We start from the raw sequence: 167,442 nt of genomic DNA, 5'->3' as shown, positions 1-167,442 counted from the left end.
CTGGACACGGCGGCGGACGACGATGGACCGTACGCCCAGGTCAGGGCGGGTACTAGTGCAGGTCCCGCCCTTTCCTGGGTTGACTTACAAGCGAGGGGTCACTGGTTCGAACCCAGTACCGCCCACCTGCAAAAACAAGCCCCGTAGCGATCACGCCACGGGGCTTCGTGTTTTCGGGCTGCCATTGGTTCTGTGCGCCTCCGAGGTTCGCGCTCGTCACCCGCGAGGCTAGAGACCGAGTCACTTGGGATCGCTGGGAGATCTTACTCCGCAGTTCATAGACGCCGGGGAGCCGTGGTGGCCGTTTCTCAGGAGAGGTGCTCGGCCAGCCACTACCCTGCCTACCGAGCGCGAACGGCTCTGCGCTTTCACAGGCGCTCCCGAAGTCTGCCTTGACCACCTGACACCAGAGTGATCTCCTAGTCTCCCTGCAGTTGATCAATAGACCCTGGGGCGCCAGGGAAACTGCTGCAACCCCCGGTAGGAGAAGTCATGCCGACGAGCGAGCCCATCACGGCGTTCGACGAGTTCCTTGAAAATCTCGATTTCGCGCGTGGACTCGTGAAGGCGGGGCGGGCGCTTGCTGCCATGCGCGCCGGCGTGGTGGACGTTGAGGACATGTACCGAGCGGCGTGGTCGCAGTCTGTGGCTGGATTGGACCATTGGATAACACGGGAGATCACAGAGAGGGCCGTAGTTCTGGCGCTCAACCCGGATCTGCCGCGGCCTCCGCGTTTCTCAAAACTGGAAATTCCGGTCGATGCCTTCGAACGCGTGTACCAAGGCAACGGGGAGTTGGGTGAGGTGCTGCGGCGCTGCTGGGGCGAGAGGTTCGCGCGCTCCACCCATCAGAGACCTGCCCAAATTAAGGAGGGCCTTTCGCACGTTGTCGAGGGCGACCTCTGGCGAAAGGTCGCTGAAGTGATGAGCGCAACCGGGCCCCAGGTCAAGCCTGATCAGATCAGGGAGCGCCTGGACGAGATCATCGATCGGCGGAACCGCATTGCACACACGGCGGACCGCAATCCAGCCCCGCCGCCGGCACGTGCGGAACTGAACGACGGGGATGTCGTCGAGGTTATCGACTGGCTGGAGAAGGTGGCTCAGGCGATCCTGACGGTGCTCGGTGACTCAGTGAATCCTGACGATCTCATCAAGGCGGCGACAAACGGCGGTGGGCCGGCGTTGGTGTCTTCAGGGGGGCAATGGGATGAACGGAGCCTGTTGCAGGGCCTCGAGAACAGCGCAGGTCCGGCGTACAACACCTTGCTCGCGGTGTACCGCCATGCAGAGAGCCATCTCGCCTTCCGGGGATATTCATTCGGTACGGGGGCCTTCCCATCGGTGACCGCCTCCTTCCGGGTGGGGGCAGCGGAGGCGTCGGTGTGGAGTATCTACGCCGACGTGGACAAGCCGGTACTTTCGATCAACTTCGAGTGGATGCGCGGTCGGGGCGTAGCCACGGAACGTCTAGAACGGCTCCTGCGGCACCTCAGGCGGCTACCCGGGGCGGAGCGGGTTCTCAGCCCGGTGATCGGCGCTGATTATGCGAAGCGTCCGTCTCTCACCCCCGAGATGCTGGCCGATGGACAGGACGTTGTCATCGACGCGCTCAACGACTTGCTCGCCGTGGATATGGAGCACGAGCCCGCGCCCGCCGACATCGACGTGCCCCCCGCAGCGACCAGTGTTGTCGAGGAGAACCTCGCCCGCGCTCGACGGCCACTGGTCGTCCTGTATGACCGGCTAGAAAGGCAGATTCAGGCGCTTGGAGACGATGTCGTCAAGAAGACCCGCAAGCTCTACATCGCCTTCCAGCGGACCCAGAACTTCGCCTGCATAGAGGTTCACCCTCAAGCCAACGAGCTCCTCATCTTCGTGAAGGTCGACCCCGACTCCGTTCAGTTAGAGGAGGGCTTCAGCCGGGACATGCGGAACATCGGTCATTTTGGTACCGGGGACCTCGAGCTTCGGGTACGAAGCCAAACGGACCTGGAGAAAGCGTTCCCGTTGATTCGGCAGAGCTACGAAGTCAGTTGAACGAAGAACTCTGTTCGATCAGTTTGGGTCTCGAAGGTGAGCCATGAGGCATCTCGGGAGCATGCCGGGGAGCGCGACCTCCCGTTCTTCGCGTCGTTCTAGGCGGAGCCGGACCTTGCCGAGAGGCATGAAGAGATCCTGCGCTCGGACATGGGGTGCTGACACGGCCCCTACACACTGGTCTTCATCTCGATCTTCGCCAGGCGGTGGGGCGCTCGTGCGGCCCTAGTAGTCGGGGAGTCACGTCCTGGAGTAGCACGTCGTCCCGCGTGCGATCACTTCCTCTGGTCCTGTGTTCGCCTGGGCGCCGCATCGAGTGCCTGTACGTACGCTGACGGCATGAGCGCGCAGCCGCAGGAGTTCCCCCCCGAAGGTCCTCTACCGGAGAAGAATCTGCGTGCCATCCGTAGGGCGTTGGTCGTGCCCGAGGACCGAGACGGGTTCGACGCGGGTCTTGACGTCGTCCTGGCTGAAGGTTCGCGCCAGTTTGGATCTCGGTCGGTTGAGCGAGTTCATCCACACCTGGTGGTTGATCGCGTGCGACTCGGTCCAAGATCTCCAGGGCCGCAGAGACGTCGCGCTTATGGGGCGATTGTCGGTTTCAGCGGTCGTCGTCGGCGAAGCCTGTGCGGTAGGCGAAGACCACGGCCTGGACGCGGTCGCGTAGGTCCAGTTTGGTGAGGATCCGGGAGACGTAGGTTCGGACGGTCTCGAAGCTGATTACCAGTTCCGCTGCTATCTCGGCGTTGGAGAGGCCACGGGCGATCAGCCGCAGTACCTCGCGTTCGCGGGGAGCCAGGACGGCCAGCGGATCCTCGTCGGGGGTGGGGACGGCCGGGCGGAGGCGGTCGGCGAAGCGACCTATCAGGGTACGGGTCACGGTGGGGGACAGCAGGGACTCTCCGCGGGCGACGGTGCGGACGCCGTTCACCAGATCCAGGAGAGGGGCGTCCTTCAGAAGGAAGCCGCTGGCTCCGGCACGCAGGGCTTCGTAGACGTACTTGTCCACGTTGAACGTGGTCACCACCAGTACCTTCGGCGGCGCTGCGACACCGGGGCCGGCGATGCGCCTCGTCGCCTCGATGCCGTCCATCAGCGGCATGTGGATGTCCATGACCACCACGTCGGGCTTCAGGCTGGTGACCGCCTCGACCGCGGCCGGGCCGTCGGCGGCCACGCCGACCACCGCCATGTCCGGCTGCGCGTCGAACGCCGTCACGTAGCCGGTACGGACGACCTCCTGGTCCTCGCAGATCATGACACGGATGGTCATCTGGTACCGCCTACGGGGATCGACGCGGAGACTCGGAAACCGCCGTCCGGTTGCTCGCCTGCGGACAGCTCACCGCCCAGCGCGCCTATCCGTTCGCGCAGTCCGGTCAGGCCGCGGCCGCCGGAGAGGCCGCTTCTCGCGCCGACGGGGACCGCGGCGGCGGCGTTCGTCACCTCGACCTCCACGCGGTCGTCCCGGTAGCCGATGCGAACGGTGGTGGGGCGGCCTTCGGCGTACTTGACGGCGTTCGTCAGGCTCTCCTGCACCACGCGGTACACGGCCAGCCCCACGCCGACCGGGAGCGGGGGCTGGTCGCCGTCTTCCACCAGTTCGATCGGCTGGCCGCCGCTTCGACTCTGTTCGACCAGGTCTCGCACGCTGCCCACGACGGGCGTGGCCGACTCTCCGGTCGCCTCCAGCACGTCCAGCAGATACCGCAGCTCGGCCAGGGCTCGGCGGCCGGCGCCGCCGATCGTGGACAGTGCCGTGACCACGCGGTCCGGCGACGTGGCCACGAACTGCGTGGCGTCGGCCTGCACGACGATGGCGGTGACGTGGTGGGTCACCACGTCGTGCAGCTCCCGCGCGATGCGCGCCCGCTCCGCGGCGGCGGCGGCCTCGGTGGCGAGCCGCCGTCGCTCGGCCTCCTGGAGCCGTTGCCCGCGTACGAAGGCGCCGCCCAGCCAGCACGCGGCGAAAAGCAGGTAGAACACCAGGAAGTCGCTCTGCAGAACCGGTGAGCCGAGCAGGATTATGGCCACGCACAGCACGACGTACGCGGCCGATGCCACGACGGCGATGACCCACCGGAACCGCTCCTGGTGCGCGCCCACCGAGTACAGCGCGATGTACACCGTCACGGTGCCGAACTGCATCGGGTAGCCGAGCGTCTCGTAGATCACGAAAGCCGTGCCGTTGATCGCCAGGCACGCGGCGGGCCATCGGGTACGCACGGCCAGAGGCACCGTCTGGGCCAGGATCAGGACGATCTGGAACGCGTCCGCCGGGCGTCCTGACAGGTCGCCGAACTGGACGCTCATGATCGACAAGGCCGGGACGAACGCCAGCCCGGTGGACACGACGGCCAGCCACCGGTCCCACACCGTGGCGTCGTAGACGCGCCACACCTCCCACAACCTCCGCAAGCGGTCGCTGGCCCAGGTCCCCGACATGGCTCAGAGCCTAGCGATCTCTGATCCCCGAGTCGCCGCGCTTGTCCCTCATGTGAGCTACACGGATTGTCCGCAACGCAGTGATTCGGGACAGCGCCCTCCACTCCTAGCTTTCTCATCAGCGGCCGACAACCACGGTCAACCGCGAAGCCAGATCACGGCACATCGGCAATTCGGAGGACAGCACCATGGGAAACACCATCCGCGTACGCGTCGTCGTCGCCGGCGCACTGACCGCGGTCGCGGGAGCGGGGGCGGTGATCGGCGGGCAGCCGGCCGGCGCCAGGACCGTGGCGACCACCGGCCCGGTCCAGACTTCGATCAAGTGGGGTGAGTGTCCGGAACCCGCGCCGGGCGCCAAACGGGACCCCAGGCAAACCTGCGGCACGGTCAAGGTGCCTCTGGACTACCGCCGCCCCGGCGGACAGACCATCACCGTCGCGGTCTCCAGGATCGCCACCGCCAAGCACGGCAAGAAGCGCGGCGACCTGCTGGTCAACCCGGGGGGTCCGGGGCTGCAGGGCCTGGACATGCCCGGCCAGATGGCGCTCACGCTCCCGAGGGGGGTGCTGGACTCCTACGACCTGATCGGGTTCGACGCGCGCGGCGTCGGCCACAGCACCCCGATGAGCTGCGGTCTGTCCGGCGACAGCCTTCTCACCATCTTCCCCTACCCCGGGGCCGGCGGCTCGATCGAGGGCAACGTCACCACCGCGCGCGCCGTCGCCCGGCAGTGCGCCACGATCGGTGACAAGCTCCGCTTTTTCAACAGCGCGAACACAGCGCGCGACATGGATCGCATTCGCCAGGCGCTCGGGGCGCGGAAGATCTCCTACTGGGGCCAGTCCTTCGGCACCTACCTCGGCGCGGTCTACGCCTCGCTGTTCCCCCGCAACACCGACCGGATGGTGCTGGAGGGCAACGTCGACCCGGGCAAGGTGTGGGCGAAGATGCTGAACACCTGGAACCAGGGCATGAACGACCGGTTCCCGGACGCCGCCCGCGTGGCCGCGGCGGACGACGCCGAACTCGGGCTGGGCGGCACCGCCGGCGAGGTCACCGACACCTTCCTCGCGCTGGCCGACCGCCTCGACCGGAAGCCGGCCACGATGCCGGGCACACCGGTGGCCATCAGTGGTGCGATGCTGCGCGGCGTCACGTACCAGATGTTGCAGCGCAACGAGATGCTTGCCCCACTCACGCAATTCTGGAAGGCGGCGGCCGACCTGTCCGCCGGCAAGACCCCGGCGGACGCGGGCGTCGCCGTGCTCCGGCAGATTCTCGCCGACACCCCGGCTGCGAAGGGCGTGCCGGCGGACAACCAGGCCACGATGGTCCTGGCCATGCTCTGCGGGGACACCACCTGGTCGCGAGAGGTGGACTCCTACGCCGACGCCACCGCGGCCGCCCGCGCGAAGTACCCGCTGAGCGCGGGCATGCCCAACAACATCCTGCCGTGCGCGTTCTGGTCGCAGAAGCCGATCGAGCCGGTGGTCAAGGTCACCTCGCACGGTTCGCGCAACATCCTGATCCTGCAGAACCGCCGCGACAACGCCACACCCTGGGCCGCGGGCCGGGGAATGCACAGGGCCCTGGGTGACCGCGCCGGCTTCCTCGGCGTCGAGCACGGCGGCCACTTCGTCTACGGCACCGGCTCGACCTGCGCCGACAAGGCCACCGTCGCGTTCCTGATCAAGGGCACCCTGCCGGCCAAGGACGTCTCCTGCGCCGGCCCCCGGCCCTGACCGTCATGCCATCAGCGTGCCATCAGGGCAGCTCGGAGATGGTTGGCGGGGGAGTGGGTCCCAGGTCGGTCCGCAGGCCGGCGTACCGCCCGGAGCGCTCTTGGCTCCTCACAAGCGAGGGGCCACCGGCTCGAACCCAGTACCGCCCATGAGAGTGAAGAGCCCCGCCTTCCGCCAGCGGAAAGCGGGGCTGGCACCGTCAATCGGCCTGCCACCGCCCTCGACTCGCGACTTCAGGGCGTCGGCGATCAGCCCGATACCTCGGAGCCGTGGGAGGGTGTGGCTCACCTTGGTCGCTTGTGGAGGCGGCGGTTCAGGCGAGTTCCTTCAGGTGATGTCCTGTTCCGTACGCATCCAGCTCAGCGTCTGGGCCTCCGCCTTGACTTCGCGCCAGCTACGGGCAGGGCTCATCTCGGTCTTCCTTCGCCATGTCTGCGCGATATTGGGCGTAGCGGTGCTTGGCCGGAGGGATTGCCTCGTGGTACCAGCCCGACCATCGTCCAGCCTTGTCTCCGGCTACCAGAAGGATCGCTTCCCTGTCTGGGTCGGCAACGAACACGATCCTGCGTCGGCCGCGTTGAAAAGGTGCGGCGGATCCTGCGGCGGCGCAGGTAGGCGCGGGGTCTCGCGGGAAGACGGACGCCAATCACTCGCTCCTTCTTGTGGTCGTGGGGATGTCCTCGCCTTCACTGGCAGCCGGCAGTCCGCCCGTGGTGTGCGGATTCGGATGCAGACCGTCGAGCAGGATGCGGATCAGGGCGCCGGGGAAGTCCGGGCCGTTGTCGATTCCGGCGAGCGCGACGAGGCCGTCGAGGATCTGTCCGAGAGAGACGTCGTCGCGGACTTCTCCGCTGCGTTGCGCGGCGCGGAAAAGGGGTTCGCCGGCCGCGATCGTGCGGGAGCGGCTGGCGCGGAGGATGGGGGTGCCATTGGCGGATTCGGCGAGGAGGACGGAGGCGAGAGGTCCTTTGCGTGCGCCGATGGCGTGGAAGCGCATGAGCCAGGCGAAGAAGGCCTCGCCAGGCGTGTCGCCACTGACGGATTCGGCGGCTTGGCACATGTCGTCGACGGTGTTACGGAAGAGTTCCTCAACCAGTTCGAGTCTGCCGGGGAAGTTGCGGTAGAGCGTGGCCATGCCGACGCCGGCACGTCGGGCGATCTCGGCCATCGACGGTGCGGCACCGGGTTCGGCGAAGGCCTCGCGGGCGACCGCGATGATTTTCGACCGGTTGCGCTCGGCGTCGGCACGTCGGGCAGGGGCGGGCTCAGCGCTCACGGCGGATGTTTCCTTCCTTTCGCGTCCAGAACCTCAGCGTACCGGATAGCCTTCTCACTTTCTCTTGCAAACGAACAGCCTGTCCGTTACGTTAACCGGATAGGCAATCCGTTTAGGACGGGTCTGCCGATCAGGACACCGGGAGAGGAACAACCATGACTGCGACTGTGAGCGGCCCGCCCGTCGCCGGCACCGCCCGCCGTGACGTCCCCGCGTTCGTACGGGCCGGGGAGCGGATGATGTGGATCGGAGGCCGGCAGGTCGCCGCAGCCTCCGGACGAACGCTGCCGAACACCGACCCGGCCACCGAGGAGGCGCTGGCAAGCGTGCCGCGCGGCGAGGCGGCCGACGTCGACGCCGCGGTCCACGCCGCGCGCGCGGCGTTCACCGATCCCGCCTGGGCGGAGATGAGCCCCGACCGGCGCGGCCGCATCCTGAACCAGATCGCCGACGTCATCGAGGAGCACGCCGACGAACTGGCCACCATCGACTCGGTCAACATGGGCGCACCCCGCATGCTGACCGCACACATGCTGGCCGAGGCGAGCGAGGTCTTCCGCTACTACGCGGGCTGGCCTACCAAGCTGTCCGGCGTAAGTGTTCCCGCCGGCAAGGACCGCATGGCCTACACCCGCAAGGAGCCCCTCGGTGTCGTCGGCATCATCTGGGGCTGGAACGGTCCGATGGGCCAACTGCCCGGCAAGCTCGCCCCGGCCCTGGCCGCCGGTAACACCGTCGTGCTCAAGCCGGCCGAGACCGCCTCGCTGAGCACGCTGCGCCTGGCCGAGCTGCTGGCCGGCACCGACCTGCCGGCCGGTGTCGTGAACGTCGTCACCGGCTTGGGCGCCGAGGCGGGCCAGGCGCTGGTCGCGCACCCCGGTGTCGCGAAGATCGCCTTCACCGGGTCGACCGCGACCGGCAAGCTGGTCCAGCGCCAGGCCACCGACACGCTCAAGCGCGTAACGCTCGAACTGGGCGGCAAGTCGCCGTCGGTCGTCTTCGCCGACGCCGACCTTGACGTCGCGGTCCGCGGCGTGGCGGCCGGCTTCCTGGGTAACGCGGGACAGGCCTGCGTCGCCACATCACGGGTGTTCGTCGAGGAGAGCATCCGCGAGGAGTTCGTCGAGAAGTTGCTGAAGACGATGGAGGCATTCACCCCGGGCGACCCGCTGACCCCGGGCACGCTGGTGGGACCGCTCTCCACCAAGGCGCAGTTCGACCGCGTCAGCTCCTACCTCGACATCGCCCGCGAGGAGGGCGCGAACGTGGTGACCGGCGGCCGGCGCTTCGGTGACCACGGATACTTCTTCGCCCCCACCCTCCTCGACGACGTCCGCCCCGACATGCGCGTCGTCCGCGAGGAGATCTTCGGCCCAGTGGGCGTGATCACCACCTTCACCGACATCGACGACGCCATCGCCAAGGCCAACGACACCGACTACGGACTGGCCGCCTCCGTGTGGACCACCAACCTCACCACCGCACACCGCATGGCCGCAGCCATCGAGGCCGGCACCGTCTGGATCAACACCTGGGCCGAGATGAGCACGGGCAACCTGCCCTTCGGCGGTTACAAGCAGTCCGGCCTGGGCCGCGAAGGCGGCCTGGAAGGACTCGACACCTACACCCAGGTCAAGACCGTCCGCATCGCGCTGTGACCACGCCACCTCACGCCTGAGGGCCTGGCCATTCCTCCAGCGCGACACTGGCATGCGCGGCCGTTCCGGACGGTCAGATGGTCCCGCGTGGGCTTGTCCGGGTCGTGATCAGCCGATCAGAGGGTGCCTCTGAACTGGGACGATAGGGCTTGTCCAGGGCCCAGTCGCCGCAGAGAAAGAAGGACTCTTCAGGTGAAGGAGCGTAGGGGTCTCTATCCGCGTGTCCACGTCCGGGGCGACGTGTACCGGGACGAGAGTTTCCGACAGGATCGTCAGCATGGTCTCCTCCTCGTCCGAGAGCACAACGATGGTTGCTGACGACAGAGTGAAAGTCTGGTACCGCTTCGTACCGCGCGAGGGATGGCCGCAGTTCGACCAGGAAGGCGTGTGGGCGACCCCGCTCGGCGGGGATCTCGCACAGGTGGACAACGTTCCGTTCTTCGTCGACGGCGCTGCCGAGGGCGACATCGTGCGGTTCACCACGGACGCCGAGGGCGTCCGCTGGGTCGAGGAGCGCGTCGAGTGGTCCGGTTGGTGCACGATCCTCGTCCTGCCGGTCCGCGGAGGGCCGAAGCCGACCGCCGAGGCAGTGTGCGAGGTATTCGCCCCGTTGGGCATCGGAGGAGAGGCGTACAGCGCGGAATTCCCACTCGTTGCTCTCAGCGTGCCTCCTGATGCCGACGTCCGCGCGACCAAAGCATTGTTGGACCGAGGTGTGAAGGCGGGATGGTGGAATTATCAGGAGGCATGCATCGGGGACGCATGGCCTACGGCATAGCAGCCGGGCAGGCCTTCTCATCCAGGCCGATCGCTGAGTGACTATCTGGGTGGCGATCGCTATGGACGAGCTCGGACGGCGGTGGCCGGTCATGACCCGTACGCCCAGTGCAGGGCAGGTGCCGATCAGGGGCGCCGGCTGATGTGCCTGCCTTTCGCTGCGTGAGGGCAACGAGTGCCGAGGGAAGCAGGCGACCGGAGCCGAACCGGGTCGGATCTTGACGGCTCACGTGGCGCCACGGTCACGGCGGACACGGAGTGGACGCGACCTGTGCGCATGATCGATCATGGGGCGATGTCGCTCCGCACGCACGAGGCCGATCTGTTCGAGAGCTTCAGGGGCCGCTTGGAGGCGATCGCCTACCGGCTGCTGGGATCGGCCGGTGATGCGGAGGACGCCGTGCAGGATACGTACCTGCGCTGGCACGCGGCGGACCGGGACCGGATCGAGACGCCCGAAGCGTGGCTGACGAAGGTGCTCACCAATCTCTGTCTCAATCAGCTCACCTCGGCGCGGGCCAGGCGGGAGACCTACGTGGGGCAGTGGCTTCCTGAGCCGGTGCTCGACGGAGATCGGATGCTCGGTCCCGACGACACCTTCGAGCAGCGTGAGTCGGTCTCCATGGCGATGCTCACCCTGATGGAGCGGCTGTCCCCCAACGAGCGCGTCGTGTACGTGCTGCGCGAGGCCTTCGGGTACGCGCACCGCGAGATCGCGGAAATCCTGGACCTCACCGAGTCGAACTGCCAGCAGATCTACCGGCGTGCCCGGCAGCATCTGGCTGTCGAACGCTCCCGTACGGAGATCGACGCGGTCGCCGCGCGGAAGATCGTCGAGGAGTTTCTCGCCGCGGCCCTCAGCGGCGACACCAAGCCGCTGATCCGGCTGCTCGCCGGCGACGCGGTCAGCGTGGCCGACGGCGGCGGGAAGGTCGTCGCCCGCAGGACCCCGATCATCGGAGCGATGGGCATCGCCCAGTACCTGCGTGGCATGTTCCAGCGGAGCGACTCCAAACGAGCCCTCGTCGGCGGCGATCCCGCCTTCTACGCCGCCGTCGTCAACGGCGGTCCCGCCGTGCTGGTCGAGGTCGGCGAGCAGATCATCGGCGTGGTCTGCCTCGACGCGACCCCCGACGGCATCGCCTCGATCCACATCCAGGTCAACCCCGACAAACTTCAGCGCGTGGCACGCCAGTGGGCGGCGGCTGGACCGCATCGCCCACTCCCGGCGAGTTGGTGACCTACATCACACGCGGTGCCTGTCAGGGATCGCGCGCCTGTCCGGTTCAGGAGGTGAAAGCAACCAGATAGGAGCGAGTCATGAAGCACCGCATCGTCGTCCTGGGAGCCGGGTACGCCGGAGCCAACACCGCCGGTCGCCTCGCCAAGCGGCTGCACCGGGACGACGTCGAGATCACCCTGGTCAACGGCGACCCGGAGTTCGTCGAGCGGGTACGCATGCACCAGCTCGCGAGCGGACAGGATCTGCGGCGTCGTCCACTGCGCGACCTCTTCGCGGGCACCGGCGTACAGGTCCGGACCGCGCGGGTCACCGCTGTCGATGTGGACGGCAAGACCGTCGACCTCGGCGGTGAGACCCTCGCCTATGACACGCTCGTGTACGCCCTGGGCAGCGTCATCGCCGATCAGGGAGTCCCTGGTGTCGCGGAGCACGCCTGCGACGTGGCCGGCAAGCAGGCCGCTCTCCGGCTGCGGGCGCGCCTGGGCGAGGTGAAGCCCGGTGGGACCGTGCTGATCGTGGGCGGCGGCCTGACCGGCATCGAGACGGCCACCGAGATCGCCGAAGCCCATCCGGGCCTCGAGGTCGCGATCGCCGCGCGCGGTCGCGTCGGCGGCTGGCTCAGTGACAAGGCCCAGCGCCACTTGCGCGGCGCCTTGGACCGGCTCGGCATCACGGTGCACGACCATGCCGACATCACACGCGTCGAAGCGGACGGTGCGGTCACCGGCGCGGGCAGCAAGATCCGGGCTCAGGTGACCGTGTGGACCGCGGGTTTCACCGTGCACCCGATCGCGGCCGCCACCACCCTCGAGGTGTCCGACACAGGCCGGATCGTCGTCGACGCCGGCATGCGATCGGTCTCGCACCCCGATGTGTACGCCGTCGGCGACGCCGCGCTCGCCGAAGGGGCGGGTGGCAAGCCGCTGCGGATGTCCTGCGCCTCGGCGAACCCGATGGCGTGGCTGGCAGCCGACGTCATCGCCGCGCGCCTGACTGGTCGTGAGGTGCCCAAGACCACGATCGGCTACTCCGTGCAGTGCATCAGCCTCGGACGCCGCGATGGAATCATCCAGCGCGTGACCCCCGACGATCAGGTCACGTCCACCGTCTTCACGGGCCGGACCGCCGCCCGCATCAAGGAGATGATCTGCGCCAGCGCGGCCTGGAGCGTCTCCCACCCGACCATGATGATGCCGAGCCGCCGCCGCCACCTCGCGGTCACCGGTGCGGTGGAGACCCGACCCCTCACGCGGTCATGACGAGGAGCGTCGCCGGGCGAGCGTGGTTGCCCGCTCGCCCGCCCGCCGCATGCGAACGGACTGCTCGAACGTCCCCCGTCGCTGATGCGGCCGCGCCCGATGCGAGAGTCAAGCCAGTCGATTCCTACTCCGGCACTCGGCGCAGGAGCGACTCGATACTCATATACGAGCGCGCGATGACCAACGGGCCGCCGACCGGCCGGCGGCAGAGCACCTGCCCGACGAACACGAACAGGTAGGCCGTGCCGTCCGCGGATTCTCAGCGCCCGAGGTACGGATCCTGCTCGTGCGGGATCGGCTCCGGATGCGCGCGATACCAGTCCACGACGCGGCAGGCGACGCGAACGAAAGGCCTCGTCCCCGGTAAGCGGGTTCTGGAAGTGGGCCATCCGATCCAGATCCGCGACCAGCGTCCCCGAGGTCTTCGTGTCGAAGAGCCCGGGCGCGGTGAGCCTCTCGCGGAGGTAGGCCAAAAGCCGCTCGTGGCGCTCGTCCCAGTTGGCGTTGCCGTTGCGCTGCGCCTCATCCCGGAGCTTCTCCACCGCGCGCAGCAACTCGCCCTGCACGGTGTCGGCCTGTCCTCGGCGCCGTACGTAGGTCGTCCAGATGTGGCGGGCGTCGGCGAGATAACGCGCGTCCATGCCGATCACGGTATAGCCCCGAGCCTCGATTGGAGGCCCAGCTCCAGAAGGTCCGCACCTCGCGGCACACTGCTTGGGTGCCGTGCCCTCAGCCTGGAGGTTCGATGGTGTCTCTTGTCGCGGCTCGCGGCCTCTTCTGTAGCCGGTCGCCCAGCGGGAGGATTGGAATGACCCGGTGATCACATGGATTCGTAGCGGGTTTCGCCGAGGCGGTGTATGACGCGGAGAACCCTGTCACCTATGGCGTGTTCGGCCTCCGCGTCCATATGGTGATTCTCACCCTTCGACGCCCAGCAGAGCGGCAATCGGTGATTGCTGCCGTCCTTCGGGTTGACGTAAGCCACGCCCACCGTATCGGCGGAGTCGTGCCGCCTTTCGCAGATCGAGTAGCTCGCTTCGTTCCAGTTCGCGGCGTGTGTGCAGGACGTAGGACCGTCGAACCCCAGTCCCTTGGTGCCGGAACAGTCTTTGAGGTGATCGCTCCAGATGGAGTCGCACGTCGAGATCTGCAGGAAGACGCCGGATCTCAGGTCACGCAGGCAGTTGAGCCTCATGTACGACCCGAATGCGCACTCATTGGGGGAGAGCCCTCCGGCCGTACACGTGAGGTACTTGTCGAGAAGGCCGGAGCAGCTCACCCGCAGTGCATGACGCACCCCGACGACCTCGATATATGTCGAGCAATATATGTCGTCGGACCGCGCGTCGCCGCGGCAATCGTAGTAGGCGTCTCGCGCCTTCGCACAGTCGAAATCGCCGGTCCGGTCAAGGTCCTCCGGGCAGCGCAGGAATTCTCGCTCGCCTGCGGCGCACACGTCGTCCGACCGCTTCGGGATCCCCGTACGGCAGGAGATATAGGATTCGAACGACGAGGCGCAGTCGTGTTCGTCGTGGAAGATGGCTCGTTCTCCGAAGCGGCATTCGATGCGGACGACAAGCGCCTGCTGGCACAGCATGGCGGAGTTTTTCGCCGGATGCCGCTGCATGCATGCTTCATATCCGGGAGCCTTCGAACGGCAGTCCAAACCCCTCGGCCCTGAGCCCTTCGGGCACAGATCGTCGGCCGCGGACCGCGCATTGGGGCTGATTTCGCGATGCCAAGTCGGCTGCGGCCATGGGATATCCGACGTGATTGCGGTGGAGGAACAACCGGTCAGGATGGCAACGGCCGTGACCGCGACCAGCACGCCCCAGATCCATCGCCTCGCTGCGGCCACGCAGCCTCCCAACGAAATGGCAAGTCCGGCATCGGCCTGTGGGCGGGGGCAGAACTGGCTTGCTGTACCGAATTCCTATGTGTATCACGAGGGTTCGGTCACGGCACCTCGCGTGACTTTTCCGGTCGCAGGCCGGGCCCTCTCGGCGGTATATGAAAGGCGGGACCATCGAGGCGGTCCAGCGGCCGCCGGAGAAGCGCTCATGTGGCCGGCACATCAGGCGGGGTTCGCACATCAAGGGCGTTGGAGCCGAGCTTCAGGGAGTCCACGCCGAGTGTCTCCCTGACCGTCCGCAATTCGTGTGGGCCGTCGAAGGCATCGGTCCGCAGTCGGAACCGGCTCACGCTGTCGAGCTTGAGAGTGCGGAGCCGCCATGGCCGATTCGGCGAGTTCTGTTCGGCGTGGGCCAGAAGTATGACGGCGACGGCGTCTCGCGGCGTCTGGTGACGAATGTGTGCGGCCGTGTACCCGGCGAGCCGGAGCTCGCCTTCCGGAGGCAGGCCGGAATCCGATGCCGTGGCGAGGGATTGGTGCTTCGCCTCCGGTGTGGTGATTCCTTCGATCCATGCCGCGGTGGTGTCCGGGAGTTGCTCCTCGCGGAGTATGCACCGCAGTTCGTCGCCGAACCAGGGTGTCAGGGCGGAGCCACCATTTCCGATCCAGGTCTCGACCAGGTCATGGAACGCCTGCTCGCGGCGGCTGCCTCGACGAGCGCCTGCGGCCAGGATGTCCGCACCCGCGCCGGCGAGTGCGCTCGCGAGCGACCGGACGGGGATCCGATCGGCGAGGTGGGCGTACCGGACCGTGCGGATCTTCTGCATCACGCTGTGCAGGATCCTGGCGGCGACCAGGACCGCGCCCTGCGGGTACGGCAGACGTCGCTCAGGTGCGCGGCCGTTCGGTTCCTCGCGGGGCGGCGTCGCCCGGCCGGCGGCCCGGCCGGCGGTGGAAAGATGCCAGGACCGGTCATCGGGGTACGCGGTGCCGCTGGTGGCACGTAGCTTTCCGCCCGCTCCGACGCGGATGACCACTCCCTCCGCCCCGCTCTGCAGGGTGACGCCCATCCGGTCGTCGGAGTCGAAGCGTACGCCGGTGACGTCTTCCAGCCACAGGTTCACCTCGGGCGGTTCTCCCGCCTGCGGGCCGGTTCCGTAGCGGCGCGGGGCGGCCAGGACGAGTGACCCGGTCAAACGGGGGCCGGCACGTTCGAGCAGTAGGGCGCGGACCTCGGCGGCGGCCAGGTCGTAGTCGGTTCCGAGTTCGAGTGCGGCCTCGGCGGTCAGCGGTACGAAGGCCGGCGTCACCCGCCCCAAGGAGTCCCTTGTGTGCGAGGGCCCCGCGACCGGAGGCGGCAGGAACCGCTCCAGCGGGTGCCCGGCCGCCTCGGCCTGCTCGAGCATCCAGCTCCGCCGCTCCGGCCCGAGCCCGGCCATCCAGGCGAGAGCGGCGCGGGCGCGCCGTTCCCGCCCGACGGAGGTGAGGGCGGTCGCGGCATGGAACAGCGGGAAGGTGTTGTTGTCCCACACATCCGCGACCTGGTAGATCGCTCGCCGGTCGTACGTCCGGGCGTCTGCCGACGCTTCCGTGATCTGTACCAACGACCTGTCCAGCAGCGAGCCCAGGGCGCCCAGGGCCGTCGCACCTTTGGTCATCCCAGATTCAGTCGAGGATCTCGACGTACCCGTCGGTTCCGTGCACGCGGATCCGCTGCCCGTCCCGGATCAACCGGGTGGCCTGCTCCACTCCCACGACGGCCGGCAGGCCGTACTCCCGGGCGATCACCGCCCCGTGCGTCATGAGGCCGCCGACTTCCGTCACCAGTCCTGCGACGGTGACGAACAGGGGAGTCCAGCTGGGGTCGGTGTAGGCGGTGACCAGGATGTCGCCCGCCGCGAGCTCGGCCCGCGCGATGTCCATGACGACACGGGCCCGGCCCTCGACGGTCCCGGCCGAGACCGGGAGACCGGCCAGCGCGCCGGGCGGGACGTCACCGCGATATCGGGCAGTGATCACCTCGCCGTCCGACGTGAGGACCCGGGGCGGTGTGAGCGCCTCGTACGACCGGAACGCCTCCCGCCTTCTCAGGATGAGCTCGGCGTCCGCAACGCCGGTGCGCACGACTTCGTGCAACTCCTCGAACCGGAGGAAGAAGATGTCGTCCGTCTCGCGCAGGATGCCGGCCCGGACGAGGCGATCGGCTTCCCGCAGCAACGCCTGCTTGTAGGCGAAGTAGCGGCTGACCATGCCGTACTTGGGATACTCCCGGTATCCGGCGAAGGTGCGGACGCGGTCGATCATCCGCTTGGTCTCCTCCGCCTTCTGCTCCCCGTCCGGCAGGGCGCGCAGGCGCGTCAGCAGGTCCTGTTCCTTCCGCCGTGACTCCCGAAGTCCTTGTTCGAAGCGTCGCCTGCCGGCGCCCGGCTCGAAGTTCCTGATGTTGCCGAGGATGGCCGGAACGAGCGTGGCGGGTTGCTCACTCCAGCGCGTCCTGGTGATGTCGATCTCGCCCGCGCAGCGCATGCCGTACGTGTCGAGGTAGCTGCGGATGGCGTCACGTGCTTCCCGTCCCCCGGGCAGCCCGGCCAGCTCGTCCAGGAAGCCGTCACCGTCCCGGCCTTCGTCCACGACGCGCTGCAGGAACGCCACGACGTCCGTGTGCGGCCGGATCGCGTCCGCGACGTCGAGGAGCGCCAGCCCCATCTCCGACGTGACGTTGTGGGGGACGGATTGCGTGAGCACGTCGGCCGCGTTCTTCTCGCCCAGCCACTTCTCGAGGTGGTCGTTGAGCCACCAGGCCGCCTCCATGCCCGCCATGATCATCTGGGAGCTCTGCGGATCGAACAGGATGCGCTTCAGTTCGGCGATGTCGGCCAGGATGAAGTCGAGCAGTGCCGGTCCGGACAGATCCCGGATCTCGCGCCGCAGGGCGGCCACGGATGCCTCGGTGCGCCGGATCAGCTTGGTGACGAGGGCCGGGTCGGTCTCGATCGGAGCGGGTGCGGCGCCGGCGGGTGCGGCGCCGGCGGGCGCGGCGCCGGTAGCGTCGTCCGGAAGCGAGCGGAGGAAGTCGCCGCGGTCGACGACGGTCTGCAGCGCGTCGCGGATCAGCGGGTCGGACCTGCCGAAAGTCCCGAGGAGGCGCGCACGGCCCGCGGGCGTCGCAAGGACGGGGGCCACGTCGACGAACAGACGCCCGCCCGCCTCGTGCATCGGCCGCGGAGTCGTCAGCTGCCACACGGACAGTCCCAGCGGCTTCATCGCGTCGGTCATCATCTGCTGGTGACCGACGGAGACGTAGACGTGGTTGTCCTGGTCGTCGGTCGTGGGGAGCGGGAACAGCGTGGTGATCGGCCGGCTCTGCACGATGTGGAACTCGTCGCCGGCCAGGCACCATTCGATGTCCTGGGGCCGGCCGAAGTGCGCTTCGATTCGCCGGCCCAGCCGTACGAGGCGCACGACTTGCACGTCCGTCAGAGCCGGCCGCGTCCGCCGCCGCGGCTCGACCGGTACCTCCCGGGTGCCGCCGCCCGGCGACGCCTCGACGAACCGCGGCTTGGTGGCGACCGCCGTGGTCACGACCTGATCGTCGCGCACCGTGTAGACGTCTCCGGCGACCAGGCCGGAGACGAGCGCCTCGCCGAGCCCCCAGCCGGCTTCCACGGTGGCGATCTTCCGATTCGAGGTCACGGGGTCCGCGGTGAACAGGATCCCGGCCGCGTCGGGGAACACCATCCGCTGAACGACCACGGCCATCCGTATCTTCCGGTGGTCGAAGCCGTTACGGCGCCGGTAGGTCACCGCCCGCTCGGTGAACAGCGAGGCCCAGCACCTCCGGACGTGCCGGAGGATCGCGTCCAGGCCGACGATGTTCAGGTACGAGTCCTGCTGGCCGGCGAAGGACGCGGTCGGCAGGTCCTCGGCCGTGGCGCTGGAGCGCACCGCGTACGAGGCGTCCTCGCCGAGCCGGGCGAGCGAGTCGCTGATCGCCGCCACGAGATCGCCGGGAACCGCGACGCCTTCGACGGTGCGACGGATGTCCGCGCTCAGGGTGCGGATCGTCGTGCGGTCGTCCGGTTCCACGCGCGACAGCAGGTCGAGCTGAGCGTCGATCGAGGGCGCTTCCGCGACCACCCGCCGGAAGGCGTCCGTCGTGACGCAGAAGCCGTCGGGCACGCGGATGCCCTCGATGCGGGAGAGCTCGCCCAGGTGCGTCCCCTTTCCGCCGACGTCCCCGATATTCGTCCCGTTGATTTCCTCGAAACCCATCACGTAGCGCAACGGCCGTGCTCCATCGTTCGTCGGGTCGGTTCGCAACGGGCAAGTATGAAGCACTTTCCGGCACCTCATGAGAGGCGCGAATCTGATATATGGTGATAACGGCGGGGGAGTGACGGTCCAAGGCGGCGCGCATCCACGGCACGCGCTGACAAACCTGGTTCGAGGCGGTCGCGGACGTTATCGGACGGGATTGAGGCGGACTATCTCGAGGCCGCAGTGGGCGAGCACGTCGCCCATCTCGCGGATCACGGCGCGGTCTTTGTCCTTCTCCTCCTCGGGCAGCCTCTCCCACGGAACGAGGCTCGGGTGGTGCTTGGCCTCGTCGTCCCGTCGCTCGCCATACGTCCAGCCCTGCGCCGTGCGCTCGGCCATCCACCGCTCGTGCTCCCGTTCGGCGAGCGTCTCGAGCACGGGGTCGTCGCTCAGCGCGACCCCGGTGCCGGTGCGGGGCGCCACGGTACAGCCGGCGGCGGTGAGCTTGTTGCCTATGTCCCGTGCTTGGGCTCGGTTGGCCTGCTTGTAGTCCTCGGAGAGGTCCTCCCACGGGACCATCGCCGGGGCACTGCGCATGGCGTTGCCCTTCTTCAGCTCGTGCCGCAGATAGTTGTGGTGGATCAGCTGTGCCAGACGCTCGTAGATGTCCTCGTGGATCCGCTCTGCTCTGCCCGCGTCCGCACCGACGACGAATTTGCCCACGCAGACAGGCTGCAGCCGCCCCTCGACGTCGTCAAGCAGGCTGCCGCCACCGCTGCCGAGCACGTCGGCGAGACCACTCAGGCGGTCCAGGCGTACGACGACCGAACGCTCCCCGCCCTGCCACAGGTCCGGCATGGTGAGCGCGGCCCGCACCGCCTCCTCTTCGGCCTCGTGGCACAGGTATACGCGGTGGGGAGTGGGCATGGCCGGCGTGCGGAACACCGCGGCGAGGTCGGCGACCGGCCTCAGCTCGCACGTCTCGGCGACGGCCACCCAGCGCCGGCGCAGATCCTTCGCGACGGCCTCGGCGTCGCGGTCCACGAGGAATACGACGAGTTCCTCGTCCGCGCGCGCCGACACCTGCCACATCCGTGCCAGCTCGACCACGATCGCCTGCCCGAACGGCCCGAGCCCCACGACGACGACGAGAGGCTCGCCGCCGCGGAACGAGCCGGCCTCCTGCCGGACCAGTTCCCGCGCGGCGAGCTCGTCGCTGTTGAAGAAGTCGGCGCCGGTGACCGGCTGACTCAGGTGGCGGGCGCGCAGCGCGAGCGCGTACGCGGGGTCGCTGACGTGCGCGTACACGTTGAGGTCGCCGGCCTTCTTCGTGCGCTCCTGTTGCCTCGCGGTCGCCGCGACCAGCACGTTGACGCTGCTGTCGTCGCGGTCGTCGGCGCAGGCGTAGACGAACCGGGCGCCGGCGATGCCCGCGTCGCGCAGCGATTCGGCGTCGCCGGCGGTGGCGCGCAGCACGGGCCCGTTGCGGCGCAGCCCGTCCACCATGGCGTCGGCGATCGGCGTCTCACCGACGACGATCGTGTGCCCGGTCCGGCGCCGCTGCCGCAGGCGCCGCCATTCGCTCGCGAACACCGCCCGGCCCGCCTCGAACAAGGCGTAGATGGTGGCGGCCGGCGCAAGGAACCGGGCCACCTGCAGCGGCCAGGGGAACGGTCCCGGATTGTCGAGCGGTGCCGCACCCAGGACGAATAGCTGCAGATCGTAGTAGGCGATATCCCAGAAGCTCCGGCCGAGCTGGTACGACGCGCTGTGGGAATACGACTCCAGGCCCCAGAATCCCAGTACGACGGCGAGGACCACCGTCGCCGCGAACCCGATTCGGGCCGCCGATAAGGCCCGTTCCCGGACGCTCTTCGCAAATGGCGTCGTTCTCGGCATGCTGCTCCTCATCCCTCACGCCCGGCCGCAACCCACATTCGGTAAGGGCTGGCCGGGGAATACGGCGCAACTGGATCCTGATCTGTTTCCACGGCGGCCGCCCGTAAGTGGCAAGGCGTTCAGGGCGGCCTTGGTCCACCCAGTGTGCGGGGCACTTCCGCGCCGGGTCCAGATCGTGATCGCGATTCGCTCTACCGCGTCGAGGGGAAGTCGCGTAGGGGACGGAATGGGCCGAGCAGCAGGATGGCGACCGAGAAGAGCTGGATGACAGCCATCAGCATCAGGGTCTCGCGTACGCCGATCGCGTCGCCCAGCATGCCGCCGAGCAGCCCGCCGAGGGGGATGGCGCCGTAGTTGAGCGCCGACGTGCTCGCGGTGATCCTTCCGAACAGTTCAGCCGGGCAGTAGCGCTGGCGGAAGGTGCTCGTCAGGATGTTGGACGCCACGACGCCCAGACCGGTGCCGAAACCCGCGGCGGCGAAGAGCGCCAGGCCCACGCCGCCGCTGCCGATCGGCCCGAGCAGCGCCATCGGCGCGGCGAACGCCTCGCACAGCAGGAAGCCCCGTGCCGTTCCGAATCGTGTGGCCACCCGGCCCGCGAACGCGGCGCCGAACAGGCCGCCGGAGCTCGCCAGCGCCAGCACGAGGCCCACCTGGCCTGCCCCCGCGCGGAGATCTCGGGTGAGGAACACGACCTGGATCGAGGCGTAGCCCATCAAGGCGATGTTCGACACCGCACTGAAGACGGTGAGTGCGCGCAGGTGAGGGTCGTGCACGACGAAACGCAACCCGTCGCGGATCTCGGCCCGCAGTCGCCGCTTCGCCGCCCTCTCCCGGCGGATCTCGCGGGAGCCCACCGAACGCAGGCACAGCAGGGCGATAGCGAAACTGACCGCGTCGGCCAGCACACCGCTGACCGCGCCGAACCAGTGCGCGAGCAGCCCTGCCAGCCCCGGACCGGCGATCTGTGCGGCCGATTCGCTGCCCTGGAGCTTGGCGTTGGCCTCCAGCAGCCGCCCGCCCTCGATCAGCACGGGGAGGTACGCCCGATAGGCGAGGGTGAAGAACACCCTCGCCACACCGCCCATCGTGGCCACCACGAGCAGGTGCGTCATCGTCAGCGTGCCGAGCCATGCCGCGATCGGCACGCTCGCGAGGACCACCATGGAGACGCCGTCGCACAGGAGCATCACCGGCCGTTTGGGTCTCCGGTCCACCCACGCGCCGGCGGGCAGTCCGACCAGCAGCCACGGCAGCCAGGCGGCCGCGGTCAGCAGCCCGACGGCAAGCGGGCTCGCGTGCAGGGAAACCACGGCGACCAGCGGAAGCGCCACGCCGGCGACGGAGCTGCCGAGCATGCTCGTGGTCTCGCCGATCCACAGCAGCCGGAAGTCGTGCGACCTCAGCAGCCCACCACCCCGCGCGACCGGCGTCGTGGTCACGGCCGGCCCGGTACGGCGCGGGCGGTGAGGAAGACGAGCCTGCGCTCCTGCCCGTCGTCGGGGATCTCCCGGTCGGCCAGCGAGGCGAGCAGATCGAAGATCTTGTCTTCCAGCTCGGCGAGCTCGGCGACCGACAGCATCGCCCAGTGGTCGGTCGTGAACGCCGCCCGCCGCCACGGCTCCGGGTAGCCGTCGCGCTCGGCGAACCACTGCCGGACGAGGTTGGTCTGCCGGTCCAGGACGAGTGACTCCGCCGCCGCGGCCACGGGGTCGTCGGGGAAATCCGACGCCGACCAGCTGAGGACGTACGGAGACCTGCGCCACCAGCGTTCGCGGCGGTCACGCGCGAGCTCGGGCACCTCCTCGACGAGCTCGCTCGCCGCCAGGACCTTGAGGTGATGGCTGATGTTGCCGACGGCCTGCCCGGTCTTGGCGGCGAGCACCGACGCCGTCGAGGGGCCGTCCACCCGGAGGATGTCGAGCAGCCGCCGGCGTAGCGGATGGGACATCGCGGCGAGCACCTTCGAGTCGCGCACTTCGCGCGTCGGACGATCGTTCACGCGCTGACACTAAACGCACAAGAACTGTTGTGCAACAGCTCTTGTGTGTTCCGGTACAGACCGGGGCGCCTTTCGCCCCAGCGGGCGGCGCCGGGGCGTCACGCCTCCGATATCACTCGCTGTGGCGCAGGTGGGGCAGGACCTTCGCGCCGAAGGTCTCGATGAACGGCAGCAGGTCCTGGCCCACGTGGTGCAGGTAGACGCGGTCGAATCCCAGGGCCGCGTAACCGCGCAGCCAGTCGATGTGCCGGTCGAGGTCGGAGGAGACGTTGACCACCGAGCGCACCTGTTCCACGGTCACGTGCTCGGAGACGACGTCGAAGTGTTCCACCAGCTCCAGGTCCCAGCTGACCGGCGGACCGAAGACGTTGCTGCGCCACTGGTCGTGGGCGATCGCCTCCGCCTCCTCCTCCGTCGGCGCCCAGCTCAGGTGGACCTGCAGGCAGACCGGGCCGCGCCCGCCCGCCTCCCGGTACGCCGCGATCATCTCGCGGAGGTGGTCCTCGGGGGCGTTGACCGTGATCAGGCCGTCCGCCCACTCCGCGCACCGGGCCGCCGTACGGGTGCTCACCGCCGCGCCGATGAGCGGGGGCGGCGTCCCGGGGCGGGTCCACAGCCGGGCGCGGTCCACGGTCACCAGGCCGTCACGGGTGACGTCCTTGCCGTCGAGCAGGTCGCGGATGACGTCCACGCACTCGCGCAGGCGGGCGTCGCGGATCTCCTTGCGCGGCCACGGCCCGCCGGTGATGTGCTCGTTGCTGTATTCGCCGCTGCCCAGCGCGGCCCAGAACCGGCCCGGGAACATCGCGCCGAGGGTTCCGATCGCCTGGGCGACGATCGCCGGGTGGTAGCGCTGCCCGGGCGCGGTCACGACGCCGAAGGTGAGTCCGGTGGCCTGCAGGGCGGCGCCGAGCCAGGACCAGGCGAAGGCGGACTGGCCCTGCCGCTCGCTCCAGGGGGAGAAGTGGTCGGAGCACATGGCAGTGCCGAAACCGGCGCGTTCGGCGGCGACCATCGCGGTGAGGAGATCGGCGGGCGGGATCTGCTCGTGGGAGGCGTGGATTCCATACTCCGTCATGCGAGACGCGGCTACCCAGCGAAGCGACGGCCAACCTCGGCCCCTGCTGCGTCCCCCCGGATCGTCGCGTCCCCGGCGGCGGGCATCGGACGGGGTGAGAGGCGTATGACCAGAACTCCGGTGATTTCGCCGCAGACTGGATATGGCTTGACGATCTTTCCTCTTGGGATCGTACGTGCGTCAGAGCCTGAGCAGCGGGTGCTGCCATGGTGATCCCCGCTCCGGTGGCGAGGTCGTACGGCCGCCGTCACGGGAGCTCGTGAAAGGAGCGACACCCATGTCCCAGAGCACGCCGGAAGTATTCGAGGCGCACGAGGACGCTTACGCCATGCCGGACTCCGCGCTGACCTACAACCACAACGAGAGCGCGGTGTTCGAGGTCCGCGAGGACGCCTACAGCACGCCGGACGCCGCGCTGACCTACAACCACAACGAGATCCTCATCGAGGCGTGAGGCCGTGACGGGCCCGGAACGCGCGCGTCCGCGTGATGCTCCAGGCCCGTCGTGACGCCGTGTGCGTCCGCCCCGGGGTTCCGGGGAGCCCCGGAGCGGACGCCGTGGCGGCGGAACGCTGGGGGAATCCGGGGGGCACGACCGACCCCGGTGTGGCGAGAAGGTTCGGGAGGCGTTGGTGAGTGACAGGGCGGATCCCGGCTCCGCCGCAAGGAAGCCGACGGCGGCGGAACTGCTGCGGCACGGCGTGAAGCGACGCGGCGAGAACGACTTCACGGAGGCGGAGCGCGCATTGCGGGCCGCCGTCGCCAAGGCCCGGCGTGACGACCAGACCCGGCGCGTCGACCCGGTACGGCGTGAGGACCGGGTCGACGCGCCGTACCCATTACGGCGCGTCGACGGCCTGGCGGGGCTACGGATCCGTGCCCAGATCGAGTTGGCCACCCTGTGGCGCATGCGCGGCGACTACCGCAGGGCAGGGCTGCTGTTCGCCCTGACTCTCCCCGCGGCGGAGCGGACCTTCGGCCCGCGATCGGTGGAGGTGGCAGCGCTCTGCAACGAGTGGGGCGTGCTGGGCAAGTACACAGGCCGCTTCCGGCAGGCCGAGGCCCTGTACCGGCGCGCTCTCGGGATTCTGGAGGAGGCGCACGGCCCCGAGCACGAGGACGTGGCCACGGTCTGTCACAACCTGGGCGGGCTCGCTCACGCGCGCGGCGACCACGAGGCGGGCGAGCCGTGGGCCCGGCGTGCGACGCGGCTGCGGGCCCGGCTCCTCGGCGGGCGGCATCCGAGGGTGGCCGCGGACCTCGCCGCCTGGGCCGCGCTCGTGGACGGTTGCGGGCGCCCCGCCGAGGCCGAGACGCTGCTCCGGGACGCCCTGGCCGTCTGCGAGGCGGCGTACGGCCCGGAACACCACGACGTCGCCGCCGCGCTGCACAACCTCGCCGCCCTGGCACACCGGCGGGGGGACCTGGACGAGGCGCGGGCCCGCTACACGCGCGCACTGGCCGTCAAGGACGCGGTTCTGGGTCCGGGGCATCCGGAGTCGGCCATCACCCTGATCAACCTCGGCGCACTGCACCGCGCCCGCCGCCGGCCCGACCAGGCGGAGGCCTGCTACGGACGGGCGATCGAGGCGCTGCGGCGGGCGGCGCCGGACCATCCGCACCTGGCGGCGGCCCGGCGCGGCCTGGCGGCCGCCCGCGCCGAACTGCCGCCCGCGGACGTGGAGCCGCGCCGGCCGACCGCCCCCACCCGAGAAGAGACGCCATCGTGAACGTCCGCCTGTCCGCCTGCGGCGCCCTGCTCTGGGACGCCGGCCAACTGGTCTGGGACGACTACCTCGACCATCGACAGTTCGCCCTCGCCGACGGGGTCGAGCGGGTGCTGCGCTGGTTCGCCGGTTTCCGCCCGCTCGACTCCGTACGGGAGATGACGGACGATCCCGGCGAGGCCGACCACTGGCACAAGATCGCCGCCGTCCTGGCGGACAACGACGTCCTGATCACCGAGAACGGTCCCCGCCATCAACGCGAACAGGCCATCGAACAGGCCTGGCGGCCGTGGGGGCCCCTGGCCCGCGCCTACCACTTCTCCAGTCGTTCCCACGCGGGCACCGCCATGCGCACGGCCGAACAGGACAACGAGGAGCTCGAAGCCAAGGTCCTCACCGACCCGCCGCCGCCGGCGTTCTGGTCCCTGCCCGCCGTCTCCCGCCACGCGCTGCCCGACGCCGATCCCGCTGTCTGGCGTCACCGCGACCTGATCGACGTGCTGCACCGGCGCCGCAGCCGCCGCTGCTTCGGCGGCACGGCGCTGCCGCTGGACGTCGTCGCCGCCCTGCTCAAGACCGCCGCCGGACCTCTGCCGAGGGCCGACGGCCCCCTGACCCAGGCGGGCGTCACCCTCGACCCCGGCGGCGTGCTGACCGACTCCTGGCAGCGGGTGTTCAAGACCAGCCCGTCCGGCGGCGCCCGCCATCCCACCGAGGTCTACCTGTACGCCCGCGATGTCGAGGGCCTCGCCCCGGGCGCCTATCACTACGCCGCGGCCGACCACAGCCTCGAATACCTCGGCCGCCGACTCGACGACGAGCGGCTGGTGGCCGCGGCCGGCGACCAGGACTGGGTCGCGGGCGCCGGAGCGCTGATCTTCTACACCAGCGTGATCGCCCGCAACCAGTGGAAGTACACCTTTCCCCGTGTCTACAGGGCGCTGCTGATGGACGTCGGTCACCTCAGCCAGACCGTCTACCTGCTGGCCACCGCGGCCGGCCTGCACATCACGTTCACCGCGGCCCTCCGCGACCAACTCGTCGAAGAGCTCCTCGGGTGCGATCCCGCCGGCCATCTGGTCATCGGCACCTCCGTCATCGGCACCGCGCCCGCCCGCTGACCGGTACCCGCCTGTCCGGGACTCCCGGCGGCTGCAACTTTCACGCGAGTCGCCGGTCGCTCCGGCTCGTGCCGGCGTGACTGCGCAGGTCAGTGTGCGGCGCACGTGCGGGTGCGGTCGCCGGGCGGGCGGCGCCCTGGCGCCGCCCCCGCGGCTCTTGACACCATCCCTGGGTCACGGGGGTGGCCGCCGTCCGCCCGTACGGGCAGTGGCCCGTGCCGGCGGCCAGGAGGGCGCACGGCGGGGCGGGCGGGTGCGCGACGAGAGGGGAGGGCGTCAGGTGACGGCTGCCGTCCAGGAGTCCGGCCGCGACCCCGAGCGCGGGGAGCGGACCGGGCCGGATGAGAAGGCTCCCGTCCCGGAACCCCGGGAGAGCCCCGAGCCCCGGGAGACGTCCGAATCCCCGGAGCCGCTGAGGAAGAGCGCCACGGTCCGGGACGCGCTGCTGCTGTGGGTGGGCACCAGGGCGGGTCTGCTCCTCCTGGCGCTCTACGGCGCACTGATCGTGTCCGGTCAGAGCCACGCCCCACTGCTGGAGCGGTGGAAACACTGGGACGTCGGCCTGTTCCGGAAGATCGCGGAGTTCGGGTACGACGGCGACCCGAACCTGGAGCCCGACCCCGGGCTGCCGGCCATCTTCCCCGGCATGCCGCTGGCGATGCGCCTGGTGCACCTGGTGGCCGGCGACTGGATCCTGGCCGGCCTGATCATCTCGTTCGTGGCCGGCGCGGTGGCCGTGGTGGCGCTGGCCCGGCTCGCCGACGTCGAGGGGCCCGCCGGCGCGGGCCGCTGGGCCGTCCTGGCACTGCTGCTGTGCCCGCCCGCCGTCTTCCTGTTCGCCGGTTACTCCGAGGCGCTGTTCCTCGCCTTCGCGCTGCCCGCCTGGCTGGCGGCCCGCCGCCGTGCCTGGCCGCTGGCCTGTGTCCTGGCCGCCGGCGCGTCCTGCGTACGGATCACCGGCCTGTTCCTGGCCGTCGCGCTGATCGTCGAGTTCGCCGTGAGCCGTATCCGGAGGGACGGCTGGGCGGGCTGGCGGCGGGGAGCCTGGCTGGCGCTGCCGTTCGCGCCCCTCCTGGCGTACGCCGCCTACCAGCACTCCCGCACCGGCGACTGGCTGGCCTGGAACAACGCGCAGCAGACCGGCTGGGGGCGGAAACCGGTCTGGCCCTGGGAGGCGTTCCGCACCACCTGGGACTCGACCGGTGGTGACGAAGGGTTCGGGCCGATGTTCCGGCTCGAGATCGCGGCGGCGATCGTCGGAGTGCTGCTCCTCGTCTGGCTGCTCGTCGCCCGCCGCTGGGCCGAGTTCGTCTACGTCGGGCTGCAGCTGGGCGCGCTGGTCACCTCCACGTTCTACATGTCGATCCCCAGGTCGGCGCTGCTGTGGTGGCCGCTGTGGGTGCTCATCGGCCGGGCGGGCGCTCGCCACCGATCGGTGATCATCGTCTACGCCACCGTGATCGGGCCGCTCATGGTGGCGATGACGTTCTCGTTCCTCAACAGCTCCTGGACCGGCTGAGCCGCCCGGTCGTCCGGCCGCGCGCAGCGCCGAGGCGGCCCGGGGGCGACGGCGTCAGAGGGCGGCCACGATCTCCTCGACGCGTTGCCTGGCGTCGCCGAAGAGCATGCTGGTGTTGTCGCGGAAGAACAGGGGGTTCTGCACTCCGGCGTACCCCGTGGCCATCGACCGCTTGAAGACGACGACGTTGTCCGCCTCCCACACGCGCAGGACGGGCATCCCGGCGATGGGGCTGTCCGGGTCCTCGACGGCCGCGGGATTGACGGTGTCGTTGGCGCCGATGACGAGGACGACCGACGTGGTGGCGAAGTCGTCGTTGATCTCGTCCATCTCGAGGACGATGTCGTACGGCACCTTGGCCTCGGCGAGCAGCACGTTCATGTGCCCCGGCAGGCGACCGGCGACCGGATGGATGCCGAACCTCACCTCGACGCCGCGCTCCCGCAGCCTGCGGGTGAGCTCGGCGACGGGGTACTGCGCCTGCGCGACCGCCATGCCGTACCCGGGGGTGATGACGACGGACTTGGCCTCCTTCAGCAGGCCGGCGGTGTCGACGGCGGTGATCTCCCTGTGCTCGCCGTAGTCGCGGTCGCCGGCGGGGCCCGCCTCGATGCCGAAACCCCCGGCGATCACCGAGATGAACGACCGGTTCATCGCCTGGCACATCACGTACGACAGGTAGGCGCCGGACGAGCCGACGAGGGCGCCGGTGACGATCAGCAGGTTGTTGTCGAGCAGGAACCCGGACGCCGCGGCCGCCCAGCCCGAGTAGCTGTTCAGCATCGAGACGACGACGGGCATGTCCCCGCCGCCGATGGAGGCGACCAGATGCCAGCCGAGCAGCAGCGCGACGACCGTCAGCGCGAGGAGGATCCCGAGACCGGGGGAGGCCACGAAGACCACGGTCAGGACCGCGAACGCCGCGAGCGCACCCAGGTTCAGGGCGTTCTTGCCCGGCAGCGTCATCGGGCGGGAGTCGATCCGGGCCGACAGTTTGAGGAACGCGACGACCGACCCGGTGAACGTGAGCGCCCCGATGAACACGCCGATGGACACCTCGGCGTGGTGGACGCCCAGCAGCGAGCCGGGGACCTCCGCCTGCGCCCCGCCGCCGTTCTCGACCTCCAGGAAGCCGTTCCAGCCGACCAGGACGGCGGCGAGGCCGACGAAGCTGTGCAGGATCGCGATGAGTTCCGGCATGGCGGTCATCTCGACGATCCGGGCCCGCCAGAGCCCGATCGCGGCGCCGATCGCCATGGCGGCCGCGAGCAGGATCACCGCGAGCGTTCCGCTGCCGTCGGCGGCGAGGACGACCGTCGCGGCCAGTGCGATGACCATGCCGGAGATGCCCGAGGCGACGCCGGAGCGGGCGGTCTCGTGCTTGGACAGGCCGGCGAGGCTGAGGATGAACAGGAGGGCGGCGACGATGTAGGCGGCCTGCGCGGCCGAGGCGAGGGTCACGGTCAGCTCCTCGTGAACATGCCGAGCATGCGGCGGGTCACGGCGAAGCCGCCGACGATGTTGACGCTCGCCAGCAGGATGGCGACGAACGACAGGACGGCGACGACCGTGCCGCCCTGCCCGATCTGGAGCAGCGCGCCGACGACGATGATTCCGGAGACGGCGTTCGTGATCGACATCAGCGGCGTGTGCAGCGCGTGGTGGACGTTGCCGATGACGTAGAAGCCGATCACTATCGACAGGACGAAGACGGTGACGTGCTCGATCAGCGCGTTCGGCGAGAACGCGGTCAGGACGAACAGCGCGGCGGCGACGGCGGCGGTGACCAGATGGCGTCGCCGTCCGGGCGACGGGGCCGGCGGGCTCGCGGCGGGAGCGGGCGGCGTCCCCCGCGCCGGGGCGGGGGCGGCGGGGACGGCGCTCACCGGCACGGGCGGCGGCGGCCAGGTCTTCTCACCGTCGCGGACGACGGTCATCGCGCGCTGCACGACGTCGTCGAAGTCCAGCACGAGCCGGCCGTCCTCGCCGGGGGTGAGCAGCTTCATCAGGTTGACGACGTTGGTGCCGTAAAGCTGCGAGGCCTGCGCCGGCAGCCGTCCCGCGAGGTCGGTGTAGCCGATGATTGTCACCCCGTTCCCGGTGACGACCGCCTCGCCCGGACGGGTGCCTTCGACGTTCCCGCCCTGCGCGGCGGCCATGTCGACGACCACGCTGCCCGGGCGCATGCGCGCCACGTGCTCGGATGTGAGCAGCCGCGGGGCGGGACGCCCGGGGATCAGGGCGGTGGTGATGACGATGTCCACCTCGGCGGCCTGCTCGGCGTACATCTCGGCCGCGCGGCGGTCGTAGTCCTGCGAGGTCTGCCTGGCGTACCCGTCCGCGCTCGACTCCTGCGCGACGCCGACGTCGAGGAACTCCGCGCCCAGCGAGCGCACCTGCTCGGCCACCTCCGGACGCGGGTCGGTCGCCCGTACGATCGCGCCCAGGCTGGCCGCCGTGGCGATGGCCGCCAGCCCCGCCACGCCCGCGCCCGCCACCAGGACCTTGGCCGGGGGGACCTTCCCCGCCGCGGTCACCTGACCGGTGAACAGCCGCCCGAACGCGTGCGCGGCCTCGATGACGGCGCGGTAACCGGCGATGTTCGCCATCGAGCTCAGCACGTCGAGCGCCTGGGCGCGGGAGACGCGCGGCACGGCGTCCATCGCGAGGACGGTGATCGGCCGTCGCGCGAGCGTGTCCACCAGGCCGGCGTTGGCCGCCGGACCGATCAGCGAGACGAGCGTGGCGCCCTCGCGCAGCGCCGTGATCTCGTCCGCCGCCGGGGCGTTCACCTTGAGCACGACATCGGCGCCCCACGTCTCCTCGCGGTCGCCGATCCGCGCCCCGGCCCGCTCGTACGCGTCGTCGGTGAAGCCCGACCGCCGGCCGGCGCCCGATTCGACGATCACCTCGTAGCCGAGCGAGACCAGCTGCGGGACGGTGGCCGGGGTGGCCGCCACGCGTGTCTCGCCCGGCGCCGATTCGGCGACCACGCCCAGGCGTTGCGCTGAGTGACTCATCACGGTCCTTCCTGTCGGGCGGGTCGTCGGGTGGGCCGACCCTGCGGTGGCCGTCGTCCTCCGCTCACTCGTGGGTCGCGGTGGTACGGACGGCACGCCTCGCGCCGCCGTCCGGGCGGCGGTGAAAGGGATGCGATTCGATGCGACTGGCGAGGAAATTGTCCCGACTTCTCTGCCTGCGGATCAAGGCATGCCCGCCGGTGGTTCGTCGCCCGGTGATGCCTGCTCGGCATGATCCGCGCGTCGCGCGCGTTCCGCCGCCGGGCGTCGTGCCCCGGGGGCCCGCGCGTGTCGCGGACACGGCACGCCCGGGCGTTCCCGGCAGCTGCACGTTTCATCCCGGTCACCCGCCGCCCCGGCACCCGTCACCGGGACCCTGGCGCGCGAATAAAGCAGATGCGGCCTGTTTCGCGCCCCTGGCAGGATGACGCGGTGGATCGACAACTGCTCAGCGCCATCGCCCATCGTGACCATCCCATCGCCGCGCCCGTATCTGAGGCGTCCCTCGATCGGCTGCTGCGCCGCGCGGCGCTGCCGGAGGAGGCCCGCATCCTCGACCTGGGCTGCGGCGAGGGCGAGTGGTCGCTCCGGGCGCTCGAACTCCACCCGTCCGCCCGGGCCGACGGCGTCGACATCTCGCCGCACGCCGTGGCCGCCGCGAGCGAGGCGGCCGTGCGGCGGGGGCTGGCCGACCGGCTGACGCTGCACACGATGTCCGCCGACGCCTTCACCGCCGCCCGGCCGTACGACCTGGGACTGTGCGTGGGCTCGACGCACGCCTTCGGCGGGCTGACGGAGACGATGGAGGCTCTCGCCCGGTTCGTACGGCCCGGCGGCCTCGCGCTCGTGGGGGAGGGGTACTGGGAACGGCCTCCAACACCCGAGGTCCGCGAGGCGATCGGCGACTACCCGGATCTCGCGGGCACGGTGGAGGCCGCCGAGTCCAAAGGATGGCTGTCCGTCTACGCCCACGTGAGCGACCTGGCGGAGTGGGACGAGTACGAGTGGTCGTGGACCGGCACGCTGGCGCGCTGGGCCGCGGACAACCCCGGCCCCGACGGGGACCGGGCGCTCGCCGTGATGCGGGAGCACCGCGACATGTGGCTCGGCGGCTACCGGGGCGCCCTCGGATTCGTCACCCTGCTCCTGCGGCGCGTGTGAGCCCAGCCCTCAGCCGTCGGCGCCGCGGTGCAGGTCCCTCATGTACCGGCCGATTCCCGGCAGCCTGCGAGCCGCCTCGTTCCAGTCGTAGACGTCATCTCCTCCGGCGGGCCTTGTGCCAGCCGACCCCGCAGCCATTCGAAGCGGGCCCGCTTCCGCTCGGTCTCCCAGGCGGACTGTTCGATCAGACGCCAGAATCGGTCGATGTCCACCAAGGTGATCATGGCAGGGGCTTCTGGGGGAACGGACGGCTCTGCGTACAGTTAGGGGGTGCTCATCCATCCCTGGGACGCGGCCCCGGACGAGGAGGCGCTGGCCTTCGTCCGCGCGAACGAGTTCGGCCACCTCATCGCGTCCGGACGCGACCGTGACGTGCCGGTGGTCGTGCCCACGCAGTTCCTCCTTGCCGACGCGTCCACGATCCTGCTGCACCTCGCCCGGCCGAACCCGGTCTGGCCGGCGATCGAAGAGAACCCGGCCGTGGTGATGGCGGTGGCCGGTGACTGGGCGTACGTCGAGGGCGCGTGGAAGGCGCTGCCGGGCACCGACGAGGATCCCCGGCTCGGCGTCCCCACGACGTACTACGCCGCCGTCCAGCTGGTCTGCCACGCGGAGATCGTCGACGATCCCGACGGGAAGCTCGGCATCCTGCGGGCCCAGCTCGCGCGGCTGGACCATGATCTGGCCGACCCCGCCGAGCACTACCGTCGCCTGCCGGGCATCCGCGGCCTGCGGCTGGCGGTCCAGAAAATCAACGGCAAGTTCAAGTACGGCGGGAACGTCGACGAGGCCCACCGCCGGTACGTCGCGGAACGCCTCGCGGAGCGGGGCGGCCCCGGCGACCGCGCCGCCCGCGACCACCTGCTGCGCGGGCTCGGCTGACCCCACGCCGATCAGGCTGGTCGCGGCCCGGGCACGTCTTCGGACGCCACCCGTACGGTGGTCTCCGAAGCCGGAGGCAGGGCACTGCGGCTCCGGTGACGAGCCGTCCCCGGACCGGTGGGGGCGTGCGGCATGTCAGGCGTCCCCGATCAGCGCGAAGGCGAACGCGAGACGCCGGTCCAGCCATTCCTTGCGGATCCTGACGTGGGCGCTGCCCTCCGACCTCATCACGATCTCCGCACCGGACCGCCATTCGAGCGAACGCGGCCCCCCGCCCCGGTCGGACAGATCCGAGCCGGCGAGCAGGCCGTCGAGGGCCCCGTGCAGCAACCGTTCGGCCGCCCGCCCGGCGACGTCCTTGAGGCTGCCGCTCACCCATTCGTTGCGCCCCGTGATCTCCGGGTGTCCCGGCTGCTCGATCCGCCACGTGTGCCGGAAGGGACGTTTCGGCGGGATCCGCTTCACGGTGCCGATGACCCGGCCCTGGCCGTCGTGCACGACGTGGTGGCGTTCCCCGTAGACCTCCCGGGGAGCCGCGACGTAACACAGCAGGCGCCGCTGGGCGGCGTCCTCGAAGAGGGTCAGCTCCGGAGCGGCGGGCAGAGCCTGGAGCTGCCCCGAGGCGACGTATGCGCATGGGGCGAAGACCCTGTCGGACTTCCCTCCGCGGGGCACTCGTACCGCAAGCGCCCCCTGGCTCGCCGTCCTGCGCCTGGACGTCTCCGGGCGTTCCACCCTGGTCACGACGAACTCCCAGACATTGGTCCACGCGACGGGTTCCACCGGCGGCTCATCGGCTTTCCTGGTCCTGCCGAGCGCCACGGCCGCCTCCTGATTTCCTGATCTTGCAGCAGGCGACAACTCTAGCCGCGGGTCTTCATCCGCCGCCGGCTTCGAGAATCGGCGCTACCCGGTCGGGGAGACCGTGCGCCCGGGCCCCAGGCGCGGGAGGGCATGTCATCGGTGCGCGGCTTGTCGTACCCGGGGTGTAGAAGTGTGACGTGGTTGCTGAGACGACGTGGGCGCAGGTGCTCGCCTGGAGGCTGAGACGGCAGTTCGTCGAGCCCGCGAGCGGTGACGACGCGGTGGCGATCACGCGGCGTCTGTGCGGGGTGCAGGCCCAGGTGGCCTCGTCGGCGGCGCTGGCCGTCGCCGTACGGCACGCGAGCCCGCGCCCCGGAGAGATCGAGGACGCCCTGTGGCGTGACCGCACGCTGGTCAAGACCTGGACGATGCGCGGCACGCTCCACCTCCTTCCCGCCGACGAGTTCCCCGCCTACCGCGCGGCCCTCGGGTCGCTCAGGTTCTGGGAGAAGGCCTCCTGGCAGCGTGGCCACGGAGTGTCCGCCGGGGAGATCGAGGCCGTCGTGGAGGCCGTTCCCCGTGCGCTGTCCGGCCGGGTGCTGAACCGGGAGGAGCTGGTCGAGGCGGTCATCGAGGTGACCGGGGACGCCCACCTCAGACAGGCCCTCACATCCGGCTGGGGCGCGCTGCTCAAGCCGCTCAGCTTCCTGGGCGAGCTGTGCTACGGCCCGCCGCGGGACGGCAGGGTCACGTTCACCGCACCCGCCGGCTGGCTGCCGGGCGGGGGAGAGTCGCTCTCGGCGGAGGAAGGGGGAGTGCGGGTGCTCCGCGCCTTCCTCGGCGCCCACGGCCCGGCCACTCCCCGGATGTTCGACGCCTGGCTGTTCCGCGGCGCCACGCCGAAGACCGTCCTGCGCGGCTGGTTCCGGGATCTGGAGCCCGAGCTGGCGCAGGTCGAGGTGGAGGGCGAGCCCGCCGTGCTGCCCGCGGAGCTTCTGGACGACCTGCTGGCCTGCCCGCCGTCCGAGGACGTGCATCTGCTGCCCGGCTTCGACCAGTTCATCCTGGGTGCGCCGCGCGACCTGGAACCGCTCCTGCCGAAGGCCGCGCGGCCCAAGGTGAGCCGGACGGCCGGATGGATCTCGCCCGTGGTCATCCACCGGGGCCGGGTGGCGGGCGTGTGGGAGGCCAAGGAGGGGCGTCCGGTCGTCGAGCTGTTCGAGCCGGTGCCGGAGCGCCTCCTGGCCGCGGAGACCGACCGCGTGGCCATGCTCCTCGATCGGCTCTAAAGGCACGCGTCACCGGTACCCGGCCTTGCGGGCCGGCGCGCGCCTCGTCACCCGTGGGCTCTGCGGGCCGGCGCACTCCGTCACCTGTGCTCGCCCCTGCGGGCCGGCCCACCTCGCCGGCCCGGCCCCCGTCGCGGGCGTGCCCGGGTCAGGTCACCTCCTTGCGGAGCACGCGGACCAGGCCGGCGGCCATGGGAAGGACGATCCAGAAGGCGATCGACGTCGCCAGCCGGGCGACCTCGATCCAGGTCATGTCGCCGCTCACCAGGGAAGCGGCGGTCGTGTTGAGGTCGAGCCATCCGGCGATCCCCGCGCCGACCGAGCTGAGATTGCCGAGGACATTCCACAGCATCGGAGTCGACAGGTTGACCACGATCGCGGCGGGTGCGTTGAGGAACAGCGCGCCGAGGGCGAGGCCCGCCGCGGTCACGAGGACGTTCGCCCCGGTCCAGCCGAGCAGCCAGAAGGGCTGGAGGTCCCAGGAGGCGGGCGTGTTCCGGACCCCGGCCACGACGGCCGTGACCGGCACCGCGACCAGCATGGCGAACAGCGAGAGCGCCACCGCCGTGAGCAGGGGCGGCAGGCACTTGGCGGCGAGGACGCGATGGCGGCGTGGTTCGAGCACGAAGGTGGTCAGCGCCGTGCGATGCGCCCACTCGCCGGTCACCGTGAGGATGGCGAGCACCGGAAGCAGGGTGGCGAGGCTCATCGCGGCCGTGGCCGCGAGGGTCTGCAGCTTCGGACCGACGACGGCGCCGCGCGCCACGACGGACGCGACCACCAGCCCGACCATGATCAAAGCGATGATCTTGCCGCTGCGGGTGTCGGCGAGCTTGCGGGCTTCTACGACGAGCAGTCTGTGGAACGGAATCGTGGTGGCGGCGGTCAAGGTGTCGGCAGTCATGGCGTCGTCCTTCGTGACGGGGCTCGGCCCGGCCTCCGTGATGTCGTCCGGATGGTGCGTCGCGCGGGTCATGCGGCGCCCCGGCCCGCGTCGGTGCCGGGAGACGCGTCGGCGCCCGTGCTCCTCCGGTCGGCGTACGCGGTCAGTTCGAGGAAAGTCTCCTCGAGGCCGCGCCCCCGGCTCAGCTCGCCGACCGTGCCCTGCGCGAGCACGCGTCCACGGCCGATCATCACGATGTGGTCCGCCACCTGCTCCACCTCGTGCAACAGGTGCGAGCTGAGCAGCACGGCGCATCCGGCGTCGGCGAGGTCGCGCAGCAGACGGCGCATCCAGTGGATGCCCTGGGGGTCGAGGCCGTTGGCCGGCTCGTCCAGGACGAGCACCTCGGGCGCGCCGAGCAGGGCGTGCGCGATGCCGAGCCGCTGGCGCATCCCGAGTGAGTAGCCGCGGATCGTCCGCCGGCTCTCCCGCTCGGTCAGGCCCACGAGGTCGAGGACCTCGCCGACCCGCGACTTCGGCAGTCCGAGGGTCATCGCACCGAGCGTCAGGACCTCCCTGCCGGTGCGGCCCGGGTGCTGGGCCCCGGCGTCGAGCAGGGTGCCGGCCCGCAGGCCCGGGCAGGCCATCTCGGCGTACGGCCGGCCGAGCACGGTCGCCGAACCGGAGGAGGGGCGGGCGAGCCCCACCAGGATGCGCAGGGCCGTCGACTTGCCGGCGCCGTTCGGCCCGAGGAAGCCGGTGACGCTCCCGGCCCCGACGGTGAAGGTCACGTCGTCGAGCGCCTTCACCTTTCCGTAGGTCTTGCTGACATGGTTGAACTCGATCACGCGGTCCAGTCCACCGTCCGCGCCGGCGCCGCCGCATCGGACCGGGGTCCGCCGCGCTCGGACGCCGGGCCCCACCCTGGGCGCACGGGCGATACCCAGGGCTGTCCACAGGTCGACCCAGGTCGCTAAGACCTGTGCACGGTGGTCCCTAAGCTGTGGAGCTGTGGACGGCCGACCGGGTAACCAGCCGCCCCTGGACAGGCGCGGCGTCGCGCTGCGCTACCTGTGCGCCGTGCCGATAGTGGCCTGGCTCATCCTGAGCGACGGCCAGCCGCTCATGCGGACGCTGATCGACACGGGGCTGGCCCTCATCGGGCTCGTCCTGATGCGGTGGCGGCGACGATGGCCGTGGCGGATCGCCCTGGCGACCGCCCTGCTGACCGCGTATTCGGCCTCGGCGATCGGTCCCGCCTGGGTCGCGTACGTCTCCCTGGTGACCCACCGTCGATGGAGCCGGATCGTTCCGGTCGCGGCCCTGTCCGCGGCGTGCCTGCTCGTCAGGGGGGCGCTGGACGGCGTCACCCAGACGGTGATCATCGCCTGGGTGATGGAGGTGATGGCTCTCGGCGGGCTGACCGTGTTCGGCCTCTACCTGCGGGGACGCCGCGACCTGGAGCAGTCCCTGCGCGAGCGGGCGCGGGCCGCCGAGCGTGAGCAGCGGCAGCGGATCGACCAGGCGCGGCTGGCGGAACGGGTGAAGATCGCCCAGGAGATGCACGACGTGCTCGCGCACCGGATCTCCCTGCTGGCGATGCTGGCCGGCGGCCTGGCCTACCGGACGGACCTCGGCCCCGAGCAGACGCGCGAGGCCGCGCTGGCCATCCAGGAGAACGCGCACCAGTCGCTCAACGAGTTGCGCACGGTGCTGCGCACGCTCCGCGACGACGGCGCCGTGGAGGCGCCGCAGCCCAATCTGGCCCATCTGGACGCGTTGTTCGCCGAGGTCCGCGCGGCCGGTCAGCGGGTCGACGTGGACGACGGCATCGACGGCCGGGAGTCGCTGCCCGCGCAGACGGGCCGGCACGCGTACCGGATCGTGCAGGAGGCGCTGACCAACGCGCGCAAGCACGCGCCGGGCGCCCGGGTCACCGCCGAGCTCGGCGGACGGCCGGGGGAGGACCTGCGGATCCGGGTGACGAACCCCGCGCGCCCCGGCTCGGCCCCCGGTCCGGGGGGAAGGCTGGGCCTGGTGGGCCTGGCGGAGCGGACGAGGATGGCCGGCGGAACCCTCAGCCATACGATCGAGGACGGGCGGTTCATCCTCGATGTCCGATTGCCATGGGAGGCTGTGGAGCGTGACCCGGCTGGTGATAGTGGATGACGACGCGATGGTGCGGACGGGGCTGCGTCTCATCCTCGGCGGCGAACCCGACTTCGACCTCGCCGGCGAGGCCGAGGACGGGCTGCGCGCCATGGAGGTCGTCCGCGAGCTGCGCCCGGACGTGGTGCTGCTGGACATCCGGATGCCCAACCAGGACGGGCTGGTCACCACCGAGCTGTTGCGGGCGCAGCCGGGCCCGCCGCGGATCCTCGTGCTCACCACGTTCGACGCCGACGACATGGTGCTTCGGGCCCTGCGGCTCGGCGCCGACGGCTTCCTGCTGAAGGACACCCCGCCACCCCGGATGATCGAGGCGGTCCGCGCCGTGGCGAAGGGCGAGCCCGTGCTGTCGCCGAGCGTCGCCCGGCAGGTGATCGCCGCGGCGACCGGCGGGTCCGGGCCGGCCCTCCCGGTGGCGAAGGAGGAACTGGCCCGGCTCACCGAGCGGGAGCTGGAAGTCGCGGTCGAGGTGGCGAACGGCAGGTCGAACGCCGAGATCGCCGAGCGTCTCTACATGAGCGTCGCCACCGTGAAGGCGAACATCACCAGGATCTTCGCCAAGCTCGGCGCGGACAACCGGGTCCAGGTGGCGATGAAGGTGCGTGACGCCGGTCTCCTGTGAGCGCCGCTCCCCGGGACGCGTCCACGCCCGGTCTCCTCCGGACCGGCCGGGGAGAGCGCGACGTGGCGCCGGCGTGCGGTGAGTGTCATCGGCGGGCGGAGGTCAGGCCCCGGGCACCGTCTGGGGCTGCCAGGAGAAGACGGCCGGCGTCCTGGGGTCGGCCGTGACCCGCAGCCACTGGCTCGCGGTGGAGCCGAAGGTCTCCAGCCTGGTCAGGTTCGACACCCCGGCATACCCGGGCTCGACCTCGTAGACGTGCTCGTCGCCGTGCACGAGCAGCACCGGCCTGCCGTACGCGCGGGCCTGGGCGACGACGCGGGCGCGGATGTCGGCGAAGCCGGGGGTCTGCACGGGCTCGGCCTGCATCATGAGCAGGACGCCGGGCGCGTGGGTGCGGCGGGCCCGCTCGAACGTCGCGTCGATCCAGTCCAGCGCCGCGTCCCTGCGTGCCTCGAACTCCGCCGTCCGCAGGCCGGGACGGTCCCCGCCGGGGAGCTCGGACCAGGGCTGCAGGTCGTTGTCGCTGCCCACGACGTGGACGGTGGAGAACACGACGCGCCCCTTGGTGAACAGCACGTTCTCCCGGTAGTCACGGTGGCGCCGGTCCGCGGCCTGCGACAGCACCGGCATCGGGTGACGGCCGAGCGTGCGGCCGGGCACCGGGTAGAACACGCGGCGGACCGCGTCGAGGCGCTCGGTGGGCAGGTAGCCTCCCGCGGCGGCGCGGTGGCAGTCGGTCCACTCGTTGTCGCCCGGCGTCAGCACGAAGGGATCGGCGAAGGTGCCGAACAACGCGGCGAGGTCGGCGAAGCGGGCGTCGTCGCAGGTGGTCGAGCCGTTCTTCACGTCGCCCGCGTGCAGCACGAACCGTACGCCGGGGTCGGAGTCGATCACGTCGACCAGGGCGGGGAACCGGGCCCGCTGGTCGTCGCCGTACGGCGTGTCGCCGATGAGGGCGAAGGTCACCGCCGGCCCCTTGCCGGAGCCCGCCGGTGCGGGGGCGGCCAGTGCGGGCGGTGCGACTACGGCGGCGAGCGACGCGGCGAGAGCGGCCGCCGCGAGGAGGGTTTTGCGCATGGCCCAGTCTTCGCGGACCCGGACGACGGAGCGATGACGGCAGGCCGGCTCCTGGCGGAACCCTGACCGACAACCGGGAGGCGATCAGTCCAGCCAGGCGGCGGGAGAGGGCAGGTGCCGGTCGAGTTCGTCCCACAGACCCGGCGGGATCGGGGTGGCGGCGAGGCGCAGCGTCTCCTCGAGCCGCCCGGGTTCCGAGACGCCGACGATGGTGGAGGCGATCCTGGGGTCGCGCAGCGAGAACTGCAGCGCGGCGGCGGCGAGGGGCACACCGTGGGCGTCGCACACCCCGCGCATGGCGCGGACCGCGTCCCGGACCGGCTCGCCGGTGTCCCGGTAGGCGTAGCGGGGCTGGGCGTCGGGTCCCTTGACCAGCATCCCGCCGCCGTACGGCGCGCCGTTGACGAAGGCGACGCCGCGCTCGCGGGCCTCGTCGAGCAGCGGGCCGGCCTCGCGGTTCACCAGAGTCCAGCGATTGTGGCTGATCACGGCGTCGAACGCGCCGGTCGCGACGTATCTGCGCAACAGGCCGACCGGGCCGCCCGCGATGCCGATGTGGCCGGCGACGCCGGCGTCCCGCAGCGCGACCAGCGCCTCCACCGCCCCGCCGGGGGCCATGGCCTCCTCGAACGTGATGTGGAACTCGGGATCGTGCAGGTACAGCAGCGGCACGTGGCCGACGCCGAGCCGTTCCAGGCTCTCCTCGGCCGAGCGGCGCACGCGCTCGCCGGAGAAGTCGCCGGTTTCCGGGTCCGCGTCGACCTTGGTGGCGAGGACGAACCCGGCGGGGACGCCGCCGCGGTGGCGGACCACGGCGCCGATGCGCCGTTCGGCGCTGCCGCCGCCGTAGTTGTTGGAGGTGTCGAGGAAGTTGAAGGGCCCGTCGAACACGGCCTCCACGGTGGCCCGCGCGCGTTCCTCGCCGACCTCGTACCCGTACAGTCCCGGCATGCTCGCCAGGGGACTGGTGCCGACGCATATCGGCGTCACCGCCAGGCCGGTGCGCCCGAACGGCCGGCGCATCGCCGGGTCCGGGACCGTCAGGTCGTCACGGGCGTCGTGGGGCATCGGGATGCGTCCTTCCGTCACGAACCGTCGGCGGTGTCCGGTGCCAGCCGTGCCACGGCGGCCGCGGCGAGGCGATGTCCTTCGGCCAGCCGGGCCAGCACCGCGTCGGTCGCGGCGTCGGGCAGGGTCTCCTCCGGATGGGCGGACCGCCGGGCGTGCAGCCGCCTGGCCCCTTCCGCCCACGTGACGACCGGCCGGAACGACGGGACGAACCGCCTGATCTTCGTGGTGTCGAACACCGCGGTGTGCTGGAGGTCGCCGACGATCAGGTCGGACCAGAACCAGTCCGGCGCGACGATCGGCAGGAACTCCGCGGGCAGGTGGAGGAGCCGGGCCCGCGTCCCGGCCGTGCGCCCGACGACCTCGTAGATCTCGTTCCAGGTGAGCGCCTCGCCCGAGGTGATGTGGAAGTCCTCGCCGACCGCCTGCCAGGCGCCGACGAGGCCCACCAGGCCGATCGCGAAGTCGTCCGCGTGCGTCAGCGTCCACAGGCTGGTGCCGTCGCCGGGCACCACGATCTCCTCACCCCGCGCGACCCGGTCCCACGCCGTCCACTCGCCCGGAAGCGGCGGATGCGCGTCGTCGTAGGTGTGCGAGGGGCGCACGATCGTGACGGGGAAGTCACGCTCCTCGTAGGCGCGGCGCAGCACGTCCTCGGCCGCGATCTTGTCCCTGGCGTACGCGAGGTAGGGGTTGCGCCGGGTGGTCGACTCCGTGAACGGCGCCCGCCGCACCGGCTTGTGGTAGACGGAGGCGCTGCTGATGTAGACGTACTGGCCGGTGCGGCCGTCGAGCAGGTCCACCCTGGCCGCCGCGTCCTCGGCCGTGTAGCCGAGGAAGTCGACGACGCAGTCGTACGCGCTCCCGGCCAGGGCCCGGCGGAGCGCGTCGCGGTCCCGTACGTCGGCGGTGAGCGTCGTGACCCCGTCGGGCAGCGGACGGCGCCGGGCGGTGTGGCCCCGGTTGAGCACGTGGACGTCGAGACCCCGGCGCGCCGACTCGGCCACGCAGGCCGAGCTGATCGTCCCGGTGCCGCCGATGTAGAGGACCTTCACACGGACTCCGAATGGTGGGATCGCGGACGAGCCGTGCGGTGCCCGGTCCGCGCGGGATATCGGCCGCCCAGAAAATTTTCGATTTCCGGACGAAAACTGTCAGACTGCGGCAGCAACCTAGAGCGCGGCGTCATCCCACGTCAAGAGCGCCGCCGCCCATGGGCGGGCCGGTCGCGGGTTCAGGTCGCCAGAAGTTCGCGGATCCGGGTGGCGTACGCGCGGGGGTGGGTCGTGTTGCCGTTGTGCCCGCCGGGGAACTGCCTCGCCTCGACGCCGAGAAGCGCCGCGAGCTCCTGTGCGCACCGGTAGTCGAAGACGTGCCGGGGCGTGGTGCGGCCGAAGGCCGGGACGACGCGGACGGCCGTGTCCCCGAGCGCGGCGACGTCCAGCGTGTCGCGGGCGATCGCGGTGAAGTCGTTGCGGATGAAGAAGTCGAAGCCGGCCCGCCGCCGGTCGTCGAGGGGCCGTGGGGTCAGGCCGGGCTCGGTGTCCTGGGCGACGGGGTCGATGCCCAGCGTTTCGGCGATCCTGACGAACGCGTCGGCGAGGCCGCGCGCACGGTAGAGGTCCTGCAGTTCCTCCAGTTCGCGTACGTGCCGGAGCCGTTCGGCGGCGGGCAGGAGCGAGGGGGCGACCGGCTCGTGCGCGATCAGGGTGCCGAGCCGTCCCGGATGTGCGACGGCCAGGTGCAGCCCGATGGCGGCGCCGAAGCTGCATCCGAGCATGTGCGCCGGCCGGTCGGTCACGGCGGCGAGGAGGCGATGGACGTCGTCGACGTGGTCGGCCATGGTCGCGCCCCGGCCGGGGTCGTCGATGACGCTGCGGGACAGGCCGCGGCGGTCGTAGGTGACGACGGTGTGATCGGCGGCGAGATGGCGGACCAGGTCGGCGGTCCGGTCCGCGTCCCCTTCACCGCTCTGCGAGATGAGGAGCACGGGGCCGGCGCCGCGCACCTCGTAGTAGACGGTGGCGCCGCTGGCGGCGTACCCCTCGTTGAAGATCAGATAGAGCACGTGCAGCACGGCGGCGAGCCGCTCGGCGCGTTCGCCCGGGTCCGGCATGCGGAACGGCACGCGCGAGGCCCTGATGCGCTGCTTGGCCCGGCTGATCCGCTGCGCCATCGTCGCCTCGGGCACCATGAAGGCCCTGCCGATCTCGGCCGTGGTCAGCCCGCCGACGGCGCGCAGGGTCAGGGCGATGGCGGACGCGGGCGTCAGCGCGGGGTGGCAGCTCAGGAACAGCATGACGAGCGTGTCGTCCCCGTCCGTCCCGAGCGCCCGGTCGGCGGCCGGGGAGATCCAGTGGTCGGCGGGCGACCGCGCGACCACGAGTTCCTCGCGGCGGCGGCGCGCCTGCTCGCCCCGCACCTGCTCGATCATTCGCCGGTACGCGACCTGGACGAGCCAGCCCTTCGGGTTGTCCGGCACGCCCTCGGCGGGCCACTGGGCGAGGGCGTCGAGCATCGCCTCCTGGACCGCGTCCTCGGCCGCGTCGAAGTCGCCGAACCTCCGGGTGAGCACGCCGGCGACCTGCGGCGCCAGCGGGCGCAGCAGGTCGTCGACGGGCGGGTGCGCGGCGGTCACAGTTCCTGCGGCGGGGCCGCCATCACCTGCCGCACCTCGATGGGCATGTTGAGCGGCTCGCCGTTCGGGCCGGGCGCGGCCGAGATGTGGCCCGCCAGCTCGTACGCCCGCTCCGGGCCCTCGCAGTCGATGATCCAGTAACCGACCAGGAACTCCTTGGTCTCGGGGAAGGGGCCGTCGGTGACGACGGGGACGCCGCCCTCTCCGGCCCGCACGATCCGCGCCTGGTCGGGCATCGCCAGCCCCTGCGCGTCGACGAACTCGCCGGCCTCGACGAGCCCGCGGTTGACGTCGCCCATGAACTCGATGTGCGCCTTGACGTCCTCCGGCGACCAGGTGTCGATCGGGGCGATGTCGCTCTGCGGGCCGAACTGCATCAGCAGCATGTACTTCATGTTCCGCTCCTCCTGCCGCCCGCCCCTCGTGGGCGCGCTCACCCCTGGGTAGAAGCAGGCTCCCCGATTCTCGACATCCTCCCCGCGGAAATCTCGAAAAATCTTCCGCGGCCGGTGGTGAACGTCAAAGGGACACCTCCACTTCGGCGTCACCGGGCTCGTCCAGGGCGAACGTGACCGTCCGGCCGCCCGCGGTGACCTCGTACTCGCCGAGGAAGCCGTCGAAGCGGACACGGCCGTCGTCGTCGGTGACCATCGTCGTCGGAGGCAGCCACCACTCGCCCTTGACGAGCGAGCGCAGCGCGTCGTACGACGGCTTGGGGGTGCCGTCGGCGCGGACGAAGCCGCCCGGGGCACCGAGCCAGCCGCCGTCCGACAGGCCCCAGTAGGTCGTCGCCTCCACGGCCGGGTGGGACAGCAGCGTCTTGTAGTGGCGCACGACCTCGTCGGCCTGCCGGGCCTCGCCCTCGGGCGTGCTCGGCCACTCGGGGATCTGGTAGTCGTTCAGGTCGACGATCTCCTCCGGCATGATGTGGCCGGAGACGATCGTCGTCTCGGTGAAGTGGATGGGCAGGCCGTACCGCGCGAAACGGTCGATCGTGGCGAGCGTCTTCTCCTCACCCCAGTAGCCCTGGTGCATGTGACTCTGCAGGCCGAGCACGTCGATTTTGATGCCCGCCTCCAGGACGCCCTCGATCAGGCACTCGTACGCCGCGGACATGTCGAAGTCGTTGAGCAGCAGCGTGGCGTGGGGATTGGCCTCGCGGGCCGCGTCGAAGACCATCCGGACCATCGGGATCCGGCCGATCTCCCGGCAGATCCGGGTGATCCCGTTGTCGTACTTGTCGAAGATCGGCATGATCACGACCTCGTTGATGACGTCCCACATGTCGATGACGCCGGCGAAGTCGGTCATGTCGCGCCGGATCCGGTCCACCTGGGCCTTGGCGATCTCGGCGTTCGACAGGTCCATCAGCCAGCCGGCGGTCTCGGTGTGCCAGGCGAGCGGATGTCCCTTGACCGGGACGCCCCGGTCGGCGAACCACCGCGCCGTGGTGAGCAGCCGCTCGGTCTGCGGCCGTCCCCGGACCGGCTCGAACTGCCCCCAGTAGAAGGGCAGCGTGGCGAAGTTGAACAGGTCGAACCACAGGTCGGCGACCTCCTGCGACCCGGCCGCGGGGGACTCGCCCAGTGACCGCCGCTCGCCGGTGCCCGCCGAGGTATCGCCGTTGGCCAGCGGGATGAAGTCGAACCCGATGCAGCCGAACAGGAACTTGTGCCGGCGCTGCGCGACGACGACCTCCCGGCCGGCGAGCGGCGCTCCGTCCGCGGTCACGGTGAGTGTGGCGCCGGCGGTGCGGTGCTTCCTGATCAGCGGGTCGGGATCGAAACCGGAGCGGGACGGCATGAAAGGGCCTCCAGGAGTGCTCAGAGCGGAGGAGACCTCACCGGGAGCCCCGTCGCTCCGACCGGAGAGGTCCGTGATCTCGAGCACGTTAACGCGCACGACGCCCGAAAAGGCACAGACCTCCCCGGCTTCTGCGACCAGCGGCCGAAGCGGCGCGTTCAGCGGACGGAGCGGGTGAAGCGTGCGGCGGGCTCGCCGCGCAGCCGTCCCTCCGGCAGCCGGCGGCCGCACAGGACCAGCACCAGGTCCTGCGCGGCGCCGGTCAAGGGGGTGCCGGTCCCGAGCGACCAGTCCATGTCGTCGGCGCGTAGTTCAACGCCGTCCAGGTCGACGCCGAAATACCTCCGGCTCCGGGGCGACAGCGCGTTGTCGAGCAGGACGCGCAGCCGGTCGCCGGGAATCCGCCGGTCGATCCCCAGCGCCACGGTGACGTCCATGCCGTGGATCACGTCGTGGGACAGCGCGCCCGCGTAGCCGCCGCCCGGAGGCCGCCAGGGATGCCCGGCGTTGTCCCGCAGGCACGCGGTCAGCTCCCGGGGGCCGAGCGCCGCCGCGTCCTCGCGGGCGAGCCGGTCGGCCAGCCGGTCGAAGTTCCCCCGGGCCCGGACGAGACCGGCCAGCACGCTCGGCGCGGAGCGCCGGTACGGCATCGTCATGTGCGCGACCACCTCCCGCACCCTCCACCCCGCGCACAGCGACGGCGCGTCCCACGACCGCTGCGGCAGCTCGCCCAGCAGGTCGGCCAGTTCGCGGCGTTCCGCCGCTATCCGCCGTCGTACATCCGTGTCCATCGGTCTTCGCCCTTCCGTTCGTGCCGTACGTGTCCGATCTACCGACGATCGGGAACGGCCCGTACGGACACCTGTTCGAGGGCGGCGAGGCGGCGGGCGAGGTAGCGGCGCTCGGCGTCGGTGGCGGCCAGGCCGGCCGCCTCCCGGTAGGCCTCGGCCGCCTCGGCCGTACGGCCCAGGCGGCGCAGCAGGTCGGCGCGGGCGGCGGGCAGCAGGTGGTAGCCGGCCAGGGCGCCCGTCTCCCGGAGGGCGTCGGCCAGCGCCAGCCCTGCGGCGGGGCCGTGCGCCATGCCGACCGCCACCGCGCGGTTCAGCTCGACGACGGGCGAGGGGACCAGCCGGGCGAGCCGCCCGTACAGGACGGCGATCTGCGCCCAGTCGGTGTCCTCGGGGCGGGCGGCGGTGGCGTGGCAGGCGGCGATGGCGGCCTGCACCTGGTAGGGGCCGGGCCGCCCGCGCCGCAGCGCGCCGTCCAGCAGGGCCACGCCCTCGGCGATCCGGCCGGCGTCCCATCGGCCGCGGTCCTGGTCCTCCAGCACCACCAGGTCACCGGCATCGTCCAGCCGCGCGGCGCGGCGCGCGTGGTGCAGCAGCATCAGCGCGAGCAGGCCCGCCGCCTCGGGCTCCTCCGGCATCAGCCGCACCAGCACCCGGGCCAGCCTGATCGCCTCGGACGCGAGGTCGTGCCGTACGAGACCGGCGCCGGCCGTCGCCGAGTAGCCCTCGTTGAACAGCAGATACAGCACCGCGAGCACCGCCGGGAGGCGCTCCGGCAGCAGATGCGCCGGCGGCACCCGATAGGGGATGGCCGCGTGCCGGATCTTCTGCTTGGCCCGCGCCAGCCGCTTGGCCATCGCCTGCTCGCCGACCAGGAACGCCCGCGCGATCTCGGCCGTGGTGAGCCCGGCGAGGGTGCGCAGGGTCAGCGCCACCCTGGCCTCCAGCGCGAGCGCCGGATGGCAGCAGGTGAAGATCAGCCGAAGCCGGTCGTCCGGCACGCCCGGCTCGTCGGCGGCGTCGCCGTCCCGGGCCGCGAGCACGTCCGCCACCTCCCGTAGTTTGGCGGCGCCGGTGGCCGCCCGGCGCAGCCGGTCCACGGCCCGGTTGCGGGCGGCCGTGGTCAGCCACGCGCCGGGGCGGCGCGGCACGCCGTCACGCCGCCAGGTGCGCAGGGCCTGGGCGAAGGCGTCCTGCGCGCACTCCTCGGCCAGGTCCCAGTCGCCGGTCCAGCGGATGAGGGTGGCCACGACCTGCCCCCACTCCTCCCGGAAGGCCCGGTCGACGGCGGCCTCGACCGGCGACGTCACAGCTCTGTGAGCGGCCGGATCTCGATCGTGCCGTACGCCGCGGCGGGATGGGCGGCGGCGATCTCGATGGCCTCGTCCAGGTCGGCGCACTCGATCAGGCAGAACCCGCCGAGCTGCTCCTTGGTCTCGGCGAACGGCCCGTCCGACAGCAGCACCTCGCCCTCCCGCACGCGCAACGTGGTGGCGTCGCCCGGCGGGCGCAACCCGGCGCCTCCCCGGAGCACGCCGCGTTCCGCCATCGTCTCGGACCATCCGCCGCATCCGTCTTCGGCGTGCTCGGCCGCCGACTCGTCGCCGCAGATGAGCAGCACGTACTTCATCCGTCCTCCTCGGGCCCGTATCCCATCATGTCCGTACGACGATCGGAACGGCCCGGAAAGGACACCTCTGTACGGGGAACCGGGCGGCGGAACGGGTCGTTGGCAGCGGTGAACGGTCCGCGACCAAGGGAGTGATCGGTGTTCCGCAAGCTGATGGCCGCGTTCGGGGCCGGGGTCGAGGTCGACACGGTGCTGCGCGACCCCCACGTGCGCCCGGGGGAGACCCTGCACGGCGAGGTCCGCTTCAGGGGCGGGTCGTCCGACCACAGGGTGGACGGGATCACCGTCGACTTCACCGCCGTCGTGGAGGTCGAGCGCGGCGACCAGGAACACCACGCGACCTACAGCTTCCTGAGAGCGCCGGTGTCGGGGCCGTTCGACCTGCGCGCGGGGGAGGCCCGCGCGCTGCCGTTCGCGATCCCGGTGCCGTGGGAGACCCCGGTCAGCGCGGTGGGCGGGCGTCCGCTGCCCGGCATGCGGCTGGGCGTGGCGACGGAGCTGGCCCTCGCGGGCGCGCTCGACAAGGGCGACCTCGACCCGCTGTTCGTCAACCCGCTGCCGGCCCAGGACCACCTGCTGGGCGCGCTCGTCCGCATGGGCTTCCACTTCAAGCGGGCCGACCTGGAGCGTGGCACGCTCCGGGGCTCGGCCATGCCGTTCTACCAGGAGATCGAGTATCACGCCGGGCCGGAGTGGCGGCGCCACTTCAACGAGCTGGAGCTGACCTTCATCGCGGGGCCGCACTCGATGGACGTGATCCTGGAGGCGGACAAGCGGGGCGGTTTCCTCACCTCCAGCCACGACGTCTACAACCGCTTCCGAGTCGGGTACGGCGACCACCCCGGCGCGGTGGAGCAGACGCTGCGCGACGGCCTGGCCGCCATGGCCCGGCGCCGCGGCTGGTTCTGACCCCGCGCTCGCCGCCTACGACGACGCCGAGCATCGGCGAGCCGGCCGGCGCCGGGGCCCGGTAGGGGCGGCCGACGCGTGCCCGTACGGCTTCCACCCGCCCCGCGGCGGCAGCCGTACGGGGTGATCTAGCCTGGCGGGCATGGACGAGATCTGGCGGCTGATCGAGTGCTGCCACGCCCCGGTCTACTTCGCCCCCGAGGCGAAGGAGCGTTACGCCGCGGCAGGGCTCAAGGGCTTCTGGATGGGGTATTTCGCCTCCAGGTCGGCCGCGCTCGGCCCGGCCTCCCCACAGGTCGTCACCGCCGCGTTCTACAACTTCGCCCCGGCGATGGTCGCCCGTGCGATCCCCGACGCCTGGCGGTTCTGCCCGCCGGAGCAGGCGATCGAGGCGCGCCTGGAGGTAGCCGGCCGGTGCCTGCGCCGTCTGCTCGGGGGCCTCGCCGACCACGCGGACGTGCGGGAGGCGGCGGGCCTGGCGCGGACCGCGGTGGAGGCCTGCCCCGCCGCCGGGCGGGTGCTGTTCGCGGCGCACGCCGCCCTGCCGCCGCCCGGCGAGCCGCTCGCCGCGCTGTGGCACGCGCTCACCGCGCTGCGCGAGTTCCGCGGCGACGGGCACGTCGCGGCCCTCGTCACCGCCGGACTGGACGGCTGCGAGGCGAACGTCGTCGCCTCGGCGCTCGGACTCGTGCCGCCCGAGCAGCGGGCCTACCGGGGATGGACCGAGGGGGAGTGGCGGGCCGCGACCGGCCGGCTGCGCGAGCGCGGCGTGCTCGACCGCGAGGGCGTCATGACCGAGAGGGGCCGCCGGGAGCGCGACGCCGTCGAGGCCCTCACCGAACGCCTGGCGCGGGCGCCGATGGACGCCCTGGGCGAGACCGGGGTGGCCCGGCTCGCACGGCTCCTGCGCCCGCTCGCCGCACGGATCGTCGACCGGGGAGGACTGCCCTTCCCCAACGCCATGGCGATGCCCCGCCCCTGAACAGATCGTCACGCCTGCGCACCGTCGCGCCGTCACGTCCTGGCGCCGTCACGTCCTGGCGCCGTCGCGTCCTGGCGCAGGTCCGCCGCGCGTCTCGTGCCCGGTCATCCGGGACGGTGCCGGACGAGGCCGGCCGGAGGGTGGTCGTGCCGGTGGCCGTCGAGGACGGCGTGGTGGTCCACACCGTCGCGGGCCAGCGGGTCGGCGTGCACGATGGCGGCCGTCAGCCGGGGAATCGCGTGAATCAGGTTGTGCTCGGCCTCGGCGGCGACCCGGTGGGCCTCCACCACCGTGACCGCGGGGTCGACGACGACCTCGCACTCGGCCCTGAGCCGGTGGCCGATCCAGCGCAGCCGCACCTGGCCCAGGCCGAGCACGCCGGGCGTCCCCCGCAGGGCCGCCTCCGCGCGGTCCACGAGCGCGGGGTCGACGGCGTCCATCAGCCGGCGGCACACCTCCCGCGCCGCCTGCCGCAGCACCGCCAGGATCGCGACCGTGATGAGCAGGCCGACGGCGGGGTCGGCCCAGGTCCAGCCGAGGGCGGCCCCTCCGGCGCCGGCCAGCACGGCCAGTGAGGTGAAACCGTCGGTGCGGGCGTGCAGCCCGTCGGCGACGAGGGCCGCCGAGCCGATCTCCCGCCCGACGCGGATGCGGTGGCGGGCGACCAGCTCGTTCCCGGCGAAGCCCACCAGCGCCGCCGCCGCGACGGCCCCCAGATGGGAGACCTCCTGCGGCTGCAGGAGCCGTCCGATCGCGGCGTACGCCGCGGCGATCGAGGAGGCGGCGATCGTCACGACGATGACCACACCGGCCAAGTCCTCGGCCCGGCCGTACCCGTAGGTGTAGCGGCGGGTGGGCGGGCGGCGGCCCAGCAGGAACGCGATCCCGAGCGGCACGGCGGTCAGGGCGTCGGCCGCGTTGTGCAGGGTGTCGCCCAGGAGCGCGACCGACCCGGACAGGGCCACCACCGCCGCCTGGACCAGCGTGGTCGCGCCGAGACCGGCCAGCGACACCCACAGCGCGCGCATCCCCCGGGCGGACGACTCCATCACCGGGTCCACCTTGTCGGCGGCCTCGTGGGAGTGCGGGCGCAGCAGATGCGCCACCCGCGCCCGGACCGTCCCCGTCCCCGGACCCCGCCCGTGCCCGTGACCGTGCCCATGACCCCGCCCGTGCCCGTGCCCGTGCCCCGGGCCCGCCTGTTCCTGGCTCATGGCACCCACAATGGCGCGGAAAACCCGCCGCAGCACCTCGACAACAGCGGGTGCGGCGCAGGTGCGAGCGTGCCGCACCTGCCCGCGCCCGGAACCCGTCCCGGGCCGCGTCCGGAACCCCGCCCAGCGCCGGGTCAGGAACCGGAGCGGGCACCGCGCCCGGACGCCCCGGCGTCAGCCGGCCGCGCCGCCGGCTCGTCCGGAGTCCGCCGCGCCCGCACGGATCTCGCGCAGCAGGGCCTCACTGCGGCTCACGAGGTGAGGCAGGCCGAGCCGCCGGTGCGCGTCCCACGCGGCCTCGGCGTGCGCCAGGGCGGCGGCGCCGTCACCGATCCGGTGCAGGAGCCCCGCGACCACGTCGTGCAGCGTCCCCCACGACAGGCACCCGGTGCCCATCGTCATGAGCTCACCGGCGATCGGCCGCAACTCGGCGAGCAGCTCGCCGGGATCGGGCCGGCCGAGCCGGACCGCGACCAGGCCCCACTGCCAGGAGACGAACTGCCACGTCCAGTCGCGGGGCCGCGCCGCGCCCCAGCGGTCGATCAGGCGGTGGGCCAGGTCGAGGTCGCCGGTCCCCAGCGCGGCGAGGACGGCCGTGGGCCGCGCGATCAGGTTCGACTCGTCGCCCGCGGCCTCGACCAGCTCCGCGAGCAACGGGCTGGGACGCCCCTGACACCAGTCGGCGAAGAACGCGTAGATCAGCTTGAGGACGTCGGGCCCCCACAGGCTGGTGCGGCGGAAGCTGCCGGTGCCCAGGGCCGCCAGCCGGTCCATCTCCGCCCAGTCGCCCTCCAGCATCGCCCGCCCGGCCGCGGCGTACGCGACCTGCGTCTCGAGTTCCGGCATCCGCACCTCGGCGGTGAGCCGCAGGCAACGGGCCAGCTCCGCGTCGTAGTCGGCGAGCAGCCCCGCCTTCAGGAACTTGGGCATGCGGTGCAGACGGGCGACGATCTCGGTGGCCCTGGGCAGGCCGGGCAGGCCCAGCATCTCCTCGGCCGCCCGGTAGCGCTCCTCCTCGTGCTCGGGCGTCCAGGCCGCGATGACGAAGTTGTTCAGCGTGCGGGCCAGCAGCAGGGGGTCGCCGGTGCGCCGGGCCAGCTCCACGGCCTCCAGCGCGTGGCGGCGGCCCTCCTCGCGCCGTTCGCCGTAGTACAGCTCGACGCCGAGCGTGCCGAGCAGCTCCGCGCGGGTGCGCACGGCCTCCGGGCCGAGCCGGGACAGCTGATCCTCCAGCACGGACACCATGCGCCGGTCCACCACGCCGTACGCGCGCCAGTTCCAGAGGGTCACGCCGCCGAAGACGGTGGCCGCCTCGATGACGGCGGCGTCGTCGCCGACGCCGGTCGCGAGCGTCACGGCCTCGTCCAGCGCGCGGCGCGCCCCTTCCACGTCGCCGGTCACCCGCAGGGCCTTGCCGAGGCCGATCAGCAGGGCGCAGCGGGCCGCCGCGGGCCCGGCGGCGAAGGCCTCGAGGGCCTGCTCCCAGTGCAGGACGGCCTCGTCGTAGGCGAGCCGGGCCGTCGCCTGCCCGGCCGCCTCGACGGCGTACGACACGGCCTTGTCCGCGTAGCCGACCCTGGCGGCCAGCCCGAAATGGTGGGCCAGGGCGGGCAGCCGCGAGCCGGCCTCGCCCCACCGCAGGGTCTCGATGGCCTCGCCCACCCGGCCGTGGAGCTGGGCGCGCTGCCTGCGGCTGAGCCCGGAGTACAACGCCTCCTGCACGAGGGCGTGCGAGAAGCGGTAGTCCCAGCCGCCCTCCACCTCCAGCAGCAACCCGGTCGCGACGGCCGGTTCGAGCAGCATCATCACCCGGGCGCCGCCGACCCCGGTCGCGGTCTCCAGCACGTCGGCGCCCACGTCCCTGCCGATCACGGCGGCCGCCCGCAGCAAAGTCTGGGAGTCCTCCGGCAGCCGCGACACCCGCTGGTTGATCACGTCGCGCACACCGTCGGGCACCGCCAGCGCGAGCACGTCCGTCACGCCGACCCGGTCGCCGGGGTGCGTGCTGGTCAGCAGGCGCAGCAGCTCGCCGAGGAAGAACGGGTTGCCGCCGGTCCTGTCGTGCAGCGCGGGGGCGAGCTCCGGCCCGAGCCCGGTCCGGCCCGCCTCGCGCAGGTAGTCGGCGATCTGCTCGGGAGTGAGCGGAGCGACGGTCATCCGTTCCGTGCCGCGCTGGCGGGTCAGCTCGCCGAGCGCCTCGGTCAGCGCCTGCCTGTCCACCGCCGGTTCGGGCCGTACGGTGGCGAGCACCAGGAGCGGGACGCGGTGCAGGTCGGCGCCGAGGAAGGTGAGCAGCTTCAGCGAGGCGGCGTCGGCCCAGTGCAGGTCCTCCACCACGACCAGGACCGGTGCGGCCGAGGCCCGCCGCGCCAGCGCCCGCGCCACGCTGTCGTGCAGCAGGAAGCGGGCGGTGTCGGGGTCGGCCGTGTCCGTCCGGTCGCCGTCGAGGAGGCGGTGGGCGAGCCGGGCGAGATCGCCGCCCGGCTCCCCGCCCGGCTCCCCGCCCTTGACGGTCGCCGTCGCCCGGCCGGTCCCCGGAGCGTCGCCCGTTCCCCGGGTGCCGGCCGTTCGTGGAGCCCGGGCGGTCTCCGGGGTGCTGCCCGTCACCAGAGCGCGGTCCGTTCCCGGAGCGCCGCCCGCGTCGAGGGCCGTGGCCGGGGCGTCGTGCGCGTCCAGGGCGTTGAGCGCCTGGATCCAGGGCCAGAACGCGGGCGCGCCGCTGCCCTCGACGCACCTGCTCCAGGCCACCGCGGCCCCGTGCTCGGCGGCCATGCTCGCGGCGGCCTCGGCGAGGCGGGTCTTGCCGATGCCGGACTCCCCGCTCACCAGGAAGACCCCGCCGACGCCCCGGCGCAGGTCGTCGAGCCGCTCGGCGATGCGCCGCAGATGCGGCTCCCGCCCCACCAGCCCCCGTCCGAGCGGTCCCCCTCCGGCCGCGTCCCCGGCGATCTCGTCACCGGCCTCGCCGTACGCGCGGCCGTCCTCCGCAGGTGACGCGCCGCCCCCTGGGCCCTGCCCCGGCGGCACGGCGATCACGGGGGCCCACACACCGGCCGGCGACTCGTCCTGGAGGAGGATGGCCTGCTCCAGCCTCCGCAGCTCGGGACTCGGATCGAGGCCCAGCTCGTCGCCGAGGAGCGCGCGGCAGCGCTGGTAGGCGGCCAGCGCCTCGGCCTGTCTGCGCTCCCGGTAGAGGGCCCGCATGAGAAGCGCCCACAGGCCCTCGCGGTAGGGGTCCAGTTCGAGCAGGCGCTCGACCTCGACCGTCACCTCGGCCGCCCGTCCCAGGGCGAGCCGGGCCTCGGCGCGTACGGTCAGGGCGGACAGGCGGATCTCGCTCAGGCGGGCCACGGTGGACCGGGCGAACGGCTCGTCGGCCAGGTCGGCCAGCGGCTCGCCCCGCCACAGCGCCAGCGCCGGGCCCAGGATCCGCTCGGCCTCCTCGGGGCGGCCCGCCGCCAGGGCGGCGCGCGCGGCCTCCGCCGCCCGGCCGAACCGCTCGGCGTCGACCTGGTCCGGCTCGATGTCCAGCAGGTAGCCGGGCTCCCGCGTACGCAGGACCCGGGCGGGGGAGCGCGGGCTGCGCCGGGGTTCGAGCGTCCTGCGCAGATGTGAGATGTACGCCTGGAGCGTTCCCGTGGCGCTCGAAGGCGGCTCGTCCCGCCACAGCCGGTCGATGAGCTGGTCGAGGGGCACGACGTGGGGCGCGTTCAGCAGCAGGAGCGCCAGCACGGCACGCTGCTTGCGGGGCCCGAGATCGAGGGTCGTCCCCGTGCCGTCGGCCACCTCCAGTGTGCCGAGGAGGCGGAAGTCCAGTTCGGGGCCCTGACGACCGTCCCGGCCCTGGCCCCGGCGCGGCGCCCCTGGGCGCGCGCCGTCGATGCCCGTGCGCATCACAACTCCCGAACGAGCCAGGCGGCCCAGGGTCGGATTTCTGGCTCATGATACCCATATGTCCGCTCGTTCTCGGGAGGTAAACCGGAGCCGGTTCCGTCCGTGAATCCGGCGCTCCGCAACAGCGCGCACACGCCCTCGTCACCGGGGCCGGGGAGGAACCACACGGCGCGTACGCCGTCCGCGCGCAACTCCATGAGCAGGTCGTCGAGCAGGCGGCGGCCCAGCCCCCGGCCGTGGTGCGGGGCGGCCACGGCGAGCGCGTGCAGCAGGGCCGACCGCGGGACGTGCCCGGGGACACCGGTCTGCCGCCGCGTCCCGGTCTCCGGCGCCCCGGTGCTCTCCCGCTGCGCCCCGCTCTCGGGCAGCACGCTCTCGGGCAGCGTCCCGGCCTCGGGCAGCGCGGTCTCGAGCAGCGCGGTCTCGAGCAGCGCGGCGGCGAGCGGGGCGGCGCCGGACGGGAGGGCGAGGTCGGTCAGCACGTAGAGGCGGCACCGCGCGGCCGGCACCACGCGCAGAGCCTCTTCGAGCGCCGGGCCGATGACACGGGCCCCCGGCGCGCCCGGGTGCGCCGGCACCTCGCGCAGCAGCAGCGTGCCGGCGGGCGCGGCGGCATGCCCGGACCCGGCATGCCCGGACCCGCCATGTCGGTCGCCGGCGGAGCGGGGGCGCGCGTCGGGCCGGACGCCCGGCCGGGTGACGGACGCCGGATCGCGACGGGGATCGGGCGGGCCCGGGTCCCCGTCGTACGGCGGCTGGTTCTTGTCGGACGGCGGCGGCATCGCCCCAGCGTGCGGGGGAGGTCTTGGAAGCCACTAGGACATCTCTAGGCGGCCTTCTGCCGCACGGCGGAACACCGGCCCGATCGGCGCAAGCGAACACCAAGACCCCGATGCGACAACTGTTCCCGTCACAGACGACGACATCCGAAGGACGGACATGCACAGCACCATCGAAGACGCGCTGCGGGGACGGATCGCCGGCCTGGTCCTGGCTCCTGGGCAGGACGGGTTCGAGGAGGAGGCCGCCGGGTTCAACCTCGCCGTGCGCCACCGGCCCGCCGTGGTCGTCGCGGCGCGCGACGCCGGCGACGTGGCCGCCGCCGTACGGCTCGCCGCCGAGCACGGGCTGCCCGTGGCCGTGCAGGCGACCGGCCACGGCGCCGTGCAGGCGGCCGACGGCGCGGTCCTGATCAGCACCCGCGCCATGGGGGAGGTCGTGGTGGACCCCTCCGCCCGCACCGCCACGATCGCGGCGGGGTGCACGTGGGGCGAGGTCGTCGCCGCCGCGGCGCCGTACGGCCTGGCACCGCTGTGCGGATCGTCGACCGGCGTCGGCGTGGTCGGCTTCACGCTCGGCGGCGGCCTCGGGCCGATCGCGCGGACCTTCGGCTTCGCGGCCGACCACGTGCGGGAGCTCACCGTCGTCACCGGGGACGGCGTGATCCGCACCGCCGACGCCGACCGCGAGCCCGACCTGTTCTGGGCGCTGCGCGGCGGCAAGGCCGGGTTCGGCGTGGTCACCTCGATCACAATCGACCTGCTTCCGCTCACCGGCCTGTACGGCGGCGGCCTGTTCTTCGCCGCCGAGGACGCCGGGCGGGTCCTGCACGCCTACCGCACCTGGACCGAGACGCTGCCGGAGACCACCACCACCTCGGTCGCGCTGCTGCGCCTGCCCCCGCTGCCCGAGCTGCCGCCGCAGCTCAGCGGCAAGTTCGTGGTCCACCTGCGGGTCGCCCACGTGGGAGAGGGGCAGGAGGCCGAGGCGCTGCTGGCCCCCATGCGGGCCGTGGCCGAGCCGGTGCTCGACGCCGTCGGGCCCCTGCCGTACGCGGCGATCGACTCCATCCACCGGGACCCGACCCAGCCCATGCCGGTCGCGGAGCGGGGCGCGCTGCTGCGCGAGCTGACCGCCGAGACCGTGGAGGCGCTGCTCGCGGTCGCCGGGCCGGCCGCGCAGGTCCCGCTGGCCGTGGTCGAGCTGCGCCAGCTCGGCGGCGCGCTCGCCCGCCAGCCCAAGGAGCCGAACGCCGTGGGCGGGCGCGACGCCGCCTTCACGCTGCTGGCCATCGGCGCGCCGGTGCCCGAGCTGATGGACACGGCCGTGCCCGCCGCCGTACGGGCCGTGGTCGAGGCCGCCGCGCCCTGGTCCACCGGTGGCGCGCAGATCAACTTCCAGGGCGGCGCCCTGGCCCCCGAGCAGATCTCCCGGGCCTGGCCCGAGGAGACGCTGCGGCGGCTGGTGAAGCTGCGCGAGGTCTACGACCCGGCGAACCTGTTCCGCTTCGGACACGTCGTTCCCCGCCAGGGGTGAGCATGGTCATATGAACGGTGCTCGTGTGCTCGGCGTCGACGCGTGCAGGGCGGGCTGGATCGGGGTGGTCCCGCCCGCCGGCCCCGGCGACGCAGGCGCGGCGCGCGCCTATTTCGCGGCCCGGATCGCCGACCTGGTCGCGGCGGCCGACGCGGACGGCGAGGTCGCCGTCGTGGCCGTGGACATGCCGATCGGGCTGCCCGACGGCCACCCCGGCGGTCCGCCGGGCCGGGGCCGGCGCCGGGCCGACGTGCTGGCGCGCGCGGAGCTCGGTCCCCGATGGCGGTCGGTGTTCATGACCCCGGCGCGCGCCGCGCTGGAGGCGGACGACCACGCCTCGGCCGTGGCGGTCAACCGCCGCCTGACCGGGGAAGGAGTCTCCCGCCAGGCGTTCGGGCTCAAGGAGAAACTGTTCGAGGTTGAGCGCTGGGTGCGGGAGGCGGGCAGGCGGGTCGTCGAGATCCACCCCGAGCTGAGCTTCGCCCGGCTCGCGGGGGAGCCCCTGCCGCACCCGAAGACGACGTGGGCGGGCGCCGAGCGCCGGCGCGAACTGCTGGCGGCGGCGGGCGTCGTGCTCGCGGGCGACCTCGGCCGGGCCGGGGCGGCGGCGGGGGTGGACGACGTGCTGGACGCGGGCGCCGCCGCCTGGACCGCCCTGCTGGTGGCCGCGGGGCGGGCCCGGCCCCTGCCCGATCCTCCCGAGATCTTCTCCGACGGCGTCCCCTGTGCCATCTGGGCCTGACGGTGGCCCGTGCCCGGCTGCCCCGCCGGCCGGTCGTGGTCCGGCCCCGTCGTCGGGCAGGCCTGCCGCGCCGTCGTCAGGTCCTTGGCGGTCAGGAGTCCGGCGTGCTCAGGGGAAGAGCCGGGCGAGCCAGGACTGCCAGGCGCTCTCGGCCCGCTCCCGGCCGGTGCCCTCGGCGAAGATGTGGTGCCCGAGGACCAGCACGTTCCCGCGCTTCGGCCCGGAGTGGATGAACCCGTAGAGCCCGTCGGCGGTCCGCACGCCCAGGAAGTCCGGCAGGGCCGCGTAGTCGACGACGCCGTCCTCCGAGGGCAGGCCGTCCACCGCGAGCCGCACCGGGTCGCCCTCGCGGACCGTGCCGGCGAGGCCCAGCTCGTCCTTGATCGCCGTCCATGCCTTCTCGCTCTCCGGAGCGTGGGGGCGGGCGGCGGACACGACCGTGACGGGCCGCCCGCGGAAGTACCTGAGGTACTGCGCGAGCTTGTGCAGGTACAGGTCCCAGCCCGTGACCATCGCCTCGTACTCGGTCTCCCAGTCGTCGCCGAGGAAGCCGTGCTGGACCAGGCGCAGGACCGTGCTGCCGCCGTCGCGGCCCTCGACGAGGTACTCCATCGCCATGAAGAGGCCGTCGGGGTTCTCGTCGCTGCGGTACGCGAACCGCTTGCCGGGCTCCCAGGCGGTCACGGTGGAGGTCTCGGTGCCGCCGAACATGGTGAACCGGCCGCGGCCGCCCTCGCCCGGCTCGATCTCCGTGCGTCCCATGAACCAGGAGTCCACGCCCGGGCCGGTCGCGATGGCCTCCCAGACCTGCTCCGGCGTCGCGTCCAGCTCGATTTCCTTGCTGAGCTCGAATTCGTGGGCCATCAGGCCTCCTCGTCGCTTTGGGGGGAAACCGTCCGGGGGACGGCGGGATGGACGGCGAGGACCAGGCGGTGCTCGCGCCCGCCCTCGGCCGTTTCGTCGTGATATTTGCTGACGAGCGCGGCCACGGCGGCCGACAGCTCCTCGGCGAACGCGGCCCGGTCGGCGGCCGAGGCGAAGCGCACCTGCGCGTCGACGGCGAACGTCGCGAGCTTCTTGCGCGCCTGGGACGCGCCGGTGATGAGCGTGCCGACGTCGCGCACGAGCTGGGCGGCCAGGGCCAGCAGCCAGCGCGCCGACAGCCGGTCGGGCGAGCGCGACGGATCGGGCGCGACCGACGCCAGCGCGGTGGGAGAGATCACGAACGACGCCGCCGTCGCCCGCATGACCCGCTCGTTGACGTTGCCCTTGCGGCGCTCCTCGACCAGCTCCACGAGGCCGTGCCGCTCCAGGGTCTTGAGGTGGTAGTTCACCTTCTGCCTCGGCAGCCCGATCTTGGCCGCCAGCATCGTCGCCGAGTTGGGCTCCGCCAGCTCGGCGAGCAACCGCACCCGGATCGGATCCAGGGAGGCCTCCGCCGCCGCCGGGTCCTCGATCACCGCCACATCCTTCATGTCCCCAGCATGACTTCCGACGATTATTTTCGTCAAGGCAAAGAGACGTGTCGGTTGTGAACCCGCACTGGTGCGGTCCTTCGCCTCCGGATCTGCGATTCGCTCCAGTGAGACGGATTAGGAGGGATCGTATGGGCCGGTCCAAGGACGGAATGACTCCCGTTGAGGCGCTGACCGTAGCGCTTACGACGCTCGGCACCTTTCAGGGTTACGTGCAGCATGCGGACGCCAAGGTCGCCACCGTCACCACCGTGCACCTCGGGGCTGCGGCCGTGGCGGCCACGCAGATGGGGGCGCTGGCCGGTCTGCGAGCACCGGGAGCCCCTGCCGCGCTGAGCGTGGTCGCCATTGTTCTGATCACGCTCTACGTCGCGGGGTTCCTCGTGGCCGGCTATCACCTTGTCCAGGGCCTACGTCCTCGCCTGGGCGGACCCGGCGGGCCGAACAGGTTCGGCCTGGCCGGTCCCGCGCGTGTGACGTCGCGGGTGAGCGTCCCGCAGCAGGAACAGGAGGCGTGGCTCCTCGTGGGCACCCTGGCCGACCTGAGCCGTGAGAAGCACCGCAGGGTGGGACGTGCGCTGCCGTGGACGGCCCTCATGCTCGTTGCCACCCTGCTCTGGCTGGCCGTAGGAGCTTTCTATGGCTGACCGAACCCGCTCGGCAGCAGCGGGTCGGGGTCAAGGGGCCGAACCGGCAATCCTAGCGCTGTCATCGCGCTCCGCAGCGCGGTCTCGCTCCCGAGGAGCAGCTCCAGGAGGTTGCCTCTCTCATGGAGGGTCATCAGCTTGTCGAGTTTCTGAATGAAGTGCGCGGCGGTGTCTTCACTCTTGTCCAGCATCTCCGCGATGATCTCGGCCCTGGCCTGCGGTTGCTCGGCCAGGCGCATGGCGTATCTGGTCAGCTCGCTCCTGCGCGCCCCGGTCAGGAAGCGTTCCCAGGCCGCGCGGATCTCCTCCGCCGTCTCCGCGCGACGCTTCGCCTCCGCGACCTCGCAGTCGATCTCGTAGAGGCGGCGTGCCCGTTCCCGCTGCAGCGCGCGCAAATCCTCGCAGGGCCGCACCTCCGCTTGTGCCGTCCACCGCAGGATCACCTGCCTGTCATGCGTCGGCAGCTCTCCGAGGAGTTTGCCGAGCGCATCGTTCACCTCGCGCTCGGCGATCTCCGAGTGGTACGGCGAGTGCCGCCGTGCTATCGCCCGTGTCTCGGCCCGAAGGCGTCCCTGAACGTGGTCGCGCTCGCCTGTGTCGGGGCCTCCCTGCCAGCGACGGCCGCGCGCCGACCAGGACAGCGTTACCGTCACGTCGAAATCGAAGACATCCCCCCGCGCCGGGGCGGTGAACGAGAACTCGCTCACGTTCTCCGCCGTGTCGAGGCCACCGGCGGGCAGGCTGTATCGGATGAGCCACATGACGCTCAACTCCTTTCGACGAGCGCGGCGAGCCGGGCCGCGACTTCGGGGTCGACTTTTCCGATCCGGCCCCATAGCCGGAGGTGGAACGACAGAGACATCCGCAGCTCGTCGGATGGCGGAGCGAGGACCTCGGAGAGGACGTGTCGGACTCCGGGGTCTGCCTCCCACCTGCCGAGCCAGTCGCTCAGCAGGTCCCACGCCTCCGGTGTGAGCGCTGCGTCTTCTCCGCGGGTGACCCCGTGGAGAAGAATGTGGCGCCACAGTGCGACGAGATCGGCGGCCCCGCCGGGATCGGCCGCCAGGTCGATGACCCGGATCGCGTCGGGGGATGCGAGCAGTCGTACGAAGGCGAGGGCGGCGGCTCGGGGCGGTCCCTTCGACTCAGGATCGCTTGACCACTCCACGAGGGCGGCGATGATTCTTCGCGTGTTCTCCGGGACCTCGGCGTGCTCGGCTTCGTACAGGAAGGTTATGCCGACCCCCAGCTGATGGATCTGAGAGACGGCGCGAGCGACGCTCCCGGCAAGGACATGACCCGACGTCTTCGCGATGCCGCCGAGAACGCTCAGGGCCTTCTCGACATGGCGCGCTCCCAGCCATGAGCCGTAAGCCCGGATCACGACGGACTGGGCTTTTCGGCCGTTGTGGGCCCAGCGGCGCAGGCACTCGAGAACCCTTGGCTCCACCTGCGGATCCCGTGCAGCTGAGGCGAGCGTCCAGGCGGCAAGTTCGCGTCGCTGGACCTTGTCGCTGTCCCGCCACTCCTCAAGGAAGCGGTCACCGACGACGATGAAGTCGTAGGTAGCCAGAAGCCCAATGGCCTCGGCCGCCTTCATGCGAATGTCGAACTGTTCGTTCTCCGTCAGCTGTTGCAGCCAGGTCAGCAGTGGCTCATGGATCGTGGGCTGTTCCTCCCAGACGACACGCAGGATCGAACCGGCCATCGGGGGCTCGTCGAACTCGATGACCTGCCCGTCGCCGCCCCGGCCGGTCTCCTTGACCCTGATACCCGTGTCCTCGGTCCAGTCGCTGAGCCACTCCCACAGGTGGTGCCGACGCGGCTGCTCGACGGTCGTCTGCCGAGCCAGTTCCTCCTCGATGAGAGTCGCCAGTCTCAGCGTCTGCGTGGCGACGACGGCCGCTGCGGATCCGCTGAGAACAGCACTGGCGATCAAAAAACTCCGTGCCCTCCGGGGAGTGTCCTTGGTAAGCAGATTCCGCGCCCTGAGGCGTCTCTGCTCGGGCAATCCCTCCAGAATCTCGCTGACGGACCGGCCGTGCAGAAGGCCGGCTGCCACCTGCAGGGCGAGAGCGCGCGCCTCGCGGGGACGCCGGTAGCCGGCCAGCTTCTCCCGGACTAGTTCGTCACCCGCCGTCTTGTCGGCCTGTTCCTGGGGATTGGCCTCGCCGCCCTCGTACAGCTCGTGGACCAGCCAGTTGGCGAACACGCCGTCCAGGGGAGCAGGTTCGTGCTTCACGGCCCAGTCGTGCTCGGGGAACTCGGGACCGGCCAGGACGATGATGCGTGCCCCGACCCGTTCGGCGATTCTGCACAGGTGTCCAAGCACCTGGTCGGCATGGCTGGTCCAGGTCGTGTCGTCGCCTGCCACGAGGAGGTACCCCGTCCCGTCGCGCAGGTCGGCGGTAACGAGGCGCAAGGGGTCCCGCTTCAGATGAAGCCAGGCGAGACGCCCGGCATCGCCGGTCCAGCGTGCGAGGGCGGCCAGGGCGGCAGTCGGCTGCCCGCTGTGCTGCTCTCCGCGCAACAACAGCACGTGCTCGTCACGGAGACGTCGGACCAACGTCCGGTAGGACTCGGTTGGTACGTGGCAACGACGTACGACGCCGACGGTGCGCGACGGTACGCCGACGCTGTAAACGGCCTTGTCCTCCTGCGACGAGCCGATGATGTACTGGTCCCGTCCTGCAGCGTTGACCGTGCCGCCGTCGGTCGCCCGGTGGGAGGCTCCCGCAATGTCGTCACCGCCGATGACGGTGTCGGCGTAGAGGGCGTCCAGGTTCTGCGCGGAGATCCGGCTTCGCTTCCGCTGCTCGTTGAGCTCCTCACGCAGGTCACGCTGGGAGTTCTGCTCCGCACCTTTGCCAGGTTTGTGTTCTTTCTCGCCGTGCCCGGGTTCGATGGTGGGGGCTGCGGGCTCCGCCATTACTGTCCCTCGTGCCAGAGGCGGTTGTTCTGATCGCCGCCGACGACGTTGACGGTGCCGCCACTGCTTGCACGGTGCGAGGGGCCGCCGATCTGGTCGCCGTAAACGATCGTGGAGGCGCGCGGCCGATCTCCGCTGCGGTCGAGGTTCGCCCCCGCATGGCCCGTCTCGGGCAGGTCCGGCCCCTCGTCATCGAAGAGGTTCAAAGCGCCGAGCTCGTCGACATCGTGACCGGGCACGTGCAGATACGCGGTGCAGGAGTGCTCCTTGACCCGGACATGGACAGGCCGGTAGGCATGCGGCTCGCCCAGTCCCTGGCGGATGTAGTCGTCGTACACGCGGTCGGAGACGATGAGGGCCAGGTCCGCGGCCGGGCAGGCGTCAAGGGCCCGCCGCACGGGGGCGGAGTCGAGGAGCCGGGCCTGCTGTACGGCGTGGCGGCCGGCGACCCCGTTGGGGGCGCCCAGATGTACGGGGCCGAAGTGGACGGCCATCCGAAGGCGCATACGCGTCCAGAACGCACCGGCGTGGCGCCGGTTGTACAGGCCGAGTTGCCCGTCCAGCTCGCGGACGAAGCCGCCGACCAGCACACCGAGGTGCGCATGGGGCGGGAGCCAGGAGAACTCGCCGTCCCCTTGCGGCTGCCGCTCGGCCCACGTCGACCTGTCCAGACCGGCATCGGCCGCGGCGGCGTCGAGCACCCGAACGAGGGTTTCCTGAAGGTGGAGTTGCTGCTGGTCGTTGCGCTCGCTGTACTTCTCGATGTCCACCGCGATCATCGCGTGCGAGGTGGGCATGGGAGGGTGAGTCATCGTGCCTCCTGGCTGGTCTGTGTCGGCCGGACCACGATGACTCCGGCGGGCTTTTCGGAACCCGCATTGATGCGGCTTTCAACCGGGTGATTGGAGCCGCAGGTCGGCGAAGTCGGTCAGGCCGTTGAGGTCCCTGATGACTACGCCTCGGTGCCGTTGCAGCACGAGACCACGGGCGGACAGGTCGTGCATCGCCTTCTGCACCGTGCGTTCCTTTATTCCGACGAGTTCGCCCAGCTCGGCCTGGGTGACCGGCACTCCGATATCGATCCCCTCATGGTGGGGCCGCCCGTGCTGCACGGCGAGATCTACCAGGACCCGGGCCAGGCAGACGTCGGCCTCGTAGCCCGCGAAGTCGAGGCGCCGCCTGTTCGCGAACCGTAACCGGTCGATCGCGACCTGGCTGAGGGCGGCGGCGGCCTCGGGGGTGCGGGCGAGATAGGCGGTGAAGACAGGACCCTTCAGCACGCAGACGAGAGATCGCCTGCAGGTGGTAACCGTGGCCATCCGGGGGTGGTCCGTCAGCGCGGCCATCTCACCGACGACGTCGCCGTCCGCCCGGATCGAAAGGAGCGCCCTGGAGCCGTTTTCCGCGAGGGCCGTAACCTTCACCAGCGCGTCGATCAGCAGGTAGACCGCGCGCCCGGGGTCGCCTTCCCGGATCAGCACGTGCCGGTTCGGATAAGCCAGCAGGGAGCCGAGGCGGATGAGTTCCTTACTCACCACCGCCGGAAGCAGATCGAGGAACGATCCACGTAACCAGGTGCGCCGCTCAGCGCTCTGTGTCATGCCGACACCTCCAAGCCGGAGTATGACCCGAGCGGTCGGTTGCGTCACCGAGCCCGAGTGCCAAGTCGGCCATAACCACTCATTACGCCTATAACGTTGTGCAACCGATCTGTCACGCGATGTAATCACATCGGCGATGGGCCGGACCTACTGGCTCCGAAGGAGTGACAATGACGTTCACCACTATGAACCCCGCGTCCATGGCGACCACGCTGGGGTACGGCGCTCAGCAGCAGATCTCGCCCCTCCAGCTCGGTCAGCAGATCCCGGCGGCGCAGCAGCAGCTGTCGCCGCTGGCGATGATCCAGCAGGAGGAGCAGATCCTCCCGCAGGAGCACCTGGTGAGCCCGGTGACCTTCTGGACCAAGGTCGCGCGGTACAGCGTGCGGTACGGCGCTCCCGCGGCCCGCCAGATGCTCGAGGGCGTGCTCTACCAGCACCAGGTCCGTGAGCAGATCCAGCAGCAGGTGCAGCAGCAGATGCTTCCGCCGCAGGTTCTGCAGGCGCTGCAGGCCATCCAGGCCCAGGCCCAGCAGATCCCGCAGGTCTACGGCCAGCCGTACGCCACCCAGGCGTACGCGCAGCACCCCGGCCAGCAGGCCCTGCACCTCGGCATCCAGCCCGTGATGCCCCAGCACGTCCAGGCGGCGTACGGGCAGCAGGTCCCGCTGACCACGCAGTCGCTGTCGCAGGTCTACGGCCAGGCCTATGGCCAGGCCTACGGCCAGCCGCACCAGCAGGCCGCGCAGCAGGTCCCGGTGCCGGCCGGTGCCGCTCTCTGATCGGAGGAACACCGTGGAGTCGATGGGTCCCGGGATGGGTCCGGTGACGCCCCCGGCCGTGGGAGTCGTGACGGGGCATCCGGCGCCGGTCGCGCCGCTGCAGGCGCACTGCGCCGTGACGCTCCAGCGGCTGTACGGCTGGCTGCAGGCGTCACTCCCGCAGGCGCCCCAGGTCGCGGGGATCATCCCGCTGCTGGTGCAGGCGGTTCAGCTGTACCGGGCCGGGCGGTACGACGCGTGCCTGGCGCAGATCCAGTTCGCGCTCGGCGTCGTCACCCCCGGACGGCCCACGGTTCCACTGCTGTGACGTGATCACTTCGGTGGCCCGGACCGGCCGGCGGCCGGTCCGGGCTCCCGCCGTCCCGAGAGCGGCGAATGGGATGACAGAGCCTGAACCGCCCGCCGCGCCGTACGGGGCGCGGCCGGCCACACCAGCCTGAGCTGGGGAGAGTCGAGACGTGGTGACCAGTAACGACAAGCCAAAGGACGGAAGCGAGGAGCCGCGCCCGGCGTCCCCGCGGGGGCGGCAGGCGTCCCGCCAGGCGCCGCAGCCGGTGGAGCCCCGGCCGCGGCGCTACATGGTGGCCGCGCTGCCCCAGTCGCAACCGGCGGCGCCGGGAGCGGCCGCGCCGGCTCTCGACGGTGACACGGTGCGCAGGCTGCTGGAGGACGACCCCGAGGTACGCGTGCTGCGCCGCCTGCGGGGGACGGCGGGGAACCCGGGGGCTCAGGCACCCGGGTTCCCCGCTGTGGTCGTGGCGGAGATGACCGCCGAGCACGTCGAGGCGCTGCGGCGGCAGTATCCGCAGCTCTACTTCGAGCGCGACCGGCTGCTCACCTACAGCGACGTGCCCCGGCCGCCGCGCAGGCGGCGGCCCGCCCCGGCGGTGGTGCCGCCCGGTGTGGAGAGCACGTTCGCCTTCCTGGTCAGGGACGCCGACGGCACGCCGCTGCCCGGCGCGAGCGTCCTGGTGACCGGGCACGGCTGGCCCGCCCAGACGTCCACCGGGGCCGACGGCCGCGCGGTGGTCACGATGGTGGGGGAGACCCCGGAGTCGATCAGCGGGGTGACGGTCCGGCCGCGCTCCGGCTACTGGAGCGTGCACATCGACCGCCCGGCCCTGTCCACGACCCGCGACAACCTGATCGAGCCGATGCGCCTGTCGGAGACCTTCGACGGTTTCCCCGGCAAGCAGGTCTTCGGCTGGGGCCAGCAGGCGATGAACCTCGACCGCCTGCCGCCCACGCTGCGCGGCGCGGGAGTCAGGATCGCCGTCGTCGACTCCGGGGCCGACCTGCGGCATCCCGACCTGCGTGACCGCGTACGTGCCGGGATCGACCTCGTGAGCGGCGAGCCGGACGGCTGGTCCGTCGACGCCGCCTACCACGGCTCCCACTGCGCGGCCGTCGTCTCCGGCGCGGACGACGGCCACGGCGTCGTCGGGTTCGCCGTCGAGGCCGAGGTGCACGCGTGCAAGATCTTCCCGGGCGGGCGGTTCAGCGACCTCATCGAGGCGCTCGACTACTGCGTCGAGCAGCGTATCGACGTGGTCAACCTGAGCCTGGCGAGCAGGCATCACTCCCCGCTCGTCGCCGCGAAGATCGAGCAGGCGCGCGAGGCGGGCGTGGCGTGCGTGGTGGCCGCCGGCAACGACGGGGGACCGGTCGGCTTCCCCGGCACCCTGCCCGGCGTGCTGACCGTCGCGGCCGTCGGCAAGGCCGACGCGTTCCCGCCCGGCAGCAGCCACGAGGCCGAGATCCGTGGGCCGATGACCGGCGACGGCTACTTCTCGCCGCGCTTCACCTGCCACGGTCCCGAGATCGACGTGTGCGCCCCGGGCGTGGCCGTCCTGTCGGCCGTGCCCCCGGACGGGTACGCCGCACTGGACGGCACCTCGATGGCCGCGCCGCACGTCGCCGGCCTGGCGGCGCTGGTGCTCGCGCACCACGGCGACTTCCGGGGTCCCTACAGCGCGCGGGACGCGCGGCGGGTCGACCACCTCTTCCACATCATCAGGTCGAGTTGCGTCCCGCTGAACCTCGGCGATCTCCACCGCACCGGCGCGGGCATGCCGAACGCGCTGCGCGCGCTCGCGCCGGCCCTCGCGCAGATCACTCCCGAGCCGGTCGAGGCGGACGCGTTGCTCGGGCAGCTCACGGCCGAGATGACCGGCGCGGGACTGCTCGTGCCGGAGACCTGGGGTCCGGGCGAGTCCGGGCGGGCGGGGCAGGGCGGTCAGCCGGGCCTGGGGGCGCCTTCCGGCATGGCGCCGCAGCCCGGCATGGCGCCGCAGGGGGCGTACGGCGGGGGCACCACGCCCAACGGGCCGGTGCCCGGCGGCCTCGTGGCGCGGGGCCCACGCGGACGGGCCACGGCGGCCGGCCGCGTCCCTGCGGCCGACCAGGGCGACACGTCCGGCGGCTCGGGGACGGGGCCCAAGCGAAGGGGAACGCCCGCGGGGCGGCCGTACGCGCCCGGCCCCGGCGGGGGCCGCGCACCGGACGGCGCGGCCGGTGACGGGCCCACCGGCGGTCCGCGCACGGCGAACGGCACTCCGGTCACGGGGGCGGGCCAGGCCGCGTACGAGCAGGCGGCGATGGCCTGGCTGAGGGAGGAGATGCGGGCCGCGGGGCTCCTCGGCGAGGACCCGGCCGGCCCGGCGGAATGAGGACGCGCGCCGGACTCCGGGGGCTCGCCGCGGAGCCCCCGGGGCTCCGGTTTCGGCGGGCCGGTCCCCGGCGCTCCGGCCCCCGCGGGCGCCGGCCGCCGCCGTGCGCGGGCCGGGGTCTCAGTACGACTCGTAGGCGGGGCCTGCGAGCTGGGCCACGTCCTCCGCGCCGTCCCCGATGAGTTTCGCCCCCAGGTCGGCGAGGGCCCGCCCGGCCGCGAGCTCGTCGCCGATCTCCGGCACGGGCCGGTCGGCGGGGTTGCGGCGGGCTCGGCCGACGCTCTCGTGGCGTCGTCCCGCGGGCGTGTACAGCACGGCGGTCGCGGTGGTGACGTCGTCGTTGTCGTCCTCGTTCACGAAAACCTCTACGGTCCAGCGCTTCGATTCCATGTCGGACCACCTCCAGGACTCCAGCATCTCTCCCGGCCGGACGGCCCCGGCATCGGCCCCGGGGATGAGGACCTGCGGCCCTGACGCGCCGCCGCCGCCGGTGGTGGCATGGAGAGGCCAGGTGAGGAAGGGAAGGCACAGGCCAGGAAAGGAGCGTCCATGTCCGGCTCGATCATCGTCGGCACCGACGGCTCGCCCGCCGCGACGGCCGCCGTGCGGTGGGCCGCCGACGACGCCGCCCGCCGCGGCTGCCCGCTGCGCTTCGTCTCCGTCGTGGACCACTGGGCGTACGGCATCCCCAAGTTCCCCGTCTCCGGCGGCGACCCGCTCACCTCCCACGCCGAGAGGGCCCTGTCCGCCGCGGAGGCGGTGGCCCGCGAGCGGCAGCCGGACGTGAAGATCAGTACGGAGATCATCGAGGGCATCCCGGCCCGGGTCCTGCGCGACAAGGCCGGGGAGGCCGTCGAGATCGTGCTCGGCAGCAGGGGACTCGGCGGCTTCGCCGGCATCGTCGTCGGGTCGGTCAGCACCCACGTCGCCGGTCACGCCCCCTGCCCGGTCGTCGTCGTGCGGCCCGGGTGGAGCGGCGGCAGGGGGGAGATCGTGGTGGGCGTGGACGACTCGCCCGAATGCGAGCCCGCCCTGGCGTACGCCTTCGAGCAGGCCAGGGCGCACGGCGACGCGCTGCGGGCCGTGCACGCGTGGCAGTTGCCCGCCCACCCGCTCGCGCCCGAGATCACCTACGACGTGGAGGAGGTGCGCGAGGCCCACCGGCGCGTGATCCGGGAGAAGCCGGCGGACCCGCGCGGGCGGTGTCCGGAGGTGCCGGTGCGCGAGGAGCTCGTCTACGGGCACCCGGTCGACGCGCTCGTCCAGGCCGCGCGCGGGGCCGGCCTGCTCGTGGTCGGCTCCCGCGGCCGGGGCGCGCTGGGCTCGGCGATGCTCGGCTCGGTCAGCCGGGGAGTGCTGCACCACGCCGAGTGCCCGGTCGCCGTCGTACGGTCCCCGTCGTCGTCCTCCTGAGCGGGGCCGGTTATGAGCGGGGGGTCAGGACCGCGCCGGGGCCGGGGGACACGACCCGGGCCCGTCCCCGCGGCGGCGCGGACGGGCCCGGCGTGAGCCGCCTCAGCTAGCTCTGCGGCTGCCCGGCTCCCGGCTTCTCAATCGGGATTCGCCTGCGCTCCTCCCGCTCCTCGGCGAGCCGCACGCTGACCTCGAGGATCCCCTTGTCGTAGGTGGCCTTCACGTCGCTCTCGTCCATGTTCTGCGGCAGCACGACCGACCGGGTGAAGGCTCCGTACCGGAACTCCGTGCGGTGCGCCTGCCGCTCCTCGTGGCGCCGTTCGGCGTGGATGGTCAGCACTCCGTTCGACACGCTGATCTCCACGTCCTTGTCCGGGTCGATCCCGGGCAGTTCGGCGCGCAGCACGTACCGGTCGTCCTTGACGTAGTCCTCAAGCCGCATCTGCTGCCCGGCCATCGGCCGCAGCGCGGTCATCGGCGCCTCCAACAGGTCGAACAGGTCGGGAACGAGACCTCTGGACTCCCGTCGCATCGGAACGCTCATGCCTGTCACCTCCGTCCGGCAGAACTCATCATGGAAGAAATACCCGGAAGGAATCGGACAAATCGCCACAGTCGGGCCACCGGCGGGCCGGTGATGCAGGATGGTGATCATGCAGCCAGAACGGATCTATCACGGCGCCGGTCCCGGCCCGATCACTCCGGACGGGTGCGCGGTCGACTACTACGCGACGCTGTCGCCCGACGGCGAACCCGAGGTCGTCCACGCCGCGATTCCCGGAGGCGCGGCGATCCTCGAACTCGGCGCGGGGGTGGGCCGGATCACCCACGCCCTCCTCGCGCTCGGCCACGAGGTGGTGGCCGTGGACGAGTCGCCCGAGATGCTCGCGCACATCCGGGGGGCGGAGACGGTCCTGTCCCGCATCCAGGACCTGTCCCTGTCCCGGCGGTTCGACGTGGTCCTGCTGATGTCGTACGTGATCGACACCGCCGACGACGACCTGTGCCGGGCGTTCCTGCGGACCTGCCGCCGTCACGTCGCGCCGGACGGATGCGTGATCTTCCAGCGCCAGCCGCCCGAGTGGTACGACACGGTGGGGCCGTCGGAGACGCGCGGTGACGGACGCGTGGTCCGGATGACGGACGTGAGCCGCCCCGAGCCGGATCTGCTCGACGCGACGATGGAGTACGTCGTGGGGGACCGGCGATGGACGCACACGTTCGTCAGCAGGCGCCGTACCGACGACCGGTTCGGCGAACTGCTGCGCGGGGCCGGGCTCACGATGGAGGGTTTCCTCGGCGGCGATCGCCGATGGGTGCGGGCGGCGCCGGCGTGACGCGGCCCGCGGAAGGGAGTGCGCGATGAGGTTCGTACGCGAAGGCGAGATCAAGGCCACCCGGCCGGGATCGGACAGGTTCACCGACGGCGTGTGGGAGGCGGAGACGCTCAAGGCGGTGGAGCCGGACGGCCTGCGCGCGCAGCGTTTCTCCTATGACCCGCAGGCCCGCTCGGGCTGGCACACCCACGACGGGGAACAGGCGCTGTACGTGCTGTCGGGACGCGGGGTGGTGACCCGCTGGGGCGAGACCGGGGGAACGCTCATCGGGCCGGGCGACTGGGTCCACGTCCAGCCGGGCGAGAAGCACTGGCACGGCGCCGTCGACGACGACACGCTGGTGCACATCGCCGTCACGGCGAGCGGCAAGACCCACTGGCACGGACCGGTGACCGACGAGGAGTACCGCGCCGGTCTGGGCTGAGCACGGTCTCCCCGGTTTCGGTCCGGCCCCGGTGGTGATTACGGCCGGACGTGTTTCGGCGGGCGCCGGCCGGTGAGAACTGCCCGGATGAACACGCGATTCGACTACCCGGAGCCGCCCGTCCCGGCCTTCCTCTTCGACCTCGACGGCACTTTGATCGACAGCGTCTACCAGCACGTCATCGCCTGGCGCACCGCTCTTCGCGGGGTCGGGATCGACCTGTCGGTGTGGCGCGTCCACCGCCGGATCGGCATGAGCGGCGGCCTGCTCGTCCACGCGCTGCTGCGGGAGACCGGTGTCTCGCTGCGCGACGAGCAGATCGAGGACCTGCAGCAGGCGCACGCCGAGGCGTATCTGGAGCAGATCGACTCGGTGCGCCCGCTGCCGGGCGCGGTCGAGCTGCTGCGGCGGCTGTCCGACAACGACGTCCGCTGGGCGATCGCGACCAGCAGCCGGGCCGACACCGCCAGGCACGCGCTGGACATGCTCGAACTGCCGCCCGATGTGCCGCTCGTCCACCGCGACCAGGTGCGCCGGGCCAAACCCGACCCGGACCTGTTCCTCGCGGGCGCCGCGCTGCTGGACGTCGAGCCGAAGTTCACCCTGGCCGTCGGCGACAGCGTGTGGGACATGCTGGCCGCGCGGCGCGCGGACGCGCTGGGCGTCGGGCTGCTGTCCGGCGGCTACGGCAGGGACGAGCTGGAGCGCGCCGGCGCCTTCCGGGTGTACGCCGACCCCGCCGAGCTGCTGACGCGGCTCGACGAGGTCGGCGTGCGGATCCGCTCCTGACGGGCCTCAGCCGTGGACGGGCGGCGTGCGGGTCCGTGCCCGAGGCGGCTCAGCCGGTGACGATGACGAGGCCGGCCCGGGAGCGCACGTCGTGGCGGGCGTAGTACCGCTCCTCCTGCTCGGCCCAGCGCCGCCAGTGGGGCGCGTACACCTCGCCGTCGCGGGCGAGCGCCCGCGCCCGCCGGACCTCTTCGGCGGCCTCCAGCCACACCAGCCCGCTGAGGTACGGCCCCGCCTCGCGGGCGCCGCAGCCCACGCCCTCGACGACGACGGTGTCCGCGCCGGGGACCTCGTGCCATTCGGCGTACCGGCCCCGCGTCCAGTCGTAGCGACGCCAGCGCGCCCGTTCCCCGCGGCCCAGCGGGCGCAGCACCCACTCCAGCAGGGCGTCCACCCCGGCCTGCAGGCCGTCCCAGCCGTCGTACAGGTCGTCCATGCGGACGACCGGCGCGGTGAGCGCCGCGGCCACGGCGGCGGCGAGCGTCGACTTGCCCGCGCCCGAGCGGCCCTCGACGGCCAGGACGCGGGTGCCGTCCGCGCGGGCGGGCCGCGTGCGCAGCCAGCGCGCGACCGCTGCGGGATCGGGGCTCACGCGCGCCGACCCTGACGGAGCACCGGCATGCCGACTCCCATCACCCCTGATGCGGGCTGATCCCCGCCATGGACAGGCCGAGGAGCCGCTGTGCGCCGGCGGCGGAGTCCGGGTGGTGTTCCATGGCCAGGGCGATGCCGGTGATCAGGGCGAGCAGGTCGCCGATGGTCACGCCCGGTGCCAGCGCGCCGTCGTCGGCCGCGCGGCGCACCAGCGGCTCACCCGCCTCGGTGAGCTGCGCCGAGCAGCAGTGCTCGTGCGCCGCCTCGGGGCCGGCCGCCCGGTCACGGGTCAGCGCGGTGGCCAGCCCCCGGATGGTCGCGGCGTCCGCGAGGACGGCGCTCAGCCATTCCAGCAGCGCGGCCCGGGTGTCGGCCCTGCCGGTCAGCTCGCCGGCGTGGGCGCACAGGGCCTCGACCCGTTCGCGGAAGACCGCCTCCAGCAGCGACTGGCGATCGGGAAAGTGCCGGCGGACGGTGGCCGATCCGACTCCCGCGGTGCGGGCGATCTGCTCCAAGGACGCGTCGGGGCCCTCCGCGGCGATCGCCTCCTTTGCCACGGCGAGCAGGCGCGCGTAGTTGCGCCGGGCGTCCGCACGCTGAACGGGCATGCTGTCACCTCATCGGTTGCTAAGTGGCGGGGCCCGCCGTATTGTACCGAAGCATAAACGGCGGGCCCCGGCGTTTCTTGCGCTCGCCCCGAGAGGGCCTCATGGCAATCGATTCCGCACCCGTTCTGGTCACCGGCGCCACCGGACAACAGGGGGGAGCCACCGCCCGTGCCCTGCTGGCGAACGGCGTGCCCGTCCGGGCGCTGGTCCGCGACCCCGCAGCCGAACGGGCGAGGGCGATCGAAGCGCTCGGCGCCGAGCTGGTCACCGGCGACCTCCTCGACCGTCAATCCGTGATCAGGGCCGCGCGAGGAGCCCGGGCCGTCTTCTCGGTGCAGATGCCGGCGTCGCGGGAAGGCGCCTTCGACTTCGAGGGCGAGCTGGTCCAGGCCGTCAACCTGGTCGAAGGCGCGCTGGCCGCGGGCGTGCCGCAGTTCGTGCACACGTCCGCCTCCGGAGCGGGTCGGCACACCGAGGCCCCCGGCTGGGCGGAAGGCCGCTGGGCGTCGCTGGAGCCGGTCCTCGGTGCCAAGGCCGCCGCCCAGGATCGCGTGCGTGAGGCGGGCTTCACGCACTGGACGATCATCAAGCCGGGCTTCTTCATGGAGAACCTCCTCCCGTCCGCGGCGTACCTGCTGCCCCGCGGCGTCGAGGGGGGCATCGTGACCGTGCTGAAGCCCGGCACCCGGCTCTCCCTCGTCGCGGTCCACGACATCGGCGCCGCGGCCGCCGCGGCCTTCGCGGAACCGGGGCGGTTCCACGGCGTGGAACTGGAACTGGCCAGTGACCACCGGACGATGAGAGAGATCGCCGCGGTCCTCTCCCGGGCTCTGGGCACCGAGCTGACCGCGCCCGACATGACCGTGGAGGAGGCGGTCGCCGCGGGGATGCCGGGCTACGGCGTCGCCGTACACGAATTCATCGACGTGGCCGGTCAGCCCGCCCGTCCGGAGTACGCGCGGGCCCTCGGCATCCCGCTCACGACCTTCGAGGACTGGGCGCACGAGCACCTGCGGGCCGTGGCCTGACGCTCACCGGACGGCCGGGGATGGTCACGCAGCGGCCCGGAGGGGCCGTCCGGTCCCTCCGGGCCGCTCGTGGAAGCCCTTGCCCGCCCTCGCTACACGCCGGCGCGGGTGGGGCGGCGGATGTCGCTGCTCTGCTCCTGCCACTCGGGGGTCTCCTGCCCCTTCTCCTGGGCCATCTCCTCCATCCGCAGGGCGATTCCCATCGCGAAGAAGGTCGGCGCCCATTCGCCGACGAACAACGCCCAGCGGTCGGCGCGTTCGATGCCGGCCGCCTCGTACTTGTTCGAGACGATCCATGAGGCGATCGACATGCCGATTGACCCCAGGGCGGCGCTGTACATGTGATTGGAGCGCAGTCCCATCTTGTGGAGTGTCCTGATCATGCGTGTCCCCCTTGTGGTGATTTGCCCCGATTCGGGGCGTACCCGGCCTGTCCTCCCGTAACCCGGCTCGGCCCATGACGCCGTGCGATACTCGCGACCGCGCATGAGGTGAGGGCGGCTGGGTAGCCGTGCAGCCGGACCAGGAGGAAAGTCATGGAAGTTCTGGGCATCGACATCGGCGGCTCGGGGATCAAGGGCGCCACGGTGGACACGGCCACCGGCGTGCTCACCCGGGAGCGCCTGCGCATCCCGACGCCGCGGCCCGCCGTGCCGGGGGCCGTCGCCCAGGCCGTACGCGAGATCGCGAAGCACTTCTCCTGGACCGGCCCGATGGGCGTCACCTTCCCCGGAGTGGTCCTCGACGGGGTCATCAGGACGGCGGCCAACGTGGACAGGTCGTGGATCGGCGTGAAGGGCGCCGACCTGTTCGGCGAGCAGGCGGTCGTGCTCAACGACGCGGACGCGGCCGGCGTCGCCGAGATGACCTTCGGCGCGGGCCGCGACCGGCGCGGGGTCGTGCTCATGCTGACCTTCGGCACCGGCATCGGCAGCGCGCTCTTCGTGGACGGCGCGCTCGTGCCCAACACCGAGTTCGGCCACGTCGAGATCCGCGGCAAGGAGGCCGAGCACCGCGCCTCCGACCGGGTGCGCGAGGAGGAGGACCTGGGCTGGGAGAAGTGGGCCGGTCGCGTGGAGGAGTACCTCCGGCACATGCGGGACCTGCTGTCGCCCACCCTGATCCTGATCGGCGGGGGCGTGAGCAAGAAGGCCGACAAGTTCCTGCCGTACGTCGACCTCGGGGACACCCCGGTGACGCCCGCCGTGCTGCGGAACGAGGCCGGGATCATCGGCGCGGCGATGGCGGCCGCGGGGGCCGCCCGCGTCCCCTGAGCGATAGATCTCCCTTATCCCTACCTGGACAGCGGGTAATATCGCTGCCATGATGATCCCATGAACCCCTCGGGGAGGTTGACCCAGCGCCGGCACATCGACCTGCTGCGCGTCTGCGCCGCCGCCTGTTGACGACCGCGGTCACCACCGTCCGGTACGCCACGAGGCAAGGAGAGGGCATGTCCCACCAGAACGTGATCGACTTTGTGGAGCGCAGGCGCGAGCAGGGCCATGAGCCCCCCGATCTCGGGCAGGGGTCCGTGCTCGGCGTGCTGCCGGTGCCGGAGACCGGCGCCGTACTGATGATCGTGGGCTATCTGGTGCCCGCCGGGGGTGCGGCGGTCGCGCCGGAGGCGGCGGCCGTACGGGAGCGCACGGCCGCGGCCCCGCCGCCTCGGCGGGCGGTCTGCGCCGAGGAGGAGGAGCTGGTCCTGGACCGGGCCGCGCGGGTGGTCCGGGCCGGCGGCGAGGAGATCGAGCTCACCTTCCGGGAGTTCGAGCTGCTCGACTACCTCAGCTCCGCGCCCGGCCGGGTCTACAACCGCCGCCAGCTCATGGCGGCAGTCTGGGACAGGTACGACGACGAGGGCGGCCGTACCGTCGACGTGCACGTTCTGCGGCTGCGCCGCAAGCTGGGCCGGCACGCGGGCCGCATCGTCACCGTCCGCAACGTGGGGTACAAGTACCAGCCGCCGCGACGCCCCTGACCCCGCCCCGAGAGGGCCGCCGGAAAACGGCTGGCAGACCGGCGGGGGGCGTTGCCTATCCTTGAGCATGGAATGAACACGCTCGCCGATCTCCAGGCCCGCCTGCCCGACCTGATGCTGCGCGACCGGCGCAGGCTGCGCCGCCGTCTCGACGGCATGCGCCGGGTCCGCGACCGCGCCGCCCGCCAGTCCGTCGTCGAGGAGATCGCGGGGGACGTGGAGGCCGCGGAACGCCGCGTGGCCGCGCGCCGCGCGGCCGTCCCCGTCCTCCGTTACCCTCCCGAGCTGCCGGTCAGCCGGCACAAGGACGACCTGCTCGCGGCCATCAGGGACCACCAGGTCGTGATCGTGGCCGGCGAGACCGGCTCGGGGAAGACCACCCAGATCCCCAAGATCTGCCTGGAGCTCGGCCGGGGGGTCCACGGGCTCGTCGGCCACACCCAGCCGCGCCGCATCGCCGCCCGCACGGTCGCCGAGCGCATCGCCGAGGAGCTGTCGATCGAGCTGGGGGAGGCGGTCGGCTACAAGGTCCGCTTCACCGACCACTCCAGCGACGGGACTTTGGTCAAGCTCATGACCGACGGCATCCTGCTCGCCGAGATGCAGACCGACCCGCTCCTGCTGCAGTACGACACGCTGATCATCGACGAGGCCCACGAACGCAGCCTCAACATCGACTTCATCCTCGGCTATCTCAAGCAGCTCCTCCCCAAACGGCCCGACCTCAAGGTCGTCATCACCTCGGCGACCATCGATCCCGAGCGTTTCGCCCGGCACTTCGCCGGACCCGGCGGGGAGCCGGCGCCCGTGATCGAGGTGTCCGGGCGCACCTACCCGGTCGAGGTGCGCTACCGCCCGGTCGACGAGGACGACGACCAGACCCAGGCCATCGTCGACGCCGTCGACGAGCTGTGCGCCGAGGGGCCGGGCGACATCCTGGTCTTCCTCAGCGGCGAGCGGGAGATCCGCGACACCGCCGACGCGCTCAAGGGCCGTCCCGAGGAGGTCCTGCCGCTGTACGCGCGGCTGTCGGCCGCCGAGCAGCACCGGGTCTTCCAGTCCCACCGGGGCCGGCGGATCGTGCTGGCCACCAACGTCGCCGAGACCTCGCTGACCGTTCCCGGCATCAAGTACGTGGTCGACCCGGGCACGGCCCGGATCTCCCGCTACAGCCATCGGCTCAAGGTCCAGCGGCTGCCGATCGAGCCGATCTCCCAGGCGTCGGCCAACCAGCGCAAGGGCCGCTGCGGCCGTACGTCGGACGGCGTCTGCATCCGGCTCTACTCGGAGGAGGACTTCCTCTCCCGGCCGGAGTTCACCGACCCGGAGATCCTCCGTACGAACCTGGCGAGCGTCATCCTGCAGATGACCTCGCTCGGCCTGGGGGACATCGCGGCGTTCCCGTTCGTGGAGCCGCCGGACAGCCGCCAGGTCAGGGACGGCGTCAACCTGCTGATCGAGCTGGGCGCCCTCGCGGACAAGGGCGCGGCCCGGGAAGCCGGGAAGGGGACGCAGCTCACGCCGCTCGGCCGCAAGCTGGCCCAGCTCCCGGTGGACCCCCGCCTCGCCCGGATGGTGCTCGAAGCCGACAAGAACGGCTGCGCCCGCGAGGTGATGATCATCGCGGCCGCGCTGTCGATCCAGGACCCGCGCGAGCGGCCGGCCGACAAGCAGCAGGCGGCCGACGAGAAGCACCGCCGCTTCGCCGACAAGGAGTCCGACTTCCTGACCTACCTCAACCTCTGGAACTACCTGCGCGACAAGCAGAAGGAGCTGTCGTCCGGCGCGTTCCGGCGGCTGTGCAAGGCGGAGTTCCTCAACTACCTGCGCGTGCGGGAATGGCAGGACATCGACAGCCAGCTCCGCCAGGTGGCCAGGACGCTGAACGTCGTCCCCAACAGCGTGCCCGCCGATCCCCAGCGCGTGCATCAGTCGCTGCTGGCCGGCCTGCTGTCGCACATCGGCGTCAAGGACGTCGTCGACAAGCGCAGGCAGGAGGGCCGCCGGCCGATCACGGAGTACATCGGCGCCCGCAACGCCCGCTTCGCGATCTTCCCCGGCTCGGCCCTGGCCAAGGCGCAGCCGCAGTGGGTGATGTCGGCCGAGCTGGTCGAGACCTCCCGGCTGTGGGCCCGGGTCAACGCCAAGATCGAGCCGGACTGGATCGAGCCCCTCGCGCAGCACCTGGTCAAGCGCACCTACAGCGAGCCGCACTGGGAGAAGGACCAGGCCGCCGTGGTCGCGCTGGAGAAGGTGACGTTGTACGGCGTGCCGATCGTGACCGAGCGGAAGGTCAACTACGGCCGCATCGACCCCGAGCTGAGCCGGGAGCTGTTCATCCGGCACGCGCTGGTCGACGGCGACTGGCGCACCCACCACAAGTTCTTCCACGAGAACCGCAAGCTGCTGGAGGAGGTCGAGCGGCTGGAGGAGAAGGCCCGCCGCCGTGACATCCTCGTGGACGACGAGACGCTGTTCGACTTCTACGACCGGCGGATCCCGGCCGACGTGGTCTCGGGCAGGCACTTCGACAGCTGGTGGAAGAAGACCTCGCGGGACCAGCCCGACCTGCTGACGTTCTCGCCGGAGATGCTGGTCAACGACAGCGCCGGGGTCAGCGCCGGGGACTACCCGGACGCCTGGCGGCAGAACGGCCAGCGGATGCGGCTGACCTACCGCTTCGAGCCCGGCGCGGTGGAGACGGGCGAGGCGGACGGCGTGACCGTCCACATCCCGCTGGCCGTGCTCAACCAGGTCGACCCGACCGGGTTCGACTGGCAGATCCCCGGCCTGCGCGAGGACCTCGTCACCGCGCTCATCCGGTCGCTGCCGAAGAACCTGCGCCGCAACTTCGTGCCCGCCCCCAACTACGCCAAGGCCGTGCTGGAACGCGTACGGCCCGGCGGCGAGCCGCTCCTCGAGGCGCTGGAGCGCGAGTTGCGGGTGCTGACCGGCGTGGAGGTGCCGCGCGACGCGTGGGCCCTCGACCAGCTCCCCGCCCACCTGCGGATCACCTACCGGGTGATCGACGACCGCAAGCGGACGGTGGACGAGGACAAGGACCTGGAGGCGCTCAAGCGGCGGCTCGCGCCCAAGCTGCGCGCCACGCTCTCGAGGGCCGCCGACGACCTCGAGCGCGACGGCCTGCACGGCTGGACGATCGGCACGCTGCCGAAGGTGTTCGAGCAGGGCAGGCTGCGCGCCTACCCGGCCCTGGTGGACGAGGGCACGAGCGTCGCGGTGCGGATGTTCGAGACCGAGCGGGAGCGCGACCGGGCCATGTGGGCGGGCACCAGGAGACTGGTGCTGCTCAACGTGGTCAACCCGGCCAAGGCGATCCTGCGCACCCTGACCACCGCGCAGAAGCTCGCCCTCAGCCGCAGCCCGCACGGCGGGGCCGCCGCCCTGTTCGACGACTGCACGGCGTGCGCCGCCGACACGCTCATGGCGCAGGCGGGCGGGCCCGTCTGGGACGAGGCCGGGTTCGAGCGGCTACGCGACCACGTGCGCGCCTCGCTGTTCGAGACGACCGAGGAGGTCGTCTCCCGCGTGGAGCGCGTCCTGGCGGTCTGGCACGCCGCGCAGAACCGGCTCGGCGCGCTGGGCGGCGGCGCGGCCGACCTCAAGGCCGACATCGCCGACCAGCTCGACGGGCTGGTGCACGACGGGTTCGTCACCGAGACGGGCTACGACCGGCTGCCCGACGTGCAGCGCTACCTGCGTGCCGTCGAGCGCCGCCTCGACAAGCTCCCCGACGATCCCCATCGGGACCGCGAGTGGATGCACCGCGTGCACGACGTCGAGGACGAGTACCGCGACCTGCTCGACCGGTTGAAGCCCGAGGAGCGGGACGCCAAGGCCGTACGGGACATCCGGTGGATGATCGAGGAACTGCGGGTGAGCTTCTTCGCCCAGCAGCTCGGCACCCCCGCCCCGGTCTCGGAGAAACGCATCCGCAAGGCCATGCAGCAGGCCGAGTCCGCCGCCCGGGCCGGGTGACCCGGGCGGCGGGCATTCAGCGGCCGAGTGCGGCGCCGATCAGCGCGCGGGGGTCGGCCGCCCCGGCGAGCACACCCGACGGCAGGATGTCGATCAGGTGGGCGTGGCCGAAGTTGGAGCCGTACGGGATCGTCTCGACGGCGTGGCCGCGCTCGCGCAGGCCGTCCGCCCACGGCGCGCCCTCCTCGACCTCGACCAGCGGGGCGGACCGCCAGGTGTCGAAGCCGGTGCCTCCGGTGCCGAGCTCCCAGCGCGGCGCGCCGATCACCTCGCCGGGCGTCTGGCCGTGCGCGAGCAGGCGGGTGACCAGTTGCAGCAGGATCTGCGGCTGCGCGTCACCGCCCATCGTGCCGATGACGGTGCGCAGCGTCCCGTCCGGCCGGGTGACCAGCGCCGGGCACAGCGTGTGGGGCGGCCGGCGGCGCGGGCCGTACTCCGCGGGATGGCCGGGCGTGAGCGAGAAGCCGATGCCGCGGTTGTGCAGGTTGATCCCGGTGCCGGGCTCGAAGAGCAGGCTGCCGAAGCCCGACGCGTTCGACTGGATGAGCGAGACGCCCATGCCGTCGCCGTCGACCACGCACAGGTACGTCGTGTCGCCCGGCCCGGTGGGGACGTCGGGCAACGGGGAGCGCCGTCCGGGGTCGACCAGCGCGCCGCGGGCGCCGGCCGTGCCGAGCGGCGCCACGGCCCCCTCGTGCAGGACGTCGAGCCGGTCGTGCCCGGCCGCCCTGGCCGACTCCACCAGCAGGTGCGCCCAGCGCGGGTCGGCCGGGTCGGCGGGCGGGCCCAGCTCCGCGAGGATCTCCAGGGCCAGCAGGAGCAGGTAGCCCTGGGAGTTCGGCGGAACGCTCCAGACGCGGTGCCCGAACACCTCGACGCTCAGCGGCTCCACCCAGTCGGCGCCGGGCCGGGCCAGGTCCTCCTCGGTGTACTCGCCGCCGCCCAGTTTCAGCAGTCCCTCGCCGAACTCGCCCTGGTAGAACCCCGCCCGGCCGCCCTCCCCGAGCGCGGTGAGGGCCCTGGCGACGCCCGGCCTGCGGATCACGTCCCCGGGACGGCGGGCGGAGGCGAAGTCCCCGGCCCCGGGCAGGGTGCCGACGAAGTCCGCGACCGGCCCGAGCAGCGGGGAGGCGGGGAAGCCCTCGGTCGCGAGGCGGATCGCGGGGGCCAGCAGGTCGGCCAGCGGCAGGCGGGCATGGCGCTCGTGCAGCGCGAGCCACCCGTCGGCGCAGCCGGGCACCGGGACCGAGCGGATGTCGTACAGGTGGGGCATCCGGTCGAGACCCTCCGCCCGCAGCCGGGCGGGGTCGGCGCCCGAGCCCGCCCGTCCCGAGGCGTTGAGCGCGCTCACGGCACCGTCGTTGCTTCCGTCGTGGACGAGGGCGAAGAGGTCGCCGCCGAGACCGCACATGTGCGGGGCGGTGACCGCCAGCACGGCGTTGGCGGCGATGGCCGCGTCCACCGCGTTGCCGCCCCTGTCGAGGATGGCGACGCCCGCCGCGGAGGCCAGATGGTCGACAGTGCACACCATGCCGTTCAGGGCATACCGAGTCTCGCTCACGTCCGGGGATGTTACGGCAACCTCGTAGAGTGGCTGCCGTAATCGGGACGGATGGGGAGGACGTTCATGATCCGGGCGCTCGTGTTCGACGTGGGGGAGACGCTCATCGACGAGACCCGGATCTGGTCCCGGTGGGCCGACCGGCTGGGCGTGCCGCGCCTGACCTTCATGGGCGTCCTCGGCGGCATGGCCGCGCTCGACCGCGGGCACGGGGAGGCGTTCGAGCTGATCAGGCCGGGGATCGACCTCGACGCCGAGATCGAGGCGTGGCGGCGCGAGGACCCGGACGGGCTGCGCGAGAACTTCGACGCCGACGACCTCTACCCGGACGTGCGGCCCGCCCTCACGGCCCTGCGGGAGGCCGGGTACGACCTGGTCGTCGCGGGCAACCAGCCGCCGCAGGCGTACGACGCGCTGGTCGCGATGGACCTGCCGGTCGACGGGATCCACACCTCGGCCGGCTGGGGCGTGGAGAAGCCCGAGCCGGCGTTCTTCGCCAAGGTCGCGGCGGTCTGCGGCCATGAGCCCGGGCAGATTCTGTACGTGGGTGACCGGATCGACAACGACGTCCTGCCCGCCGCCCGCGCCGGGATGCGGACCGCCCTGCTGCGCCGGGGACCCTGGGGCTACCTCCACGCCGCCCGCCCGGACGCCGCCCGGGCCGATCTCGTCGCCGACGGCCTCGCCGACCTCGTCCGCCTGGTGTCCACGCTCGCCCCCGAGGGCGGCTGACCCGCGTACGGGGACCGGCGGCCCACCTGAAGAGTTGCGGGAGGTCCACCGGTCGGGCGACGTCGAAGGGCTCGTCTACGGTCAGCGCGCCCTCGGCGTGGTGCTGAAGGGGGGCAGGATGACGGGAATCGGCGTCGAGGACGACAGCGGGAGTGAGGAGATGCCGGAGGACGGCGACTGACCGGTTCCTCCTCAGGGGCGCAGCCGGCGGGCGAGGAGCTCGCGCAGGGCGCCGGTCTCCTCCCCGAGGCGGTTGAGCGACGCGAGGAACTCGCCGGGCGCGTCCAGGAGGCCGAGCATCCGGGCGGACACCGCCTCGCGGGCGGCCCGGCCCGCCTCGACCGCGGCCCTGCCGCGCGGTGTCAGCTCGATCATCCGTGCCCGCTGGTCGCCGGGGTCGGTCCGGCGCGCCACGTAGCCGATGCGCTCCATCTCCGCCGCCACCTTGGAGGCGCCCTGCGGGGTCATGCCGAGCAGGCCGGCCAAATCGGAAACGCGTACGGGGCCGGCGAGCAGGTGCTGGAAGACGTATCCGTGCACGGTGCGCACCTGGTCGTGCCCCGCCGCGGCCATCCGGGCGCGCACCTCGGCGTCGCAGGCCGCGGACAGGGCCGTGAAGAGCAGGGTCAGATCGCTTGACACCACGTTCGGATGCTCCAATACTCAACCAAGGTTTCGCAACTGAGGTTGAGCAATCTGGAGGGTGTCCATGTGGTGTGATCCGGCGTTCACGGCCGTCGCCGACGCGTTCCGGGAGGCGGACGGAGGAGCGGGAGGCGGCGCCGCCCTCGCCGTGTACGCGGGCGGGCGCCTGGTCGTGGACCTCTGGCAGGGCACGGCCGACGCCGACGGCGTACGGCCCTGGGAACGGGACACCGTCGTCAACGTCTTCTCGGCGTCCAAGGGGATGCTGGCGACGCTCGCGCACCTGTACGTCCAGCGGGGGCTGCTCGACCTGGACGCCCCGGTAACCCGTTACTGGCCGGGGTTCGCCACCCCCACCACCATCGCCGACCTGCTCGCGCACCGGGCCGGGCTGCCCGCCGTACGCCGGGAGCTGCCGCCGGGCTCCCTGTTCGACTGGGACGCGATGACCGCCGCGCTGGCGGCCGAGAGCCCGTGGTGGACGCCGGGGGAGCGGCACGGCTACCACGCGGTGACTTTCGGCTGGCTCGTCGGGGAGGTCCTGCGCCGGGTGGGCGGGCGGCCGGTCCGCGACCTGGTCCGCGACGAGCTGGGCGTCCCCGGCCTGTGGATCGGCCTGCCCGCGTCGGAGGCGGGCCGGGCCGCCCACCTCGCCCCGCCGCGGGCCGGGGACGACCCGCCGGCGGCGCTGACGAAGGCCATGTCCGAGCCCGGCTCGATCACGATGATGGCCTTCGGCAATCCCGCCGAGCAGTTCACACCCGGTCTGGCCAACACGGCGCGCTGGCGGGCCGCCGAGATCCCCGCGTCCAACGGGCACGCCACCGCCAGGGCCCTCGCCACCCTGTACGGCCGGCTCGTGTCGGGCGAGATGTTCGGCCCGGACGTGCTGGGCCGGGCCGTCGCGCCCCGCAGCGAGGGACACGACGAGGTCCTGCTGGCGGGGACCAGGTTCGCCCTGGGCTACATGCTCCCCTGCGAGATCCGGCCGTTCGCGCCGAACCCGCGCGCCTTCGGGCACAGCGGCTCGGGCGGGGCGCTCGCCTTCGCCGACCCGGACGCGGGGGTGGCCCTCGCCTACACGCCGAGCCGCCTCGTCGTCAGCGCGGCGGGGCCCGACCCGAGGTGGGAGCCCATGGTCGCGGCGCTGTACGCCTGCCTGTGAGACGCCCGGCGCCGCGACGGGGGACGTCTCAGCCCTGCTGCTTCTTCTGCTTGACGGCGGTGACGAGCTCGTCCTTGGTCATCCCGGACGCGCCCTCGATGCCCAGCTCCTTGGCCTGGTGCAGCAGTTCGTCCTTGGTCCGCGAGCGCAGCTTGAGCGGGGCGGCGAGCACCTCGGCCTTCCGCTTGCTGAAGGCCTTGCCGAGCCGGACCCGCTCCTCGAAGGGGACGGCCTTCTCCAGGACCGGGAGGATGTCGTTCTCCTCCTCCTCGACGTGGTGCGTCACCGCCCCGATGAGCTCCTGCAGAAGCGTGTCGAACTCGGGGCCGTCCGGGTCGGCCTCCAGGAGCCGGGAGAGCATCTCCTCGGCCTCGTGGTGTTCCTCCGCGCCGTGGTGGACCTCCTCCTTCTCCTCCGGCCGCCGCCTGGCGAGCACGGGGTAGACCTCGTCCTCCTCGCCCTCGCTGTGCGCGACGAACTTCGCCGCCAGCTCCGCGAGCAGGGCCGGCCGGTTCTCCGGCATCTTCTGGAGCCGCTCGAACAGCGACTCCACGTCGCGGTGATCTTCCTTGATCAGGCTGATGACGTCGGTTGCCATGGGTTCCTCCTGTGCGTGGACGCGCTCGCACTACCCGGCGCCGGGGCGATCACACCGGTCCCGTCCGGGGGAGTACGGGCTCTCGTCCTCGCGCCCTCCAACCGGCTCACAAGTGCGGGGCGCAACCCTCGGTGCCATGAACCGCGAATCGGAGACGGGCCGCGCGCGTGTCGGCCCATGGGAGTTCGCCTGGCATCCGGCGTGGTGGCTCGCCCTGATATGCCTGGCGGTGGCGGTGCTGCTGTTCATGTTCGTCGAACCCGCCGAGTGCTATGACTGCGCGCCCGGTCGCGTCAATTACGATCGGGCCGCCAGGGTCTTCACCGCCGTGGCGCTCGCCGCCTACTTCTGGGCATACGGCCGGTGGCGCCGCCTGCGGCATCCCGCAAGCGTGACGTCCGAGGCCGAGGGGGCGCTGGTCGCGCTCCTCGGCGTGATCCTGGCGCTGGCGCTGTGGCCGTTGTCGCCACCCGAGTGGCGGTGCGGCCCGCCCGTTGCCGCGTTCACCCCCTGGTACGGCGACCTGCCCCTCCCATGCCAGGACTCTCTCGACCAGCGCCAGACCCAGCTTGTCCTGCTCGGACTGCTGGCGATCCCCCTCGCGGCCGGGGCCGCGAGGGCGCCCGGGAGGCGCTGAGCCCGGGACGATCTCAGGAGTCCCTGGTGAGAGTTCCCTCGTAGGCGATCAGCCCGAGGTCGTCGGTGTGGCGGTAGGCGAGGGCGCCGTCCTCGCGGGTCAGCACGACGTCACCCGGGACGCATCCCGGAACCTCTTCCAGGCGGAACGTGAGCCTGGGGCCGGAGCCCCCGGTCAGCCGCAGCGTGCCCTCGCACGAGTTCGCCGGTTCCTTCCACCTGCCCGACCTCTCGCCGCGCTCCAACTCGATCTCGATGTCGTACTCGCTCGTGAGGAGGCCGGCGGTGGGCGCGATGTGACCCTGCCACTTGCCCGCGAACGCCTGCGGGATGGCCTTCGGGGCGGAGGCGGTCTGCGGGTAGGCCCCGTCCGCGTCGCCGGACGGGGTGTCCGTGGCCGCGGCACCGGTCGGCGCAGGGCCCGCCGCGTCCGTGCTCCGCGCGGGGGCGCTCGCCGTGGGCGCGGGGGACGGGCCGGCCGACAGCGCGGCCAGGCGCGGGACCAGCAGCGCCGCGGTCACCCCGAGGGCCGCCACGACCGCGCCGGCCCCGGCGAGGACACGGGCGCGGGATCTCCCGCGGCCGCCTCCGGGAACGGTCTCCTCTCCGCCCCGGCCCGCCGGCGGCGCCGTCACCGGTGACCGGGACGGGCCGTGCGGCGGTGCGGGTGCGACGGACGGGACGCCGTGCGCGCTCGCGCCCGCGGGCAGCGGCCCGGGCACGGTGCCGACCAGTTCGAGCAGCAGGTCGCGGGCGGCCGGGCGGGCGGCGGGGTCCTTGGCCAGGCAGCGTCCGACCAGCGCGCGCAGGGGCGGGGGCAGCGGCGTCAGGTCCGGGAAGGTCGTCATGATCCGGTGCAGCACGGCGGCGACGTTGTCGGCGCCGAACGCCGCCCGGCCGGTCGCGGCGAAGACGATCGTCGCCCCCCACGCGAACACGTCGGAGGCGGGGGTGGCCGGATGACCCGCGATGTGCTCGGGCGCCAGGTAGGCCGGGGTGCCCACCGGGCCCGCGGTGATCGTCTCGCTCTCGCCCTGGCGGGCGATGCCGAAGTCGACCACGCGGGGACCGTCCGGCCCCAGCAGCACGTTGCCCGGCTTGAAGTCACGGTGCACGATGCCCGCGCTGTGGATCGCCGCCAGCGCGGTCGCCGTCCCCACCGCGAGCCGCTCCAGCTCGCCTCCGCGCAGCGGCCCCGACGCGCTCACCCGCTGCTGGAGCGAGGGGCCGTCGACGAACTCGCTCACGACGTACGGCTCGCGCCCGTCCACCATCGCCGTGATCACCCGGGCGGTGCAGAAGGGCGCGACGCCGCGCAGGGCGTCGAGTTCACGTGACAACCGGGCCCGGACGACGGGATCGAGCCCGGTCTTGAGCACCTTCACCGCGACCGGGGCGCCGTCGGGCGCGTGGCCCAGGTAGACGACGCCTTGGCCGCCCTCGCCGAGCCGTCCGCTGATACGGAACCCGCCGAGCGTACGCGGGTCGTCTGGCTCAAGGGGGGCGACCATGGGTCACACCGTAGCGATCCCGCGGCCGGTCCGAAATCTACAGGAGGCGCAGGTTCACCGCGTCGGCGAGCGCCCGCCGCCCGGCGTCGCTCAGGTGCAGGTGATCACCCGAGTCGAACGACAGGGCCAGTTGCTCGGGGAACTCGGGGTCGCGCACGGCCCGGTCGAAGTCGAGGACGCCGTCGAACGCCTTGCTCGTGCGGATCCAGGCGTTCAGCCGCTGCCGGATCTCCTCGCGCTCCGGCGTCCAGGTGCTCCAGCCGTAGAAGGGGGTGAGCGTGGCGCCCAGCACCTTGACCTTGCGGGCGTGCGCCTCGCGGATCAGCCGCTTGTATCCGTACACGATCGGCTTGATCGAGGTGTAGTCGCCCCGGGCGATGTCGTTGATGCCCTCGTAGACCACCACCGTGCGCACCCCCGGCTGGGACAGCGCGTCGCGGTAGAACCGGGTGACGCCGCTCGGGCCGACGTTGGGCCGCAGCAGACGGTTCCCGGAGATGCCGGCGTTGAGCACCCCCATCCGCCGCGCAGGAGCCTCGTGGGCCAGCCGCTGCCGCAGATAGTCGGTCCACCGGCGGTTGGCGTCGACGGCCTGGCCCGCGCCGTCCGTGATCGAGTCGCCGAAGGCGACCACGGAGCCGATCGTGGCCGCGCCCGCCTCCACCGCGAGGCGGTCGAGGAAGTACCACTGCGTGCTCGTGTAGGTGAAGCCCTCGCCGCTCTCCTCGGCCGCGTGGTCACCCGGGTCGGACAGATACGTGGTGCTGTAGGCGCGTTCGTGCCCGGTGACCCCGTTGACCGTGCCGGGGAGGTGGAGGCTGACGACGACGGCGGAGCCGCCGGCGATCCGGCCCGGGATCGGGTCGCTCCAGACGGCCTGGCCCGGCGCCACCTTCACCGAGGCGCGCCGGCGGAAGGTCACCGGGCGGTTGGTGCCCGTGAGGATCTCCGCGCCGTACGCCTGGACGCCCACGTGGACGTTCGCGAACGTCACCGGCGCCGCGCCGAAGAGGTTGGACAGGCGCACGCGCATCCCGCTGCCGCCGACGCTGGCACGCACGACCATCCGCACGGTCTGCCCGCCGAGCGCCGCCGCTAGGCGGTCGGTCGAGGTGGTCCACGCGCCGACCAGGCGCCGCCGTACGGGCGCCTCGCCGTCCGGCCGCGGCGCGGCCGTCCGGTGCCCGGCCGCCACGGGCTTCGGCGCGGCGGGGGACGCCGGGTGCCGCAGGGCGGTCGCGGACGTGGGGGACTCCGCCTGGACGGGCGCCGTGGCGAGCGCCATGGTCGTGCCGCTGACGGCGAGGGCGAGAGCGGCCATGGTCAACCGGTGAGCCGGCCGTGCCATCCGGGTCCTCCATGTGGGGTGTCGCTGCCTGATGCGGAATCCGTGGCGGCGGCGCTCCCGATCGTCGCACCGGATCCGATGATCGAGAAGCGCCCGCGACGCCATACATTACGGCTCTTTGCCGTCCACTGGGTGTGAACTTGACCGTCAGGGGTAGGAGCGACCGCATTTTCGCGCGGGAAACCCGGGCCGGTGGACGGCCGTCCTGCGGGTCGCGGCACCCGCCGGTCAGCGGTAGGAGCGACGGCATCGATACGGCAGCGGGTGCATAGCTTCACTCTGCACTCATCTTTCCGTCATAGAGGGACGGATAGGCTCGGCACGGTGAATGCATACGAGCGTTGGATCGTTCTGCGAGGCGCGGCGAACGTACGCGACCTCGGGGGTCTGCCGACCGAGGACGGCGGGACCACGGTGTCCGGCCGGATCCTGCGGTCCGACAACCTGCAGGGCCTGACCGAGGATGACGTCGCGCTGCTCGTGGGCGACCTCAAGCTGCGGCACGTGGTCGACCTGCGGTCGGAGACCGAGGTACGCCTGGAGGGGCCCGGCCCGCTGACCCTCCTGCCGGAGGTCGGCATCCACCACCACAGCCTGTTCGCGGAGGGTGGGCGCCTCACCGACGTCGAGGCCGACACCGTCGACGACAGGGCGCTGCCCTGGCAGGGGGAGCGCGACGAGAAGGACCTGGCCGAGCTCCGCGTGACCGGCTACTACTACGGATACCTGCGCGACCGGCCCGACTCCGTCGTGTCCGCCCTGCGGGTGCTCGCCCGTGACGACGGCATGGCCGTGGTGCACTGCGCGGCGGGCAAGGACCGTACCGGAGTGGTCTGCGCCCTGGCGCTCGCCGTGGCGGGCGTCACGCGTGAGGCGATCATCGAGGACTACGTCGCCACCGGCGAACGCCTGGAAGGCATCCTCGCCCGGCTGCGCGCCAGCCGCACCTACCGCGCGGACCTCGACGCGAAGCCGGCCGACAGCCACCTGCCGCGGCCCGAGTACATGGACCAGTTCCTGACGACGCTGGACGCCCGGTTCGGCGGCGCCCTCGGCTGGCTGCACACCCACGGCTGGACCGACGCCGACACCGAGGCCCTGCGCGGCCGCCTCCGCGACTGACATCGGCGATGACATCGGCGATCACGTGGACGGGCGTGGACGGGCGTGGACGGGCCCGGGTCAGGCGAGGGTCTCCCCGCCGTCGACCGTGATGACCTGGCCGGTGACGTAGTTGTCGGCCATGAGGAACAGGGCCGCGGCGGCGGCCTCCTCGGCGGCGCCGAATCGGCCGAGGGGAGCGGCCGCCCCAGCGGCGGCCACCCCGTCGTCGGAGTCCAGCCCCGGCAGCGAGCGCAGGAGCGGGGTGTCGATCCGGCCGTAGCGGATGGTGTTCACGCGTAGGCGTGCGGGGGCGAGCTCGACGGCGAGGGCCTTGGTGAGGGTCTCCACGGCGCCGGCGAGCGACAGCGGGACGGTCATCCCGGGATAAGGGCGGACGACGAGGATCCCCGAGCTGAGCGTGAGCGAGCCTCCCGCGGGAAGCCGGGTCGCCGCGGCGCGGGCGACGGCGAAGGCCGTCCGGAGGGGGCCGGAGCCGAGGGTCGTGCGGATGTCGTCGGCCGACAGCCCGGTCAGGGGGCCGGCGCCGCCGATGCCGCCGGCGGTGACGTACACGTGGTCGATGCGACCCGCCCGGTCGAAGGCCTCGGCGAGAGTCCGCTCGTCTCCGCCGTCGCCGGCGACGCCCAGCACGGCATCGTCGGGATCCTCGGCCGGGCCCGCGCCGCGCACCCGGGAGACGGCGGCCTTCAGCCGGTCGGGGTCGCGGCCGACCAGCACGACGCGGGCGCCGACCGAACGCAGCAGGACGCCGGCCGCCAGCCCGATGCCCGAGCTTCCGCCGACGAGGACGGCGGTCGTGCCGGACAGGGCGCTCGGCAGCGGCGGACGAACGGGGATGGGTGCGCTTGTGCTCATGTGGATCTCCCGGGTAAATAAACCATCTGGTTGTTTTACTGCTGCCCCGAGCTTGTCACCCGCGAGGAGGGGAGTCAACCGGATGGTTTAATTCGTGCATGGCCTATGACGCGGAGGACACCAGGAGACGGATCTTCGACGCCGCCGCCGCCGAGTTCGCCGAGCACGGACTGGCGGGGGCCAGGGTCGACCGCATCGCGACGGCCGCCAGGGCCAACAAGCAGGCCATCTACCTGTACTACGGCAGCAAGGAGAAACTGTTCGCCGCCGTCCTGCGGGCGAAGCTGGAGGAGGTCCGCGTCTCCGTCCTCATCGACGCCGACGCGGTGGCCGAGTCGGTCGGGCAGATCTTCGACTGGTACCGGGAGCACCCGGAGCTGATCAGGCTGCTGCTGTGGCAGGCGCTGGAGGCGGGTGACGCGCCCGGCGACGGCGAGGGGGAGTGGCGCGACGGTTTCCGCGACAAGGTCCGGCAGCTCGTGGACGGAGGCGTGGCCGGACACCTGCCCGAGGACGCACGGGTCCGCGCCGCTCAGGACCTGCTGTTCACCATCATGGGACTGATCGCCTGGAATTTCGCGGTGCCCGGGATGTGCCGCCTCGTACTTGACGAGCAGACCGACGAGGCCGCCCTGGCCCGCCGCCGCGCGACCGTGATCGACGTCGCCCGCAGGCTCGCCACCGCCGGGACGGGGGCTCCGCGGTGACAGCGGCCGGCGGCCCCGGACACCTCGGTGGCTACCCCTCGTGCTCGGGGAGGGCCACCACCCGGCCGCGAGTGGCCGACAGGACGGCGGCCTCGAGGACGGCGATGGTCCCGGCGGCGTCGTCCGGCTCGACCGGGGGCGCCGCGCCGTCCCGCAGGCAGGCCACGACGCCCTCGTAGAACCGCTGGTACGCCCCCGGCTCCGTGGGGACCGGGCGGACGTCGCCGCCGGCCCCGAGCGTGCCCCAGCGCTCGGTTTCCTCCACACCCCATCCGGTGGCGCCCGGGCGCTCACCCGCGCGCAGACGGTCCTCCTGCGGGTCCAGCCCCCACTTGACGTACGACGCGCGGGAGCCGAGCACCCGGAACCTCGGGCCGAGGTTCGCGGCGACCGCGCTCATCCACAGGTGGGACCGGGTTCCGTTCCGGTGGGTCAGCGCGACGAACGCGTCGTCGTCGTTGCGCACCCCGGCCCGCCTGACGTCGGTCTCCGCGTACACGTGGGAGACCGGCCCGAACAGCCGCAGCGCCTGGTCCACCAGGTGGCTGCCGAGGTCGTAGAGAGTGCCGCCGATCTCCTCGGGGCCGCCCGACTCGCGCCAGCCGCCCTTGGGCACCGGCCGCCACCGCTCGAAGCGCGACTCGAACCGGTGGACCTCGCCCAGCTCGGGCAGCAGCCGGCGCAGCGTCAGGAAGTCGCCGTCCCAGCGCCTGTTCTGGAAGACCGTCAGCATCAGCCCGCGGTCGCGCGCGAGCCGTACGAGGTCGCGGGCCTCGGCGGCGGTGCCGGCCAGCGGCTTGTCGACGACCACGGGAAGACCGGCCTTGAGCGCCTCGGCCGCCAGGGGCACGTGGGTGCGGTTCGGCGTCGCGATCACCACGAGATCGCAGCGGTCCCACAGCGCCTCCGCGGCCGGGACGACGTCCACGCCGGGATGGCAGGCGCGGACGCGCTCGGCTCTGGCCGGGTCGCGGGTCACGACGGCGGTCAGGCGCAGTCCCGGCGTGGCGGCGATCAACGGCGCGTGGAAGAAGGATCCGGCCGGACCGAAACCGGCCAATCCGACCCGGATGCCGGGGGCGTCGGAGAGCGACATGGAGGGAGGGTGGTCCTTTTCGTACGGAATGCGGGCGTCGATCGGCACTCGGGCGTCGACCGGGAAGGGTGCCGCCGTCGCGGTTCCCCGGCGCTCAGCCGTCGCGGTCGTCCCGCTCGGCGAGGAACGCCTCGAACTGGGCGGCGAGCTCGTCACCTGTGGGCATCTGCGCCTCCTCGGCCAGCAGGCTCTCCCGCTCGGCGCCCGACTGGAACGCGTCGTACTGCTGCTCCAGGCCGCGGATCGCGCCGGCCAGCTCCTCCGACGCCGCGATCTGCTCCTCGATCTCGGTGTTGGTCTTGTCGGCCGCGTCCCTGAGAGTGTCCATGGGGAACACCAGCCCGGTGCCCCGGGTGACGGCCTCCAGCGCCGTCACCGAGGCCTGCGGATACTCCGCCTGGGCGAGGTAGTGGGGCACGTGGATCGCGTAGCCGAGCGCGTCGTGGCCCTTGGCCCCGAGCCGGAACTCGATGAGCGCGGCGAGGCTCCCCGGCACGCGGACCTTGCCGAAGGGGCTGGTCTGCCCGTGGACGAGGTCGGGACGCGTGGCGTGCGCCGTCAGGCCGAGCGGCCTGGTGTGCGGGACGCCCATCGGAATCCCGTGCACGGTCACCAGCCTGCCGGCGTTGAGCCGGGTCACCAGCATGCCGACGGCCTCGGTGAACAGCTCCCACTCCCGGTCGGGCTCCGGGCCGCTCATGATGAGGAACGGCGTGCCGGTGACGTCCTTGGTCAGGTAGACGGCCAGCTCGGGAGTGTCGTAGTCACTCCAGTGATCGGTGTCGAAGGTCATCGGCGGGCGGCGTGACCGGTAGTCGATCAGCCGGTCCACGTCGAAGGTCGCGATGACCCGGTGCTCCAGTTCGGCGAGGAGGTGCCCCAGGGCCAGCCGCCCGGCGGCGCCGGCGTCGACGAACCCCTCGAAGTGGTAGAGCAGCACCGGATCGGTCAGCTCGGGCAGATCCCCGTCGAGTCGATAGAGATCCGTGGGGTCGGACACGTGTCCCAGCCTTTCTCACGAAGTCTTTACCTACTGAACCTACGGGACCCCCGGTCGATTCCGTGGTGCACACCGTGCTCGACGGGGGCGGTAGCGGCGACCTTACCGTTGGACTATGGGGAACACGGAGCCGGACCCGGAGCTGGAGGAGTTCGCCACCAGGCTTTTCGACCTCGCGAGGTCGGGGCGGACCGAGGCGCTGTGCGCCTACGTCGACGCGGGCGTGCCGGTGAACCTGCGCAACCAGAAGGGCGACACCCTGCTCATGCTCGCGGCCTACCACGGGCACGCCGCCACGGTGCGCGCCCTGGGCGAGCGGGGCGCGGACCCGGATCTCGCCAACGACCGCGGGCAGACGCCGCTCGCGGGAGCGGTGTTCAAGAAGGAGCCCGAGGTGGTGCGGGCGTTGCTGGAGCTGGGAGCCGACCGCTACGCCGGGACGCCGTCGGCCGTCGACGCCGCGCGCATGTTCGGGGACGCGGAGATCGTCACGCTCCTGGAGGGCTGAACCGGCCGAGTCGACCCGGCTGACTGGTGTGTCCGTAATTGGGGGAGGTCTGGCGTCCTCCAACCGGTAGGACCATGCTTGTCGGATGGCTACTGCGAAAGCGGATTCCCTCAACGGGCGCCCCCTCCGCCTTCCCTCCCTCACCTGCCCCTTCCCGAGTGCGGTGAACCCGCACGTCGACGAGGTGAACCGGGACACGCTGGCCTGGCTGGCCGCCTCCGGCATGATCGCCGATGACGACCAGCTCGAGCGTTTCCGGCTTGCCCACTACGGATGGCTCGGCGCCCGGACCTACCCGTACGCCTCCCGGGAGCTGTGCCAGCTCGTCACCGACTGGTGCGTGTGGCTGTTCGCGTTCGACGACGCCTACTGCGAGTCGGACCGGCGGGCGGCCGAGATCGCCCGGGCCCTGCCCCAGCTCTACAGCGTCGTCGAGGAGCACGCGGAACCGGTCGACAACGTCTTCGCCCGGGCGCTGCTCGACATCAGGACCAGGATCGCCGCCCACGGCACCGCAGACCAGCTCGACCGCTGGTGCGCGATGACCAAGGACTACCTGTTCGCGCAGGTGTGGGAGGCCGCCAACCGGGAGGACGACGTCGTCCCCACGATCGACGACTACATCTTCATGCGCCGCAGGACCGGTGCGATGCTGACCGTCTTCGCCCTGATCGACGTGGCCGCCGAGGTCCGCCTCACGCCGGACGAGTGGCGCCACCCGGTCGTCCACGAGATCACCGAGCACGCCAACGACGTGGTCGTCTGGGACAACGACCTCATCTCGTACGCCAAGGAGCGGAGTGAGGCGAACATCCGCAACAACCTCGTCAGCGTGCTCGTCGGGCACACCGGCTGCACCGTCCAGGAGGCGATGGACCGGATCGGCGCGATGCGCGACGAGGCCGTGGCCGCGATGGCGGCGCTCACCCCGGCGACCGAGGCGCTCGGCTCGCCCGCGGTCGACGCGTACGTGCACGGCCTGAAGTACTGGATCAGCGGCAGCGTGGACTACTCGCTGACCAGCTCACGGTACGTCGGCGCGTGGCAGTGATCTCTACTGCCGGGATCTCCGCCGGGATCCCCGCCGGTTGATCCGGGGCCAGGTCAGTCCAGGTGGAAGTCGTCGAGGTCGTCCAGCGCGTACTCGACGAGGTCGCCCAGGCTGAACCGGGCCCCGACGGTGTACGCCTCCTCGTAGGCGGCGTCGCCGATCAGCTTCTTGCACTCCTTGACGCACTGCTCGTGCTCGGTCGTGAAGAACGGCGACCCGAACTGCGGCAGCCCGAAGGTCCGCCAGTTGGCCTGGGCCGCCCCGAGGAGGGTCGCCGTCCGTTCCGGCTCACCGGCCTCGAGGTTCAGCGTGGCGAGGTTGTCCACGCACAGGACGATCCCGAGCACGTCGTGGAAGTGCCGCTTGATGCGCAGCGCCTCCTTGCACGCCACCAGGGCCTCGTCGCGTCTGCCGGTCGCACGGTGGACGAGGGAGGAGACGTACCAGGCGTAGGACCGCAGCCACAGCTCGCCGCGCTCCTGGCAGACCTGCAGGCAGTCGGCCAGCAGCGTCTCCGCCTCCTCGAACTCGCCCTGCGCGAACAACACCATGGACAGCTCGACGATCGCCGGCAGCAGGCCCGGATTCAGCTCACGGCCGCCGCGGTGGAACTCGATCGCGACGCCGAGCAGCGCGGTGGCCTTCTTCGCGTCGCCCTGCAGCATGGCCGCGGTGCCCTGCATCTTCGTCGCGAGCAGCACCGCGCCCGAGTCGCCCACGCGTACCGCGTCGGTGCTGCACTGCTCGGCCGCGGCGAGCGCGCCCGCCATGTCGCCCTGGGCGCTGCGGATGTAGGCCAGCACCCACAGGACCTTGCAGCGCTCCTTGCTCGGCGAGGGGCTGGCCTTGAGCGCGCGGTCCAGGTAGACCACGCCCTCGCGGGCGAATCCGCAGGCGACCCACAGGAACCACAGGGCCGACAGCAGTTCCAGGCCGACGCGCTCCTCGCCGGGGGTCGACAGGCAGTAGTCGAGCGCGACACGGATGTTGTCGTGCTCCTGGCGCATCCGCGTGTACCAGTGGACCTGGCGCGGGCCCGACCACGAGTGCTCGCTGCGCTCGGCGAGCTGGAGGTAGTAGTCGCGGTGGCGGCGCCGCAGGTCCTGCGTCTCGCCGAGCTTGTCCAGCCACTCGCCGCCGTACTGCCGCAGCGTGTCGATCAGCCGGTAGCGCTGGCCCGCCGGAGTGGGGAAGCTCAGCAGGACCGACTTGTCGACCAGGCCGCCGATCACGTCGAGGATCCGCTCGGCGGGCAGGGCGTCGCCGGCGCAGACATGCCGGGCCCCGTCCAGCTCGAAGTCGCCGGCGAACACCGACAGCCGCGCCCACAGCAGCCGCTCGGCCGGCTCGCACAGCTCGTGGCTCCAGCCGATCGCCGCGCGGAGCGTCTGGTGCCGCGGCAGCGCCGTACGGCTGGCCCCGGCGAGCAGGCTGAACCGGTCGGCGAGCAGGGCGAGGATCTGCTCGACCGACAGTGTGCGCAGGCGTACGGCGGCCAGCTCGATGGCCAGGGGGATCCCGTCGAGGCGGCGGCACAGCTCGGCGACGGCCGTGATGTTGTCCTCGTCCACCACGAAGTCGGGCACGACGGCGGAGGCCCGCGTGCCGAACAGCTCGACGGCCTCGTTGGTGAACGGGCTCTCCGAGGGGTTGTCGCCGGGCACCGACAGCGGTGGCACGGCGGCCGTGTACTCGCCCGGCGCGTTCAGCGACCGCCGGCTCGTCGCGAGGATGCGCAGGTGCGGCGCCGTCTTGAGCAGGTCCTGCGTGAGCTGGGCGCACGCGTCGACCAGGTGCTCGCAGGTGTCCAGGATGAGCAGGAGCTCCCGGTCGGCGAGCCACTCGGTGAGGGTGTCGGAGCCCGCACGCGGCGACTGGTCGGCGATGCCGAGCGCGGCGGTGATCGTGTGGTAGACCATCGCCGGGTCCTGCAGCCGGGCCAGGTCGACGTACCAGACGCCGTCCCGGAACTGCCGCCGTACCTGGTGCGCGAGACGCAGCGCCGTGCGGGACTTGCCGACCCCGCCGATGCCCGTGACGGTGACCAGCCGGTGATCCTGCAGTTTCTGCCTGAGCGACGCGAGCAGTCGCGTCCGCCCGACGAAGCTGGTCAGCTCCACGGGCAGGTTGCCCTCTTGCCGCCATCCTGCTGGCGTTGCCATGCCGCCTCACGGGGGGTTCGTCCGGCGTGCTCCCTGCTCCCGCATCGTACCTTTGGGGGCGGTTGGCTGTCTGGTGGTACGGGCGTGACCTTTGCCCGGCGGCGAGACGGCGAATCCCCCCTCCGGGGAAGGAGCCCCGGCGTGCCGCCTCCGGTGGCCGCATCGGCTCCACCACGCGCGGCGATGCCAGTAACATTGGGCGCGTGAGTGCGCAGCATCCGGATGACATGCGTCCGGTGGACCTCTTCGACGAGGGGCTGCCGGTGCTGCCTGACCAGACGAGCGACGACACCGACCTGGGGTGGGGCGAATGGCGCTCCGACTCCAACGTCTCCCGCCTGCTCGAGGAACGCCCCCCGCACTGGGATTAGTCGCGCCCCGGCTTCACTCGGTTCACGCGGCCACTTGGTTCACGCGGCCTGCGCGAAGCAGCCCCGGTGCGCGGGGAGACTCCGGCCGTCCGGCAGCAGTTCGCCGGTGTCCTCGAACACCACGACGCCGTTGCAGAGCAGTCCCCACCCCTGCTCGGGGTGGAAGGCCACCAGACGGGCCGCGTCGTGATCGCGAGCGTACGCCGACGGGCACGGCGGGTCGTGCGGGCACATGCGGGTCACCTCGATCCTTGTGGCACGGAAACCGTCAGCAGGCGACGGCCACGTCGCGCGCGGCCGGTTCCCGGGCGGACCGTTCCGGCCGGGCGCCCTCGCGCGGCACCCGGCGCATCAGGCGGCCGAGTGCGGTGTTCACGCTGAGCGGGCGTTCGAGCATCACGGCGTGTCCGGTGCCGGGGAGGACGGCGAACTCGGCCGACGGCAGCGCCGCCGCGATCGCCGCGCTGTGCGGGGCGGGGGTGACCAGATCGCCCTCGCCGACCATGATCAGCGTGGGCACCGCGCGCAGGACGGCGAGCGCCGCGAACTCGTCGTGGGCCATCAGGGCGGGGTAGAAGTCCCGCACCACCCCGACCGAGGCGGAGCGGATGATCCGGGCCGCGGCGCCGCGCACCTCGGTGGGAACCGCCGACGCGAAGGAGTAGTGCAGCACCAGCGCGCGCAGGAGAGCGTCGAAGGTGTGATGCCCGCGGCCGGCGGTCGCGCCCCGGTGGAGACCGCAGACGCCGCACAGACTTCTCCACAGGCCTCCCCACAGACCGCCGGAACCGCCCGCGCACAGCAGCCGGAGCGCCGTGGGAACGAAGGGCCGCAGGAGGCTCGCGCCGTACGCCGGCAGCCCGAACGTGAGCCCGGCGAGGCCGCCCGCCGCGGTCGACAGCAGCGCCACCCCGGCGATCCGGCGGCCGAACAGCTCCGGATGCCGCCGGGCCAGCGCCATGATCGCCATGCCGCCCATCGAGTGCCCGACCAGGATCACCCGGCCCGGGGGGACGACCTCCTCCAGGACCAGCCGCAGGTCCTCGCCGAGCCTGCGCATGGTGGCGGTCCCGGGGAGGCAGCGGCCCGAGCGGCCGTGCCCGCGCTGGTCGTACAGGACGACCCCGGCCCGGCCCGCGAAGGCCCTCCGCTGGTTCTCCCAGCAGTCGAGGCTGAGGGACAGGCCGTGGCAGAACACCAGAGTGAGGCCTGTGCCGGCGGAGCCGTCCACGAGGACGTGCAGTTCCTGGCCGTCGTCGGTCATCAGGGTGGAGGAGGTGCCGGCAGCCTGCCGCGGACCCGTGTCCGTCAGGCCCGTGTCAGTCGGGGCCCGAGGGCTCGTGGCGGTGCCGGAGACGGTCTCCCAGGCCGGAGCGAGGTCCAGGGCGCCGACGCGCCCTCCTGCCGGTCGATCCTGGCGGAGACTGCCGGGCATCTCGTCTCCTCTCCCTCCCCGGGCGGGCTCCACGCCCACCTGCTCTTCCAGGATCCCGGGCGCGAGGGCCCGCGTCTGCGCGGGCAGCCGCCATCCCATCCGGCGGGTTACACGCCCCGCACATGCCCGCTAGCTGCAATGACGGACCGGCCCGCGGTTGCGATGCTGGGTCCGTGCCCCTGAGATGCCTCATCGTCGACGACAGCGATCACTTCAAGGAAGCGGCGCGGCTGTTGCTGGAGGCGGACGGGCTCGCGGTCGTCGGCACGGCCTCGGGGAGCGCGGAGGCGTTGCGCCGCCTGGAGGAGTCGCGGCCCGACGTGGTGCTCGTCGACATCGATCTCGGCGTGGAGAGCGGATTCGACCTGGCCCGGCTGGTGGTGCGCGTGACCGATCCGCCGCACGTGATCCTGATCTCGGCCTACGAGGAGAGCGACTTCGCCGAGATGATCGCGGCGAGCCCGGCGGCGGCCTTCCTGCCGAAGCCGGCGCTCTCGGGCAGGGCGATCGCCGAGATCGTGGCCGGAGGCGCGCGCTGAGCGCCCTGCGCCGGCTTCGCGTGAAGGGGTGCGTGCGCCGGCTCAGCGGGCGTCGAGATAGGCCAGGACCGCGAGCACGCGACGGTGGTCGTCCTCCGACTCGGGCAGCCGAAGCCTGGACATGATGCTGCGCACGTGCTTTTCGACCGTGCCCTCGGTGATCCAGAGCTTGTGCGCGATCCCGGCGTTCGACCGGCCCTCGGCCATCAGCGCGAGCACTTCCCGCTCGCGTTCGGTGAGCAGCTCCAGCGGGTCCTGCCGGTGACGCGCCGAGAACAGCTCGGTGACCAGGCTGGGATCGACCACCGACCCGCCGTGCGCGATCCGCTCGAGCGCCTCGACGAGGTCGGCCACGCTGGTCACCCTGCGCTTGAGCAGGTAGCCGATCCCGTGACCGGTGGCGAGGAGCTCCAGCGCCTCCTCCACCTCCACGTGCGCCGACAGCAGGAGAACGCCCGTCTCCGGGAACTCGGCGCGGATCGCCGACGCCGCCTCGACGCCCTCGGCGTCGTACGTGGGAGGCATCCGTATGTCCACGACGGCGAGGTCCGGACGGTGCCGGCGTACGAGGGCGAGCAGCTCGTCCGCGGCGCCCGCCTGACCGGCGACCTCGAACCCCTCCTGCCGCAGCAGGCTCGCCAGTCCTTCGCGCAGCAGGACGTCGTCGTCGGCGATCACAACTCGCATCCGGGCCTCGTCCACCAGTAACGCCGCCCTTTCGCTTCGGTCGCGCGCCCCGCCTCTCACCTGTGGGGGGCGGGCCACGGGCGAGGGCCGGTGAGGCATGCCGCGGGCCGCCCGTGTGACGCGGAGCCCGCCGGCTCCGTGCGGCCGGCGTCCCGCGCATCCTCCGAGGGGCCGTGGTCCGGCCGCGGGTGTCCGTGGCGTTCGTGGCGTAGCCTGGAGGTATGCGCACGCGGCTGTCGCCGCTGCTACCCGCGAGGCGCCCGCCGTGGCCGCTGGGCATCCTCGTCAGCGCCCTGTGCGTAGTGGCGGAGACCCTGCTGACCTTGTGGCTGGGACACGTGGCGCCCGGCAACTCTCTCGGCGTAGTCTACCTGCTCGGCGTTCTGGCGGTCTCGTACGGCTGGGGGCCGGTCCTCGGGGTGGCCACGGCGCTGGCGAGCGGTCTCGCCTACGACTTCTTCCACGTGCCTCCCCTGCACAGGGTGACGCCGTTCGGCGACCTGTCCTGGCCATCCATCCTGATCTTCCTGGTCGTCGCGCTGCTGGTGAGCGCCGCCGCGTCGTTGCTGCGATCCCTCGTGCTCGAGGCGGAGGAACGCCTCGGGGAAGCGGATCTCGACGCCGCCGTGGCACGGGCCCTGCTCGGCACCGCGCATCTGCGCTCGGCGCTGCCCACCGCGGCGCGACGCCTCGCCGAGGGACTGGGACTGCCCGGGCTGTCGATCGAGGCCGGGGAGGTGGCCGGCGACGGGGACCACACGGCCCTGCCGCTCAGGAAGGACGGTGAGCGGCTCGGCACCCTCGTCGTGCCGGCCGGGCTCGACGAGGCCATGACCCGCCGTCTCAGGCGTCGCGTCGTGCCCTCCCTGGAGGCGCTGCTGCTCGCCGCGGCGGAGCGCGAGAGAGTCGGGCGGGCGCTGGAGGCGAGCCGCGACGAGCTGTGCCGGGTCGTCACGGAGCAGGCCGCCCTGCGGCGCGTTGCGACACTCGTCGCTTACGGGCTCTCGTCGGTCGAGGTCTTCGACGCCGTGACCGCGGAGATGGGCCGCGTGCTGAACGCGGACTACGCGCTCATCGAGCGGTATTCGCCCGACGGCACGATGATCCTGGTCAGCGCCTGGAGCGGACGCCGCTCGGACCCGAGGCCGGACAGGGACGCGGCCCGGCCGATGCGCGCGGGCAGCATCTCCGACCTGGTGCTCCGGACCGGGCGGCCGTGCCGTCTGGAGGCCGGTCAAGGGAGGCCTCCGGGGCTCGCGGCGTGGGCCCCGGACCCGGGAATCTCCTGCGCCCTGGGCGCGCCGATCACCGTCGAGGGCCGTCTGTGGGGCGTCATGGTCGCGCTCTTCCGTACGGGCTTCGCCGCCGTCTCCGGCGTCGAGAGGCGCATGACGAACTTCACCGAGCTGCTCGGGACGGCGATCTCCAACGCCCAGGCCCGCGACGATCTCGCCGCCTCCCGGGCCCGCGTCGTCGTGGCCTCCGACGAGGTCAGGCACCGCATCGAACGCGATCTGCACGACGGCGTCCAGCAGCGTCTCGTCTCGCTCGCGCTGGAGCTGCGCAGCGCGCGGGCCGCCGTGCCGCCGGAACTCACGGACGTGCGGTGGCGGCTGTCCCGCACGGCCGACGACCTCAACCTCGTCCTCGACGACCTGCGGGAACTGTCCCGCGGCATCCACCCCGCCATCCTGTCCAAGGGGGGTCTGGGACCCGCCCTGAAGATGCTGGCCCGCCGCTCCGCCGTGCCGGTGGAGCTGCGGATACGGACCGACCGGCGCCTGCCCGAGCGCGTCGAGGTCGCGGCCTACTACGTGGTGTCCGAAGCGCTGACCAATGTCGCCAAGCACGCCGGGGCCGGCGTGGTGCGGGTCGAGGCCGAGACCGACGACGGAGGCCTGCGGATATCGGTGCGCGACGACGGTGTGGGCGGCGCCGACTCCGGGCGAGGGTCGGGCCTCATCGGCCTGCGGGACCGTGTCGAAGCGCTCGGCGGCAGGATGGAGATCGACAGCCCCGTCGGCGGCGGCACGAGGCTGACGGCCGTGATCCCCGTTCCGGCCCGGGCCGAGGCGGCCTGACCCTGATTTCCGGCCCGGCCGCCCGCGTCAGGCGATCAGCGCCTGCTCGGCGAGGGGAAGGCGGAGGAGGAACCGTGCCCCGCCCACCGCCGAGTCGGTGACCCCGACGCTTCCGCCGTACGACTCGGCGATGTCGTGCACGATCGCGAGGCCGAGTCCGGTACCCCCGTGGACGCGGCTGCGGGCGCCGTCCGCCCTGGTGAACCACCCGAAGACCCGCTCGCGGTCGGCGGGCGCGACGCCCTCGCCGTCGTCGTCGACGCTCAGCTCGGCGAACTCGCCGTCCCGGTGCGCCTCCACGAGCACCAGGCCGGCGGCGTGGCACTGCGCGTTGTCCAGGAGGTTGCGGACCAGGCGGCGGACCTCGTGGTCGGCCGCGCCGACCGGCAGGCTCGCGGCGAGCCGTGTGGTGATGCAGGGCCAGGGGCGGCGGCCGGCGACCTCGGCCAGGACCGCCTCGGCGAGGTCCGTCCCGACCGGCGCGTCCGGCGGACCGCTCCCGATCCTCGCGAGGAGAAGCAGATCGGCGACGATCGCCTGGAGGCGGTCGAGATCCTCCAGCGAGTCGGTGAGGAGCTCCTGCAGCACCGTCTTGTCGGGATGCAGCCGGGCCTCCTCCAACTGCAGCCGCAGTGCGGCGATCGGTGTGAGCAGTTCGTGCGAGGCGTCGGAGGCGAACCGGCGCTGCGTCTCCAGCAGGTGATCGAGGCGGACGCGGTGGGCCTTCAGCTGCCGCAGCGCGCCGGCCAGGGCCCGGGAGAGCCACTCGGCGTCGACGGCAGGCTCCCGCCCGGCCTCCTCGGGCGACCCCCGGTCCTGGGGACGGGCGGGCCGGTGGACGACGTGCGGCGCGTCCTCCGGCGCTCCGGGCGCAAAGATTCCCGCGTCGCCGGGCCCGGCGTGCTCCTCGGCGGGAGGGAGGCCGTGCTGCTCCGGCGACATCGCCGGAGCTGTCACCAGGGAGAGGGGATGGGCGGGCCCGAGGCCCGGCCCGTTCCCGGGGATGCCTGACATGCCTTCACCTCCGCCCGGCCGAGGCCGCGTCGTGCCGTGGAGCAGATCGTGGACCGGACCGGAACCGCCCCGGTCACCGTGTGCAGGCCGGAGCCGGTCGCGGCGCCTCGGCTCCGCGCACCGGCATACCTCACTGTCGCCCGGCCACGCGGGTCCCGTCTGCGCGGCCAGCCTCCATTCCGCCACCATGCCACCGGACATCCGGTCTACCGGCTAACCGGAAGGGCGGGCTCCGCCCCTGGCCGTACGGCGGTCAGGACACGACGTCCCGGCGCCGGAAGCGGCGGAAGGCCAGGGCGACGAGGATCACCGAATAGGTCACGGAGACCGCCACGCCCTTCACCATGCCGCTGTAGTCGGGCTCGGGCGCGAGCGCGTCGAGCCACGCGGTGTTCCAGAAGGTGGGCAGGAACTCGCGCAGCGAGCCCAGCGCCTCGACCGCCTGCAGGATCGTGCTGACGATCACCAGGCCGACCGCCCCGCCGACCGCGCCCAGCGGGGAGTCGGTGCCGACCGACAAAAGGAAGGCGACCGAGGCCACCACCAACTGGCTGACCAGGGCGTACCCGATCACGACGGCGAACTTGGGCAGCACGTCGGCGGCGGGGATCACCTCACCCGTCCCCGGCACTGTGATGTCGTTCCACCCGAAGGCCAGCGTGCCGGCGAGCAGGGCCATCAGCGGGAGCACGGTCACCGCGGCGGCCGAGTACGCCAGCGCCACCACCAGTTTCTGGCGCAGCAGCCGGTCGCGGGGCACCGGCGCCGCGAGCAGGTAGCGCAGCGACGACCAGTTCGCCTCGCTCGCCACCGTGTCGCCGCAGAACAGGGCCACGGCGACGACCAGCAGGAAGTTGGCCGACACCGACAGGGCGAACGCCGCGAAGTTGAGCCCGCCCGCCGTGGCGAGGTCCGACAGCCGCAGGCTGCTCTGGCCCCGCCCGGCCGGCCCGAACTGGAACGCCACCACCAGGACCCACGGCAGGGCGAGGAGCACGGCGAACATCCCCATGGTCCGGCGCCGCCGCAGCTGCCGCACGAACTCCACCCGGAGCGGCAGCGTGCGCCCCGGCACGTAGCCGGGCGCCCGGCCACCCGAGTCGCCCCCGCGCGTGTCCGGTCCTTCCTGGGCGACCGGCGCGGCGCGCCCGCCGGCGGGGACGTCTCCGGCCAGGTCCGGGGCCGGTCGATTCGGGCTCAACGGCTCTCTCCGATCAGGTCGAGGAACACGTCCTCCAGGCGTGGCCCGGCGCCGTTGACGGCCGCCGCGGTGCCGAGCAGGTCGCCGACCGGCCCGGCCGACACCAGTCGCCCGCGGTGCATGACGACGACGTGGCTGCAGGTCTGCTCGACCTCCGCGAGCAGGTGGCTCGAGACGATGACGGTGCGCCCCCGCTCGGCGTACGCCCTGAGCACCCGGCGCATCTCGGCGATCTGCGGCGGGTCGAGGCCGTTCGTCGGCTCGTCCAGCACGAGCAGGTCGGGGAGGCCGAGCATGGCCTGCGCGATGGCCAGGCGCTGGCGCATGCCCTGGGAGTAGGTGCGCACCGCGCGCTCCAGGGCCGCGCCGAGCCCGGCGATCTCCAGCGCCTCCTCCATGTGGGCGTCCTGCGGCGGCCGTCCCGTGGCCTGCCAGTACAGCTCCAGGTTGGCCCGGCCGGACAGGTGCGGCAGGAAGCCGGGCCCCTCGACGAACGAACCCAGCCGCGACAGCACCGGAGCGCCCGGGCGCACGCGGTGGCCGAAGATCCGGATTTCGCCCTCGTCGGGGTGGATGAGGCCCATGAGCATGCGCATCGTGGTGGTCTTGCCCGCGCCGTTCGGACCGAGCAGGCCGAGCACCTGGCCCTTCTCGACCCGGAACGACAGGTCGTCGACCGCCTTCTCGCCGTTGCGGTAGCGCTTGCCCAGCCCGCTGATCACCAGGGGCACCTCGGCCGACATGGCGTCGGGGGCGTCACCCGCGTGGGCGCCGCGCCTGGCCCGGCCGGTCAGCAGGAGCACGGCGGCGACCACGATCGCGGCGAGCGGCAGGGCCCACGTCCACCACGCGGGGCCGGTGGCGGGCGTCCGCAGCGCCGCGTCCCCGGGCAGCTCCAGCGCGGGGGCGTCGAGCGCGACCCGGTAGACCGCGGGGGCGGCGGGCGTCGCGTACCCGAGATCGGTGGTGGACACCACCAGCCGCATCCGGTGCCCGGCGTCGAAGCGCCGGTCGATGGCCGGAAGCGTCACGGTGACCGGCGTGCCCGCCTCGCTCGCGGTGACCCGCAGCGGCGCGACCAGGCTCGACGGGAGCACCGGCAGCGATCCTCCGGAGACGTCGTAGAGCTTGGCGAACAGCGTGGCCTCGCCCGTGCCGTACACCCGGATCGTGACGGCCGGGCTGCCGGTGACCTGCGTGGGCCTGGCCAGCGGCGCGGACTCGAAGACCGCCGCCTGGCCGGGCATGTCCAGCGCGATCGACCCGCCGCCGGTGCCGCCGAGCAGTCCGCCGAGGCCCGGGACCGCCGAGATCGACGCGGGCGATCCGCCCGCGGGGTTGGCGACCGGCTGCGGAGGACCGCCGAGGGCGACGGTCGTCCGCTCCGCGCCCGTCAGGCCCGGGTAGCGGTCCCCGGTCGCGTGCAGGAGCACGGGCCGGCGCGTGCCCGGGTCGCGCCCGCCGTCCCTGGTCACGGTGAACGCCGCGGAGCCGCCGTCGCCCGCCGGGGAGCCCGTCCCCTTGAGGTAGCGGTCGAACCAGCCGGTCGTGCGGGCGGACAGCCAGTCGGCCTCGCCGTCGCCGCCGTCGTGGCCGCCGTTGAACCAGGCGACCTCGACCGGAGCGCCGGTGGCGGCGATGGCGCGGGCGTTGGCGTCGGCGTGCGACAGCGGGAACAGCGAGTCGCGCTGGCCCTGGAGCAGCAGCGTCGGCACGGTGATTTTGCCGGGCACCGAGACCGGGCTCGACCGCCGCAGGAGATCGACCGCCTCCTGGGTGGCCCGGCCGGTCTCGGCCACCTTCTGGTACATCTCGCAGATCTGCGGCAGGAACCGCCCGCACCGCACCTGGTCGGCCCCGGGCGCCTCCACGGCTCCCTGCCCGGCCCCCTGCCCGGCCTGCCGGCCTCCGGATCCGGCGGGCGGCTGCGCGGCCGCCCCGGCGAGGCCGGCCAGACCGCCCGCGCCGGAGCCGCCGCCCGGGGCCAGCCGGTCGGCGGCGGAGGTGAAGAAGATGCCGGCCCACATCTTCTTGAACACGCCGTTCACCGGCCCCTTGCCCGAGGCGTCGGGGAAGAGCGCGTCGGCGAGGTCGTACCAGGTGATCTGGGGGACGATCGCGTCGATCCGGCTGTCGTAGGCCGCGGTCATCAACGCGATCGCGCCGCCGTAGGAGCCGCCGGCGATCCCGACGCGCGGGTCGCCGGGGCCGTCGAGACGCACCTCGGGCCGCCCGGCCAGCCAGTCGATCAGCCCCCGCACGTCCTTGACCTCGTAGTCGGGGGAGTTGAGCGCGATCTGCCCGGTCGAGCGGCCGAACCCGCGCGCCGACCAGGTGAGCACGGCGTAGCCCTGCCCCGCGAGCCGCCCCGCCTGCTCACGCACGCTCTCCTTGCTGCCGCCGAACCCGTGGGCGAGCAGCACGGCAGGAGCCCTGCCGCCGCTGGCAGGGGGATAGAAGGTGGCGTCGAGGTCGACGCGCTGGTCGTCCGCCGGTCCGTCCACGACGGGGATGACCAGGTCACGACCCTTCACCACGGGGTCGGAGGGCCACAAAGCCCACGTCACACCCGCGGCCATCAGGATGACCAGCGAGACCACGATCACGAGGGCACGCCGCCCACCCGGGAAAGCCATGTCGAGATGCTACTCGTCACTCCTGAGAGACAGCTGAGGAGCCCGCCGGGCCTGTGGATGACCATGCCTCGACATCCGCGCGTCCGATCGACGGTACGAATCGTGATGATGGATCGGGGTAATCCCTGATTGCGCCCCACCATGGGGAGCGGCATCATTTCGCGCGTGAATGGAACGCCGCTCAAGCAAGTCCCCGCTCGCGTGATCGAGTGGGCCCTTCCCTATTGGACGAGAGGGGAGGCGGGCAGGCGGACGCCGGAGGACCTTTTCCGGGTGCTCTACCTGGGCTGGCTCGCGGCGTTCGTCCTCAAGGTGCTCGGGTCGAGCTGGGACGTGTCGTGGCACTTCAAATGGCTGCGCGACGACCTGGCCCCGCCGCACCTGCTCAACACGGTCGGCACGGTGATCGCCGTGGCGCTGACCATCGTCCACTGGTACACGGGCTACGGGGTGGACCGCACGGCCTCCCGCCTGATCGTGTGGGGCACCGGAGTCTTCCTCATCGCGATCCCGCTCGACCTGATCAACCACCGGGTCAACGGCATCGACATCACCGCCTGGAGCCCGTCCCACGCGCTGCTGTACATCGGCACCGCGCTGATGCTCGCCGGAGTGATCCGCGGCTGGTACATCGGCTCGGGCCGTTACGCGGGCGTCTCCGGCAGGCGGCGCGCGCTGGTGCTGGGCGGCCTGTTCGCGTTCTTCCTGGAGAACGCGCACTTCCCCGAGCTGCAGCAGGAGTACGGCGTGCTGGAGCTGGCCTCCTGGGACCGGGGGCAGCCGTACGCCGAGCCGACGTTGCTCAACTTCGCGGCCGACCAGATGGGGCAGGCCGTGGACCGCGCCATGGTCCTCAAGTTCTCGCTGCCGGTGCCGGACGTCGTCTACGCGGGGTACGCGGGCGTGGTGGGCATCGGGATCCTGGTCTTCGCCCGCGTCATGGTCGGCCGGCGCTTCACCGCCACCGCCGTCGCCGCGTCGTACGTGGCCTACCGGTGCCTGATCTGGCCGCTGCTCGTCGGCGGCGGGTTCCCCCCGTCGACCATCCCGTTCTTCTTCCTGCTCGCGGGCCTGTGCGTCGACCTGGCCTTCCTGGTTCCGGTCAGGCTGCTGCGGCCGCTCGCGGGCGCGGTGCTCGCCACCGCGGGCGTGTACGGCGGGCTGCTGGTGCAGGACCGGGTGCTCGAGGCCCCGCCGTACGCGCCGGAGTTCTGGCCGGTGGCGCTCGCCGCGCTGGCCGTCGTGTGGTACGCGCTGGAGTGGTTCGCCGGCCGCCAGGGCCTGACGGCCGCCGCGGCGGAGGACAGGATCGCCCGGGAGGAGCGGGCCGGGGAGGAAGAGATCACGGCCGAGCCGGACCCGTCGCTCGACGCCGCGCCCGAGGCGGCCCCCGAGGCTGTGTCGGAGGCGGTGTCCGCGCCCGCCGCGGCGTCCAAGCCCACGGCCTGACGGCCGTCGCCTTATCCGGGTCCCACCGCTTGACCGCTGCCGTGTCCGCGGCTGCCGCCCCGTCCGCTGCCGATAGCGCCCACGGTCCGACGGCTGCCGCCCGCGTTCGCGGGTCCTGCCGGGCCCGATGTCAAGGGGCCGCTCCCTCGGGGGTGGCCCTTTTCGGCGTCCTGGGGTCCGTGTTTCCAGAGTGAGTCGCGGGCAGGTGCCCGGGCTGTGGGGCGTGGGGGAGACCCGGGCGCCCCGGGCAGCACCGGCCGGGCCGGACCTGCCGGGCCGGACCTGCCGGGCAGGGCCGCGGGTCAGGAGCCTGGCTCAGGCCACCGGCGCCTTGGTCAGCGCGACCGCGACGCCGTACGCGAGGCCCATCACGGTCAACTCCAGGGCCGCCCAGGCGGCGAACGCCGCCGGGGCCTGACGCGTGACCGCGGGCAGCAGTCGCCAGCGGATGTTGGCACCCAGCAGCGCGATCACCGCGGTGAACACGGCCTTGGCGACCACGAGCCGGCCATAGCCCGTGGTGACCAGCGACGCGGGGAAGCTCTCGCCGGGCGTGAGCAGAAGCTCCACCAGGCCGTTGAAGAGCCCGGACAGCCCCACGACGATCAGCGCGTACGTCGCCAGCCGGGAGAACCGGGGCAGCGTGCGGGCGAGCAGATCGCGATGGCGGGGCAGCAGGACGGCGAGCGCGACCAGGCCGCCCACCCAGGCGCAGGCGCCGATGACGTGCAACTCCATCGAGACCATGCTGAGGTCGTGCCAGTACCAGTTGGAGGCGTGCCCGGTGACCGGGAGCGGCAGCAGCCCGAACCCGGCGACGAGCACCCGCAACTCGGCCGGGACCTTCTCGCCGAACCGCACCGCGAGCATCCCCACGGCGGCGCTGGCCAGCGCGCAGGACGCGCTCACGATCATGCCCTGTCCCGCGCCGATGCCGTCCACGTACGCCGCGACGTCGGGAACGCCGCCCGGAGTGATCTCGGCCGCGCTGAGGACGGCCGACGTCAGCGCCGCCGCGCACCAGACCAGCGAGAACAGCACGGCCCAGTGCCGGGCCCTGGCGGCGACCGGCTCGGTCCTGTCCGGGTCGTCGAAGCCGAGGAGCTTGGGGAGCAGGCTGAGACCCACGGTCGCGGTGGCGGCCAGGTCGAGCACGAGGCGGACGACGGGCAGGCCGTACTGCACGATCGTGCCCGGCATGGGGAGCCCCGGCACCGCCCCGGGCACGGTGAGCCAGGTCGCGATCACGACCGCGAGGACGCCACCGGCGGTCAGCCCGGCCGCCGGGACCCGGGCGCGGGCCCGCTCCGCTCCGGGCCCGGACCGGCGGGCCGGGACGCGGCGCTCCGAGGTCGCGGTCATGCCGTGCCGCCCGTCGCCGAACCGCTCGTCTTCGTGCCGCCCGTCGCCGAACCGCTCGTCTTCGTGCCGCCCGTCGCCGTGCCGCTCGTCTTCGGGCCGTTTGTCTTCGTGCCGCCCGTCCTGTTCGCCGGAGAGGCCGCCCGCGCCGTGTCCGCCGCGGTGTCCGCCGCGGTGTCCGCCGCCGTGTCCGCCGTCGTGCCCGTCTCTGTGTCCGCCGCCGTCTCCGTGGTCGGGGGAGCCGGGACCGTACCCTCGCGCAGCCGGCGGTCGTGCTTCACGAGCACGCGGGCGCACAGCGCCAGCAGGGCGGCGGTGACGGCCAGCAGCCCCCAGACCCAGCTCCCGCCGCCGGTCGCCGCACCGGAGCCCGCCGTGCCGGTCGTCGCGCCGGCCGCCGGCGGATCCGTCGGCTGGGCGGCCGTCCCGGGGGCCGCGCCCGCACCGGTCACGCTGAACTTCACGGTGCCGGTGACCGGGTGACCGTCGTTCGACACGATGCGGTAGCCGATCGCGTAGGCCCCCGCGGGGGTGCCCGTCCGTACGCCGATGGACACCCGCGGGCCGTCCACCCTGACCTCGCCCTGCTCGTAGTGGGCGCCGTCCGGGCCGGTTACGGCGATCCTCGCGTAGTCGCGGCGTACGACCTGGTTGAACGTGAGCGTCACGGCGGCGGGCATCGCGCCGAGAGCCGCGCCGTCCTTGGGGTCACTGGCGACGAGCACGTCGTGGGCCCGCGCCGGCGTCGCGACCAGCAGCACCGTGAGCAGGGCCAGCAGCGGCGCGGCGAGCAGCCGCAGACGGTTACGCGGCGCGACGGCACGCACCGCCGCCGGGGGCGGGGCGGTCCGTCCGGTCGTTCGCCGACCGACGCGCGGAGCCGGGGCGTCGTTGCACATCCGGGCGACCTGGTCCACCTGCCTTGCCTTCCTTTCACCGGGCGCAGACCCAGCCATGGTCCCACTGATCGGAGCCTTCCCGGCCCACGGCGGACCGGCGACGGCTGCGGACGGTGCCGTGGTGATCGGTTCCGGTGATGTGCCGGGCGGCTTGCGCATTCTCCTGATTGAGTGAACAACAAGCCGAATTCGCCATTTGGGGCTGTTCGTCCGCCGTGACGACCGCCACGAAGGAGAGCCATGACCCCCCAGCCGACGGTAGGCGGATCCGAACGGAACGCGGCGGCGGTGCGGCGCTCGCCGTGGCTGACGATCCTCGTCGTCTACCTCGCCGGCGTCGTGGCGGCGATGAGCTATGGCAAGTTCTCCTCGGTCGGGCCGTCGATGGCAGAGCAGCTCGGGCTGTCGCTGTCACAACTGGGCTGGGTGATCTCGGCGGTGGTCGGGGTCGGGGCCGTCGCCGGGCTGCCCGCCGGATACCTGGTCCGCCGGTCCGGCGCGGGCAGGGCGCTGGTCGCCGCCCTGGCGCTGATGGCGGGGGCGAGCGCGCTGAGCGCGGCCGCGGGGAGCTTCTCATGGCTGCTGACCGCCCGCGTCGCCGAGGGCGCGGGCTATCTCGTGGTCTCCATCGCCTGCCCGGCGCTGATTCTCCACCTCGCCGAGGAACGGGACCGGGCGCTCGCCCTGTCCGTCTGGGCGACGTTCGTCCCCGTCGGCATCGGAGTGAGCACGCTCGCCGGCGGCGCCGCCGGGGAGGCCCTCGGCTGGCGCGGCTGGGTGCTGCTGATCGCGGGGCTGACGCTGCTGACGACGGTGGCGGTCCGGGTTCGGCTGCCGCGGCCGTCCGCCTCCGGCGCGGTCGCCGGGCCCATGCCCGGCGCGCGGGCGCTGGCGTGGCCCGCGCTGCTCACCGTGTCCTTCTGCCTGATGGTGCTGGTGACGATGCCGGTGGTCGTGCTGCTGCCCACGCTGCTGATCGACAGGCACGCGAGCTCGGCCGGCGCCGCCGGGGCCCTGACCTCCGCCATCTCGTTCGCCGGCGTTCTCGGCGGGCTGTCCGTGGGAGTCCTGCTCCGGCGGGGCGTGCCGCTCGCCGCGCTCGCCGCGTCGGGGTTGCTGGTCGTGCCGGCCGCCTGGCTGACCTACGTCGCCGACGGGCCCCTGGCCGCCGCGGCGGCCGGCGCGGGGGTCGTCTCCCTGGAGAACGGCCTGCTGGGAGCCCTTGGCTTCGCCGCCCTTCCCCTGGTGCTGGAGCGCCTCGACCACGCCGACGTGGGCACCGGGATGGTGGCCCAGATGGGCAGCGTGGGCGCGCTCCTCGGCCCGCCGCTGTTCGGTTTCGTCGCCGGCGCCCACGGGTTCGGGGCCGTCGTGCCGGTCATCGTCGCCGGCATGCTGGCCTCGGTCGGGGCGATGCTGCTGGTCGCCCGGCACGTGGCCCGTCGTGCCCGGGGCGCGGGGGCGTGAGGATGGACGTTGTGACGCCCGGCGGTGCCCCGCCCCGGTGATGGGGTGGAGACCGCCGGGCGTCGGCTCCGGGCCGTGCCGGTGTCACCGGTCCGGCCCGGCCCGGAGGCTTGGGCCGTGCGTCCGGGCGGAGGCCGCCGCGGGACGTACGGGCACGGGCGAGGGTCAGATCCTGGTCCAGAGGGCGGGGACGTTCGGCGGCTCCCAGCCCGTCAGCGCGGTGTGCGGCTGCCGGCACTGGTAGACCGCGCCGCCGTAGGTCACCAAGGCGCCCACCGCGTACGCCGTGCCGGCCGTCCAGGCCGGGTGCCCCTGGCTCGCCGAGGGCGATGCCGAGGGCGAGGGCGATGGCGACGGCGATGGCGAGACGGACGGCGAGGCGCCGGGCGACGCGGACGGCGACGGGCTCGGGGAAGCGCCGGGCGACGCGGACGGCGAGGCCGAAGGCGACGCTGACGCGCAGGGTCCCTGGTCCAGCCACACCTGCGCGGTGCCCGGCGTCTCGCCCAGGGTCCACCACTGCGCCTTCCACGTGTGACCGGCGTACGAGACGAGGCCGCCCGTGTAGACGGTCGTGGACGACCACGCGGGAGCCGTGCACGCGCCGGCCGATGGGGACGCCGATGGGGACGCCGATGGGGACGCCGATGGGGACCCAGGGGGAGACGCGGAGGGAGAGGCCGTCACGCCGCCCCTGGCCAGGTCCTGGCTGATCCCGTACGTCGTGCCGCCGAAGGAGACCGTCCAGTTGGAGGGGGTGGAGGTGGGCAGGTAGTAGACGAAGGCGACGCCCACCGAGGCGCCCGGCGCGAGGGACTGCCAGCCCGGCAGCTTCAGCGACACCCGGTTGTAGTCGCCCTTCAGGCCGCCCACGTTGTCCGGCGCGGTGTGGTCCCTGCGGACGATCGCCGAGCCGAAACCCGACTGGTCGGCCGCGTTGCCCGGCGCCGAGGTCGCGTAGTCGAACTGGAACTCCGTCCCGCCCGGCAGCGTCACGCCCGAGTCGTTGGTGATGTGGATCTTCGGGTTGATCGGGTAGTTGTTGTCGCCCAGGGCGAAGTCGCGGAACTCCACCGAGATGTCCAGCTTCTGCGCCGGGATCGGGGTGGTCGCCCGCACGTTCCCGTACGGCGCGGCGGTCCTGAACCTGTCGTACATCAGCGTGGTCAGCGTGGACCCCGGCTCGTACTGGCCCTTGGCGGCGTTCCAGCCGTAGTCGCCCGCCAGCTCCCAGACCATCGTGCCGCCGAGGCCCCTGGAGACCACGTAGTCGGCCTTGGCCCCCACCGACTGCTCGTCCTCCGTCGACAGGAACACCTTCTTGGCGGAGTTCCAGAGCCACGGCGCGACCAGAGTGGAGTCGTAGTGACGCGTGTAGGTGCCGGTCAGCGACGTGTCGGTGACGCCGTAGGAGACCAGGTAGTCGCCGAGGACACCCTTCTCCAGGTTCTTGGCGTGCCACATCGGGTTGGACCCCGCGGGCGACTCCTTGCCGGCCGTGTCGAGGTCGTGCCACAGGTTGTCGATGCCGACCGCGCCGTCACCGCAGCTCGTCAGCCCGGCCCCGGCCGGGCAGGTGGACGAGGGGGCGGTGCCCCACAGGCCGTTCGTGCCGCCCTGCACGTTCTTGAAGCCCCGCGTGTAGTACGGCAGGCCGATGTTGACGCGTCCCGGCGGCAGGGCGCCGCGGAAGTAGTGGTAGGCCCAGTCGGTGTTCAGGTAGCCGATGCCGCCGTACTGCGCCGTGCCGTACACGCCGGCGGCGGCGAGCTCGGCGTCCCTGCCGTCGTCGAACAGCGAGGCGTTGGGGCCGACGTACTTGTTCCACGCGCCGTGCAGGTCGTAGGACATGATGTTCACGTAGTCGAGGTACTGCGTGACCTGGTAGGTCTCCATCCCGCGTAGCAGGTAGCCGCTGGACGGCGCGGCGACCGTCAGCATGTAGTACCTGCCGTCGGCGGCGGAGGCGGCGTCCAGCCTCTCCCGCAGCGTCTTCATCAGCGCGGCGTAGCCCTTCATGAGGGTGGCGCGCCTGGCGTTGGCGGCCGGCCAGTCCAGCGGGTTGCCCGCGTCCTTCATGGACGTGGGGTACTCGTAGTCGATGTCCACCCCGTTGAAGCCGTACGTGCGCAGGAACGACACGACGGAGTCCGCGAAGGCGTCGATGCCCGCCTGGGTCGACGTCATCGTGTAGAAGCCGCCGCTCGCCTGCCGGTTCCCCGCGTCGTCGAAGTAGCCGCCGGTCTCGGCCCAGCCGCCCACGCTGACCAGCGTCCTGGTGTCCGGGTGCTGCTTCTTGAACTTGGCGAGGAGGTTGAAGTGGCCCTTGAAGGAGTAGGCCGGGTCCATCTCCGCGCCGGCGACGCCCGGCCAGGTCATCCCGACCGCGGGGTTCTTCGGGGTGCCGGAGCCGACGGAGATCCTGTTGTCCGGCCCCACGTGGGCGAACGCGTAGTTGATGTGGGTGACCTTGCCCCACGGGATGTCCGGGACGAGGTAGCGGGTCTGCCCGTTGGATCCGTCGCGCCAGCCGGTGAAGTAGCCGATGATGCGGCGCGGGTGGCCGGCGCCCATCTTCTCCCGGCCGTTCTCGTCGTAGGCCAGGCAGTAGGGGACGTCCACCCCGGGCGTCCGGTAGAGCCCGTCGGGCCGGCACGCCTCGTCGCCGGCGGCGGCCCCGGCGGTGCCGCCGCCGAGCACCGCGGCCCCGGCGGCGAGCGTGAGGCAGACCGCGAGTGCGGTCCGGGAGAACAGGGACAGGCGCACAGCCACACCTCCGACAGGCGAAGTGCCGACGTTCCACACCCCGCCCCCAGGGGGTTGATCGGAAGGTAAGCCGGTGTGAGCTGCTCCGTCAATGCTGTCTAATAAGAAACTTTCCTTTTAACTCTCTCTTGAGGCCCGCTTGATCAGGCGAGCAGCCAGCCGTACAGCCAGGCGAGGAACGCCAGGCCGGTCAGGGCCGGGACGATCCGGGCGGCGGCGGCGTTCAGCCGGAACGCCTCGACGACCGACAGCCCGGTGGAGACGAGGGCCAGCAGCCCGTACCACGCCAGGGCGTGCGGCACCCCGATCGCCAGCGTCGTCCAATCCTCCACGGCCGACAGGCTCAGCGCCGACAGCCCGCCCAGCGCGACGCCCGTCAGGCCCGCGAGGGCGCTCAGCGCGCCGCCGCGCCTGCGGATCAGGGAGACCAGCGCCGCGAGGAGCTGGACGGCCGACACGAGCAGGAAGGCCGCGGGAACCGCGAGCGGAATCGGCGACCGGAAGAGCCGGTAGACCGAGGAGGTGAGGTCGAGGTCGCCCGGCCGCACGAGCGCGTGCGGCGCGGCGCCGGGGTCGCAGGCGGGCGCCGTCGCGGCCGGGTCGTCGAGGAACGCGGCGATCATCCGGCGTGCGCAGCCGTTCGACAGGAACACGGCGTGCCCGGTCCCGGCGAACTCGGCGAACCGCGCGCCCGGTACGGCCGACACCGCCTCACGCGCGGCCTCCGGCGGGGTGGTGGGGTCGTACCGGCCGCCCAGGACCAGGATCGGCGGAACCGTGCTTCCGGCCGCCGTGCCCTGCGCAGTGCTTTCGGCCGCCGTGCCCTGCGCCGTGCTCCCGGCGGCCGTCTCTCCGGCCGTGCCTTCCGCCGTGCTCCCGGCCGCGGTTCCTTCCGCCGTGCTTTCCGCCGTGCTTTCCGCCGTACCTCCCGTCCCGCCGCCCGCGGAGGCGGGGGCGACGGTCGCGCCGGACGTCAGCGCGTCGGCCTCGGCCCGCGCGGCGGGCAGCCCCCAGGCGTCGCAGACCGCCGCGTCGACGACCCCGGTGAACAGGCGGGGGCTCCGCGACTCGGGGAAGGCGTTGTCCGGGACCTCGTCCTGGCACTGGACGGCGTAGTACAGCCCCCACTCGTGCGAGGTCAGCCCGTCGCCCGCCGCGTCGACCAGGGGTTGCAGCAGGTCGGTCCGCCCGGAGGCCAGGCCGTCCACGAGGGCCGGCACGATCGGGATCACGTCGGTCTCGTGCAGCGCCTCGGCGAGGATCGTCGCCACGTCGTCCCCGTTGAGCCGTACGGTCAGCCGCTCGCGGGTGAGCGGGTCCCGGGTCTCGTACGTCGCGGGGTGGGCGTCGAGCGCTTTCACCATGGCGTCGAACCGGGCGGCGATGCCCAGCTTGGTCATCGTCGCCGCGAGGGTGCCGGACGCCTCGTCGTACCAGTGGGCGCGCGCGGGAAGCAGGGAGTCCAGCACGACCCCCCGGGTGCCCTCGGGGTCGCGCGCCGCCGCCAGCAGCATCGGGCGGGTGGAGTAGCTGACACCGAACAGGTGCCACCCCGGGTAGCCGAGCGCGGCCCGCAGGTCCACGACGTCGGCGGCGATCTCGGCGGTGCGGTAACCGCGCAGGTCGACGTGCTCCGTCTCCAGACGTGACTGGCAGGCCAGCGCCTGCCGGGCGAGCGGGGCGGTCTCGGCCGCCCCCGGCCCGGGTGCGCGCAGGGTGTCGACGATCCCGCGGGCGATCTCGGGGCAGCTCAGCCTGGGCTCGGAGTAACGGCCGCCGCGCTGTTCGAGGACGACCACGTCGCGGCCGGGGAGCATCCGCGTGAGGAATCCGGTGAGCTGGAGCGAGGCCGATCCCGGGCCGCCGCTCATGTAGACGACCGGGTCGGCGGCCTGCCCCTGGGCCTGCGGCGCGTGGTGCACCGCGTAGCCGACCTTGATGGTCCTGCTGTTGGGGACGTCGCGCCGCTCGGGGACGAGCAGGTAGCCGCAGGTCGTGCCGGACGGCACGGCGACCGGACAGGGCCGCTCCTCGACGGACGGCACCGCCGCCCCGGTCCCGCGGGGAACCGTCGCCCCCGGGGAGGCCGCCGCGTGCGCCCCGTTCGGCTCGTGGGTCGTGGTCCGCACCACCCCGGCCTCGTCGCGGGCCGGCGCCGCGAGGGCCACCGACCCGGAACCTCCCAGGAGCATGAGTGCCGCGGCGAATGCCGTGACGGCCGCTCCACCCCAACTCCGCAACCGTCAGCCCCGTCCCGCGAACCCGGCGATATCCGCAGAAACCTTAGCGTGTTCGCCAGCCATCCCGCCCCCGTTCGTCCATGCGCTCCCATTTTGGACGATCATGGACCGGTCCCGGTTTCGTCGTTCCGCCGGGCTTTCACCGGGGACTCGCGGTGCTCTCCCTTATCACCAGATCGGTGGACAGCTCGACCCGGCGGGCCTCGGTGTTCTCGCCCCGGCCCATGGCCAGCACCATGCGCGCGGCCAGCGCGGCCATCTCCTCCAGCGGCTGCCGCACGGTGGTCAGCGGCGGCCACGCGGACCGGGACAGCGGCAGGTCGTCGAAGCCGACCACGCTGAGGTCCTCGGGCACCCGCAGGCCCCGCTGCCTGGCCGCCTCGAACACGCCGAACGCCTGCATGTCGCTGCCGGCGAAGATGGCGGTCGGGGGGTTGTCCAGCGAGAGCAGCGCGTGACCGGCGTCGTGGCCCGAGTTGACCAGGAAGTCGCCGTACCGGATGAGCTCGGGGTCGATGGACACCCCGGCGGTCTCCAGCGCGGCGCGGTAGCCGTCGATCCTGGCCCGGCTGCAGAGCATGTCGGGCGGACCGCCGATCATGCCGATCCGGGCGTGGCCGAGGTCGAGGAGGTGGCGCGTGGCCGCCAGGCCGCCGTGCCAGTTGGTCGCGCCGACCGACGCCACGCCGGGCGGCGGCTCGCCCTCGGGGTCGACGACGACGAACGGGATCGAGCGGGCGCTGAGCTGGCCCTGCTGCCGCACCGAGAGCCGGGAGCTGACGATGATCACACCGTCCGTGCGCCGCGCCGCGATGCGTTCGAGCCAGTCACGGCCGGGGCCCGCGTGCGTGTGCAGCACGGAGATCACCACGCTCGCGGCGGCCTCGTGCGCCGCCTGCTCGGCTCCGCGCACCAGTTCCATGGCCCACGGGCTCTCGATCTCGGCGAACACCAGGTCCAGTAAACCGACCGGGCCGTCGCCCTGTCCCGTCCTGCGCTGGTAGCCGTGCTTCTGCAGGAGGCGCTCCACCCGCTGACGGGTCTCCGGCGCCACCTCGGGACGGCCGTTGATCACCTTGGACACGGTCGGAACGGAGACTCCGGCCTCCTCCGCTATCTGGGCGATGGTCACCCGCCTTTTCACTGGCATGAAGCAGATCGTAGCCGAAACTTTCGGGATACCTGAACCGGTTCCTCCTGATGAGACGGTTGACCGCCGTGATCAAGCCGACAGCGCCCTTGACGCTCAACGTCAGCTTTACTTATCCTCCGGACCACGAAACATTCGGATATTGGCCGAAACTTTTCAGCAGCGGGTCGCCGAGGAGAAGCGGGGCCGTCGCCCTCCGGCCACGCCGCCGGTTTCGAGGATTTTCGGAGATTGAGGAGAGTCGATGACGCTGCTGCGTGTGTCCGGATCCCGGCTGGTAGACGAGACGGGCGGCACGGTCCGGCTGCGGGGGGTCGGCCTGGGCGGCTGGCTCAACATGGAGAACTTCATCACCGGCTACGCGGCCGACGAGTCCTCCATGCGCGCGGCTGTGCTGGAAGTGCTCGGCGAGGAACGCTACGAGCTGTTCTTCGACCGCTTCCTCACCTCGTTCTTCACCGAGGCCGACGCCGACCTGCTGCGGGACATGGGCGTCAACTGCGTGCGGATCCCGGTGAACTACCGCCACTTCGAGACCGACGACCGGCCGATGGAGATCGTCGAGCGCGGTTTCCGCCATCTCGACCGCGTGATCGGGATGCTGGGTGAGCGCGGCGTCTACAGCGTCATCGACCTGCACGCGCTCCCGGGGGCGCAGAACCAGCACTGGCACTCCGACAACCCCACCCACGTCGCCTCCTTCTGGCAGCACCGGCACTTCCAGGACCGGGCGGTCCACCTGTGGGAGGCGCTGGCCGACCACTACAAGGACAACCCGTGGGTGGCGGGCTACAACCCGATCAACGAGCCGGGCGACCCCAGCGGCAGGGTGGTCGGGCCCTTCTACGACCGTCTGGTCAAGGCGCTGCGCGCGGTGGACCCCGGTCACGTGCTGTTCCTCGACGGCAACACCTACTCGACCGACTTCTCGGTCTTCCACGAGGTCTACGAGAACACCGTTTTCGTCTGCCACGACTACGCGCTGGCCGGGTTCGCCCACGGCGGCCCCTACCCGGGCTTCACCAGGGGCGAGTGGTGCGACCGCGACGAGCTGGAGCGCACCTTCGCCCGCCGCACCACCTTCCAGCGGGAGACCGGCACGCCGATCTGGGTCGGGGAGTTCGGGCCCGTCTACACCGGTGACCCCGCGGTGGACGAGCAGCGCTACCAGGTCCTGCGCGACCAGCTGGAGATCTTCGACGCGTACGAGGCCGGCTGGTCCATCTGGACCTACAAGGACGTCGGCCTGCAGGGCCTGGTCTGCGCCGGCGGGTCGTACATGGAGCGGTTCGGGCCGTTCATGGCGAAGAAGAAGCGGCTCGGCGCCGACCGATGGGGCTCGACGATGGAGGAGACGGCGGGCGAGCTCGCGCCGCTGCACCGGCTGATCGACACCGAGTTCCCCAGCTGGGACCCTTACCCGTGGGGCGCCCGCTACCAGACCGACGACCTCATCCGGCACATCCTGATCGCGCAGGCGCTGCTCCCCGAGTACGCCGACCTGTTCCGCGGGCTGGACGACGGCGAGCTGCTCGCGCTCGCCGACTCCTTCGCCCTGTCCCACTGCACCCGGCGCGAGCCTCTGATCCGGCTTCTCGCCGACAACCTGTCCGCGCGCTAGCGCGGCACGAGGAGACCCCCCGATGCGCAGCCTCCTTTCCCGGACGGCCGCGGTAGTTACGCGTTTGCTGCCAGTCCGGCCCGCAGCCGTGGCCGTCTTGTGCGCTCTCATGGGACTGCCGGCGGTCGTGGCGAACGCGGCTCCCGCCGCCGCCGCGGCCGTGCAGGTCGCGAAGTACGACTTCGAAGACGGCACCACCCAGGGATGGGGGCCCAGAGGCGACGGGGTCGAGGTCGGCGCGACCTCGGACGCCGCGCACTCGGGGTCACGCTCCCTGCTCACCTCCGGCCGCACCGCGACCTGGCACGGGGCGTCCATCAGCCCGCCCTTCGAGAAGGGCGTCACCTACCAGGTGACCGCGTACGCGCGGATGGTGAGCGGGGAGCCGTCCGGCACGATCGCGCTGACCATGCAGCGCACCCCGGACGGGGGCGAGACCACCTACGAGCGGGTCGCCGCCGCCACCGTGACCGACGGCGGCTGGGCCGAGCTGTCGGGCACCTACTCCTTCGGCGCCGACTCCACCGGCCTGCAGCTCTACGCCGAGAGCTCCGACGCCACCGCGAAGTACTACATCGACGACATCGTCGTCACCTCCGACACCGACCCCTCGCGCTCCGGGCTCGCCACCGACTTCGAGACCGGCACGGCGCAGGGCTGGTCGCCGCGCGCCTCGGCGTCCCTGACGGCGAGCACGGAGGCGGCGCACGGCGGCACGCGCAGCCTCGCCGTCACCGGCCGCTCGGCCTCGTGGGACGGCCCGGCGATCAGCGTGCTGGGCAAGATGGCCAAGGGGTCGAAGTACACGCTGTCGGCCTGGGTGCGCCTCGGCCCCGACACGACCTCGGGCAACCTCGGCCTGTCGATCGAGCGCCGGACCGGCGGCACACCCAGCTACGAGCGGGTGGCCGCGCCGAAGGCGGTCCCGGCGGGACAGTGGGTCCAGCTCACCGGCACCTACACCCTCGCCTACGACGCGGACTTCCTCAGCGTCTACGTGGAGTCCGACGACGGGACCTTCCCCTTCTACCTGGACGACTTCACGCTGACGTACGTCGAGCCCACGCCGATCCAGACCGCCATCCCCTCGCTGAAGGACGAGGTGCCGTTCACCATGGGGGCGGCGATCTCCCGCGCCCAGACGCTCGGCGAGCACGGCGACCTGCTGCTCAAGCACTTCGGCGGCGTCACCCCCGGCAACGACCTCAAGTGGGACGCGACCGAGCCGCGCGAGGGCGAGTTCAGCTTCGCCGAGGGCGACTACCTGGTGAACTACGCCGTCCAGCACGGGCTGACCTTCCGCGGGCACACGCTCGCCTGGCACAGCCAGACGCCCGACTGGGTGTTCAAGGACGGCGACCGCGACCTCACCTCCTCCGCGCAGGACAAGGCGCTGCTGCTGAAGCGGCTGGAGAACCACGTCAAGACCCTGGTCGGCCGGTACAAGGGCAAGATCGCGGTCTGGGACGTGGTCAACGAGGTGATCGACGAGAACCAGCCCGACGGGCTGCGCCGGTCGAAGTGGTTCCAGATCACCGGCCTCGACTTCATCCGCACGGCCTTCCGCGTCGCGCGCGAGACCGACCCGGCGGCCAAGCTGTTCGTCAACGACTACAACACCGAGTTCCCGCGCAAGCGGGAGGCGTTGTACGCCCTGGTGAAGAAGCTGAAGGCCGAGGGCGTGCCGATCGACGGCGTCGGTCACCAGCTCCACCTGAACATCGAGCAGCCGCCCGCCGCCGAGGTTGAGGCCACCGTCGAGAAATTCGCGACGCTCCGCGTGGACCAGCAGATCACCGAGCTGGACGTGAGCGTCTACCCCGACTTCGTCTCCACGTGGGACACCATCCCCGCGGAGGTGCTCGCCGAGCAGGGCTACCGCTACAAGGAGCTGTTCGACGTCTTCCGCAGGCACGAGAGCGAGATCAGCTCGGTCACCGTCTGGGGCCTGGCGGACGACGACACGTGGCTGTCGACCTTTCCGATCACCCGGCTGAACGCGCCGCTGCTCTTCGACGACGAGCTCCAGGCCAAGCCGGCGTACTGGGGCATCGCCGACCCGGCGAAGCTGCCGCCGCTGGTGCGCAGGCTGGAGGCCCCCGCCGCGACGCCGAAGGTGGACGGCGGACGCGACCTCGAATGGGACCTGCTGCCCGATGTCCCCATCGCCCGGGTGGGCCAGGTGTCGGCGGGGTTCCAGGCCCGCTCGTCGGCCAAGTGGCTGTACGTCCTGGCCGAGGTGCGCGACCCGGACGACGACCGGGGCGACCGCGTGACGTTCACCGTGGGCGGCAGGCCGTACGCGGTCGGGCGCGACGGCGGCCACCCGCACGGCGTGGACGCGGCCGTGAAGAAGACGCCCGGCGGCTACCGGGTGGAGGCGCGGCTTCCCCTCGGCGCCGACGTCGGCGTGGTGGTCAGGGACGCCTCCGGCGGGTCGCAGACCTCGTGGACCGGCACGGTGACGGCCGTGCCGGCGGTGAAGCTCACCACGGCGCCCCGGCGGCAGCCCGTGGTCGACGGCGCCGTCGACCGGGCCTGGGCGGAGGCGCCGGAGATCCGCACCGCCACGTGGATCCAGGGCACGTCCGGGGCGACGGCGCGGGCCCGGGCCCTGTGGAGCGGCGGGACGCTCTACCTGCTGGCGCAGGTCTCCGACCCTGCGCTCAGCGAGCAGTCGGACAACCCCTGGGAGCAGGACTCGGTGGAGTTCTTCGTCGACCCCGGCAACGGCAAGACCAGGGGCTACGGCGACGACGACGGCCAGTACCGAATCAGCTTCTCCGGCAGGACCAGCGTCGGCGGCACCTTCGACGCCGCGGGCGTGAAGGACAACCTGACGGCCGCCGCGAAGGTCGTCCCCGGCGGATACGTGGTCGAGGCGGCCGTGAGACTGCCCACGTTCACCCTGGAGGACGGCGCGCTGCTCGGCTTCGACGTCCAGGTCAACGACGCCGCGGGGACCGCCCGTACGAGCGCGGTGACCTGGAGCGACGCCACCGGCCAGGGCTACCGGGACACCAGCCACTGGGGCGTGCTGCGACTGCGGCGCTGAGCCCCGGGATCCAGCCGGACACCGGTCACCGGAGCCGGATCCGCCGCGGGGGCCTGGCGCAGGGAGGCCCCGCGCTGGGAGGCTCTGGCGCACCGTGTCCGTGCCGGGCGGCCCGGTTCCCCGGGAAGGGGAACCGGGCCGGTCACGCTTGAGAGAGAGGGGACGAATGATCGACGGAGTCGACGGGTGGGAGTACCGGAATCCGGTCATCCCCGGGTTCCACCCCGATCCATCGGTGTGCCGGGTGGGTGAGGACTACTACCTGGTGACCTCCAGCTTCGAGTGGTTCCCCGGGGTGCCGGTCTTCCACAGCCGCGACCTGGTCAACTGGCGGCAGCTCGGGCACGTGCTCGACCGTCCGTCCCAGCTCGACCTGGACGGCATCCGGCCGTCGGGCGGCGTCTACGCCGCCACCATCCGCCACCACGACGGCGTCTTCTACGTCGTCACCACGCTGGTGGACGGGCCGGGGAACTTCATCGTCACCGCGACCGACCCCGCGGGCCCCTGGAGCGAGCCGCGATGGCTGCCGGGCACCCGCGGCATCGACCCCTCGCTGCTGTTCGACGACGACGGCCGGATCTGGCTCACCGGCACCAGGGAGAAGGACCCGGGCCGCTACCGCGGCGACAACGAGATCTACCTGGTGGAGCTCGACCCGGTCACGCTGGAGCAGCGCGGCGAGGAGCGGATCATCTGGGAGGCCGCCCAGCGGGGCGCCATATGGTCGGAGGGCCCGCACCTGTACAAGATCGGTGGCAGGTACTACCTGCTGACCTCGGAGGGCGGCACGTCGTACGACCACGCGGTCGTGGTGGCCAGGGCCGACCACGTGACCGGGCCGTACGAGCCGAACCCGCGCAACCCGATCCTCACCCACCGGCATCTCGGCCTCGGCCATCCCATCGCCTGCACGGGCCACGCCGACCTGGTGGAGACCCAGGACGGCGAGTGGTGGATGGTGCTGCTGGCCACGCGCCCGTACGGCACCCCCGGCGACCTGGGCGCCGGCAACGTGCGGGGCGACAACCTGGGCAGGGAGACCTTCCTCACCCGGGTCACCTGGGAGGACGGCTGGCCGGTCGCCGCCCGGGTCGAGCCCGTGGCCGCGGGGCCCACGCTGCCCGAGCACCGCTGGCCCGCCGTCCCCGCCTGCGACCACTTCGACGCCGGCCGGCTCTCCCCGGTCTGGAACCACCTGCGCACCCCGCGCGCGCCCTACTGGAGCCTCGGCGACAGCCGGCTGCGCCTGCGGCTGCGGCCCGAGACGCTGGCCCAGCGGGTCAACCCGAGCCTGGTCGCCCGGCGGCAGCAGCACATGGACTTCGCCGTCCACGCCGCGCTCGACTTCACGCCCGCGGCCGGGGAGTGCGCCGGGCTCGCGCTGGTGCAGAACGACGATCACCACGTGCTGCTCGTGCGGACCCAGCGCGGTCTCGAACTCGTCCGCAGGAAGGCGGGCGGCGACGACCTGCTCGCCTCCGTACGGGTGCCGGGCCAGCGGCGGCTGTACCTCGGCGTCGAGGCGCGCGGGCAGGCCTACCAGGCCAGGTACGCCGTGACGGCGGGGGAGTGGACCGACCTCGGCGACCCGGTGGACGGCAGGATCCTCAGCACGGCGGTCGCCGGCGGCTTCACCGGGGCCTACGTCGGCATGTACGCCAGCTCCAACGGCCGCCCGAGCTCCAACGTCGCCGCGTTCGACTGGTTCGAGTACCTGCCCCTGAGTCCGTGATCCGGCCGGGGATCAGCGCGTGATCCGGCGGAAGGCCGTCCCGGCCGCCCGCACCGCCAGGGCGGGCGAGAGCCGTACGGCCCGCCAGGTGGCCCGGGCGGACGCGGGCGCCACGATGAGCGCCCGGTCGGCGGCCACGCCGCGCAGGACGTCGCGGGCGAGCGACTCCACGGGATACAGGCGCCCCTGGGCCCGCACGGCCGCCGTGCGGGCGCGCAGGCCGATCTCGGTCTGCGGCAGCCCGGGGTTGGCGTTGTCCAGCAGCGGGGTGTCCGTGAATCCGGGGCAGACCGCGCTGACCCGCACGCCGTGCGCCGCCGCCTCGGCCCGCAGCGCGAGCGACAGCCCGACGACGGCGTGCTTGGTCGTCGTGTACGGCAGCATCATGGGCGCGGGGGTGAGCCCGGCCAGCGACGCGGTGTTGACGATGTGCCCGAAGCCCTGCTCGATCATGAGCGGGTACGCCGCGTGCACGCCGTGGACCACCCCGCGCAGGTTCACGTCGATCGTCCGGTTCCAGTGGTCGAGCGTGAACTCCTCGGCGCGGCCGCCCACCGCGATGCCCGCGTTGTTGAACAGGAAGTCGAGCCGCCCGTGCTCGGCGGCCACCCCGGTGACCAGTTCCCGTACGGCCTCCGCGTCGGAGACGTCGCACACGACGCCCGCGCAGCCGAGCTCCTTGGCGGCGTCCTCGGTGCCCCGGACGTCGGCGATCGTGACGTGGACGCCGCGCCGTACGAGCTCGGCGGCGACGGCCCGCCCGATCCCCGACGCCCCGCCCGTGACGACGGCGGTCTTCCTCACGCGTTGCTCCTCGCCCGAACCTTCGGCTCGTCCCAGATGCCCATGACCCGCCACAGACGGCGGCTGACCGGGTTCATCATGCCCAGATCGGCGCACAGCTCCCTCGTTCTGGCCACCGAGTCGCGGGTCTGCGCGGCGGTCTCGGGGTTGTCCACGTAGACCTCGCGCACGACGTCGCCGGGGATCCGGAACGCCCTGATCATGGAACCGGGCGGGGACAGCATGATCCGCGCCATCAGGCCGATGACCAGCGGCGTGAGCAGGCTCAGCGCGAAGCGGCGGTGGCGGGGCATGCGCGGCACCCGCCGGCGGAGGTAGTGCCGGGCGAAGGAGATGTGCCGCGCCTCCTCCGCCACGTGGATCCGCATGATCGTCTCTTCGAGCGGGTGCCGGATCCGCCCGCTCTTCAGCGTCGCGCGCTGCACGTGGTCGATCGGGTCCTCGCCGCCCAGCACGAAGACGAAGAACAGCTCGGTGGAGATCAGCGGGATCCACGGCACCACCTGCGCGAGCAGGCTGAGCGGGCCGGGCATGCCGCGGATGGGGAGCTTCGTGCGGTTCACGAACTCCTGGAACATCATCCCGTGATGACCCTCTTCGATCATCTCGTGGTAGACGTACCGGAACTCGGGGGAGCCGTTCGGCAGCCGGTAGGCGTAGTTGAGCAGCCCGCGCTTGAGCAGGTTCTCGAACTGCAGCCCGATCTTCATGGCGGTCGCGACCCGCCAGAGCCCGATGCGCGACCTGACCTCCGGCGGCTGGGCGAGGTACCACGGGTGGCCGCCCAGCCTGTCGGCCGGCGGCAGCTCCCACCGCGGGTCGTCGCGGTCCACGTGGAACTCCGGGTCGTCCCAGGGGATGTCGACGTACGGCTCCCAGTGCTTGTCGACCGAGGCCTTCGACAGGCGTTCGATGACGGCCTCGTACGCGCTCCGGTCGGCGACGTGCTCGTCCTTCTCGCTGGTCGCGGTGGTCTTCGGCGCGGCGGACATGCGTTCTCCCTTCCGGCGTCGCAATTGTACGGCTCATCCAATAGCTCGGGAAGGGGTTTGGCGTGTCGCGACTCGCCGGATTTCCCGGCCGGCAAGATTCCCTCGCGGTACAGTTCGGCGAGGTCACCGGTGTGTGGCCTTCTTGAACGGCCCTCCCTCGCCTACTGTCGAAGCGAGGACGGCGAACTGGGAGCCCGCGTGCCTGAGACCTGCGACGTCGTGATCATCGGTGGTGGCGTGATCGGCTGCGCCATCGCGCATCGGCTGGCCGCGCGGGGCGCGAGCGTGGTGCTCGTGGACGCCGGGCAGCGTCTCGGGCTCGGCGCCTCCGACGGTGCCATGGGCGGCATCCTGACCCAGACGGAGCCCTCCTGCCTCGGCCCGCTCAGCGACGTGATCAAACGCAGCCGCGACATGTATCCGGGATGGCTGAAGGAGATCCACGCGGCCTCCGGCGTCGAGGTTCCGGTGCTCGACGGCGGCGACATCCAGGTCGCGCTGGACGACGCCGAGATGGAGCGCCTCGAGTCCACCGTGCTGCCGCAGTGGAAGAACTCGCCGTTCGCCGTCGTGCGGCTGACGGCGGCCGACGCCAGAGACCTCGAACCACTGCTGAGCGAGCGCGTCGTCGGCGGCTTCCTGCTGCCGGAGGAGCTCGCGCTCGACCCGCGGGTGCTCATGGCCGCACTGTCGGGAGCCGTGCTGTCGGGCCGTACGCCGATCCGGGTGCTGAACGCGGTCTACGCCACCGGCCTGCGGACCGGGCCCGCCGGTGTCGAGGTCGACCTCCACGACGGCCGCCGGGTGTCCGCGCAGACGGCCGTGGTCGCGGCCGGCCACCTGAGCGGGGTCTTCCTGCCCCGCCATCGCGCGCACCTGTTTCCCATCAAGGGCGTGGCATACGACGTCCGCCCGCCCGGGGCGGTCACCTACCCGCTGCGCCACCACGTCTTCGCGGAGATCAGGCAGGACGGCCGGGAGTACTTCCCCTATCTCGTCCCGCGGTACGACGGCAGGGTGGCGGTGGGCGTCACCTACGAGGAGAACGTGGGGGACGTGACGGTGACCGCCGCGGCGATCGAGGAGATCCGGCGGGGCGTCGCCGCCCTCATGCCCGCGGCGGCCACCTGGCCGATCGGCCGGCGGTGGGCCGGACTGCGGCCGGGCAGCGCCGACCACATGCCCATCCTCGGCCACGTGGACGACCACGGCCGCGTCGTGGCGGCCACCGGCCACAGCGGCCTCGGCGTCACGCTCGCCCCCGTCACGGCGGAGCTGGTGGCGGCCCTGGTCACGGGGACCGCCGGCGCGAAGGAGCGGGAACTGCTCGCCGTCTGCCGTCCCGACCGGCCCTTCCCTCCGGCGCCGCCGGCGCCCGACGCCGTCCTCTGAGGCGCCCGGTCCGATTCCCCGGTCAGGCCGCCGGTGTGGCCGCGTCCCACAGCTCGCCGAACCGCTCGACCCGTTCCCGCACCCTCTCCTGGTCCCGTACGAGGATCGTGCTGTGGATCACCGGGGCGATGCCGTCGCCGACCTGAGGGGCGGGGTTGGACTCGTAGTAGACGACCCCGTCGAACAGGATGAAGTCCGAAAGCGAGCCGCGCAGCAGGGGCGGCGCGTCGGTGAGGAGGAGCGTGCGCACCTCGATTCCGACCGTGGTCTGCCACTTCCAAACCCGGCGGAACGCCTCGGAGTCGAGCCGCTCGGAACGATCCACGACGAACAGCCGGCGCACCCGCACCCCGCGCTGGACGAGGTCGCGCTGGAGCCGGACGTAGCGCTGCCCGAGGTCGGTGTGCCAGAAGCCGCTCCCGAACTCGGCGTCGCGGGCGTCCACGCTGGTCAGGCTGATCGCGTCGAGACTGATCCGCGTGTTGCGCGCGAGCGCGAGCAGCCAGTCGCGGTCCTCGCCCTCGTACAACGCGTACCTGCCGTCGGACAGCTCGCCGAGGAACTTGGCCATCCGGGTGACCTCGTGGTGGACCAGGCTCTTGACGAGGTCGGGCATGTCGTCGCGGATCTTGGCGGCGTTCTGCACCAGCTCGGCCACGCCCCTGGTCTGCAGCGCGGACATCTCCACGACGCCGAACAGCTTGCTCGCCTCGTTGATCTTGGAGAAGCTGTCGGCCACCAGGTCGTGGGTCTTCGTGTGCTGCCTGCGCTGCTCCTGCAGCACGGTCTCGAGCTGGTCGTCCACGTCCGTCAGGAACTGCACGACGAAGACGACGCCGCTGATGAACGTCGCGAGCAGCAGGCTCCACAGGTCCTCGTTCGGCCCGTGGATGAGTGCGTTGCTCACGAGGTAGCTCACGCCGCCCACGAGCACCGTCACGAGGACCTTGCGCACGATCCTCGGGACCAGCGCGCGCGACGGCTCGGGTGCTTCTCCGGTCACGGTCACCTCCGTCCGGTTTCGGCGGACGCACTGAGCAGGGCCAGGGTGTTCATCGCGACCTGGTCGCGGACCCGGTCGACCAGGGACCGCCACTGCCGGGTGAACCCCGGTCGTCGCTCCAGGCTGTCCCAGAACGGCGTCAGCCACTCCTCGACCCGGGCGGCGGGCATCCACAGGTGCAGCAGGTGGTCGATGGCGGGTGCCAGGCGGGCCACCGCCTGGGCCCCCGGCGTCGTCCCGATCCGCGCCCGCTCGACGATGACCAGCAGCGACGTCAGCAGCCAGTCGTGCGTCGCCAGGTCCTCGCACAGGTCGACCACGGCGGGGGTGAACGGGCCCGGGTGCGTCAGGCGCAGGGTCCGCTCCTGCTCGGTGTGCAGGGTGAAGCGGATCGACGGCTCGCCGGTCTCGGCCACCCACCGCAGGCTCGTCCGCGGGATCTTGAACGGGGCCCGCCGGTCCAGCAGCGGGGAGGCCTGCACGAGGTCGAGGAAGCGCCCGCTGACGGCGCCCAGATCGAGGCAGCCGGGCGCGGGGTCGCCGGTGAACCCTTCGGCGAGGTCGGCCGCCTTCGCCTTCCCCAGGACCTCCACGACGCCCGGCCGGGCCAGGTAGTGCGACCAGGCCAGCCTGCGGTCGGCCTCCGAGCGCACCACCCTGACGTACGACGAGCCCTGGGCGACCCGGCCCCCGGTCACCGTGCAGCGGGACACGACCGTGCCCACGCCCCTGACCCGGGAACGGGAGGCGGCCGGCAGCGCGCAGTCCACCCCCGTCAGCCGCTCGGGCGACAGGGCGTGGACGATGGGACGGCGGGAGACCCGCACGGTCTCCCCGGCCGTGATCCCGAGCACCTGACGGCACGTCGACTCGGAGATCTCCCCGGAGTTCTGCAGCAGCCCGGTGTGGACTTCCCCCATCACCAGCATCGGGCCCCTCAGACGAAGACGTAGGAGATGCGGTCGACGAGCTCCTCTTCGAGCCGGACTCCCTCGCCCTCGCTCCGGCCGGCGATCTGCCGCAGGACCTCGTCGTCCACCGCGACCTGGCTCAGGATCGTCCGTACGGCCAGCTCGACGGGCAGGAACCGGGGGGAGAGGACGGACAGCGTGGTGTACGCGCTGAACGGCGCCGCCTGGGGGTCGAGCCGGACGACCGCGGGCAGATCGTCCCAGTCGCGGGGCCAGCCCCCGTCCAGGGCCACCGGCGGGAGCGGCACCCGGCCGTCGCTGCGCAGCAGCCCCAGCCGCAGGAGCTGCCAGACGGCCGCGAGAAAGGGGCACGACCAGGTGCGCCGCGGCCCCTTCTCGTCCCACAGCTCGACGTCCACGAAGATCGAGTGGCCGCGCTTGGCGTTCTGTACGGGCGGTTCCCATGGCCGGGCCTTCCCCATCGCCTGCACCGGAGCGGTACGGGGCGAGCGGGAGCCGTTGCACAGCCAGCCCGTCTCCTTCACCGGCGGGCGCGACCCGTCGGTATCCGGCGGCGGGTCGTCGACGAGCCGGTCCTCCACCAGCCGCGCCAGCTCGACGCCGTTCGACTGCGCATCCTCGAACTGGGCACAGGCGGACTCGCGGGCCAGGTAGTCGATGGTCAGGTCGTGCTCGGCCGCCGCCTCGAGGATCATCGGCACCAGCTCGGCGGGAGTGCTGAAGCGGCTGAAGTAGTCGTCCACGAGAAAGCAGGTGCTCACCCGGGCACGGCCTCCGGGCACCCGCTCACGCCATAAGGAGCGGACCGTGGCGAGCCACGGCGCGACCCTGCGGAACTGCTCGCGCAACCGGGCCGGGCCCGCCTCGAAGTCCTCCATGTAGAGGTGCCCGAGCTCGACGGACACGTGGGACAGGGGGACGGAGGCGACCCTGCGCTCGGCCGCCACCTCGCCGAACGTCGCGTGCACCGGCGTCACAGGCCCTCCCACGCGTTGTCGTCGACGATCTTCTTGGCGAGCTCGTCGAACGCGGCGGCGGTCTCCGCGTTCGCGATCTTGCTGGCGAGCACGTCCTCGTCGGTGATGAGCTGCTCGCGCCACTGGAGGACCGGGTCCAGCGGGATCTTGCCGAGCATGGCCGTGCGGCCGACGCTGTGGCGGCCGGCCAGCTCGCGCAGCTCGCTGTCGCACGCGCTCAGCCACGCCCGCTGCTCGTCGCGCAGTCCGACGAGCTCCGCCGCGTCCGGCTCGAGCACGGCCGTGCGCACGAAGCGGATGCGGTCGCGCAGGTCGTCGGCGTCGTGGCCGAACCTGGTGCCGACGTCGAGCAGCCCGTCCGCGCCGGTGACGAGCCCGGCGGCCGCGATGATGTGCTGACGCGTCCAGCGGTGGAAGACCAGCCAGCGGAACGGGACGGCCGGCATCCGCACGGTCGCCGCCAGGACCAGTTCGGCCGTGAAGGACCGGCCGGCGCTGACGTCGACCATGCACAGGTCGAACTCCTCCTCCAGCCGCCCGAACAGCTGGACGCAGCGGCCGACGAGCTCATCGGTGAGGGCCGACAGCTCGCCGCCGCCCTCGCTGCCCGGAAACAGCACGAGCCGTCCCGCGCCGGGCGGGCGCGTGCGCAGCCCCTCGCGGTCGGACTCGGCCCACACGTCCACCCGCCGCGGCTGCGGGCACTCGCCCCGCAGGTACTCGTGCAGGCCGTTGCGCCGGGTGCCGCGGGCCACCCCGCTCACGCTGAAGATGGCTCCGGCGGTCGGCGAGCCGAAGTCGAAGTCCAGGTAGCAGACGTCGTTGCCCTGCAGGGCGTGCCGGTACACGATGTTGGTGCCGGTGACCGAGCGCCCGGTCCCGCCCTTGTCCGAGATCGCGAAGACCAGCAATTCAGATCGCCTCCGACGCGCTGTCGCGGGCGGCGGCGAGCCGTTCGAGGTCGAGGAGCGCGCTGTTGATCAGGGCCTGCGCGGTCGCGGGGCGGTCGCTGACGATCGCCCTGGCCCGCTGCAGCGAGGCCTGGATCGTGCGGAGCTTCGGCTGGATCGTCTGCCCGGCCACCAGTGGCCGGGTGACCAGCTCCTGGTCCAGCAGGTGCTCGGCCTCCCCGAGCATCTGGTAGGCCAGCTCGACGAGCTGGGGGCTGCGCAGCGGCGGCTCTCCGCTGGACGTCGCGGCGGAGACGAGGAACTCGACGACGCGTTCGCTGAAGTACCACGACGGCTCCTCGTCGCGCGCCTCGATGTCGGCGAAGACGTTGCCGGGCTGGTCCCACAGGCCGGCGGCGGGCCCGTCCGCGTGGCGGCGCAGCATGATGTGCCGCCAGATCTGGTCGGCGAGGGCGATCAGCCGCTCGCGCATCCGCGTGTTCTGCGCGATGGAGGCGGCCCAGATGGTGCGTTTGAGCAGCGTGATGGCGAAGTCGGAGACGACCCAGACCAGGTGGGGGCCGAGCGAGTCACTGCCGTGGAGATTGATCGGGACGCCGGGGGAGTGCATGAGCACGGGCGGGTCGCCCGGCACCGCCCTGCGGGTGATCCTGGCGCGGATGGCCAGCTCCTCCAGCACGGCGGCGACCCGGCCGAGGTCCAGGTCGGCCGCCCGGTTGTTGACCAGGCTCTGCACCACCATGGCGGTGACGCCGAGGCTGTAGTAGTCCGACTCCTTCTCGTCCACCGTCCGCCAGGGGATGTCCTCCAGCGGCCAGGTGCCCCGCCCGAACGTCGCGATCGTGCGCCAGTAGGACTGGGTGAGGTCCCAGCGGCGCTGGATGGCCTGGGCGAGGGTGATCTGGTCGTCGTTGAGCAGGCTCAGGACGCGGGTGCGGGCGGAGAACAGGTCGGCGATGCCGACAAGGGCGTTGACGGTGAAGTACAGGAACGGCGTGTCGGCGGCCACGCCCTTGGGCTGGGGCCCGATGTCGAGCGGGGTGACGATGTCGGGGGCGTCCTTGACGACGCCCCACGTCCAGCCGCACTCGAACAGCAGGTTCTCGTTGTCGAGGTCGACCTGGCTGCCCGAGCCGATCGTCAGGTCGCGCAGGCCGGCCCGGACCGGCCGCAGCTCACGGCGCAGGTCGTCGAGCACCCGGCGGGTGGGCGCGCCGGTCTGGTTCACGGTGCGCAGCAGCGCCTGGCCGGCCGTGGAGCCGGGGTCGAACGCGTTGACCGTGAAGCTGCGCAGCAGGCCCGCCATCGCGGCCGACAGCCGTTTGCTGGCCAGGTCCTCCAGCTCGCGGATCTCGCTGCGGGTGGACTGGCGCCGCACGCTCTGCCGGAAGACCTTCAGGAAGCCCAGTGTGCCGAGCGCGAGCGTGACGGACATCGAGAAGGAGTCGACCACGTCGAGCTCGAGCTGCTCGGGGGTGATCTTCGCCTCGTCGTCCAGCGTGCGGAAGTAGCTGTCGCCGGAGAACACCGACCGGCCGTCCTTGGTGGTGTACTTGCGCAGGTACTCGCCGATCACGCGCAGCAGCAGCTTGGGGATCTCCACCGAGTCGCCGAGGACGTGCAGCGCGGCCAGCACGTCGTCGGCCGTGTCGTCGGGCGTGTCCAGGCGGAAGCCGGGCAGTTCGGAGGCCGGATACATGAAGCACAGGAGCTGCTCGGCGTCGGAGATCGAGTTCGACCCGTCCCGGCCTCCCCAGGCCCAGGCGCCGTCCCGGTAGGAGGCGCGCGCGGCCGCCTCCCACAGCTCGAGTAGCTGCTGTCGCGGCTGGAGTTTCATTCGTGGCCCTCTCTGCGCTGCGCCGTCCTTGCCGCGGCCTTTCCGCGCCGCCGTGAGTGCGGAAATGGACGCTCGTGTGGCTGGGCGGGACCGAGGCCGGGGTCCCCCAGACCCTCCCTAGGGGTTTCCTTTTCCGACTCAGGTGGAGACGGAACCACCACAACCCTTATACCATTGGATTCCTGCTCCGTCGCCTGGACCATCCGTGGTATTTCGTACGCCGCCTGGTTGTTGTGATTGGAGAGATACCACAGGGAAAAACAGACATATATGTCCCAAGTCTGAGAGATAATTGAAATGTCCCAAACCGTGGCTTCAAGGGATATATCGGACTGTCGTCCCGCGCGGCCGCGGCCGGTGGCCGGAGCGGAGTGCGAAGGCGGGACGGTCCTGGTCACGGGGGCGGGCATCGACACGGCGCTGCTGGAGCCGCTCGCCCGGCAGGGACTCACGGTACGGCGGCCCGCGTCGCCGCTGACCGAGGACCAGCTGGCGCGTGAGCTGGTGGGGGCGGTCGCCTACCTGCACGGCGGCGAGGAGCGGGCGACGGCGCCGGCGCTGCGCGAGGCGCGCGAGACGCTGAGGGTCGTGGCCTTCCTCGGGGTGGGCTACGAGAACTTCGTCGACGTCGCGGCGGCCGACCGGCTGGGCATCGCCGTCACGAACACGCCGGGGGCGGCGACCGACGCGGTCGCGACGTTCACGGTCGCGCAGATCGTCAACGCCAACCTGGGCATTCCCCGGCACCTGGGCGACCGGGTCCCCGGCTGGCACGGCTCCGAAGAGCTTCCGCACGAGCTCGCCGCCCGCAGCGTCGGCATCATCGGGATGGGCGCGAACGGCCGGCGGATCGCGGAGATCCTGCGCCGGGGCTTCGGCGTCCGCGTGTCCTACTTCAGCCGCACCCGCAGGCCCGACGTCGAGAGCGACCTCGGCATTTCCTACCTGCCCCTGCTCGACCTGGCCGCGGCCAGCGACATCCTCGTGGTCATGGTGCCGGAGACCGGCGAGACCAGGTCGATGGTCGACTCGACCGTGATCGGCCGGATGCCGGAGGGCGCGATCCTCGTCAACACCGCCCGCCCGGCCATCGTCAGCCCCGGCGCGCTGTACGCCGGCCTGGAGAAGGGCCGCGTCGGCATGGCGGTCTTCGACGGCTTCTACGACGCCGAATGTGAGGAGGCCATCGAATTGCGGCGCGATTTTCCCGACCGCCTTCTGATCACCGGCCACATCGCCTCCCACACCGCCGAGGCGATGCACCGGATGGTGCGCCAGGCCGTGAAGTCCATCGGGAATGTGCTGACGTACGGATCGGACGAACACGAGGTGGGAACGCGTCCCCGGCCGCGTTTCCGATGACCGGAGGAAAAATCCGGCACGCGGAACGGTAGGGCGGCGCGCGAAAAGGGGAAACCGTTTGGGAAACCCAAGACAAACCCCTCCGCTCTTCCGGGAAGTGATACGTGGACGGCCATGACCCGATCCCCCCGGCGGGGACGATCACGACGCCCACGGGGGCGCGCGCCCTGGTCGAGGCGCTGCGGCTGCACGGCGTCGACACGATTTTCGGCATTCCGGGCACCCACAACCTCGCGATCTACGAGGAGCTCGACCGCGCGGGCGTGCGGTGCGTGACGCCGCGGCACGAGCAGGGCGCGGGATACGCCGCCGACGGGTACGCCAGGGTGACCGGCAGGCCGGGCGTCGTCGTCACCACCACCGGCCCCGGCGTGGTCAACGCGGCCACGGCCCTCGGCCAGGCGTACTCCGACTCCTCGCCGATCCTGCTCGTCTCCCCGGGCGTCCCGACCGGCCATCCCCGCGACGGCCGCGGCTACCTGCACGAGAGCAGGGATCAGTCGCGCGCGATCGACGCGCTGTGCGCCTGGAGCCACCGCGTGACGACCGTGCGGGAGATCCCCGCCGCCGTCGCCCGCGCCTTCGGGCGCTTCGCCGAGGGCCGCCCCCGCCCGGTCCACGTCGAGATCCCCTTCGATCTGCTCGATCTGGAGGGACAGGTCAAGATCGTCCCGCCGTACCTGATCACGCGCCGCGAGCCCGATCCGGGCGCCCTCGACGCGGCCGCCGGGCTGCTGCGGGCGGCGCGCCGTCCGGGTCTCGTGCTCGGCGGCGGCGCGCAGTGCCCGGGCCGGCGGAGCCCGGCCGGCGAGGCGCCGCCGGTGGGGAGTCTGGCGATGCGCCTGGCGGAACGGCTCGGCGCGAGGGTCGTGACCACGGTCAACGGCAAGGGCGCGGTGCCGGAGAGCCACCCGCTGGTGCTCGGCGCCACGCTGCATCTGAAGGCCGTCCGCCGGTGGCTCGCCGCGTGCGACGTCGTGCTGGCCGTCGGCACCGAGCTGGGCCCGGCCGACCTGTGGGACGACGCCTTCGCCCTGTCCGGCCGCCTCGTGCGGATCGACATCGACCCCGGGCAGATGCACGGCGACCACGTGGCCGACGTGGCGATCGTCGCGGACGCGGAGCTCGCCATGCGCGGGCTGGCCGAGCGGCTCGACCGGCAGGGCGTCGTGCCGAGGCCGCGCCGGGAGCGGGACCCCGGCACGGGCCACGCGGCGGAGCTCGAGGAGCTCACCCGCAGATGGTCCGGTCAGCTCGCGGCATTGCGCCGGGCCCTGCCGCCGGAGACGGTCGTGGTGGGCGACAACTCGATGGTCGTCTACCACGGGGCGCTCGTCGGCATGCCGATGGACCCGCCCGGGCGGTTCCTGTTCCCCACCGGGTTCGGCACGCTGGGCTTCGCGCTGCCGGCCGCCATCGGCGCCAAGCTCGGACGGCCCGACCTCCCCGTGGTGGCGCTGGCCGGCGACGGCGCCTTCCAGTTCAGCCTGCAGGAGCTGGCCACGGCGGTGCAGCTGGAGCTGAGCCTGCCGGTCGTCGTGTCCGCCAACGGCGGCTTCGGGGAGATCCGCGAGGAGATGCGGGAGCGGGGCATGCGGCCGGTCGCCGTGGACCTGCACGCGCCCGACTTCCCCGCCCTCGCCGCCGCGTACGGCGCGCGGGGCCGCGCCGTGAAGACGCCGGGGGAGCTGGAGGAGGCGGTCGCCGAGGCCCTGCGCGTTCCGGTGCCCACCGTGATCGTCGTGCCGGAGGAGGAGTAGGGCGGCGTTTCCGCGGGCGGGCGCGTTGCCACGGGCGTGCGCGTTTCAACGGGCGGGCGCGAGCGGGAGCCGCAGCACGAAACGGGCGCCCCGGTCGCTGTCCTCGATCGTGAGCGTCCCCCCGTGCGCCTGGGCGATCTGGCGGGCGATGGACAGGCCGAGCCCGGTGCCTCCGGCGTCCTTCGACTGGGCGGCGTCGAGCCGGGTGAAGCGCTGGAAGACCAGCTCCCGCTTGTCCGGCGGGATCCCCGCGCCGTCGTCGAGCACCTCCAGCACGCCCTTGCCGTCCTCGCGGCGCACGGTCACCGTGAGCGTGGAGTCCGCGTGCCGCTCGCCGTTGTCGAGGAGGTTGTTGAGCAGGCGGGCCAGCGCCATCCGGTTGCCGACCACGACGACGCCGGGCGCCAGGTGCCGCACCAGCTCCACCTTGCGCGGTCTGCGGTCGAGCTCACGGGCGGTGAGGCCGCCGAGGTCGGCGGGCTCACGCCGGGGAGAGGCGCCGGAGTCGAGCCGGGCGAGCTGGAGCAGGTCGGTCACGAGCGCCTGCAGGCGGTCGCAGCTGCCCAGCAGGGCGCGCCCGGTGGCGGGCCAGTCGGCGTCCTCGCTGTGCAGCAGCGCCTCCTCGATCTCCGTGCGCATCGCGGTCAGCGGGCTGCGCAGGTCGTGGGAGGCGTCGGCGGCGAAGCGGCGCTGCCGCTCGACGGCCGTCTCCGCCCGGTCCAGGGTCTGGTTGGCGGTCTCGGCGAGCCGCCGTATCTCGTCGTGGTGCTTCGGCACCGGCACGCGCTGGCTGAGGTCGGTGGCGGTGATCCTGGCCAGCTTGCTCGTGATCGCCTCGACCGGGCCGAGCGCCCTGCGCACGGTCTGGTAGGTGCCGAGCGCGGTCACCGCGACCAGCAGGAGCGAGCCGCCGAGGAGCGCCGCCAGCAGCGGGCCGCTGACATACCACGGCACGGGGTCGTCGGCCGCGTAGATCGTCCACAGGCCGCCGGTGTTGTGGAAGCGGAAGGCGACGACGTCCAGGCACCGGCCCGGGAACGCGGGGGAGTCGCAGAGCTGCTTGCTCGTCTCCGGGCTCGTCAGCTCCGGCCGGAACGCGGCTATGCGCGGGCGCCCCACGAGGCTGTCGCTGACCGAGACGATCCGGCCGCTGTGGTCGATCACCTGCACCCCGGCCAGGTCCTGGTCCAGGAGCACCGGAGGCAGGCGGTCGCGCTTGGCCTGGTAGGCGAGGCGTACGGCGGTGGTGGTGATCTCGTCGGTCTTGTACTGCTCGGCGGTGCCGTGCAGGACGACGAGGACGAGCAGCACGGCGACGGCGCACAGGAGCGCCATCACCGCGCTCCCCAGCACCGTCAGGCGGATCCGCACCGGGGATCCCCGCCACCCGCTCATCTGATTCCCCCCCGGTAATCAGATGATCAATAAGGACTCGTGGCCCGTCGCCGGGTCTCCCCACCCGGCTCATCTGGCACGTTACCTCTGCCGGTGATCGCCGCAGTCGCCGGGGACGTCGCTGTCCGTTCCCTGCCCGGTCCCTGCCCCGGTCCCTGCCCCGGTCCCTGCCCGGTCCGCCCGGCTCACCCCGCCGTGGGGGAGCGCCGTCCGACGACGTAGCAACCGCCGGCGAAGCCCGTCACCGGACGGCCCTCCGCCATCAGCCCGCCCAGCACGTCGCGTACGGCGTGCCGCCACGCCTTGGCCGTCTCGGGGGCGGCGCGGCGCAGGGACTCCACGTCCGCGGGCACGGCGACGAGCACCTCCGGTGCGCCGGTGTCCAGGGCCACCGGCCGCCCGTCCCGCTCGGCGAGCGCGGCCACCGCGCCGTCCGCCCCGGCGGGCCGGTACGGCAGGCCGTCGCACGCCCGGGCCACCCGCGGGTCGTCCAGCCGCCACACGGCGAGGACGCGGTCGGACTCGTCGCCGGCGTTGACCGCGTCGCCCATCTGCCCGTAGAAGTCGGGCAGGTACTCCTCCGGCAGGGCGGCGAGCTTGGCCAGGTTGAAGTGGGCGTTGCGGCGCACCAGGGGATCGAAGGTCCAGGTGATCCGGCTCAGGCCGCGCTCCAGGGCCCAGGCCCGCTGGTGCAGTTTGAGCGCGAATCCGGCGCCGGGCCGCACGGCCCCGGTCACGTGCGAGTGCAGCGCCCGCCCCGCGGGCGCCGCGAGGAAGGCGACCCCGGCGCCGACGAGTTCCGCGCCGTCGAACGCCCCGGCCACGTATCCGCCCGCGTGGGTCAGCGCCCGCATCAGCTCCGCCGTGACCGGCGGGTTCCACGGCTCCGGGCGCCAGATGCCGTCGAACAGCCGGACCACCCGCGCGAACTCGGCGATCGTGTGCAGCTCGGCGATCCGCAGGCCGCGCCCCGCGGCGGCCGCGGCCGCCTGATCGCGGGCGACCACGGGGTCCCCCGGGTCCCCGGCGCCCGCGCGGTCCTCACGGTTCACGTGCTCCTCCGGGTTCACGCGGTCCCCCGGGCGGTCCGCCTCGTGTCCCGCGCCGCGCGGTCCGCGTCGTCGCCGGGGCCGATCGGCCCGCCCGACAGCACGTACGCCGCCAGTGCCGCGACCAGGCGGGCGCGGACCGGCATCTCGGCGACCACGACGTGCTCCCCGGCGGCGTGCGCGCCGCCGCCCACCGCGCCCAGGCCGTCGAGCGTCGGGCAGCCGACGCCGGCGGTGAAGTTGCCGTCCGATCCGCCGCCGACGGCCGCCCCGCGCAGCGGCGCCATGCCCAGCTCGCGCGCGAGCCGTACGGCGACGTCGAAGAGCCCGGCGGAGGCGACGGGATCGAGGGGCGGGCGGTTCGGCCCGCCGCGCAGTTCCAGCCGGACGCCCGGAGTGCGCGGGGTCAGCGCCCGCATCAGCTCGTCCACCCGCCGCTGCGCCGCCCCGTCGGGCACGCGTACGTCGACGGCGACCCGGCCCCGCGCCGGGACCGTGTTGGTGCTCGTCCCGGCGGTCAGCATGGTGGGCGTCACCGACGTGGCCCCCGCCCTGGAGGACGACTCGACCCGGGCCGCGATGCCCGCGATGGCGAGCACCTGGTGGGCCAGCTCGACGCCGGCGTTGGCCCCCAGCTCGGGTTCGAGGCCGGCGTGCGCGGCCCGGCCGTGCACGGTCAGCTCGTACCGCGAGATGCCCTTGCGGGCCGTCTTCAGCGCGCCGCCGTCCGCGCTCGCCTCCAGCACGAACGCGGCGGCGCACCGCGACGCGATCGACTCGATCAGCGGGCGGGAGGTCGGCGAGCCGAGCTCCTCGTCCCCGACGACGAGCACGGTCAGGCCCTCGGGGGACGGCAGCGAGGCGACCGCGTGGAAGAGCTGCACGAGACCGGCCTTCATGTCGAACACGCCGGGCCCCCGCGCCACCCCGTCCCGCACCGACCAGGGGTGCTCGCGCAGCGTGCCGACGGGCCAGACGGTGTCGTGGTGGCCCAGCAGCAGGACCCGCGGCGCGCCGAAGGACCAGCGCAGGTGGGTGACCCCGTCGATCACCAGGGTCTCCGGCTCGGCGCCGAGCAGCCTGCGGCCCAGCGCCCCCACGACGCGGGCGCTGCGCGCCACCGCCTCGTGGTCCGTGGAGTACGACTCGCAGAGCACCAGCTCCTCGAGGTCGGCCAGCATGGCCTCGGGGTCCACCGCTACTGCCGTTCCCGCGCCGTGCGGCCCAGCTCGGCGCGGAACAGGCGCATCACGTTGGCGCCCAGGATCTTCTGGATCTCCTCGTCGGCGAACCCCCGCTTGAGGAGCGCGTCGGTCACCAGCGGCAGGCCGCGCGGGCCCTCCAGGCCGGGGACGGCGGCCCTCGAGTCGATGCCCGAGTAGCTGAAGCCCTCGCAGCACGGCGGGGTGAGGTCGGCGTACACCTCGCGCACGAAGTCGGGGCCGAGACCCACGTGGTCGATGCCGGCGACGCCGGCGATGTGCTCGATGTGGTCCACGAGATGGTCGACCGTGGCCGAGCGGGCGTCCTCGGTGAGGAAGGCGGCGAGGAAGTTCACGCAGACGACGCCGCCGCCCGCGGCGACGCCCCTGAGCTGCTCGTCGGTGAGGTTCCTGTGGTGGTCGCGCAGGGCGCGCGCCGAGGAGTGCGTCGCGATCACGGGCCGGGTCGCGATCTCCAGCACGTGCGCGACGCCCGTGGCGCCCAGGTGCGAGATGTCGAAGAGCATGCCGAGCCGCTCCATCTCGCGCAGGGCCTCGACGCCGTGGCTGGTGAGCCGGGAACCGGTGCCGTCCTGGCCGCTGCCGTCGGCGAGAGCCGTACGGCCCCAGTGGGCGATCGAGGCGACGCGGACCCCGAGGCGGTGCAGGGCCGGGATCAGCTCGACGCTCTCGTCGATCCCCGGCATGCTCTCCAGGGCCAGCACCAGGGCGATCCTGCCGAGGGCGAGGGCCTCGTCGATCTGCTGCCCGTCGTGGCACAGCGCCACGGCGTCGGGGTTGCCCTCGGCCAGCACGTGGGCGCACTCGATCATCCGCAGGGTCTGGCGCAGCGCGCCCTCCGGGCGGAACTGGCTCTCCACGAACACGGGCAGCACCTGCACGTCGACCCCGCCCTCGACGAGCTGGGGAAGCCACTGCTCGCGGAAGAACGAGGCCCATGCCGCGGGCGGCCGGGCGGAGACGGCCATGAGCAGGTCGTTGTGGGTGTCGGCGACCACGGAGCTGACGTGCAGGCTCTGCTGATCAACGGGCACGCTGGGGATCCTTCCTGGCGGCGGGGCGTCAAATGGGACGTTACTCTTCCCGGAACGTTCCGCCAGCAGGCTGTAGTGTGCGCGGGTGGAATCGATCTCCTGCACCCTCGCCGAGGTGGTCGAACGCCTGGAGGCGTTGTACGACCCCTCGTGGGCCGAGTCCTGGGACGCGGTGGGTCTCGTCTGCGGCGACCCGGAGCAGGCCGTACGGAAGATCCTGTTCGCGGTCGACCCGGTCGCCGTGGTCGTGGACGAGGCCCTCGACTGGGGGGCCGACCTCGTCGTCACCCACCACCCGCTCTACCTGCGCGGCACCACGAGCGTCGCCGCCACGACCTTCAAGGGCCGGGTCGTGCACCGGCTCATCCGCGGCGGCGCCGCGCTCTACGCCGCGCACACCAACGCGGACGTCGCCGACCCCGGGGTCTCCGACGCGCTCGCGCGGGCCGTCGGCCTGACCGGGGACCTTCGGCCCGTCCAGCCCTCCGCCGACGACCCGCGCCGCGGGCTCGGCCGCATCGGCGACCTGCCCGCCCCGACGCCGCTGCGGGAGTTCGCCGCGCTGGCCGCCTCCGGGCTGCCGCGTACGGCGGGCCCGTTGCGGGTGGCGGGCGATCTCGACCGGCCGGTGCGCACGGTCGCCGTCTGCGGCGGCGCGGGCGACTCGCTGCTGGGGACGGCACGGGCCGCGGGCGTGGACGTCTTCCTGACGGCCGACCTGCGGCACCACCCGGCCAGCGAGCACCTGGAGGCGGACGGGCCCGCGCTGGTCGACGCCTCCCATTGGGCCACCGAATGGCCGTGGCTCGCGGACGCCGCCCGGCGTCTGACGTCAGCGCTGGCGGCCGGGGGCATTACTGTTGAGGCGCGCGTCTCCGACGCCGTCACCGACGCCTGGACGGCGACGACCACCGACTTGGACCCCCGAGCATCTTGAGGGATTTGGGATGAAGGCCGCACCGGAAGCACAGAAGCGTCTGCTCGATCTCGCGGAGCTCGACACGGGCCTCGACCGGTTGCGGCACCGCCGCCGCAGCCTGCCCGAGCTCGCCGAGATCGACGAGCTGTCCAAGAGGCTGGCCCGGGTCTCGACGCAGATCATCGCCGCCGAGACCGAGGCCGGCGACCTCGCCAGGGACCAGGCCAAGGCCGAGTCCGACGTCGACGCCGTACGCGTGCGGGTCGACCGGGACACCAAGCGCCTCGACTCCGGGCAGGTCTCCTCCCCGAAGGACCTGGCGAGCCTCCAGTCCGAGATCGTCTCCCTGCGGCGCAGGCAGTCGGACCTGGAGGAGGTCGTGCTGGAGATCATGGAACGCCGGGAGGCGGCCGACGCCCGGGTCGCCACGCTCAAGTCGGAGCGGGACGAGGTGACCGGCACGCTGCGCGCCGCCGAGGACCGCCGCGACGCGGCGTTCGCGGAGATCGACAAGGAGCTCGGCGAGCTGGCCGGCGGCCGGTCCGCGATCACCGCCGACGTCCCGGCCGACGTGCTCGCGCTGTACGAGAAGATGCGCGAGCAGAGCGGCGTCGGCGCCGCCATGCTGCACGGCGGCCGGTGCCTCGGCTGCCGCACGAGCCTGTCCATCGCCGACCTCAACCGCATCCGGGCCGCCGCGCACGACGAGGTGGTCCGCTGCGAGGAGTGCCGCCGGATCCTGGTGCGTACGGCCGAGTCGGGGCTGTGACGGCGGCGATGGGCGCGACGGGGGGTTACGTCGTCGAGGCCGACGGCGGGTCGCGGGGCAACCCCGGGCCGGCCGGGTACGGCGCGGTGGTCAAGGACGACGCCGGACGGGTGCTCGCCGAGGCCGCCGAGTCGATCGGCACCGCGACCAACAACGTGGCCGAATACCGCGGGCTCATCGCCGGGCTCCGGGCGCTGCTCGCACTCGGCGCCGAGGGCGGGCGGGTCGAGGTGCGGATGGATTCCAAGCTGGTCATCGAGCAGATGGCCGGCCGCTGGAAGGTCAAGCACGAGGGGCTGCGGCCGCTCGCCCTGGAGGCGGCGGGCCTGGCCCGGCGCTTCCGCGTCACCTGGACGTGGATTCCGCGCGAGCGCAACAGCCACGCCGACCGGCTCGCCAACGAGGCGATGGACGCCGCGGCCCGGGGGGAGACGTGGCAGGCGAGCGAGATCACCTCCGCGCCGGAGGCCGCCCCGGCCGTCGAGCCCGGTGCCGAGCCGCCCAACACCGACGCGCCCACGCTGTTCGACGACGCCTTCGGCGCGTCCGCTCCCGGCGCCCCGGCTCCGGCCGCCCCCGATGGGCGTACGGGGACTTCCGATGCGACCGGTGCGGGGACCGACGGCGGACGCGCGGCGGGCGCGGGGACCGACGGCCGCGCGGCGGCGGCGGGGACGGGGACCACTGGTAGGGCGGACGGCACGGCGGCGGGAACCGCCGCCTCCCACGACCGGCGCGGGCACGGATGGATGCCCCGGGCCACGCGCGTCGCCACGTCCCTGCTCCTGCTCCGGCACGGGCAGACGCCGCTGTCGGTGGAGAAGCGGTTCTCCGGGCTCGGCGACCCGTCGCTCACCGCCACCGGGCTCGCCCAGGCCGAGGCCGCGGCCCAGCGCCTGTCGCGTCAGCCGTACGAGGTCGAGGTGATCGTCACCTCTCCGCTCACCCGCGCCCGGCAGACGGCGGAGGCGGTGGCTGCGGGGACCGGCCTCACGGTGCTGGTCGACGACGACCTCCGGGAGACCGACTTCGGCGCGTGGGAGGGGCACACGTTCGCCGAGATCCAGCAGCGCTGGCCCCGGGAGCTGGCGGCCTGGCTGGCCGACCCGGACGTCGCCCCGCCCGGCGGGGAGAGCTTCGCGGCGACCGCGCGGCGGGTCGAGCAGGCCAGGGACCGCATCGTGAAGGCCCACGAGGGCCGCAGCGTCGTCGTGGTCTCCCACGTGACCCCGATCAAGATGCTCGTCCGCTTCGCGCTGGGCGCGCCGCCCGAGGCCCTCTACCGGATGCATCTCGACCTGGCCTGCCTGTCGGTGATCGACTACTACGCCGACGGGCCCGCCGTCGTCCGCGCGCTGAACGACACCGCGCACCTTTCCTGACGTCTCCCTCCCTTCTGGAGACGTGACGGCCGTGACGGGGCGGTGTGAGGCCGCCCGTCCGGCTTCTCGGTCGTGCCGTCGAGCCGTGCCGCGATGCCTCGCGCCCGGCTCCTTCGGCCGTACCCTCAGCCGGCCTCCAGCCGTGCCCCGGCGATCACCATCAGAGGCATCGCGCACCGCGGCGTCGCGTGCCGGCATGTCCCGTACCCCAACCGGTCCGTGCGCCTGCCGGCCTGCTTGAACCCGTGATTTGAGGGTTTCCCCCCCATTGACGCTGGTGGCTTCGCGGTAAGTCTTCACTGGTGGGTTCAACGATACCGTTGAAGGTATGGCTACCGACATCAAGGACACCGTCCACGCCGTCGACGCCGCCTCCGTCATGAGGCTGCTCCCGGCCCGGCCGCGGGTGCTCGCCCTGGGCGAGCCCACTCACGGCGACAACGAGCTGCTGGACCTGCGCAACGAGCTGTTCCGGCAGCTCGTCGAGCAGGAGGGCTACCGGACGATCGGACTCGAGAGCGACTGCCTCATGGGCCTGGTCGTGGACGACTACGTCACCTCGGGCACGGGCACCCTCGACGAGGTCATGGAGCGCGGCATCAGCCACGAGTGGGGTGCGTTCTCGGGCAACCGTGAGCTCGTGCGCTGGATGCGCGCGTACAACGAGGGCCGGCCCGCGGCCGAGCGGCTCCGCTTCGCCGGACTCGACGGCCCGCTGGAGATCAGCCACGCCGCGAGCCCCCGGCAGGCGCTGACCGCTCTCCACGGCTACCTCGCGGCCCGGGTGGGCGCGGATCTGCTCCCCTGCGACGCGGAGACGCTCGACCGCCTGCTCGGCGCCGACGACCGCTGGGCCGATCCCGCCACGATGATGGACCCGTCCCAGTCCGTGGGGCGGTCGGCCGAGGCCGGAGAGCTGCGGCTGCTCGCCGACGATCTCGTGGCGCTCCTCGACGCGGAGACGCCGCGTCTGCTCGCGACGTCCACACCGGACGAGTGGGACCGGGCGCGCCTGTACGCGCGCGCCGCCATCGGCCTGCTGCGCTACCACTACTGGATGGCCGACAGCTCACCGGGCCGCATGCCGCGCCTGCTGGGCCTGCGCAGCTCGATGATCGCCGCCAACATCCTCGCCGTCGCCGAGCGGGGCCCGGCGCTGGTGTACACCCACAACAGTCATCTCCAGCGGGACAAGAGCACGATGCGGATGGGCGGCGTGCCGTTCGAGTGGTGGAGCTCCGGCGCGATCGCGGACGCGCACCTGGGCGAGGGGTACGCCTTCCTGGCCATGGCGCTCGGCACGATCCGGCACCATGGGGTGGACACCCCGCCGGCGGACACGCTCGAAGGGCTCCTGTACGCGCTCCCGGAGGAGCGCTACGTCGTCGACGTCCGCCGGCTGGCGGGCGCCCTCGGTGACGCGCCGCCCGCCCCCCGCGTGTCCCCCTGGTTCGGTTACGCCTCGCTGGACCCGGCCCACCTGCCCGGCTACGACGGGATGGTGTTCGTCAAGGACGTCAGCCGCGGATAGAACGCCCGGCCGTACGGGTGACGGGACCCGGCGCGGCACCCGGAAGGACGACGCCGCGCAGCACGACGCGGAAGGCGGCTCCGGCGCCGGGCCGGGTCCGCAGTTCCACCCGGCCCCCGTGCGCGGCGACGATCGACCGGACGATGGCCAGCCCCAGCCCGGCGCCTCCGGCGCCGGTGCGGCTGCGTGAGCCGTCCACCCGGTAGAAGCGGTCGAACACCCGGGCGGCCTCCTCCGCGGGCATGCCCGGCCCCTCGTCGGCGATAACGAGGACCCCGTCTCCGCCGGCCGTGCCGACGCCGATCCGCACCGGCGTGCCCGGCGGGGTGTGGGCGACGGCGTTGCCCACGAGGTTGGAGACCACCTGGCGCAGCCGCGCCTCGTCGCCGTGAACCGGCGCCGCACCCGGCGGGCCGCCGTCCGGCCCGGTGAGCGTGACCTCCCGCCCCGGGTCCAGCGCGCGCAGGTCGTGATGGGCGTCGGCGGCGAGCGTCCGCAGGTCCATGGGCGCGAGGTCCATGGGCAGGGCCTCCTCGCCCTCGTCGAGGCGGGCGAGCAGGAGCAGGTCCTCGACGAGCCGGACCAGGCGGGCGGCCTCGCTCTCGATCCGGCCGAGGGTGAGGTCGGCGTCGGGCAGCCCGCCCATCCGGTGCAGTTCGGCGAACCCCTTGATGCCGAAGAGCGGGGTCCGCAGCTCGTGGCTGACGTCGGCGACGAAGCGGCGCATCCGGGCCTGCGCCCGTTCCCGCTCGGCGAATGCCGTCTCCAACTGGCCGAGCATGACGTTCAGGGCGGCCGCCAGCCGGCCGACCTCGGTCCGGGGCGCGGCCAGCGCGGGGACGCGCCGGGACAGGTCGCCCCCGGCGATGGCCGCGGCGGTCTCCTCGATCCGCCGCAGCGGCCGCAAGCCCCGCCGTACGGCGAACCACCCGATCACGGCGAGCGACGCCACGAGCGCCGCCGCGGTCGCCGCGCAGACCGCCGTCAGGCGGCCGACGGTGGACCGCACTCCGCGAAGCGACGCCGCCACGACGACGCTGCCGGATGCCGCCGCCGGCGTCGTCGCCGTGGCGGGGCGCGGGACGGCGACGACCCGCCACTTGCCGCCTTCGGGGCCGGTCGCGTCGAACGGCCGTCCGCCCAGCCGCTCGACGTCGGCGCCGTCGAGCCGGGGGAGCGCAGGGCCCCGATCCGGCAGCCCGTCCCGCGACCGGTCCCGCAGCCACGGACCGCCCTCCTGCTCGACGGCGCCGTCCGCGCGCAAGTAGGCGACGTACACCTGGTCGATCAGGTCCAGCCCGGGCAGGCTGCCCGGCAGCTGCGCGCTCTGCGGCGCGGACGGCACGGCGGTCAGCCTGGCGGGTATCCGCGCCAGCACCGTCGCCATCGGCGTGAGCTGCCGGTCCACGCGTTCGATGAGGTGGGCCCGCAGCGTGGCGACCGCGACCGCGCCGCTGACGGCGAGGCCGGCCACGAGCAGGGCCATGGTGGTGAGCAGCAGCCGCCCCCGCAGCGACGAACTCCCCAAGCGCGGCGACAGGCCACGTGACCGCGGCGACGGATGCCTCGTGCGCGCCGTCATGGGCGTGGCCCGCGCAGCACGTATCCGACCCCGTGCATCGTGTGGATCAGCCTGGGCCCGTTCTTGTCGATCTTGCGGCGCACATAGCTCACGTACGTGTCCACGATGCTGGAGTCTCCGGCGAAGTCGTACCGCCAGACGTGCTCCAGGATCTGCGCCTTGGACACCACCCTTCCGGCGTTGAGCACCAGGTAGTGGAGCAGGCGGAACTCGGTCGGCGACAACCGCACGGGGGAGCCCGCCCGCACCACCTGATGGCCCTCCGGGTCGAGTTCGAGGTCGGCGACCCGCAGCGTGCGGTCCTCGGGGGCGGCTCCGGCCCGCCTGAGCACGGCCTCGATCCGGGCCAGCAGCTCCTCCAGGTCGAACGGCTTGGTCACGTAGTCGTCGCCACCGAGCCGCAATCCGTTGATCTTGTCCTGCGTGGTGTCGCGCGCGGTCAGGAACAGCACGGGCACCTGACCGGGACTTCCGCCGGTCAGCGGGCGGGGCAGCGCCCGGAGACGGCGCATGACCTCGAAACCGTCCATGTCGGGCAGCATGACGTCGAGGAGCACGAGGTCGGGCGGCGTGCCCCGCGCGGTCTCCAGGGCCTGTGAGCCGGTCGCGGCCGAGGTCACCTCGTAGCCCGCGAAGCGGAGCGTGGCCGCCAGCAGTTCCCGCACCACGGGCTCGTCGTCGACCACCAGCAGGTGCCGCCCGTCCACATCCGGCCTCCCTTCGCCGACCAGCGGAAGAATAGGTACGCGGTGCTAAGCCCGGCGTACAGGGCCCGTCGCCTCAGGCGTCCCGCCGGTGGAAGACGGCGGCGGCGGCGCAGAGCAGGCCGAGCACGGTGGCGGCGAGCACCCCGGCGCCCGCGAGCGGCGCGAGCCCCTCCGCGCCGGGATGGACCGCGAAGAGCCTCGCGCCCGCCGCGCTCGGCCACCAGGTGACGATCCACCTGGCCACCGCCTCCGGGAACAGGCCCGCCATGCCGGGAAGGATCAGCAGGAACGCCCCCAGCGAGACGGCCCCCGCCGACCTGCGCAGCAGGAACCCGAGCGCGATGCCGTACAGGCCGACCAGGCCCGTGAACAGGCCCGCGCCCAGCAGCGCCCCGGGTATCCCGGCATCACCGGGTCCCACGCTCGGCACGCCCCGCGCGGCCAGCGCCGCCTGGCTGAGGGTCAACGACAGGAGCGCCAGCGGCGGCCCGATGAGGAACGTGGCCAGCGCGGCGACGGCCCCCTTGCCGGCGAGGAGGAGCCCGCGCCTGGGCACGGCGGTGAGGCTGACCGGCATCGTCCCCGAGGCGTACTCGGAGGTCACGGTCAGCGCGCCGGCCGCGCTGACGAGCACCGCCACCAGCACGAGAGCGCGGAAGGCCGTCTCCGTGGGATCGAAGGCCGCCCGGTCCGCGGCCGGTGCGGCGAGATAGTCGCGTGCGGCGGCCATGCCGAACAGGTAGCCGTACCCCCCGGCCGCGACCACGGCCCCGGCCAGGCAGCCGAGCATGGCCCGGATGCTGCGGAACTTCACCCACTCCGCGCGCAGCACGCCGTACGCGGTCATGAGACGGCTCCGGCGGGACTCGCGGCGAACTCGACGCTGTCGCCGGTGAGCTCCAGGTAGGCCTCCTCCAAGGAGGCCCGCCACGGCGTGAGCTCGTGCAGGACGATTCCGTGGGCGCCGGCGAGCCCTCCGACCTCGGCGCCGGACATCCCGGTCACCGTCAGGCCGCCGTCGGCGCCGGGCCGTACGGCGGCGCCGGCCTCCCGGAGCAGGGAGGCGAGCCGCGGCGCGTCGGGAGTGCGCACGAGCACCGCCTGCCGCGCTGCCGAGCGGACGAAGGCGTCCAGCCCCGTGTCGGCGATCAGCCGCCCGCGGCCGATGACGACGAGATGGTCGGCGGTGAGGGCCATCTCGCTCATCAGGTGGCTGGACAGCAGGACGGTCCGGCCCTCGGAGGCCAGGCTCCGCGTCAGCGTGCGGATCCATCGGATGCCCTCGGGGTCGAGCCCGTTCACGGGTTCGTCGAGCAGCACCACCGGGGGGTCGCCGAGCAGGGCCACCGCGATGCCGAGCCGCTGTTTCATGCCCAGGGAGAAGCCGCCGGGGCGACGCCCCGCCACGTCGGCCAGGCCGACGAGCCCGAGCGCCTCCTCGACCCGGCGCCGTCCGATGCCGTTGCCGTACGCGAGGGAGAGCAGGTGGTCGACCGCGGTCCTGCGCGGATGCACGGCGTGCGCGTCGAGCAGTGCCCCCACCTCCCGCAGGGGCACGGGCAGGTCGGCGTAGCGCCGCCCTCCGATCGTCGCGCTCCCGCTCGTCGGCCTGTCGAGCCCGAGGATCATCCGCATCGTGCTCGTCTTGCCCGCGCCGTTCGGCCCGAGGAAGCCGGTGACGACGCCCGGCCGTACGTCGAAGCTGAGGCCGTCCACGACGGCGACCTCGCCGTACCTCTTGGTCAGTTGCCGCAACTCAATCATGGGACGCAGACTCGCCCACCGGTCTGCGTGGTCTCTGAGAGGTTCTGTGCGGGTCCTGTGAACGGTCCGCCCGCGACCTGCGCCGGTGCTGCCTCACGTCTGCGCGTCGCGGGCGAATTCAGAGAGACTTCACATGACCGCCGCCCGGGCCGGGGAATGATTCGGGAGCCGCTAGGCTTACCCTCACGGTGGACGAGCCGGCCGGGCGGCCGCGTCAGGGCTTCGGCCCTGCCGAGGAAGGTCCGGGCTCCACAGGGCAGGGTGGTCGGTAACGCCGACCCGGGGCGACCCGCGGGACAGTGCCACAGAAAACAGACCGCCCCTTCACGGGGGTAAGGGTGAAACGGTGGTGTAAGAGACCACCAGCGCCCACGGTGACGTGGGCGGCTCGGTAAACCCCACCCGGAGCAAGGTCAAGAAGGGACGTTCTCCGGAACGTCCCGCGCGCGACGTTCGAGGGCTGCCCGCCCGAGCCGCGCGGGTGGACCGCTTGAGGCCGCCGGCAACGGCGGTCCTAGATGGATGGCCGCCGGTCAGCCCTCGTGGCTGACCACAGAACCCGGCCTACAGGCCGACTCGTCCACCTCTCACCCCTCTGAGCCGGGCCGACTCTCCGCTCACTCCTCCTCGGGCACATCGAGCGCGCGCCGGCAGGACAACCAGCGCACGAGGAGAGTCACCGGGACCAGGTACACGCAGGGCTGGACTTGACCTACCGTCCCCGGTCCGCTGCCTCTCCGGGGTGGGTCGACGGCAGACCCCTCAGGCTTTGCAGTTGAGATCGCCGCACGGCTCGGGTTGAACTGCTACGACCCTCAATTGGATCAGCTGCGAACTCCAGGGCACAACCAGGGGAGGGAGTGCGGTGACGATCTCCAGACCGGCTGATCAGAGTAGGGCGGATCGCGCTACGGTGCGTGTATGGAGGACGATGCCGCTCTGCCTGCAGCCAACCGGTGGGCTGATGCCGTCGGCGAAGGTGGACACTCGGCCGGCAGGGAGGTCTGCCGGTGTTTCGATCAGTACGAGGTACGTCCACCGCACGTGGTGCGCTTCCACGGACAGCGTCAGGACATCGCATCGTCCGGGTGGCAACACCTGCTTGAGCTCGTGGAAGAAGCGGCGGCGGACGGCCGGGAGGTGTTCCGGCCCATTGTCGAGCTGAGCCCGGCCGAACGGCGTCAGGTCATCACACTGCCACCGACCATCGCCAAGCTCGTTGAGGTTGAGCATCTGGTCCTCTATGGCAGCAACCTGCTCCGGATCCCGCCGGAAATCGGCGCGATGACCAACCTGCAGGAGTTCTCCCCCTACATGTCGCATCGCCTGCACTGGTTCCCCTACGAGCTGACCCGGTGCCGACAAGTGAAGGCCAGCACGGTCAGCACGCGTTCGCTGTACGGCAACTCCAAGCTTCGACCGCCGTTTCCTCCGCTGCGGCCGGGCAGAGCGTCCATCCGGGACCTCGATCTCACGGGCCTCGATCCCGAGGTGTGGGGGACCGACATGATTAAGGCGTGTAGTGTCTGCGACCGGCCGATCGCCGAAGCCGGCCTCTACCAGGTCTGGATCTCTCTGCGGGTCGGCACCGACACCCTTCCTCTCTTGGCCAACGCCTGTTCGCTGGACTGCATCGACGCGCTTCCTGCTCCTTCAGACGGCTACGTGCCAACGCCGCATACCGGTGGAGTCGGCATCATTCAGCCGCCCGCCGACTACGCGTAGCGGACCGGGGCACATTGGGGCACACGCGTTCCTGCGGGAATCGCGGGCGACGGGTCTCAGCGGGCTAATGGAGCGAGTGGCGCACCCAGACGTTGGGTTCGACGTACACCGCGAAGCCGTGGTCGGCGTCGCAGTGGACGGGCACCAGCGCCCCCGGGACCTCTACGTCGCCGGTTCGGTGGAACGGAAGGCCGGTCCAGTCTCGCCACTCCTCGAGGGTGCCGGCCACCACCATGGACCGCCGGGCGATCTTGTCGATCACCCCACCGGCGCGTACGTGCACGCGCAACCAGGGATCGACCGGCAGGCCGTCCTCCCGGCGAAGCGCGGCATAGTCGGCCATCGGGGTGCGGGGCCGGAGGTGCTTCCCGTTGGGACGCACGGGGGCGATTAGCTCGCTGAAGCCGAGCCGGGCGGCTTGGGCGCGCAGGGCGTCGAGCATGACGGCGGAAAGGCCCTTACCCTGCAGGTCGGGCCTGATCGTGATCTCCAGTGCCGAGACCACGTCGGGGGAGCTGCCGCGTCGCCGTGCCTCTGCGGCGCGCCAGAGCACGCCGTCCCAGCCGTCGTCGGGCAGCTCGTCGCCTCCGAGGACGAAGGGCACGGAGAAGGCGCGCGCCACGACGGTGCCGGGATCGGTTCTGTCCACGGCGACCAGCGCGAACTCCGCATACTGGGCGCTCACGATCGGATAGAACAGGTCGGAGGCCTGGTCCTGCTTCATGAAGACCGGCCAGCTGTGGGGCATGGTCCACAGCTGCGGCTCCAGTTCGGGACGCTCCGCCAGCGTGGTGATCTGCAGGTCCATGGCCGGATCTTCGCAAACCGGATTTGCCGGCAGCAAACCGTTTGTGTCACTTGCCGCGGTGATCACACGTCGGGTTCACGCCGGACTTTCGCCGGCGCATCGTCAGGGACACCTCGCCCGAGAGGTGAGGCAATCGCGTGGTTCAGTGCGTGAAGAGTTTGAAGATGGAGACCACCTTCGCGGCGGCACGGTCGGCGTCCCCGTCCGCGATCGCCTCGACCAGCTCGTGGTGGTGGCGGTGTGCCGCGTCCTCGTCCTCGCTCTTCTCGTCGCGCATGTGGGCAGCGAAGACGTCGAGCATGCTGGAGTACAGCTTGACGTAGAGAGGGTTGTGCGTCGCTGCCACGATCGCCTGGTGCAGGGCGAGGTCCGCGCTCGCTCGCAGGTCGAGATCATCGGTCGACCAGGTCGCTTCGCGACGGTCGCGCAGCTCGCGCAGCAGCTCGACGTCGGCATCTGAGCGGTTCAGCGCGGCCAGTGACGCCGCGGCGCTGTCAAGGGCAAGGCGTAGTTCCAGGTAGTGGCGACGGGTGCCACCGGCGAGCTGACGTTCAAGAGTGCCTGTCAACTCGGAGCTGGAGATGACGAAGGTGCCGCGGCCCTGTTCACGGCGCAGCAGACCTGCGTGCACCAGCGACTGCAGCGCCTCGCGCACCGTGTTCCGGCCGATCCCGAACTCCGCCACCAGTGCGGCCTCGGTCGGTATCTGCTCACCGACCGGCCAGCGTCCAGAGACCACCTCCTCGCGGAAGCGCTCGGCAGCCTGGTCGATGAGTCCCACTCGACGCACGGGCTGTCGCGTGTCAGAATCTTCGGAACTCATCCCATAATCCCATCATCTGCTGACCTTACAGTGGAGTATAACGTGACATCGCTCTCCTTACCGCTCGTTTCGTCGAACCGTGGGCGCCTGACCTTGTGGGCGGGGCTCGCCATCGCCCTGACAGCGGTCAACCTGCGAACGGCCGTGACCGGGTTCACTCCGCTCCTGGAGATCATCGGATCCGATCTCGGCTTCGGGGTGGCACTGGCCGGCCTGCTCGGCACCGTGCCGGCGGCGTCCTTCGCCGTCTTCGGGTTTCTCGCCCCGGCGGTGACGAGGAAGTTCGGACTCGAGCGCACGGCCACTGTGGCGCTGGGCCTGACGACTCTGTCGCTCCTGATGCGCGCCTTCTCGCCAACGCCCTCGTTGCTGGTGCTTGCGACCGTGCTGGCACTGGCCGGAATCGGAGCCGCGAATGTCGTGATCGTTCCGTTGGTGAAGGCCTGGTTCGCCGATCGGCTGGCCCTGGCGACCTCGCTTTACCTGATCCTCCTGCAGGCGGGCCAGTTCATCGCCCCGCTTCTCGCGGTCCCGCTCACAGAAGCGACGTCGTGGCGGCTCTCGGTAGGCATCTGGGCGGGACCGGCTGCCGTGGCTGGTGTGGTCTGGCTCGTCCTGGCACTCAGGCTGCCCGCCGATCACCACGCGCCCGCGACCGCGACGGCGACCGGTGCGGGACCGAGGATCAGCCGGTCGTCGACCGTCTGGGGCCTGCTGATCCTCTTCGCGATGATGTCGCTGTCCAACTACGGGATCATCACCTGGGTCCCGGCAGTGCTCACCGACGCAGGAGGCAGCGCGGCCCTGGGCGGCTCCATGGTCGCGCTCTACTCGGCCTGGGGCATGCTCGCGGCCTTGGTGGTTCCCCACCTGGCCACGCGCATGACGAACCCGTTCATCGTGGTCGTCGGGTGCGCGGTCTTCCTGACTGCGGGATACCTGGGCCTGCTCCTGTCCCCGCTCGACGGCACGCTGGTGTGGGTGTGCGCGCTGGGAATCGGGGTGAGCACCTTCCCGCTCTGCATGACCCTCATCAACCGTCGAACCAAGAGCCCGCAGACAGCCTCCGCCGTGTCGGGCTTCGTTCAGGGCATCGGCTATGGGCTGGCGTGCCTTGGCCCGATCGGTCTGGGCCTGCTGCGCGAGGCGACCGGTTCATGGTCGATCCCGCTCCTGGTGCTCGCTGCCAGCGCCGTCCCCGGGGTGATCGCCGGCTGGTTCGCCTGCCGTCCTCGCTACGTGGAGGACTCCGCGCCACAGCCGATGACGCGCGACGCCGACCAGCAGCCGCGACGATAAGACCCATGCGTCGAACAGATCCCTCAGCTCCATCCACTTAAAGGCCCAGGCCAGGGGTACTTCTCCCCGCCTGGGCTTTCATCGTGGGTGCGTCTTGGCGCTGTCCCCCGTGCACGTGTGCATGCCCGGCCCGCTCTCGCGTTATTCATGTGGCGCGGAAGAACCGCTCCCGGGCTGACGCGTCGACCGGCGTCGTGGAAGCGCCGGCTATCCGGCTCGGCAAGCCATGCGACTTGCTGAGAGCCGTTTTGCCGTCAGCGGGCACGGCCGGTGCGAGCATCGCGAGGGGGAGAAGCGATCACCACAGCCGGGGGAGACATGCTCCGTGAACTGATCCTGACAGTGGGCGTGGCCGTAGCCGCGTCGCCGGCCGCCATGGCCTGGGCGGACGAGTCGCCGGGAGCTCTGTCGGCACGGGCGGTCGTCGCCGCGACGCCGGCCGGACAGGAGTCCGGTGCGTGTAGTCCCGGATCGCCGTGTGCGGCGGTCGACTGCGGGCCGGGGCGCGTCTGCGTGCCCTCGCCCAAGCAGTGCTTCACCACACCGTGCCCGCAGTACGACTGCGTGCCCGCGTCCTCGGTGCCCCGCTCGAATCGCCGGCCTCCCCACCCCGGCTGGCAGCCGGACCGGTGGCGGCCCCGGCATCCGGAGCAGCGACCGGCCTACCCGCGCTGAACCACAAGGCTGAGGGAGACCGGCGCGGGAGGAGCGTCGATCGGAAACGCGTACGCCGCGAGAAACGCCCTGCCGAAAAATGCCTCGCGTGGCCGACGCCGGAGCGCCTAGCGTTGATCCTCTCTGTGGGCGCGCAGGGCGTGCCCTGCCGACGGCTTGCATTCAGATCGGAGGTGCGAAGCGGCATGACCTGTCATCCCGTCGCGCTCTGCTTCGACGCGCATGACCCGCTCCGTCTCGCGCGCTTCTGGGCCGGTGTCCTGGGCTGGGAGAGGGCCGAGGACGACATCGCGCTCCTGCCGAACGACGACACCGGGTTCCGGATTCGATTCCTGCCGACCGAGGAGCCGAAGACCGTCCAGAACCGCGCGCACTTCGATCTGACGAGCACGTCCCTCGAAGACCAGCAGCGGACGGTGGCGAGGGCGCTCGAACTCGGTGGCCGGCACATCGACGTCGGGCAGAGCCCGGAGGACGATCACGTCGTGCTCGCGGACCCCGAAGGCAACGAGTTCTGCGTCATCGGGCCGGACAACAAGTTCCTCGCCGACTGCGGATTCATCGGTGCGGTCTCCTGCGACGGTACGCAGGAGGCCGGGTATTTCTGGAGCGAGGCGCTGGGCTGGCCGCTGGTCTGGGACCAGGACCAGGAGACCGCGATCCGCTCGCCGCACGGCGGCCCGAAGATCACCTGGGGTGGTCCGCCGCTGATGCCGAAGCCCGGGAAGAACCGGCTGCATTTCGACATCGCCCCACCCTCCGACGGTGACCAGCAAGCGGAGGTCGACCGCCTCGTCTCCCTGGGGGCGAAGCGCATCGACATCGGTCAGGGCGAGGTCGCCTGGGTGGTCATGGCCGACCCCGACGGCAACGAGTTCTGCGTGCTGCCCCCGCGGTAGCGCGAACGGCCCCGGGCTGTCCGCCGCCGGCAGAGGAAAGTCCACTCACTCCCTCGTACGGTCGCCCGGACGCCTGCGGCGTCGACGCGCCCGGCTCGGCGGTCAGGAGTGTCCGGAGGCGGCGCCGAGGCGGGACACGGCGCTGTCGAGCAGCATGTCGAGCGCGGCGGGGTAGGCGCTGTCGTTCATATCGGCGATCAGCAGAGGCGCCACCGCCGCGATGTTGGGGTGAGTGGCCGCGGGCAGGCGGGCGTAGGTCGCCTGCCAGATCTCCTCGTCCGCCCTGCGCGCCTGTTCCGGCAGCGCGAGGGCGGCCGCGTCCAGCGCGGCGAAGGCCAGCGTCATGTCGATGAAGGTGTGGTAGACGCGGACCGCCTCACGGTCGGGGAACCCGGCGTCCCGCAGTAGTCCGAGGATCGCCTCGTCGGCCGCGATCTCGTGGGACTTGCCGCTGATGCGGCTGGCGGTCAGCACCGCGGCCTGGGGGTGTTCGAGGTAGGCGGCGTGGATGAGCAGGCCCAGTTCGCGTAGGTCGGCGCGCCAGTCGCCGGTGCGGCGCCAGCCGGCCATGGCACGCCCGATGAGCATGTCGCCGATGGCCAGAGTCAGGTCGTCGATTCCGGCGAAGTAGCGGTAGAGCGTGCTGGGATCGGCGCCCAGGGCGATGCCGAGCCGCCGTACGGTCAATCCGGCGGAGCCGTGCTCGCGCAGCATGCGCAGCGCGGTCCGCACGATCAGGTCCTCCGAGAGGACCACCCCGTTCTTCGTGGGGCGACGCCGCCTGCGGGCCGGCTCCGGAACCACGGGCTTGGGCACGCCGCTCTCCTCTCTGCCCGGCGCCTTATGCCAACACCATTGACGTTACCAGTGACGGTGCCGTTGGATCGGGCGTACCCAAGGCGTTTTGTCCTGGAAAGGGAGAGTTCTGTCATGCGTGTTCTGCTCGTCGGCGCCGGTGGGGTGGGTACGGCGATCACCCGGATCGCGGCCCGCCGGTCCTTCTTCGACCACATGGTCGTGACCGACTACGACCTGTCCCGCGCGGAGGCGGCGGTCGCCGCGCTGGGGGAGGCGGGCGCGCGCTTCAGCGCCCGGCGGGTGGACGCGAGCGACGAGGCCGCGGTGGCGGCGCTGCTGGCCGAGCACCGCTGCGACGTCCTGCTCAACGCCACCGACCCGCGGTTCGTGATGCCGCTGTTCCGGGCGGCGCTGTCGGCCGGAGCGCACTACCTGGACATGGCGATGTCGCTGTCGCGGCCCGACCCGGAGCGCCCGCACGAGGTGTGCGGGGTCAAGCTGGGGGACGCCCAGTTCGAGATGGCCGCCGAATGGGAGAAGGCGGGCAGGCTCGCGCTGGCCGGCATGGGGGTGGAGCCGGGGCTGTCGGACGTCTTCGCCCGCTACGCCGCCGACGAGCTCTTCGACCACATCGAGGAGATCGGCATCCGCGACGGCGCCGACCTCACCGTCGACGGGTACGACTTCGCGCCGTCCTTCAGCATCTGGACCACGATCGAGGAGTGTCTCAACCCCCCGGTCGTGTACGAGGCCGGCCGGGGCTGGTTCACCACCCCGCCCTTCAGCGAGCCGGAGGTGTTCGACTTCCCCGAGGGCATCGGCCCGGTCGAGTGCGTCAACGTGGAGCACGAGGAGGTCCTGCTCGTGCCGCGCTGGGTCGACGCCGGGCGGGTGACCTTCAAGTACGGGCTGGGCACGGAGTTCATCGACACGCTGCGGACCCTGCACCTGCTGGGCCTGGACCGGACCGAACCGGTCGAGGTCGTCGCCGAGGGCGGCGCCACCGTCAAGGTCTCCCCGCGTGACGTGGTCGCGGCGTGCCTGCCCGACCCGGCGACCCTCGGGGATCGCATGCGCGGCAAGACGTGTGCGGGCACCTGGGTCAAGGGCACCAAGGACGGCGGCCCGCGCGAGGTCTACCTGTATCACGTGGTCGACAACGAGTGGTCCATGCGCGAGTACGGCTCGCAGGCGGTGGTATGGCAGACCGCCGTCAACCCGGTCGTTGCCCTCGAACTGATGGCCACCGGCGTCTGGTCCGGGGCCGGCGTCCTCGGCCCGGAGGCCCTGCCGCCCCGGCCCTTCCTCGACCTGCTCACGGAGTACGGCTCTCCCTGGGGCATGCGCGAGCAGTGACCGCGCGGGCAGCGAGGGGCCGCCGTGACGGGTCGGCCCGTCCACCGGCTTCACCCCGCCGGTGAGCCCCCGGCCCCCGGAGCCCGTCGTACGACGAGCATCGAGTGTGCGATTTTGAGGTCTGCTGGGAATCGTCGCGGGCGGGTCAGGGAACCTCCCAGACGTGACATCGCTCCGCCACCTCCGTGACTGCCTCAGCGACCTCGATGAGCTGGAGCGCAGCGTGAAGCACGGCCTCGACAGCATGTGCGGCAAGCTGTATCGGGCCATCGACTGGCAGCGACGGTTCGAGGCCGACGTGTCCCACGAGCTGCGCACTCCGATCGCGGGGCTGCGGGCACAGCTGGAGGAGGCCCGGCTGCATCCCGGCGACATCGATGTGGACGACCTGCTCGAACGGGCGCTCAACGACGTGGAGCGGCTGCAGGCGCTGGTCGACGATCTCTACCTGCTGGCCCGGCTCCAGGCGGCCGCGCAGCCGACGGAGCCGGCCCTGGTGGACCTCGGGCAGCTCGTGCAGAGCGAGCTGGCTCAGCGTACCGACAGGCTCGACGTCAAGGTGCGGGCCGACCCCGGGGTCGTGGTCCGCGGCCTGGACGCCCGGCTCCGGCGGATGCTCTCCGAGCTGCTCGACAACGCGCAGAGACACGCCAAAACCCGCGTGATCGTCCAGGTCCAGCGTACGACCGACACCGCGGAGCTCGTCGTCGCCGACGACGGCGACGGGATCCGGGAGGAGGACCGCGAGCGGGTTTTCGACCGCTTCACCCGTCTCGACGCCGCCCGCTCCCGCGACCGCGGCGGAACCGGCCTCGGCCTGGCCATCGTGCGGAACATCGCCTACGGCCACGAGGGTCAGGTGCACGTCGAGCGGTCGCCGGCCGGCGGCGCGGCCTTCGTCGTCCGGCTGCCCCTGGCCTGACCGGCTCCCCGCGCCACGACCGGGGACCGGACAAGCGGGGAACGCCGGGGCGCCGGCCTCGGGGCCGTACGGCGCGGTCAGGAGAAACGTTCGACGGTCACGGGGACGGCACCCGCGTGGCGCATGGCCGTCGTCAACCGCCGCAGCAGCGACCCGAGGGCCTCGCCGGACGTGGTTCCCAAGTGGGCGGTGAGGTCGACGGAGCAGGCGGCGCCGGGCCCGATCCGGCGTACGTCCCAGGTGAAGACGTCCGAGGCCGTGCGCAGCGCACCCGTGCCGACGACCCGGGTGCGCGGATCGCCGGCCTCCGCCGCGAGCGTCACGACCTCCGCGAGGCGGGGGAGGCTGGGCTCGCCGGCGAGCAGCACGCGGTAGACCCGCGTCTCGTGGAACCCCTCGGGCGCCCGCGGCGGATTGAGGCGCAGGGGAGGTGCGTCCGGCAGAGGCTGGTAGTCGTGGAACCTCGCCCGCAACCACGCCTCGCCGGGCAGCTCGCCCCCGCCGAGACCGCGGTACGCCGCCTCGGCCTCGGGGCGGCTCACCGCCCGGGCGCGGGCGCGCAGGCCGGGATCCTCGCGCATCGCGCGCCCGAAGGCCGCCGAACTCCACCACACGCCGTCGGCCGCGGTCCACCCGGCGGTGTTCAGGCCGACGGTCCTGAAGTCGTCGGCCAGGGCGAACTCCTCGACGACGACTCCCTCGGCGCCCGTTTCCGACCCGAGCAGGTAGTAGTCGAGAGCCGCCTCGGGCGCGGCGGCGAGAGCCGGTCGCCCGCGCTCGTCCATGTCGCTGGTCATGGCGGCAGGCTACTGACCACGCCGGCCGGTCGGTCCTGTCAGTCGGTCCGGAAGGGGTCGTGCTCGGCGAGGAGTTTGTCGAGCCGGGCCTGGTCCACCCGGCTGACGACGGTCGACTCCTCCTGCCGGTCGCGTACGCATTTGGCCAGCGTGAACGTCGAGGTCACCACGTACATCAGCCCGAGGGCGAGAAAGGAGCGCACCCAGGTCGTGACCGGAAGGTAGAGGATGCCGGCGGCCAGGCCCGCGAGGGAGATCGCGAACGAGAGCACGGCCTGGACGTAGAAGGCCGTTGTCGTCGAGGTTTTCACCGGTTGCGTCATGATGCCATCGTCCGCGGCGTACGCCTGCCGGGCATGAGCGCCGATACTCAGTTACCGGTGAGTACGAGCGCCCGCTCAGTGGTCCGGGTTCAGGGCGTCGCCGATGTACATGGCCGCCAGCATGGTGAACAGCAGCGCCTGCAGGAACTGGATGAATATCTCCAGGGCGGTCATCACGACGGCCGTGGCCACGCTGAGCAGACCCACCGGGACTCCGAGCACCGTGGGCTGCTCGACGAGGAACCAGAATCCCACCGCGCTGAAGAACGCCAGCAGCAGGTGACCCGCGAACATGTTCGCGAACAACCGGACGGCGTGCGTGAACGGCGAGGTGACGAACGTGTAGAGCAGTTCGAGCGGCGCGTACAGGACCAGTGCGACCGGCTTCGGCAGGCCGGGCGGGAACATCAGGCTCTTGAGATATCCGCCCACCCCGTGGTGCCGGAAGCCGAGATAGAGCTTGATCACGTACACGACCAGGGCGAACACCACCGGGAAGGCGATGTGGGAGTTAACCGGGAACTGCACTCCCGGGATCACGCCCAACAGGTTCCACAGCAGGATCACCGAGAAGAGGCTGAGCAGGAACGGCATCCAGCGCTCGGCGTTCGCACCGAGGAACGGCCGGGCCACCTGGTCGCGGACGAACAGGTAGCCGTACTCGCCGAAATGCTGCAGGCCGCGCGGGACCAGCGACGGCCGCGCGAACGCGCCCCACGCGAGCGCGCACAGCAGGACCACGCCGACCGCGGCCAGCACCACGGGCTTGGTCAGCCAGTACGGCGCGCCCGGCCAGAGCGGCGGAAAGTCGAACAGCTCGACACCGGGAGCCGTGAAGTCGTCCCTGGCGAGGATTGCGGGCATGGGGGATCCCCTCGACGGGCGGCCAAAAACTGAGTACGACGTACTCATTTTTTCGATGCGAGCCTACCTACCCGGTACGGTGTACGCAATAGCGCGATGACGTGGGGCGATGAACGATGACGGGCCACGAGAACCTGTGGATGCGACCCGAGCGCCCGGCCCGGGGGCCGCGGCCGAGCTTCAGCCGTGCCGCTCTCGCGGAGGCCGCGATCAGGATCGCCGACGCCGAGGGGCTGGAGGCCATCTCCATGCGGCGGCTGGCCGCCGATCTCGGGGCGGGCACGATGTCCCTGTACCGCTACGTGACGGGCAAGGACGAGGTGTTCGACCTCATGCTCGACACCGTGGTGCGGGAGTACCTGCCGGAGGACCGGGAGCCGCCGGACGACTGGGCCGAGGGGCTTCGCCTGCTCGCCTGGCAGGCCCGGCGCACCATGCTCCGCCACCCGTGGCTCGCGCCGCTGGCGGCCGGCCGCGCGCAGGTCGGCCCGAACAGCGCACGCCTCACGGAGACCGCCCTCGGCATGCTCGACGGCCTCGGCCTGAGCGTCGACGAGATGCTGACCCTCGTCGGCGCGGTCTTCGCGTACGTGAACGGCTACATACAGAGCGAGCTGGCCGAGGGTGAGGCGCTCCGGCGGTCGGGGCTCACGCTGGCGCAGCGGCTGGCGCAGCATCTGTCCTACATCCAGTCGCTCATCGCGACGGGGGACTATCCCATGCTGGAACGGATGACGAAGGAGGGCGGGCGGCGCTACACCGGCGCCGACGACCGCTTCGCCTACGGCCTGGACCGGCTGCTCGACGGTATCGCCGCGGGGCTGCCGCCGCGCGGCGACACGGAAGGACCCGCGTCACCGCGCTGACGGCACGCGCTGGTTCCGGGGTGGCGGCGTGAGCGAGCCCGGCTCGCCGTGGTGACGTCCCGGCCCACCGGCGGGTTTCCACGACAGGCCGTTCCCGGGCCGGGCGGGGTCAGTTCGGGGTGATGTCGTGGAGGCGGCAGACCTGCCGCCAAATGCGCGCGTCGAGCGTGCCCGCCCTGTCCTGGAAGTCGGCGACGGGGACGCGGACCGGCCCGGTGAGGTCGAGGAAGCTGTTGTGGTCGGCGTCGGGATCCCACGTACGGGTGGGGATCTCCACGTGGTCGTCGCGGTCGCGGCGATCCTGGCTCGTGATCTTCAGGACCTCGGCGCCGCCCCGGTAGGTCCTGAGCACCACGCACGGTCGCACCTTGTGGCCCGGCCCGTCCTCGTAGGGGACGTCTGCCCACCAGATCTCACCGGGACGCGGTCCGGCCTGGGTGGCCGCACCGCCGCGCCCGCCCGCGTCGCCGCCCGTCGCCCGGCGGCCGCCACCGGTCCCGGGGGCGTGGCCGGCGGAGCCGCGCCTCGTGCCGGGGCCGGCGCCGCTCCCGGGCCTGGTGCCCGGCCGCGTGGTCCCGCCCGTGCCTCGTCCCGCGGGCCGTGCCTGCTCGCCGCCGCGGCCCCCGGGGCGGCGGTCAACGGTGCGGCCGCCCCCCGAGGGACGCGGCGTGGACCGCCGGGACGGGATTCCCGGCAGGCGGCCGGCCACGCCGAGCGCCCCCAACACGACCAGCACGGCCACCGCCGATACCACCCAGATCATGACCGACAGCCTAAAGCCCCGCGCGGCCGCGCTCCGCCGCGCGGGGGAAGGCCGGTCGTGGTCAGGAGCGGGCGTCCCACGCGGCGAGGATGCGCGCCTCCTTCTCCGGGTCGATGCCGTGGCTCAGCCGGACGCCGCCGAAGCTGCGCCGCTCCTCGGGGATGTCCTTCAGCCACTCCCAGGTGTCGCGCACGGTCTCCCGTACCGGTCTGCAGGTGAGACCCGCGGCGATGGCCTTCGCCGAGGAGTGGGTCCACACGCCCTCGCTCTCCCCGGCGGCCGACCACAGGGGAAGCTCGGTCCACTGCTGCACGCCCTGGTCGAGCAGGAACCGGTCGCCGACCCAGACGAACTCCGCGTCGGACCCGGTGACCTCCGCGCAGTCGTTCAGCCAGCCGCCGAAGGTGGCGTTCCCCCGCACCCCGCCGGTCATGTAGCGGCCGGTCGTTCCCCTCGCCATCTGGTCCAGGGTGAAGGCCGCGATGTCACGGGCGTCGATGAGCTGCATCGGCCGGTCCGGGTCGCCGGGGGTGAGCACCCGCCCACCCCGGGAGATCCGGGTGAGCCACCAGGGCAGCCGGCCCACGTTCTCGTGCGGCCCGAGGATCAGGCCGGGCTGGATGACCAGGGCGCCGCCGTCGAAGTGCTGCTCGACCGCCCGCTCGCAGCCGGCCTTCAGCACGCCGTAGTCGCCGAACTCGGCGTCCGCGTCCGGCGGGCAGTCGAACAGCGGGAAGGTCTCGTCGACCCCCTGCTTGCCGGGCCAGTCCCGGTAGGCGGAGATGCTGGAGATGAACGTGTAGTGCGCGGCGTGCCCCGACAGCGTGCGTACCGACTCCAGGACCACGCGGGGGACGAACCCGCACACGTCGACCACTGCGTCCCACTGCCTGCCGTCCGCGAGCCGCCGCAGGTCGCCGGCGACCTCACGGTCGCCGCGGACCGCCTCCACCCCCGGCAGGTCGGTCCCGCTCCTGCCGCGGTTGAAGGTCGTGACCTCGTGACCGCGCCGCAGCGCCTCCTCCACGATGGCGCGTCCGAGGAACACCGAACCGCCGATGACCAGAATTTTCATACGGACATCCTTGGCCTGCCCGCGCTGCGCGTCTGCCCCCTTTCACGGTCGGCGGACATGATCCGCTCACAGCGGAAGGCGGCCCGCCGGACGTCCCGGCGAGCCGCCGTGCGGCCGTCCCTCCCCGGCCGGGCCGGGCTCAGCCGGTGCGCAGTTCGGGAACCGGCGTGAAGCGCTCCTGCTCCAGCACGTGCACCCGCGCCGCGCCGATGTCGAAGTACAGGCCCGTGAGCTCCAGCCTGCCCGCCTGTACGAGGGTGTCCACGAACGGGTGGGTCCGCAGGTTGTCGAGTTGCTGGATCACGTTGACCCGGCAGAGCCGGTCGAGCGGCCCGGCGTCGTCCTCGGTCCGTTCCTCCGCCACGAACCGGGCCAGGCTCTGCCGCCCGTGCCGCAGCCAGCTGCGCAGCGCGGGCAGTTCGGGCACCTCGCCGAGCAGGGCGGTCATCGCCCCGCAGCCCGAGTGCCCGCAGACCGTGATCATGCGCACCTCGAGCACCTTCACGGCGTACTCGATCGTGGCCGCGACCGAGTCGTCGGCGGGGACGGCTCCCGCGCGCGGCACCAGATTGCCGATGTTGCGCAGCGTGAACAGGTCGCCGGGGCCGCTCGCGGTGATGATGTTCGGCACGATGCGGGAGTCCGCGCAGGTGATGAACAGATGCGACGGCGACTGCTTGCGGGCCATGCGGTGGAGCAGCGGGCGGACCATCGGCGCGGTCCGGCGCTGGAACTCCCGCGTCCCCTCCAGCAGGTCGGGCACGCCCTGCGGTCCGGGGAGCGCGGAGACGCCGTCGGGGTCGCCACCGCCCGCGCCGCCGGCGTCGATCACCTCGTAGGAACCGGCGTCCCCGGAGTGCGTCGGGCGGGAGCCGCGCCGGTAGGCCCAGGGCAGCCACCAGCGGTCGTGCCGGGGCGGGATCCTGGCCGGGTACAGGCGGGCGCCGCTGATCGCGGCGGAATACCACTCGCCGTGCGGCTCGTCCACGTCGATGACGCCGCCCGTGCGTTCGTGCTCCAGCCGCCAGGCGTGCAGGGTCTCGAAGGCGGCGTTGTCCATGAAGTCCAGGTGCAGGTCCAGCTCGACAGCGGACCCCGCGGGGATGCCGCGCAGCGCCTCGGCCAGCCGGGGCACGCCGAGGAACGTCAGCGACCCGTCGACCACGACGCGCCATCGCCGCTCGCCCGCCTGCCGCACGTCGACCGAGACCCAGGCCAGGCGGCGCAGGGCCAGCAGAGCGGCCAGCCCGAGGCCGAGCGCCACGCCCTCGGCCAGGCCGATCAGCACGACCCCGGCCATCGTCACGAAGTAGACCGGGATCTCGCGGTGGCCGCGCAGGTTGCGGACGTGCCCGAGATTGACCATCTGGACGCCGATGAACAGCAGCAGCGCCGCGAGCGCCTCCAGCGGGATCATCGCGATCACCCAGGCGAAGGCCGCGGTGAACAGCAGCACCCACACCCCGTGGAGCACGGTGGACCAGCGGCTGCGCGCGCCCGCCCGTGCGTTGGTCGTCGTGCGGACGACGACGCCCGCCACCGGGAGGCCGCCGAGGGCGCCGGACACCACGTTCGCCGCCCCCTGCGCGGTCAGCTCGCGGTCGAGGTCGGCGCGCGGACCGTCGTGCAGGCGGTTGGAGGCCACGCAGGTCAGCAGCGACTCCACCCCGGCGAGGAGGGCGACGAGCAGGACGGCTCCGGCGATGGCGTGCCAGTCGCCCTGCGGCATCAGCGGCGCCTCGACCGAGGAGAACCCGCCCTTCAGGTCCACCTTCGTCAGGTCCCAGCCCGTCAGCGCGGCCGTCAGCGCCGCGACCATCAGCGCGGCGAGCGGGGCGGGCACGGCGCGCAGCCGGGGGACGCGCCCCCACACGAGCAGGACCCCGATCGTCAGCACGCCGATCACGACGCCGTGCGTGTGGTTGTCGAGGATCTGGGCGGGGAGCTCCACGACGTTCTCCAGCGCGGAGCGCTGCGGCGAGCCGCCGAGCACGATGTGCAGCTGGGACAGCGCGATCACGACGCCGACCCCGGCGAGCATGCCGTGGACGACGGCGGGGGAGACCCCCAGGGCCGCCCGCGCCACTTTCAGCCAGCCCAGCCCCAGCTGGAGGACACCGGCCATGACCGTGATGGCGCAGGTGGCGCGCCAGCCGTAGGTGTGCACGAGCTCGGCGACGACCAGGGAGAGCCCGGCGGCCGGGCCGCTCACCTGGACGACGGACCCGCCGAGAGCGCCGGCCACCACGCCGCCGACCACGGCGGCGACGAGCCCCGCCGCCACCGGTGCGCCCGACGCGACCGCGATGCCGAGCGACAGCGGCACCGCCACCAGGAAGACCACCAGCGATGCGGGCACGTCATGCCGGAGTACGGACTTCCAGTTACGGCGTGAAAGCGCGTCGTCACTGATTGTCATGGGCCGACGATATGTCAGCCACGTAGACCGTCACCAGGCAGTGAACGGGAAAATCACCGGTAGTAGTCGGGATAGTCGCTCTCCGGGTTGCGGTGGCTGCCCCGCCGCCCGCTCGCCGAGGTGGGGGTGTCGCCGTACAGCTCGTCGTAGGAGGGCCAGCTTCCCCCGGTGTTCTGCTCGGGCCACGACTGCTGCTGGGCGTCGCCGTGTCCCTGCTGCGGCTGCTGCCGGTCGTAGCCGTACTGACTCTGCCCCGACGGGGCGTCGTAGCCCGCCGACTCGTACGGCGAGGCGGTCCCCGGCGCGGAGCCGGTCACCGCGTCGGAGGCGTCGATCGTCGCCCAGCCCGCGCTCACCTCGTAGGACGGGGTGGAGGGTGCGGCCGGCGGCATCGAGCCGGCCGCGTAGCCGCCCTCGGCGGGGTAGCCGGAGGTGTAGCCGTCGTAGGCCGAGGTCTGGTAGGTCTCCGCGTTGGGCCAGGAGGACGCGCCGCGCGGCGGCTCGGGGTCGTCGAGCACGTCGCGGGCGCCCGCCCAGGAGGGGTCCGTCGTGGGAGCGGAGGTGGCGGGGACCGGCGGGTAGCTGCCCGCGACCGGCCAGCCGGGGTCGGTGGCGCCGCCCCTGTCGGCACCGGCGCCCGTCACGTCGGGCGCGTACGACGGGCTGTCGGCCGCGCGGAACGGGCCCGTCGCGACGCCGGACTGGTCGTAGGTGTCCGAACGCGGTGTCTCGTAGCCCGCCCAGGCGTCGAAGGATCCGCCGGTCGAGCGGGGCGCGGGGTCGGCGAGCGCGTCGCCCGGCGCGGTGGTGGACGCCGCGGCGTCGAACGCGCCGCTCGTGCGGGCCGCGTCGTAGGAGGCCGCGACGAAGGACCCGGTGGCCGGGATGGCGGAGGACGGCGCCGTGTCGTAGCGGCCGTCGGGGGAGGCGGCGTGGGAGCCCGTGCCGCCCTGGGCGGTGAAGGGCCCGGTGCCCGCGGGCGTGTCGTACGCGGGGGCCCCGAAGGGGCCGGTGCTCGCCGAGATCCCCAGCGGGTCGGCGGGCTGCGTCCCGTACGAGGCGGCGCTCCCGGACGACGGGAACGGGCCCGTGGCGCGCGGGCTGTCGTAGGAGCCCCCGGTCTCGGCGGCGGCAGCGGCGGCGGCGCGACGGGCGGCGCGCGACGACCGGCCGGACCTGCCCGGCCTGCCGGACGCGCCCGGGGTGGACGGCGAGGCCGGCTGGGGCGCGGCGGC

Annotated in this window: 145 protein-coding genes and 1 other RNA gene (1 of these 146 running past the window's edge); 62 read left to right on the top strand and 84 right to left on the bottom strand. The window is 72.3% G+C overall.

The features are described 5' to 3' along the window. Window positions 1–492 precede the first annotated feature (492 nt). Window positions 493–2,040 carry a DUF5655 domain-containing protein gene (locus AAH991_RS04505; protein WP_346224445.1) on the top strand — a complete coding sequence of 516 codons (1,548 nt, stop codon included), beginning with the start codon at window positions 493–495 and terminating at the stop codon, window positions 2,038–2,040. A 601-nt stretch (window positions 2,041–2,641) separates the two neighbouring features. On the opposite strand, the gene AAH991_RS04500 is transcribed toward AAH991_RS04505, so the two are convergent. Both AAH991_RS04500 and AAH991_RS04495 read right to left on the bottom strand, forming a co-directional pair. Then, window positions 2,642–3,313, bottom strand: a complete 672-nt coding sequence (locus AAH991_RS04500; protein WP_346224444.1) for a response regulator — start codon at window positions 3,311–3,313, stop codon at window positions 2,642–2,644. Next, window positions 3,310–4,485, bottom strand: a complete 1,176-nt coding sequence (locus AAH991_RS04495) for a sensor histidine kinase (RefSeq protein ID WP_346224443.1) — start codon at window positions 4,483–4,485, stop codon at window positions 3,310–3,312. The genes AAH991_RS04500 and AAH991_RS04495 overlap by 4 nt, the downstream gene beginning before the upstream one ends. A 188-nt stretch (window positions 4,486–4,673) precedes the next feature. Between AAH991_RS04495 and AAH991_RS04490 the strand changes: the two genes are divergently transcribed. Next, entirely contained in the window at window positions 4,674–6,230 is a 1,557-nt protein-coding gene (locus AAH991_RS04490) for an alpha/beta hydrolase (protein ID WP_346224442.1), read from the top strand. A 394-nt stretch (window positions 6,231–6,624) separates the two neighbouring features. Here the strand turns inward: AAH991_RS04490 and AAH991_RS04485 are convergent, their stop codons facing one another. Together AAH991_RS04485 and AAH991_RS04480 are read right to left on the bottom strand one after the other, a co-directional pair. Further along, window positions 6,625–6,876, bottom strand: coding sequence for a type II toxin-antitoxin system RelE/ParE family toxin (locus AAH991_RS04485; protein WP_346224441.1), 252 nt, complete (start codon window positions 6,874–6,876; stop codon window positions 6,625–6,627). Continuing rightward, complete coding sequence (locus tag AAH991_RS04480; RefSeq protein WP_346224440.1) at window positions 6,877–7,506, bottom strand: TetR/AcrR family transcriptional regulator; 630 nt, start codon at window positions 7,504–7,506, stop codon at window positions 6,877–6,879. 155 nt (window positions 7,507–7,661) lie between these two features. Between AAH991_RS04480 and AAH991_RS04475 the strand changes: the two genes are divergently transcribed. From AAH991_RS04475 to AAH991_RS04460, 4 genes are all read left to right on the top strand, one after another. Further along, window positions 7,662–9,164 (top strand): aldehyde dehydrogenase family protein, encoded by a 1,503-nt coding sequence (locus AAH991_RS04475; protein WP_346224439.1) that lies wholly within the window; start codon window positions 7,662–7,664, stop codon window positions 9,162–9,164. 277 nt (window positions 9,165–9,441) lie between these two features. Beyond that, a complete protein-coding gene (locus AAH991_RS04470; RefSeq protein WP_346224438.1) occupies window positions 9,442–9,942 on the top strand; it encodes a DUF4265 domain-containing protein in 501 nt (166 codons plus the stop codon). Window positions 9,943–10,236: 294 nt separating this feature from the next. Then, window positions 10,237–11,181: an RNA polymerase sigma-70 factor gene (locus AAH991_RS04465; RefSeq protein ID WP_346224437.1), complete on the top strand. Its 945-nt coding sequence runs from the start codon at window positions 10,237–10,239 to the stop codon at window positions 11,179–11,181. An 80-nt stretch (window positions 11,182–11,261) separates the two neighbouring features. Next, entirely contained in the window at window positions 11,262–12,443 is a 1,182-nt protein-coding gene (locus tag AAH991_RS04460; protein WP_346224436.1) for an NAD(P)/FAD-dependent oxidoreductase, read from the top strand. An 820-nt stretch (window positions 12,444–13,263) separates the two neighbouring features. On the opposite strand, the gene AAH991_RS04455 is transcribed toward AAH991_RS04460, so the two are convergent. The 7 genes from AAH991_RS04455 to AAH991_RS04425 all read right to left on the bottom strand — a co-directional run bounded on the left by AAH991_RS04455 (window position 13,264) and on the right by AAH991_RS04425 (window position 23,531). After that, entirely contained in the window at window positions 13,264–14,271 is a 1,008-nt protein-coding gene (locus tag AAH991_RS04455) for a hypothetical protein (RefSeq protein ID WP_346224435.1), read from the bottom strand. A 230-nt stretch (window positions 14,272–14,501) separates the two neighbouring features. After that, a complete protein-coding gene (locus AAH991_RS04450) occupies window positions 14,502–15,953 on the bottom strand; it encodes a hypothetical protein (RefSeq protein WP_346224434.1) in 1,452 nt (483 codons plus the stop codon). A 7-nt stretch (window positions 15,954–15,960) separates the two neighbouring features. Beyond that, window positions 15,961–18,570, bottom strand: coding sequence for a rifamycin-inactivating phosphotransferase (gene rph / locus AAH991_RS04445; RefSeq protein ID WP_346224457.1), 2,610 nt, complete (start codon window positions 18,568–18,570; stop codon window positions 15,961–15,963). Window positions 18,571–18,756: 186 nt separating this feature from the next. Then, window positions 18,757–20,451, bottom strand: a complete 1,695-nt coding sequence (locus AAH991_RS04440; RefSeq protein WP_346224433.1) for a RyR domain-containing protein — start codon at window positions 20,449–20,451, stop codon at window positions 18,757–18,759. Window positions 20,452–20,642: 191 nt separating this feature from the next. Then, on the bottom strand, window positions 20,643–21,893 hold the full coding sequence (locus tag AAH991_RS04435) for an MFS transporter (protein ID WP_346224432.1): 1,251 nt from the start codon (window positions 21,891–21,893) through the stop codon (window positions 20,643–20,645). Further along, window positions 21,890–22,453, bottom strand: a complete 564-nt coding sequence (locus AAH991_RS04430; RefSeq protein ID WP_346224431.1) for a winged helix-turn-helix domain-containing protein — start codon at window positions 22,451–22,453, stop codon at window positions 21,890–21,892. Before AAH991_RS04430 ends, AAH991_RS04435 begins: the two co-directional genes overlap by 4 nt. 112 nt (window positions 22,454–22,565) lie before the next feature. Beyond that, window positions 22,566–23,531, bottom strand: coding sequence for a TIGR03885 family FMN-dependent LLM class oxidoreductase (locus tag AAH991_RS04425; protein ID WP_346224430.1), 966 nt, complete (start codon window positions 23,529–23,531; stop codon window positions 22,566–22,568). Window positions 23,532–23,808: 277 nt separating this feature from the next. Between AAH991_RS04425 and AAH991_RS04420 the strand changes: the two genes are divergently transcribed. From AAH991_RS04420 to AAH991_RS04405, 4 genes are all read left to right on the top strand, one after another. Beyond that, window positions 23,809–23,985 (top strand): hypothetical protein, encoded by a 177-nt coding sequence (locus AAH991_RS04420; RefSeq protein WP_346224429.1) that lies wholly within the window; start codon window positions 23,809–23,811, stop codon window positions 23,983–23,985. Window positions 23,986–24,163: 178 nt separating this feature from the next. Further along, a complete protein-coding gene (locus AAH991_RS04415; protein WP_346224428.1) occupies window positions 24,164–25,261 on the top strand; it encodes a tetratricopeptide repeat protein in 1,098 nt (365 codons plus the stop codon). Further along, the gene (locus AAH991_RS04410) at window positions 25,258–26,379 is read left to right on the top strand and encodes a SagB family peptide dehydrogenase (protein WP_346224427.1); all 1,122 of its coding nucleotides are present in this window, start codon (window positions 25,258–25,260) and stop codon (window positions 26,377–26,379) included. The genes AAH991_RS04415 and AAH991_RS04410 overlap by 4 nt, the downstream gene beginning before the upstream one ends. 280 nt (window positions 26,380–26,659) lie before the next feature. Then, window positions 26,660–27,898: a putative hexosyltransferase gene (locus AAH991_RS04405; RefSeq protein ID WP_346224426.1), complete on the top strand. Its 1,239-nt coding sequence runs from the start codon at window positions 26,660–26,662 to the stop codon at window positions 27,896–27,898. 54 nt (window positions 27,899–27,952) lie between these two features. Here AAH991_RS04405 and pntB read toward each other — a convergent pair whose 3' ends face one another. Continuing rightward, complete coding sequence (gene pntB, locus AAH991_RS04400; RefSeq protein ID WP_346224425.1) at window positions 27,953–29,359, bottom strand: Re/Si-specific NAD(P)(+) transhydrogenase subunit beta; 1,407 nt, start codon at window positions 29,357–29,359, stop codon at window positions 27,953–27,955. A gap of 2 nt (window positions 29,360–29,361) precedes the next feature. Beyond that, a complete protein-coding gene (locus AAH991_RS04395; RefSeq protein ID WP_346224424.1) occupies window positions 29,362–30,918 on the bottom strand; it encodes a Re/Si-specific NAD(P)(+) transhydrogenase subunit alpha in 1,557 nt (518 codons plus the stop codon). Window positions 30,919–31,350: 432 nt separating this feature from the next. On the opposite strand from AAH991_RS04395, the gene AAH991_RS04390 reads away from it, so the two are divergent. Next, window positions 31,351–32,079 carry an SAM-dependent methyltransferase gene (locus AAH991_RS04390; RefSeq protein ID WP_346224423.1) on the top strand — a complete coding sequence of 243 codons (729 nt, stop codon included), beginning with the start codon at window positions 31,351–31,353 and terminating at the stop codon, window positions 32,077–32,079. A 270-nt stretch (window positions 32,080–32,349) separates the two neighbouring features. Next, window positions 32,350–32,961 (top strand): FMN-binding negative transcriptional regulator, encoded by a 612-nt coding sequence (locus tag AAH991_RS04385; RefSeq protein ID WP_346224422.1) that lies wholly within the window; start codon window positions 32,350–32,352, stop codon window positions 32,959–32,961. Between the two features lie 135 nt (window positions 32,962–33,096). Here AAH991_RS04385 and AAH991_RS04380 read toward each other — a convergent pair whose 3' ends face one another. Then, complete coding sequence (locus tag AAH991_RS04380; RefSeq protein WP_346224421.1) at window positions 33,097–33,744, bottom strand: hypothetical protein; 648 nt, start codon at window positions 33,742–33,744, stop codon at window positions 33,097–33,099. Window positions 33,745–33,962: 218 nt separating this feature from the next. Here AAH991_RS04380 and AAH991_RS04375 point away from each other — a divergent pair, with 218 nt between their 5' ends. Then, complete coding sequence (locus tag AAH991_RS04375) at window positions 33,963–35,054, top strand: winged helix DNA-binding domain-containing protein (protein WP_346224420.1); 1,092 nt, start codon at window positions 33,963–33,965, stop codon at window positions 35,052–35,054. A gap of 148 nt (window positions 35,055–35,202) precedes the next feature. Here AAH991_RS04375 and AAH991_RS04370 read toward each other — a convergent pair whose 3' ends face one another. Then, a complete protein-coding gene (locus AAH991_RS04370; protein WP_346224419.1) occupies window positions 35,203–35,958 on the bottom strand; it encodes an ABC transporter permease in 756 nt (251 codons plus the stop codon). A gap of 68 nt (window positions 35,959–36,026) precedes the next feature. Continuing rightward, on the bottom strand, window positions 36,027–36,785 hold the full coding sequence (locus AAH991_RS04365; RefSeq protein WP_346224418.1) for an ABC transporter ATP-binding protein: 759 nt from the start codon (window positions 36,783–36,785) through the stop codon (window positions 36,027–36,029). A 163-nt stretch (window positions 36,786–36,948) separates the two neighbouring features. Between AAH991_RS04365 and AAH991_RS04360 the strand changes: the two genes are divergently transcribed. Next, window positions 36,949–38,106 (top strand): sensor histidine kinase, encoded by a 1,158-nt coding sequence (locus AAH991_RS04360; protein ID WP_346224417.1) that lies wholly within the window; start codon window positions 36,949–36,951, stop codon window positions 38,104–38,106. Next, window positions 38,081–38,728: a response regulator gene (locus tag AAH991_RS04355; RefSeq protein WP_346224416.1), complete on the top strand. Its 648-nt coding sequence runs from the start codon at window positions 38,081–38,083 to the stop codon at window positions 38,726–38,728. The genes AAH991_RS04360 and AAH991_RS04355 overlap by 26 nt, the downstream gene beginning before the upstream one ends. A gap of 102 nt (window positions 38,729–38,830) precedes the next feature. On the opposite strand, the gene AAH991_RS04350 is transcribed toward AAH991_RS04355, so the two are convergent. The 9 genes from AAH991_RS04350 to AAH991_RS04310 form a co-directional block, all read right to left on the bottom strand. Then, window positions 38,831–39,805: a metallophosphoesterase gene (locus tag AAH991_RS04350; protein WP_346224415.1), complete on the bottom strand. Its 975-nt coding sequence runs from the start codon at window positions 39,803–39,805 to the stop codon at window positions 38,831–38,833. Between the two features lie 84 nt (window positions 39,806–39,889). Then, window positions 39,890–40,873, bottom strand: a complete 984-nt coding sequence (locus tag AAH991_RS04345) for an aldo/keto reductase (protein WP_346224414.1) — start codon at window positions 40,871–40,873, stop codon at window positions 39,890–39,892. Window positions 40,874–40,890: 17 nt separating this feature from the next. Further along, complete coding sequence (locus tag AAH991_RS04340) at window positions 40,891–41,928, bottom strand: NAD-dependent epimerase/dehydratase family protein (RefSeq protein ID WP_346224413.1); 1,038 nt, start codon at window positions 41,926–41,928, stop codon at window positions 40,891–40,893. 179 nt (window positions 41,929–42,107) lie between these two features. After that, window positions 42,108–43,511: an alpha/beta fold hydrolase gene (locus AAH991_RS04335; RefSeq protein WP_346224412.1), complete on the bottom strand. Its 1,404-nt coding sequence runs from the start codon at window positions 43,509–43,511 to the stop codon at window positions 42,108–42,110. After that, window positions 43,508–43,906: a YciI family protein gene (locus AAH991_RS04330; protein ID WP_346224411.1), complete on the bottom strand. Its 399-nt coding sequence runs from the start codon at window positions 43,904–43,906 to the stop codon at window positions 43,508–43,510. Before AAH991_RS04330 ends, AAH991_RS04335 begins: the two co-directional genes overlap by 4 nt. A gap of 124 nt (window positions 43,907–44,030) precedes the next feature. Then, window positions 44,031–45,314, bottom strand: coding sequence for an endo-1,4-beta-xylanase (locus AAH991_RS04325; RefSeq protein ID WP_346224410.1), 1,284 nt, complete (start codon window positions 45,312–45,314; stop codon window positions 44,031–44,033). A 158-nt stretch (window positions 45,315–45,472) separates the two neighbouring features. Continuing rightward, the gene (locus AAH991_RS04320; protein ID WP_346224409.1) at window positions 45,473–46,105 is read right to left on the bottom strand and encodes a maleylpyruvate isomerase family mycothiol-dependent enzyme; all 633 of its coding nucleotides are present in this window, start codon (window positions 46,103–46,105) and stop codon (window positions 45,473–45,475) included. A gap of 38 nt (window positions 46,106–46,143) precedes the next feature. After that, window positions 46,144–47,412: an RNA polymerase sigma factor gene (locus AAH991_RS04315; RefSeq protein WP_346224408.1), complete on the bottom strand. Its 1,269-nt coding sequence runs from the start codon at window positions 47,410–47,412 to the stop codon at window positions 46,144–46,146. Beyond that, window positions 47,409–47,732, bottom strand: a complete 324-nt coding sequence (locus tag AAH991_RS04310; protein WP_346224407.1) for a YciI family protein — start codon at window positions 47,730–47,732, stop codon at window positions 47,409–47,411. The genes AAH991_RS04315 and AAH991_RS04310 overlap by 4 nt, the downstream gene beginning before the upstream one ends. A gap of 138 nt (window positions 47,733–47,870) precedes the next feature. Here AAH991_RS04310 and AAH991_RS04305 point away from each other — a divergent pair, with 138 nt between their 5' ends. Together AAH991_RS04305 and AAH991_RS04300 are read left to right on the top strand one after the other, a co-directional pair. Then, on the top strand, window positions 47,871–48,641 hold the full coding sequence (locus AAH991_RS04305; protein WP_346224406.1) for a sporulation protein: 771 nt from the start codon (window positions 47,871–47,873) through the stop codon (window positions 48,639–48,641). Window positions 48,642–48,783: 142 nt separating this feature from the next. Continuing rightward, the gene (locus AAH991_RS04300; protein ID WP_346224405.1) at window positions 48,784–49,623 is read left to right on the top strand and encodes an SCO6745 family protein; all 840 of its coding nucleotides are present in this window, start codon (window positions 48,784–48,786) and stop codon (window positions 49,621–49,623) included. A 104-nt stretch (window positions 49,624–49,727) separates the two neighbouring features. On the opposite strand, the gene AAH991_RS04295 is transcribed toward AAH991_RS04300, so the two are convergent. The 3 genes from AAH991_RS04295 to AAH991_RS04285 all read right to left on the bottom strand — a co-directional run bounded on the left by AAH991_RS04295 (window position 49,728) and on the right by AAH991_RS04285 (window position 55,513). After that, on the bottom strand, window positions 49,728–50,837 hold the full coding sequence (locus tag AAH991_RS04295; protein WP_346224404.1) for a cation diffusion facilitator family transporter: 1,110 nt from the start codon (window positions 50,835–50,837) through the stop codon (window positions 49,728–49,730). A 174-nt stretch (window positions 50,838–51,011) separates the two neighbouring features. Then, a complete protein-coding gene (locus AAH991_RS04290) occupies window positions 51,012–54,731 on the bottom strand; it encodes an ATP-binding protein (protein WP_346224403.1) in 3,720 nt (1,239 codons plus the stop codon). Then, window positions 54,731–55,513, bottom strand: coding sequence for a GNAT family N-acetyltransferase (locus tag AAH991_RS04285; protein ID WP_346224402.1), 783 nt, complete (start codon window positions 55,511–55,513; stop codon window positions 54,731–54,733). The genes AAH991_RS04290 and AAH991_RS04285 overlap by 1 nt, the downstream gene beginning before the upstream one ends. Window positions 55,514–55,670: 157 nt before the next feature. Here AAH991_RS04285 and AAH991_RS04280 point away from each other — a divergent pair, with 157 nt between their 5' ends. Together AAH991_RS04280 and AAH991_RS04275 are read left to right on the top strand one after the other, a co-directional pair. Then, window positions 55,671–57,047 carry an FAD-binding oxidoreductase gene (locus tag AAH991_RS04280; RefSeq protein ID WP_346224401.1) on the top strand — a complete coding sequence of 459 codons (1,377 nt, stop codon included), beginning with the start codon at window positions 55,671–55,673 and terminating at the stop codon, window positions 57,045–57,047. A 10-nt stretch (window positions 57,048–57,057) separates the two neighbouring features. Beyond that, a complete protein-coding gene (locus AAH991_RS04275) occupies window positions 57,058–57,789 on the top strand; it encodes a DUF429 domain-containing protein (RefSeq protein WP_346224400.1) in 732 nt (243 codons plus the stop codon). Between the two features lie 108 nt (window positions 57,790–57,897). Here the strand turns inward: AAH991_RS04275 and AAH991_RS04270 are convergent, their stop codons facing one another. Both AAH991_RS04270 and AAH991_RS04265 read right to left on the bottom strand, forming a co-directional pair. Further along, the gene (locus tag AAH991_RS04270) at window positions 57,898–58,653 is read right to left on the bottom strand and encodes an SRPBCC family protein (protein ID WP_346224399.1); all 756 of its coding nucleotides are present in this window, start codon (window positions 58,651–58,653) and stop codon (window positions 57,898–57,900) included. Beyond that, on the bottom strand, window positions 58,653–59,264 hold the full coding sequence (locus tag AAH991_RS04265) for an ArsR/SmtB family transcription factor (protein ID WP_346224398.1): 612 nt from the start codon (window positions 59,262–59,264) through the stop codon (window positions 58,653–58,655). The genes AAH991_RS04270 and AAH991_RS04265 overlap by 1 nt, the downstream gene beginning before the upstream one ends. A 152-nt stretch (window positions 59,265–59,416) precedes the next feature. Here AAH991_RS04265 and AAH991_RS04260 point away from each other — a divergent pair, with 152 nt between their 5' ends. After that, the gene (locus AAH991_RS04260; RefSeq protein ID WP_346224397.1) at window positions 59,417–59,911 is read left to right on the top strand and encodes a Pycsar system effector family protein; all 495 of its coding nucleotides are present in this window, start codon (window positions 59,417–59,419) and stop codon (window positions 59,909–59,911) included. Here the strand turns inward: AAH991_RS04260 and AAH991_RS04255 are convergent. The 4 genes from AAH991_RS04255 to AAH991_RS04240 all read right to left on the bottom strand — a co-directional run bounded on the left by AAH991_RS04255 (window position 59,902) and on the right by AAH991_RS04240 (window position 64,441). Continuing rightward, window positions 59,902–60,672 (bottom strand): hypothetical protein, encoded by a 771-nt coding sequence (locus tag AAH991_RS04255; protein ID WP_346224396.1) that lies wholly within the window; start codon window positions 60,670–60,672, stop codon window positions 59,902–59,904. The two genes, AAH991_RS04260 and AAH991_RS04255, sit on opposite strands and share 10 nt — an antisense overlap. A gap of 5 nt (window positions 60,673–60,677) precedes the next feature. Continuing rightward, the gene (locus AAH991_RS04250) at window positions 60,678–62,840 is read right to left on the bottom strand and encodes a hypothetical protein (RefSeq protein ID WP_346224395.1); all 2,163 of its coding nucleotides are present in this window, start codon (window positions 62,838–62,840) and stop codon (window positions 60,678–60,680) included. After that, window positions 62,840–63,652, bottom strand: coding sequence for a hypothetical protein (locus tag AAH991_RS04245; RefSeq protein WP_346224394.1), 813 nt, complete (start codon window positions 63,650–63,652; stop codon window positions 62,840–62,842). The genes AAH991_RS04250 and AAH991_RS04245 overlap by 1 nt, the downstream gene beginning before the upstream one ends. A gap of 78 nt (window positions 63,653–63,730) precedes the next feature. Next, a complete protein-coding gene (locus AAH991_RS04240) occupies window positions 63,731–64,441 on the bottom strand; it encodes a Crp/Fnr family transcriptional regulator (RefSeq protein WP_346224393.1) in 711 nt (236 codons plus the stop codon). A gap of 170 nt (window positions 64,442–64,611) precedes the next feature. Here AAH991_RS04240 and AAH991_RS04235 point away from each other — a divergent pair, with 170 nt between their 5' ends. The 3 genes from AAH991_RS04235 (at window position 64,612) to AAH991_RS04225 (ending at window position 67,892) form a co-directional block, all read left to right on the top strand. Next, window positions 64,612–65,223, top strand: a complete 612-nt coding sequence (locus tag AAH991_RS04235) for a hypothetical protein (RefSeq protein WP_346224392.1) — start codon at window positions 64,612–64,614, stop codon at window positions 65,221–65,223. A 22-nt stretch (window positions 65,224–65,245) separates the two neighbouring features. Then, window positions 65,246–65,530: a hypothetical protein gene (locus tag AAH991_RS04230; RefSeq protein WP_182906743.1), complete on the top strand. Its 285-nt coding sequence runs from the start codon at window positions 65,246–65,248 to the stop codon at window positions 65,528–65,530. Window positions 65,531–65,681: 151 nt separating this feature from the next. After that, complete coding sequence (locus AAH991_RS04225; protein WP_346224391.1) at window positions 65,682–67,892, top strand: S8 family serine peptidase; 2,211 nt, start codon at window positions 65,682–65,684, stop codon at window positions 67,890–67,892. A 120-nt stretch (window positions 67,893–68,012) separates the two neighbouring features. Here the strand turns inward: AAH991_RS04225 and AAH991_RS04220 are convergent, their stop codons facing one another. Further along, window positions 68,013–68,282: a DUF1876 domain-containing protein gene (locus AAH991_RS04220; RefSeq protein ID WP_346224390.1), complete on the bottom strand. Its 270-nt coding sequence runs from the start codon at window positions 68,280–68,282 to the stop codon at window positions 68,013–68,015. 159 nt (window positions 68,283–68,441) lie between these two features. Here AAH991_RS04220 and AAH991_RS04215 point away from each other — a divergent pair, with 159 nt between their 5' ends. Continuing rightward, window positions 68,442–69,305, top strand: a complete 864-nt coding sequence (locus AAH991_RS04215) for a universal stress protein (protein ID WP_346224389.1) — start codon at window positions 68,442–68,444, stop codon at window positions 69,303–69,305. A gap of 106 nt (window positions 69,306–69,411) precedes the next feature. On the opposite strand, the gene AAH991_RS04210 is transcribed toward AAH991_RS04215, so the two are convergent. After that, entirely contained in the window at window positions 69,412–69,849 is a 438-nt protein-coding gene (locus AAH991_RS04210) for an Hsp20/alpha crystallin family protein (protein ID WP_346224388.1), read from the bottom strand. 109 nt (window positions 69,850–69,958) lie between these two features. On the opposite strand from AAH991_RS04210, the gene AAH991_RS04205 reads away from it, so the two are divergent. From AAH991_RS04205 to AAH991_RS04195, 3 genes are all read left to right on the top strand, one after another. Further along, window positions 69,959–70,642, top strand: coding sequence for a class I SAM-dependent methyltransferase (locus AAH991_RS04205; protein ID WP_346224387.1), 684 nt, complete (start codon window positions 69,959–69,961; stop codon window positions 70,640–70,642). A gap of 25 nt (window positions 70,643–70,667) precedes the next feature. Beyond that, window positions 70,668–71,066 (top strand): cupin domain-containing protein, encoded by a 399-nt coding sequence (locus AAH991_RS04200; RefSeq protein WP_346224386.1) that lies wholly within the window; start codon window positions 70,668–70,670, stop codon window positions 71,064–71,066. Window positions 71,067–71,153: 87 nt separating this feature from the next. After that, window positions 71,154–71,855, top strand: coding sequence for an HAD family hydrolase (locus AAH991_RS04195; protein WP_346224385.1), 702 nt, complete (start codon window positions 71,154–71,156; stop codon window positions 71,853–71,855). Window positions 71,856–71,904: 49 nt separating this feature from the next. On the opposite strand, the gene AAH991_RS04190 is transcribed toward AAH991_RS04195, so the two are convergent. Together AAH991_RS04190 and AAH991_RS04185 are read right to left on the bottom strand one after the other, a co-directional pair. Then, entirely contained in the window at window positions 71,905–72,447 is a 543-nt protein-coding gene (locus AAH991_RS04190) for a nucleoside/nucleotide kinase family protein (RefSeq protein WP_346224384.1), read from the bottom strand. Between the two features lie 40 nt (window positions 72,448–72,487). Beyond that, the gene (locus tag AAH991_RS04185; RefSeq protein ID WP_346224383.1) at window positions 72,488–73,057 is read right to left on the bottom strand and encodes a TetR/AcrR family transcriptional regulator; all 570 of its coding nucleotides are present in this window, start codon (window positions 73,055–73,057) and stop codon (window positions 72,488–72,490) included. Between the two features lie 101 nt (window positions 73,058–73,158). Between AAH991_RS04185 and AAH991_RS04180 the strand changes: the two genes are divergently transcribed. After that, window positions 73,159–74,085: an NmrA family NAD(P)-binding protein gene (locus tag AAH991_RS04180; RefSeq protein ID WP_346224382.1), complete on the top strand. Its 927-nt coding sequence runs from the start codon at window positions 73,159–73,161 to the stop codon at window positions 74,083–74,085. 92 nt (window positions 74,086–74,177) lie between these two features. Here AAH991_RS04180 and AAH991_RS04175 read toward each other — a convergent pair whose 3' ends face one another. Further along, window positions 74,178–74,468 (bottom strand): hypothetical protein, encoded by a 291-nt coding sequence (locus AAH991_RS04175; RefSeq protein ID WP_346224381.1) that lies wholly within the window; start codon window positions 74,466–74,468, stop codon window positions 74,178–74,180. Between the two features lie 153 nt (window positions 74,469–74,621). On the opposite strand from AAH991_RS04175, the gene ppgK reads away from it, so the two are divergent. From ppgK to hrpA, 3 genes are all read left to right on the top strand, one after another. Continuing rightward, the gene (gene ppgK, locus AAH991_RS04170; RefSeq protein ID WP_346224380.1) at window positions 74,622–75,359 is read left to right on the top strand and encodes a polyphosphate--glucose phosphotransferase; all 738 of its coding nucleotides are present in this window, start codon (window positions 74,622–74,624) and stop codon (window positions 75,357–75,359) included. Window positions 75,360–75,538: 179 nt separating this feature from the next. Then, window positions 75,539–76,066: a winged helix-turn-helix domain-containing protein gene (locus tag AAH991_RS04165; RefSeq protein ID WP_346224379.1), complete on the top strand. Its 528-nt coding sequence runs from the start codon at window positions 75,539–75,541 to the stop codon at window positions 76,064–76,066. A gap of 72 nt (window positions 76,067–76,138) precedes the next feature. Beyond that, entirely contained in the window at window positions 76,139–80,065 is a 3,927-nt protein-coding gene (gene hrpA / locus AAH991_RS04160) for an ATP-dependent RNA helicase HrpA (protein WP_346224378.1), read from the top strand. Window positions 80,066–80,081: 16 nt separating this feature from the next. Here hrpA and AAH991_RS04155 read toward each other — a convergent pair whose 3' ends face one another. Continuing rightward, window positions 80,082–81,626, bottom strand: coding sequence for a gamma-glutamyltransferase family protein (locus AAH991_RS04155; RefSeq protein ID WP_346224377.1), 1,545 nt, complete (start codon window positions 81,624–81,626; stop codon window positions 80,082–80,084). A gap of 66 nt (window positions 81,627–81,692) precedes the next feature. On the opposite strand from AAH991_RS04155, the gene AAH991_RS04150 reads away from it, so the two are divergent. Beyond that, window positions 81,693–82,358, top strand: coding sequence for an HAD family hydrolase (locus tag AAH991_RS04150; RefSeq protein ID WP_346224376.1), 666 nt, complete (start codon window positions 81,693–81,695; stop codon window positions 82,356–82,358). A gap of 34 nt (window positions 82,359–82,392) precedes the next feature. Then, the gene (locus AAH991_RS04145) at window positions 82,393–82,539 is read left to right on the top strand and encodes a hypothetical protein (protein WP_346224375.1); all 147 of its coding nucleotides are present in this window, start codon (window positions 82,393–82,395) and stop codon (window positions 82,537–82,539) included. An 11-nt stretch (window positions 82,540–82,550) separates the two neighbouring features. Here AAH991_RS04145 and AAH991_RS04140 read toward each other — a convergent pair whose 3' ends face one another. Next, a complete protein-coding gene (locus AAH991_RS04140) occupies window positions 82,551–83,003 on the bottom strand; it encodes a MarR family winged helix-turn-helix transcriptional regulator (RefSeq protein WP_346224374.1) in 453 nt (150 codons plus the stop codon). A 64-nt stretch (window positions 83,004–83,067) separates the two neighbouring features. Between AAH991_RS04140 and AAH991_RS04135 the strand changes: the two genes are divergently transcribed. After that, a complete protein-coding gene (locus AAH991_RS04135; RefSeq protein ID WP_346224373.1) occupies window positions 83,068–84,168 on the top strand; it encodes a serine hydrolase domain-containing protein in 1,101 nt (366 codons plus the stop codon). 28 nt (window positions 84,169–84,196) lie between these two features. Here the strand turns inward: AAH991_RS04135 and AAH991_RS04130 are convergent, their stop codons facing one another. After that, window positions 84,197–84,766, bottom strand: a complete 570-nt coding sequence (locus tag AAH991_RS04130; RefSeq protein WP_346224372.1) for a hemerythrin domain-containing protein — start codon at window positions 84,764–84,766, stop codon at window positions 84,197–84,199. A gap of 136 nt (window positions 84,767–84,902) precedes the next feature. Here AAH991_RS04130 and AAH991_RS04125 point away from each other — a divergent pair, with 136 nt between their 5' ends. After that, window positions 84,903–85,403 carry a hypothetical protein gene (locus AAH991_RS04125; protein ID WP_346224371.1) on the top strand — a complete coding sequence of 167 codons (501 nt, stop codon included), beginning with the start codon at window positions 84,903–84,905 and terminating at the stop codon, window positions 85,401–85,403. Between the two features lie 13 nt (window positions 85,404–85,416). On the opposite strand, the gene AAH991_RS04120 is transcribed toward AAH991_RS04125, so the two are convergent. Next, a complete protein-coding gene (locus AAH991_RS04120) occupies window positions 85,417–86,913 on the bottom strand; it encodes a protein kinase domain-containing protein (RefSeq protein WP_346224370.1) in 1,497 nt (498 codons plus the stop codon). 37 nt (window positions 86,914–86,950) lie between these two features. Next, window positions 86,951–88,261: an SGNH/GDSL hydrolase family protein gene (locus AAH991_RS04115; RefSeq protein ID WP_346224369.1), complete on the bottom strand. Its 1,311-nt coding sequence runs from the start codon at window positions 88,259–88,261 to the stop codon at window positions 86,951–86,953. Window positions 88,262–88,585: 324 nt separating this feature from the next. Between AAH991_RS04115 and AAH991_RS04110 the strand changes: the two genes are divergently transcribed. Further along, window positions 88,586–89,383, top strand: coding sequence for a tyrosine-protein phosphatase (locus tag AAH991_RS04110; RefSeq protein WP_346224368.1), 798 nt, complete (start codon window positions 88,586–88,588; stop codon window positions 89,381–89,383). Between the two features lie 60 nt (window positions 89,384–89,443). On the opposite strand, the gene AAH991_RS04105 is transcribed toward AAH991_RS04110, so the two are convergent. Then, window positions 89,444–90,241 carry an SDR family oxidoreductase gene (locus tag AAH991_RS04105; protein WP_346224367.1) on the bottom strand — a complete coding sequence of 266 codons (798 nt, stop codon included), beginning with the start codon at window positions 90,239–90,241 and terminating at the stop codon, window positions 89,444–89,446. 98 nt (window positions 90,242–90,339) lie between these two features. Between AAH991_RS04105 and AAH991_RS04100 the strand changes: the two genes are divergently transcribed. After that, window positions 90,340–90,948, top strand: coding sequence for a TetR/AcrR family transcriptional regulator (locus tag AAH991_RS04100; RefSeq protein WP_346224366.1), 609 nt, complete (start codon window positions 90,340–90,342; stop codon window positions 90,946–90,948). 31 nt (window positions 90,949–90,979) lie between these two features. Here the strand turns inward: AAH991_RS04100 and AAH991_RS04095 are convergent, their stop codons facing one another. Together AAH991_RS04095 and AAH991_RS04090 are read right to left on the bottom strand one after the other, a co-directional pair. Beyond that, a complete protein-coding gene (locus AAH991_RS04095) occupies window positions 90,980–92,044 on the bottom strand; it encodes a Gfo/Idh/MocA family oxidoreductase (protein ID WP_346224365.1) in 1,065 nt (354 codons plus the stop codon). A 94-nt stretch (window positions 92,045–92,138) separates the two neighbouring features. Further along, window positions 92,139–93,044, bottom strand: a complete 906-nt coding sequence (locus AAH991_RS04090; RefSeq protein ID WP_346224364.1) for a proteasome assembly chaperone family protein — start codon at window positions 93,042–93,044, stop codon at window positions 92,139–92,141. Window positions 93,045–93,159: 115 nt separating this feature from the next. Between AAH991_RS04090 and AAH991_RS04085 the strand changes: the two genes are divergently transcribed. Both AAH991_RS04085 and AAH991_RS04080 read left to right on the top strand, forming a co-directional pair. Next, on the top strand, window positions 93,160–93,552 hold the full coding sequence (locus AAH991_RS04085; protein ID WP_346224363.1) for an ankyrin repeat domain-containing protein: 393 nt from the start codon (window positions 93,160–93,162) through the stop codon (window positions 93,550–93,552). 85 nt (window positions 93,553–93,637) lie between these two features. Further along, window positions 93,638–94,603: a 4-epi-cubebol synthase gene (locus AAH991_RS04080; RefSeq protein ID WP_346224362.1), complete on the top strand. Its 966-nt coding sequence runs from the start codon at window positions 93,638–93,640 to the stop codon at window positions 94,601–94,603. Window positions 94,604–94,656: 53 nt separating this feature from the next. Here the strand turns inward: AAH991_RS04080 and AAH991_RS04075 are convergent, their stop codons facing one another. Next, entirely contained in the window at window positions 94,657–96,765 is a 2,109-nt protein-coding gene (locus AAH991_RS04075; RefSeq protein ID WP_346224361.1) for an ATP-binding protein, read from the bottom strand. A gap of 203 nt (window positions 96,766–96,968) precedes the next feature. Between AAH991_RS04075 and AAH991_RS04070 the strand changes: the two genes are divergently transcribed. Next, a complete protein-coding gene (locus AAH991_RS04070; protein ID WP_169979848.1) occupies window positions 96,969–97,136 on the top strand; it encodes a hypothetical protein in 168 nt (55 codons plus the stop codon). Window positions 97,137–97,175: 39 nt separating this feature from the next. Here AAH991_RS04070 and AAH991_RS04065 read toward each other — a convergent pair whose 3' ends face one another. Together AAH991_RS04065 and AAH991_RS04060 are read right to left on the bottom strand one after the other, a co-directional pair. Then, the gene (locus tag AAH991_RS04065; protein WP_346224456.1) at window positions 97,176–97,370 is read right to left on the bottom strand and encodes a DUF5999 family protein; all 195 of its coding nucleotides are present in this window, start codon (window positions 97,368–97,370) and stop codon (window positions 97,176–97,178) included. A gap of 34 nt (window positions 97,371–97,404) precedes the next feature. Further along, a complete protein-coding gene (locus AAH991_RS04060; protein ID WP_346224360.1) occupies window positions 97,405–98,571 on the bottom strand; it encodes an alpha/beta fold hydrolase in 1,167 nt (388 codons plus the stop codon). A gap of 173 nt (window positions 98,572–98,744) precedes the next feature. Here AAH991_RS04060 and AAH991_RS04055 point away from each other — a divergent pair, with 173 nt between their 5' ends. Then, window positions 98,745–99,110, top strand: a complete 366-nt coding sequence (locus AAH991_RS04055; RefSeq protein WP_346224359.1) for a response regulator transcription factor — start codon at window positions 98,745–98,747, stop codon at window positions 99,108–99,110. Window positions 99,111–99,152: 42 nt separating this feature from the next. Here the strand turns inward: AAH991_RS04055 and AAH991_RS04050 are convergent, their stop codons facing one another. Then, entirely contained in the window at window positions 99,153–99,797 is a 645-nt protein-coding gene (locus AAH991_RS04050) for a response regulator transcription factor (RefSeq protein WP_346224358.1), read from the bottom strand. A gap of 221 nt (window positions 99,798–100,018) precedes the next feature. Here AAH991_RS04050 and AAH991_RS04045 point away from each other — a divergent pair, with 221 nt between their 5' ends. Then, window positions 100,019–101,878, top strand: a complete 1,860-nt coding sequence (locus AAH991_RS04045; RefSeq protein WP_346224357.1) for a sensor histidine kinase — start codon at window positions 100,019–100,021, stop codon at window positions 101,876–101,878. A gap of 27 nt (window positions 101,879–101,905) precedes the next feature. Here AAH991_RS04045 and AAH991_RS04040 read toward each other — a convergent pair whose 3' ends face one another. From AAH991_RS04040 to AAH991_RS04030, 3 genes are all read right to left on the bottom strand, one after another. After that, complete coding sequence (locus AAH991_RS04040) at window positions 101,906–102,892, bottom strand: sensor histidine kinase (RefSeq protein ID WP_346224356.1); 987 nt, start codon at window positions 102,890–102,892, stop codon at window positions 101,906–101,908. Between the two features lie 253 nt (window positions 102,893–103,145). After that, window positions 103,146–104,093: an ABC transporter permease gene (locus AAH991_RS04035; protein ID WP_346224355.1), complete on the bottom strand. Its 948-nt coding sequence runs from the start codon at window positions 104,091–104,093 to the stop codon at window positions 103,146–103,148. Next, on the bottom strand, window positions 104,090–106,729 hold the full coding sequence (locus tag AAH991_RS04030; RefSeq protein WP_346224354.1) for an alpha/beta fold hydrolase: 2,640 nt from the start codon (window positions 106,727–106,729) through the stop codon (window positions 104,090–104,092). The genes AAH991_RS04035 and AAH991_RS04030 overlap by 4 nt, the downstream gene beginning before the upstream one ends. 165 nt (window positions 106,730–106,894) lie before the next feature. Between AAH991_RS04030 and AAH991_RS04025 the strand changes: the two genes are divergently transcribed. Beyond that, window positions 106,895–108,178: a hypothetical protein gene (locus AAH991_RS04025; RefSeq protein ID WP_346224353.1), complete on the top strand. Its 1,284-nt coding sequence runs from the start codon at window positions 106,895–106,897 to the stop codon at window positions 108,176–108,178. A gap of 315 nt (window positions 108,179–108,493) precedes the next feature. On the opposite strand, the gene AAH991_RS04020 is transcribed toward AAH991_RS04025, so the two are convergent. Continuing rightward, window positions 108,494–109,540: a CopD family protein gene (locus AAH991_RS04020; protein ID WP_346224352.1), complete on the bottom strand. Its 1,047-nt coding sequence runs from the start codon at window positions 109,538–109,540 to the stop codon at window positions 108,494–108,496. Then, window positions 109,537–110,454: a copper resistance CopC family protein gene (locus tag AAH991_RS04015; protein WP_346224351.1), complete on the bottom strand. Its 918-nt coding sequence runs from the start codon at window positions 110,452–110,454 to the stop codon at window positions 109,537–109,539. The genes AAH991_RS04020 and AAH991_RS04015 overlap by 4 nt, the downstream gene beginning before the upstream one ends. 222 nt (window positions 110,455–110,676) lie before the next feature. Between AAH991_RS04015 and AAH991_RS04010 the strand changes: the two genes are divergently transcribed. Next, a complete protein-coding gene (locus AAH991_RS04010) occupies window positions 110,677–111,903 on the top strand; it encodes an MFS transporter (RefSeq protein WP_346224350.1) in 1,227 nt (408 codons plus the stop codon). Between the two features lie 165 nt (window positions 111,904–112,068). Here the strand turns inward: AAH991_RS04010 and AAH991_RS04005 are convergent, their stop codons facing one another. From AAH991_RS04005 to AAH991_RS03995, 3 genes are all read right to left on the bottom strand, one after another. Further along, entirely contained in the window at window positions 112,069–114,669 is a 2,601-nt protein-coding gene (locus tag AAH991_RS04005) for a chitinase C-terminal domain-containing protein (protein WP_346224349.1), read from the bottom strand. 143 nt (window positions 114,670–114,812) lie between these two features. Then, window positions 114,813–116,837 (bottom strand): alpha/beta fold hydrolase, encoded by a 2,025-nt coding sequence (locus tag AAH991_RS04000; RefSeq protein ID WP_346224348.1) that lies wholly within the window; start codon window positions 116,835–116,837, stop codon window positions 114,813–114,815. A 211-nt stretch (window positions 116,838–117,048) separates the two neighbouring features. After that, a complete protein-coding gene (locus AAH991_RS03995) occupies window positions 117,049–118,059 on the bottom strand; it encodes a LacI family DNA-binding transcriptional regulator (protein ID WP_346224347.1) in 1,011 nt (336 codons plus the stop codon). A gap of 244 nt (window positions 118,060–118,303) precedes the next feature. Here AAH991_RS03995 and AAH991_RS03990 point away from each other — a divergent pair, with 244 nt between their 5' ends. From AAH991_RS03990 to AAH991_RS03980, 3 genes are all read left to right on the top strand, one after another. Continuing rightward, the gene (locus AAH991_RS03990) at window positions 118,304–119,680 is read left to right on the top strand and encodes a glycoside hydrolase family 5 protein (RefSeq protein ID WP_346224346.1); all 1,377 of its coding nucleotides are present in this window, start codon (window positions 118,304–118,306) and stop codon (window positions 119,678–119,680) included. A gap of 109 nt (window positions 119,681–119,789) precedes the next feature. Continuing rightward, window positions 119,790–122,735, top strand: coding sequence for an endo-1,4-beta-xylanase (locus AAH991_RS03985; protein WP_346224345.1), 2,946 nt, complete (start codon window positions 119,790–119,792; stop codon window positions 122,733–122,735). Window positions 122,736–122,901: 166 nt separating this feature from the next. Next, on the top strand, window positions 122,902–124,470 hold the full coding sequence (locus AAH991_RS03980) for a glycoside hydrolase family 43 protein (RefSeq protein ID WP_346224344.1): 1,569 nt from the start codon (window positions 122,902–122,904) through the stop codon (window positions 124,468–124,470). A 12-nt stretch (window positions 124,471–124,482) separates the two neighbouring features. Here AAH991_RS03980 and AAH991_RS03975 read toward each other — a convergent pair whose 3' ends face one another. Both AAH991_RS03975 and AAH991_RS03970 read right to left on the bottom strand, forming a co-directional pair. Beyond that, the gene (locus AAH991_RS03975; protein WP_346224343.1) at window positions 124,483–125,274 is read right to left on the bottom strand and encodes an SDR family NAD(P)-dependent oxidoreductase; all 792 of its coding nucleotides are present in this window, start codon (window positions 125,272–125,274) and stop codon (window positions 124,483–124,485) included. Next, on the bottom strand, window positions 125,271–126,266 hold the full coding sequence (locus tag AAH991_RS03970) for an AurF N-oxygenase family protein (RefSeq protein WP_346224342.1): 996 nt from the start codon (window positions 126,264–126,266) through the stop codon (window positions 125,271–125,273). Before AAH991_RS03970 ends, AAH991_RS03975 begins: the two co-directional genes overlap by 4 nt. 198 nt (window positions 126,267–126,464) lie before the next feature. Here AAH991_RS03970 and AAH991_RS03965 point away from each other — a divergent pair, with 198 nt between their 5' ends. Beyond that, complete coding sequence (locus tag AAH991_RS03965) at window positions 126,465–127,658, top strand: NAD(P)/FAD-dependent oxidoreductase (RefSeq protein WP_346224341.1); 1,194 nt, start codon at window positions 126,465–126,467, stop codon at window positions 127,656–127,658. A 22-nt stretch (window positions 127,659–127,680) separates the two neighbouring features. On the opposite strand, the gene AAH991_RS03960 is transcribed toward AAH991_RS03965, so the two are convergent. From AAH991_RS03960 to AAH991_RS03940, 5 genes are read right to left on the bottom strand one after another with little or no spacing between them, the layout of a single operon-like run. Further along, on the bottom strand, window positions 127,681–128,661 hold the full coding sequence (locus tag AAH991_RS03960) for a hypothetical protein (RefSeq protein WP_346224340.1): 981 nt from the start codon (window positions 128,659–128,661) through the stop codon (window positions 127,681–127,683). A gap of 2 nt (window positions 128,662–128,663) precedes the next feature. Continuing rightward, window positions 128,664–129,581 (bottom strand): SCO2521 family protein, encoded by a 918-nt coding sequence (locus AAH991_RS03955; RefSeq protein WP_346224339.1) that lies wholly within the window; start codon window positions 129,579–129,581, stop codon window positions 128,664–128,666. A 17-nt stretch (window positions 129,582–129,598) separates the two neighbouring features. Continuing rightward, window positions 129,599–130,570 carry an SCO2522 family protein gene (locus AAH991_RS03950; RefSeq protein WP_346224338.1) on the bottom strand — a complete coding sequence of 324 codons (972 nt, stop codon included), beginning with the start codon at window positions 130,568–130,570 and terminating at the stop codon, window positions 129,599–129,601. Then, a complete protein-coding gene (locus tag AAH991_RS03945) occupies window positions 130,567–131,481 on the bottom strand; it encodes an SCO2523 family variant P-loop protein (RefSeq protein ID WP_346224337.1) in 915 nt (304 codons plus the stop codon). The genes AAH991_RS03950 and AAH991_RS03945 overlap by 4 nt, the downstream gene beginning before the upstream one ends. A gap of 1 nt (window position 131,482) precedes the next feature. Continuing rightward, window positions 131,483–133,318 carry an SCO2524 family protein gene (locus tag AAH991_RS03940; RefSeq protein WP_346224336.1) on the bottom strand — a complete coding sequence of 612 codons (1,836 nt, stop codon included), beginning with the start codon at window positions 133,316–133,318 and terminating at the stop codon, window positions 131,483–131,485. A 357-nt stretch (window positions 133,319–133,675) separates the two neighbouring features. Here AAH991_RS03940 and AAH991_RS03935 point away from each other — a divergent pair, with 357 nt between their 5' ends. Together AAH991_RS03935 and AAH991_RS03930 are read left to right on the top strand one after the other, a co-directional pair. Next, window positions 133,676–134,680, top strand: coding sequence for a 2-hydroxyacid dehydrogenase (locus AAH991_RS03935; protein WP_346224335.1), 1,005 nt, complete (start codon window positions 133,676–133,678; stop codon window positions 134,678–134,680). 104 nt (window positions 134,681–134,784) lie between these two features. After that, complete coding sequence (locus tag AAH991_RS03930; RefSeq protein WP_346224334.1) at window positions 134,785–136,440, top strand: 5-guanidino-2-oxopentanoate decarboxylase; 1,656 nt, start codon at window positions 134,785–134,787, stop codon at window positions 136,438–136,440. 45 nt (window positions 136,441–136,485) lie between these two features. Here the strand turns inward: AAH991_RS03930 and AAH991_RS03925 are convergent, their stop codons facing one another. The 4 genes from AAH991_RS03925 to AAH991_RS03910 all read right to left on the bottom strand — a co-directional run bounded on the left by AAH991_RS03925 (window position 136,486) and on the right by AAH991_RS03910 (window position 141,141). After that, window positions 136,486–137,811, bottom strand: coding sequence for a HAMP domain-containing sensor histidine kinase (locus tag AAH991_RS03925; protein WP_346224333.1), 1,326 nt, complete (start codon window positions 137,809–137,811; stop codon window positions 136,486–136,488). Window positions 137,812–138,020: 209 nt separating this feature from the next. After that, complete coding sequence (locus AAH991_RS03920; RefSeq protein ID WP_346224332.1) at window positions 138,021–138,887, bottom strand: GNAT family N-acetyltransferase; 867 nt, start codon at window positions 138,885–138,887, stop codon at window positions 138,021–138,023. Between the two features lie 14 nt (window positions 138,888–138,901). Beyond that, a complete protein-coding gene (locus tag AAH991_RS03915) occupies window positions 138,902–140,080 on the bottom strand; it encodes a M20/M25/M40 family metallo-hydrolase (protein WP_346224331.1) in 1,179 nt (392 codons plus the stop codon). A gap of 2 nt (window positions 140,081–140,082) precedes the next feature. After that, window positions 140,083–141,141, bottom strand: coding sequence for a dipeptidase (locus AAH991_RS03910; protein WP_346224330.1), 1,059 nt, complete (start codon window positions 141,139–141,141; stop codon window positions 140,083–140,085). Window positions 141,142–141,226: 85 nt separating this feature from the next. On the opposite strand from AAH991_RS03910, the gene AAH991_RS03905 reads away from it, so the two are divergent. The 4 genes from AAH991_RS03905 to AAH991_RS03890 all read left to right on the top strand — a co-directional run bounded on the left by AAH991_RS03905 (window position 141,227) and on the right by AAH991_RS03890 (window position 145,742). After that, window positions 141,227–142,078 carry a Nif3-like dinuclear metal center hexameric protein gene (locus tag AAH991_RS03905; RefSeq protein WP_346224329.1) on the top strand — a complete coding sequence of 284 codons (852 nt, stop codon included), beginning with the start codon at window positions 141,227–141,229 and terminating at the stop codon, window positions 142,076–142,078. Window positions 142,079–142,088: 10 nt separating this feature from the next. Further along, window positions 142,089–142,829 carry a zinc ribbon domain-containing protein gene (locus tag AAH991_RS03900; protein WP_346224328.1) on the top strand — a complete coding sequence of 247 codons (741 nt, stop codon included), beginning with the start codon at window positions 142,089–142,091 and terminating at the stop codon, window positions 142,827–142,829. An 8-nt stretch (window positions 142,830–142,837) separates the two neighbouring features. Next, window positions 142,838–144,211: a bifunctional RNase H/acid phosphatase gene (locus AAH991_RS03895; RefSeq protein ID WP_346224455.1), complete on the top strand. Its 1,374-nt coding sequence runs from the start codon at window positions 142,838–142,840 to the stop codon at window positions 144,209–144,211. A gap of 328 nt (window positions 144,212–144,539) precedes the next feature. Further along, the gene (locus tag AAH991_RS03890; protein ID WP_346224327.1) at window positions 144,540–145,742 is read left to right on the top strand and encodes an erythromycin esterase family protein; all 1,203 of its coding nucleotides are present in this window, start codon (window positions 144,540–144,542) and stop codon (window positions 145,740–145,742) included. On the opposite strand, the gene AAH991_RS03885 is transcribed toward AAH991_RS03890, so the two are convergent. The 4 genes from AAH991_RS03885 to AAH991_RS03870 all read right to left on the bottom strand — a co-directional run bounded on the left by AAH991_RS03885 (window position 145,729) and on the right by AAH991_RS03870 (window position 149,795). Continuing rightward, a complete protein-coding gene (locus AAH991_RS03885) occupies window positions 145,729–147,270 on the bottom strand; it encodes a sensor histidine kinase (RefSeq protein WP_346224326.1) in 1,542 nt (513 codons plus the stop codon). The two genes, AAH991_RS03890 and AAH991_RS03885, sit on opposite strands and share 14 nt — an antisense overlap. 50 nt (window positions 147,271–147,320) lie before the next feature. Then, complete coding sequence (locus tag AAH991_RS03880; protein ID WP_346224325.1) at window positions 147,321–148,031, bottom strand: response regulator transcription factor; 711 nt, start codon at window positions 148,029–148,031, stop codon at window positions 147,321–147,323. A gap of 73 nt (window positions 148,032–148,104) precedes the next feature. Beyond that, complete coding sequence (locus AAH991_RS03875; protein ID WP_346224324.1) at window positions 148,105–148,878, bottom strand: hypothetical protein; 774 nt, start codon at window positions 148,876–148,878, stop codon at window positions 148,105–148,107. Next, entirely contained in the window at window positions 148,875–149,795 is a 921-nt protein-coding gene (locus AAH991_RS03870; RefSeq protein WP_346224323.1) for an ABC transporter ATP-binding protein, read from the bottom strand. Before AAH991_RS03870 ends, AAH991_RS03875 begins: the two co-directional genes overlap by 4 nt. Before the next feature lie 193 nt (window positions 149,796–149,988). On the opposite strand from AAH991_RS03870, the gene rnpB reads away from it, so the two are divergent. Both rnpB and AAH991_RS03860 read left to right on the top strand, forming a co-directional pair. Then, window positions 149,989–150,378: RNase P RNA component class A (rnpB, locus tag AAH991_RS03865), an RNA gene on the top strand. 338 nt (window positions 150,379–150,716) lie between these two features. Then, window positions 150,717–151,520: a hypothetical protein gene (locus tag AAH991_RS03860; protein WP_346224322.1), complete on the top strand. Its 804-nt coding sequence runs from the start codon at window positions 150,717–150,719 to the stop codon at window positions 151,518–151,520. A gap of 64 nt (window positions 151,521–151,584) precedes the next feature. Here the strand turns inward: AAH991_RS03860 and AAH991_RS03855 are convergent, their stop codons facing one another. Together AAH991_RS03855 and AAH991_RS03850 are read right to left on the bottom strand one after the other, a co-directional pair. Further along, entirely contained in the window at window positions 151,585–152,328 is a 744-nt protein-coding gene (locus tag AAH991_RS03855; protein ID WP_346224321.1) for an N-acetyltransferase, read from the bottom strand. A 142-nt stretch (window positions 152,329–152,470) separates the two neighbouring features. Beyond that, a complete protein-coding gene (locus tag AAH991_RS03850) occupies window positions 152,471–153,109 on the bottom strand; it encodes a FadR/GntR family transcriptional regulator (protein WP_346224320.1) in 639 nt (212 codons plus the stop codon). An 84-nt stretch (window positions 153,110–153,193) separates the two neighbouring features. Between AAH991_RS03850 and AAH991_RS03845 the strand changes: the two genes are divergently transcribed. The 3 genes from AAH991_RS03845 (at window position 153,194) to AAH991_RS03835 (ending at window position 156,024) form a co-directional block, all read left to right on the top strand. Then, window positions 153,194–154,450, top strand: a complete 1,257-nt coding sequence (locus AAH991_RS03845) for an MFS transporter (protein WP_346224319.1) — start codon at window positions 153,194–153,196, stop codon at window positions 154,448–154,450. A 318-nt stretch (window positions 154,451–154,768) separates the two neighbouring features. Beyond that, complete coding sequence (locus tag AAH991_RS03840; RefSeq protein WP_346224318.1) at window positions 154,769–155,125, top strand: hypothetical protein; 357 nt, start codon at window positions 154,769–154,771, stop codon at window positions 155,123–155,125. Window positions 155,126–155,310: 185 nt separating this feature from the next. Continuing rightward, a complete protein-coding gene (locus AAH991_RS03835) occupies window positions 155,311–156,024 on the top strand; it encodes a VOC family protein (protein ID WP_346224317.1) in 714 nt (237 codons plus the stop codon). Window positions 156,025–156,126: 102 nt separating this feature from the next. On the opposite strand, the gene AAH991_RS03830 is transcribed toward AAH991_RS03835, so the two are convergent. Beyond that, entirely contained in the window at window positions 156,127–156,840 is a 714-nt protein-coding gene (locus AAH991_RS03830) for a TetR/AcrR family transcriptional regulator (protein WP_346224316.1), read from the bottom strand. Between the two features lie 114 nt (window positions 156,841–156,954). On the opposite strand from AAH991_RS03830, the gene AAH991_RS03825 reads away from it, so the two are divergent. Both AAH991_RS03825 and AAH991_RS03820 read left to right on the top strand, forming a co-directional pair. Further along, window positions 156,955–158,178, top strand: coding sequence for a saccharopine dehydrogenase family protein (locus AAH991_RS03825; RefSeq protein WP_346224315.1), 1,224 nt, complete (start codon window positions 156,955–156,957; stop codon window positions 158,176–158,178). Between the two features lie 163 nt (window positions 158,179–158,341). Then, entirely contained in the window at window positions 158,342–159,100 is a 759-nt protein-coding gene (locus AAH991_RS03820) for a sensor histidine kinase (protein ID WP_346224314.1), read from the top strand. A gap of 77 nt (window positions 159,101–159,177) precedes the next feature. On the opposite strand, the gene AAH991_RS03815 is transcribed toward AAH991_RS03820, so the two are convergent. The 3 genes from AAH991_RS03815 to atpB form a co-directional block, all read right to left on the bottom strand. Next, entirely contained in the window at window positions 159,178–159,897 is a 720-nt protein-coding gene (locus AAH991_RS03815) for a hypothetical protein (protein WP_346224313.1), read from the bottom strand. Between the two features lie 38 nt (window positions 159,898–159,935). After that, the gene (locus AAH991_RS03810) at window positions 159,936–160,220 is read right to left on the bottom strand and encodes a YiaA/YiaB family inner membrane protein (RefSeq protein ID WP_346224312.1); all 285 of its coding nucleotides are present in this window, start codon (window positions 160,218–160,220) and stop codon (window positions 159,936–159,938) included. A 75-nt stretch (window positions 160,221–160,295) separates the two neighbouring features. Further along, window positions 160,296–161,084, bottom strand: coding sequence for a F0F1 ATP synthase subunit A (atpB, locus tag AAH991_RS03805; RefSeq protein WP_346224311.1), 789 nt, complete (start codon window positions 161,082–161,084; stop codon window positions 160,296–160,298). A 116-nt stretch (window positions 161,085–161,200) separates the two neighbouring features. Between atpB and AAH991_RS03800 the strand changes: the two genes are divergently transcribed. Further along, entirely contained in the window at window positions 161,201–161,950 is a 750-nt protein-coding gene (locus AAH991_RS03800) for a TetR/AcrR family transcriptional regulator (protein WP_346224310.1), read from the top strand. Between the two features lie 109 nt (window positions 161,951–162,059). Here AAH991_RS03800 and AAH991_RS03795 read toward each other — a convergent pair whose 3' ends face one another. The 4 genes from AAH991_RS03795 to AAH991_RS03780 all read right to left on the bottom strand — a co-directional run. Then, window positions 162,060–162,713: a type II toxin-antitoxin system PemK/MazF family toxin gene (locus AAH991_RS03795; RefSeq protein WP_346224309.1), complete on the bottom strand. Its 654-nt coding sequence runs from the start codon at window positions 162,711–162,713 to the stop codon at window positions 162,060–162,062. A gap of 61 nt (window positions 162,714–162,774) precedes the next feature. Continuing rightward, window positions 162,775–163,788 carry an NAD-dependent epimerase/dehydratase family protein gene (locus tag AAH991_RS03790; protein WP_346224308.1) on the bottom strand — a complete coding sequence of 338 codons (1,014 nt, stop codon included), beginning with the start codon at window positions 163,786–163,788 and terminating at the stop codon, window positions 162,775–162,777. Between the two features lie 139 nt (window positions 163,789–163,927). Next, complete coding sequence (locus tag AAH991_RS03785) at window positions 163,928–166,207, bottom strand: SulP family inorganic anion transporter (RefSeq protein WP_346224307.1); 2,280 nt, start codon at window positions 166,205–166,207, stop codon at window positions 163,928–163,930. A 53-nt stretch (window positions 166,208–166,260) separates the two neighbouring features. After that, window positions 166,261–167,442: the 3' portion of a hypothetical protein gene (locus AAH991_RS03780; RefSeq protein WP_346224306.1), read on the bottom strand. 735 nt of this gene lie beyond the right edge of the window; the window shows 1,182 of its 1,917 coding nt (coding positions 736–1,917); the start codon falls outside the window, past its right edge; its stop codon occupies window positions 166,261–166,263.

It is taken from the genome of Microbispora sp. ZYX-F-249, assembly GCF_039649665.1.
GTDB lineage: Bacteria > Actinomycetota > Actinomycetes > Streptosporangiales > Streptosporangiaceae > Microbispora > Microbispora maris.
The sequence above is the reverse complement of the archived record's forward strand: the minus strand, read 5'-3'. Positions and strand labels throughout refer to the sequence as shown.

Excerpts from the sequence above, each read along its gene's own strand:
- AAH991_RS03875 (WP_346224324.1), bottom strand. The coding sequence starts at position 148,878 with ATGACCGCGTACGGCGTGCTGCGCGCGGAGTGGGTGAAGTTCCGCAGC.
- AAH991_RS03785 (WP_346224307.1), bottom strand. The coding sequence starts at position 166,207 with ATGACAATCAGTGACGACGCGCTTTCACGCCGTAACTGGAAGTCCGTA.
- AAH991_RS04395 (WP_346224424.1), bottom strand. The coding sequence starts at position 30,918 with ATGAGTCACTCAGCGCAACGCCTGGGCGTGGTCGCCGAATCGGCGCCG.
- AAH991_RS04100 (WP_346224366.1), top strand. The coding sequence starts at position 90,340 with ATGGCCTATGACGCGGAGGACACCAGGAGACGGATCTTCGACGCCGCC.
- AAH991_RS04195 (WP_346224385.1), top strand. The coding sequence starts at position 71,154 with ATGAACACGCGATTCGACTACCCGGAGCCGCCCGTCCCGGCCTTCCTC.
- AAH991_RS03980 (WP_346224344.1), top strand. The coding sequence starts at position 122,902 with ATGATCGACGGAGTCGACGGGTGGGAGTACCGGAATCCGGTCATCCCC.
- AAH991_RS04020 (WP_346224352.1), bottom strand. The coding sequence starts at position 109,540 with ATGACCGCGACCTCGGAGCGCCGCGTCCCGGCCCGCCGGTCCGGGCCC.
- AAH991_RS04065 (WP_346224456.1), bottom strand. The coding sequence starts at position 97,370 with ATGTGCCCGCACGACCCGCCGTGCCCGTCGGCGTACGCTCGCGATCAC.
- ppgK (WP_346224380.1), top strand. The coding sequence starts at position 74,622 with ATGGAAGTTCTGGGCATCGACATCGGCGGCTCGGGGATCAAGGGCGCC.
- AAH991_RS04370 (WP_346224419.1), bottom strand. The coding sequence starts at position 35,958 with ATGACTGCCGACACCTTGACCGCCGCCACCACGATTCCGTTCCACAGA.
- AAH991_RS03995 (WP_346224347.1), bottom strand. The coding sequence starts at position 118,059 with ATGCCAGTGAAAAGGCGGGTGACCATCGCCCAGATAGCGGAGGAGGCC.
- AAH991_RS03825 (WP_346224315.1), top strand. The coding sequence starts at position 156,955 with ATGCGTGTTCTGCTCGTCGGCGCCGGTGGGGTGGGTACGGCGATCACC.
- AAH991_RS04320 (WP_346224409.1), bottom strand. The coding sequence starts at position 46,105 with ATGGACACGGATGTACGACGGCGGATAGCGGCGGAACGCCGCGAACTG.
- AAH991_RS03835 (WP_346224317.1), top strand. The coding sequence starts at position 155,311 with ATGACCTGTCATCCCGTCGCGCTCTGCTTCGACGCGCATGACCCGCTC.
- AAH991_RS04240 (WP_346224393.1), bottom strand. The coding sequence starts at position 64,441 with ATGACACAGAGCGCTGAGCGGCGCACCTGGTTACGTGGATCGTTCCTC.
- AAH991_RS03840 (WP_346224318.1), top strand. The coding sequence starts at position 154,769 with ATGCTCCGTGAACTGATCCTGACAGTGGGCGTGGCCGTAGCCGCGTCG.
- AAH991_RS04270 (WP_346224399.1), bottom strand. The coding sequence starts at position 58,653 with ATGGCCCACGAATTCGAGCTCAGCAAGGAAATCGAGCTGGACGCGACG.
- AAH991_RS04265 (WP_346224398.1), bottom strand. The coding sequence starts at position 59,264 with ATGAAGGATGTGGCGGTGATCGAGGACCCGGCGGCGGCGGAGGCCTCC.
- AAH991_RS04350 (WP_346224415.1), bottom strand. The coding sequence starts at position 39,805 with ATGCGCAAAACCCTCCTCGCGGCGGCCGCTCTCGCCGCGTCGCTCGCC.
- AAH991_RS04215 (WP_346224389.1), top strand. The coding sequence starts at position 68,442 with ATGTCCGGCTCGATCATCGTCGGCACCGACGGCTCGCCCGCCGCGACG.
- AAH991_RS04260 (WP_346224397.1), top strand. The coding sequence starts at position 59,417 with ATGACTCCCGTTGAGGCGCTGACCGTAGCGCTTACGACGCTCGGCACC.
- AAH991_RS04330 (WP_346224411.1), bottom strand. The coding sequence starts at position 43,906 with ATGAAGTACATGCTGCTGATGCAGTTCGGCCCGCAGAGCGACATCGCC.
- AAH991_RS04200 (WP_346224386.1), top strand. The coding sequence starts at position 70,668 with ATGAGGTTCGTACGCGAAGGCGAGATCAAGGCCACCCGGCCGGGATCG.
- AAH991_RS04230 (WP_182906743.1), top strand. The coding sequence starts at position 65,246 with ATGGGTCCCGGGATGGGTCCGGTGACGCCCCCGGCCGTGGGAGTCGTG.
- AAH991_RS04185 (WP_346224383.1), bottom strand. The coding sequence starts at position 73,057 with ATGCCCGTTCAGCGTGCGGACGCCCGGCGCAACTACGCGCGCCTGCTC.
- AAH991_RS04325 (WP_346224410.1), bottom strand. The coding sequence starts at position 45,314 with ATGCCGTCCCGCTCCGGTTTCGATCCCGACCCGCTGATCAGGAAGCAC.
- AAH991_RS04280 (WP_346224401.1), top strand. The coding sequence starts at position 55,671 with ATGCACAGCACCATCGAAGACGCGCTGCGGGGACGGATCGCCGGCCTG.
- AAH991_RS04505 (WP_346224445.1), top strand. The coding sequence starts at position 493 with ATGCCGACGAGCGAGCCCATCACGGCGTTCGACGAGTTCCTTGAAAAT.
- AAH991_RS03895 (WP_346224455.1), top strand. The coding sequence starts at position 142,838 with ATGGGCGCGACGGGGGGTTACGTCGTCGAGGCCGACGGCGGGTCGCGG.
- AAH991_RS04290 (WP_346224403.1), bottom strand. The coding sequence starts at position 54,731 with ATGCGCACGGGCATCGACGGCGCGCGCCCAGGGGCGCCGCGCCGGGGC.
- AAH991_RS04295 (WP_346224404.1), bottom strand. The coding sequence starts at position 50,837 with ATGAGCCAGGAACAGGCGGGCCCGGGGCACGGGCACGGGCACGGGCGG.
- AAH991_RS04450 (WP_346224434.1), bottom strand. The coding sequence starts at position 15,953 with ATGACCAAAGGTGCGACGGCCCTGGGCGCCCTGGGCTCGCTGCTGGAC.
- AAH991_RS04420 (WP_346224429.1), top strand. The coding sequence starts at position 23,809 with ATGTCCCAGAGCACGCCGGAAGTATTCGAGGCGCACGAGGACGCTTAC.
- AAH991_RS04310 (WP_346224407.1), bottom strand. The coding sequence starts at position 47,732 with ATGAAGTACGTGCTGCTCATCTGCGGCGACGAGTCGGCGGCCGAGCAC.
- AAH991_RS04085 (WP_346224363.1), top strand. The coding sequence starts at position 93,160 with ATGGGGAACACGGAGCCGGACCCGGAGCTGGAGGAGTTCGCCACCAGG.
- AAH991_RS03890 (WP_346224327.1), top strand. The coding sequence starts at position 144,540 with ATGGCTACCGACATCAAGGACACCGTCCACGCCGTCGACGCCGCCTCC.
- AAH991_RS04120 (WP_346224370.1), bottom strand. The coding sequence starts at position 86,913 with ATGGTCGCCCCCCTTGAGCCAGACGACCCGCGTACGCTCGGCGGGTTC.
- AAH991_RS04255 (WP_346224396.1), bottom strand. The coding sequence starts at position 60,672 with ATGTGGCTCATCCGATACAGCCTGCCCGCCGGTGGCCTCGACACGGCG.
- AAH991_RS04030 (WP_346224354.1), bottom strand. The coding sequence starts at position 106,729 with ATGGCTTTCCCGGGTGGGCGGCGTGCCCTCGTGATCGTGGTCTCGCTG.
- AAH991_RS04165 (WP_346224379.1), top strand. The coding sequence starts at position 75,539 with ATGTCCCACCAGAACGTGATCGACTTTGTGGAGCGCAGGCGCGAGCAG.
- AAH991_RS04245 (WP_346224394.1), bottom strand. The coding sequence starts at position 63,652 with ATGACTCACCCTCCCATGCCCACCTCGCACGCGATGATCGCGGTGGAC.
- hrpA (WP_346224378.1), top strand. The coding sequence starts at position 76,139 with ATGAACACGCTCGCCGATCTCCAGGCCCGCCTGCCCGACCTGATGCTG.
- AAH991_RS04135 (WP_346224373.1), top strand. The coding sequence starts at position 83,068 with ATGTGGTGTGATCCGGCGTTCACGGCCGTCGCCGACGCGTTCCGGGAG.
- AAH991_RS04250 (WP_346224395.1), bottom strand. The coding sequence starts at position 62,840 with ATGGCGGAGCCCGCAGCCCCCACCATCGAACCCGGGCACGGCGAGAAA.
- AAH991_RS03790 (WP_346224308.1), bottom strand. The coding sequence starts at position 163,788 with ATGAAAATTCTGGTCATCGGCGGTTCGGTGTTCCTCGGACGCGCCATC.
- AAH991_RS03970 (WP_346224342.1), bottom strand. The coding sequence starts at position 126,266 with ATGTCCGCCGCGCCGAAGACCACCGCGACCAGCGAGAAGGACGAGCAC.
- AAH991_RS04180 (WP_346224382.1), top strand. The coding sequence starts at position 73,159 with ATGGCAATCGATTCCGCACCCGTTCTGGTCACCGGCGCCACCGGACAA.
- AAH991_RS04050 (WP_346224358.1), bottom strand. The coding sequence starts at position 99,797 with ATGCGAGTTGTGATCGCCGACGACGACGTCCTGCTGCGCGAAGGACTG.
- AAH991_RS04490 (WP_346224442.1), top strand. The coding sequence starts at position 4,674 with ATGGGAAACACCATCCGCGTACGCGTCGTCGTCGCCGGCGCACTGACC.
- AAH991_RS03810 (WP_346224312.1), bottom strand. The coding sequence starts at position 160,220 with ATGACGCAACCGGTGAAAACCTCGACGACAACGGCCTTCTACGTCCAG.
- AAH991_RS03985 (WP_346224345.1), top strand. The coding sequence starts at position 119,790 with ATGGGACTGCCGGCGGTCGTGGCGAACGCGGCTCCCGCCGCCGCCGCG.
- AAH991_RS03795 (WP_346224309.1), bottom strand. The coding sequence starts at position 162,713 with ATGATCTGGGTGGTATCGGCGGTGGCCGTGCTGGTCGTGTTGGGGGCG.
- AAH991_RS03900 (WP_346224328.1), top strand. The coding sequence starts at position 142,089 with ATGAAGGCCGCACCGGAAGCACAGAAGCGTCTGCTCGATCTCGCGGAG.
- AAH991_RS04125 (WP_346224371.1), top strand. The coding sequence starts at position 84,903 with ATGAACCGCGAATCGGAGACGGGCCGCGCGCGTGTCGGCCCATGGGAG.
- AAH991_RS04040 (WP_346224356.1), bottom strand. The coding sequence starts at position 102,892 with ATGTCAGGCATCCCCGGGAACGGGCCGGGCCTCGGGCCCGCCCATCCC.
- AAH991_RS04175 (WP_346224381.1), bottom strand. The coding sequence starts at position 74,468 with ATGATCAGGACACTCCACAAGATGGGACTGCGCTCCAATCACATGTAC.
- AAH991_RS04210 (WP_346224388.1), bottom strand. The coding sequence starts at position 69,849 with ATGAGCGTTCCGATGCGACGGGAGTCCAGAGGTCTCGTTCCCGACCTG.
- AAH991_RS04285 (WP_346224402.1), bottom strand. The coding sequence starts at position 55,513 with ATGCCGCCGCCGTCCGACAAGAACCAGCCGCCGTACGACGGGGACCCG.
- AAH991_RS04105 (WP_346224367.1), bottom strand. The coding sequence starts at position 90,241 with ATGAGCACAAGCGCACCCATCCCCGTTCGTCCGCCGCTGCCGAGCGCC.
- AAH991_RS04060 (WP_346224360.1), bottom strand. The coding sequence starts at position 98,571 with ATGCCCGGCAGTCTCCGCCAGGATCGACCGGCAGGAGGGCGCGTCGGC.
- AAH991_RS04130 (WP_346224372.1), bottom strand. The coding sequence starts at position 84,766 with ATGGCAACCGACGTCATCAGCCTGATCAAGGAAGATCACCGCGACGTG.
- AAH991_RS03800 (WP_346224310.1), top strand. The coding sequence starts at position 161,201 with ATGACGGGCCACGAGAACCTGTGGATGCGACCCGAGCGCCCGGCCCGG.
- AAH991_RS04440 (WP_346224433.1), bottom strand. The coding sequence starts at position 20,451 with ATGCCGAGAACGACGCCATTTGCGAAGAGCGTCCGGGAACGGGCCTTA.
- AAH991_RS03940 (WP_346224336.1), bottom strand. The coding sequence starts at position 133,318 with ATGAAACTCCAGCCGCGACAGCAGCTACTCGAGCTGTGGGAGGCGGCC.
- AAH991_RS04045 (WP_346224357.1), top strand. The coding sequence starts at position 100,019 with ATGCGCACGCGGCTGTCGCCGCTGCTACCCGCGAGGCGCCCGCCGTGG.
- AAH991_RS03860 (WP_346224322.1), top strand. The coding sequence starts at position 150,717 with ATGGAGGACGATGCCGCTCTGCCTGCAGCCAACCGGTGGGCTGATGCC.
- AAH991_RS03815 (WP_346224313.1), bottom strand. The coding sequence starts at position 159,897 with ATGACCAGCGACATGGACGAGCGCGGGCGACCGGCTCTCGCCGCCGCG.
- AAH991_RS04010 (WP_346224350.1), top strand. The coding sequence starts at position 110,677 with ATGACCCCCCAGCCGACGGTAGGCGGATCCGAACGGAACGCGGCGGCG.
- AAH991_RS04075 (WP_346224361.1), bottom strand. The coding sequence starts at position 96,765 with ATGGCAACGCCAGCAGGATGGCGGCAAGAGGGCAACCTGCCCGTGGAG.
- AAH991_RS04150 (WP_346224376.1), top strand. The coding sequence starts at position 81,693 with ATGATCCGGGCGCTCGTGTTCGACGTGGGGGAGACGCTCATCGACGAG.
- AAH991_RS04205 (WP_346224387.1), top strand. The coding sequence starts at position 69,959 with ATGCAGCCAGAACGGATCTATCACGGCGCCGGTCCCGGCCCGATCACT.
- AAH991_RS04345 (WP_346224414.1), bottom strand. The coding sequence starts at position 40,873 with ATGCCCCACGACGCCCGTGACGACCTGACGGTCCCGGACCCGGCGATG.
- AAH991_RS03990 (WP_346224346.1), top strand. The coding sequence starts at position 118,304 with ATGACGCTGCTGCGTGTGTCCGGATCCCGGCTGGTAGACGAGACGGGC.
- AAH991_RS04500 (WP_346224444.1), bottom strand. The coding sequence starts at position 3,313 with ATGACCATCCGTGTCATGATCTGCGAGGACCAGGAGGTCGTCCGTACC.
- AAH991_RS04220 (WP_346224390.1), bottom strand. The coding sequence starts at position 68,282 with ATGGAATCGAAGCGCTGGACCGTAGAGGTTTTCGTGAACGAGGACGAC.
- AAH991_RS03855 (WP_346224321.1), bottom strand. The coding sequence starts at position 152,328 with ATGGACCTGCAGATCACCACGCTGGCGGAGCGTCCCGAACTGGAGCCG.
- AAH991_RS03870 (WP_346224323.1), bottom strand. The coding sequence starts at position 149,795 with ATGATTGAGTTGCGGCAACTGACCAAGAGGTACGGCGAGGTCGCCGTC.
- AAH991_RS04475 (WP_346224439.1), top strand. The coding sequence starts at position 7,662 with ATGACTGCGACTGTGAGCGGCCCGCCCGTCGCCGGCACCGCCCGCCGT.
- AAH991_RS04465 (WP_346224437.1), top strand. The coding sequence starts at position 10,237 with ATGTCGCTCCGCACGCACGAGGCCGATCTGTTCGAGAGCTTCAGGGGC.
- AAH991_RS04495 (WP_346224443.1), bottom strand. The coding sequence starts at position 4,485 with ATGTCGGGGACCTGGGCCAGCGACCGCTTGCGGAGGTTGTGGGAGGTG.
- AAH991_RS04300 (WP_346224405.1), top strand. The coding sequence starts at position 48,784 with ATGGACGAGATCTGGCGGCTGATCGAGTGCTGCCACGCCCCGGTCTAC.
- AAH991_RS04080 (WP_346224362.1), top strand. The coding sequence starts at position 93,638 with ATGGCTACTGCGAAAGCGGATTCCCTCAACGGGCGCCCCCTCCGCCTT.
- AAH991_RS03955 (WP_346224339.1), bottom strand. The coding sequence starts at position 129,581 with ATGGGGGAAGTCCACACCGGGCTGCTGCAGAACTCCGGGGAGATCTCC.
- AAH991_RS04235 (WP_346224392.1), top strand. The coding sequence starts at position 64,612 with ATGACGTTCACCACTATGAACCCCGCGTCCATGGCGACCACGCTGGGG.
- AAH991_RS04470 (WP_346224438.1), top strand. The coding sequence starts at position 9,442 with ATGGTCTCCTCCTCGTCCGAGAGCACAACGATGGTTGCTGACGACAGA.
- AAH991_RS04425 (WP_346224430.1), bottom strand. The coding sequence starts at position 23,531 with ATGACGGAGTATGGAATCCACGCCTCCCACGAGCAGATCCCGCCCGCC.
- AAH991_RS04460 (WP_346224436.1), top strand. The coding sequence starts at position 11,262 with ATGAAGCACCGCATCGTCGTCCTGGGAGCCGGGTACGCCGGAGCCAAC.
- AAH991_RS04095 (WP_346224365.1), bottom strand. The coding sequence starts at position 92,044 with ATGTCGCTCTCCGACGCCCCCGGCATCCGGGTCGGATTGGCCGGTTTC.
- atpB (WP_346224311.1), bottom strand. The coding sequence starts at position 161,084 with ATGCCCGCAATCCTCGCCAGGGACGACTTCACGGCTCCCGGTGTCGAG.
- AAH991_RS04275 (WP_346224400.1), top strand. The coding sequence starts at position 57,058 with ATGAACGGTGCTCGTGTGCTCGGCGTCGACGCGTGCAGGGCGGGCTGG.
- AAH991_RS04115 (WP_346224369.1), bottom strand. The coding sequence starts at position 88,261 with ATGGCACGGCCGGCTCACCGGTTGACCATGGCCGCTCTCGCCCTCGCC.